This window comes from Robertmurraya siralis (genome assembly GCF_005502275.1).
GTDB lineage: Bacteria > Bacillota > Bacilli > Bacillales > Cytobacillaceae > Robertmurraya > Robertmurraya siralis.
On sequence record NZ_SWLZ01000002.1, the window covers coordinates 57,672 to 288,357 of the forward strand.

Below are 230,686 nucleotides of genomic sequence, written 5' to 3' on the forward strand. Positions count from 1 at the left end.
AAAAAAGAGCTGCTCATTTTATGCGTATTGGTTTGAACGGAATAACCAGCACTAAGGTCATTCGAACAAAACAATCCGTATTACAACACCATATTTAAAATGTTTTCTAGGGTTCCGCAAGTTCATTTGGTCTGGTCCGAGAGAAAACTCACAGCAATAGCTGTGTCACGGAGGGATAAAAGCCCGGGAGATACTGTATTTGACAGCATTCTCTCAGGGCTTTTTTTGTTTGGCGTCACTTTTAAGAGGAGGTATTCAAATTGAATCGAAACTGGATTTCACTAATTATCGCTGCCATTTTAGAGGTATTCTGGGTGATTGGTTTAGCGCATGCTTATAGTTTTTGGACTTGGACCGGAACGATTGTTGCACTTATTATTAGTAATTACCTCATGATTTCAGCAGGTCGAACGCTGCCTGTTGGAACCGTCTATTCGGTATTTGTCGGGCTTGGAGCAGCAGGGACCGTTATATCCGAAATCTTATTTTTCAATGAACCCTTTAGATGGGCCAAAGTCGCCCTAATCGCACTATTATTAATCGGAGTGATTGGCTTAAAAGTAGTTACGGAAGAAAAAACGGAGAAAGGAGCTGAAGATTAATGGCATGGCTCTCATTAATTATTGCCGGATTTTTAGAAGCATTTGGCGTGGCTATGATTAATCAATGGCACACAAAAAGAAAGTGGACATCGTTAATACTTTTAGCGCTTGGTTTCGGTTCCAGCCTTCTTCTATTAAGTTACTCCATGCGTACGATCCCAATGGGGACGGCTTATGCGATTTGGACAGGGATGGGTGTTGTCGGCGGTACGATCATTGGGATGATTTTTTACGGAGAATCCAAAGACTGGAAACGAATCTTTTTTATCGGAGTCGTGATTAGTGCTGCAATTGGTTTAAAACTGGTTTCATAGTATAGAATAGCAAATATTGTCGTAACGCTCATGCCGCCCGCAAACGCTCCCTTTTCTCGTTACTTTGCGGTACTCATGGTTACTCCACTCCTCAAACGACACACGTTTGCAATCAAAATTCATCTACATTTTAAGCGTCTCGAAGATATCCGAGACGCTAATTCCTAGACTAAAAAATCTGGCCAATTCTCCAGAAAATCAACTAACCAGATTATTCCCATGAATATAAGCCATACGAAGAGCGGAAATACTAAACTTTGCAGGGCATTGATCCATCTGTAGCTATCTCTCTTTTTCATTAAAAATCTGTCAACCACAAAATACACGATAGAAGCTGACAAGCTGATCCACAGCAATATGACACCAAAGAGCAAATGAAATAAAACAGATATATAATTTTCCATTCTTTTTAATTTGCCCCTAGTAATTAAATTCGCTAGCAGATCACTAATAATAGATGTAATTGTTCCGTAGATAAAAATAACGGGAAAACTGTACATTAAGTATATTGGAGTAACCATTACAAATGCCCACAAGTAAGCTTTTATCGAATTGATCTCATCTCCAAATGGAGATGGTGTAACGAGCCCAAACAATATGGCAAATAAAGAACCTGCTATAGATGCCGTTATTATTTTTCTTGGTAATACATTCGTTGTGATTTCTTTTATGCTCAAGGTTCTCCCACCCATCCTTTTTCTCTCAATAAAATCCTCTTCCCTCATTTCCTTTAGGACAAAAATGATGGGCACTTCGCACACTCTCTTTTTAGCACCATACTCTGCTCATGTTCATTCCTTGCAGGTTGAGATTACTAACCATTTTATTGAAGCTTCTTTACGATTTCAAAATCTTAATCTTGATACACGCTTTTTCATTAGCTGCAATTGGACATTGCTTCATTTTAACAAACATCGCAACTTCTTTAATGATTTACTTCGCTAAAAATGGTTGCACTCACTTTTATGCGATACTTCCCCCATGCATAGAAAAGAGATAAAAATCAGCATCATCTGATAAAGTCCAACCATCGAAAAAAGAGCTGGCATGAAAAACATCCAAAAAGCAGTCACCGCATTGCACAATTAGTAATGGGCACTGCTCCAATAATTGAACATCTTCTATCGTTTTACCTGCCAATAATTCCTTCATAGACTTCCACTCTCTTTGATTAGCGTTCACATCAGTTTCTCCTAAAAGGATTGCATCAGCGTTACGAATACGCCATGGACATTCAATCGTCAATGCTCCTTTTTCAAATAAGATGGTAAAATGAACGCCTGTTTCAACATCAGTAATTTTTTGCCCAATAAATTGTTGAAAAGTGACGCTACTTATCTTTGTATGCCATAATTTTCGTGCACAATGAATGATCATTTCGTAAAGCCGTTCTACCGACATACCTTGCACATTGCCTCCATACTCAAAATCCGCAATCGCATCACTTACTTCCTGCCAATTCCTCTGTTCTTCAAATAAGTCGTTTGCCACAGCACAATCATATAACTCTTTTACGATAAGAATCGCATTTTGATTCGGTAGCAATAATTTAGAATGAAGGGATTTCATATAATAGCTTATACATTCTTCCTTCGTTGGTACGCCCCATTGAATCGCTCTCATCGCAGCATCAAACAGCTGCTCAATTTCAAATGGATTTAATGCTTGCTCTATACTCATACTGGCTAACTTTTTAATCTCGCGTACATCTAGGCATAGAGAATCCACAGCCCATTCAATATAATCAGTGGGTTTTACTGTATTCATATATTTCTTGTAATATAGCTCTAAATACTCTATTTAAAACCCTCCTTTGCACTGTGGTTATACCATTTTTCTGATTGAAATTCCTCTGGGATATTGTCATCATACGGATTATCAAAACCTAATTTTTCAAGTTTATCAAACCATAAATCTCGTTTTGATACAGGGAGCCTTTCTCCACACCATGGACAAAATGAAATGAGCATACTAGAGGAACCTCCATCGTGAATAATCAAGCCATATTCATCAAATTTTGCGTTATAGTCGATTAATTGATCTGGACAGTCAAACGGATCTTCATGTTGTTCACATACTGAATTTACTTGTACCATCATCGTTTTACAGCAATGCTTTTTTGTCATCCTACTCTCCTTTTCTCGAAAAATAAGGACCAAGATAACCGCTATCATGAGTTCTGACATACGTCCAAGTAAAGTCCTTATCCACTATATATACATCTTCTTCCTCATTAAAATCAGCTGCGGTTACTTTTGTAGCATTTTCAAGAATATAGGCATCATCGTAATGCTGAAAAAACAGATAGCAAAATTTCTTGTTTTCACTTTCAAAAGCCTTATCTGCTTCATCAAATTGTAAATATTTTCTTTTATCATAACTAAATACATGCCATAAAAAACCACTAGCCCAATGGCTCGAATATAAGTAAATATCTTCCTTCTCCTGCACAGTCAAATGATGAACAAATTCGTCTTCCCATTTCTTGCGGAGATAGGTTCCCCATTTCGGAATTTCCGTTACCTTCACTCTTTTCTTTTTAAAAGCTTGAATCAGCCCTACTCTATTCTCCAACTAAGCACATCCTTTTAAAAAAAATCATTTATAAGGTGAGATACATTCCTCAACATTTAGACCTGATTGCTGCGTTTTTGCGATCGCCTTCTGACAATCTCTATCCGTCCCGATATACATATAATAGTCATAACCAAAATGTACAAAAAATCGATTCTTTATTTCTACTTTGCACCAACATACATTACGCAGAGTATGTTGAGCTAATTGCAGCAATTCATCGATCTTGATTGCTTTTCCTATCCAAATATTAGAGAGATACTTGCGGGCATTTTGACTTTCTACTCCGTCCGACCACTGCTCCAAAGCTGTTATATATATCTGATTTACTCCTGTTTCATCCCAAAATGTCTTGATGGCCTCTAAATACTTTTCCTCCGTAATGATATATTCTTCATACTCTAGCTTTGTCCCTACTTCTGAAAAACAAGTCCACTCATCCGTATCTTTTGTTATTCTCCAGCAATTCAATCTTCAATCTCCCCCTACAGATCATCTAAAAAAGTAACTTTGCCGCTTCCTGCATGAACTCCATAATGGCAATCCAATTTTCCGCATAATCGATATTTCTTCCGTTCAAAATCATAGACATAGATTGGCGTTAATTCAAAATGGTCTTCAAGCTTTGCAAAAGCTTCTTCCTTCGTTATTGCTACTGTTTCCGCAACCTCAAATTCATGAAAAACATCCAACATCATGTTATTGTCAATTAAATTTATCGCCTTTTCTTTTTCAGCATCAATGATAACCATTAATTTTCTCTGAAATACACGGTTTGTTTGTTCATTAGCTCGAATGATCGCATGAATAAATCTTTTCTCCCGATGTAATGTTTTCAAGTTCCACTTCCCGGACTGCTCAGGATATTCTTGAGCTAATACCTCTTTTACGATCCTTAAACATTTTTCTTGTTCATCCTTCGTAATCGGAAACGAATCTGGAGCCGGCTCAGAAGAAAAAGCTTGCTCTGCTGTGATATCTTCACTCCAATCAAACACTTCCCTTTCAAATGGCTGAAGAGATATAGGCTCTTCCCAACTGATCATTTCATCTATTTTGAGATACCCTCTTGAATCAACAAAAACTTCAAAAGGGATCGTTTCTGCACCATCATTTGTCACAAATATTTCTTCAAGCGCATAAACAGGAAAGATTTTTTTCTGTTCAAAAGAAGGGAATTCGATTAGTTTTACCTGGTCTTTTTTCAATGCCTCGATAGAATCAAGAGTAAGGGAAAATGTATCCTCCTCCACCATTTCCTTAGCAGGAAATTGACCATGAACGGAAAAAGAAATCAATCTTCCTTCCTCATCAACCCGAGCATCAATGAAGCCGGAAGGTGACACCGCCACTCCCTTATAACACTCCTTGAAGCGATACTCTCCATCCTCTTGTCGATGAAGCTGAAATTGCTCCCCGTAGACGAGCCCCGTTTCCTCTTCAATCCACGTTATCATTTCCTCAAGTTTACGAGTTTTAAACTCAACTCCATTTTTGGCATACGTTTTTCCCATGACAAAAATGATACTTTCAATTTTTTCTGTATGTACATTGATTTCAATGGCTGCCGTTCCAGGCGGGTTTGAATCTTCATCTTCTCGTTCTGTTTCATCACTTGGAAACCACTCCATCGAAAAGGTATATTCTGTTTCATTGAAAATATTGACCCGTCTTGAAAACCGGTAATCTGCTAGTTTATAATCCTCGAGGCCAAATTTTTTCTTTGCTAAGTCAATCCATTGCTTGATCTTTGATTTCATTGATCATATCTCCCTTGTATTGTTCTTCTTGACGATGTCCCTCCACCCATTCAGTATATTTTTCATATAAAGGGCGAATTGTTTCAAAGTCTTTGGCAATAACTTCACAGCCTCGATCATCGTAAATAAAGAAAATAATATCTTTACTGGCATTAATAAAAAATACATTTGGTGAATACACGCTATCTCGATGTCTTAGATTTGGTTTTAAAGAAGGAAAATCTTGATTACAGATCGCTTCAAGCAGCAATGGATAACGAATATCCCGCTTACGGCATAGCAGCGAAAATTGGGAAGTGCAATAATCCTTTGCCTCTTCTTCTTCCTCAAAGACATACGGACAAATTTTTTGCTGCAATCGAAATTTAATATCCTTGTTTTTTTATGTAATGCGCGTAAACCTTCAGCTTATGTCTGCTTATCCTCTGTTTTTTATGGTGATAGTAATTGGTAACTAAAAAAATTTCATCATCATCTGAGAAAAGCTCATTGAAATAGAGAATGGCCTTCTCGTAAGTCTCCTTAAAATACTGAGGATTTAACTTATCTATTCCATCTTTAAATGGAGAGAGCTCCATAGCAAGATTGAAATGAATGCTGGACTTCCATTGCCAGTAGAGGCTTGGTTTTATAACTAGTCCTGGAAAAGCTTCGTTTATATATTGATTTAACTCCATGATCATTTTCTCCGTTCCTCAAGTTTTCAAGGCCGCTCCTTTATCAAGAAGTTTCCGAATATAGTCGGGCGCTTGTCGAAGGAACAAACGTAATACCATAAATATGCCCTATCTCTCTTCTCACTTTTTCCGTTAACGCTTCTCCTGCTCTATTAAATTGTTTTTCTAATTGAATACCATCTTCTTTTAATTTATCTGTATTCCAATCAATCCACTCTCCATAGGTCATGTTCCATGAAGACAATGCCGCTACTAAATTATTGGAAAGCGGTAAATCTGCAATATCAATATTGTAACCGCAATTCGCACACCAAAGTGGATCTGCGCCCACATCCCCTTCTATTTTTAGACTTGCAGGAATACTATGTTCACAACCGCACAACACTTCGGTTCCCCCTCCACATATTTTGGTCTTAATGCTCATTATACAATATTTCCCTGAATTTTGGGCAGGATGAACAGAAAGGGCGTCCCAAAATTGATTGGGACACCCTTTTTCCGGAAAAAATCGTTTTTTTCCGGAATTACCTTCAGTTTTTCCGGAATTAATCCTATTTTCTCCGGAAATCACCTCAATTTTTCCGGAATTAAACAATTCTCTGTTCTATTGCACTCCTGCAGTTTCTTCATTACACTGCTTTTCGTTGGAAATAAAAATACCCTCCAAGGAAAAATAGCACAAAACTGCCTCCAACAACCGTTATTAATTGCTCCCATGGAATAAAAAATAGATCGTCCGTGTTGCCGCCAACGTACATCATCGAGAATGGCTGCGCCCATGGATAAAAAGGACCAAAGCGCTCAGAATTTATCGCTAAAATAGCTGGTAGTGTAAAAATCACATTCACGGTCAACGGTGCAGCAAAGCTCTTAAAAAGAATAGACATCCACAATTGAAGGGCAACAAGTGGAAACGTCGCAACCCAGCCACCTATAATGCCTCTCCAAATAATCTCAATGGGAAAAGGATCTGTATAGCCTTTTATCATTCCCACCCCATAGATAGAAACAAGGTAAAGAAGTTGAATGACAAACACAAGCAGCATCAGCAATACATACTTTGCCAAAAATATTTTTCCTCTCGCAACTGGCATTGCTAATAACTGCTTCCAGCCCCCTGCTTGGTGCTCGTATCTACAAATTGTACTTGCTAAAACACCTGTTATTAAAGGTAAAAATAGAAGGGCATAGGTTAAATTCATCGAAAGCACCAAAATATACCATTGATTGATTTCTCCCTCAATAGTTAAATTAAAGAGCAACCCAATCAGAAGTCCCACAAAGGGACCAACAAAAAGAATGAAGGTGATTTTTGATTTTCTTAGTTTATACCACTCTGACTGAAGAACTGAGAGCATCTACTTAACATCCCTTCTAATAAAATCAAACATGCCAATGATATACAACAAACACCCTACTCCAATCCCTAAAAAGACATTAATCACAGGTTCATTCCAATCATTCATCAACGATGGCCATTTCCATATCATCCAATCAGGAAGAATATGGGCTGAATAAGTGAAAATCACACCAAGTACTCCAGCAGTAATCGGAATACTTTGATTATGACTGACCGTTGCAATCCATAGCTGTAAAGCCAGTACAGGCAATGCAGCTAGATAGGGATAAAAGCTGTATTTGATAATCTCTAAATAGGGAATATCATGGCCTAAGTTTAAAACCGTTCCGTATAGGATCGTAAAGATGGTTAAAAGCACTGTAGAAAGCAATAACAAACCGGCTAGCACTGTAAATTTTGACAAATAGACGCTCCACTTGGAGACTGGAAGAGCTACAAGCTGCTTCCAAGCATTTGTCTCATTTTCAATACTTGTCATAAATGATGTTAAAATCACGATTCCTAAAACGAGTGCAAGTGGTGTAAACGAGGATACATTCAATAGAAAATACCCCCAGTCATCATCACTTTGCCTGAGCAAATATTCTTTTCTTACTCCATAATTGACCATCTGTAAGGCAATGACACCGAACGGACCTAAAAATGTTAAAAACCAAAATCCTTTTCTTTTAATTTTTAAAAATTCGGCTTCAACTAATTTTCCGATCATATTGCCTGCTCCTCTGCCGTCATTTGCAAGAATATATCTTCGAGAGAACGCTTCTCTTCTTCAACTCGATAAATAGAGAAGCCATCTTCAACAAGTATTCGTACAACATCCGCCACCTTCTCATTCGAATGCTCTAATAAGAGAAGCTGACGATCTTGATAATCTGATTTAATTCCTTTTGCCAAAAGAGAGCGCCAAGCCTTCTCCCCATCGTTAACCTTTAAGATAATATTTTTCTGCGCGAATTGGCGCATGATTTCGATGGAATCTTGAAAAATCAACTTCCCTTTCGAAACGATGCCAACTGTAGTGGCAATTTGATCGATTTCCGATAATAGATGACTCGAAATCAAAATGGTAATGCCAAATTCAGTTGAGAGACGTTTAATCAAATGACGAATTTCAATGATTCCAGATGGATCTAACCCATTTGTTGGTTCATCCAAAATCAGCAATTCAGGTTCACCCAATAAAGCAGTAGCGATCCCTAAGCGCTGCTTCATGCCTAATGAAAATCCTTTTACCTTTTTATTGGCGACATCTGTGAGACGAACAATTTTTAAGACTTCATAAATTCTTGATTTTGAAACTCCTAAAATTTTTCTCACAGCCTCTAAATTTTCGTAAGCTGTTAAATGTGGATAATAGGAGGGATTCTCTACTAAGGAACCAACCCTTTTTAAAATGCTAATTCGTTCCGCCCTTAAATCCTTTTGAAAAATTTCAATCGTTCCCGATGTCGGTTTCATTAAACCAAGCAACATTCGAATCGTCGTTGTCTTCCCTGCACCATTAGGACCTAAAAATCCATATATATCTCCTTTTTTAATTTTTAAATCTAAACAATCCACTGCTTTTTCTTGACGAAAGCTTTTTGTTAAGCCTTTCGTAATCACTACATGATCCATTTTTTCTCACCTCAAAAACAATCATAATGTTTGAAGGTTAAAATAAAGGATAATGAAAGTTTAAAATCTGTTTAAAAATCACTTGTTTTTATCAGCATAACCATAAAAAACGTGTGCAAAAGAGAAACATTCCCCTTTACACACGTTTTTTATATTTCATGATCTTAATCGATGTACCTGTCTCAGTTGAACTAATTTCCCAATCCAAATCCATTCCTTTCACCATCATATCCACAATTGATAAACCAATCCCAGCTCCTTTTTCATTGGAAACATGCTGCATTCCTTTTCCTCGATCGGTAAATAAGAATGCATCATATCGTTCAGTGGATTCTGTTTTCACTTGAATATATCGGCCGCTCCGTGCATGCCGCAGGACATTTTGCAGTAAATTATCGATAATACGACCGAGCCAAGAAGGGTCGACAAACCATTGATTGTTTTCAAATGGTTGCAGTTCAACCTCTATTTCAAATTCTTCTTTTTCAAACACAGAATACCATGTTGCTAAACATTCCCGAACTAACCGAATCACATCAACCTCTTTTTTCTCCAGCTTATACCTGCTTGCGATTAATAAAGTATACGACATCAAGTTTTCAATTAGCCGATCAATGTCAACAATGGAAGCTTCAAGCATGTCAATGGAAGCTTGTTTCTCTCCTAAACCATTTTCTTTACTTAAAGAGTAGATTTGTGCTCGCATTTTTGTTAGCGGTGTCCTCAAGTCATGAGAGAGATTAGCGATCAACTCTCTTCTCAACTGCTCTTCTTCTTTTTCCCTCTCGTTCGCTTCTTTCAGTTCCTGAATCATCTCATTAAAAGTTTGCTCAAGCCGGCCAATCTCATCATACTTTTTCACAGCCGTTTGTACAGGCAATCCATCCACGTCCCGAGTTGTCATCGATGCCTGCAAATTTAACAGCCGTTTTCGAATATTATGAAAGAACATAAAGGACACGAACAGAAATAACAAAATAATGACAGCCATGCCCATGAAAACGAATAGTGCGTAGTCATTGGATGCCTGCTGAAGAGGGGGTTGAAACTCCTTGCGCGGAAGCTCTAAGACGATAAAACCGTTGGTTTCATCCTTTCCTAAAAAAGCAATCACAGTAAATGGTTCACCGCCATAGCGTGCCTTAATAAATTTTGCCATAAAGGCAGCGGTCCATTGCTGTGGCAACTCTTCTTTCAGATCAACCGTTTCGACTAAGTCCCCTCTCTCATCCACCCAAAACATGGATGCATCAGGATATTGTTTTTTCCATTGCGCAAAATGCTGTGAAATTTCTGCTTTACTAAAAGACTGCAAATTGTTTGCCTCTTTATGCCATTTTTCTTCTATTTCTGTTGCGGTGGGTACGTCTTCAGAAACAAATTTTGACTCAATTCCTATGAAAAAAGTTCCGATAATTATAAAAGCAAATTGAACAAGAAAAATTGCCATCAAAATGATGAGCATATATTTAGCTAATAAGGATCTGAAAAACTTTTTCATAACTTCACCCTATAGCCAATTCCCCGAATCGTTTCAATGATTTTTGGTTTCGCCGGATTCTCCTCCAACTTTTCACGCAAATAGCGAATATGCACCATCAGTGTTTTGTCACCCTCAATATAAGCTTCTCCCCAAACCCCTTCATAGAGCTGCTCTTTCGTTAAAATTTGATTTAAATGACGAATAAAATATTGAAATAAATAATATTGCTTGCCGGTCAATTGAATTTCTTCTTCTGTTTTTTTATTAATAATCCTTAAATCTTCTGGATAAACAGCAAGATGGCCAATTTCAATCAGTTCATCGTTTTTTTGAAACCTTCTTAAAAGCACTTCCACCCTGGCAGCAAGCTCATCGGGATGAAAAGGTTTTGTTAAGTAATCATCAGCAAAGCCAAGCCCCTCAATTTTATCCTCAATCGCAGTGCGAGCGGATAACATTAAAATAGGAACATTTCCATTATCATTTTTTATGCGTTTGCCAATAGAAAAACCATCCAAGCCAGGCAGCATAACATCCAATATTACGAGGTCAGCAGTTGAAATATACTGCTCAACCCCTTCCCCCGATGTTAGCCATGTAACCTCATAGCCTCTTTTCTTTAAATCTTTTTTTACCCAACTGCCAATCTCGTTCTCATCTTCAATATAGAGTACATGGACCATCATTCTTTCCCTCTTCTCCATCACATAATCTGCCTACTGTCTTCTCACGATATGCGTACCTATGACAAGGAGCATAAATAAAAGTAACAAATAAATGCTAACTGCCCCTAATTCTATTGTTTTTATGCCTGAGATAAATAAAATACAGACAAGAAGCATGCTCCCAAAAAGGACAAAATAGAGAGAAATCGCATAAAAATTCTTCATATTGCTCCATGTCCTTTCATCTACATCCGGGACATTATTCTTTTTTTGTTTTTGCCTTATTTTCCCTATTGTTATAACAAGGGCTACCCCAACTATCGAGCCGCCAATTCCTGCAGCAACTAATGCAGACGGTAGGTCAGGAATGAACAGTTTTCCTAAAGAAAATCCCAAACTCATCCCACCAATGACTGTTATCGCAATAATTAACGTCTTATACTTTTCCACCCTTAATCCTCCTCCAATTGAAATAATTCATCAACCGTCACATCTAAATACTTAAGCAATTTCAACGCCAACTCTAAACTGGGGTTGTATTTATGCTTTTCAATCGCATTTATCGTTTGCCTTGTAATTTGTAAATCCTCTGCCATTTTGATTTGGCTAATCCCTTTTTGCAGACGAATTTCCTTGATTCGATTTTTAACTTTCAAAAACATCTTCTCCTTTTTGAGAAACATGTAAAGATATCTTTACAAATAGTATACATCGACATTTTCACAATGTAAAGATATCTTTACCTTCTTGAAAATAAAAAACCCTAACTTCGCAAAAATCATACGACAATTAGGGTCATAGCTAAAAAACCATCCGCACAGCAACAAAGCCATTAATATATGCTATCTTACGAATGTGCGCTTTAATTTTCTATTATTCATATACAAACTAGCAAGCTTTATCGGAATATATCCTAACATTCCTCCAATCGTGTTCAGGATTAAATCGTCTACATCAAAGCTTCCAAATTTAAAAATGAGCTGAAGTGTTTCAAAGGTTAAGCTTAAACAAAATGTTGCGATCGCGACATTTTTAAAGCCGTGGAATTTGGCGAATAACAATGGAAACATAAAGCCAAAGGGTGCAAATCCGATAATATTTCCAGTTAAATTTTCAACTCGTATACTAAAATTAATATCATTTGCAAAAAATAAATAATAGCCAATTGTTTTAAATGGAATAAAATTGTGCTTATTCCACATTCCCTCATAAGTAAAGGTAAAATGACTGATAATTTCTTGAATACTTAGGTATTTAATCAGGATAAGCTTTGTAAGTACAAGCAAGTAAAAACTAAATACAACCGCTAATCCTACTTTGACAACGAATTTCATTTTTGTCTCTCCTACTACACTACTTTTTTAAAACTAGGTTTCTTTGAAAACTCCCCAATGCTTTTAAAACTTTTAAAAAGAAGAAAACCTACCAAACTCCCACTTACATTCAAAATAATATCATCGATATCAAATTGCCCTAGCATAAAAATAAGCTGCGAGCATTCAATGAAAATACTAATGATGACAGAAATAAGAAGAACTTTGGTAAATGGACGACACTTTTTAAATAGTAAAGGCAAAAATACTCCTAAAGGCAAAAAAATCAAGATATTTCCTAATGTATTATGAATGATAACATCCAAATTAAATTTATCTAATCCCGTTATATAAGTTAACGTGTTTTTAAATGGAATAATATTTGCGTTTAGTTGTAATACCTCTAAATGAAAATAACTTTCGGAATCCGGAGGGAGAAATACATACCTACTAATAGGAAACCCATTCAAATGATCAGCGATAATATTAATGATTCTCTCAATTAGTAGCTTATATAGAACAACTGCAGCATAAAAACTAAACATGACCCAAGTTCCGATTTTAAACCATTTGTAATATGGAAAGAGCGATTCCTGCAGTCCATTTGAAATTTGCTTTTGATCGCCAAATTGTTTCAAAGCCTTCACAGTTGCTTCCGCTTCCGAAAGACCTTGAGCAACAAAGTCATATTTCAATAAAGAGAGATGATCACGAATTTCATCGATCATTTCTACCCGTTCTTCTTTACTACAATTAATTCGACTTACAATTTGCTCAATGTAGGCTTCAATTTCTTTATCCAAGTCGCTCCCTCCGAACATACTTTAATTAGCTGATTGATTTGATTCCACTCTGTTAATTTCTTCTCTAATTCTCTTTTCCCATCTTCTGTGATTTGGTAATATTTTCTTCTGCCACCGTTATCAGCATTTACCCAATAAGATAAAAGCCAACCTTTCGTCTCTAATCGTTTTAATGCAGGATAGAGCGTTCCTTCACTCATGTTGTAAAGTTCATTACTATTCTGTTTTAATGTTTTAACGATCTCATAGCCGTACATATCCTGCTGATTCAAGAGAGAAAGAAGCAAAATATCAATGCTGCCTTTCATAATTTCTTTATCCATCCTCACACCACCTTCTATATAATCCCAAGTACATCGTATCACATTAGTACATCGTATAACAAGGTTGATTGGTAACTTATCTTCTCCATAAAATATAAAAGAGGATTGAATCATTTCTGAACCAATCCTCTAAATTCCAAAGAACCCTATTTTTCTATTTAAGAAACCTTCAATATTGAACCCATAAGTATTGACCAATTCTTCATCTAAATCTTGTAAAAAAGATTCAACCTCTGTCGTTATCATTTCGATCGATAATGAATCTTCGGATTCAAATAGCTGCCAGATGGAAAATAACCTCCAGCCCTTTTCACCTTTATTATTAAATGTTAATAGGGGGCCTTCTCGTTCATCATGCTCGATTGTATAGTAAGTAAAATCTCTGACACGATCCCATTTTGTTAAAGCTACTCCTAATTCCAGGAGAGCAAGAGAAGGCTCTTTAAAAAAACACTTATTATGGATATACATTTCGAAATCGCCTTGAATATCGACTAACAATTTGCCGTTTCTTTGCTTGATCAATTTCCGATCCACTGAAATATACTTATGTAATTTGAATTCCAACCTTAAAGGATTCATCTTTTCACACTCACTTGTCTTTTATTTAAAGGCTCTGTTATATGTCGGTGTTGATTTTTGGCTCATTTTCTCTCTGATTCCATGCAATGTGCCCAAAATCATTTTAACAAAGCCTAATTAAAAATAAAGTAAATAAATAACAAAGACAAGTATAATCCGATAAATCGCAAATGGAATCAACTTTATTTTATTGATTAGCTTTAGGAAAAAGCGAATCGATATTAATGCGAAAACAAATGCACTAATAAACCCTACAACGAAAAATGGAAGGGCATCTAACGTAAAATACTGCCAATTTTTCAATAGTGATAAGAAGCTTGCACCCGCCATAATTGGTACGGCCATAATAAAGGTAAAATCCGCAGCAGTTCGATGATTCATCCCAAGCATTACTCCGCCAGAGATCGTTGCCCCTGAACGTGAAAAACCTGGCCAGAGTGATAAGCATTGAATGAACCCCACAGCTAACGCCTGTTTATAGCTAATTTGGTCTACTGTAACAACTTTAGGAGTTTTGGATCCAAATATATCTGCGATAATCATAAAAACCGCTCCAATTAATAACCCAATTAGAACTGTCTCGGTTGAAAATAGATTCTCATCAATAAAATCTTCAAACAACACACCTAAAACCCCAGCTGGAAGTAAGCCAACAATGATATGAGTTAGTTTAAGATGGCTAGTTTCTTCTTTATTTTCCTCTTTCTTTTTAAGAATCCGATTTAGACCCAATAGATCAATAAACCGCTCTCTGAATACTATGACGACCGCTAAAATCGATCCAAGCTGAATCACAATTTTAAATGTATTCGCAGCATACTTTCCTAAAAACTCGTTTGATTTTAACCACATATCATCAACAATAATCATATGACCAGTTGAAGACACCGGTGCAAATTCTGTTAATCCTTCAACGAGCCCTAGTATGACGGCTTTTAACAATTCTATGAAATCCATTCCTTTGACTCCTACTCTTAATCTATTTAGAAGTATGGAAGAATACTTCCATAGTATTTTAAACCTATTTTAAGTCAAAGTATAGTTACATTCATATTTCAAAAAAATATTAAGTGACTCATATATGAAATATTGCCATTTTCCATAAGGGATACAGCTCCCCCAAAGAAGTTAAAAAGGGAAGAATTTTGTTAGTGACGAAAAAATAGCTGAACAAACATCAGCATAACAGACCATTTAAAAATACAGCCTGCAAGTCTACTTAGTCTATTCCGAACCTTTTCCCACTATATTTGAAGTGGCCATCCATGTACTTTTCGTTTCTTAAATGTATGAATATATCTAAATCCAGCGGCTTTAGCCATCTTTAGGGCTTCATCAAGGTTAGAACCAACCGTTTCTACTCGGTGAGAATCAGAACCGATTGTCAAGATTTCACCACCAAGAGATTTATATAGTTTTAAAATGCTCTGTGTCGGAAACGGCTCATTAACCTTCATATTAGAAATACCCGAGGTATTGATTTCAATACCAATTCCTCGTTCGACAGCCTTTCTGAGTATCGCTTCCAAAATTTCGTTAAAATCGTCAAACTGGTAATTGCCCTTCGACTCCATCGCATAGCGTTTCATTAAATCCAGATGAGCTATCACATCAATATCTGCCTCGGAAACAAGCTTATAAACTTCTGTAAAATAATCATGATACACCTCGAACGGCTTTTTATCTCCCATGTATTTTCTCAGCTTTATTTCATCAATATTATGAACGGAGCCAAGAATAAAGTCTAATTCCAATTCTTGTAGTGCTTGTTTGTATTCATCCTTCATTAAATGAGGTTCACAAAGTTCGATGCCAGCTTTAATTACAAGTCTTCCTCTATATTTATCCTGCACATGATGAATTTGAGAAAAATATTGTTCAAAATCGAGATGACCATACGTTGGAAGATTCGGATTGACTGAAAAGTGCTCTGTAAAACAAATTTCGTCGATTCCTCTTTTTACAGCTTCAGCACAGACATCTTCCATTCTAGCTTTGGAGTCAAACGAATTATCTGTATGATGATGATATTCAGTAAGATACATGCCTAATTTCACCTCATTTTATTGGAATCACCACTACTCCCTGCCGTTTTTATTCAGTTAAGCAAAAAGGTAACCACATTGGCTACCTTTTTGTTACAATCCATTACAATAATGCTTTAAAATTATTTACTATGTTTTCTACAGTAAAACCATATTTTTCAATGACTTGGTCTCCAGGAGCCGATGCACCGAATGTATCAATGCTCATTACTGCCCCCTCACTTCCTACATACTCTCTCCATCCAAGCTTAGAACCCATTTCCACTGCTAAACGTTTTTGTAAATTGCCAGGCAATACACTTTCTTGATATTGTTGTGACTGTTTATCAAAAAGATCCCATGATGGCATACTTACAACATTCACGTAGATGCCTTCTTCAGCTAAACGGGCTTGAGCTTTAATTGATAAAGCAACCTCAGAACCAGCAGCAATGATAATTCCAACAGCTTTATTTGAAGCTTTGGATACAATATAAGCTCCTTTGCGGACGCCCTCGGTTGCCAGCGTTTCTGTCGTTTGCAATGTGGGTAATCCTTGTCTACCTAACACTAATATGGTCGGATGCCCCGTTTCTTCCACAGCTATTTTCCATGCTTCTCTTGTTTCATTTGCGTCTGCAGGCCGGATGACAGAAATTCCCGGCATTGCTCTAAATGCAGCAAGCTGTTCAACTGGTTGATGAGTTGGTCCATCTTGTCCTACTGCAATTGTATCATGCGTAAACACATATATCACTGGAAGTTCCATCAAGGAAGCTAGTCTGATTGCTGGACGCAAGTAATCTGAGAAAACAAAAAACGTACTTACGAATGGGCGTAAATGATGTAGTGCAAGTCCATTAGCAATAGCTCCCATCGCAAATTCTCTTACACCAAATCGAACGTTCCTTCCAGAATAATCTTGACTGTTAAGGTCTACATAATTTTTTAATCTTGTTTTTGTTGATGAATCTAAATCAGCAGACCCACCAACCAATTCAGGTAATTTATCAGCAAGTAGATTTAATGTTTCACTGGATGCAACTCGTGTTGCAAGTGTTTCACCTTCTTTATATTCAGGAAGTCCACTCTTCCAATCAACCGGCAGCTCACCGGCGATGATTCGCTTTAGCTCTCCAGCAAGTTCTGGATATTCATTTTGATATGCGGCAAAGAGGTCATTCCATGCTTTTTCTTTTGCAATTCCATTCTCTTTAATACTGCTAAAGTCTTCATATACTTCTTCAGGCACATGAAATTCATCGTGTTCCCAGTTATAGAACTTTTTCGTAAGTTCGATTTCTTCTTTTCCTAAAGGGTCACTGTGCGCTTCATTTGTTCCTTGTAAAGATGGTGAACCGTAGCCAATAACTGTTTTTACTTCAATAATAGTCGGTCTGTTTTCATCTGCTTTCGCTTCTAACAATGCCTTATGAACAGCTTCAATATCATTTCCATCTTCAACATATAAATATTGCCAGTTACACGATTCAAAACGTTTTTTAATATCTTCAGAAAAAGCCAAGTTTAGCTCGCCATCTAAACTAATATTATTGGAATCATATAACACAATTAAACGTCCTAGTCCCAAGTGTCCTGCAAGCGATGCCGCTTCATAGGATACACCTTCCATCAAATCCCCATCACCACAAATTGTATATGTGTAATGGTCTACAATAGGAAAACCATCTTTATTATATGTTTCCGCCAAATGTCTCTCAGCCAAAGCCATCCCAACACTTACAGGAATACCTTGTCCAAGTGGTCCTGTAGTTGCTTCAACTCCAGGAGTTATTCCATACTCCGGATGACCCGGTGTTTTACTTCCCCACTGTCTTGTGTTCTTCAGATCTTCTATCGTTACATCATACCCTGAAAGGTGCAGCAAATTGTACAGTAAATTGGACCCATGTCCAGCTGATAATACAAATCTATCACGATTGAACCAGTTCGGGTTTTCAGGGTTAATATTCATAATATTTTTCCAAAGGCTATAAGCCATAGGGGCTGCTCCCATTGGCATTCCTGGATGTCCGTGTTGTGCTTTTTCTACACTATCTATTGTTAACGTACGAATTGTGTTAATCGATAATTCAGAAATCCTTGAATTCTTTGTAGTCATATTAAGAACCTCCAGTGTTTTTTAATTCTTAGATGCTGAGGTTTTATAGCGATAATCCTCAGCATCACATTAAACTAACTTATTTTGTTTCTGCTTTTTGTTTCTTCACAGGTATTGCCATCAATGCAAGGATGACAATTAAACTTATTGTAATGGCAATTGGTCCAGCATAATTAGCCAATGAACCAAAGAATATTCCAGATACACCAAAATCAGCATCAGAGAAGGTTGTATTAGCGAATCCTAAATCACCAAGTACAGGCATTAAGAATACTGGAAGGAATGAAATAACTACCCCATTGACAAAGGAGCCAATAACAGAACCTTTAAAGCCTCCCGTAGCATTACCAAAGACACCGGCAGCTGCTCCTGTAAAGAAGTGGGGTACAACACCCGGCAAAATAATGACACCACCAGTGAAAATCATGATTACCATACTGAAAATTCCGCCTAAGAAACTTGCAAAGAATCCAATTAATACCGCATTTGGTGCATATGGATAAATAATTGGAACATCAAGTGCTGGTTTAGCATTCGGCACAAGCTTAGTAGATATCCCTTTGAATGCAGGTACAATTTCTGACAATACTAAACGAACTCCAGATAAGATAATAAATACACCGGCAGCAAACCTACCTGCTTGAATAAGAGAAAATACGAGGAAATTTGTACCTCCACTTAGCTCATTTTCAATATAAGTAGCTCCTGCAAAAAGTGCCACAATTACATACATGATAATCATTGTTAAGGCAATACTTACAGTACTGTCTCGTAAAAAACCTAAACCTTTTGGAAAGTTAATATTCTCAGTAGAATTTTCTTTGCTGCTTTTAAATAATTTACCAACTAAAGCACTTGCTGCATAACCGACAGCACTGAAATGACCTAATGCCACGTTATCATTTCCAGTTAACTGACGCATAAACGGCTGAAGAATAGCTGGTGATAAAGTCATTACAATCCCAAGTGCAACAGAACCTGCAGCGATCAAGCCAACTGTATTGAATCCTGCCACAGCCATAATTACGGCTAACATCGCAGCAAGGTAAAGGGTATGATGACCAGTTAAAAAAATATATTTAAATCGGGTAAATCTTGCTATAAGAATGTTGACAATCATACCGAAAAACATAATTAATGCCGTATTTGTACCATATTCTGATAATGCCAGAGCAACAATGGCTTCATTATTTGGAACAACTCCAGTAACATTAAATGCTTGTTCAAACATCGCCCCAAACGGTACCAGCGCAGTCTCAAGAATTCCGGCACCTGCTGAAATGACAAGGAAGCCTACGAATGTTTTAGTAGTTCCCTTTACGGTATCCGACATATTTCTTTTTTGCGCCATTAAACCAATTAAAGCAATGAGTGCTACTAGAATGGCTGGTTGACTTAAAATATCAATTAACGTTTGCATTTCTTTACCCCCTTTTTTTGATTTACATCAGATTAATCCTTTTTTCTCCAAAACTTGTTTTACTTTAGTTCTTAATTCGTCCATATCAATGATGCTATCCATCACAACAACCTCACCTAAATGGGCTCCACCTTCTGCAATGTCTTTAGCAAGAAAGAAAACATCCGCATCGTCTGGTGTTGCTGAGCTTAAATCAGAATGTGATACTTCCACTCCTGTCACACCAAGCTCTTCTAAAATTTGATTGATATTCATTTCTACCATAAAACTAGTTCCTAAACCTGAACCACAAACAGCTAAAATTTTCATTATTTATTCTCCCCCATTTTTATAATTTCGATTACTTGCTCTGCAGTTTCAGCAGCTTTAATAGCTTCAAGAAGTTCATTATCACCTAAAATTTTGGTTAACTGTGCAAGTGCCTTAAGATGTGCTTCACTATCAATAGCAGCTAAACAAATAAAAATATCAATTTTATGATCAGCCTGATCCAGAAGCAACACAGGAGTCTTTGTTCTTAAAAAAGACATCCCTAGCTGGTTCACACCATTTTCTGGCCTAGCATGCGGAATCGCTATACCTTTGCCGATATGAATATATGCTCCAACTTCTTCTACATTTCTTATCATGGAATCCACATATTTCCTTTGTACTTTATTGGACTCTACCAATGGTTGAGATGCTTCAATAATTGCATCCTTCCAATCCAGCTTTTCATCAGTAAAATGGATTGTGTCTTTCGTCAAGAGCTCTGATAACATTGGTTTGTTCATCCCCTTGCTTTTGTTTTGTATATATAATAAATTAACAAGCTCAGAATATAGTTGGTTTTCATCTTTTACTTCTGTATGCCTTTTAATCACTTCCATCAATTGCTCAACGGTGAATATTTGCCTATCTAATCTTGGAAATTTCTGCAATACATCACGAATTAGATAGTATTTGTCTACCTGTGACAATAAGGTTTTCACAATGAATACTGGCTTTACGGATTCTACCTTAATGGTTGAAAATACCACATCATAGTTTGCTGCTGGGATATCTTCAAATCTGTCACGATTGTGTATTCTAGAAAATCGAATTGTAGGAAACAACTCTTTTAATTGGGCTTCAAGCATGATGGATGAGCTTAATCCATTGGAACAGATGATTAATCCTGTTAATTTCTCTGAATGCAAATTATTTCCGCTATCCAGGTAACCACCAAAATGCATAGTAAAAAAACCAATTTCGGTTTCACTAATTTCTTTCCCTGTCCAAAGTGCCAGTGGGGACAATGAACGCTTTACAAACTGAAATAGATCAGGATACTCTCTCTTTATTCTTTCACTTAATTGATTAAAGAGTGGAATTTCAAAAATAATTCTAAAAAATGCTGGAACAAGGTGATTGTATAAACTTCTTTTCAAAAATGCTTTATCTTCAATCGGAAGCAATGTGTTTTTTTCAAATTCTTCGATAATTTGTTCCGCTAACTTCTCTAATTCAGGACTAGCTTGGCTTGTAACTATTTCAAGTGTTACGAGTAACTGAATCGTTACAAAATAACTCTCATCTTCACCTCCTTCAGGAAATAACCTCCTCGATAACTCCTCCCCATGTTTAAATATGCTCTGTCTTTCAAGCATTTGTTTTTCTAAGTTTGTAAAGGATAATTTTTCCTTTCGAGCACGAACCCTCAAGAGAGCAAGGTGGATAATCATCTCTGTTTTTCTGCTCTTAACTAAACTGATCTCATTTATTTCTAGATATTGATTCATAATTTGTTGTGTTTCAACAAGGATTTCCGCCTTTCCCCATGACTTAAGTGCCAAAATAATGATTTCTTCCCCGAGTGGTTGAGAAAGTAAATGATTTACGCTAAAGATTGCTAATCTCCTCTTATCCATTTCAGTTCCTGTTATATGATACCCATCCAAGCGTGTGTATAAAAATTTTACCTTCCACTTATCACAAATTTCTTTTAACCTTTTTACATCCGTTAGTGCTGTATTTTTACTTACACCCAGCAATAATTGAAAATGGTAATTGGAAACCGGCTCTTTGCGAATAAAGGTGTACAAATAAATTAAATAGGCTCTGTCTTGTTCCGATATAATGAACTGATTAGCATTCATATCTAGATAGTTTGTTTTGACCAAGCTTCTTAATGTCTTGTCAATAAAAAGCAATTGATTGGAGATTTTAATTTCCGGCAAATCATTATTGGCTAGGGCAAAATTGACTTTTTCCAAATCATACTGAAGTTGACGTTCAGATAAGTTTAGCTGCATCATTATTTCTTGCTTCGTTATTTTTTCATGCTTTGTCAATTCCTCCAATAGTTTATAGGACCGTTGATCAAACAATAGTATCCCTCCACCTCTCAATTTAATTATAAAACGTTTCCAACGTTGATATAATAACCATTTGGCACAATAATTGCGAGGTGTTCCAACATCAATTGGGCTGTTCATTTAGGTTGGTTTATTTCCATATTTTTTATACTTTAAGGCGCTGTAACAATATAAGAGAGCAAAAAGATTAGCCACAAAAAATGATAAAGACTAGTTTATGAATGGCTATGCAGCGGTTGCACTGATTTGGAGGATAGTTTGTGGTATTGAAAAGTGAGTGATAGAAGTATACTCTACCGAAAGAAAATTTGCTGGCAATTCGAGACGGAGAAAATACTAAAGAAGATGATTCTTTCTTATCCCGTATCTCCCCATCAAGATATAGCCACAGCTATTCAGGCGACTGATAAAGTTTTGGTGAAGACACGGTTGCTTTGGTTCAGCTTTCTCTGTCCTCATGAACCCTCTATGAGGACACACTTTGCTTTGGTTCAGCTTTCTTTGTCCCCATGAACCCTCTATGAGGACAAGGGCCAAATCAAAAACAATTAGATGAAAACATAACAAAAAAGAAAAAGCTGATATCAAAAAATAAAATTTTTTGACACAGCTTCATTCCAACTTAAGGATGAGAAACAACTAACTCTGCTTGACCGGAAATACGAAATGCTTCAACATGATGAGGAATGACAAAGTGAGTGCCCTTCTCTATCTCAAATGCTTGATCATTCACTGTAAGCTTTGCTAGACCCGCAATTACACTTACTTGTAAAAAATCTTTGTTCATTTCGAGTGAAGCCTTTCCTTTTAAATCCCAGTGGTACACTGAGAAGTATTTCTCTTTTACTAGTTTCTTAACTCGCAAATCATCTACCTGTTTTTCCGTTTGTTCTACCTTTGCGTCCTGATGCGGAACAGTTGTTACTTGCTTTGCACGTTCCAAGTGAAGTTCACGTTTATTTCCCGCTGCATCCGTACGGTCATAATCATATACTCGGTATGTGATGTCAGAACTTTGTTGTATTTCCAAGATTACAATTCCTTTTCCAATTGCATGAATCGTACCGCTGGGCACATATACAAAATCTCCAGCTTCTACACTGACACGACGTAACAACTGTTCCCATTTTCCACGATCAATCATATTTTCAAGTTCTTCTCGTGACGCAGCATGGTGTCCTAACACTAGCTCTGCACCCTCTTCCGCACTTAAAACATACCAGCATTCTGTTTTTCCGTATGGTACGCCTTCTGTTTCTTGAGCAAATTGATCATTCGGGTGCACTTGCACAGACAGGTCATCAGCTGCATCCAAAATTTTTACCAGTAAAGGATACGCGTCATCGTTATCTTTACTCTTATTAAACAATTCACCATGCTCCAGCCAAGCATCAGCTAACGTCTTTCCTTTTAATGGACCATTCTTTATAACGCTTGGGCCATTTGGGTGAGCAGAGACCACCCAAGCCTCGCCAGTATGTTCATAAGGAATGTCATAATTAAAATGTGTATTTAGTTTTTGCCCACCCCAGATTCTTTCTTGAAATACCGGTTGCAGAAAAATAGGTTCGTTATACATAGAATCCTCCATTAATCTTAATTTCTATTATGTACAGAGACATTCTAACATAAAATGATTAATGAATGCCGAAGAACAATTGATGGAATACAAATGTCAACCGTACTGGCCATAATGTACAGCTCCCTTCTGCAATCATCGCAGAACCAAATAAAAAGCCACTTTGTCGAAAGTTCTCCACCATTTCCCGAAAAAACCATCAGTTTAATAAGGATTGCCTTAATGAATCAGACCCTCTTCTACTAAAAACAACTCTGCAACCTTGCGCGGACTTTCACCTTCCACATTCACTTGGTAATTCATTTCTCGCATTTCATCGTCAGAAATCATGCCCGCCAGTTGATTCAAGGCATCCACCATTTCAGGAAATTGGCGTGCCGTCTCTTCCCTCAATAATGGTGCACCTTGATATGGTGGAAATAACAGCAAATCGTCTTCCAAAACCGTCAACTTGTATTGCTGTAGTTCACTATCAGTGGAATAGGCATCGATTAAATTAATTTCTCCTGATTCGATCGCAACGTAGCGTAATTTCGGTTCCATCGTTACGAGATTCGGAAACTGAATACCGTATAGCGACTGAATTCCGACATAGCCATCCTCACGATCAGAAAATTCTAAGGTGAAGCCGGCATTAATATGTTCTTCTATTCCCCTTAAATCGGAGATCGCTTCCAAGCCAAATTGATCAGCAAATTTCTCTGTAACGGCTAAAGCATACGTGTTATTATACTGCATTGGCTCTAGCATCAGCATTTGATATTTTTCTAACATCCCGTTCTTCGCCTGTTGATAAACTTCCTCACTCTCGTTGCTTACAGCCGTTTCTTTTAGAAATTCCGAAATGGCTGTACCTGTAAATTCAGGATAAATATCAATATCTCCGGACTTAAGGGCATTAAAAAGAAAAGATGTTTTCCCTAAACCTGGCTTAAGCTCCACTTGTAGATCGGTTTCTTCTTCAATTAAAAGTTTATACATATTAATTAAAATTTCTGGTTCTGAGCCTAATTTTCCAGCAATGACTATTTTTTGCTCTTCCTTTCCAATAAGCGGAGCTGCAAACATAAAGATAGCCAATAATCCGAGGGTCCCTACAGAAATAAGAGCTTTTTTATAGGAAAGATGTTCAAATTTCTTCAGCAAAAAATCGAAGAGAATTGCTAGCAAAGCTGCCGGTATCGCACCTAATAACAGCAGATTCGCATTATTTCGATCAATTCCTAAGAGAATAATGTCGCCAAGTCCACCTGCTCCAATCAACGCTGCCAGAGTTGCTGTTCCTACAATTAACACCATTGCCGTACGGATGCCGGCCATCATAACCGGCATTGCCAAAGGCAACTCTACCCTGATCAACCTTTTCCTTGAATTCATCCCCATTGCTCGGGCAGCTTCAATTAATGCAGGTTCTACTTCTTTAATCCCAGTATACGTATTTCTCAATATTGGAAGTAATGCATAAGCTACTAAAGCAATGAGAGCAGGCACTCTGCCAATACCAAACAAAGGAATGAGAATCCCCAGTAAGGCAAGTGATGGAATTGTTTGAATAACAGAGGCAAACCCGATAATTCCTTCCGCTACTTTTTGACGTCTTGTAAGAAAAATCCCTAATGGGATCGCAATGGCTACAGCAAAAAATAAAGCTATAAAGGAAAGCTCCATATGTTCGAATAACGCACTTAATAAATTACTTTTTCTATCATGAAAGACCCTTATCAACTCTTGCACAAGTTTAGACTCCTTTCTGCAATAGATTCGCAGATAAATACCTCATAACTGTTCTGCGATCGATGGAGCCCATTTCTTGGCCTTTTTTCTCAACGATCACCTGTTCATGGTCAGCTAAAATATCAATAAGCTCTTTAAAGGAATTTAATTCCGATGCTGAAACTGTAATGGCATCCATTCCTTCTTTATTCACTAATGGTTCTAGTAAATCTTCTAGCTTGAAGTCATTTATTCCATTGCCATACTTGTCACCCACAAATTCTCTCACGAAATCATTGGCCGGATTTGCTACAATTTCATGAGGAGTTCCGATTTGAACAATTTTCCCTTCTCTCATAATACAGATACGATCAGCCAGTTTCAGCGCCTCTTGCATATCGTGGGTCACAAATACGGTCGTTTTTTTGAGATTGTCCTTTAAATCGAGCATATCATCCTGAAGTTTTTCACGACTAATGGGATCCAATGCACTAAAGGGCTCATCCATTAAAATAATTTCTGGATCGGCAGCAAGAGCCCGGATGACACCAATTCTTTGCTGTTGTCCGCCTGAAAGCTCGCTTGGTTTTCGACTAGCATATACGGCAGGGTCAAGGCCGACCATTTCCAAAAGCTCATGAACTCTTTTTTGAATTTTATCTTTCCCCCACTTTTTTAACTCTGGAACAATCGCGATATTTTCCTCAATTGTCATATGTGGAAAAAGAGCAATCTGCTGCAGAACATAACCAATATTCCAGCGTAATTCATGAATATCATACTCGCTTATCTTTTTCCCGTTAATGTACAGCGTCCCATCCGAAAGAGGAATTAACCGATTAATCATCTTTAGCGTTGTCGTCTTTCCACAACCGCTTGGACCAATCATGACAAAAAATTCTCCTTGCCGGATCTCAAAATCGACTGAATCAACCGCAACTGTATCATCCGTAAATTTCTTTGATACATTTTCAAATCTAATCATAAAAGGGTTCTCCTTGTTTAGATTTCCATTTCATATTTTCCATTTTCCCATAATCCATATTGAGGATAAAACAATTTGTCTTATATAGTATCTCATTCAAGCTCCAATCGTATGAACACTGATGTTCTGTCGCCTCAAACGGAAAAACACCAGCGAAATAGCTGGCGTTTTTAAAATAACCTAGTACAGGCTCTCTATTGAAACATTTTCGGGAAGCTTAAATGGATTTTCTTTATTAATTCTGTCATAAAACATTATTCCATTTAAATGATCCATTTCATGCTGGATAATAATGGATCCGTACCCTTTAAATTTCAAAATCAGTTCTTGCCCGTTTATATCATAAGCTTTAATTTTAACTCGCTCATATCTCGGAACAAATCCTTTAACCTCTCTATCAACAGAAAGACAACCTTCACCTTCAGGCAGATAAATCATATTCACAGAATGACTAACCATTTTAGGATTAATCAGCATATATTCCTTGTCTTCAAAGAAAGCTGCAAACATGCGTTTATTAAGGCCAATTTGATTGGCAGACAACCCGACACCTGGACGCAAATGATATTTTGGGGCTATGATTGGATCCTGACTATTCTTCAAGTATTGAAGCATGCTCAATAATACTTCCTTATCTTCATTCTTTATCGGAACCTCGAGTTCTTCTGTCTTTTGACGTAAAACAGTGGAGCCATCTTTCACAATATCCTTCATTGTAATCATGTATTCAGAATGAAACTTACTCATAAAAAAGATTCACCACCTTTTTGTTTCATAAGACCATTTATTTTTTTAAGCGATAATGTAATTCTACAAATTGATTAAATATCCTCGTTCCTTTTAAAGAAAGCTCCAATTGAGAATCTCCTCCTTTAAATAACGGGATCCCCTTACCTATTATCGTTGGTGCAACTGTAATGATAAATTCATCAATTAATTTTTCTTCTATAAAACTATGCAGTAGCTCTCCTCCACCGACAATCCAAATATTCTTCCCTTCTTGAGCTTTTAACTCATTCACAAATTTAGTCACATCAGCGTTTATAAATGTGACCTCATTGGTATCACGAATCTGCGACCTTGAGAACACAAAGCATTTTTTATCTTTATAAGGAAACTCCTTTAAACCTTGTTCCATAACCCAATCATATGTCCGTTTCCCCATAATTACCGTGTCTATCGTTTCATAAAACTCGGAATAACCGTTATCTCCTTCTCCTTCAACCTTGAATAGCCATTCTAGAGAATCATCCTCTGTCGCAATATAACCGTCTAAACTCGTCGCAATAAATAAGATAAGATTTCTTTTCTCGCTCATAAGTTTCTCCTTTAACTTTTATTGTTTTAAAACACTTAATTAAAGAATCGATTCATTCCTTTAACCAATTTTAACAATTTACATTTATGAAGAGAATTGATTATTTCGTTTGATAAAGGGCCATTTTATAAAATCTAAAGGCAGCGAAACAAGAAAAATAAAAATATAGACCTATCCTTGATAATAAATAAAAATCAAATTTTTCTTTTAACTAATTTTAACGTAGCGACAATCAAAAAGCTCACGATCACTAACAGCAACCATGAACTGACCTTCCCAAGATGGACAAGACTCCATGCATCTGTTTGATTTGGATATTTCCATGCTCCAAAGAATGTAGCAATATTTTCCGCTATCCATATGAAGAAACCGATGAGTACAAAGGATAACGCTATAGGCATTCGATAACGAGTACGATTAACCTCGTAAGTGACCGCTGATTTCCAAAAGACCATTAGAACAAGAGCAGATAACCACCAGCGGACGTCGATCCAATAATGATGGGTGAAGAAATTCAAGTAAATTGCTGAAGCTAATGGAACGACGATGAAAAATGATGGCCACCTTTCCAATTCAACATTTAGTCTTCTCCATGCCTGGCAAAGATAGCTCGCAACACTTGCATACATGAACCCGCTATACAATGGAACTTCAAAGATTTTGAAAAAACCCTCTTCTGGATACGACCATGAGCCCATATGTACCTTGAAAATTTCAAGAGTGAGACCAATCATATGGAAAAGGGTGATTACTTTTAGTTCATCCTTTGTTTCTAGTCCAGAGCGCACCATCCACCATTGCATAGTAAGACAGATAAGAAGAAGCCAATCGTATCGTGCTAAAAATGGTAAAGGGAGAAGCTGTGTAATTGCCAAAGAGGCAAAAATAACGACAGGAAAAACACAGGATAATGCCTGTTCCCAACCAAAACAGACAAGTTGCGTAAATGCACTGGTGATTTGCGTCTTAAACGTTTTTTTCTGTCTCACCTTTTGTACGATGACATTCATGTACAGCTCCCCTTTATTTATTACTCTGCTACGTCATCATCACTTCGATATTCTAAAATGTCCCCCGGCTGACAATCTAAAGCCTGACAAATTCCTTCAAGAGTGGAGAATCGAATCGCTTTCGCCTTGCCATTTTTCAAAATCGAAAGATTCGCCATGGTAATTCCAACCTTCTCTGAAAGTTCAGTTACACTCATCTTCCTTTTTGCTAACATCACATCAAGATTAATGATAATTGCCATTGTATTCACCTCAGACTGTTAAATCATTTTCAGATTTGATATCAATTGCTTCCTGCAAAAGCCTTTGAAGGACAGCGGCAAAAACAGCTATCACCACGGAAGCAAATATAAGTACCAATCCGATCAAAATAATCCCTGGTGCATCATCCGCTTCCGCAACGAGATAGAAAAGTGGCATGCCCACAAATAGCAAACTACTGATCCAGATTGCAGATTTTTTTATACTCTTCAAAGCATTAACAGCCATTTGCGAAAACGCTTGGTTCTGATCAATATACTGTAAAAGTTTAAACGCTTGATAAAGAGCATAATAAAACGGGAGCGCTGCAGCGTACAAATCAATGTACACTAAATACTTTAAATACGCATGGTCTGGATAAAGCTCTACGATGAAGTTCGCCACCGCTGGAACGACAAAAATACATAGAGCAAGAATGGGAATTCCAATCAGAATAACGGCTAATTTTAAAAACAGCGTTTTACCTTGTTTCATATTAGGACACCTCTTAAATTTGATTTACGGTAAACCCATTGTAGCATAATTTTATCGTTTTTCAATAAATTATTATTGATAATTAGGATTTTAATATCGTTTTTCATAAAAAACAAAGTTCTCATTCCAACAAAAAAACCTTAAGGGTAGGCATACTATAAGTTTGCCTCCCTTAAGGGAACGAATTTCCTCAATCCTCTTGCAATGAAACCGTGACCATCTCATCCAAATACTTCGTTACACTATAGCCATACAATTCAAGCCTCTTCGGTCTTAAATATTTTTCTTCTTCGGTATTGTACAAACGAACTTTTTGTGAGATTTGAATATGGCGCGGCTGCTCAATTTCTTGATATGGCACAGGCAGCTCCTCGTTCATATGATATTCAACCCCATTTTTATCAACTATTATTCCTTCTGACTCCATCTCCATAGAGACTGCGTCATTACCATCTTCACCAATAACATGTAATTGAAGCGAATCATATCCACCATTTTCCCAATCATTATTCCTAATAATGAGTTCTGTTGTTCCTCCCACTTCCACTTTATCGATAGAAAGTGTGCTACCAGCATATTCAACGGTTTGAGGATACACCACAGAAGGATCTAATTCGATATTTTTATTGTCAGCGTAGCTAAGCTGCACCAATCCCAATTGAGCGCTAAATTCCTTTGCTCTTTCTCCAAATAATGAGTCAAAATGAGCTTCAAAGGTGAGCCAATTTACATCCTCCTGTACTTCCGAGTAAAAGCTTCCGTATAAATCACCTTTTGCTTTTCTTTTGTTCATTTCAAGATATTCAAAGCTAACTAAATCTAATACTTCCTCCGCTTGACTTTGATTGACCGAATATTGCAAAACTGTCGTTGTCGGTGCGAGTGTTAATTTTTCAATTCGCAACGGAATTCCTTCCACTTCAATCTCCTCATCTAGCGCATATTCTATGATGGGATTTTTGTTTAAAGGAATCTCAAAATCCCATTCTCCTGATTTAGATTCCGTTTCCCAATAATTTGCAGCTTGCTGCAGTTTATGAATCTTCGTAATCTTAAGCTTCATCGTTCCTTTATCATCTTTTATGGGGAACAAACTAATTTTGCCATGATATACATTCTTACTTTCTTTATTCAAATCAGAATGAAGTTCAGGATTAAAATATCTAGGATTACTTCCATGATTCACACCTGCATTTTCGCTCCTCACCGAAATTCCTTCATAATAATCAAGAAGATATTGATTATCTTCATTCATATCTTCTATTTCATAGAACACTAGTGTTTGAAAATCATCGGCAATTGCACTTTTAATCGTGATTTTCACTCCTTCACTTTCTGCGACTAGATTCAACCTTTCACCTAGACCTTCCTGCAAAAAAGCTCGCAGCTCCAAATCATCTTCCGTCCATGAGTAATAAAATTTTGCAAACACACCTGTAAAAACTCCAAGCGAAATGAAGAGAGCAAAAACTGCAGCAACACTAACAGTAATTTTCAGACGCCTTCTATTTTTCTCTAAGCTTTGCTTTTCCTTTTCCGCAAGCCTCGCTTTCACATTTTCCATGAAATCGGACGGCACTTGGAATTCTTCAATCTTCTCAGCAATATTTGTCATCATCAGCATAAGTTCCTGAAAGGTAGCTAGATCCTCCTGACATTCTCGGCAGTGATAAACATGGACTTCTAAGTCGATCTTACTTGAGCGTTCAAGAGTTCTCTCTAAATAAGCGACATAATGTGGATAATATTCCTTACAGCCATTAAAGTTTGTACCGTAACCCAATTCTGTTCTTAGAGATTGAATGCCCGAGAACAAATATTCATTGAGCTTTTCTCCAGAAACTTGAAGGAGATTTGCCGCATTCTCTTTCGAAAGTCCTTTTACATATGTAAGTACGAGCGTCTCTTTCTCATATTTTTCCAACTGATTCAGCGCTTGAAAAATACTTTGACCGGATTTACTTTCTGCTGAAACTTGTTTATTTTCATCCTCTGAAAGCTCCCAGCACATATGAATAAAAATCGTTGTAATCCAAGTCTCAAATGAATCATAGCTTTTAAAGCGTGGCAACTTTTTTTGCGCCTTGACAATAGATTGATAGAAGAGCTCTTCCATTTGCTGCTGATTAGTAAGATAGAGTCTGCCTAAGCTGTAAAAAGATTGTATGTGCTGTTCAAAATAATCACGAATCGATTCCTGTCCTGATTCACGAATCTCATTGATTGAAACAGCATTTATTTCTGCCGGGCTCATAAAACGTGCTCCCCCTATTGCTCAATATGATTTTCTCTATTTTTTACGCTTTCCTTAACAACCTTTAGCTCATATCGTGTGAAATCAAGGTTCGCACACCCCTTTAGTAATACTTCAATGGTTCTCTGATTCTAGTTACGATGAGAAAAATTTCATTTATTCTTATCATTTCATAGAATCAGAGAGAAAATGAGCCAAAAATCAACACCAGCATATAATAAAGCCATTGTTTAAAAGGATGAGAACGTTCTATCTCTGCTTCAATCCTTTAAACCAATTATAGCTTTTCTTCTTAAATAATCAAAAAAATCCAGAAATATTAAATATAGGAATCGAAATAAATTTTTCCTAAGTAACTCCGATGGCAATCTGAGCACTTATGAATGATTAATTCCTGGAACTTGCTGAACTTTCACCACTAGAACTAAGAAACTAGAAAAAGATATGCTATGGAATATCGCCAGCAGTTATTCGCAGATTAAAAGAGAGGCATAAAGAGAGAGACAGTTTAGATGCCTTAACAGAAAAAGATTTTTACGCTTCCTTCATTTTCTGCAGTGGCTAAACAATTTACGATAAAATCTCGAATTTGTTTCAAATCCCAAACTGTATAATGATGTTTTGACGAGATGTCAATTTCAGTAAATGACTGGTTGAAGATGTTCAAAGCTTTTTCAAGTTGCGGCACCGTATAAGTGGCACTGTTTCCCGAACCGCTAACACCTGCATCGTATTGAGTTGCATCAAGTAACTGATACAATACAGTAACATTATGATTACTCATACTAAAGCGGGCATAGGCAATTTCATCCCCCGCTTTGTTATAGCCTAATATATCGTGGCCCAATTCGCGCTCCTCCTTCCCTATATATTTTCATATTTGACATCCCCCCTTTCAAGCAAATAATATGGGTTAAATCAATATAGAGAAAAAGCACAGAAAAGCGTTTTAAAAGAAGTAGCTTTCGTTCAAGTTGCTTTTTTAGAAGAATTAAAAAAGAGGAAATATATGGATGTGGCAATTCTATATTTACATGTTCTTTCCATCTTGTCAACTCGCAAAAATTCGACAAAGTTCGCCGGCGGCAGTTCCTAAAGCTGATAAGGAAAAAACCGAATGATTCAGCCTCATCACTTCTAAAATTCAATCATTCGGCAACAATTTGCTCAAAAAATATACCTCCTTTAAAAGCAGTGGTATTTTGCTAAGCAATCTAATCTTTAACCTTCTCTATCAGCTTTTTCTTTAAACCATTCCTTTTGGATCAATCGCATGACGTACATCATCTGTAAGCAATTCTTTTTCCTGTAGCAGATCTTTTAATTTTTTATTCTGTTCATCTGCTTGCATTCCGATTTCTGAAGCCATATCATAGCCTAGCTTTGAACTTAATCCAGTAACCAATGCAAGACTTTCCTCCATCCATTTCTGACATTGTTCTTCATTTGCCTGAATGCCATTGATACACTTTGCCTCAAGTGTCTGCAATGCATTGCTCATAATCTCAATCGAATGTAAAAAAGTATAGGCAATCATCGGCATCATTACATTTATTTCTAGCTGTCCTGCGGTACCAGCAGTTGACACTGCCGTTTCATAACCAATCACTTGACAACACACCATATGCGTCATTTCTAAAATCGCAGGATTTACTTTCCCTGGCATAATGGTCGAACCAGGTTGAACTGACGGTAGCGTAATTTCTGCCAATCCCGTTCTCGGACCAGAGCTCAGTAAACGTAAATCACTCGTCATTTTAATTACGTGAACGGCTAATTCTTTGAGCGTCATCATACAGCGAATGGGTGCACTCATATTTTGCATGAATGCAAAAATATTCACAGGTTGGCAAAAAGGCAAATTAGTCCGTTTACGTATTTCTTTCAAAATTTTTGCTGTATACTCAGCTTCCAAATTGATCGATGTTCCGATCGCATTTCCTCCTAATCCAAGTTGATACAATAACTCGAGATTATTTTGCAACTGTCTTCTCACTGCACGGACAGACTCGGCATAGCCGGAAAATTCTTGCCCCAATCGCATTGGAACTGCATCATGTAAATGGGTGCGACCAGATTTCAAAACTGGCATAAACTGTTCAGCTTTCTTTTGTAAAGATTGTTCAAGCTTTTCCAAGGCTGGCAGCAATTTAGCAATGATCATGTCAGCACCTGCCATATTCACAGATGAGGGAAACGTATCATTTGTTGATTGGGACATATTGACATGATCATTGGGATGAACTTTCTCAGAAGCTCCCATGATTTCAGTAGCTCGATTGGCAATGACCTCATTTGTATTCATGTTCTGCGAGGTGCCAGCTCCAGCTTGATAAACATCCACAACAAAGTGGCTGTCCCAAAGTCCTTCCATTACTTCCTCCGCCGCCTCGATAATCGCATTTCCCATCTCTGGAGATAGTTTTCCTAATTCGATATTCACAGCCGCGGCCGCAGCTTTAATAATTCCTTGAGCTTTAATAAATGGGCGTGGAAACCTCAGTCCACTAATTTGGAAATTTTCTACAGCCCGCTGCGTTTGCGAGCCATAATATGCGGACGAAGGTACCATAATATTTCCTAAAGGATCATTTTCCATTCGATATTGCTTTTCTGCATCCATTCCCATCTCTCCTCATAAATGATTATTTCTAGTTTTTCCATCAGAAAGAGGATTAAACAACCCACATGAAAGCATAACCTCTTATCCAAAACTCTATCTAATGATGGAAAAAAATCCAATTAGAGAGAAAATTTATTTTTATCTTTTCATTCCCATAAGAAAAGGGAAAATAGAACGCAGTACGTAGTACTATGAGAGCTCCTTCCATTAAAAAATGGCTTTGTAGAGCATAACCTCATTTCGTATGAAATCTTAATATCACATGTATGAGCCGGTATAATAAAACCTATTAAGCGAGAATAGAATATTTAGAGAAATATACAAAAGAAGCAAAAATAACTTGCAATTGCTTTAACTAAAAGCAATAGAAAACATGTCCTAACATAGCTAACTAACCTTGCATCAAAATGAAGCGAGAAAAAAACGAAAAAGGAGAAAGATTATGATAGAATTGAAATACTTCCAACATTCCGACTTCAAACAGCTAATCAATTGGATCCATTCACCTGCGTTTCTACTTCAATGGAGCGGTTCAGCGTTTAATTATCCCCTTAATGAGCAACAATTGGAAAAATACATCGAGAATGCCAACAATAAAAACAGTGAAATATTCGTTTATAAAGTCATTGATTCTGAATTAGCCGAAACCATTGGCCACATCTCATTGGGGAAAATTGATCGAAAAAACAAATCAGCAAGAATTGGAAGAGTATTAATCGGGGATAAAAGGGCAAGAGGCAAGGGTATAGGCCAGCAAATGATCAAGGAAATCCTTAAGATCGCCTTTAATGAACTACAACTACATCGAGTCAGCCTTGGTGTATTTGACTTTAATACTTCTGCCATTGCATGCTATGAAAGAGTCGGATTTACAAAGGAAGGATTGCTTCGAGATACGATTAAAAATGAGGATGAATACTGGAATTTATGGGAAATGAGTATTTTAGAAGACGAATGGCGAAACGAAAACAATCTTGTTTAATTTAAATCGCAAAAAAAAAACAATAATTGAGGTACTTTTTTATGAAAGTGAATAAGAAAAACGCGGAGCACTACATTTGGGGAGAGCGTTGCGATGGTTGGCACTTAGTGAAGAAATCTGATTTAAGTATTATCCATGAACGAATGCCTCCAAACACATTTGAAGTCAGACATTATCATGAGTACTCTCGTCAATTTTTTTTCGTATTAAAGGGGGAGGCTACGCTTGAAGTTAACGGAGAAACGATTGTTTTAAACCCACAAGAAGGCTATGAGATCGCTCCTCTTGTCCCCCATCAAATGTTCAACCGTTCCGATCATGCTGATGTTGAATTCATTGTTATTTCTCAGCCAAATAACAGGGGAGATAGAGTGCTAACAGGTGACTAACAAAATGGTACGTTTAACCCGAAACTACTTAAATTGTTACTGGGCCCCTTCTATTGTGGATAAAGCACCATGTCGCCAAAGCGAGCACGCTTTAACCAATATTTAGTTTTGATTTCAGCTTCATAAGTTCACCAATTTCGCTGATTTTATTTCAACTGTTAAATTTTCGAGGTTATCATCCGGCAGTGATTTTATAGATGAGATTTACAAAAACATTAAGATATAGGAGTGTCTTCATTGAAAAAGTTTCGTGGAAAAAGACGATATTTCCGTGACTTAGCAAGAAAAATTGCACTAGAAACCTGTGAATTGAATTTTGATCAGGATGCATGGTTTGACTTATGGCACAATCATCTTGATTTATCTGGATTAGGAAATCATAGTCTTAAAATACGAAGAAAGCACATCGAGGCACATATAGCTTTTTATAAAAATATACTAGAAAGACTTGAATACTATGAAAAACCGTACCAATCTTGGGTTCATATTGATGATGAAGATGCTAGCACTGATGCTGTTTTTATTCATACATCAAATCCAAACGAAGAAAATTTTCCTCTAAAAGTAGAAAATTTACACTGGAATTGCACAATCCCGACTGTTTTCCAAGATTTAATTAATACAAAGGAATTTATAGTGGGACACTATAAAAATCGCTCTGAAGGTGGTTACATAATCCAATCCAAAACTAAGGGACAGAGGCTTTATTCTTATTAAACTTTTGAATGGGTAAGCAACAATGCAAAATAATCAGCTTGTCAATCTCTAAAAATTCTTTAAGCGAGATTCCATGAGCATACCCTGCTGAATACAAATTTTTTTATAACATTATTAGAAGGTGTATAAAATGCAGAATTTAATTATTGATACAGAATGGAATCAAGAGAACGTCCCCTACATTCGCCAAAAATTAAGGGAGTACAATATCAAATATTTAACAGATAAAGACGTGGATTTCGTTGATGAAGATTTTTGTTTTACTATTAAGGATGGAGAAGGCCACATCTTTGGCGGCATCTCAGGAAATACGAAGCTGCAAAGTCTTTTTATCCAGTTTCTTTGGGTTGATGAAAGCATTCAAGGGAAGGGTTTTGGTAGAAAACTTATCAAGGTCGCTGAAAATTTCGCTGTCGAGAGGAAATGTCGATTAATCAAGGTAGATACATTTAGCTTTCAAGCCCCAGATTTTTATAAAAGCTTAGGTTTTGAAGTCTATGGAACAATTGAAAACTTCCCTGAGGGGCATAACCATTATTTTCTGTATAAGCGGTGTTAATTAAGACCACACAGATGATATGTGTGGTCTTTTTAATAGCATCTTTAAAATGTATGAGCCAAGTCTTTTGCTCGGGCCATTGCATTTTCTTTAATTTCTTGCGCCTTCTCAGGCATTGCTGAATGCCCTTCTATAAATAAACCTTCAAATGAAGGAACTCCATAAAATTCCATAGCAGCACTTAAGTAGCGGTGCCCCATTTCCTTCTCTGCGGCTGGGCCTTCTGAATAAACTCCTCCTCTAGCCTGGATATGCAATGCCTTTTTATCCGTTAGAAGACCAACAGAACCATTTTCTGTATATTTGAAGGTTTTTCCTGCCACAGATACTGCATCAATATAGGCTTTAAGAACTGGAGGAAATGAAAAATTCCATAACGGTGTTACAAAAACATACTTATCAGCAGAAATAAATTGTTCACATAGTTCAGATAAACGGCCTACCTTTGCCTTTTCATCTGCTGTTAACTCTTCATCATTTTTTCCTGATTGAAGTTTTCCCCAACCGCTGAAAACATCAGCATCTATTTGTGGAATATTCTCATTAAAAAGATCGATATTGATAACTTCATCATTTGGATTTACTTCTTTATAAGTATCAATAAAAGTCTTACCTACTGCCATACTATATGACTTTGTTTCATTAAGTGGATGTGCTGTAATGTACAATACCTTTGCCATTTTGTGCTAAATTCCTTTCTTCTCTTCGTTGTCATTGTAGTTTTATAAATGAACTAAACATACAGCTCTCAAAAGGAGCAATATATCTTTAATTCGAGCTAAAGTATATAAGGATTGTTTCGTTAAAGCAACTAATCTGCCTGAGGAAAAGAATTCATTTTTCCACGCTTCAATGATTATTCCACTGCAATGGTCTTTAAGTAAGTTGTATATTCTACCAATGACGGCGCTCGTGTTTGATCTTTAAAAATAATCGACAGCACTAAGAGTCGCTCAAATTATAAATTTTGTAGGAATATCCTGTCCTAGAAAGCAGCTTTTCGATATTTTTTATGTTAATAAAGTCGAGCAATGCACAATATAGCTTTGGTATTCTATAGACATCGAAAGGAGGAGAACAATGCTAAAAGAATTAAATCTTGTCATCGACTATATTGAAGATCACTTAACTGACGAAAATCTATCACTTGAAGTGATAGCTGAATATGTCGGAGTTTCTGACTACCATTTTAGAAAGATATTTTTTTATCTTTCAGGATTAACGCTTAGCGAATATATTAAGAACAGGAAGCTTTCAGAAGCAAGTATCGAATTATTAAATGGAGAAAAAGTGACAGATGTAGCTCTTAAATACGGTTATCAGTCAATGGACGGGTTTAGTCGAGCATTCAAAAAATGGTGTGGTTTTTTACCTTCGGAAGTCATAAAAAAAAGAGTTAGCAAATCTTTTCCAAAGCTTTCATTTGTTATAAATGTCAAAGGAGGAATCAATATGGAATTTAGAATTGAAGAAAAACCAGCGTTTAATTTGGTCGGTGTAAGTAAACGTGTCCCAATGCAATTTGAAGGTATCAATAATGAAATTGTAAAGCTTGCGGAAAGTATAACTGACAAACAAAAAGAAGAAATGCACTCTCTTCAAAACATTGAACCTAAAGAAATTGTCAATGCTTCATATGAAGCTGATGCTAATTTCCTCAAAGAAGAAGGGGATTTAACTCATCTGATAGGTGTTCTTACTACTAACAATCAAATTAGTGATTTATTAGAAAAGGTGCCAGTTGATGCACATACTTGGGCAATATTCCCGAATGAAGGACCGTTCCCTTCCACTTTACAAGAAACAATGGCAAAAGTATATTCAGAATGGCTTCCTTCTTCCAGTTATGAAGTCATAAATGCACCGTCTTTTTCGTTTACTAAAATGGATAAAAACAAAAAAAATTATGCTTATAGCGAAGTTTGGATTCCTGTTAGAATGAAGTAACACAATATTGAACAAAATCTATCTTGCCATCTCACCCCACCATATTCTAGGCAGTTGATACATTTTCATGAAAATTAATTTAACCCAAATCGTTGCGGTTAAAGGCAACCTCGCTTCGCTTGACGACTTTTTATATGATGATGGATGATCCGTCCATCATCATATAAAAAGGGGATTGACTAAACCCTTTTATCTCACATTCTCCACTATGCTCCCTTATTCTTTTAAACTTATGTGTTAGTAGTATTTTTGCTTGAAATCTCCCAAAACATCAATAACCAAAAGCCCTTCACTTTATTACTATTGTCAGTTTATTGATCCCTTCTAAAATCCATTAGAATAGGCACAGACAAAACAATTTATCCGTGTTCACTCCTCAATATGTTGTTTCATTTGCACTTACTTCTAAATTGAGATTGCAGATTCTGACGTCATTAATTTATTGAGGAGTGTCTAAATTGTCGATTTGAAGATAAAAACTTTTTTGTGATTTTGCAAAATTTTAAAATCCCCATTTCCAATTCATTATCCGGCAAATAAGTAAAATTCAACCTTAAATGATGTTTTTCCGGTTCTCCTGAAAAGCATGCAGAACCGGGTAGAAAGAAAATATTTTCTTTTTTGCATTCAATTAATAAATGATTCGTATTCCAGTCTGATGGAACGGATAACCATATGTTTAACCCACCCGTTGGTACAATCCAATGAACGCCGTCCGGCATGTGGGAATTCAAAAGTTTTACAACTTTATCCTTCCTTAAGTTCAAAGCAAACCTCAGCTTTTCCATATGGTCTTCCATTCTTTTAGAATGAAACAGTGGGAGTATAGCCTTTTGTGTTAATAATGGGCTGCCAAGATCTGTGTTTACTTTAGATGCAACTAAACGATTAAACAGTGTGCCATTAGCTGCTAGAAGCCCTATCCGACAGCCAGGGACCAATGTTTTACTGAGCCCTTTTAAATAAATTACAAAACCGTTTGTATCAAGACCTTTTATGGGTGTTGGTGGTTTTTTGTCAAAAAACATCTCACTCCATGGGTCATCCTCTACGATGATGATTTGATTTTCTTGGGCAAGCATTAACAATTGTTCTCTTCTTTTTCTACTTAATACTATACCAGTTGGATTCTGAAAGTTCGGTATGGTATAAATCAACTTAGGTTTGTAGATTTCACAAACTCTTTGTAAATGGTCTATCCTTATCCCATCGTTGTCCATAGGTAAAGAAACAATCGTTGCCCCACGAGCTCGAAAGGTATCAATTGCCGCTGGATAAGTTGGTGCTTCCATAGCAACAACATCACCGGGTCCAATAAATGTTTTAGCCACCAAATCAATTCCTTGTTGCGTACCATTTGTAACTAAAATATCTTGGTGGTTAATATACAAATTGTGTTTCCGCAGATACTTGCACATCGTTTTTCTGAGTTCCTCATCGCCTTGCGCAGGTCCATAGCTTGAGAGAATATTAGGATTCTTCTTTAAAGTCGAATGAATTTCCCTCTCTAAGTAACGATTTGGAAGTAAAGATGGACAGATCGCTGCAACAGAAAACTGAATACAATTTTCAAACGAACCATAATGAGCACCAAATTGGGTTCGAGGGAGATAATCTAAAACGGACAATTGCCAATCGAAATTGTTCTTTACATTTCTTTCTGGAGCGTCAATCAGGAGCTTATTTTTAACAAATGTCCCTTTTCCTTGTACCCTCTCGATTAAATCCTTCTCTTCTAACAAATCATACACCCTTACAACTGTAAGTAAACTTATCCCTAATTGTTTTGCTAACGATCTTACCGAAGGCAAATGCTCACCTTCCGATAGCGCACCTGACCTAATTCTATCGGCAATATTCTCATAAATTTGTTGATTAATTGGGATATTGGCGTTTCTATTTATTTCAATCTTCATAAAAAGCCTCCATCAACTCGGTAAAATGAGTAAGTGTTATACAATCATGTTGACTGTTATACATCTAAGTCCATTACTATAGGGTTAATCTAGTATAACACCTTAACCATTCATGTTAAATATCATTAACTTTAGGAGGTACTTATGAAATACTATGTGGTTGATGCGTTTGCCGAAAAACTGTTTGAAGGAAATCCCGCTGGAATTTGTATTATGAAGGAATGGCTTCCTGACGATTTAATGCAAAAAATTGCGATTGAAAACAACCTTTCTGAAACAGCATTTGCAGTAAAGGGTCCGCAAAATTATACGCTTAGATGGTTTACACCTGGGGGAGAAATTAATCTCTGTGGTCACGCAACATTAGCAACGGCTTTTGTCATTATGAACTATTTTGAAAAGCAATTGGAGACCGTTCAATTCGAGACGATGAGTGGGACACTTACTGTAAATAGGTGTAATGACTTATATGAGCTTGATTTCCCAACTGTTTCCTCGACTGAGATAACCATTACTGAACAAATGATTGATGCATTAGGAACCACACCCATCGAAGCTTATCTAAATAGAGATTTACTATTTGTATTAGAATCAGAAGAAGCGGTAAGCAAAATAAGTCCTGACTATTCAAAACTAGAGCAGCTTCCAGAAGGTCTTGGAGTGATTGTTACCGCCAAAGGTAATGAATATGATTTTGTTTCAAGAGCATTTTTTCCAAAATTAAAGGTAAATGAGGACCCGGTATGTGGTTCTGCCCACTGCAGTTTAATACCATTTTGGGCAAAGAAACAAATGAAACACGAAATGGTAGCAAGACAGTTATCCAATAGAGGCGGAACCCTTTATTGTAAACTCGAAGACACAAGGGTAAAGATGGCTGGAAAAGCTGCACTCTACTTAATAGGGGAGATACATATCGGATAATCAATACCGGGGAGATGTTAAAACAGCCAAATCAGGCTTTTTAATCAAATCAATCATCATAAGCTTGGCTTTTTATGCCAGGCTATTATTTTGGCTTTGTTAAATAGAATTGTTGTTAAAATGAGCCAAAAATCAACACCGACATATAACAGAACGATTATTGTAAATGAATATCAATACAGTTAACTTCAATGATTTAGAGATTCGTCTACTCATAATAAAATCATATTGCTTTTTTTGCCAAAATATAGTAGACTTTTTAAAAACTTAATTAAATTAATTAACTAAGTAAAGAGCAAAGCAAATTCTTCCTCTGCATACCTAAGGAGGCGTTAGAAATGATTGAAACTCCCCATCTAATAAGCAAATTTCAGGCTATTTTTCAAACAAGGACTGTACCGAGAGTCTTTTTTGCCCCAGGGCGAATTAACTTAATCGGTGAGCATACCGATTATAACGGAGGTCACGTCTTCCCTATAGCGATCAACTACGGCACTTATGCATTGGGCAGCATACGGGAAGATCAAAAGCTTCGCTTTTATTCAATGAATTTTCCCGAAACGGGTATTATTGAATGCGATCTATCTGATTTAGCCTATCATGAGCAAGACAACTGGGCAAACTACCCTAAAGGAATGCTCTTATTCTTGAAAAATTCAGGCTGTAAAATCCTTCAAGGAGCAGATCTCTTTTTTTATGGAAATCTCATTCATAGCGCCGGCCTTTCTTCCTCCGCTTCCATCGAGCTTGCAACTGGTGTTTTGAGCAACGGATTATATAATCTAAATATGGCTCGAATGAAAATGATTCGAATCGGGCAAATGGTTGAAAATCAATATATGGGTGTGAACAGCGGAATTATGGACCAATTTGTGATTGGTATGGCAAAAACGGATCATGCCCTTCTCCTAAATTGTCAAACATTAGAGTATAAATATGCACCCATTCTTTTAAATGATTACTCGATTATCATCATTAATACGAATAAACAACGGACATTGGCAGGATCCAAATATAACGAGCGGCGAGCTCAGTGTGAACAGGCTCTTATGGACCTTCAACAGAATCTGTCCATAAATAGTTTAGGAGACTTAACCCCTCAAGAATTTGAGGCTCATAAATACCTCATCCGTGATGAAATCAATCGCAAACGGGCAAAGCATGTCATTTATGAAAACGCTCGCACATTAGAGGCTTCGAGAAAATTACAGCAAGGAGATCTCCCCTACTTCGGAAAATTAATGAATGAATCGCATCACTCTCTAAGGGACGAATATGAAGTAACTGGATATGAGCTCGACTCGATAGTAGAGGCTGCTTGGAAACAGGATGGCGTTCTAGGTGCCCGAATGACAGGAGCAGGCTTTGGAGGCTGTGCAATTGCTATTGTTCAAAAGACCAAAGTGAATGATTTTAAGAGCAATGTCAACCGAATATATAAAGAAAAAGTTGGCTATGACGCTGATTTTTATCCTGCTTCAATCGGGGGCGGAGCAAAAGAAATCAGGAGGAGATACTAAAATGAGTGTGTTGGTACTAGGAGGAGCAGGTTATATCGGATCTCACGCAGTCTATCAGCTTATTGACCAGAGCGAAGATGTAATTGTTGTCGATAACCTCGAAACAGGGCATAAAGAAGCAGTACATCCAAAGGCCAAATTTTACGAAGGAGATATTCGTCATATCGAGTTTCTCCGCACTGTATTTAAAAAGGAATCGATTGATGTCGTTCTCCATTTCGCAGCCAACTCCTTAGTTGGTGAATCAGTAGAAAAGCCACTTAAATACTTTGAAAACAATGTATATGGAACACAGATCCTTCTCCAAGTATTGACAGAATTTAAGGTGAAAAATATGATCTTCTCCTCCACTGCAGCAACATATGGAGAGCCTGTATCTGTGCCGATTACAGAAACCATGCCGACCAATCCAACAAGTCCCTATGGAGAAACAAAACGGATGATGGAAAAAATCATGAAATGGACTGAACAAGCGCATGGCATCCAGTATGTCTCCTTACGTTATTTCAATGTGGCAGGAGCAAGAGAGTCTGCTGAAATCGGAGAGGATCATCGACCTGAAACACATCTAGTCCCCATCCTTTTACAAACAGCACTAGGGAGGCGCCCTCATATAATAATGTTTGGTGAAGACTATGATACACCAGATGGTACATGTATTCGTGATTATATCCATGTCGAGGATTTAATTGATGCCCATCTGTTGACTTTAAAATATTTAAGAGAAGGTGGAAAAAGTACGATCTTAAACTTGGGAAGTAATCGCGGATTTTCTGTCAAAGAAATGATTGAGGCTGCAAGAAGGATCACAGGAAGAGAGATTCCAGTAAAGAACGGACCACGCAGAGCAGGCGATCCGAGTATATTGATTGCAAGTTCTGAAAAAGCTAGACATGTGTTAGGTTGGAATCCTACTCGTACTTCCGTCTCAAAAATGATTCAGGATGCTTGGAATTGGCATTCTACACATCCAAAAGGCTATGAGAAGGACGTGTAGGGAATGATTGAAGAATATATAACGGGTCTCATTCATCAAGCGTTGAAAGTTGATCTAATTGAGCCTGAAGATCAAATTTTCACTAGAAACCAAGTTTTAGGATTGCTAGAAATCGAAACATTTCCAGAAAGAAAGGTTTCCGCCTATATGGATTCAATCCCGAATCTTCTGGAGAAAATCATTATGTATGCAGTTAAACATGGCACCATCCAAAATACGCTTTCTGCCAAAGAAATTCTAGCAGCAAATATCATGAATTGCTTTATGCCGAAGCCATCGGCTGTAAATTCTGTTTTCAATCAGAAATACAACGAAGAGCCTAAAAAAGCGACCGATTATTTTTACAATCTAAGTAAAAACAGCAATTATATACAGTTGAACCGCATCGCAAAGAATATTTCCTATAAAGTGAATACACAGTATGGCCAAATGGACATTACCATTAATTTATCCAAGCCTGAAAAGGAACCTGAGCAAATTAAACGGGAAGGTGAATTTAAAAACAGCAGTAACTATCCAAAATGTTTATTATGTATGGAAAATGAGGGATATATCGGAAGAGCTGATCATCCGGCTCGAGCTAATCATCGAATTATACGCATTCCTCTCAAAAAGAATAACTGGTATTTGCAATATTCTCCATATCTTTATTATAACGAGCACTGTATTTTATTTTCTGAAGACCATCGTCCGATGAAAATACATCGAAGAACATTTGAAAATATACTCCATTTCACGGCAAAATTCCCCCATTACTTTATTGGCTCAAACGCTGATTTACCTATTGTAGGGGGATCGATTTTGAGTCATGATCATTATCAGGGCGGAAACTATGAATTTGCCATGACAAGAGCAAAAGAGGACTTTTCCTTTAAACTAAAGAATTATCCAGAAATTCACGCTTCTGTCCTCCATTGGCCCATGTCTGTCATTCGATTGAGGGCGGAAAACATCGATGTTCTTGTTGAAGCTTGCGAAGATATTCTTCAAACATGGAAAGGCTATTCTGACGAACTCGCTCAAATTATGGCCTATACAGAAGATACTCCCCACAACACGATTACACCCATAGCGAGAAATCGAGATGGAATGTACGAAATCGACCTAGTACTTAGAAATAATCGAACAACTAAAGAACACCCACTGGGAATTTTCCATCCTCATGAAGATGTTCATCATATCAAGAAGGAAAATATCGGTTTAATTGAGGTGATGGGGTTGGCTGTTCTTCCACCACGATTAAAGGGAGAATTGGTCGAAATTCAAGCTTTTCTTTTAGGTAAAGTTCAACAAGTGGCAACCAAGCATTCCGTTTGGGCAAAAAAATTAAAAGCGACCTATGAACATCTGACAAATGAAGAACAGGTCAATTATATATTATTTGAAGAACTGGGAAAAAAATTTGTCAAGTGCCTGAAAGATTCCGGGGTTTTTAAAGAAAAAGAGGCTTTTGAAAGATTCATAAATACATTGAATAAATAGGTGAAAATACAATGAATATTGAAATGAAGAAGATATTTGATAAGTGGCAGGAATACACACTAGCCAATGATCGGGGCATGTCCATTCATGTATTAGATTTTGGGGGAATCATTACAAAAATATTCGTACCTGATAAATTAGGAAATAGGGAAAATATCGTCCTCAGTTACCGGGACTATCATGATTATGAAATGAACCCTCACTATTTAGGTGCCATCATTGGTCGAGTTGCCGGAAGAATCCAAAATGCTTCCTTTGAATTAGAAAACAAAACGTATCAGTTGACGTCCAATAACGGAAAAAACCATTTGCACGGTGGTCCTGATGGATTTCACAGGGTCCTTTGGAAAACAACTCCGTTTCAAACAAAGGATACTGTTGGTGTAAAATTTACCCATAAAAGCTTAGATGGTGAAGGTGGTTATCCTGGAAACGTTGAAATAGTCGTCACCTATACTCTAACCAATGATAATGAGTTTATCCTAGACTATGAGGCAAGTAGTGACCAAACAACGCCCCTGACATTAACGAACCATTCCTATTTTAACTTAAGTGGTGATCTAAAACGTTCCATCGAGGAGCACCGTGTCATGATTTTCAGTAGTAAGTTTGTCGAATTAGACATGGATTTAATTTCCACTGGGAAGCTTATCGATGTGGAAGGTACCCCATTTGATTTTCGTAATGGCGGATTAACGTTGAAAACTGGGTTTCACAGCTCCTTCGAGCAAAATGTCAAGGTTGGAAATGGTTATGACCATTATTTCCTCTTTGACGAGCAAGAGGATGTGAAAGCACTCCTTGAGGATTCCATAAGCGGAAGAATCATGACTGTTAAAACCAATCAACCGGGAATGGTGATGTATACCTCCAATTCAATGGACAAAGGCTGGAATTTAAGAGAGTGTCTTTCACAGAAGTATTTAGGTGTTTGCTTTGAAACTCAAGGTTCACCCGCCTCCTTACATCAACAAGGCTTCCCTAGCATTATTTTAAAAGCAGGGGAAAGATACGCAAAACAAACCGTATTTTCGTTTCGTTTGAAGGATGATTAATTTCATCAAAAAGATAGGCTGATCCTCCCGTGGTTTCAGTCTATTTGGATCGGCGGATCAAATATTTCAATTAATAGCAAAGCAACAGCTCCTAAGATCGTCGCATCCTCACCCAGACGTGTAACCGTCACGACCGTTTCCTTTGCCTTATTGGTTAGTACCTTCTGTTTCACCGTTTCAAGGAGTGCCGGCATAATAAATCTTTCACTTTTCATTACCCCTCCCCCTAGAACAATCTTGCTTGGATTGAAGAGATGAATCAAATTGGCTAAGCCAATTCCAATCATTTTACCTGTCTCTACAAGAAGATCTGCATAAGCTTGGTTCCCATTTAAGGCAGATTCGTACACTTCTTTTGCTGTAAGATCGGCAGAAAACTGTTTACCTGCCCTTTTAGCAATGGCAGCCCCGCTTACAAACGTTTGAAGACAGCCCTGATTTCCACACTCGCAAATATCCCCATTAATATCAATAGTCATATGACCGAATTCTCCTGCTATCCCTTGCGCTCCGTGGTACAGCTTTCCATTGATAACAACTCCTGCCCCTACACCACGTCCAATATTCACAGCAACCATACTTTCAAAAGCTTCATGCCCGCCAAACCAAGATTCACCCAAAGCAAAGGCTCTTGCATCATTTTCTACCTTTACAGTTATGTTAAACTCTTCTTCGATTACAGATTTAATTGGGATATTTTTCAAATTTAAGATTGGAGCAACGAGGGAGGTTCCTGTATCTACATCAACCACCCCATGCATGGCGATCCCGATTCCAATGATTTTATCTTGTGCTTGAAACACCCTTTTTATCGTAGCTATTAAAACAGCAAGAAACTGATCATTTGTAATCGGTGTATCTAACTTACTAGCGGCCCGTTCATAAATGGTACCCATTAAATCGGTAAGGATACATTCTACCCGTTCTGGCCCTGCATCTACTCCAATAACGTAAAAACCATTCTTATGAATATGCAACATCGTTGGTCTGCGCCCACCGCTGGAGGAACCGAGCGTACTCTCTCTTACAATCCCTTGCGCTATTAGTTCTTTTACAATGCTGCTGACAGTCGGAGGGGTAAGGCTCGTCTCTTTGGCAATCTGTGCTCGTGAAATTGGTTCAGAAAGCCGAATTTTATTTAAAATGATTGATTTATTGACCGATTTCATTAATTGAAACGTACCACGCTGCATGAAACATCCCCCATAAAATAATTATTGTCATTATAACATAGTAAATTAATTTAATTAAGAAAAGAAGAATATTAATTAGATATGAGGAGCACGGTATGCCTTTTCCTTCTTGTGACAGAATATACTGTCTATTGTTTGCAGTGACATTATCCCTTTGCAAATAGCGTTTAACGGTGAAGCATTTATCGCACTGAATGTAATCGAGGAGCTCTCCGAGTCTTCTATGTCAATTGCAAAGAAGCAATCTAGAAGAATTCAATAGATTTATTGCATGCGTTAGCTTAACATAGGTGTAGTTCCAGATTCCCTAAAGGAAACATGGCACATTAGAAGGCAGCTCATCTATTAGATGAGCTGCCTTTATGGTTTATAACCCAGGTGTAACAGAAAAAAAATAAATTGCCTGTAAAAAGATTCCGTCCTTGACCAACTAAACATTCGCCAAATTAAAAAGACCAGCGTTTGTTTCGAGTGAGTTTTTCAAGGTTGCTGCCAAACCTTAATCCATCTAATCTCATCGTCAAAACTTTCTCTCGCTCTTTGTAAAATCTACTAGCCTATCAGGAAACTGAGTTGTTCTTTATTGAACATTCTTCTACTCTTTTATTAATACTTTAACTACCAGCTTCTTGACATTTTGAGGGGTGTTAACAGATATACAAGGCATATGTGCATCTTCTGGGGCAAAATAGGCAAACATCCCCTCCTTAACCGTAAAAAAATCACCCTGCCCTTCTAAGAAGAATATATCATTTTCTTCATTATAGTCCTCTTTCATTACCATTTCATTTACATTACAATACCCCATCTTTTCCTGTCCAACCATTATGCACTGTATATCACTATATTTCCGATGAGCTTCCCAGGCTCCCTGTTCTAACCCTTTCGTTTCATATTCTGATATGACCGCAAAAACATTCTCACCATCAATTGGGTATTTACCAGATTCTAATTGGGATAAATCTGTATTTTTAATAAAGTGAATAGCTTTTTGAAAATGGCTCCCCATATTGGCTAACTGCTCAATATTATTTAGTGTATCAATCATCATTTTTTCATATCTCCAATCTGAAAATCTTTCAATTTTTTATTCTGGAGTCAATCTCATGATGATTACCAGCACCGATTAGGTCAATCTTCAATCATTGCAAAAGTAGTCCCTTATTTGAAATAACCCAGTCGCTGTGATATTTTTTCCGCCGATTGAAGTAAGTTAGAAATATTGGATTCCTTGTTTACTTCCATTCGCTGCGTTGGACCAGCAATACTTACCGCAGCTATAACATTTCCTAAATGGTCAAAAATTGGCGCAGCAAAGCAAGTCAGTCCTTCTTCTATTTCTTCATTATCTTGAGCATACCCTTTCCTGCGAACTTCATTTAATAGTTCTTTTATCTCTTGGGGATCTGTCATTGTCTTAGATGTATATTTTTTTAAGTTTCCCTTGAGATTACGCTCCACTTCTTTTGATGGTAGATGGGCTAATATCACTCTGCCAAGTCCCGTACAGTACGCAGGGCGTCTACTTCCTAATTTAGCTGTCGTTCCAATGGCGTTAGTACCCTCCTGTTTGTATAAATAGATAATTTCAGTGTTGTTATAAACCGCTAAGAAGGTTGTTTCTCCAACCTCTTCTGATAATTCCTGTAGTAATGGAATACTGGCCTTTGCCACATCAGTAGCCATTAAGCCTTTTATTCCTATTTCCAATGTCTTAATCCCTATCGTGTACGATTCGTTTAATCCATTTACTTCAATAAATTCGTGATTCTTTAAGGTATTAACAATTCGGTGTACTGTAGTCTTTGGAATATTTGTCTGTCGAACAATCTCCGTCAGTGTAATCCCATTAGGATGAAGAGAAATTGTTTCTAAAACTACTAACAAGTTATCTAAAGTACTATTTTTTTCATTCATAGTGATTACCCACCTATCATATTCCAATGCTCATTGGTCATGGCTATTTTTTATATTATAAATAAATCGGTATGATAATCCCGATATTATTTTTAATATAATCCGGATCATTGATATATTTTGGTCTCTTCTTTATGAAATTTTAATTTTTCCATCCTTTACTTACTAGGTTTGCCAAAGGAAGACCAAACTCTCTTGCTCACTCTTTTCTGTTTTTTTCGAGATAGGAATCCCTTATCCAGTCAATCCTCATTTTATCCATTTTCACATTTAAAGCATTCCTTATCAGATTGCTCCCGGCCCTGGATCAATCATCATTCAGCTGCTCTTAGCAGTCAACCATTTGCCCTCCTTTAAACTGACATAACAGGAAGATTGATTCCTCAATTTATTCAATATTATAAGCCAAAAAATACTAATAAAACAAAATAAATCACGAGAATGACCAATCCTACTGGTACCCCAACCTTTGCCCACTCTTTACTTGATATATTTAATTTACCTGCTGATATTATATTTGGAATATTTCCTGGGATTAACATTCCACCACTAACAAGTAAGCCAAGTAGAATGGCTTCAACTGTTTTCTCCGTCATGACAGGGCTAATTTCAGCTGCTGCAAGAGTTGCATTATCTAATACAGCCGACAACATATTTATCCAATATAAGACCTTTGGACTTAAATCGAGCAAATAAGTATTTATTAAAGGTTCAAAACCCGCTCCAAGCATTGTTAACCCAAATACGAATAAATAGATTTTCAATGCACGAATAAAAATTTCCAAATATGACTCTGATTCCTGAACCTCTTTTGTGCCAATTTCTTCATTACGTTTAACAACAAAAGCCGTAAAGAACCCTATAACAAATACTCCAGGAATGACAAGTGGTCCAACAAGATCGAATAAATAGAAGAAGTCCTCTTCCATTTTACTCGTAACAATTGTAGAAAGTGGTTCACCGATCGGTGTTAATGTTGCTCCAAGACCGATAGAAAAACAAGCCAATACTGTTAATAGAATTTCATCTTTCCTAGCCAACGAAAGATTTCCTACAATTAATACAAGAACTAATGCTGCAATAATAGCTGTAATGACACTGGAGAGCAGTCCCAAAATAATGACCATTAAGGCAATAAAAAGCGGAAACGGGATTTTATGACTGATTGAGTCAATGATTGTTCCAAATTGTCTCTGGTACCATTTGAATAATAGTCCAGCAATTAAAACAGCTGCTGTAATCTTTAGCGGATCTTCCAACGCTTTTAGTACTAATTCCTTGTTCAATACGCCTCCTACTAGTGCAGCAAGGATTCCCATTATAAATAAGAAATACTCTAAATTGGATTCTATTTTTCGCACGGTAAAGGGCAGGAACAGTACAAGTAACAATATTATGAATAGACCTAGAATCATGGCTCTTCCTCAATTTCATAATTAAATATATAACCATTATTTCACTTTTCTCATGAGAATAAACGATTTATTATTTTACTAAACCGGCTAATTTGGGAATTAACATAGATATTTCTGGAATATAAGTCGTTGCTATTAATACAATTATGACAACTGCAAAGAACGGCATTAACGGTTTAATAACCGACTCCAGTTTTAATTTAGCGACCTTTGTACCGACGAATAAGACAGGGCCCACCGGAGGAGTAATCGTTCCAATGCTTAAGTTCAATACCATTATGATTCCGAAATGAACCGGATGTATTCCTAGCTGTGTAACGATAGGCAATAAAATTGGAGCAAATATCAATACTGCTGGTGTAGGGTCCATAAAACAACCTACAATCAGTAAAAGAACATTAATAATTAATAGAATAATAATTTTGCTATCTGTTACTGATGTCAATAGCTCTGCAATAAGAGCAGGAATATTAGTAAATGACATAACCCATGACATTATCGATGAAATACCAATTAGAAAGGATACAACACAGGTAATTTTTGTCGACTCCAATAAGATTTGTGGTAAATCCTTAATCTTTACAGTCCGATAAATAAAGGAAAGTAACAGTGAATAAACAACCGCCACTGCAGAACCTTCAGTCGCAGTAAAAAATCCTACGAGAATCCCACCTATTACAATTACAATTAATAAAAGACTAGGAATTGCCTCCCAAATATAACGAAATTTCACTTTCCAAGTTATTTTTCCTTCACTTTTATAGCCAAGCTTTTTAGCTATAAAGAAGGCAACGATCATACAACCTAAACCCCATATAACACCAGGAAGATAACCTCCTAGAAAAAGCGCAGCAATTGATGTTCCACCACTTGCAAGGGAATAAACAATCATCAAGTTACTAGGTGGGATAAGCATACCTGTAGGTGCTGATGCAATGTTGACAGCTGCACTGAATTCCCTTTTATAGCCAGCCTTTTCTTGTTGGTCTGTCATTGTACTTCCCATTGCCGCGGCAGCAGCTACCGCTGATCCGCTAATTGAACCGAAAAGCATATTGGCCACAATATTTGTATGTGCTAAAGAACCTGGCAATCTCCCCGATAACACCTTTGCACAATTTATCAACCTTTGGGCTATACCCCCGTTATTCATGATCACACCTGCTAAGACAAAGAATGGAATGGCCAGTAATGAAAAGGAATTCATCCCCGTAAACATTCTTTGGCCTGCTGTGAGTAGCCCCTGTTCTAAAGGTAGAATCATGAACATTCCGACGATTGATGAAAGTCCAACTCCTACAGCAATTGGGGCACCTAAAACCAGGAACACCGCTAATGTAATTAATAAAGCCAATCCAACAGATGCGGCTGTTGCCATTATGTTTCCTCCTAACCAATAATAGGATTAATTAAGTAACTCAATATTATTTCTTTTTTTGATTACATCATAAATATTGTATACACAATAAAACAGGATGAAGAAGCTGCTGATCGGCATGGCGATATACATATAACCAATAGGTATTTGTAGAGCTGCAGAGAGCTGATTCCATGCAATTTCTGTAGCAAGCATTCCACCAATAGTGAGGACCGTAATGGCGAAGAAAGCAGTGACTAATTCAATTAATATTTCCGCACCTATTCTTAGCTTTCTAGGTAATTTTTCTTTCACAATGACAACAGCCAAATGTCCTCTTTCTCCAAAAACAAGGGCACCGCCGAACAATACTAGCCAGACAAACGAGTATTTAGCCAAGTCTTCTGTAATAAGGCTCGGATTATGTAATATTAACCGTGTAATAACCTGCCACGAAACTAGAATCACTAGTAAAGTGAATAGAGCTACACAAATCCTCCCCAGGACAATATCAATCCACTTTTTTGCAGTTTCCACAAAAATCACCTCATCAAGTTCGTGAATGGAAAAGACTATCCTATGAAAATAAATATTCTGTTGCTGCAAGCTGCTCATCAACTTTGCATAAATGTACAATTCAAATATCTCCATGGATAGCCCAATCTGTTTTATTAATTATTGAGCATTTTCAACAATCTTTTCATATAACTTCTTTGTATTTTCATTAGCACTTGTTTTTTCATCAATTAAAGGTTGTACTGCTTGTTGGAATGCTTTCAGATCTACCTCATTGAATTTGGCGCCTGCAGCCTCAGCCTCAGCTTTTGCTCGTTCTACTTCTTTATTAAACATTTCTACCTCGGAATCAACCGCTTTAGAAAGTTCCTCTTTAAATACCTTTTGATCCTCTTCTGACATTCCAGCTAATAGCTCTGCATTAATGATCAAATAGTCCGGAATCATTAAATGCTGTGTATAGCTATAGTATGGAGCGATTTCCACGTGTTTTAAATCATTAAAAACTAACTCGTTATTTTCTCCGCCTTCTAACACACCAGATTGGATAGCTGTATAAACTTCACCTTGCCCCATTGGCGTTCCAGTACCACCCATTCGCTCCATCATTTGGACGTTGGTATCGCTTTCCATAATACGAATCTTCATCCCTTTTAAATCCTCTGGTGTTTGAATTGGTTTTTCGCTGTTATATACGTTACGAACTCCACCATGTAATGCAGCAGCAACTGTAATACGCTCTTTCTCAAGCGAGGCGTATAAATCGCTTACAATATCAGGATTATTAATAATGCTCATTTGGTGATCTAATGAGTTGAAAATATAAGGTAAGTTAAATACTGCGAAATCAGGGTTTAAATTTTCCATTAATGGACCTGCAACGATGGACATAGCAATTGTTCCTGATTGAACGAGTTCAACCGTTTCACGTTGAGCACCCAACAATTCATTTGGAAAAATCTCTACTTTATATTTACCATTCGTTTTTTCTTCAAAGGACTTGCCGAATTCTACCATTGCCTTATATTGCGGATGTTGTTCTGTTTGGTTAAAAGCAATTTTTAAGACCTGTGTTTCTCCCTTGCTATCACCTTCACTTGTGCCTGTCTTGTCACTACTACCACAAGCCGCAAGTGAAAAGACCATTAATAAAGTGGCGAAAACTGCTAATAGTTTTTGGATAGACTTTGTCATTTTTTTTGCTCCTTTTTCGATGGATTTATTCATGATTTAAAAAGTATTTTAATTTTAATGATTGAGATTTCAGCTAAACTAAAATTCTACTAAACCTGAAATCAGAATAGAGCACTTGTTATATCTATTTTTCTACCAATCTAGAAGCATAAACATGGCCTGTGATATCTTGTCTGTTATCTTAATTTGTCCATTGGCACATGATCCATATCATCATAAGTAATATTCTCACCGCACATCGCCCAGATGAAGGAATAATCCTTTGTTCCAACACCTGAATGTATGGACCAGCTTGGTGAAATACATGCTTGTTCATTAGCTACAACTAGATGTTTCGTTTCATCGGGAATCCCCATTAGATGAAAAACCCTCATATCCTCTTCCATATCAAAATACAGATAGGTTTCCATTCTTCTCTCATGGGTATGGCAGGGCATTGTATTCCAGGAGCTTCCTTGAGATAAAATGGTGTATCCCATTTGAAGCTGACAGCTCTCACAGATATTCGGATGGATATATTGGTAAATTCTCCGCTGATTCAATGTTTCCGGTTCCCCAGCTAATCTGGGTGTAATCTTATTAATACTGATTTTTACATTAGGGTATTTATGATGTGCAGGGGTAGACACGATATAAAATTTAGCCGGATGATCTGGGTTATCAGACTTAAATGCTAATTCTTTAGTTTCTTTCCCAATGTAATATCCATCCTGCTTATTCATTTGTTCTTCAGTTCCTTCAATGATTATTGAACCAGGGCCACCAATATTAATGACTCCCAGTTCACGGCGTTCCAAAAAGTATGAAACACCCAATTCAGAAGAAAGTTCAATTGATAATGCTTCATTCTTTGGCATAACACCGCCGAATATCATACGATCATTATGAGTGTAAGTAAGTTTCACTTCACCTGGAACAAATATTGTTTCAACAAGAAACTCTCTGCGCAGCTGTTCGGTCGAATAATGGCGAATATCTTCTGGACTATGTGTATAACGTGTTTCCAATCCAACTCTTCCTTTCATTACGGAAAACTATATTTCCGCTATTATTGATTTTCTTTAGATGCTACCGAGAAATCAGTATGGTATTTCATTTGAAGAAAATTTAACGTCCCAGCCAGCCACCATCTACAACTAATGTGTGACCGTTAACATAGTCTGATGCTGATGATGCCAAGAACACAGCTGCTCCAGCTAAATCTTCTGGTGTTCCCCAACGGCCTGCTGGTATTCTTTCTGAAATTTGACGATTTCTTGACTCATCATCTATAATGGCCGTATTCATTGCTGTTTCCATATATCCCGGAGCAATACAGTTCACATTTACACCTTGAACCGCCCATTCATTAGCAAGCGCTTTGGTGAATCCCATCACTGCTGATTTACTAGCAGTATAGGCAGGAATGGTATAACCGCCTTGAAAGGACAGTAGTGAGGCCATGTTAATCACTTTCCCGCTTCCTTGTTGCAGCATCACTTTACCAACCGATTGACATAGGAAAAAAACTGCATTCATATTAATTCGAATAACAAAATCCCAATCTTCTTGCGGAAACTCAACTGCTGGGTGTCTCTTTTGGACACCAGCATTGTTAACTAAAATGTCAATATGGCCATATTTCCGATGGATATTTTTTACCAACTCATCATATTTTTCAATCATGTCAAGATCAAATTCAATTGCCTCACACTTAACCCCTAATTCTTGAATATCCTTAACCGTATCTTCATTTTTTTTTCGGTCAATAATAATAATATCTGCTCCAGCTGTTGCAAGCCCTGTGGCAATTCCTTTACCAAGGCCTTGACTTGCTCCAGTAACAATGGCCAATTTCCCTGTTAAATCAAATAGTTTCATTCCTTTTCCCTCTCCCAGTCTAAGATTTTATTTACCAATTGTTGCGCGTATTTTGTAACGTATGAAAAGTCATTTGTTTGCAATGCTTTTTTTGATAGGTCGTTGCCAATACCAACACCGATCGCCCCACCATCAAGCCAATCCTTGATGGTTTCGAGATTAACACCACCTGTTGGTATAATTTCAACATCAGGTAATGGACCTTTAAAGCTTCTGATTGCATTGACTCCTAATAAATTTGCAGGGAATAATTTAATGAGAGTGCACCCTAATTTTAAAGCTTGAACCATATCCTTTAGGACAATTGTTCCTGGGATGACAAACACTTGACATAAATGACAAAGTTTAATAATTTCCTCATCAAAATGAGGGGTTACAACAAATTCACTTCCTGCATCTATGACATTTTGAGCTGCTTCTGAGCTTAAAACTGTTCCTGCTCCTACACATACAGTATCTTTGTAGTGATTCTTTACTTCTTTAATTAAATCCATTGCACCTGGGATGGTCATGGTTATTTCAATAATGTTTATACCGCCTTCAACAGCAGCATCTATTATTTTTCGAGCGTCTTCTTTTGAATCAGTCCTTATAACTGCGATTAATTTTTCCCTTTTGATTTTTTGATAAAGGGCAATTCTCTTCTCCATTTTTTTCACCTATCGTGTGACAATTTTTATTTTACCTAGAAACTCCTCTACCTCATCCATTGTCGGCAATCCCTCATAATCACCTTTTCTACCTACTACGATTGCACCAACTGCATTGGCGAGTTCAGTTCTTTCAGATATGGATAATTGATTTAAGTAGCCAACTAAATAGCCTGCACAGAAGCCATCACCAGCCCCAACAGAATCGACCTCAATAACTGGAAAGCTTTCAGCTTCAAATTTTTCAGTTGAGGTGGCGGAAATTGCTCCCTTTGCCCCTAGCTTCAAAATAACTTCTGGGATGCCCCAGTCCAGAAAACATTGGATACATTCATCAGGTGTTAAATTTGAATTATTTAACAATAGATGAGCCTCATTTAATCCGGGAAAAAATAGGTCTGACTTTTTCGCTAAAGGAAGCAGCACTTCCCTCATTGTTTCAACGTCCCACAGCTTCATTCTAATATTCGGATCAAAACTGACTTTCACCCCATTTTCTTTGGCTATGTCAACTGCTGTTTCAATTGTTTCTTGACAATTTTTACTTAATGCGGGGGTAATACCGGTGATATGAAGAATACGTGATGTTTTAATTAATTCAATTGGCAAATCTTCTGGATTCATGTGCGTTGCTGCTGAATTTTCCCGATAATAAAATACTCTCGGGTCGCCTGTTAGTGACTTCTCCTTCAGCATTAATCCCGTTCTCCCATCCGTTTGACGGACAGCTGAGGTATCAACGCCTTCAGCCCTTAACCTGTATAAAATCTCGTCACCAAAAGGGTCTTTTCCTAATAAGCTGAACCAACCAGACTTTCTCCCCAAACGTGAAATTCCAATCGCCACATTCGTTTCCGATCCACCTATACTTTTTGTAACGATCGTTTGCGTTTTTAGCTTTTGCTCAAAATCACTTGGCATAAATAGGCCCATTGTTTCCCCAATCGTTAATACATCCAATATCATAAATAGACCTCCTTAATCATCAAAACTGAACATTACCTTAATTGCATCACCTCCAGAAAGTAGTATGTCAAAGCCTTTTTGAGCCTGTTCAATAGGAAATACATGAGTTATCAATTTATCAAAAGGAAAATCAGAATTGATTAGCGTCACTGCTTTTTTAAAGTCTTCCTTTTCATACACACGGGTTCCTACTATATCAAGTTCTTTAAATTCAATATCAAGGAGGTGGAATTCTGCTGGTCTTCTATATGACCCAACAATTTCAATCGTTCCTTTCACACGGACAACCTTAGTTAATAAGGCCGCGACAGATGGATGAGCTGCACAGTCGAAGACAAGATCTGCTCCCACCCCTTCAGTAAAATCTTTAACAACCTGAATGACATCATCATGATTGGAGTCAATAGCCACAAACCCAAGACTTTTTACGACCTGTAGTCGGTAGGGATTCGTTTCTGCTACCATGATTCTCTCTATGCCCGATAATTTTAGAACTGCAGCTAAATTTAAACCGATTGTTCCAGCTCCAAAAATGACAGCTGTATCTCCTCTTTTAGCATTAGCGCGTTTTACAGCATGTACAGTAACAGCTAACGGTTCAATAAATGCGGCCGTTTTAAAAGATACGTTTTCTGGAATTGGAATGACTACATCCGCAGGCACCTTTACATATTCAGCCATCCCTCCAGCTGCATCAATCCCATACAATCCTAAATGTTCACAAACATAACTATGGCTACTCTTACAAGTAAAACATTCTCCACATGAAATAAGGGGATAGACTGTAACATGTTGACCTTCTTGAAAATGGCCGTTTCCTTGAACGATCGTTCCAGAAAATTCATGCCCAAGGATTAACGGAGGTGTGGCCCTCGGGTGAGAACCTGTATAAATATTTAAATCAGAACCGCAAATTCCGGCATGACTTACTTTTATTAATACTTCATCTGAGTTTGGAACAGGGATTGGAACATTTTTCACACTGATTTGTTGAGGTCCTTGATAAACGATGCTTTTCATAGTTTGATATGACATATTTTCATCCCTTTACATTTTCTGAAAAAACCTTATTTACCGGATATTCTGGCTTTTTGTTTGTTAACACTCTTAGAACCTCTTCGGCTGCCTTCCGTTTTAATTCTTGACCAGCCTCTATTGAGTACCACGCAATATGAGGTGTAGCTATAAAATTATCAAACTTAAATAATTCTGAATTAATTGGTGGTTCCGTTTCAAATACATCAAGAGCAGCACCAGCTATTTGCCGTTGTTCTAAAGCTTCTAAAAGGGCTTTTTCATCAATAATTCCGCCACGTGCAGTGTTAACTATATAGGCGGTTTCCTTCATCAACTGAAACTCTTCCCTACCTATTAAATTTCTTGTTTCTATTGTTAACGGAATATGGATTGAAATGATATCTGCTGTTGCTAGCATTTCCTCTAAAGTTACTGACTTTACGAAAGAAGGGAAATATTTCCGACTTCTCGTATGATCGTAACCAATCACATTCATGCCAAGTCCATGCACCTTCTCTGCTAAGCAGTTGCCGATTCTCCCTAAACCAATAACACCAACAGTTTGCTCTTGAAGTCGATATAATGGAATAGCTTTTTTGTAATCCCATTCATTGTTCTTTACATTTCGACTCATTTGAGGAATCTTCCGTGCTAGGGCCATCATTAACGCAAATGCATGGTCGGAAACCTCATTAACTCCATAATCAGGAACATTACATACTTGAACACCGTACTCACTTGCCGCATCTAAATCAATAGTATCTACGCCTACTCCATAACGGGATATCACTTTTAAGTTTGGTAAATGCTCGAAAACTCTTCTTGTAAACGGAGCATATTGGACAATTACACCTTCTGCCTCTTTACATTGTTCAATAACCTCTTCTTCGGTGGAACAATTGAACCACATTACATCACTTGTAATCGGTTTCAAAACCTCTTTTTCAATCTCAATAGAATCATGATCGCAATCCGTTATATAAACATTCATCAGATCACCCTTTAAATTTATTTGGTTTCGATCGTAACTTTATTTTGGAACTTTGTTCCGGAACTTTGTTCCAATTAAAATATAATTCTTTTTCATTTCGATGTCAACGCTTTCAACAAGGATTTTTTCTAAACAAAAAAAGGAATCGGCACGAAATAATCAATCATCCCTAACTGCTTTCAGCTTGAGTTAACGGTAGAAGAGTATTTCTCTTTAGTTTCTGGATAAATGGAAACTGAGATAAAATCATTTACTGGCATACATTTAAATACCAAAATGTAATCTTTATTATTTGAGACAAAAAAAAATCCTTTATCATGGATAAGTCAGGTGGCAACCCCTAAAAACCCATTAATAAAGGATATTTCATATAGAAAAATTTTACAAAAAAATACATTTGGACAATAAAGCTTCGATCTTCCCTCCAAATTCTATTTCTCGATTTAATGCATACAAAATATTTGTCTATATCTATGAACTAGTCTTGCACAAAATAATAGTTATTTTCTCCATTTTTTAAGAAGCCTTATTCTTATTATATATATCAAATGCAACCGCTAATAACAGAACAAGCCCTTTAATTCCTTGCTGCCAATCAATACCGAGCCCCATGAGTGACATACCGTTATTCATAACTCCCATAACAAGACCACCGACAATCGCTCCGCCGACCGTTCCGATCCCACCGTATGCGCTTGCCCCACCGATAAAACATGCAGCAATTGCATCCAGTTCGAAAAGGTTACCGGCTTTAGGAGTTGCTGCATTTAGCCGCGCTGCAAAGATTATCCCCGAGAGAGCTGACAATACTCCCATATTGACAAACACCAGGAAGGTGACTTTCTTTGTTTTTACCCCTGTAAGACTCGCAGCTTTTTCATTTCCTCCTATCGCATAAACATGTCTGCCCATGACTGTCTTCTTCATTACAAAAGTGTATAAAAGAATTAATGTAAATAGGATGATTAAAATCGTTGGAATTCCTTCATATGTCGCTAATACGTACGTGAATATATTAATGAGAGCGACAATACCTACCAATTTTCCAATGTATAGGCCATTGGAGGAAACCTCAAAGTCATAACGAAGTTGGTTTTTTCTGTTTCTTTGTTCCATTAGAATATAAATAATAGAAAAAACAAGCCCGAGTAAAATTGTTAAAATATGTAGCCCACCGTTTCCTATAGGATCAGGAATAAATCCTGAGCTTATGCCCTGGAAGGATTTTGGATAAGGGGCAATCGATTGGCCATCTAAGACAAGCATCGTTGCTCCTCTAAACAAAAGCATGCCTGCTAAGGTAACAATGAAGGCTGGGATTTTCACATACGCTATCCAAAAGCCTTGCCATGCACCAATCACTGCACCAATGATTAAACAAATAAGTATCGCCAAAATGGTTGGGATGTTATGGTTAATAATCAAGATACCTGATATCGCTCCTACAAATGCAGCAATTGACCCTACCGATAAATCAATATGTCCTGTAATAATAACAAGTACCATTCCAATAGCTAACACTAAAATATAACTGTTCTGCAAAATAATATTCGTAATATTTAACGGTTTAAGCAGTATTCCTTCGGTTAATAGTTGGAATAAGAGGATAATTAAGACCAGGGCAAAAAACATCCCGTATTGGCGCATATTGCTTTTCAATACTTGAAGTATGGAAGTTGTCGATTTATTTTCCAGACTAACGTCATTTTGAATTTGCGGCTTCATGCTCATGGTATTGCCCCCTTTCATATGTCATATATTTCATGATATTTTCTTGAGTGGCATCATCTTTCAATAATTCTCCTGTGATTCTTCCCTCACTCATAACGTATATTCGGTCGCACATCCCTAATATTTCCGGGAGCTCAGATGAGATCAGCAGTACCCCTTTATCTTCATTGGCCAGTTGGTTGATGATGGTATAAATCTCGTATTTTGCCCCAACGTCAATTCCTCTTGTTGGTTCATCCAAAATGAGGATATCCGGGTCTGAGAAAATCCATTTACTTAAGACAACCTTTTGCTGGTTTCCTCCGCTTAAATTACCCGTTTTCTGAAAAACACTTGGCGTTTTAATATTCATTTTTTGGCGAAAGCTTTCAGCTTCGATCACTTCTTTATGTTGATTCACGACTTTTGTTTTCGAAATTTTTTCTAAGTTGGATAAAGTGATGTTCGTTTTAATATCATCAATAAGAATTAAGCCATATTGTTTGCGATCTTCAGTGACATAGGCTAAACCATTGTTAATCGCATCTGGAATATTCTTTATATCAAGCTCTTTCCCATGTTTAAATAGGCGTCCGCTTATTTTTTGTCCATAAGATTTACCAAAAATACTCATCGCCAGTTCTGTTCTTCCCGCACCCATCAAACCAGCAATCCCTACAACTTCTCCTTTTTTTATCGTTAAATTAACTTGATCAATAATTTTCCGTTCACTATGAAGGGGATGATACACATTCCAATTTTCCACTGCAAAAATAACTTCTCCAATATTCGATACCCTTTCTGGATAGCGATTTGTTAAATCACGTCCAACCATTCCTTTAATGATTCGATCCTCAGATATACCTCCATCAATTACATCAATGGTTTCAATCGTTTGACCATCACGTAGAATCGTAATGGCGTCCGCCACTTTAGAAATTTCATTAAGTTTATGAGAAATGATAATGGACGTAATCCCTTGCTTCTTTAAATGTAATAAAAGATTAAGCAGGTTTTCACTATCATCTTCATTTAACGCAGCAGTAGGCTCATCTAGTATTAGAAGCTTAACCTCTTTTGATAGAGCCTTCGCAATTTCCACTAACTGCTGTTTTCCAACTCCAATATTTGTTATTAACGTAGATGGCGATTCTGCTAACCCTACCGTTTTCAATAGCTTTTTTGTTTTGACTGTCGTTTCATTCCAGTTAATAATCCCTCTTCTCGATTGTTCATTTCCAAGAAAAATATTTTCTGCAATCGAAAGCTCAGGAATTAACGCGAGCTCTTGATGGATAATCACAATTCCTAATTTTTCACTTTGTTTAATATCCTTGAATTGACAAGTGTTTCCTTTAAAAAGAATATCCCCTGAGTAGGAACCATACGGATATACTCCGCTCAGCACCTTCATAAGCGTTGATTTACCAGCTCCATTCTCCCCGCATAAAGCATGGATTTCTCCCTCTTTCACTTGTAAATTGACATTATCAAGCGCTTTTACCCCTGGAAATTCCTTTGTAATTCCAATCATTTCTAAAATAAATTTCGACATACACTCACCTCGCCTTCAAAATGTATGAAATAATTTAGTGATTGTTTTAGGAACAACCACTAAATCATTTCATCGGCTTTAAAAATTACTGAAGCTGGTCCGCCGTATAGTAACCGCTGTCAACTAAGACTGATTCATAATTTGTAATGTCAACTGACACTGGTTCTAATAGATAAGAAGGGACAACTTTTACCTCATTATCATAAGTCTCAGTATCATTCACTTCCGCTTCTTCTCCTTTTAACACTGCTTCAGCCATTTCAACAGCCTTTTTTGCCAATTCACGCGTATCTTTAAATACGGTTTGTGTCTGCTCACCAGCAATGATTGATTTAATAGAAGCTAGTTCAGCGTCCTGTCCAGTAACAATTGGAATTGGTTTATCAGCTGAACCATAGCCAACACCTTTTAAAGACGAAAGAATACCTATGCTAATCCCATCATATGGTGATAAAACGGCATCTACATTTTCAGTTGTATAATTTGAGCTTAATAGATTATCCATTCGAGCTTGGGCTGTTGCTCCATCCCAACGTAAAGTAGCCACTTGCTCAAAATCAGTTTGACCACTTTGCACAACTAATTTACCAGAATCTATATATGGTTGTAGTATTGACATAGCACCATCAAAGAAGAAGTATGCATTATTATCATCAGGTGATCCTGCAAACAATTCGATGTTAAATGGACCTTTCCCATCTTTTAATCCCAATTTCTCTTCGATATAAGAGCCTTGCTGAACCCCAACTTTAAAATTATCAAAAGTTGCGTAATAGCTTACATGCTCTGATTTTTTAATTAAACGATCGTAGGCGATAACCTTAATATCTTGCGCTGCTGCTTTCTCCAGGACATCGGTTAATGCTTCGCCGTCAATGGAAGCGATAACAAGAATATTGACGCCTTTTGTAATCATGTTTTCAATTTGAGAAACTTGATTTTCCACGACATCCTCTGCATACTGTAAGTCCACTTTATAGCCTAATTTTTCAAACTCCTCTTTCATGTAGTTTCCATCATTTATCCATCTTTCAGATGATTTCGTTGGCATGGCAATTCCTACAAACCCTTTGTCTCCATCTCCACCACTTGACTCACTGCTACCAGAACAAGCAGCAAGTGTAAAGACAAGAGTGAAGAGCAACAAAAATCCTAGAACCTTTTTCATTGAAGTACCTCACTTTCATTTCTTTTTTTATACATACAACCCGATTAAAGGTGTACGTCCAAGAACAACCATTAGAATACGCTTTCATTTTAATATGAAAAATTAGATGTACGTACAATAACAACGTTATAACATCGGATTCCTTACATCCAAAACACAATTGTACGTACAAATATTATAGGATATTATTACCAATTTTTGCAATAGTTAAATTTTAAATATTTAAAATTTTCTTAATTTGATAGTTTGAAAGCTAAATCACGGATTTTCAAATCCTGCTTAAATGAAACCAGCTTTGTCTCTTTGTTAATAATGACATACTCTATTCCAGCCATTTCCGCCCAATCAACGAGTTGTTCCGTTGTAATTTGAGTCGAGAATACTGTATGATGGGCACCACCCGCGTATATCCATGCGGCTGCAGATTCACTTAAAGAAGGATATGGCTTCCATAGTACTCTTGCAACTGGTAATTTAGGCATCTCCTTCGGCGCCTTCACTGCTTCTACCTCATTAATAATCAGACGGAAGCGATTTCCTAAGTCAATTAAAGAAGCGTTAATTGCCGGACCTTCAACTCCATCAAACACAAGACGTGCAGGATCTTCTTTTCCGCCAATTGCTAGTGGATGAACCTCTATCCTTGGCTTATTAGCCGCAACAGATGGACATATTTCCAGCATGTGAGAACCTAAGACAAGCTCATTCCCTCGTTCAAAATGATAGGTGTAATCTTCCATAAAAGAGGTTTCTTTCCCTGCCGCCATAATTTTCAAGACTCTAGTCATTGCTGCTGTTTTCCAATCCCCTTCTCCGCCAAAACCGTAGCCTTTTGCCATTAAACGCTGGACGGCTAAGCCAGGTAGCTGCTTCAGTCCATGAAGATCCTCAAAGGAAGTAGTAAATGCTCCAAAATTTCCTTCTTCTAAAAAGGCAGTTAAACCGAGTTCAATTCTTGCCTGTTCACGAATAGCATCCCTAACCTGTCCTCCCCGTCTTCCTTCAGGTATGATATCGTATAATTCATCGTATTCATCTAGCAATTCTGAAACGGCGGATTCTGAAATATCATTAACCATGGAAACTAAATCCCCTACACCGTACCCATTGGTCGACCATCCAAATTGAATTTGCGCCTCAACCTTATCACCTTCTGTGACAGCTACTTGCCGCATGTTATCTCCGAAGCGAGCAACCTTTAATTGTTTCCCTTCAACAAATGCTACGGCAGTATACATCCACTTCTCTAATTTGTCTCTTACAGATGAATGATTCCAATAACCTACCACCACTTTTCGTGGTACTCCCATTCGAGTTGTCATGAAGCCAAATTCACGATCCCCGTGCGCTGATTGATTTAAATTCATGAAATCCATATCAATTTGGCTCCACGGAATATCTTGGTTAAACTGAGTATGCAGGTGAAGCATTGGCTTTTGTAGCGATGCTAAACCGGCTATCCACATTTTTGCAGGGGAAAAAGTGTGCATCCAAGCAATAATCCCTGCACAATTTGGATTTGAGTTTGCTTCAAACATAAACTTGTGAATGCCCTCTGGTGTAGTTAAAACCGGTTTAAAGACGATTTTAAAGGACAGAGATGAATCATTTAATCCGGCAATCATTTGTTTTGCATGATCCTCAACCTCTAATAAAGATTCTGCTCCATATAAATGCTGACTTCCTGTAACAAACCAAAATTCATACTGTTCTAATCCACGCACAACGTTGCCTCCCCCAATTAATTTTTCACTTTCATTTTCTGGTAGACGACTTCCTCTCTAATCGCTTTTAAGCGTTTCATTACATCATTGTCTCCTCGGCCAAAGTAATCGTGCAACGCCGAATACTCTTTATAAAGTTTCTCGTAAATTTCCACATTTTCAGGAATTGGCTTAAAGGACTCTTCACGAACACGGCCCATCTTGTTTGCCGCATCAACGATGGAATCATAGCCGCCATTTTCCCTGCCTGCTGCAACTGCTGCAAACACTGCAGCACCTAAGGCAGGTGTTTGGCGAGAGGCAGCCACCTTTATTTCAAGATTTGTGACATCTGCATAAATTTGCATAAGAAGCCTATTTTTTTGTGGTAAACCTCCGCAGGCATAGAGCTCATATACAGGAACGCCATGCTGATTGAAAGCGTCAACAATTTTGCGTGTGCCGAATGCAGTTGCCTCAAGCAAAGACCGGTAGATCTCCTCCGGCTTGGTTAATAAGCTCATTCCCAAAAGTATGCCTGTTAAATCTGTATCAACAAGAACCGAACGGTTTCCATTCCACCAATCTAAAGCCAGTAATCCCGTTTCACCTGGCATATATGTTGCTGCCTGTTTCTCCAGCCATTCATGAATATTCATCCCTGCTCGTTCAGCCGCTTCCTTTGTATAAACAGGAACCCCTTGATCCACATACCAGGCAAAAATATCACCTACAGCGGATTGACCGGCTTCATATCCTAGATAACCAGGAATAATACCGTCTTCTACAACCCCGCACATTCCCTCTACTTCTTTTTCTTCTTCACCAAGGAGCATATGGCAAATCGACGTACCCATAACCATAACCATTTTTCCCGGAGTGACAACTCCGACAGCAGGTACTGCCGCATGGGCATCAACATTTCCAACAGCAACAGCTATTCCAGGGATTAATCCCATAGAAAATGCCATTTCCTCTGATAAAGTTCCCGCCCTTGATCCAAGCGGTACAATTTCACCTCGAAGTTTAGTTTCTGTTAAATACTCTAATCGAGGATCTAATTCCTTAAAAAAATCATTCGCTGGATAGCCCTCTCTTTTGTGCCAAATCGATTTATACCCAGCTGTACAGCTATTTCTCTTGATATTTCCGGTCATTTTATAAACTACCCAGTCCGTTGCCTCTAAGAACAAATCCGTCCGTTTATAGATATCCGGTGCTTCATTTAGAATTTGCCAGACCTTTGCGATCATCCACTCAGAGGAAATTTTCCCTCCGTATCGTTTAAGAAACTTTTCTCCCCGCTGCCCGGCAATCTCATTTAATCGGTTCGCTTCGCTTTGGGCAGCATGGTGTTTCCATAGCTTTACCCAGCTGTGCGGTTTTCCTGCAAACTCTTCCAAAAGACAAAGAGGGGTACCGTTTTCATCAACCGGCAGCATTGTACATGCCGTAAAATCGATGCCTATCCCGACGATTTGTTGTGAACTTACTCCGGATAAATTCATAATTTCTGGGACAGATCGTATGAGAACGTCAATATAATCATTTGGATGTTGAAGAGCCCAATCATGTTCTAATTCCTCTCCAGTTCCCGGAAGATTTTTGTCGATAACCCCGTGGGCGTAAGGAGTCACATGCTCCGCTACCTCAGTACCATCTGATAAATCCACCAGCACAGCACGCCCCGACTCTGTACCGTAGTCAATGCCAATTACATATTTTCTTTCCATTAGCTTCACCCTTGCTATCTGTTATTTTTGACCATAATAAGCATTCACACCATGCTTTCTAAGAAAATGCCTATCTAGTAATCTTTGATCGATTGGTTTTAAATCTTTATTTAGAAGATAGGTATGCGTTGCTATTTTGGCTACTTCTTCAAGTACGACAGCGTTATGAACGGCATTGTCAGCATCTTTCCCCCAAACAAAAGGAGCATGGCCATGGACAAGAACCCCCGGAATAGATAACGGCTTTAACCCTCGATTTTTAAACGTTTCTACAATTACTTGACCCGTCTCAATCTCATAATTCCCAATAATTTCCTTCTCAGACAATTCTCTTGTACACGGTACTTCCCCATAAAAATAGTCAGCATGAGTCGTTCCCAACACAGGGATTCCCTTGCCAGCCTGCGCCCAACTAGTCGCATTCGCGGAATGTGTGTGGACAATCCCACCTATCTCAGAGAAAGTTCGGTATAAAACTAAATGAGTCGGAGTATCTGATGATGGTCGTAAATCCCCTTCGACCACTTCCCCATCGTTTAAACGAACAACGACCATATCATTTACTTTTAACTTATTGTAAGGTACACCGCTCGGCTTAATGACCATCAGCTCTTGTTCCCGGTTCACTCCACTCACGTTCCCCCATGTAAACGCTACCAATTGATACCGTGGTAAATCTAAGTTTGCTGCAAGAACTTCTTCCTTTAATTGCTTGAGCATTGCACTCACTCCTTTTGGAAAAAGATAACTATAAACCTATTATATATATGTACGTACAAGTTGACAACTATTTTTCGAATATATCACTAAAATTTGTATTTTTTTCTCATAATGTACGTACATGTTAAAGCAAAAAAAACTGACCTTTTCTTAAAAAAAAGTCAGTTTTTATTTATATCTTTTGTAGAATTCCGAATAACTAGCTCCGGTTCATAGACCACTTGATCATTCACCGATAATTCTTTCCCTTCTTCAAGGGCATCTACAATCATTTTTGCTGCAAGCAATCCCATTTCTGTTTGAGGATGGGTTAAGGTAGTGAATTTCACCTCTGAAGCTACCGCAAGTTGAGAATCATCAAACCCTACAATTGAAATATCTTCAGGTACCTTCAGTTGCATATCACGGAGAACATTTAAAATCATGAGGGCAATCTCATCATTGTAACAGAAAAAAGCTGTGGGAGGATTCGCCTCTTTTAATAATTTTTGTACCTCTTGAATCGGTTTCGTATGCCTATCCTCAGTATGAAAAGTAATCATCGTACCTGGCAAAATCGAGATATTATGTTCCCGCAACGCTCTCATAAATCCTTTCATCCGATTGACACCCTGCTTGTCATCGATCTTGAAAATTCCCCCAATTCTCCGATGACCTAACCGAAGAAGATGCTCTCCTGCCTTGAATCCTCCAAGCTCATCATCAACAGTAATACTTGCTGGTTGAAGCTCCGAATAAAATGCATTAATCATCACATAGGGGATATGGTTTTTTTCAATACTTAAGTACGTATTCAGATTTGGATTATAAAGTGCACTTTTCGTCGGTTCTACAATGAGCCCATCAAGTTTTTTTCCGAGCATATTTTCGAGACATTTACGCTCTCTGCTAATATCATGATTTGTACTTGCCAATATCAAGTTATACCCTTTTTCACTTAAATAGGATTCTATTCCTCGAATGATGGATGGAAAAATATAATCGGAAATCGATGTCGTAATAATGCCAATGGTCCGATCAATTTGTTTAAGATTTCTCTTGCTTTGGTTCTTACAAAATGTCCCCCTTCCTTGTTGTCTGTACAACCACTCTTCATGAACAAGTTCACTCAGAGCCTGTCTAATTGTATGTCGGCTGACTCCGAAAGATTCAGCCAGTTCGTGTTCTGACTGGATCTTCTCATCAGGCTGAATGATTCCCTCTAGAATCCAAGATTTTATCTCTTCTTTTATCTGCTTGTACTTTATTGTCATGGTCTTCACTCACTTGTACGTTCATATTTTGTATTTCTCTTAATTATACAAGAAAAATAGAAAAAATCAGCGTTTTTATAAAAATTGTACGTACAGATAGTGAAGTAATTTGATTTTTCTCAACCTCTATTCATTTTCTCTAAACAAAGAGAGAATGAATAAAGGATTATTTCAACAAAAACAAACGAATGATTTTTAAGAACCTTTCTTATATTTATTGTTAGTGAACACAACTAGAAAATACTCACCGCACTCGAAGTAGCTGAACTAGTAAAATTGTCAAAATGTAAAATCTGTGCACTTGCTAAGACAATATAGTCAATTTCATTCAATAAAAGTAAAACATTAATAAGGTATGTGCACCCATCTAGCAAATTTAACGTATTATTTATGCCAAAATTTATTTTATATACTCAATCAACCAACAATCTCGATATTCTCCTTCATGAAGTTCATTTTTGGGCAAAAGTTTGACCCTTTCAAAACCACACTTTTCATAACATCGAATTGCTCTCTTATTCGATGTTTGAGGATCCATAACCACTCTATCTGCTTGTTTCTGTTCAACTAAAAACTCTACCATTGATTTAACAAGAAGGGTTCCAATACCCCTATTCCAATATTCGATTTCTCCTATAAATTGATCAATTCCATATATAATATCAGGAACATCTACATACCCATACAAATTTCTTGTCTCATTATCCAATTGATAATATTGGGTATATCCAATTTCAATATTTTCAAACTCTACAATACATCCGATTACACCGTTTTTACACTGATAAAATTTCTTATTTACCTTTCTAAATCAAAAGGATTGTCTCTTCCTTCATAATATTCAAGAACTAAAGGGTCAGAAAGCCATTTAGCCAATAAATAGTTATCCTTCAATTCTAATTTACGAACTAATAACTTACCATTTTGGAATAACATTTTTATCTCCTCTAGCAAAATCAATTTTAATATTAAATTCGTTATTTTAGATAGAAATTCCTTTAAATCCCCATTTTATAAAGCTAACTGAAAATACAAGTCTTCAGGCAGGTATCTTTTCTTTAGGTGTTTACAATGGTTTTATATTTATTTTCGCAACTTTTTTACCCATAAAACGATTACTATGGAGAAAGGAGAGAGAAAGAAAAACAAGTTCAGAAACAAAAAGAACTAAAGCGGAGCACCTTACAAAAGTTTATTAGCGAGGAAAAATCTAAACAGGAGTATAATGACTTTGTAAATATGGTTCAAGAAAAGCTACAACAACTTGAGTTAGAAAAAGGAGATGGCAGAAAGTCACGAACCAAGTAATATCTCTCCCATCATAGAGCAACTTAAAGGGTTTTTACATTTCAATATAGTAACATCCGAGGCGTTATCACAGTTAATTGATAAAATCGAACCGAAAATACTATCAGTTTGCACGGATTGAGGGGTACACTCCCCCTCAATCATTTTTTAAAACTAACTGTGAAATGGACTCCACGTGCCTTGAATGGTCAATAAAGATGCCGCTTGAGCCTGGCGGGGCTTTGGCAGAATGTTTTTAATTTCAAACATTTGCTGTAAAAAGTTAAACTGGGCTTATTATCCTGCCATCTAGATGCTCTGGAGGACTAAGCTTTAGCTGGTGAACATTATAAATAACTGTTGATAATTTATCTAAATAAAATTATTACATTCCTTTATCCTCGAAACTCAATTAATTCGCCATCTGGGCCTTGAAAAACAACTTTTTTCCAGCCTGCTTCCTGAGGTGTTCCTGCTGGGAAATATGAAGTATAATTCCTCCATATTATAATTTATAAACCTTTACCTGTTAAATCCTGACTTATTCAATAAACGCTAAGGGGGCAAAATTCCGTTGCTTATTAATGAGCGCCTTAGAAAGTCCTACTTTATAGCTTTTTAAACTTTATTTATTTTGAAAACAAATGACCAGTCCGGGAATATTTCAAATTATGCCATTATACATACCCAACCATTATTCTCCTTATTGATTCCCCTACTTTGATAGAAGCGACTAGCTAATCCCTTGCGCTTTCGATTCGTCTTAGTTTCTCAGTGTCCCGAGCTGGAGATAAACCGAAGAAGCGGGAGTACTCTCGATTAAACTGTGAGGGACTCCGATAGCCAACTTGATATGCAGCACTGGCTACAGCATAGCCCTCAAATGCAATGAGGTTTCTAGCCTCCAAAAGCCTTAATTGCTTTTGAAATTGAATAGGGCTTAAACCCGTTGCCCGTTTAAACTGCCGGTGAAAGGTATTTATAGCCATACCAGATTTTGATGCCATCTCACCGATTTCTATTGGCCTCGTGTAATTATCGCGGAGCCATTTTACAGTCTGAGAAATCTTAGAGAAATTACTTTCTCGCAAGCCAAGTTGCCTCAGATACCATCCTTGCGGTCCCATCAGAACGCGGTAAAGGATTTCTCGTTCATAAGCTGGTGCAAGAGCTGGAATATCTCTTGGTGTTTTCGATAATCTCAATAAGCGCAGCCATGCCTTCATAAATTCAATGTCTATTTCACAAGCTTCGAAATGTTCAGAAGCAGTTGGTATTAGATCTTCGGGAAGATCTCTTAATAAGCTCTGAAGAACATTCTGATTCAACCCAAGACCGAGGCCCATGTAAGGACGGCCATCACGGTCTGGATGTACACTCGCGGTTACAGGAACATGTACCGGTAACACGTGATATGAAGGACCTTTCAGGGTAGTGCTACGCTCCCCAATTGAAAGGATCTTTGTTCCTTGAACTGTAAAACCAATCATCGGACTGTAGAGCGCTGCGAGTTGATGCGCTGGAATATCTCCCTTAATCATGCTTAGCCCCGGTACTCCGGTTTCAATTGGTCGAGTACCTGCTTTATTCATTAGCTCGATAATTTCATCCAAAACTTTATTCATACACATATTCTATCACATGACTTCCTATTACTCAACACAACCCTGTAACTATTAGGCATTTTTAGGCTATTTTTATGAAAAAAAACAGGTGATAATACGGATGTTTCAAAGAGTGGTTGGTGATTTTAGGCAATTAAAAGGCATTATTGAATCTAGATTATTTCAGAGAAACGACTAAAATAAAATCTAGATTGAACACAAAAAGGAGGATTCTATGAAAATTGCAATCGTAACAGGTGGAAGTAATGGCATTGGAAAAGCGACTGCGCTTGAACTTGGCAAGCGCGGAATTAGCGTCATTCTCACCTACAATTCTTATCAGGATAGGGCAGAAGCAGTCGTTAAGGAAATTGAGAAAAATAAAGGAGTTCGGGCCGTAGCACTAAAGTTGGATCTGACTCAAATATCAACATTCGAAGGTTTCGTTCTGGAGGTGAAAAGGAACCTCAAAGAAATTTGGAACAGAACGACTTTTGATTACCTAGTCAATAATGGCGGTGTTGGTGGGTCAATGATGTTGGCCGAAATGAGCGAAGAGTACTTCGACAAGATTCTTAATACGAACTTTAAAGGACCCGTTTTTTTAACACAACACCTCGTCCGATTCATGGATGATGCTGGAGCCATCGTAAATACCACGAGTACAGCCAAGAACCAAGCATTTCCAGGGTACTCCGTCTACGGCTCGTTAAAAGCAGCATTCTCATCTTGGAATCGCTACATTGCCAAAGAACTTGCACCACGTAAAATTCGGGTCAACGCAGTTTCTCCCGGTCCTACGCACAGCAACTTTGGCGATGGAGCATTCGATAAACATCCTGAATTCATCCAGCCGCTGGCAGAGCAATCTGTATTTGGCAGAATCGGCCAACCCGAAGATCTTGCAAAGGTCATTGTGAACCTATTGTCCGATGATTTCGGCTGGGTTACAGCCCAGGACATTGAAGTGTCTGGCGGACATTTGCTTTAAGAATGCGAGGACGACATGGGAGTCTAATATTTCTGTCCAAAATGACTAAAGAAAAAGACGTGAAAGCTTCGTAGGCTCTCGCGTCTTTAATAATAGTCTTTTTAAATAAGGAGGAACGATATTTTCTACTTCCTCTCCCGGACAATGAAGAAGAACTGACTTTAATTTTCCTATTTCACTGTATATACAAATACTATGGTCTAAAGACATGTTCTCACCCGCCATATACTATTTTAAACATAATTCTTTGACCAAAATAATAAAAGGCAGATAAACATTGAAGAAAAAATATATTATAAAAATGCGTAAAATCAAGGGTTTCTAGGAATCGGTTCGACATAGCATTACGCAAGTTTCGACATGCGCCGTTTGCGGAAACATGTCGACAGGCTGCATATATTCAACCTTATACTTTGGTGCCAGTACAGCTATATCCTTTGCTAGCGTTGATGGGTTGCAGGAGACATATACTACTTTCTTCGGCTTTACTTGTAAAATCGTTTTTAAAAGTTGCTGGTCAAGCCCTGTTCGAGGTGGGTCGACGATGACCACATCTGGCTTCCATCCTTGCTTGACCCACTTTGGCATGATCTCTTCTGCCTTTCCAACTACATATTTGGCATGCTTAATGCCATGACGTTCTGCATTTTTCTTCGCATCTTCAATGGATTCACGAATAATGTCCATGCCGCGGATTTCTCCCGCCTGCTCTGCAATCCATAAGCCAATTGTGCCGACACCACAATAGGCATCTACTACTTTTTCCGTACCGGTTAGCCCCGCTGCGTTTTTTACCTCATTGTAAAGTCTAATCGTTTGTTCAGGATTCAACTGAAAAAAAGTTCTTGCAGATAGCTCAAATTGGAGATCCCCTAATGTTTCCTGAATAAAGTCTGTACCTTCAAGTGTGATTGATTGATCACCAAAAATAAGCGATGTTTTTTGTCCATTAACATTTTGAACAATCGATCTGACCTCTGGTACTGCCTTTTTAATTCTCTCGACTAATAAATCTTGTTGCGGGAGGTTCTTTTGTGATGTAATTAAGACAATTTGCAGTTCACCTGTCTGGATCCCTACCCTTGCAACAATCGTTCGGACAATTCCTTTTCTTGACCTCTCGTTATATATTGGAATTTTCAAGTCTTGTAAAATTTGTTTCACCGCTTCAGTCGCCTTATTTGTCAAAGGATGCTGAACGACACATTGCTGGATATTCACAAGCTTATGGGAATTGATTCCATATAGACCTGCTAATATTTGCCCATCACGGCTTCCCACTTGAAATTGGCTTTTATTACGATAATTCCATGGATCGTCCATGCCAATCGTTTCTCGGATGTCGATTTGTGCTACCGGTAGCTTTGTATGTCGCTCAAGTGCTTGAATCACAATATCGCGCTTCTCCTTCAACTGCTGATCATAGCGTAAGTGCTGAAGCTGACAGCCACCGCATTCTTCGTAAACAGGACATGGGGGCTGCACGCGATAAGGAGATTTCTTTCGTATTTTTTTGATCCGACCTTCAGCAAACTTGGGCTGCACCTTTGTTGCTTCGACAACGACCTCTTCACCTGGCAACGCACCTGGAACAAAAACGACTTGCCGCTTAAAATAACCGACCCCTTCCCCATTAATACCAAGGCGCTTAATCGTTAAGGGAAAGGTTTGCTTAGGCTCGATTTTCACAGTTTGCTCTTTTTTCATCGTTGTTCATCTCCATTTATTCGTTCTACAAAATTACCCCACTTCTTCAATGCTTCTCCATAAGTACAAAGAAGCGAAGCTTAAATATGGCTCCCAATCCTTTTTATATACGTCAATCTCATCTAGCGTTGGTTTTCTATCAAGCTCATACAGCTTCTTCAACGCATTTTGCAGGCCAATATCAGCAGCAGGAAAAAGATTCGGTCTTCCTAATCCAAATATCAAGAGGTTTTGCACAGTCCAAGGCCCAACTCCACGGAGCTTAATTAGTTCGTTCATAACTTCCTCATCAGATTTATCATAAAGACTTTGTAAATCTAACTTTCCGTCCACAATCGCTTGAGCTATTCCAATCACGTACTCAGCTTTGCGCCCACTAAATTGCAGTTCTCTTAAATCTACGATGTTTAAATTCGCTACCGTTTCTGGCTGTGGATAAAAATAGACTCCGCCTACCTCAAAGCCAAAGGTTTTCACAAATCGTTCCGTAAGCGTATGGGCGAAAGATAAATTCAATTGCTGATGGATGATAGACTTCAAAAGACAATTATACGGATCAAAATCCAATACAAGCGGCGTTCCTCGATGCTCTTTAAAAAGCTGTTGAAGATCAGTCATTTGAAAATGGTCGTCAACTTCCGTAAGTGACTGCTTCCATTGGAAAATATGAGTCAATTTCTCGATTATTTCGTTATTTTCCTCATCGACCCTAAACTCGGGCTCATCTGTTGTACCTATTGCTGTCACTTCCGCCACTAGTGGCTGGTCTTTTATTATGAGTGGTACTTTAACACTCCTCTTATTCCTGTCTATCACATGAAGAGGATCAAGAGAAAGTCTGTCTAGCACTGAATCAAAATTATACGGACCTAAAATACGCATTGTTATCCCACCTACATAATTTGCTCGTATTATAGCATTTTTTGCAGGTAAATACGAAAAAGCTCCCTCGCAACAGGAGCTTTGACATGTTTTAAAACAGCATCGGCTCTTTAATCAATTTTCTTTTTCTGAGATCGTCTAAGCTTTTAAAGGTGTAACCCTTCTTTTTTAAATCCTGAATAGCTTGTTCCAAAGCATCAGCATTATCCTTTGACACTGTATGAAGGAGGATAATGGCCCCTGGATGAATTTGTCTCATAATATTGTCATAAGCATATCTGGCTCCTTTTTGTTGGTCAACCTTCCAGTCTACAAAGGCAACGGACCACATCACATGGGTATAGCCTTGTTCCTTCGCTAGTTTTAATGTTCTTTCACTCAAAATTCCTCGTGGGGGACGAAGGTAGACCATATTTTTCACCCCAGTAAGTTCTTCCGTTTTAGCGCGAACCATCTCGAGTTCTCTCTTTAAACGCTCGTTATCCACCTTTGTTAAGTCCGGATGATAATAGGAGTGGTTGCCGATAATATGACCTTCTTTCGCCATTCTTTTTACTAACTCAGGCTGGGTTTCTAAATAATGCCCAGTGACAAAAAAGGCTCCTGGCACCTTTTCACTTTTCAGCACATCCAAAAATTTCGCTGTATAGCCATTTTCATAGCCGTTATCAAAAGTTAAGTATATATCCTTCTCAGCTGAGTCCCCTTTATAAAAAGCATCATACTTATCTAATAGCGCATCCAATTCTTGCCCAGCTTCCGCAGGTTGCTCATTTTTCCCTTTTTTAAAGCCCCAATGAATGGGGGTATTGCTAGTACTAGCATAAGCAGATGTGGCAATAAAAAATAACAGTATAAGTAATCCTATATAACGACCTCTTTTTAATATCATTTTTTCCTTCTGCCTCCTAACACTTTTTCTTTATTTTTTGTTAGAAGAGCACGAAAAATGATTTACAGATATTAGCAAATTAAGAAAGCTGCAATACTTCATGAATTCTAAATGCGAGCAAGCAAAGTTAAGGTTGCAATTATAACAAACGAAAGTGGAATAGAGAATGCCTCTGCTATTCGAAGGTAATCTAAACAGAATCTCGTCTGCTCAAAAACTCGGCATATTCTAGTGTAGATTCAATTCCTTACTTATAATATAACCGCTACCTGAAAACTTTTAAATTATCTGATATAATGGAAAAAATATTATATATTTAGCTTTTGAGACGAGTTTAGCATTTGGTATTCTCAATCCTAATTTCTTTATTAATAACAGTTACATAAAAATTTTTAATTAAAACACCTATAATTTAAACGGTAATTATTCAGTGCGAATGTGAAGCGCACATGATTTTCCTAGGAGATTCGCACCTTGAAAATAGCAGCTATTTCTTTTAACCGCATGGTTTTATTCCATTTTTTACCTATATAACCACAAAAATAGCATTTTCCATACGACGATAAGTGTAATTTTACTTTTTTTGTTTAAAAATCGCTGTCACACTCTATATGAGTGTGTGGATTGAAATATACGGACGCCGTAGTAACAGAAATCAGTTCTACGGTCACACTCTATATGAGTGTGTGGATTGAAATAATTACGGTTGATAAAGGTGTGCTTTGTTGGATGTGTCACACTCTATATGAGTGTGTGGATTGAAATATCAATGATTGGAAATCAGAAGAGTACGAGCCTTCGTCACACTCTATATGAGTGTGTGGATTGAAATGGTTTTACTTTCGCTCGCTTGTCCTACGTTTAACGTCACACTCTATATGAGTGTGTGGATTGAAATCGCCCGCTGCCTGCGCACGTCGTCCGGAGCCGTGACGTCACACTCTATATGAGTGTGTGGATTGAAATTATGTCAAAGTTACACCAAAATTTATGCCTGTCTGTCACACTCTATATGAGTGTGTGGATTGAAATTTGAACTAGAAGACTATCTGAATTGATTAAGCATGGTCACACTCTATATGAGTGTGTGGATTGAAATAGACATTGATCTTATAGACTTATCCAATGCTTTAGTCACACTCTATATGAGTGTGTGGATTGAAATAACTTTCCATAATAAGTTTTTGGCTCATATTCTCGTCACACTCTATATGAGTGTGTGGATTGAAATTTTCGAACTTCTTAATGACCGCATGAATCGCCGTCACACTCTATATGAGTGTGTGGATTGAAATGCCGAACTTGTGCGAGTAGTTCATCACGTCCTTATGTCACACTCTATATGAGTGTGTGGATTGAAATATCAATGGCAACTACGAGGTACGGCACGCGATGTTCGTCACACTCTATATGAGTGTGTGGATTGAAATGGTTGCCGAAAAAATATTTATCGGACAAACATCGTCACACTCTATATGAGTGTGTGGATTGAAATGGAACGTAATAAAAAGGGGGTCCCTGTCAGTATAGTCACACTCTATATGAGTGTGTGGATTGAAATTATAAACTCTAACAGATTATCTAAAAAGTCTAATGTCACACTCTATATGAGTGTGTGGATTGAAATTATTTGAACAGCTTGCACAGCATCATCTGCTTTAGTCACACTCTATATGAGTGTGTGGATTGAAATCGTTGGAACTTTAAATAATGAAACATCATAACTCGTCACACTCTATATGAGTGTGTGGATTGAAATCTTTATAAGCTTTCCTGTCTTTGCCGAGTACCTAGTCACACTCTATATGAGTGTGTGGATTGAAATTCCCTTTTCCCTAAGCTTTTTGGTCAATTCCATTGTCACACTCTATATGAGTGTGTGGATTGAAATTAATTAGATACCAGGTATAAGTTATATTGAGGTAGTCACACTCTATATGAGTGTGTAGATTGAAATTCTTCCTGCAAAAAAAGATAAGCGGGTGTCCAAAAAACATTGGATACCCCGCTTATCTTTTTAATTTAATTGCATGGTGGTTATACAAGTCCCATCATTCTCAAAAGTGGATAGCTCGGATTCGACTGTCTTGCCATCGTAAGAAATCGTAACAGTGTACGTTTTTTCCCGTGGAAGCCATAAATCAAAAAATCCATTTGGAAGGGACGTTATTTTTTCATCTACCATCACTTTTCCATCTTCGTCTTCAATATAGACATCAAATTCTTTTTCGACCAGCTCTCCTTGACAACCTGTCAAGCTATGATTTGTACAAGGATGCGTTTCATTGATGTATGGAGCGATTGATACAAAAAATTCCTCTTCCGGCAGCTCATACACTGTCTCTTCCTCATTTTCTTCATTCGTAACAATTAATTGTGTAGCAGTAATCGAGGCTGTTTCACCTTCAACACTTCCAGTACTGTACTCACTGACCAATTTTTTGATGTCTACCGAATCGTTATTGCTAGAAGGTACTGCATCAGCTCCATTATCTTCAGAACTGCAAGCTACTAACAACATGGTGGCAAACAACATAAGAGATAGAATTTTTAATTTCATACTGCTGTCACCTCTCACTTCAAATTCCCTTATTATCGTATTATACTATCTCTCCATCGTTTGAAAATTGTTTTCCATGACTTGACACAATATCTTCAACAAATTTAAGGCAAAAAAATGAAGACCCTTGATTTCTGTTAGGTCTTCATTTTCCCTCATATTAAAATACTCTCTCTTTAAACTGTGCCAGTTTTTCCAAAGAAGATTTATCAACATCCTGATGGAGACTATTTCCATGGGCATCCATTGTAACAACTGCTGTAAAGCCTTCAACAGTTAAATGCCACATCGCTTCTGGAATCCCAAATTGCATTAAATCAACACCGTCAACAGACTTAATACAATCTGCATAATACTGGGCAGCTCCACCAATCGCATTCAAGTAAACCCCACCATGTTCTTGAAGCGCCGCCAACGTCTTCGGTCCCATTCCACCCTTACCAATAACAGCACGGATGCCAAATTTCTTCATGATGTCCCCCTGATAAGGCTCTTCACGAATACTTGTCGTCGGACCAGCCGCCTTCACATGCCATTTCCCATCTTCATCCTTAAGCATTACTGGACCGCAATGATAAATAATTTGCCCATTTAAATCAACAGGTGCATCATTTTCGGATAAGTATTTATGGATAGCATCACGTCCCGTGAACATCCTGCCGTCAATACGAACAACATCACCAACTTTTAATTCACGAATTTGTTCTTCCGTTATCGGTGCCTGTAAAGTAACGACTTTTGTATCAGTTTCAGTTGCGGTAGCGGCTTCCTTTTCTGCCTCTTGTGCAAAATCAATCTTGTCCCCTTCTTGGTAGAGCCATTCGTTGATTTCACCAGTTTCCGCATTCACGGTTACTCCTAGGCGACGGAATGCCCAACAATTATAAGCGACAGAAACGAAAAAGCTGGCAGGAATACGGTTCATCACGCCGATTTTACATCCAAGCAACGTTGTTTCCCCACCGAAGCCCATCGTTCCAATGCCTAATTCGTTAGCATTTTCCATAATATACTCTTCTAATTTCCGCAAATCATCATGTGGATTTACATCATCATTGGAGCGGAATAACTGTTCCTTTGCAAGGTCATAGCCTGAAGAGCGATCTCCACCAATTCCAACGCCAATAAAGCCTGCACTGCAGCCTTGACCTTGTGCTTGATAGACTGAATGCAAAATACATTTTCGAATTCCGTCCAGATCGCGGCCAGCCCGACCTAGCCCTTCAAGCTCACACGGCAAGCTATATTGAATATTTTTATTTTCACAGCCCCCTCCTTTTAAAATAAGGCGGACATCAATATAATCCTTTTCCCATTGCTCGAATTTCACAACTGGAAGGCCAATTCCGAGATTATCGCCGCTATTTTCCCCCGTTAGAGAATCTACAGAGTTTGGACGAAGCTTCCCATCTTTTGTCGCTTTTGCAATTGCATTATGAATAGCTTTTTTCAACTCAATTTGATTGACCCCAACAGGTGTTTTAATTTTGAAAGTTGGAAGGCCTGTATCTTGGCAAATCGGTGATACATTATCATCAGCCATCTTAATATTATTGGTAATCGTGGCTAAACTCATCGCCGCTCGAGTTCCTGCACTCTCCATTTCCTTCGCGGCTTTAACTGCGCGGCGAACATCCTTAGGTAAATTCGTTGAAGTTTCAACAATTAGCTCATACATGCTTGCTTGAAACTTTTCAATATTCATCCGTGATCCCCCTCTTTCCCTTTTGAAAACCTCTTTGTTCAATGAAGCGTAACGTTTACTTTAACCCCTTAATTTAAGTAAACGTTTTAATAATATCATTTGAATATTACAATAATTCCCCGTTTTTATTATACTCCTAACAGCATTTGAATGAAAGACAAGTGATTTTAAGTTTACCCACTTAAATATAGAATAAATCAATTGCTGTGAACCGTTAGTTTCATTTTTCTCTTTTCGCGGCATATCCAGGAGTTTGCTAAACATTAAAAAAGAGGCAGTCAAAAAGCTTAGCTTTTTAAACGCCTCCTCTTAAAATTCATTCATCTCGATTTTTGAATTCACGACATTTTGATTCTAAGTCATCTATAATCGAAATGAGCCTATCGATGTCTTCTAAATCTGCACTTTCAGGCTCTATCGCATCTAAAAGATCCATAAACATCGTCAATTTCTGCTTTAAAAAAACGACTTGCTCGCCTTTTTCCTTTATAGGACTTCCCAAAAATAACTCGCTCCTTTCAGCATTGCTCGTCTCCAATCGTACACATAAATATGGTTATGATGCAATAACGATTTTTGCTTATAACTATTATTATATTTCTGTGCATATATTTAATCTGAAACATTTTCCGTAAAACCATTGACAGAAGTAATCTCTTAAACTGATAATAACGAAGTGCATTTATACATGGTCCTTTTGACCATTTTTGTTTAGAAAAAGGAGTTTTTACAATGAACGCAAATACAAAGGCCATTACCCCAAGCTTCGATCCATGGGAAGCTTACATGGACATAGAGCAATATCAGAAATTAACTTTGACCAACATTGAATTTACGACAACAACTCTTTGCAATATGCGTTGTGAACACTGTGCAGTTGGTTACACATTGCAACCGAAAGACCCTGAAGGCCTTCCTTTTGATTTATTAGTTAAACGGCTCGACGAAATCCCAACTCTCCGTTCTTTAAGTATTACTGGCGGGGAACCGATGCTCTCAAAAAAATCAGTTGAGAACTATGTACTTCCTTTACTTCAATATGCCTACGCACGGGGAGTTCGTACACAAATTAACTCGAATTTAACCCTTGACCTTGAACGCTATGAAAAAATAGCACCTTATTTAGATGTATTGCATATTTCTCACAACTGGGGAACTTTAGAAGATTTCGTTGAAGGCGGATTTGCGATGATGGAGCGCAAGCCTAGCCCTGCGCAGCGAGCAGTTCTTTTCCAACGAATGATTGAAAATAGCCGTGCTCTTTCTGAATCAGGTGTAATGGTCTCAGCCGAAACGATGTTGAGTAACCGAACCTTGCCTTATTTAGAGGATATTCATCGCCAAGTAGTGACAGAAATGAAATGTGGAAGACATGAGATCCATCCGATGTACCCATCAGACTGGGCTTCAAACTTAGAAGTTCTAACCCTTGAACAAATTCGTGATGCCATCCATCATCTCTTGGACATCCGTAATGAAGATACTTGGATGCTTTTTGGAACGCTGCCATTCTATCCATGTAATCATGATGAAAAAGATTTAGCGCTATTACAAAGATTATATAAAAGTAAAAATGTGACCGTCCGTAACGATCCTGATGGTCGCTCACGATTAAATGTAAATATTTTTTCCGGAGATATTATTGTTACTGATTTTGGAGATACTCCTTCCCTCGGTAATATTCAAACAGATTCACTTTCTGTAGCTTATGAGAGATGGATGCAAACTGATTTAGCTAAAAGCTTGAACTGTCATTGTCCAGCCGTTCGTTGCTTGGGTCCCAATGTGTTAGTGAAAAACAGCTATTACAATGGCGTTGACTTTCAACAAAGAACAGCAAATATCGCAAAATAAAGTACAGTGCTTCTTGGAAAAATATAAAAACGTCGAACCACGAGATTCGACGTTTCCTATTTATCTTGGTCGCTCCGTTGCGACAAACCCAAACGAAATATAATCCTGAACAGGAATCCACGCACCAATTCCTTGAGAAGTTACATTTTTGACGACGATCATTTTCTTATTTCCTTTTAGCATTAAGTAAACTTCTCCGTACGTCACTTTCCCTTTTTCACTAACTGCTGGAACAAATCCATATAAATATCCCAATCTTTTTGGAGGGATATTATAATATTGCTCTTTTTTCGTTCCTGCTCCAACAACCGTTTCAAACGCAAGGGGGAGATTTGAATTCTTTGCAGCTTCAAGGAGCATCATTTTTTTTACATCCTCAGCTTGTGGTACCTTAGCCGTTAATCCACCTTTTACGACTTTTTGTGCTTCTTGAACATAATGGATTTGATAATTCGCTTTTCCACCGCGATTATCATAGTAATTTGTATTAATCTTTTGGTATTCCCAATTTGCTGAAGTCTCTGTCGATTCATAGCTAAGCGGCCACTGTCCTAAATAAATAACAGCTCGATAGCCAAAGGCAAAAGGTGTGCTGTTTACATTGGTTTCATTGAGCATTCGAATTAAATCCGGATTTTCAATTTTTACTTTTGAACTAGATATGAGTTCTTCTGTTAGCTCACTCGGCTGCAGCGTTGGCAAATCCTGTGTCGGATTCGGATAAGTGTTTTCCTTTGTAATATTTAATACCGAACTTGGGATCTTTATCTCTTCTTTCTTTGCAGCAGAGACAGATATAACAGTCATTTGGATCAATAGTAACCCAATAAAGATACTAGAAACCAATTTTTTCATGATGAGTCGAACTCCTTTCACTATGTCGATGAGTCAATGTCAACCCCAACACAAATTGAAATTAACTCATACATCTAGTTTTTTCAGAGTTCTTACATCTTATCCAAAATTTTGTTCGCATTATTTGATTTCGAATGTTTCTTCGATTTCAATACTTTCCATTACAGATTGAACCATTGAACAGTTTTTCGCAGTAAGAGCCATGACCTTTTCCATTTGAGCTTGCGAAATTTCAATGCCTGTAAGCGTAAAATGAAGATGAATCTTTTCTATTTTATCCGCCTTTTCTGGATTGCGAACAACATCGGCTTTAATATGGATATCCTCATACGGAATCCGTTTTTTCTCTAGAATTTTTCTCATTATCCCGCCGCTGCAAACCGCAACCGAGGAGACCAATAATTGAAAAGGTCGGAACCCGTGCTCTTCATCTCCAGCAATATTTAAGCGCCCATTTGCCGTTTCTGTATAAAAACCTATTTCTTTCATATGAAATTCCATTACCATCATCCTCCTAAGCTCTACTCCTATCATACAAATTGCAGAGCTTCTTGACAAAAAATCTACTTGCCAACAATCGTTTTTCTCATGTACCATCAGGTAGAATACATAAATAATGAGGTATGAAACATGAATCTACGGCTCTGGATCCTCGTAGGAATTGTTGCCATTTCTGGTTTTTCACAAGGGATGATCCTCCCGCTAATCGCCATTATTTTCGAACAAGATGGGGTTTCATCAAGCATTAATGGTCTGCATGCGACGAGTATATACATCGGAATTTTATTGATTTCACCTTTTTTAGAAAAACCGTTAAAAAGATTTGGCTACAAACCGATCATCGTTCTTGGCGGCTTGATCGTCCTCCTATCACTTTTTCTATTTCCATTTTGGAAATCACTATGGTTTTGGTTTATTTTGCGGTTATTGATCGGAATCGGCGACAATATGCTCCATTTTGGGACACAAACATGGATCACTTCTTTTTCTACTGTGAAAAATCGCGGCAGAAACATTGCCTTATATGGACTCTTTTTTAGCTTAGGTTTTGCAATCGGACCAATGATGACCCGCCTGCTGTCGATAAATGAGTCACTTCCTTTTATCATTTCAGCAGGGCTGAGTTTCACCGCTTGGGTGACTATTTTTCTCCTTAAAAATGAAATTCCTGACCATGATTCAACGGAAGCAACTTCTTTTTTTAGTACGTTTCAACGATTTAGTCAAGTTTGGAAGTATGCATGGGTGGCTTTCCTTCCCCCTTTTGGCTATGGTTTTCTTGAAGCAACCTTAAATGGGAATTTCCCTGTTTATGCGTTAAGAATCGGCGTTGATATAAATGCTGTTTCGATTATTTTACCGGCATTTGCAATTGGAACAATTGTCTTTCAAATGCCGCTTGGACTTATGAGCGATCGCTACGGGCGCAAGAAAATTTTACGATTCGTCATGATTTCAGGATTTCTCACCTTTCTTGCGGCTGCCATTCTTGAAGGCTCAGAGGCTGCTTTATTTTCCTGCTTTTTTATCGCAGGAATGCTTGTCGGTTCCACCTTTTCGCTTGGCATATCCTATATGGCAGACCTCCTGCCAAAGCATCTCCTGCCAGCGGGAAATATAATGTGCAGCATATTTTTTAGTTTTGGAAGCATTACGGGTCCGTTCATTGGCGGATTGATGATTGAATACATTGAAGGGATTAGTTTCTTTTATTTAATTGCTTTCATGTTACTTACCATTTTTATTGCTTTATTTTTCTTTCAGCCGCAGCAACAACAATCAGCCTATAAATAAGCTTTGTTAGCTGTCCGTGTTCATTTTAGCTCATTTCGTGTGAAATCAATCATTACACGAAATGAGCTAAAAAAATTTTCAATACAATTGGTTAATAAAATCTATAAATAAAGCTTTACATATTGAAATCAAATGTTATAATTAGAATAAATATAAATAAGTAATTATTATGATTTTCTGCTGTTGCCTATTAGGTGACAGCTTTCGTGTTTTATTAGGGTATTGATGTTGATTATTTTTCTCAATTAGATCAAGATAATTGAAATAGGTTATCATTGGGGGATGCGGAGATGAACACAGACATTAAAGGAATAACGAATACTGGAGCCAACCAAGAAGGGCTCTTGGATAAAATTTGGCCACATGTTGAACTAATTGCCGCGATTACAAGCGGTCTCCTGATTGCTATCGGGTGGTTACTTGAAAAAAACGACTTAACAACCGCTTCAGTTGTTTCCTTCGTGTTAGCTTTTTTGATTGGAGGCTATGCGAAAGCAAAAGAAGGCATTGAAAGTACGATAGCTGAGAAAGAATTAAATGTTGAAATGCTGATGATCTTTGCGGCAATTGGATCCGCTGTTATTGGTTACTGGACTGAAGGGGCCATTCTCATCTTTATTTTCTCCTTAAGCGGAGCTCTGGAGACTTATACGATGAATAAAAGCCATAAGGAAATATCAGCACTAATGGAATTGCAGCCGCAGGAAGCATTAGTTGTTTCAAATGGGGTGGAAAAGATCACCCCTGTTGCTGAATTAAGGATTGGCGATCTCATTCTTATTAAGCCAGGGGAAAGAATTCCTTCCGATGGGAGGATTGTTAAAGGACAGAGTCACCTAGACGAAGCTGCCATTACTGGAGAATCTATTCCAGTTTCGAAAGGTGTCCATGAAGATGTCTATGCCGGGACAGTCAATCTGAACGGCTCGCTCACAGTTGAAATTACGAAAGAAAGTAGCGATACTCTTTTCCAAAAGATTATCCAACTTGTTCAATCTGCTCAAAGTGAAAAATCCCCTTCCCAGCTATTCATTGAGAAGTTTGAAGGAATGTATGTTAAAGTTGTTCTTGCTGTCGTTGCACTCATGATGTTCCTGCCACATTTCTTGCTAGGATGGAGTTGGACTGAAACTTTTTACCGCGCCATGATTTTATTGGTTGTCGCTTCTCCATGCGCCCTTGTCGCTTCAATCATGCCTGCAACCTTAGCAGCGATTTCGACCGGTGCAAGGCGTGGAATTCTCTTTAAAGGTGGAGTCCATTTAGAGAATCTAAGTCATTTACGCGCCATTGCGTTCGATAAAACGGGTACGTTAACAAAAGGAAAGCCTGAAGTCACGGATATTTTAACTAATGAGGAAATCTCCAAAACGGAATTTCTACTAAAAACAGCAGCGATTGAAAGTCACTCTAATCATCCGTTGGCAAATGCAATTGTCAACTATGCAAAAGAAAATAGAGAGGAAGCTCTTATCCACCCTGAGAGTATTGAAGATATTTCAGGCTATGGAGTGAAAGCCACATACGAGCATGAATTGTGGAAAATAGGAAAAGCAGATTTCGTAGGAAGGGAAGCAGCAGAGTCATTCTTAGATGGAGCCGCATTGCGCTTAGCGCAGGAAGGGAAAACGATCGTTTTTGTGCAAAAAGATGGGGAGATCGTCGGCTTAATTGCTTTGAAGGACGTCGTTCGTGATGAAACGAAAAAAGCAATTGATCAATTAAAACAAAAAGGAATTTACACCGTTATGTTGACAGGTGATAGTAAAAATACAGCACATGCGATTGCCGCAGAAAGCCATGTAAATGATTACACCGCAGAATGTTTGCCGGAGGATAAAGTAGAAAAATTAAAAAGAATTAAAGAAGAGTATGGTCATGTCGCCATGGTTGGTGATGGTATCAATGATGCACCTGCACTTGCAACTGCCAATGTTGGAATTGCGATGGGTGACGGCTCTGGCGTCGCTTTGGAAACTGCTGATGTTGTTCTAATGAAAAATGATTTGCCGCGCATCGCCGAAGCTATTCAATTGTCAGAAAAGATGAATCGTATTATTAAGCAAAACGTTATTTTCTCCATTTCTGTTATTATGGTGCTAATCGTCTCCAACTTCCTGCAGTTTATCGACCTACCTTTTGGTGTAATTGGTCATGAGGGCAGCACCATTTTGGTCATTTTAAACGGCTTACGCCTATTAAAGTCGTAGCTTTGCTCATCACTTTGTGAAATGCAAAGTAGCAGGGACAAGAAAAAAAGCGCATGAAATCAAGGTTTTGAAACTTGATTTCATGCGCTTTTGCTTATGTTGCTCATCGCAAGCATACCTCTTATTTTGCACACTCCCTGCGTTTCAGCATGTTTCATCCTTTAACAATTGGTTCAATGCATTCACTTCTCCACCAAGAATAATAATAACGCCCGTTAAATAAAACCAAATCAATAACACAATAACCGCACCAATACTCCCATATGTGGCTGAGTAATTGCCGAAATTGCTTACGTAGAAAGAAAAGCCCCAGGAAACAATTAACCAGCTTACGGTTGCAAAAATCGCACCTGGAACCGCATCAATACACTGAAATCTTTTGTTTGGAGCAAGCCAATAAAGCACTAAAAAGACGATAAATATAATCAAAAAGCTTAAAATCCACCTTAACATATGCCAAAAACTTAAAAAATGGCTTGAAAATCCGAGCTTCGCAAATAAAAACATCCCAATTTGTTTACCGAAGACCGGAAGTAAGAGCGCGATAATGAACACGAATATCATTGCAACCGTAAAAATTATTGCCATCCCTCTAGCTACAACAAAGGAACGATTTTCCTTAACATCATAAGCTTTATTTAATGCACGAATAATTGCATTAATTCCATTCGAAGCAGACCACATCGTCGCAATAATTCCGAAAGAAAGCAGCGTTCGACTTTGTTGATTCATAATTTCATTTAAATTCGTTTCAATGAAAGTCATCGTTTCTCCTGGAGCAAAATCAGCTACAACGCTAAGCATTTCTTCTTGTGTAATCGGTAAATAAGGTAAGAGTGTAACTAAGAAAATAAGGAGCGGAAATAACGACAACAGAAAGAAATAAGCCAATTGAGCTGCTAAGCCCATTACATCATCTTCGCCGATTCTCTTCCACAGCAACATTAAACCTCTAACATTTAACAATGCCATTACTCCACCCCTACCTTACCTTGTTAAACATCTTCCTCATCATGTTCTTTAATAAATGCTTCTTTCGTATCGTGAACAATTCCAACCACAGTTGGCGTTACTTCTCTGAGCTCTTCCACTTTTTCTGCAATAAAGGATACGTCCTCACTTACTTGTTCAACTGTAGAACGCAGTTGTGTTGTTGTGTTTTTTAGTTTTTCTGCCGCCTCATTTGGATGCGTAATAAAGTGGGCAACGTTTTTTGCTCCCGTTTTACAGCTTGCTGCTACCGCATTTCTCGTTTGCCGATCAAGCAAACTAATCGCTCCACCGGCTATTGCCCCGAGTAGAATACCTTTCCAAAATTTATCTGTACTCCCCATTTTTATGTCCTTCCTTTCTATCTCAATCACTGCCATTTATAATTTTAAGCTGAACTCTACTTAAGGGTGTTTATCCTGTCCGATCAAGTAAAAATAATCAGCTACTCCAAAACATGTTCATGTTTAATATGTTGTAATAGCTTTTCACAACCCTGCTTCAGTAAATCAAATACTTCTTGGAAATTTCCCGTATAATAAGGATCAGGAACATTCTTATCTTTTATATGCGGAACATAATCCAGTAGAACTTCAACACTTGCTTTTGAAAAATCCGATTGCAGTTTCGCAATATTTTTCTTATTATCGCTATCCATCGCAATAATATAATCAAATTCCTGCAAATCTTTTGGCTGGATTTGCCTAGCTTTAATTCCTTCAAACTCAATACTATTTGTTTTTAATATATTGGCTGTTCCTTGATGGGGTGGTTGTCCAATATGCCAGTCTCCAGTCCCCGCTGAATCAACCATAATTTCCCCTTCTAAACCTTCCCTCTTCACAGCATCTCGAAACATCGCCTCAGCCATCGGAGAACGACAAATATTCCCGAGACAGACGAATAAAACTTTTACCATATATAGCATACCTCCCATCTACCATTTTCTTCGATTTACCCTCAAACATGCAACTGTTTGTTGAGATTTCAACAGATGATTTCATAAAAAATCATGGAATACCTGTTATAAACTATGGAAAGATGATAATATTCACTAAAGGATGTTACAAATATGAAATTGCAAAAATTTATCCGTTTATGAATGGGACAAAACAATGAAGAATATGTAAATAATAGAATTGATTTTACCATGAAAAAGCGATGTCTAAGCAAAATGAAAGGTGGAAAAAGGATGAATTTAACAACAGCATCGGTAGAAAATGTGGAGTATATGATTGAAAAGATTAAAGAAAAACTTAAAGTTTTAAATCTCGGGGCTATCAAACCGTCCCATTTCGATGAAAATATGTATGAAGAATTAAAAGAAATTTATGAGCTTGTGATGAAAAAAAATTCCTTTAGCCCCAACGAAATGCAAGCTCTCGCAGAAGAACTTGGAAATTTAAGAAAGCAATGACAACTTATTTACATAGTAAATAGAGCGTTACCTACCCACTTCAATTTAAAAAACAGTTTCAATCGTGAAATAACGATTAGCGTTGGACACGAAAGATCAATGTCGGTAAGAACAAAAGTGCCGGAGCTAGATGAAAACAAATTGATTTAGTGTATACACATTTTTTACATTTTATGATTTCCTAGACAATAAAAAAACGGCTCCCATGAACTGTGATTATTTGGGGGCCTCTTCTTTATTCAGCGCTCAGCTAGTAAGCACTTCCGATATGAGAAGTGTATGGCAGTCACCTAATGAGACTTCCTCTTCACTATCCAAATAGCGTATGTACGGCCTTTGTAAATTTCTAAGAATCTTCGTCACAATTGCTTTACGACCGTTATTGAGTCTGACTTTCGTTCCGGGAATATAACTTGGTACTTGTTGGACAAATAAACCAATAAGTTCGGCCGTAAACCATGTGTCACTTTTTGTCATAATATATTCCATTGCTTCATGTGGTGGAAGTCCGTTATTTGATATCGCATGGTCGTACACATTTCCAAGCGCACAAATTTGAGCAAGTTCATGAATTTCTTTCTCTTCTAATCCCCTCGGCTTCCCACTTCCGTCAATTGCCTCGTGATGCTGATACGCGACATGGGCGGATAAAAGACTGACTTCTCTTATTTTTCGTAAATACTCAAAACCACTTCTTGCATGGTGCTGTGTTTCTTCCTTAATTGCCTTTCCGATATCGTGAAGTAGACAGCCCATAGCCAATTCCCTTAATTGCTTTTGAGAAATTCCCAGCTTTTTCGCCAATTGCAGAGAAATAAGAGCGACATTGACGGCATGGGCATACTCCCTTAAATTCTCTGTTAAAGAGGATGTCGGAACAAGAAATATCGCTTTCCGTTTCGCCACCTCATCGACAAGCGTTACAACTTGCTTTTGAATCTCACGAATCGGGAGCTTCTGATTTTCCTCGACAGCTCGATAAGTATTTTTCAACGCATCAATCGCTTCCATCCAAGTTGGTGTATCGACCATTTCTTCCATCGTAATCCCAAAGGAAATGGCGTCCTCAACAAATAAATAGCGAATATCAAGGGCGCCGAGCTTTTCTAAATAAGTAGGATGTATCGTTCTTCCGGCACCTAGTAACACACGTCTATGCTTATCATAAATCGGCCTCGCAAGTTGCATTAGCTTTGGATTATACTCATCAATACTAATCAGTCTCATGACACTTCTCCTGTACAACTTTATTTACCGGCTCTATTTTAAATTCGTGAATCTAGGTGCTTAGAACTCAGAAAAAATACGCACTTCCCCTTACGCATCTTCCTGATTGGTTAAAATAATCGGACCCTCTTTTGTAATCGCGATCGTGTGCTCATATTGAGCAGAATATTCTCCATCGATCGTACGGGCAGTCCAGCCATTGTCGTCCATCTTCATTTCATACTGTCCAATGTTGACCATCGGTTCGATTGTAAAGACCATGCCTTCTTTAATACGAGGTCCTTTTCCCGGAAGGCCGAAATGAGGCACATCAGGTTTTTCATGAATAACGGAGCCAATACCATGCCCGATAAAATCACGCACAACCGAAAACCCTTCAGCTTCCACATAAGTCTGGATGGCATGACCAATATCACCAATGCGGTTGCCAACCTGCGCTTGTTCAATTCCTTTATATAGTGCTTCCTTTGTTACTTGTAAAAGCTTCTTCGTCTTGTCAGATACCTCCCCAACTGCGTACGTCCAAGCCGAATCCGCTAATGCTCCATTTAAATTGACCACCATATCAATCGTCACAATATCGCCATTTTTTAAAGGTTCTTTCCTTGGAAATCCATGGCAAATTTCATCGTTTATACTTGCACATGTTGCATACTCATAACCTTTATAGCCCTTTTGTTCAGCAGATGCTCCCTTTTTTGCCAAAAAGGAATCGACGAACTCTTCTATTTCCCAAGTTGTCACTCCCGGTTTAATCATCTTAGCAATTTCTTTATGAACAGAAGCCAACACTTCTCCAGCTTTTTTCATCATTTCAATTTCTCTTTGTGATTTTAAAACAATCATCGCTAGTCCTCCTTCATACAAGTACAGATGTACCTTTCATCATTGTAATACTTTTCATGTAACAATCACAATAATTTCTATTTCATACACCTTTTAATAGGTGTTAAATTTTCTATTTGGCAATATTCGGCTTTTACTACAACTTTGTACACCGGGAAATCGACTCATTACCCATTGTTTTAGTTATGTTCATCATACGATTATTGGCTCATTCCCGTGCAAATTACTGCCTGTCCACGGGAACAAGCCAAAGGGTCAATCGAGTTATTTAAAATGTGTCTTATTGGGCATTGTCACAATTGAATGAATATTCTACTATGTAAATAAATATTATTTTCTTACTATGGATAGCTGAAAAATTCGAAAGAACTTTTCGTTCTAAATATGGAACTGCTTTTGAATATTTGCTATTATTAAATTATACATTTTGATAGGATGTGTGATTCATGATTGGTGATCGTGTAAAAAAACTTAGACTTGAAAAGAAGATGTCTCTTTCAGAACTTGCTGAGCAAGCTGGAGTGGCTAAATCTTATTTAAGTTCTTTAGAAAGAAATCTACAAAACAATCCGTCGATTCAATTTCTTGAAAAAATTGCTGGCGTTCTCCATGTTCCAGTTGATTACCTAATCCATGAACACTTAAATGATGAAGAGCTCGATTCAGAATGGATTAAAATCGTAAAAGAAGCTATGGACTCTGGTATATCCAAAGAACAATTTAGAGAATATCTTGAGTTTAATAAGTGGAGAGCCAATCAAGGCAAATAACAGAACTAATTGAAGCTAGACTAAATAGAAGCTAAACCTGCAGACTGCCCGCAAACGCTTGCTTTCTCTGTTGCTTCGCCTTGCCCGGTGCCCAATAGTAACTCTGCTCCTCCCAAGGCTTCGCTCCGCGAAAGACAAACTTTTTCACTCAGTCTGAAAAGGGAACTCTTTGACTTTGTCTAAACTCTGAAACCTGTTCTATTAAAAGAACAGGTTTTTCAATTTTATGCTAGGTAACTAAAGCGGTGATGATCTAAAATGTTAGTCTAAAATGAAGTCAGAAAAGATACATGTAAATGATTAATAGTTTAATAAGTAGAAACGCAAAAAAACTTATTGCTTTACCGTATTTTTAGCAAGAAACTCTCGGATTTCCTCTTTCTTAATTCCTAGTTTCTTCGCCTCTTTAATTAGTTCCAACCATTCCATATCCAAACCTTCAATTCTTCCTTTCATTTCTATCACCATTTTTCCCCCTAAAATCCGGCACGAATTTCAGCAGTCCAGCCGTCATAGTACTTCTACCTTAGACCTGAGACTTTGCGTCCCTATCTTTCAATAGGTTTGCCCTTTTCTTGCGTCCTTTATTTTTTCTGAAAGTAATCCCATTTCTAGTCTACAGCCTTTCAAACAATAAAAGTGTAACTATTTGTCAATGCTTAAAATTTTTTACATATTATTTTTAAACAATTTTCGCCATCTAGCAACATAAATGCTCCAGCTACTATATGAATAAATAGTAGAATGTTCTTTATTTCGCAATTATTGTCGAAAGTCTTTGCCCCATTCTCGTAATTTTAAAAGGAAAAGCATTGACAATTTGAAATCTTTCGTTATTATTTCATACTTCAAAATGCTGGACCTAATTCGTCTTGTTTACTTCGGACTTGCTTTCACGCGTCAGCGATACAGGCAATTTTTTAATGAAAATCTGCTCGAACGTAACCGGATCAAAGAACGGATGTGCCGTTAAATCATTCCCACACTCAGGACATAACCAAGTCCCGAACTCACTGCTACTAAAAGAAGGTTTATGACACTTTTCACAATTTTTTCGATACAACAGCAACATCCTCTCATTTGTTCTTTCAAAATCACCAAATGTTCTTTATTACGAATTTAATATAATTTTAATCTTTTTAAAATGTTTTTGAAATATGGAAATTTTGTCATTTTTTCGTTTTAACGAACGTTTTTCTCTTTATTTCGTCCACATCCTTCAAATATCTTACTTTTTACATTTTATTTCATTACTTGGCCAAATATGTCAAATGGATAAAAAAATTTTGTTTAGGTCAAATGAATCAATTTTACAAAATTTTCAAACATATATGTCTGAATTATCTAAATAATACTATAATAATAGTAATAACCTTTTAAAATATATGAAAGGTGGTATTGAAATGACTTTTTTTCATATTTTGAACTTCGCGATTCCAATTGCCTCCATGGTCGGGCTAGGTATATTACTCGATCGGATGTGCAAGCCAACTAAAGATTAGGGCTCTGTAATTGGCTCATTTTGTGCAGACCAAGCTTTTATAAATCCCCACTGACAAAGTTATGTTTGGATAAGAAAACCAGTTAAATATCGGTCTTTATTTCATTTTATCAGTCTAAATCGAAATATTTCGGTCTTTATACAAATATATCGGTCAAATCAGTCCATATATCGGTCTAGGCATGATATTCATCAACTAACTACGTAGATACACTCATTGAAAGTGGTATACACCACGGCAAAATCTATCATTTTCTCAGCAACAAAAAATAGTGCAAACCAATCAGGTCTGCACTACTTTCTATTTTTATTTTTAATCCGATGTTATTGGCAAAATAAGTACTTCAACACGGCGGTTTTTTGCCCTGCCTTCACTTGTATCATTGCTTGCTATCGGTTGAAATTCACCGAAGCCTTTAGCACTAAACCATGCCGGATCAAGCTTTTCGTTTTTTAAAACAATTTTCATAAAGTTTATTGCCCGCATGACACTTAATTCCCAATTGGATTCAAAGTGAGGATTACTAATCGGGACATTATCTGTGTGTCCGCTAATAATGATATTGCGCGGCGGACTCATAACAAGGAGTTCAGAAATTTCATTTGCCGTATGAATATCTTCTTGCCGCACTTCTGCACTACCGGATGCAAATAAAACATTATCGCGTATTGTTAACAGTAAACCTTCATCAGTTAATGAGGTTTCAAGCTTATCCGTGAGATTATTTTCATTAATATAGGCATTTACTTTCTTCTGAATATTTTCTAATTCTAATTGCTCGATTCTGGCCGCTGTACTTTCCTTATTCTTTTCTGCTTCAATATCGTCTAATGCCTGTGCATCCTCTTCAGGCATTGGATTTGGATAATCCAAAATACTCGTTCCACCGGTAAAAGCTTGATTAAAAGCCTGTGAGAGCTGTTCTAATTTTTGCGCATCTATCGTACTCATAGAAAATAAAACGATAAACAATGCCAATAGTAGCGTTAGAATATCTGCATACGGAATCAGCCACGATTCATCTACATGATCATCATGCTGTTCCTTTTTTCTGCGTTTACTCACCGTTCTTCTCACCGCTTTCCTCTAGGAAGTTCTTCCTTTCACTGACTGGTAAGTATGAAGCTAATTTCTGTTCAATTACTCTCGGTGCTTCTCCCTCTAATATCGATAGTACACCTTCAATCATCATATACTTTAATTTTGCTTCTTTCTTAGATTTTCGCTTTAATTTATTTGCAAAAGGATGCCAAAGAGCATAACCTGTAAAAATCCCTAACAATGTTGCAACGAAAGCAGCACTAATCGCATGACCAAGTGCATCAATATCACTCATATCTTGTAATGCAGCAATTAGTCCGACAACAGCACCTAATACCCCTAAAGTTGGCGCATAGGTTCCTGCTTGAGTAAAGATAAGAGCACCCTGATGATGTCGTTCCTCCATCGCCTCTATCTCTTCCGTTAGAACATCACGTATGTAGTCAGCACTTTGACCATCAACAGCTAAAGAAAGGCCGTTCTTCAAAAATTCATCGTCAACCTCAGTGGTTTTTGCTTCTAATGCAAGAAGCCCTTCTTTACGAGCCAATTGTGCCCACTCTGAAAACATTCCAATTAATTTGACTGGATCCATTAATTTTTTTTCTGTAAAAATAATACCGAATAATTTAGGTACCTTTTTTATCTCTGATGTAGGGAATGCAATTGTCACAGTACCAATCGTTCCCAAAATAATGATTAATATGGCAGCAGGGTTTACCAATACGCCTACCCCTACACCTTTTAAAACCATTCCTACTCCAACACCAATAACTGCAAGAATTAACCCAATTAACGACGTTTTATCCATTATTGATCCACCTATCCCTTATGCAACTATTTGACTATGCTTTATATTTCAAGGTTTTCCAGTAAAAGAAAGATAGTTTCTATCCTAAAGACTGCCCGCAAACGCTCGTTTTCTTCATTGCTTCGCCTAGTCCTCTGCCCATTACCTACAATGATAACTTCGCTCCTCCAAAGGCTTCGCTTTTGTGATGCGACAAATATTTATAATCAGCCTAAAGGGTGATGGCTATCTATCATTTTTTACTTTGTCCAAACTTTGGTTTCTATCCTATCATTTATTTCGACAAGAACCGCAAGATTTTTAGTTTTCGCGACAATTTTTCGAAATAATCATCACGAACGCTCAAAAATAGGTGTCAACAATGGGAAAAAGGAACCAAATTCTTAAGAGAGATTATTGGAATGGAAAGATTTATAATAAATAATAGTAGAATCGAATTGACCATTTGCCGATTTTGCATAATAAGGAATTTTACCAGCCTGAATATAAGCAAGAGAGGTATACAAAATATTAGAAGGATCTCCTTCTCTTGTATCAAGGACTAACAGTGATCTTCCTTCTTCTCTCGCTCGCTTTTCAGCTGCTTTCATTAGTGCCCGCGCTACCCCAATTCGGCGATAATTAGGAGCGGTCATGAGTTTCGCAATTTCGGCTCTGTGCATCCCACTAGGCTTCATACATAAATGCAACTGGATGCTGCCCGCAATTTGATTGTTTATTTTTGCTACAAATAAAACAACATCTCGGTTTAATACATTCCTCCAATATTTGTTTGCAACAGAAAGTTGCATTGGAGGCAAAAACCCAATTGAGGCACCATCATCCACTACCTGTACCAATAACTCCGAAAGTTCATTCACATTCTCTTCCATTGATTTTATCTGCTCTATTCGAATATTCTCCACAAAAATCACCTTTGCTTTCGATTATTTGATTTTAAATTACCAATAAAAACAATTGATAGGCAAGCTAATTGTAAGTCTATTTAACATGAATATTGCCCATTCTTGTTACTGAATCTCACCAAAAAAAGAGGGCAAGCTAAAGAACAGAAAGGGGGGTGGAAGATGGCTAGAGGCAAGGAGTTCAAGCAAAAACGAAAAGGGCATCCAGGAAAATTCCCTGAAGGGACACTAGTTGAACGCAAATCAAAAGATGCGATTGGTGATGAAGAACTGATCGTCGTTCAAGAAGCGTTTAAAAACTGTCTTGAAGAAAAAGAAGTTGAATAAAAAAACATTTTTCCCTTAACGAAACTTCCTCACCTTCAAAACGTAATCATTATAGATATAACTATCTAAAAAGTGCGCCTTCAAGCGTATTTAAAGGAGGAAGGACAAATGCTGGTATCTACAACACCAACATTACAGGGAAAAGTCATTGATCGTTACTTAGGAATTGTCACGGGAGAAGCAATAATGGGGGCCAATGTCGTTCGCGATTTCTTAGCAGGCATCACTGATGTCATCGGTGGACGCAGTAGTGCGTATGAAGATAAGTTGTCTGAAGGTCGTGAAATTGCCATTCGCGAAATGGAAGATCAGGCTCGCCGACTCGGCGCCAATGCTGTCGTTGGCGTTGACCTTGATTTTGAAACATTACGCGACGGCATGATGATGTGTGTTGCTACCGGCACCGCTGTATTTATAAAAGAGCAATAATAAAACGCCGAAAAGAGGCGGTTTTTGCTACCCGTCTCTTTTCAATCTTTTCATAAAATGGATAACGCCAATATCGCCGAACACACTTTCACCACTTTTCTCAAATCCTAACCTTGAGTAGAATTTGATCGCAGGTAAATTTTTTGCACCTGTTGACACAATCATCATTGGCCGAGACTCCCACTTTTTTTCAATATACTCAACCATCTGTTTGGCAATACCTTTTCGAAAATAAGCAGGATGCACCATTACCCGATGGAGATCAATCACATCTTTCACAATCTTAAATGATAACACCCCTACTAGCTGTCCATCTATAAAATAACCAATAAACGCCTCACCACATTGCTTTAATTGTGCGAGCGTTTCTTTTAATGGAGGGATCTCATTAGATCCGATTAGCTCTGCTTCGACCTGATAGGATCTCTTCTGCAATTCCAGTACTTCCTTACCATATTCTTCAATCAAAAATTCCTTAATCATTTAAACCTCCTAATACGACCCCATTACCATTCTTCTTTATTATCCGTTATACTAATAAGGAATATCAAAAAGGAAATAAAGGTGAACAAATGAAATCTTTAGTACTTGCTGAAAAACCAAGCGTTGCTCGTGAAATTGCCCGCGTTCTTGGGTGCAAACAATCTCATAAAAGTTACATCGAAGGAAATCAATATATTGTTACTTGGGCGCTCGGTCACTTAATCGAATTAAAAATGCCTGAACACTACGATAAAAAATATCAAAATTGGAATCTTGAGGATCTTCCCATTATTCCTGAGCAAATGGGTACAAAAATTATGAAACAAACGAGTCATCAGTTTAAAGCTATCGAGCATTTAGCAAAACGCAAGGATATTAAGGATTGTATCATTGCAACAGATGCTGGTCGAGAGGGTGAACTTGTTGCCCGCTGGATTTTGGATAAAATCCGTTGGCAGAAACCGATAAAACGCTTGTGGATCTCGTCCCATACGGACCGTTCTATTAAAGAAGGCTTCCAAAAACTGAAGCCTGGGAAAGAATTTGAGGCACTTTATCAATCTGCCGTTTGTCGTGCCGAAGCGGACTGGCTGATCGGATTGAATGTCACTCGTGCATTAACGACTAAATTCCAGGAGCCCCTATCCGCTGGAAGAGTACAAACCCCTACCCTCTCTCTTATTTTAGAAAGGGAAAAAACAATTCAAGGTTTTAAGCCGAAAGAGTATTGGACGATTGAAGCCCAAATCGGACCATTGAAAACAAGCTGGGAAGAAAATGGCGAGAAAAGAGTTTTCGCTCTGGAGAAAGCTCAGAGTATTGTCGAGAAGGTTAAAGGCCAAAAAGGTAGTGTTCAAGCACTCAACCGAAAGGAAAAAAGTGAGCAGCAGCCACTGCCTTATGACTTAACAGAGCTTCAAAGAGATGCTCATAACCGCTTTGGCTTCTCTGCGAAAAAAACGCTGTCTGTATTGCAAAAACTTTATGAACAACATAAACTCGTTACCTATCCAAGAACCGATTCGCGCTATTTAACAAAGGATATGGAAGGAACGATGCTCGATCGCTTGCAAGGATTGGCATCCAGCTATCGGGACGAAGTTAAGCCCCTTATCGCAAATAAAGGGAAAGTGTTGGCGAAACGAGTATTTCACAATGATAAAGTCAGCGATCATCATGCGATTATTCCAACAGAAGAGCGCTCTCACTTAAGCGATCTTTCCAGTGATGAACGAAAGCTTTACGACTTGATTGTTAGAAGATTTCTCGCCTTATTCCATCAGCCTTACAAATATGAATCAATAAGAGCCCTTATTGAAGTAAACGGTGAAACTTTTACTGCCAATGAAACGGTCATTATCGATCCGGGTTTCAAAAAGCTTTCACAAAAAGAGACAACGACCGACATAAAAATGCTTGGGACGATTGCTAAAGGGCAAAACTTTACCGTCCAAAGCATAAATTTAGAAAAAAGGCTGACAGAACCACCTGCAAGGTACTCTGAAGCAGATGTCCTCACGCAAATGGAAAAGTATGGGCTCGGAACTCCTGCTACTAGGGCAGAAATTATCGAACGGTTAATACAAACAGAAGTAGTCGAAAGAAAAAATGGCCGCTTCTTCTCGACGGCAAAAGGAAAGCAATTGATTGATATCGTAAACGAGGAATTGAAATCCCCTGAACTTACAGCAAAATGGGAAAAAGAACTTGAGGCGATCTCCAGAGGAAAAAGCAGCCCTAAACAGTTCAAACAAAATATTCGTAAACAAACGGAACAGCTCATTTCAGAGATTAAGAAAAGCAATCAAAAATATAAGGCCCATAACCTAACTGGCTCAAAATGCCCAGACTGCGGCTCATTCCTTAAGGAAAGAACGACAAAAGAAGGAAAAATGCTCGTCTGTTCAAGCCTTGATTGTCGTTATCGCAAAAGAAAAGATCCGAAGCTCTCTAATCGCCGCTGTCCTACTTGTCATAAAAAAATGGAGATGCACGAAGGAAAAGCCGGACTTTACTTTCAATGCCGTCCGTGCAACGTCGTAGAAAAAGCTGAAGGAAAGAAAAAAGCAGTAACAAAGCGCGAAGAGCGTAAATTAGTGCAAAAGTATTCACAGCAGGATGATTTTGGCACAAGCCTCGGGGATTTATTGAAGGCCGCGATGGAGAAAAAAGACTAATCTTGAAAAAACAAGTTTTTATTGCTTGATTTCAGACTTTAGACAAACTCGATTGATCGAATTTGTCTAAGGTCTTTTTTAAATGAAGGATAAAAGAACCTAGAGCTAGTTGTTTAGAGGAGATGATCTGAGCTCATGGGAGAGTATCGTTATACCAGCGTGGTTTCACTTTCCAGTCCAATTATGCCTTGCCGTTGCAATAGCGGCAAAACGAAACGCCACCGGAAACTGCCTAGTGCATAAAAGCAATGAAAACTTATCGCCATTCCGATTAAAGACAAGTTCAGCTGCCTTTTGTCGAAAAACTGCTGCCAAATTTTTTCTTGTATTTTCCTTGTAAAAGATTGGTTGTAAGTCGTATCATATTGGGAGTATGATTTTTCCTTAAAAAGGATGTTTTTTATATAATAAAGAATCGAGGATATCATCATGAGAATAAGAGATTGGGATGTAAATTTAAAGATCCGTCTATTTGGAGAAGCAGCGATGAATATTACCTTCTGGATGTTTTTTCCCTTCCTGACAATCTATTTTGCAGAAGCCTTCGGGAAAGGAACGGCCGGCTTTTTACTCGTCCTTTCTCAAGCATTCTCAGTCATTGCTAATCTATTAGGTGGTTATAGCGCTGATCGCTTTGGACGTAAAAAAATGATGGTTTTATCCGCATTTGGCCAAGGCATCTGCTTTTTAATTTTTGCGCTGACGACATCTCCAGCTATTGGATTTATTGCTTTTGCTTTCGTTAGCTTTTTCAGTTCAATCTACTGGCCAGCAAGCCAAGCGATGGTAGCGGACGTAGTATCCGAAAAAGAGCGTAGCAATGTCTTCGCTGTTTTTTACACATCTATTAATATCGCGGTCGTTGTCGGTCCCCTTCTAGGAGCGATCTTTTACACTAAATACTTTTCAGAGCTCCTGTTTGTTTGCAGCATTATCTGTTTGGGCTTAGCCCTTACACTGGCAAAATGGACAACAGAAACAGCACCTGCCGTTTCCCGTCAAAAACAATTAGATGGCAGATGGTATCATTTTTTGTTTAAACAATTTAAAGACTATGGAATTATATTTAAAGATAAAATCTTCATGCTCTTCATGGCTGCAGGGGTATTAGCATCGCAAACTTTCATGCAGCTCGACTTGCTTTTTCCGCTCTATATTAAAGATGTTGTCCACAATCAAACCCTCTTGTCATTTGGTGATTGGACATTTAAGGTAGGCGGAGAACAGGCCTTTGGCATTGTTCTTGCTTTTAATGGTTTATTGGTCGCAATCTTCACCGTATCTGTCACAAAATGGATGAGCAAATATTTAGAGCGAAATGTCTTTGTCCTTTCTTCTGTTATGTACGCCATATCAATCCTGCTTTTTGGACAGACACAATGGATCTGGGGATTATTGCTGGCAATGTTAATTTTCACATTTGGAGAGTTAATGGTCGCTGGATTGCAGCAAAGTTTTATTTCCAGAATCTCTCCAAAGCATATGCGTGGACAATATTTCGCAGCAGCAAGTCTCCGTTACACGTTCGGCAAAACAATCGCACCAATGACAATACCCTTAACCGTGTGGATCGGATACCAATGGACCTTTTTCGTCCTATCTCTACTCGCCTTAACTAGCGCTTGCTTGTATTGGCTGATGTTTTCATTTATCCAAAAAAGGAAGCCATTATATTTCCACTCCAATGTGACTGAGTGAGCATTTGTTTGGTATAATATGATCTGTGAAAATATCATTTCTTATCATTTATCTTAAATAGAATTGAAAGTGAGTGTTCAATTATGGGCCGTAAATGGAATAATATTAAAGACAAAAAGGCGGCAAAAGACGCTAATACAAGTCGCATATATGCTAAATTCGGACGGGAAATTTATGTAGCTGCCAAACAAGGTGAGCCCGATCCAGAAGCAAACCAAACTTTGAAATTCGTATTAGAACGCGCAAAAACGTATAATGTACCAAGACATATTATTGATCGGGCAATTGAAAAAGCAAAAGGTGGTTCCGAGGAAAACTACGATGAGCTGCGCTATGAAGGATTTGGACCAAATGGCTCCATGGTCATTGTCGATGCTTTAACGAATAACGTTAACCGTACAGCATCCGAGGTACGCGCTGCCTTCGGTAAAAACGGTGGAAATATGGGTGTCAGCGGATCTGTATCCTATATGTTTGATAAAACAGCCGTTATCGGGGTTGAAGGCAAAACGGCCGATGATGTGTTGGAACTACTTATGGAAGCTGACATTGATGTACGTGACATTCTAGAAGAGGAAGACTCCATCATTGTTTATGCGGAACCAGACCAGTTCCACGCTGTGCAAGAAGCTTTTAAAAATGCAGGAGTTAGCGAGTTTACAGTAGCAGAATTGACAATGCTTGCACAAAACGATGTAACTCTTCCAGAAGATGCCCAAGCACAATTTGAAAAAATGATTGATGCATTGGAAGATCTTGAGGATGTACAGCAAGTTTATCATAATGTAGATTTAGGGCAATAATTCGGCGAAATTCACTGATTCAGACCGTAGCCAAACTAGATTTCATCAAAGTTTGGCCTACGGTCTTTTTTGATATTGAATATTCATTAATTAGGAGTTATGTAGAGGTGATAGAAAAATGATGACGAGAAATCCTTCGGACTGGTGAGACCCGGCAGGAGCGTCTGCTCCGAGTACTCTTGATGCCTTTGTCGACAAACTGAGTCGGCGAAATTCGTCGATTTTTTTCTATATTCAAAAGATCAACTTATTAGACTGAATAGTTTATTTTTTCCATCATAAACGGTATGATAGAACTGATCTCACGATTACCGAATTTTTTCTAAACTTTGCAATGACAAATTAACAAAGGAGAATACCTATATGAATGACTTTCAAAGAAATTTAGAAAAATATGCCGAACTCGCTGTCAAGGTTGGCGTCAATATTCAAAAAGGGCAAACTTTAGTGATCAACACCGCTCTAGATTCAGCAGAATTTGTACGTCTTGTTGTGAAAAAGGCCTATGAAGCAGGTGCGTATAATACGATTGTCAATTGGAATGATGATATCGTTTCCCGAACTAAATATGACCTTGCACCGGACGAAGCTTTCCAGGAATATCCTGAATTTCGTGCGAAAGAAATGATCGATTTGGCGGAAAACGGCGCTGCCTTCATGTCTATCGTTTCATCTAGCCCAGATCTGTTAAAAGGGGTTAATCCCGAGCGAATCGCTAACTTCCAAAAAGCATCAGGAAAAGCATTAAGTACATATCGAAAATATATTCAATCAGATAAGGTGAGCTGGACAGTTATTGCAGCTCCATCGCAAAAATGGGCAGAAAAGGTTTTTCCTAATGAAGAACCAGAAATCAGCATTCAAAAGCTATGGAATGCCATTTTCAAAGCAACTCGTGTTGATCTAGACAACCCAGTTGAAGCCTGGAAAAAGCATGATCAGACCTTGCATGAAAAGGTCAATTATTTAAATGCAAAACGCTACAAAAAACTGCACTACAAGGCACCAGGAACAGATTTAACAATTGAACTTCCTGAAAAACATCTTTGGGTGGGCGCAGGAAGCGTCAACGAAAAAGGGTATGAATTTATGGCCAATATGCCTACTGAGGAAGTTTTCACAGTCCCTCACAAAACTGGTGTAAATGGGACAGTTGCCAGTACAAAACCATTAAGCTACGGCGGCAATTTAATTGATAATTTCTCTGTTACTTTTGAGAATGGACGAATTGTTGCTGTCAAAGCAGAAGAAGGAGAAGAGATATTGAAACGTCTTGTCGAAACAGATGAAGGCTCTCATTATCTAGGTGAAGTTGCTCTAGTCCCTCATAATTCTCCAATTTCACAATCAAATATTTTGTTTTACAATACTCTTTTTGACGAGAATGCTTCAAACCATCTTGCTATCGGAAGTGCTTACGCATTTTGTATTGAAGGTGGAAAGAAAATGTCAAGCGAAGAACTTGCCGAGAACGGTTTAAACGAAAGTATCACCCATGTTGATTTTATGATTGGTTCTGCTGAAATGGACATCGATGGAATTAATGCAGACGGCTCAAAAGAACCGGTCTTCCGCAAGGGCGATTGGGCGTTTTAGCAAGCATGAAGACGGTACATGTTTTTGTATCGTCTTTTTTTATGACAACCTTTATTGAATATTGCATTGTTGTTAAGTTTATGGGAGGATATTGGTAGAATAGATAATATAGTAAGCACATAAAAGGGGGGAATCCACTTGGTCCGATTGCATATTACGGTAAGTGGAAACGTTCAAGGAGTTGGGTATCGCTATTTTGCGCAAATGAAAGCGTCACAATTTGGGATCACTGGATGGGTCAGAAACCTTTCAGAAGGCGGGGTCGAAATTGTTGCAGTTGGTGACAGAGAAAATCTTGAACAATTTATGGACAGCTTGCGTGAAGGAAACCCTTTTTCTAAAGTAACTGACATTAGCTTTGTCGAACTGGAAGATACAGAACCTTTTCATTCTTTTAAAATAAAATATTGAAAGCTCTTTCTAAGCCATTCTCATGTAGAAAGAGCTTTTTTGTTTACAAAGCAGAATCCTGTATAGCAATCCTCTTCGTCAACAAGCTTCCTAGAATGAAAGCTGCTAATGACAGCAATACTGGAAACGTTATTGTGTGCATCCCGAAGGCATTTGGCAAAAAGCTATGAATCAAAATATACGAAGCTACGCCCACAACCATTGATGACAATGCCCCATACTGTATTCCCTACTTGCCAATATAGGCCAAGGACAACAGGCCAAATAAACGCTGCTTCTAGTCCACCAAAGGCAGTAACAAGCAGAAGCATTAAGATGAAGCCTCCAACACAGCTATAAAAAAACAAGCGGGCAGTCCCATAACATAGGAATAGTTTGCAATAGGCCCAGATCCCATTCCATAAGCAAAAGCAAACCACCAAAATTAATAATAACAAGAATAATGCCTATTACTGCTTCTCTATTTGCAATTTTAAATCGAGGCTCCGCACCCTCCTTATTTTTCTTCACTTGGCTCTCCTTTCGCAGGCTTAAGCCTTTTGTGCCTGCATAACCAGTTAGCTCTTTCGCCCTATTAATTGTATATCGATTATATTTTACATTATAGTAAAAGAAATCTCACACCCATTCAAAAAAATCGACATGTTTATAAGGAGGATTTATATGTGGAATGAATTTAAACAGTTTGCGATGAAAGGAAACGTCATAGATTTGGCAGTTGGGGTTGTAATCGGAGCAGCTTTCGGACAAATTGTTACTTCGCTTGTCGAAGATTTAATTATGCCTTTAGTTGGTCTCTTAATTGGAGGATTAGATTTTACCGAATTTGCTGTGACGATTGGTAAGGCTGAAGTTAAATACGGCCTGTTCATCCAAAATATCGTCAATTTTTTAATCATTGCTTTCTCCATTTTCTTAGTCATCCGTGTCATTAATCGCTTGAAACGCAAAGAAGAAGTAAAAGAAGAGGCGCCAAAAGTAGATACAAAAGAAGAGCTTCTAAAAGAAATCCGCGATCTATTGAAAGAAAAATAAGCGGTCTTTCTCTTTAATTAAGCAAGGACAAAAAAATCGTGTGTATTACTTTAACGAAGAAGAATTCCGGAAAAATTGTATTAATTCCGGAATTTTTCTGCTTATTTCCAAAAAAAGCAGACGTATTTCCGGAAAAATTACATTAATTCCGAAATTTCACCCTACAATTTTTGATCGTTTTAAAGCACATTAATTATAATTGAAAACCTTTCCATCAGAAAAGTCTTTTTTACATATTGATTGTATTGGAAAAATTAAGGTTTGTCACTACAGCCCGTTGTGGGCACAAATTGGAGAAGGAGCCTTTGAATCTCTAATAGGAAATTCGTGACCGCTGCATGTTTGTTTCCATCCCTTTTATGGTCTTGCACATGAAACGTATACCAAATATGTATGGCATGAAGACCTTCTTAGAGCCCATTTTGTTCACTTTTTGGTTGAATTGCTGGAATGGCAGTTAAGCCAGCATGTGTTATATAACTATGAAGAACCATACCAATGACCACTAACATAATTCCCATCCAAGACATAAGAGATGGAAATGCAATCGATAAAAATAGCACTTCCCCAACTAGCGCAAATAATACTTCCATAGATTGTGTCGCCTCAACGGAAGCAAGCTGCTGCATATTATCTTTAACCATATCTGTTGCTTTAAAAAATAAAACGGTTGCGATAACTCCCGAAAACAAAGCCACAATTAATGATTGAAAAATTTGATTTGCACTCGGTAAGCCGACAGTTGTTACCCCATATATGGATAAAAAAAGCCATAATGGCATACTCGCTAATGTCATTCCAAGCACTCTTTGAAAAACATCGAGGCGTCCATCAGCAATTACCATCATTTTTCGGTTTCCTAATGGATAAGCAAAAGAGGCAATAATAACTGGAATAATTCCTAGCCAAACTTCTTTAGCAGAAAGCTGACCAGCATGCTCAATCTGCATAAGAGCTATTCCTGCAAGAATAATAAGAGAGAATAATAATCCTTTAACAGGAATCTTTCCTCTCATCTTTGTCACTCCAGTTGCCGTCCTCACCGTTTCGTAAAATAATGGCGCTAATAAAGATCCTGCAATAATGGTAAATTGCCATGTGCCTGCCACAAGCCATCCTGGTGAATATACTGTCGCAAAACATAGCGGTGCATAAAACAGACCAAAGCCAATAAAACTCCATAGTAGCCAAGCACCTGGTTTTTCCTTCATAATTTCAATAAGTGTCCGTAAATTCTTCCTCTTCACAACAATTAGCAATAAAAACGGAATCATAAAAATAAATCTCAGTGAAGCACTCCAAATCCAACTTCCTCCCGACGTTTCCATCGATCTATTCAAGACAAACGTAGTGGCAAAAAAGAGCGCTGCACATAAACCAAGCAAAATTGGCCGCAAATTTCCACACCCCCTGTTTCGAGTCAAAGTATTTTCATTATAACAATTTATTTTTTAATATTCTAACTATATTTACGATTCTCATTTTTGCCATTCGTCAAATTTCTTTCATTTCCGTGGAAATATTTCTAACTCTTTTTTGTGAAACGACAAAAAACTGCCTCTGTACAGGCAGTCAACATTCTCATCAAGAACCCCTATCCTATCATGATTCATCACATTCAGACAGTCAATCTTCAAGCTAGTTTGCTGCTATTTCCATCAATAATGTCTTTTCTTTTAATTGATTTCTTGCTCTTCTCATCCTCGTTTTCACCGTAGAGATTGGCAGTTTTTTCGCTGAACTTATTTCTAGTAACGATTTATCCTTAAAATAGTATAAAAGAATTGGTTCTCGGTAAATCGTAGGCAACTCGTTTATCGTATCAATCATTTCTTTTGTTGAAGTTCTAGTTATAACATAGTCTTCAGGTTCTGGAATCGAGCACTCCATGTCATAATGATATACTTTTTCTTCCCAAAATTTTTGGGCTGCCTTTTGTTTTCTCCAAAAATCTCGACATTTATTGATCGCAATCTTATACATCCAGCTCTTAAAATTAGCTCGTTCCTCAAATTGTTCTAGATTTAAATACGCCGAAATTAATACTTCTTGATACAAATCCTCCGCTAATTCTTTATTTCGTACTTGTTTATATATAAACATAGTTAATGATGGACCATTTTCTCTAATCCAGTCTTCGAATTTCTCTTGCCATTTATTTTCTTCCACTAAGTATTCCTCCTCAAACCGTCCACTTGAACTATCAATAATAATAGACGCAATAGATAGGAATACCCCTACATTTTTAAAGAAATTTTCTTTTTAAAAAGCTTGGTTAAACAATAAAGAAAAATACAAAAAACGAGTAGAAAGAACATGCTCTCTACCCGTTTTTTAATACATTTTTAATTATGCTGATATTGATTGGCTTGCTTCATTTTTGCCTTTATTCACTAATTTGCGAAGGTATGGCAACACGTAGCGGTCTAATCCATATTTACCAGCATTATAGCCTGCTGCAGCAATGAAAACACCCATCATGATGTCAGTTGGATTATGAGATACTGTACCAGAAAGCATGAAAGAGAAATTCATTACTAACCCGAAAAATGCTGCTGCTGTTGTTAAACATCCTAGAATAAGTCCTAAACCTACCAATAATTCGCCCCAAGCAACAAGAGTACTAAACAAGCCCGCATTCGGAATCGCAAAGCTTTCTAAAAATGTTACCCAGCCACTATAGACTGTTGAACCATCCGGACCTGTTACAGGATTTGCTACTGCCCCTTGTAAGAAACCACTTGCATCAAATCCACCTGTGATTTTTCCCCATCCCGCTGTCATCCATGCCCATCCAAGGTAAATACGAACAACGGTTAAAATGCCGGCAACAATGTTGTTCTCTCTTAATAATTTACCAATCATGATAAATCTCTCCTTTGGTATATGTTAAATTATTATTTCTAACTACAAGTAAAGATTATCATTTTCATTTAGGAATAACATTATATTTGTGATAAATTTCACATTTTTGCAATAAAGTTTTGACAAACTGTTGAACTGCTGATTTCACCCTTTATAACAATAACGTTGCACAATAATAAAAACCCTTGATACACAAGGATTTCTATCTAAACATCTTCTTCATTTATTTATGTCAGATGTTTGACATAAGGTGATTATCTTCACCTAAAATGAAAATTTTTTGACTATTGTTATATTAGAAAAAGAGAATGATGCTTTTGCTGTGACTATTGACTCATTTCATCCAAATTTAAATCTTCTGTATGAACAACTTACACTTGCTTTACTTCCCTTCTTAATGAATAATAGGACACCCCGATTTTTTTGCATATCGTCATATAGTGCATAAGAGTAATCAGGACTGTTCCAGTATTCATGCCGATAATGACACCGTCCATCTGAAATTGGCTCATAGAGCCTAGAAGATAAATCAAGCCAAAAGCAATGATGGACGACCATATATTGTGAAGGAAAGCATCCTTCATTAACCCGAGACCAATTAAATACGCCTGCAACGGAATTACGAAAAAATGCAATAGAAAATAGGGCAGTAACACCTGCAAATATCCTGCGGCCGTTGCGGAGTGGAGAAACAAATTTGTTAGTGGTTCAGCAAAGAAATAAAAAACAAATACAACTGGGACTCCATATAAAAGTGTAAAGGTCATGACTTGTCTAAGAAGCTGCTGCAGTCTATTCATATCCCTTTGTGCGTAAGCCTTTGAAACAGTTGGGATTAAAACAATTAATAAGCTATGGGCAATAAAACCGGGAAAAAAGCCAATCGTCATAGCAACGCCTGCCAACAGGCCAAATTGCTCTGTTGCCACGGTCGCACTAACTCCAGCATTTAAAAGAGCGGCTTTAATTAGAAACGGTTGTACAGCATGAGTCAAAGAATGAAATACTCGTATGCTTGTGGTCGGAATGGACACTGAGATAAGGTTTTTCCTGACTTCTTTCCCGCTAATAAAGCTCGCTGGCCTCCCTTTCAGTTGCTGATATTGAATGTAAAACATATGGATCAAATAAAGAAAAATAACAATCTCGCTTCCAACAAACGTAAAAAAGGCAATTAAAATTGATGTCTGTGAATCAAAATGAAAGAGCTGAAACAAGAACACAAGCAATCCTAATTGAACAATTTTCCTCAATAGGTTTGCCAATGCAATTTTGCCCATTTGATGCTTACCCATAAAAAATCCCCTTGCAATCGCAGAAAAGGATATGAGCGGGATTAATAAGAGAACGAGCCATTTGAACAGCGGATGATAGTCATGAAACATCGTCAAATAAGGCATAAGCAAAATGAACACGATCATAAAAAAAACGGTAGTTATTATCGTGAGATGAACAGCCGACTTCAACATGCTGTGATGAAACTTCGCATCTTTTTCAGCAATAAATTTTGAGATCGAAATCGGGAGTTCAAAGCTTGCCAACAAAACGATTAAAAAAACGGTAGGGAGTATGGACATATATAGCCCCAATCCTCTCTCACCCAACTCCTTTGCAAGAACCATATTCATCACAAATTCTACACACTCACCTATGAAGGAAGCGACAATTAGCAGTAATGATCCCTTAATAAACGTACTCATGATGAATGCATCTCCTAACCATTAATAAAATACTTGTTATGATGAAATGGGTCCATTTCATTTATAGTTCTAAATATATGAGACAAGTTTAGAGATTATTTCTATCACTAATCGTCAATTCCAACTTTGATGAAAATTATCAAGTTTTCATCTTAAGGGATAAGTAGAAAAGCGAACAGATTCCACATCGCCGGAATATCCTGTCTGCCTATAACGAACAGATCTGAAACACAAAAAAGAGCTAATTGACTGCTCATCAATTAGCTTCTTGCTATTAAGAAGATTTCTATTTATCGTATTATAGAAAATTTCCATTAGTGGTATATTTTACTTTACCAAAGAATGCTTGAAAGCATAAATAACAGCTTGGGTTCTGTCCTGAACTTGAAGCTTGCTTAAAATATTACTTACATGTGTCTTCACTGTTTTCAAAGCGATGAATAACTCATCCGCTATTTCCTGATTTGATTTTCCCTCTGCCATCAGCAGCAATATTTCTAATTCTCTTGTTGTTAACTCTTCGTGGAGCTCTGTTTGTTGCTTCTGACGCATCTTCGACATCATTTTTCCGGTCACTTCTGGTTCGAGAACGGATTGACCGTGGAAGGTTGCCCGCACTGCATTAGCGATCTCACTCGCTTTCGAGGTTTTTAACATATAGGAAGTTGCGCCTGCCTCCAATGCAGGGTAGACTTTTTCATCATCAAGAAAACTCGTTACAATGATAATTTTTGCTTCAGGCCATTTATCAATGATATTTCTTGTTGCCTCGATGCCATCCATTTCTTTCATCACCAAGTCCATGAGAATAATGTCTGGACGTAACTCAAGAGCCAGATCGATAGCGGTCTTTCCATTATCCGCTTCAGCAACAACTTCTATGTCCGGCTGTGCTGAAAGGTATGAAGATACACCGATCCGCACCATTTCATGGTCATCTACAAACAATACTTTAATCATTGACCTCATCCTTTTCCATCAATATCGGTACTTTAACCTCTAATCGCGTTCCTTTATTTTTAACACTTATGATTTTAAGAGTTCCACCAATTTCTACTGCCCGTTCATACATGTTTTGCATCCCATATGAGCCTGCTTTTGATTCTTCCACATCGAATCCAACTCCATCATCAACCACTCTTAAAATGACAAATCCATCTCTCTTAATAAGAAGAACCTCTACCTCTGTTGCTTTTGAATGCCTTAATGTATTGGACACCGATTCTTGCAAAATCCGGAAAAGGTGATCCTCTACCCCCTTATCAAGAGGAAAGTCTTCTACTTTCCAATCAATTGCCATCGTTACCTTTTGTGAAAGCTCAACGAGGAGCTCCTCAATTCCTTCCTGAAGCGTTTTTCCTTTTAGTGCCACTGGTCGCAAATGAAGAAGCAGAGCTCTCATTTCAAGTTGTGATTGATGGATCATCCCTTCAACCAATTTTAACTGCTTCGATTCATGTTCATTCGTTTCATTAATTGCCGACATTAGCATTGAAGCTGCAAAAAGCTGTTGGCTCACCGAATCATGTAATTCTCTTGCTAATCTATTGCGCTCCTGCGATATAATTTCTTGAATGCGATTTTCCTGGTCTACCGCTTTCTCATTAGCCAGTTTTTGCGACAAAATTACTTGCTCTGAAATTTGCTTTTGAATTTTCTTAATCCGCTGCAAAATTATTTTTTTATCTTCAAACATACCTACTTCATCTATATTTACGTTTCTTCCCTCTTCCACTTCATGAAGAACAGCATCGAGAGTTTGAAACTGTTTTTTCCAGTATAATCCTGATCCAATTCCAAAGACAATACCGATTAAAAGACTTAAGCTCGGGATAAATAGTAAAATGGGAATATCCATTAAATTTTGTTTCCAAAGCTCCTGAAAACCGACAAAGGGAAAAGAAAAAATAAAAGACAAAGTAATGACAAAAAACACAGCCAGGGCTACTAAAACCCCCCAGCCAATTTGTCTTTGTATAATATTCATACTCTTTTCACCTCTAAATCTCCTATTAGAAAAGAGGTGAATATTTTTACCTTTTGCTCAGCTTTTTGATAACCGGCAGTCTCATATTGAACAGACTGGTTAAACCTCTTCGGGCCCTCATATTGAAACACCGTTGCTTTTCCTGCAATCGAAGAATGCTGAACACTCACTTCAATATCATATGGAATAAGGACTTGCACATTTCCAATAAAGTTACGAATAAAGATAACCGTTTCTCCTTTTGGCAAAACGGTATAGCTTAAATCGACATTTGTATCGCCAATACCCGACTGAATATTAATATCATTCCATTCAAAAACATGGTCAGGGGTTTTCCGATCGCCAAACAATGAATTTTCGAATAACGGTTTTTTCTCTATTACTATCTCTTCAGGCGTTTCTTTATTTATAATCGGCTGAATTGTTTTAGGCTCTTTCCTTGATTGATAATATTGGATAATAAAATGAATAACAATTGCTAATAATAAAAATTTAAAGGTCATCATGCTTAAAATGCTCATGGCAAAGAAAAAGATGCCAAACCAAAAGAATAATTTTCCAGTCGTGCTCGGCAGTCTTTTCCTGCCGACATAAATCATACCCATAGCAACTAGAAGAGAAAAAATCACACCACTATTAAAAAACGATACCTCAAGAAGTAGTAGAATTATCCCTAGTGGAACTGCTTTATTAATGTAATCGTCTTTCATTTTAAAATGCATGATGTTCTTCTCCTTTCTAGGAACAAATGCGCAGGGCGCTTTCGGAACAACTAAGATCAACCGTTCCTACGAGGATGAATCTTAGTTTTCATCACTGGACAAAATAACTGGATCCGCAGTTCTCAAGATGGATTGTACAGCCTCAAACTAGAAGTTTTGCAGGGCTTCAGAATCAAAAAATTTATTATTTCTAAAAAGGCGTAGAATACTACGCCCCTTCTGTGACAAATCAGCAGAACGTTACTTTTTTAGTATGCACTCCCTTATTTATCATTTCAAGGGATTTTGCCATAAGAGAGAGCATTCGCTTAAAAATTTGCTGATTTTTCATCCCTTTTCATCTTTTTTTCGAGCTCTGCAATGCGAGCATCTATCGTATTTTCTTGATAAGAGTGGTTAATGTCTTTCTCCAATCGTTCTAAATAAGATTCTATTTCTCCAAACCGTGAAGCTGATTTGTCAGCCAAAGAATTTTCGTTAATCACCTGATCCATTTTATGATTTGCTCTAGATACATTTTCACGGCCCATTAACTCCATGCGACGAATATGCATATCCTTTAACTTATGCTTCATCACTTCATACTTTTCTTCTAATTTTTGCAATTCAGCCGCGGCATCATTTAATGCTTGATGCAAACGAGAAGCACGTTCTTCATGGTGGATTGCTTCTTTAGCAGCAAACTGCTGCAATTCTGTCTCGCCCGCTTTTTCTGCAATTTCTGCCTGTTGCTTTCGCTTCTGTGCCAGCTCAGCGGACTTCTCATACTCATTCGCAAACTCTTCTCTTAATTGATATTGTCTAGCAATTAACTTGCGCACTTTCTCAGTTTCCTGTTCACACTGACGCAAATATTGATTTATCATGGCAATTGGATTCTTTTTTTCCTTCTGTTCAAGTACTTCATTCAAATCAGCCATTACTGTATTTTTAATGCGTGTAAATAAATTTGTCATCCTACATTCTCCTTTTCATATAAATGGACTTTAACGTTACTCATCAATTGAATTCACATGCTACACTTGTAAAATAACTCAGTTCTTATTTAAGTCAGACCATTGCTTTTCAAAGTTCTGAAAAGGGTCGTTCTCTTCTTTATAACTTGGCTTTTTATCGTTCCATTTTCTATAGATAACATATAGAACATACGCGGCAACAATAGCGATAATCGCCGGAATATTAGATGCTGCTGTCAATAACACGAAAACACCCAGTATTCCTAATGCAACTTTCCATCCGAAAGACTCTGTCTTTAAAAATTGTTTAAAGATGAAGTATAGAACCGCTAAACTCACAGCCAATCCGATTAGTGGACCCAAATTAGAAAGCAATACTATCGCCGCAATACCTCCTGCTAAAAGCAACCCGAAATTTTTCATTTTGTTTGTTGCCTCCTTTCTTGTTTCCATCTTATCTCGTTTTCAGAGCTTTCATAACGAGCCTGAGCTTTATTTTTAAATCAGTCTTGAGGCTTAGTTGAATTGAATTTAAGTCCAATTAAAAAATAGAAACCCTGTCAACACAGGTTGTTGACAGGGTTTTTTGGAATTATGGTTACTTTTTCCGGAATTACACTGATTTTTTCCGGAATTCCACATCATTTTTCCGGAATTATTGATGGTTTTTCCGGAATCGCATAGAATCTCATCATATTACACCACGCTAAACCGAGGACTCTTATCTGGAGATAAACATTTGTGTCCAGTAATACCGCTGCGAGCCACCTTTAACATAGCCTACACCAATTTCAGTGTAACCGGAGTTCAAAATATTCGCCCGATGGCCTTCACTGTTCATCCACGCTTGTACCACTTGCTGCGGACTCGTTTGCCCTGCTGCAATGTTCTCACCAGCACTACGATAAGACAGACCAAATTTTTTTATCATTTCAAACGGTGAACCGTAGGTTGGACTTGTATGAGAAAAATAATTTCGGTCCCGCATATCGGCTGACTTGTAACGGGCAATCCGAGACAATTCCCAATTTGCTTTTAACGGTTTCAGCCCATATTTTGCCCGCTCTTGATTTGTCAATTGAATCACTTGATTTTCAATGCTTTTCGTGGCATCGACATCTGGAACTGTTATTTTTTCGCCTGGGTAGATTAACGCTGGGTTTTTAATTTGCGGATTTGCCGAAATGATTTCCGACAACCCAACCTGATACCAAACTGAAATTTTCCACATCGAGTCTCCTGGACTTACCGTATGTATTCTCTGAGCGTGGGAAATCGTAGGAACAGTTAGTAACGTTATGAATAGTGAAATAGCAATTACCATTTTTTTTAGCATTCATTCACTCCTCCTCGTTGATAGAATTCAACAAAGAGTGAAAAATAAAACATGGATGTTATTGGCAAGAATTACTTTGTCAAATCTCTCGTTGAAATGACGATCCCATCTTGATCTGCATAAAGATAATCGTCTGGATTCCAATCGAGAGAGAGGAAGCTTAAAGTAATATTCTTCTCCCCTTTCCCCTCCTTTTTGCTCTTTAATGGATGAGTTCCTAATGCCAAGATGCCCACATTAATTTGAGAGAGTTCTTCTGAATCCCGGACACACCCATTAATAATGATCCCTGCCAAACCTCTATTTTGTGCAATTTCAGCAAGCTGATCTCCCAACAGCGCTCGACGCTTAGAGCCTCCTCCATCAACAACAAGGACAGAACCTGTCGGGATCGTTTCAAGCGCTTCTTTCACGAGCACATTATCTTCAAAAACCTTCACCGTTTTAATTGGTCCGGAAAAGCTTTTTTTCCTGCCAAAGGATTGAAACTCAGCTCCAATAGCTCGAATTTCACTGAAAAATTGGTCACATAAATCTGTTGTTTTCATGGTCATTCCTCCTTATCTCAATTTCCTACTTTATTCTTGATACATAAAGTGAATTCCTCTTCTTTTCCCAAATTCTTCGCATATATGTAGGAAAAGAGCTATTTTCAATGAGGAGGAATTTGATGCTTGAATGGACATCAACCCTAATTGGTTTTCTTATTGTTTTCTTTATTGTCGGTGGAGTATTTTTTCACTTTTTGTTGATATCGCTTAATACAGAAGATTGTACAAAAATAGATCGTTACCCTAATATGAACGAATAGTGGCGGTATTTTGAAAGAGGGCAGCATTCATGTAATGCTGTCCTCTTTTTGCGTTGTCCGCAGCATGCATAAACTTCATCGAATTGGAAAAATTATGAACATCATGATTTTTTGGAGGGTTACCATGACTGAGATAAATAAAAAACAAATGCCGACTTTTCCTGAATCGTATTGGAGAGAATTTGAGCTTCCACTCTTTAACAAGCTAACAGAGGATCAGAGCTTCGATGTCGGCATTGTTGGCGGTGGAATCACAGGTATTACAACAGGCTATTTGTTAGCAAAAGAAGGGCTTCGCGTTGCGATCATCGAGGCTGGCAGAATATTGACTGGCACAACAGGGCACACAACAGCCAAAATTACTGCACAGCATAACATCATTTATGATGAATTTATCAAACACTTTGGTCAAGAAAAGGCAAAAATGTACTACGAGGCCAATAGCGATGCTCTTCATTTCATTCAAAAAATGGTTCAAACTTATGAAATCGATTGTGATTATAGTGATGAGGACGCGATTATTTATGCAACAACCACTCAGGGCCAAGATAAAATTAATAAAGAACACGAAGCGTATGAAAAGCTGGGGATTAAAAGTTCCATTCTAAATAAAATTCCCTTTGAAATTGAGATAAAATCCGCCTTAGCAATGCATCAACAAGGGCAGTTTCATCCTCTTAAATACTTACATAAGCTTGTAAGACTGTTTATTGAGGCTGGAGGAACCATTTTTGAAAATACAACTGCGCTCGATATTGACGACGGAGCAAAGCCGCAAATTATGCTTCGCAACGGCAAAAAGATAAATTGCCAACACATTGTTGCTGCCTCCCATTTTCCTTTTTGTGATAAAAAAGGACTCTATTTTGCGCGAATGTATGTAGAAAGAGCATATATTCTAGGATTAAAAACAAAAAAATCGTTTCCTGGTGGGATGTATATCAGTGCCGATTCTCCAACCCGCTCCCTCCGTTCTACCCCTTTAAATGGAGAAAAGCTCGTATTAGTGAGCGGGGAGGGCCATAAAACTGGGCAAGGAATAGATACGCTGCAGCATTATTTAAACTTAGAAGAATTTGCAGAGCAGGCTCTTGGAATTAAAGAATATAAATATCGTTGGTCTGCTCAGGATATGTATACGCTAGATAAAATGCCTTTTGTCGGACCAATCACAGAAAATCAACCAAGAGTGCTTATTGCAACAGGGTATCGAAAATGGGGCATGACGAACGGAACAGCAGCCGCTCTTCTTCTGAAGGACCTTATTCTAAATAAAGCCAACCCGTATGAGGAGCTTTTTACACCACAGAGATTTCATGCGGATCCTGATGTAAAAAAATTCATAAGTGTGAATGCCGATGTAGCAAAGCATTTTGTTAAAGGTAAACTCGAGTTTATCCCAAAAGGGCCGGATGAATTGACGAATGATGAAGGCTCTCCTGTGATGGTTGACGGCAAACGCTGCGGTGCCTACAAAGATCGCGAGGGAAAACTGCATATCGTTGATACCACTTGTACCCACCTTGGTTGTGAGGTTGAATGGAATCACGGCGAACGAACTTGGGATTGTCCATGCCACGGCTCAAGATTTTCCATCGATGGTGAGGTGCTGGACGGTCCCGCTGCAAAGCCTTTGATGAAAATTGATTGGGACTGAGCCTATATTTGGATGTCTTTTCGGGAAGTCTGATTTTGGAGGATTGTTTAGTGCTTTTCTGTTAAAAATGCCCTCATGACAAATGCTTCATGAGGGCATTTTTTATTCCCATAGCTAAAATTACCTTTAGAGGGTCTAATTTCTATTCGCTTTCATTATTGCTACTCACTTAATCGACGATTCTCTTCTGGCTCCGCTCATCTTTCGGAGTAAATTCCACTAGCTCTGAGCTCACCTTTTGCTGTCGTTTATTTTTATTGCGCTCAGCATTGCCATTGCCCATTTTGGTGCGACCCACCTGTCTCAACTCCTTCATCATGTTTTTCACTAAGTAGTATTGGTAGTCATACCTAACATCATGCGATCGTCAGCAAGTAAAATTTACCTTCTATCTTCCGGACTGACTATTTCTCCTTTAAAAAATACTTTTCGCACAACTTCTATTCCAAGCTCCCGTCCGTATTTCTTAAGCTCTCTTTCTTCACGAGCGGTTACAAGAGAGATGACTGTACCATCTGCGCCAAATCGTCCTGTACGTCCAGAACGATGAACATATTGTTCTAAATCCTTAGGGAAATCCAAATGAACTACATGCGTTACTCCCTTAATGTCTAAACCCCTTGCTGCCACATCAGTAGCGAGCAGCATATTTACTTTCCCGTTTCGAAAATCTTTTAATGCATTTTTTCTCTTATCTTTGTTTAAATCACTGTGGAGACTGACCGTTTCAATGCCGGCAAAAGCGAGTTTCTCACTTGCCACCGTTAAATTTCCAATATCCTTTATGAATACAAGCGCTTTGACATCCGGTAAACGCGTGACTTTTTCTAACAATTTGAGCTTTTCGCGCTTCTCAGCACTAAAATATATATGTTCCACCATACCAGCGGCAATGGTCTCATCTTTTTCAATGCGAACAACTGCAGGATCCCTCATTAATTCCTTCGCTTCTTTTTCCACATATGCTGATAAAGTGGCGGAAAACAGCAGAACCTGACGCTCAGCCAATGCGGAACGGATAATATTTTGGACGGTTGGCAAATGCTCATATGTTAAAAGTTGATCGCCTTCATCTAAAACAATTGTTTTTACCTCATGCATTTTTATTTTCTTTTGTTTGATCAATTCATATAAGCGCCCAGGCGTTCCGGCAATAATATGAGGATGCTTCTTTAATTTTTCCAATTGTCTTTTGACATTTGCTCCGCCAATAAAAGAAGCGGTACGAATATTGCTTCCGTGGCTCCATTTTTGAATCTCCTGCAGGATTTGCATTACAAGCTCTTGCGAAGATGCTAGAACAACTGCTTGAATTGCCTTTTTTTCTGGGTCAATTTGATTTAAAACCGGCAATAAGTAGGCAAGGGTTTTTCCTGTTCCTGTTGGAGATTCTGCTATGACATCTTTCCCCTCTAATATGAGCGGAATCGCACTCTCTTGAACTTGAGTTGGTCGTGCAAATTGTTCTGTTTTCCAAACGTCCTGAATAAAAGCTTTCAGTCTTTCCTGTATTAACTCACCCATTATTTTCTCCTTTTACAATAACTACTTCCATACTAAAGATACAGAAAATTATCCGAAAAAGCTAGCTGCATTCCTTTAGTCCTCTTTATTCGCAGGAACCTCTGATAAGAAGCTTTTATTTCGGATTCCACTTCTGCGGATGGCTACATGGACATTCACGTCGACATCAGCTCTTGCAAATTCCTCGTCCCACTTTTCCTCGACCTCTTTAGCCTTTTGATAATTCTGACGGTGTAAAGCCTCTCCAAACCCAAAAATATCAAGGCCAAATTCGTCCTGCACTTTTTTTATCGTAGCTACAATCATATCCTTCACATACTTACTGCTCTTCTGCTCCAAATCAAGATACGTTTCTTTTTTTGAAAGGTCTTCATTGCATTGCATACTGGTTAATCTTGCCTCAGAATAAATATCGACCTTTAAGTGAGGCTGATCACCTTTATAAAAAGTTTTAATGGTAGACTTATTATTCATAATAGCCAGATCAAAATATAATTTTTCTTTCAGTTCTTCACCATGCTTCCCACACGGAATGGTGACCATTGTTGATTCTAGCTTTTGTGTCCATAAATAGTTTCTCGTATCCTCTAATGAAAGATAGCCGGCCAATTTATCCTTTTCAAATACAGCAATTCCAGCCAGCAAAATTCTTGCCGGTGCTTTTGTCTCCATATTACTCTCTACATTTTTTCCCTTCTCAGGATTCCCTTCGATAGTCACTGAACTGGCTATAGGTGAACGCCCCTGCGAAACAATCGCATCAATAAAATCCGTTAAACGCACGCGGGGGTCTCCACCCCAATTCTTTAAAATCGATTTAATCTGCTTTTGAACCTTTAGTGATGGTACCCTTTCAACTGGGTCATTGATCGTTGGAAACTTTTCGGCTGAATCCCCTTTCGTAATCAAAATATTAAAGTCATTTCGAAACTGCGGATTTCTCTCTAGAGAGTCTAAGAAACTCCCCACACCATCATTTTTAGCGACCTCCTCATTAATATAGAGAGCTCTTGTATGGGAAAAAACAAGCTTCCTACTTACGCCGATATTCATTCGCGCCGATATTTCCGGAAGCGAATTACCTTCCAGTGTCATAACAGAAACTGGAGCTCCCTCAAATGGGATTTGTGGGGACAATATCGAGGCATTTACATACCCAACTGTGAGCCGGTATCTCTTTTCCTTACCTGGATCAATTGCTATACCTGTCACAATTGAGACATCATTCAGTTCTGTGCTATCCCAACAACCTGTTAATAAAAAAGAAGAAATACATATTAGAATAAAAATTCGCTTTTTCATTTCTTTCCTCCTTGTACATGCGGAGGGCTTGGCTTTTGTTTTTTCTTCTCCTTAACTGGTGACTTTGGAAAAAGATAGGATGGTCTTCTTTTATTGGCCCAAGCAGGCAATCTTAAAAAAACATCGTCTTGATCTGTTAGTTTAAACGGTGCCACAGACGCTAAATAGGGAACACCAAAGGAGCGCAAACTGACAAGATGTATGACCATGATAATGAGAAATAATAACACACCATAAAGACCAAACACTGCTGCAAAAAGGATAAGCACAAAACGAAGTAACCTTGTGGCAATGGAAAAACTATAAATCGGCGATACAAAGCTAGCGATCGCTGTGAAAGCAACAATGATCACTAATACACTTGAAACCAATCCTGCTTCTACTGCTGCCTGTCCAATCACTAAAGCTCCAACAATCGAAACCGTTTGTCCAACAGCTCTTGGCATCCTTACCCCTGCCTCCCTCATAATCTCAAACGTAAGCTCCATCATAAATATTTCGATCACAGCTGGAAAGGGAACCCCTTCTCTTTGTGCTTGAATACTAATCAAAAGCTGAGTTGGCATTAGTTCCTGGTGAAAGGTCGACAATGCCACGTACAGGGATGGCAGTACTAAAGCAATCATAAATGACATATAGCGGATAATACGGATAAAGCTTGGCATTAGAAAAGGTTGATAATAATCCTCAGACGACTGAAAAAAATCAGTAAATACGCTTGGGACTGCTAAAACAAATGGACTCCCATCAACAATTAACGCTACTTTACCCTCAAGCAAATGACTGCAAATACTGTCAGGCCTTTCTGTATTGAAAACTAATGGGAAGGGGGTAAAAGATTTATCAACAATCATCTCTTCAATATTTCCCGAATCTAGTACGGCCCCAATTTCAATTTTTTCAATTCGCTCCCGGACCTCATTCAAAATATCCTCATTTGTAATCGTTGATACATAACCAATAGCAACGGTTGTCTTAGTATCCCCTCCAATATAAAAATCCTCAAAGATTAAATACGGATTTTTGATTCGTTTTCGAATCAAACTAATATTTGTATTAATATCCTCTGTAAATGCTTCTTTCGGACCACGAATAATCGTTTGGGTGCTTGGCTCAGTGATCGCACGCTTTTCAGTATCTCCGATTTCCAACGAAAGAGCTTTTTCTTGACCATCGACCATAATCACTGCAAATCCGTTCAAAATATGCCAAACCACTTTATGAAAGGTATCTGCATATTCAAATGCCATTGTTGGAAAATAGCGATCGCGAATTTCCTCAATATTTTTTGGATTTTTCGATACGGATGTTTCCCGTGGTACATTTAAAACTTTGTCCGTAAGAGAATGAATGTTTAACATCGTCCCTAAATAACAAACACAAGCTTCTGATTCCCCTAATCTGATGTCATCACACGAAAAATCAAATGTTTGCTTAAATAATTCGTGAAGAGATCTTTTGTTTTTATCTAAGCTTTTAAAATACTCTTTTGAGATATTTTCGTTTTGAAAAATCTCCTCTTCTGGAGTGCTATCTCCTTTTTTGTTTTTTCTTCGTTTAAATAGGAAATCACTTAGACCCATTTGTGTCCGATCCCCTTTTTTGTTTTTTCGTTCTCCAGAAAAGCAGTGGAGCGAATAGCGCTGGTAAAATGAATTGAAATGGCACATGCATATAGTGCGGAATAAATCGAATTCCTTCTTCGATATGCTCGGCAAAGTTATCGCTAATTAAAATGGTACCGTAGGAAATAATCGTGGCCATTGGCAACACCATATAGCGATAGGAAATATTTGTAATATGTTCCAATCCCTTTAATCCTGCAAAAAAAAACACACTCACTTTTGTAATAATTCCAAACATCACAATAAAAACGACAACTAAATCCACTCTTTCAATAAATTCTAATAAGGATATGTATCGTGCCGCAGATAATAAAGGAAAGACCGTTCTTTCCAACTGCTCTGTTCCTAATGTTACGATCTCGATAACTGTACCATAAATAATGATCATCCCACTTACTAAAACCGTAATTACACTTACCTTCCCGGCCTTATTAAATTGTGTAACATAAGGAATAATCACCATAAAGGTAATTAATTCTCCAAATGGAAAAGTTAACAGCCTTGGAAAGATGTGTTGAATAATCGGACCAGACCCCTCCGCCATTACAGGCAGTAAATTTTTAAAATCCATTTCACCTGAGAAAAAAGTGGCAAATCCAATTAATATCGTAAATGTAAACACGTATGGAATAAAAATCTCACCTGTCCTTCCAAAAACTTCAAGACCTAAATAAATCATGTAAGCAATAACACCCATCATTGTAATCGAGATAATCTCTATCGGAGTATTTTCAAAGATAACAGTAGTAATCAGCTCACAAAAGTCCCTTAATACCCGCTCTGCAATGTAAAAAAAATAAAACACATATAAAAGTCCAATTCCTTTGCCAAGCCATTTTCCAAAAGAAATAGTCATCAATTCGAACAAATTCTTTCCAGGAGCACGCTTTAATAGCATAATGTAGAACGAAACAATACCCGCTCCTAGCAACGTTGAAATCGCTACGGCGATCCACGCATCCTGCCTCAAATCATTTCCTACTCCAACTACGGCAACACTCCCGATTTCAAAGGTAAATAACAATACTGCCAACTGCCATAAGGATAGTTTTTCCATAAGTTTTTGCTGCTTCATAGCTGCTTCTGCCCTTTATTTTTTCTTAAACGATAATCAATCACGATACTGCAAATGAATCCTATAAATACAGTACCGCCTATCAACCACTCATTCGTTCCCTCGTCTAAGGTGAACAGTCTCAGAATCACTTGAAAAAAAGACTGTTTCCATATGAACATGTCAATAAGAGAGATAAGAACCAGCATTCCGATATACATCACTAAATACACGAAAGTCACCAATTTAATCATCCTATTATTCATCATTATGTTCTTCTATTAATTGCTTTCCATTCCATATTTTTCTCAAAACCCGGCCATTTATGTGAAAAAATTTGTAGTCATCACTTAATGACAAAAAAAAGAACCTACCCGAGTAGGCTAAGTTCTTTACAACCTTGATTTAGAATATACCTTGGGAGGCAGCTTTGCTTTACGAATTAATTGATTAATGACTTCTGAAAAGACAAGTCCTAATGCAATGGCACCAGAAATCAACCCTGCTTTTGCCGCCAAGCCCAAACCTATTGTATAATTGCTTTCAACAAAATTACGCATTGCATCATAGGCGAGCCCACCTGGAACTAGCGGAATAATGCCCGCAACATTAAAGATAATAATTGGCGTTTTATACCTCCTTGCAAAAAATTGACTAATCAACGCAACAACAAAGGAACCAGCTAGCGATGCTGGAACGGGATCAATCCCATTGCTAGTCATTGTAAAATAAACAAACCAACCTGCCATCCCAACAATTCCACATTTTATTAAAGATGCCTTCTTCGTATTAAAAATAATTCCGAATGCGGCAGATGCGATAAAACTTGTGATTAATTGTTCTACAACCATTTCAACACCCCTATATAAAGGTTAAGACAACGGCTACGCCAGAACCGATTGCGAAAGCCGTTAATAGGGCCTCTGCTCCCTTAGACAGTCCCGACACTAAATGCCCCGCCATCAGATCCCGGACTGCATTCGTTAAGACAAGCCCTGGAACAAGGGGCATAACCGAACCAATTATAATTTTATCAAGCTCATAGCCCCATCCTGTATAAACAAAAATCCAAGAGAGGATCGCGATAATGAGAGAGGCAACAAACTCTGAGAAAAACTTAATGGGGACAATTCTTTGAGCATAAATAAAAGTTATTAAGCCTGTTCCTCCAGCTACAAAGGCTGGAAAGAAATCATCCCATGTCCCTTTAAACATAATTAAAAAGCATCCACTGGCAATTGCGGCAGCTAGAACTTGAATGATAATTGGATAGGAAGGGGTAGAGCTTTCAATATTTTTCAAGGACTGATATGCTTCCTGAAGGGTCAGCTCCTTATTGCTAATTTGACGGGAAACACTATTTACTAACGTAATTTTATGTAAATCCGTTGTCCGATCTGTAATACGAATAAGCTTCGTTTTCGTTGGTTGTTCACATTCAATTGAAAACATAATTCCTGTCGGTGTTACATAGCTATGGGATTCCTTCGCCCCAAAAGATGAAGCGATTCTCATCATCGTATCCTCAACACGATAGGTCTCAGCACCACTCTGAAGCATGATTTTCCCAGCAAGTAAACATACTTCCATTACATCTGTCTTCATTGCTTTTCTCCTTGCTACGATTGTTGAACTAACTAGATTGTTAAGTCTTTTTGAAATAAGAAAAACCAAAAACACTATGTCCTATCATAATATTTAAATAACCTTAATACAATTTAAAGCTGTTTTTTTCGCTAAATTGTAATTTTCATGTAAAAGCATGATTAAAACCACGAATTCTACTTGTTTTTCTTTACCTGACTTCTTTACACTAGTAAAGAGGTGAAAAATAATGGATGTTTCAAAAGTAAAAGTACTGGTCTTTGATTTAGACGGAACCGTGTACGAAGATACACATCATTTTGACTACCAGACAAAAAGACTAAAGGAAAGGCTCCCTATAGACAAACAACATCTTTTTGAAAAAGATGTTGCTGCGGTAAAACATAATGAACACCCCATTAAAATAGGCAGAGTCTACGATGCTAGCAACGATTTAATTCTCGTTCAAATCGATAATATCGTTCAAGATGCTTACGATTGGCAAGGACAGAAGCTTTCATCAAGAGAAATGAAGAATCTCTACCGAGAACCGATTGAAATCAATTCTGAAGCAATGCTAAGCATCGGAGACCCTTGGTGGATTTCCACCGCTATTGCAGGACACTATGGTTTAAGCAGTAAAGAGTGCTATGCCGCGTTCCTTGAAACGAGAACATATATGATGGGACCTGAGTTTAAGATGAAGCCGATTGCCGGATTCAAAGACGTTCTTTCCGACATTCATAAAAGTGTCAAACTCGTTCTTTTAACGAACAGCCCTCAACCGGATAGCGAAGCGATCCTGACAAAAATCGGACTCGATCAGGTATTTGATATGAAAATATTTAATGGTGAAAAACCAACGCTGACAATTGAACGCTTTGAAAAGATAAAAAATCAATTTTCTGTTGAATTCGATGAAATCGTTAGTATTGGCGACAATTGGATCAACGAGATTCGCCCGGTTCGTACCCTCGGATGCGGAACGATATTCATTGATCCGCATGGTGTCGGTGATCCGAGTTCTGCTGACTTTGTCTGCGCGAATATGCGAGAAGCCATTCCCATTCTAAGAAAAATCGGAAGCTGATTGAAATAATCTACAAAAAGCAAGTGAAAAATGTAGGCTTCACTTGCTTTTTGTAGATATAGCTTTTAAAACCTCTTTACTAAGCTTCCTAATCAGAGCAGTACCTTTTTTAAAGGGAATTTTTCGTTTTGAACGAACGCAGGAATACTTTAATCATTAAATAAGATATTTTATCTGGAAGTAACTCTTTAATCGGCTTCAGCTTTTCTGATCCCACCTCTTCTACCGCTTGTTCAAGGAGCGGCAAGTATTGATCTGGAATAATCTCAGACACTGCAATATCCAGTCCTTCCGCCATACATTGTTGGATATGATTCTCGATCGTGCTCGTTGCCATTTCCCTGGTCTTTGCAATTTCCTTCACTGATAGCCCTTCTTTAAACAGCTTATATGTTTCAAGGTGGGAATTTTTCTCTCCCTTTTTTCTTTTAGCCACTGGTGGTATCAGTTTTTCCCTCGACCTATCCGGATTTTCTTTACAAAACTCCTCGATTCCGTTTATAAATGGTGCTCCATACTTTTCTAATTTCATTTCACCAACACCACTAACTAGCAAAAATTCTTCCTTCGTTTGCGGCAATTTTACACACATGTCCTTTAAAGACGCATCGGAAAAGATGACAAATGGAGGTACATTCTCAATATTGGCAATCGATTTTCTTATATGGCGTAGTTTTTCAAATAAAGGATCTTGTGAAGAAACTTGCGTAACTTCAACTACTTCTTTTCTGTATACTTGTTGTTTACCCAGCAATACTTCCTTTCCAGCTGGTGTGACAAAGACGGTTGGGAATTGCCCCTGTTCAACTCCGATTAACTCCTGTGAAATGAGAAATTCAATGAAATCACTTGCTTCTTTTATACTCATGTCATTTAAGAGCCCGTAGGTCGGTAATCGATCAAATTTCAATTCCTTCATTTTCTTATTGTTCGATCCTGTCAAAACCTGTGCCACTGCTGTCTTTCCGAAGCGTTGACCCATACGAATTATACAGGATAAAACCATTTGTGCTTCTTTCGTTACGTCAACGCTTGAGCGGGAATCCGTGCAATTTCCACATTTCCCACATTTCGATGCATTCCTCTGTCCAAAATATTCAAGGATATAAGTCTGAAGACATTTTTCAGTATGGCAATAATCGACCATTGCCTGCAGTTTTTCCAGTTCTCCTGCAATCCGCATTCTTTCAGCAGACTGGTCAATTAAAAATCTTTGAACTTGAACATCCTGTGAAGAATATAAAACAATACACTCACTTTCGAGCCCATCTCTCCCAGCGCGTCCTGCTTCCTGATAATAGCTCTCCATATTTTTCGGAAGCTGATAATGAATGCAATAACGAATATTCGATTTATCGATCCCCATACCAAATGCTGAAGTTGCAACCATAACCGCCGTTTCATCCTGAAGGAATTTTTCCTGCTCCCTCTTTCTATTTACATCACTCATGCCTGCATGATAGCGACCAACGCGAACGCCTTCTCTCGCCAATTTTTCATAAAGTTGATCAACGTTTTTTCTTGTTGCAGCGTAGATAATTCCGCCCTCTTGCTCATTCTTTTTAACATATTCTTTTAAAAAAGCGTAGCGATCCTGCCCCTTAATAACATGAAAAGAGAGATTTTCACGGGCAAACCCTGTCATAATGGTGTTCTCATCATCAATATGAAGAGTATTGCATATATCTACGCGAACCTGCGGAGTTGCGGTAGCGGTTAACGCCATCACAAGCGGCTTTTGTGGGAGCTGCTCGATAAGCCTTTGAATTTGCAAATAGCTTGGACGAAAATCATGGCCCCATTGGGAAATACAATGGGCCTCATCAACAGCAACAAGCGGGATCTCAAGGGCTGATAATTGCTCAACAAACACACTTGATTCCAGACGCTCAGGCGCAATATAAAGAAGCTTATACTCCCCGTATATAGCAGCTTCCATCCGTTCAGTTGCTTCTTGCGCACTTAAAGAACTGTTAATAAAAGTCGCTGGAATTCCTACTTGCAAGAGACTGTCCACTTGATCTTTCATTAATGATATAAGCGGGGAAATGACGATTGTCGTGCCCGGAAGTACGAGAGCTGGAATTTGGTAGCAAATCGACTTTCCTCCACCAGTCGGCATAATACAGACAGTGTTTTGACCTGCAAAAATGGATTGAATTGCCGCTTCCTGCCCCTTTCGAAAAGACGGATAGCCGAAATGGGCCTGTAATAGTTCTTTTGCTTGCTCTAGCATTTCCATAACCTCACTTTTAGGAGAGAGTCCCTCATACTGATTAAATACTGTTATTCTACTGTCTCCAAGACCAGAAATAATTCTTCTAAATGGCGAATCTCATAATCTGGTTCTACGTCATTTCTTTCCTTATCATGGCGATTGATCCAAACGGATTTCATGCCGATCCGCGATGCTCCCAGTATATCTGTCATCAAGTTATCTCCGACCATAATAGCTTCATCCTTGGAAACTTCCATAAGTTGGAGCGCATGCTCAAAAATGGTAGGATCGGGCTTACCTCGCCCAAATGCTCCTGAAATCACAATCTCGTCAAAATATGGAGCAATTTCTGGTGTAATCGCTAGTTTCGTATTTTGCAAATCAGGAGAACCGTTTGTAAGAAGCAATAATTTATATTGTCCTTTTAGCTTGTCCAATACAGAAAAAGTGTCCTCATAAACAAATGGTGCCTTTTTACGCTCCAAAGGAAATCGCTCAGCCAGTTGCGCTCCAAAATCTGCATCCTCGATTCCTAAGGCTGACAATCCTTGGGTCCATGCGTCCTTGCGATAAGTAGGAACGAGAGCCTTCATTTTTTGAAAGTTCTCATCTCCATCATCGTGAAAATTCCCCCATAATCCTTCAAACGGGTTTATCCCGATCATTTTTGTGAAAGAATACGTTTCATAAGACGCATAAAGCTTAGTTGCTGCACGTCGAACAACCTCTTCTAATTCCTCCGGATCGACACCATATTTTCTCTCCGCTTCCTTGCATGTTGCGACAAACGCTTCCTTCACACTTTTATGATCCCAAAGCAATGTATCATCTAAATCAAAAAAAATAGCTTTAATCATTTTCAGTCCCTCCCGTAAAAATGTTCAGCTTAAAATTAAGAGTACAAGGAAAAAGGGAAATAGTAAATAGATGAAGGATCCTATATTGCCCAAGTGTTTGCTTCAACTCATTCCTATTAAGGCAATCTTAAAAGATCCGAACATTCTCTCCAGCAAAAGGCACGGACAATCCCAATGTTTTCTTAAATGTCAAGTGAAATTCTTGTAATTTTTCATAATTCAGTTATTATAATATTTAGGAAAACGAAATTTCTTCTTAGAAAGAAGTGTTCATATGGACGAACAACTTATCGCAAAACGCAACCTTAAAATTATGTGGTTTGCAAACTTTTTTATTGCGGGAAGTATGACGATGGTTCTCCCGTTTATCTCCCTTTATATTGACTCATTCGGCAATTTTTCCGACCAATATGTCCAGCATTGGTCAGGGATCACCTTCGGTGTTACCTTTGTTACCGCATTTATTTTCTCACCTCTTTGGGGAAGGATCGGGGATAAGTATGGACGAAGAAAGCTCCTGATCTTTTCTGCATTTGGAATGGCCTGTTCAATATTGCTGATGGGATTCGTGAATACCGTTTGGCAGCTGTTTTTATTAAGAATGTTCATGGGAGTATTTGCTGGTTTCATCTCGATGTCTCAAGCCTTTATCTCTACACAAACACCTAAAGAAATGGCTGGAAGAGTGCTAGGAACTCTCCAAACAGGGACGATTACGGGACAGTTAATAGGGCCTCTCTTAGGCGGCTTACTTGCGGATACCTTCGGTTATTCTGCCACATTTAAATGGACCTCAATCGCCATTTTCATTTCTGCCGCTCTTGTCATTACGACAAAGGAGTATAGAATGAAAGATGTAAAAGGGACAAAAACCTCCTATACGACTAAAGAAGTCTTTAAACATATTAGTCGGAACCCACTGTTATTAAATGTATTATTAATCTCAACATTGATTCAAATAGCACATTTTAGCATACAGCCGATTCTATCTCTATATGTAAGTGAACTTCATGGTCCGGCTAATTTAGCTTTATTCTCTGGAATTGCCTTTTCTGCCGCTGGTTTGGGAAATTTAATGATGGCTCGTCAATGGGGGAAAATGGCGGATCGCTACGGCTATATCAAAATTTTAATCGTATTATTATTTATAGCAGGACTTGTCTATCTACCAGGTGCCTTTGTAACAAACATTTGGCAGCTTGTTGTCATCCGTTTCGCACTTGGAGTCGCTATTGGTGGGATCATTCCCGTGCGCGTAGCTTATATTCGTCAGGAAGCACCGATTGCCATGCAGGGGGAAGTCTTGGGATATAACACAAGCCTTCGTTTTTTAGGAAACGTTATTGGACCTGTTATGGGCGGATTTATCGCTGGATATTTCGGCATTTCATCCGTTTTCCTCATAACAAGTGGATTACTGCTCTTAAGCGGGTTTCTTCTCTTTGCTGCCATGCAAAAGAACCCAAAACTCGTGAAGCATTCTGCTTAAATTTTTTAAGAGCCCGCTTTTCTGCGGGCTCTTATTATATGATGTTGTTATTTTTGGGTCATTTCGTGAGAAACCTTCGTTTCAAGTCAGTAAAATGACATGTTCTACCATTTTGTTTAACATAACTAAGTGAAAAAAATTCAGTAACTCATTTTACTCTTACTAAAATTCAATATTTGTGAGGATGTTTTGTCCCTCTTCATTTTGATAGTACTCAATAGTAACTGGCGTATCCGGTTCAATTGCTTCGAAGTCAACATCTGCAACACCCGGATCTAAAATTTGTAAGGCCAGTACATCAGACTCGGTTTTCACTTCAATAGAGTGCGGATCTTGCATCCCAGTGTATGTTGCCTCTTCTTTTATTACAGCTCTATCGTCTTCTGTTACTTGCTCATCTGTTTCTGCTTCTTCATCATCACCAGCATGACTGGTTTCGTTGTTTTCTTCAACAACTTCATTTGTTTCATTATCAGGATTTTCCTCTGCTCCTTGATTTTCATCATTCCCTGTACCACAAGCAGTAATTACTAGTAAGGTTACGGCTGTTAATACTGTCCATAATAGTTTTTTCATTTTTTTCACCTCATCCTTTTAGACGTAATTGATTGTTGAACGTTACACTGAGTTGCCCAAATTAAAAAACCGAGCTTTAAAATGCTCGGCTTCTACTATATCATATCTATAAAACCTTACTCAAGAATGCCTTCGTGCGTTCATGCTGGGGATTGTCAAACAACTCGTGTGGAACATTTTCCTCAACGATATAGCCTCCATCCATAAACAAGACCCGATCACCTACCTCACGGGCGAAACCCATTTCATGCGTAACGACAACCATTGTCATTCCTTCCTTTGCAAGTTGCTTCATCACCTCTAGTACTTCCCCAACCATTTCCGGATCGAGCGCTGAAGTAGGTTCATCAAAAAGCATGATTTTCGGTTCCATTGCTAATGCCCGCGCAATGGCTACCCGTTGTTTTTGCCCGCCCGATAACGAATCTGGAAAAGCATCGGCTTTCTCCTCTAATCCTACTTTTCTCAGTAGCTCTAGCGCCTTCTCTTTCGCTTTCGCAGGATCGATTTTCTTTACTTTGATAGGTGAAAGCATAATATTATCTAGCACTGTTTTGTGAGGAAATAAATTAAATTGCTGGAATACCATCCCGACTTCCGCTCTGATTTTATTAATATCCGTTGTCTTTGCTGTTATGTCGATTCCTTCTATAAAGACATGTCCTCCTGTAATGGACTCCAATAAATTAAGACAACGGAGAAAGGTTGATTTTCCCGAACCTGAAGGACCAATAACCACAACAACCTCCTGTTGCTTGATCGAAGCATTGATATCCTTCAGAACTTCATTAGCACCAAACGATTTCTTTAGCTTTTCAACTTTGATCATTCTGTTGCTAACCTCTTTTCTAGACGACTTAATAAGTAGCTTAATGTTAAAGTTAAAATAAAGTAAATAAATGCAGCAGTTAAGTATGGCTCCCATACTCTATAATATTGGCCTTGGAACGCTCTACCCCAATACATAATCTCCGGGACAGCAACTAAGGCAGTAATAGCAGATTCTTTTAATAGCACGATAAACTCATTGCCGAGCGGTGGGATCATCCTTTTAAACGCTTGTGGTAGAATAATATATCTCATCGCTTGAACATGATTCATCCCTAATGAGCGGGCTGCTTCCATTTGACCACGATCAATTGACTGAATTCCTGCTCGGAAGATTTCAGCAATATATGCGGCAGCGTTTAGTGATAAGCCGATAATTCCTGCTGCAATCCCATTGGTCGTGCCAATAATCGCCGGGACTACACCAAAGTGAATAATAAAGATTTGCACGATAAATGGCGTACCGCGGAAAAATGAGATATATAACAGAAAAGGGAAAGCAAGTATTTTGTTTTTCATCATTTTCCCAAGGCCAATAAGCAATCCTAATATCGTTCCGAATAAAATTCCTAATAATGATATACCAATCGTATACAATGTTCCCCTTAAAAAGAAAGGTAAATAATCCATAATTAATTCAAAGCGAAAATCCATGCCGTCTCACCTCTTTTGAAAAAAAATTGCGTAACACAAACGTGTGGTTACGCAATTTTGAGTCGTAAACTTCCTCTATTATTGCTGTGCCTTTAACACTTCTATATCCGGTTCTTTACCAAACCATTCCTTATAAATTTCCGCATATTTTCCATTATCAAAAAGCTTGTTCAGAGCTTCATTAAATTCTGCGACCAGTTTACTATCTTTCGGAAATAATAGACCATAAAATTCTTCTTCAAAACTATCATCAGTAATTACAACTAAGTTTTGCTGTGAGTTGTTTTTAACGTATTCATCTACGACCGGCTTATCTGCTATAACAGCATCTGCCCCGTTGCTCAATAGTTCCTGAATCGCAAGTGGAGTCGTTTCGAAAGGTTTTATATTTTTGTGATTGCTTCCTAAAATAGATTCTGCAATTTCATGCCCTGTCGTGTCCTTTTGAACAGCTACAACCTTGTCAGTTAAATCCGCACCACTTTGAATATCACTGTCTTCAGGAATTAAAATTTCATTTGAAGATGCGTAATAAGGGACGGAAAAATCATATGACATTTTTCGATCATCCGTGATCGTGATCGATGAAATAGCCAGATCAGCATTTTCAGTGTCAATTTCAACAAATAACGGATCCCAACCAACGTGGTCAACCTTTAATTCATAGCCGGCTTCCGCAGCAGCAGCTTTTGCTAGATCAATGTCAAAACCGAGAATTTGATCCCCATTCATATACTCCATAGGTGCATATGCTGCATCTGTTACGAGCCTTAGTGTTTTCTTCTCATTTCCGCCATTATTTTCTGAATCTTTCGAACCAGTTTCATTCGCTCCACAAGCTGACACCATCAGGACAAGCCCCATTAATAAAATGAACCGTACCTTCTTACCAATCTTCACAAAAATTTCCCCCTCAACAGTAATTTCGAGTTTTGAATTTTCTCTAAATTCAGATATAACATTATTATACTGAGTTAGGATCACGTTCGCAACCTAAAAACTATCGGCAAAGTTTTATACTGAGATAGAATTAATTACAAGCAGGAGGAGGATTTATACAAATTCCCCCCTCAATCATTAACTTGCCTTTAATGATTGTTTTTCGCCGCTGCGTTGCTGATGATGAAGTGAAAGCCAATACAGCATGGCCACAAAAATGGAACCTCCTACTAAATTCCCTAAAAATACAGGGGTAAAATTAGAAATATAATCAAGCCAATTTAAATAACCGGCAAAAATAGCCGCTGGGATGACAAACATATTGGCAACAACGTGTTGAAAACCAATAGCAACAAAAGTCATCGTCGGAAACCAAATTCCTAAAATTTTTCCTGATGGCGTATTTGAACCGTAACAAAGCCAGACGGCTAATGCTACAAGCCAGTTACAGCCAATCCCTGAGACAAATGCTTGAATAAATGAACCATCCAGTTTATGTTCGGCAATATGAATCATTTTTTCTAAATAAACACCTGACTCAGTAAGACCAACTATATGCCCAAAAAAGTAAGCAACAAATAGCGCACCGATAAAGTTGCTTAACGTAATAATGGCTAAGTTTCTTATTAAAGCCACTGTTTTTATCTTTTTCGCATATCTGGCTAGAGGGACAGCCATCATATTGCCTGTTAATAATTCGCCACCAGCCATTAACGTTAAAATAAGGCCAATTGGGAATAACGACGCTCCAATAATAGTGGACAATCCTTCTAATTCACCACTGAGAGGAGCTGTGACACGTATGTAAAGCAAATAGCCAAGAGCAATAAAAGCTCCAGCCTGAAACCCCAATATCAGCGATTTCAAAAAGGGGTAATTTGCCTTTTTCACACCGTGGTTAATCGTAATATCAATAATTTCTTCAGGTTTATAAGAAGCCATAGGATCAACATTCCTTCCGCTTTTATAGTTTTATGTGAAATAACACACATACTCAATTTTATACCATTTTGTGCTATTTTCCTGTGAACATTTTGAGTATGTTTTTCACGAGCGGAGGGAATATGAGCTTTTACTGTGCCGCTTTTAGCCCTTCTATATCGGGTTCAGTTCCGAACCATTCCTTATAAATTTCTGCATACTTTCCATTGTCTAATATAGTATTGACAGCTTTGTCAAAATCCTCTTTTAGTTCACTGCCTTTAGGGAAAAGGATTCCATAGAACTCAGAGGCAAAGTTTTGTTCATCACTTACTACTTTAAGCTTTTGCTCGGGGTTATTTTTAACATATGTTTCGACAACAGTATTATCAGCGATGACAGCGTCTGCTCCATCATTCAACAGCTCCTGGATCGCTAAATTATTGTCCTCAAATTTTTTAATGCTGTCGTTGTTTACGCCAAGCAGTGCTTCTGCCGACTCCTGCCCTGTTGTACCATTTTGAACCGCGACGGTTTTGCCTATTAAATCGTCAGCGCTTTGAATATCGCTGCCTTCTTTTACTAAAATCATATTAGTAGATAAATAATAAGGAACAGAGAAATCATATGTTTCCTTTCTATCATCATTAATCGTGATGGCAGCAACCGCTAAATCCGCGACTTTATCTTTCGCTTCGAGAAGCATGGATTCCCATCCGACATGCTTAATATCTAATTCATAGCCGGCTTCTTCAGCAACAGCTTCAATAAAATCTATATCAAAACCGACGATTTTATCCCCTTCCATGTACTCCATCGGTGCATATGCAGCGTTTGTAACAAGTTTGAGGGTCTTATCTTCATCTCCTCCACCTGTTGTGCTATTCGTTCCACATCCAGAAAGGACAATTGTAATCGCTAAAATCATTAAAAAGCTAAGCTTTGTTAGTTTTTTCATGCTTCTAATCTCCTTTAGTCTTACACTCTCGTAAGTTCATTCTATTTAACATGTTTTAATTATACTAATATATGATTATTTATGCAATATAATTTTATAAAATATTATTTTTATAGCATATCATTGTATAATGATGAATAAAAACGAAATAACAAAGAATGCTTTTAAGTGATAGAAGGAAATTCATAAGTCACTCATGTTAGAAGGAACATTCCATGACGAAATGATTTAATCGGAGGACGGTGTTTAACCGTAATATTAAGATTCTGAGACCCGTCATAAAATCTCAATAAATTTATGGAGTAAAGTGGCAACTTCCTTCAAGCATCCCATTATGAATGTTCTTTCGAAAAGTCATGAATGATTATGAATATTGGTAAATAGAAGCTTAAAATATCTAGATTTCATAATGGTAAATTTCCATCTTCTATTTTTGAAAATCATATGTGCTCTACTCTATGTCATCACAAAAGCAGCGTTAATTTAAAACCTTAATTAGTTCAATCTCATCTCTGATTGGAATACCATCATTGCCAAGCAATGGGATCTCAGGTTTGATTCTTCTAGCCTTTTCTACAGCATTATTTAATATTTTGGATAGAGTAAAACCTCGTTTTTGATAAAACTTTAATGCTAATAAATTATCATTTGTAGTGATCACTTTTATAAGTTGACAATTTTCCTTAACAGCGAGATTTTCTACTTCCTGAACTAAAGATGTACCTACTCCCTTACCTTCTTCAATACTATCTAATGAGATTATTTCGCACTCTTTACCTTTAATGATGTAAGTTATCAGTCCAATGATATTATCTTCATCATTTACAATGGTGAAACCATCCAATTTACTGCAATCATAAACACCGCTGGAAATGACCATTTCTTGACTACCCCAATGGCGCTTAAAAAAATCCACTATCCTACTCTTCGGTATATCTTTTGTTGCATACCTTTTCATTTAATGCCACCTCTAAACTTTTTTGATTTAATTTCCATCTTCTTATCAGGTTAAAAAAGTTGACAAAAAAATTTGTTTATGCTATAATTTACTTTTAATTTTATATGTTATACAATAAGGTTCTCCTGGCCAGGGGTACCTTATTTTTTATATATGGGAGAGAAATGGTATGAAAAAAAATGAATCCAGTTTAACTTCCTTAATATCTGCTTTTGGACGTGCGTATCACAGTAAATATGATTCTCCTAAAATTTTTGATGATTATATTGCATGCCAGTTCATTTCCAATGAAGAGTTTTCTGCGATCAGTAACAATATGATTAATGGTGTACAGTTTTTCAACGGTGATATTAAGCAAAGATTCAAAGATGATCCCGAAGAAATTTTAAAGTGGATTACACAGGTTCAGCTTTCTCCAACACCTTTAGCACGCTCAGCCTATTGTGAACAAATATTAAGTAATGAAATTAAGTTAGGTGTCCAACAATATGTCATACTTGGAGCTGGATTAGATTCTTTCTCCTTCAGGTATCCAGAACTAAAAGACTTGTTGCAAATTTTTGAAGTTGATCATCCAGCAACACAAAAATTTAAAAAGGAAAGATTAAAAGAAGCTAAACTTAACGTCCCGAGCAATCTCAATTTTGTGCCAATGGACTTTACAACTAAGTTTTCTCATCAGGATTTAGGAAAGAGGGGATTTCAAAATAAAAAAACGTTCTTTAGCTTATTAGGCGTTTCATATTATTTAACGAAAGAACAAAATACGGCATTGATCAATCATTTATTTGAAAATGCCCCTCCAGGCAGTTCTATTGTGTTTGACTATGCAGATGAACAACTCTTTAAAGAAAAAGGTATGTCCAATAGAGTTGAAAATATGGTAAAAATGGCCGCAGCAAGTGGAGAACCTATGAAATCAAGTTTCACTTATAATGAAATAGAAAATATACTTGAAAAATCTGGTTTATTAATTTATGAACATTTATCACCAACTAAAATAGACAAGCTATTCTTTAATAACAGAACGGATTATTTAACTGCATTTGAGACAATACATTATATCCACGCTGTTAAGAAATAATTGTGCATGTAAGAAAGCCTCTCCAGCCTTTAAATGCTTGAGGGGCTTTCTACTGCTTTTGCTTATTCTTTTGCAAACAACTTTTCTGAAAATGGGGATATTCAAAACCCAATCTTTCTCATGTTACTTATTATTTGATTTTTGGTTCCCAGAAAGGAGCTAAAAATCAACCGCACATCCCATTAGTCCGATATGAAAAAGAATTCCTACCTTTAACATAAAAAATTACTTTCTAGTAAGCTTTCTTAACTCCCCCAAGAAAACTCACAACAATACTGCTAATCCCAATAACAGTACCTAGAACACCAATGATAATAATCCAAATACTTGGAATCAAAAACCCTACTAAAATAAGACCTAAAAAGGTCAACACTACAAAGCCTTGATAAATGGCAAAAATAATATTTAAGACAAAATGATTAAAAAACGACAATATTAATGGAGGAAATAATAGCACAACCAGTGTTCCAAGAGATAACCATAAGTTAAGCGGATCAGCAAATGAAACTGTATTGGGACCTGTTGGATTTTTAGCAGCTAATAATAAAGCTATAATAGCTAACACCATTATCATTAACGCCATAGAAAAACGCTTTGTCATAATGAATACTCCTTTTTAAATTTACTTTTTATAACAGTAACAACACCATTAACCTTATACGCATTACTGTCTTAAAAGGTTTCGATATAAATATTATGCATGGATTTACCCAAGTTGAAATGATACTTAGTTTAATGGACAAATGGAAAGTGAAACCATTTAAATATGCGTTTGCAGACGTTCAGCGCAAGTGCTGTAGCAGCTGTTACATTCTAAACGACTTTCAAAAGCTTGAGAGACATTCCTCCATTGTACAGCTCGGAGGTATTAAGTCTCATTAAATACCTATCCTATTCTGCTTATTCTCAAGTATGAGCCTTTCCACCCGATATTTCTCAACAGTTGCCCAGTCAATTTCATATCCAATACCAGGGGTAGTCGGAACTTGTATTACTCCTTGTTCCATTTTCACTTCAGGAACAACAATATCTTTTTCCCAATAACGATTTGAAGGAGAAGTGTCTCCAGGTAAAATAAACTGATCCAATGCTGTAACGGCGATATTATGTGCTCTCCCAATCCCAGCCTCAAGCATCCCCCCACACCAAATGGGAATGTTATGAACTTTGCAGTAATCATTAATTTTCTTAGCTTCCGTTAGTCCGCCAACCCGCCCTACTTTAACGTTGATGATCTGGCATGCACCTAGCTCAATGGCCAGCTTGGCATCATCAAGTGAATAAATACTTTCATCTAAACAAATGGGTGTTTGAAGTTCCTTTTGCAGTTTTGCATGTTCAACGATGTCATCCTGTCCAAGAGGTTGTTCAATCATTAATAAGTTAAAATCATCAAACCTTTGTAAATGGGCAATATCATTTAATGTATAAGCTGAATTGGCGTCCGCCATGAGCGGAAGATTAGGAAATGCTCTCCTTACTTCTTTCAACACTTCCAAATCGTACCCAGGCTTAACCTTCAGCTTCACCCGCTTATAGCCTTCCAGAGCATACTGCTCAATTTTTCGCAACAGCTCTTCTATCGTTGATTGGATACCAATACTGATTCCAACATCAATAGTTGTTTTTCCACCTCCCAGACATGTAGCAAGAGGGAGCTTTTTTCGTTTTGCATACAAATCCCATACTGCCCCTTCTAAAGCGGCTTTTGCCATATTGTTCCGTTTTATTGGAGAAAATCGAACTGAAACATCATCAGGATGGTTAATTGGGGCATGAAAAAGCAGCGGAATTAAGAAATCCTTCATTATATGCTCAACTGTTGTAACTGTTTCCTCTGTGTACCACGGGCTTATGAAAGCAACCGATTCACCAAAACCACGAAAACCAGCTTCATCGACCATCTCTATTATAAAAAATTCCTTATCTTTCATCGTACCGAAACTTGTCGCAAACGGAGCCTTTAACTGCATCTGAAGTCTGTGTAAAACGACTTGTTTTATAAGCATAACTCTATACTACTCCTTTATTTATAGTGTCTCATTCCATTATATTACAATAAAATGACCTTACAGTGGTGGAAATGAAAGAACTTCATGAAAAAAACCGATCATATAATCTGGTAAAAGAATTATCTCTAAACCGGATACAAGTGTAATTTTTTCCGCTTTTTTTAGTTAACTTTTATGAACCTTTCGGCTGTTCCCCTTCATACATTATTGTTATGGAGGTGGACCATTGAAAAAAATACTGTTGTTCCCTATTTTTCTTTGCTTTTTGGTGATGAGTGCCTGTTCTTCAGAGGATCCGATCAAGGAGGAATTGGAATCCTATTTAAATGATGATCTCGCCAATATTATTGGATTGGAAACAGAAGCGGTCTCAGCATACGACAGCGTCACTGGTGTCAACTATACATCTGATCAATTATTGTACGATGTACTTTTAATGGATGTTATCCCGACCTACCAGGAATTTATGAATAAGCTGGAAGCCATCCGTCTTGAGTCAGAAGAGCTGCGCGCGATACATGAAGGCTATATTGAAGGCGTCAACACTCAATATAATGCTTTTACACGTATCGTCACAGCATTAGAATATCAAGACCGTGCCATGATCGAGGAAGCCAATGCAATGCTCGATGAGGCGCGAAAGCTTCTTCGCGACTTCAATTACAATATTGAAAAATTAACGAAAGAACACGGTGTAGAAATGAAGAAAAGCTTCGAGTCCGAAACGACTGGATTATAAGGAAAGAGGTCAGTCCTCTCATAAAGCGGACTGACCTCTTCAGATTAGAATATAATATGAGCAGCAATCACAATAATCGGTAACGTAATGATTGTTCGTAGTAAGAAAATAAAAATCAAATCTTTTATGTTCAGCGGAAGCTTGGAACCAAGCAATAAACCACCTAGCTCAGACATGTAGATTAACTGAGTAACTGAAACCCCTGCAATAACGAATCGCGTCAGTTCACTTTCAATCCCGCTTCCAATTACTGCCGGAAGAAACATGTCAGCAAAACCTATAACCATCGTTTGCGCCGCAGCTTCAGCTTCAGGAATCTGCAATAATGTCAGAATCGGCTCAAATGGCTTCCCAAGAATCGTGAAAAATGGAGTAAATTCTGCAATTACTAAAGCGACTGTACCTATGGTCATGACGATTGGCAGAACACCTAACCACATATCGAGAACATTTTGAAACCCTTCTTTCAAAGTTCCAACTGCACCATTATTTTTTCTTGCTTTCGATACTGCCTCTGATAATCCCCATTTTAACGGGGACTGACCTTGTGGGATCGGGCTTTCTCTTTTTAACTCCACACCTTCATAGCCAGTATCCGCTTTTTTTGATAGTGGTGGGATGCGTGGCATGATTAACGCTGCGACAAAGCCTGCTAAAACGATCGTAATGTAGTAAGGAGCAAAATAATGCTGCAAATTCATATAGGAAAGAATGGCAATGGAAAAGGTGATCGATACAACCGAAAAAGTAGTCGCCACAACTGCCGCTTCTCTTTTTGTATAATATCCTTCCTCATACTGTTTTGTTGTTAATATAACACCAACTGTACCATCACCAACCCATGATGCTAGACAATCTAAAGATGAGCGGCCTGGTAAAGTAAAAACGGGTCTCATCACTTTCATTAACAACGCGCCAAAAAACTCGAGCAAACCAAAATTCAATAGCAGTGGCAATAAAAAGCCTGCTAATAAGAAAACCGAAAACAAAATCGGAACTAAATCATAAAGGAGAAGCCCTCCTGTATTTTCAGAATAAACCCATTCCGGTCCCACTTGAAATAACGTTATTATTGCAATTACCATCCCAACTAAGCGGGCAATTAACCAAAATTTGTTAACCGCCAATAAACGATGCAGAAATGGACTATTCTCGATATAGCGCGGCTTTAAGAAAACGGCAATCAAGGAACCAAAAACGGAAAGTGAAATTAAGATGACTGCCAGAGCTGGAATTAACGGAGATAAAAATTCCGTTAATTGATTCGCAATCAATGCTACTGGAATAGTAACTTCCCCTTCCGATTTCACAGGAATCATAAATAAAAAAATTCCAATTAAGGACGGAATTAGAAACTTAAGAAAATCTATTGTTGAATAAGACAATGCTCTAGAACTCGGATCATTACTCATCGCACGCACCTCTTGTTATTGTATTTTATCGTTGACTAATAAAAAATATTCCACGATATAAAAAATAGCCCTATTTCCAGACTACTCCTATAAAATTACTTTCTTAAAATACTATTTGTTTAATTCCTTAAACATCATAAATGATCAATCTTCTTTTTTCAAGCAAATTCCGAATAAATAATATAATAAATTCATATTTATACATAAAGAATAAATTGGATGTTAAAACTAAACTTCGCAGCGGTACATAACCTGTTATCTCCCATAATAAGCCCAAAAATACGAATCCGGAAGCACCGTCCCTGCGAGGAGCAATCAAATAAGCGAACAATTATGCTGAAAAATCCTCTGATTCCATGAAGCGACTTGTGCTCTCTCTATCCCTTCATGGTATCAGAGAAAAAAATGAGCCAAAATCATCACCGACCTGTAGCAAAAGTCTGCGATAAAAGAAATCTAAAGTTTGAGATCAAATGCATTTTAGGTTTGACTGTCATAAATACACTCAATTAAAAAAAGTGAGGCACAACAAAAGTAAAAGGCGCCACTTCAAGAATGGCGCCTTTCCACTAATCTTCATCCTTCACATCCAAATCCTCTGGGATTGGTTCATTAAGGATTTCCTCCATTAATTCCCTATATCTTTCTACTTGCTTTAAATGTGTTTGAAATTGATCTCGATTCACTAAATACTGCTCACCATCATGGATAGCACGGATTCTCTTAGTCAAAATAAGCTCCGTAATAACTGAATCTGGCATTGTCAAATATTCGGCCGTCTCTTTCACTGTTAAATACATATTTAACTCTCCATTTCTCACATCTCTATAGTATTATATTCCTTTTTTTATAATTAACAAATACAAATAAGAGATTACAGCAATGGCTTTAATTGATTTTTGTTTAGTTATTTAAAACGGCTAAAGCATGCTTTCTAAAGGCATCGATCGCTTTATTGATATTTACGGACAACCCTTGCTCATCCAATGTTTCTCCAATTAATACAATTGCTTTTTCTAGCATTTCAACCGTTGTATTTCCCATATGTCCGATTCGGAACGCTTTTCCAGCTAAATGTGACAAAGCTCCAGCAACGATTAAGCCTTTTTCCGCAAGGGCAGAGCGGAAACTTGCATCATCAATTCCATCTGGATATAACATGCAGCTTAATGTAGCTGCTGCAACCTGCTCATCTGCCAGCGCTTTCATTCCATACACTGAAAGTCCTGCCCTAACAGCTGTTCCATATGCTGCATGGCGCTTGTAACGTTGTTCCATTCCTTCTTCCAGAACTAATCTCATTCCTTCTTCAAATGCATAGACAAGATTAACGGGTGGAGTAGCAAAGTATTTCGACGGATCATTCATAATCGGAATCCAATTGTAAATATCACAATAATAGGCGGACACTCGCTCCATTTTTTCACGAACTGCAAGTGCTGATTGATTAAACGCTACAATGGCGAGACCTGGAGGCACAGCAATTGCTTTTTGCGACCCTGTTAAAACCACATCGATTTTCGCCTCTTCATTGCCATAGCCTTTACTCATATCCTCTTCCATTGCTGCCGTCGCACATACGCCATCAAGAATGACAAGTGCGCCATTCCTTTTAATAATCGGTACTAATTGCTCAAGGTTGGCTGCAACACCAGTTGATGTATCTGCATGTGTAATCGTAACTGCTTTAAACTGATCTGTAGAGAGTTTCTTCTCTACTTCTACTGGATCTACTTGTTTCCCCCATTCCGACTGAAGGACATCAACTTCAATACCAAAAGCTTTTCCCAATTTAATGAAACGGTCGCCAAAGTAGCCATGACTGATTACTAACAGCTTCTCTCCAGCTGCAACTGTATTAACTAAAGCCATTTCCATCGCTATCGTACCTGAGCCAGAAATAACAAAAACTTCTCCATCTGTTTTTAACATTGTTCTTGTTTTTTCGATCGCACTCTTATAGAGTGCAACAAATCTTGGGTCAGTATGGCTTCTCGTTTCACTAGCTAAAGCTTCATAAATAGATTCGACCACAGGTGTTGGCCCTGGGATTAATAACATCTCATCATTCCGCATGTTCCTCGTCCTCCCTAAGCATTCTTTTGTCTATCTATCACTCTCCATTATACAACTTAAACCGCTTTCATTTACACGGAAAGCGTTAATCTTTAGAAGATTTTCAAAAAAAATGACCTCTTCAAAGAGTCATAAAAAATATGATAATAGAGAAGTGGTGGATAGGCTACTCCCCTTTTAATTTTTTTGCATTCTCCTTTGAGGTTCTCACCTCAACGGTAAGGGAGCCACCGTTGACAAATGCCTTTATCAAAAACGGGACATCATGAGAGTTCTGAAAACGGAAATCTAATCCTCCATAGGATACTGTCGCATCTCTCCCGGTTGGAACATAACCGATATTAATAGAGTGGTGATGCCATTCAATATACTCTACTCCAATTTGGTCAACCGCATTAAATAAAGTTGAAGATGTTTGGCAAACTCCACCGCCAATCCCTTCAACAAGCTCTTTGTTGACGATTTCCATCGCTTTTTGGTAGCCGCTTGCTTCATCCCTTGGCCCGACAATTTCATTATAGGAAAAAATATCTCCAACTCCGAAGATGACATTATTAATTGCAGCAGCAGACAGCTCAATATTTTTTGCCCTTCCGATGACACTGCTGTCAAAGTAAGTCGTATAGGATGCAATCACGACTTCATCCAACTGTGGTACATCTTCAGGAGAGTACCGGCTTTCTGTTACCTTTAACGGCAATTCTACTTGACCACCTCTATTCATCGCTTCAAGAACTCTATTAACCAGTTCCTCTTCTTCAAGGATGATCATCGGCTTCCCTTTTTTTATCTGTCCATTTTCTTCTATTTTATCTAAAACCATCCGCTGATCATAGCCTTCAGTTTTTTCTGTCCCCCTTGCTAATTCCCTAGCCCAATTCTTAAGCTCTTCTTTAAAACTATCATCATTCTCATCCACTTCTTTCGGGTCAATGGTACGAATAATCTCCCTTGTCGACGGATCGACAATATCAATAACAAACTGCACTTCTTTCTCTATGATTCTATTATTTATTTCTTCTGCAGCTGCGACCCTATGTGTTTTTATGTTTTTTACTTCTGTCTCTGGCTCTTTTGAGCAACCCCCTAGTACAAGCAAAATCACAATACTAATTAATAAATGTTTCCAACGAAATTTCCCCATATTTCCTCCCCATTCTCTTTATTCTCTATACACTCCTGTAAGGAAGGTATTGCCATTTACCATTGTATGCAGGGGGATACCCACATATGCTGGGGAGACAAACCATTTTCCCCTATAAATAAGATGAAAAATGTGGTTATTGAAAAAGCAACTCTTTGAATTAGAAAGCATATCGGAAGAGATTCCTCATAAGCAGCGGTTCGGGAGGCAAACCCTCGAACGCGATGAAACATACTATATTGGCGTCGGAAAGATCATATTCTGAAAAAAATAAACAAAAAATACAATTTCGCTCGATTGAGGGTCTTGTAAGATGTATTGCGGATTTCTCTGTGAATGACCATGAAGAACAATAAGGAGGGGTTAGACGTAGATACATAACAGCATAATTTTCTAAGCTACAAATAAAAGAGCAGCCAATTAGCCGCTCTTTCACTTTATCCGACAGTGTCCGCTTCCTGAAATTTAAAAGTTTTCGAAAAACAACCGAATTACATCGGCTCCGCCAATAAAAGTACCCAGTGAACTGCCAAGGTTTGCGAAGACGATGACGAGTAAGACGCGCGTAACTTTATTAGACCAAAAGCCTTTTACTGAAAATACATCTTCTGTCAGTGTTTCAAAATCACTCACATTTGGTTTGCTAAAAAAAGCTTGGACAAATCCGGCGAACCAACCGGCTGCTAGAAGCGGATTTAATGATGTAATTGGGGCAGCAATAAACGCTGTTACTATCGCGAGTGGATGTCCTAATGCCATTGCTGCCCCAATCGCTGATAAACAACCATGCCAAAGCACCCAGCTAAGCGTTTGCTGCAAACCGGCATCAGGATTGGCTAAAAATGTATAAGCTATAATCGCCAATATCACAATTGGAATCGACCAACCAATTATTTTCGGAGCCTTCGATTTTGGAGGAAGCTTTGATAATTGTTTTAAATCATGATCCTTGTTGATTTCCTCTTTAATGCCTGGAACATGGGCTGCCCCTAGGACAGCAACAATTTTTTTGCCTGGTGCCTCCTTAATTTTTTGTGAGAGATACTGGTCTCGCTCATCAATTAACGGCACTTTTAGACGTGGAAAAGACTCAGTAAATTCATTCAAAACCGTATTAATCATGTCTTTGCTTTTCATTTTCTCAAGTTCTTCTTCAGAAATGGTGTCTTTGCTGAAAATACTTGCCACTACCTGTGTTAACAGCTGGGCCTTTCCCCACAGTCCCACTTGATGCCATATTCTTGAAAAGGTCGTCTGAATATTTCGGTCCGCAAGTACTAATGTAGCACCTGTTTCTTTGGCAGATTCAATTCCTTGAATCATCTCTTGTCCAGGTTGAATTCCTAACTGATTTGCCATTCTTTTTTGAAAAGAAGAGATAGCAAGATTGATAAGCAATAATGAAGCTTTTTTCTGCTTAATGACACTGAATATATCCATGTCTTTCCAACTGTTACCCTCCATGATCGATTGGTATCTTTGTTCATCAAGCTCAACACAGACAGAATCAGGCTTCTCTGCTTCGATCACTTCTTTTACTTGCTCTGCACTTTGCTTGGATACATGGGCCGTGCCAATTAAAATGTATTCTTTTTCATCTAAAAAAATTCTTGTTACATTTTCTTGTTCCAATGATAAATTACCTTCCTTTATGTACAGATAATACCTATTATTATACACTATTCACTGTTGAAGCGATAAAAATAACCCAGCGAATTTGGAGATATTCGTTCCAGTCACTCTGCTAAGAGAATTTAGTAGCTAGTTTTTCAGGGCTAGAAAAAAGAATTCATAAAACACATAATCATGTACGAATCCAGGTTGGAATACCGTCATCCTCATCAAATTCAATGATGACATCTGTCACTCCTTTCATTCCATGAATTTTCGCTTCAATTCGATCCTTAATTTTCCCAGCTTGACCAACTGTGAGATTTGGATCAATCTCCAGCTTCATTTCAATATGGAAATCTTCCCCCTCCTTAACGGCATATAAAGTTTGAATATCTTTGATTTCCGGTTGCATTAATATAAATTTGGCGATGATTTCTTCAAGATCATCATCGGCTTCACCGAGAATTCCTTTTGCATTATCTAAAAAAACTCTCCCTACAACAAAGAACATCATACCCCCAATTAGAATGGAGGCAACGCCTTCTGCTGCATGGATCTCGGCAAAATAGGCCAACAGGATCCCGATAATTGCGATAATTCCTCCAAGTGTGGCAACGAAATCCTCCATAAAAACAAGTTTTGTAGCTGGCTTCGCCCGTTTTAAATGCCGAAAACTCGTCGGGATGATGGCTAATTTTTTTGCCTTAACATTCGATTCATGAAGCACCTCTTTCATCGCCTTAAAAAGAACATATGCCTCCAACAGCACTGCTACTCCGAGCACTAAAATATTCACGACAATTCCTTTTGATTCTGTCGGATGAAGAATATGATAATACCCTTCTTTTATCGTTTCATAGCTCATAATTCCAACAATAATGACCGCTCCAAGTAAAACCAAATTGACAAGGCGTCCAAAACCATTCGGGAAGCGATCCGTTGGCAATTTTTTACTTAATGCACTGCCGATATAAACAAAAAATTGGTTCGCTGCATCTCCCAACGAGTGCATCGTCTCTGCAAACATCGCCACATTTCCCGTAAAAAAATAGGCGCTTCCTTTTACAGCAGCAATAATCGCATTCACGACTGTCGCAATTAATGATGATTTATTTCCTTGCTTCAATAGACTGTTTCGTGGCTTCATCTGTTTCCTCCGTTTGGAATTGGCCTTATAAGTCAATCTAAGCTTTTTGCTCATTATAGCTCTCTGTTAATAGATTTTACTAAATACAGCTTATTTATTTTTTGTTTCAACAAATCGTGAAACTCCTCTCTTCGTTCTCATATAATGTACTATCTTTACTAGGGAGGTTGCCTATTATGATCCATACTGTAAAAGCAGGGGAAACATTATATCAAATTTCAAGAGACTATCGCACCCCTTTATCCGCCATCATTCAAGCAAATCCTCACTTAATTCCCGATCGGATTTATCCTGGCCAAACAATTGTCATACCTGGATTTCCCAACATTGACACGATACCTTATACGATCGATATATCGACTACTAATCGAATATTGACCTTGTTACACAACGGCGTTCAACAAAAACAATATCCGATAGCTGTTGGAAGAATGCTTCATGCAACACCAATCGGCAATTTTATCATTATCAATAAAGCACCAAATCCGGGAGGACCGTTTGGAACAATGTGGATGAGTTTATCAAAAGAACATTATGGCATCCACGGAACGAACGATCCAAGTTCGATCGGCAAGGCTGTATCTAGAGGATGCATTCGCATGCATAATCATGATGTTGAAGAACTGGCCCGCATTGTACCTATTGGAACACCCGTTTTAATACATCCTTGAAAATTAACCGAATAAGCTTTTCTCTGTAGTCAAGACTAAGGAAAGACAGGTGAATCGATTTTATATTGTACAATCGCCTAATTAAAAAACGAACAATATTACGTTTATTCATCTTTTATACGGCATTTTATGATTTTAAATTCTGAAAAAGCTAAATGATGTTCGTTTTTTAACTTGAAGTGCGCCATTATAAATGGATTCAGCAATTAAAAAGGAGAAAAACAGAATGATTTCATACGAGGATATTGTAAAAGCACATAATAAAATGAAAGGCATTGTCCATCTAACCCCATTGGATTACTCTAAAACTTTTAGCAATTACGCACATAATGATATTTATTTAAAATTGGAAAACTTGCAGAAAACCGGCTCCTTTAAGGTACGAGGCTCCTATAATAAAATGATCTCTTTATCTAAAGAGGAAACACAAAAAGGAGTTGTAGCCGCCTCAGCAGGAAACCATGCTCAAGGAGTAGCTTATGCAAGTACGATGCTCAATATTCCCTGTACGATTGTGATGCCAATAAATGCTCCATTGAGCAAAGTGCAGGCAACAAAAGAGTATGGAGCGAAAATTGAATTACAAGGTAAATCCTTTGATGATGCTCTCGCCTATGCACTGGAGCTAAGAGAGAACACAGGCGCAACTCTAGTCCACGCCTTCGATGATGATCAGGTTATGATTGGACAAGGTACTGTTGGTCTTGAGTTAGTCGAGCAACTACCCGATGTAGAAGCCATTGTTTGCCCGATTGGAGGAGGGGGCCTCATTGCGGGAATTGCTGCGGCTGTAAAAGAAAAGCATCCTCACATCAAAATTTATGGAGTAGAGGCAGGAGCTTGTCCAAGCATGGCGATGTCGCTCGTTGAAGGTCGACCGATTACCGTTGAAGCTGATCCAACAATGGCTGATGGAATTGCTGTCAAAAAACCCGGAATGGCCCCGTTTGAGCTAGTTCAAAAATATGTGGATGAGATATTTACTGTTAATGAATTGGAGATTGCCCGAACAATGCTCATGCTATTGGAAAGAAATAAGCTTCTTGTTGAAGGCTCCGGTGCTGTCGCCTTAGCCGCCATGCTCTATCAGAAAATTCCCGTCAAAAACAAAAAAGTCGTCTGCCTTGTAAGTGGTGGCAATGTAGATGTCAGTTTTATATCAAGGATTATTGAAAGAGGAATGGTCGAAGCCGGTAGATTTATGCGTTTCAGTGCCATTTTGAAGGATCAGCCTGGGAATCTTGAAAAAATATTGGGGATCGTTACTGCACGTGGAGGCAATGTTCTCGATGTTTCATTAAGTCATATTGGCAACAAAATTTATCCAAGCTATGCCCAGCTCTCCCTGTCAGTCGAAACCAAGGATCAAAAGCATATAGAAGAAATTACTCAAGCATTAAAAAATAAGGGATACGACCCAGAGCTGGGGTAATGGTTCAAAGTCGTATTAGTCATATTGCTCTATGCCTGCTTCCATCAAAAGGAAAATAGTAGTCTGTCTTGTATATGTTGGCAAGGATAAAGCTCATCTATAAGAGATGAGCTAAGGGCAGACCGCAATGCTTACTCTCTTCGTTACTTTGTCTTGTAATTAGATGCATTTAGTTTAATCTGCACTCTGAGTTTCTTTATAAAGAAATTGATTTATCATTCGTTTTCGTTATATTTAACAACCGGTGATTTTTCCTTTTGCAACGCATCCATTAAATCAGGACCAACATTCAAATGCTCTTCTACTAGCTTTTTAGGAGTTAAGGCCATCCATTGATTCAATGAAACATCTTCAAAACGATTGCTCTTAAATATTTCCAAAAACCACAGGCTTTCAGTACCTATATTCTGAATGTAATGACCCATAGCAAAAGGTACGTAACCAACGTCCCCTGCTTGATAATTAAAGGTGCGGGCCTCCCCGCTTGCGGCAAAGACGGTCATTCGACCTGTCCCCGTTAAATAATACTGCCACTCATCATTGTTCGGATGCCAATGAAGCTCACGCATACCTCCCGGTTTAATTTCAACCAAGGCTGCCGCAATATTCACCGATGCAGGAAAATTTCTGGCATCAACAATACGGACTGAACCACCGGATGTTATTATTGGAGCTTGTTGATGCAAATGGTAGGTAAGATTTTGCGGAATCGCTCCATATGGACTTGATACCTTATCTGATTCAATTGACCCAGGCACCTCAGCCTGAAACATATATCTTTGTTTAGTGGGGATATGTTCAAATGCCCGTTCTGGAACACCAAAATTTGCGGAAAGTACATCCCTTGGTGTATGCGCAAACCAATCCGTAATCGTAAATGTACTCAACTCGGAAAAGTTTCCATCATCGAAAACCAGTAAAAATTCACAACCATCATCTAACCCTTGAATTGAGTGGGGAATTCCTGCCGGAAAATACCACAAATCACCTGCACTTACATCAGCAATAAAGTTTCTTCCGTTCTGATCCACTGCTGTAACTCGCGCCCTGCCTAAAATCATATAAGCCCATTCCGCTTGCTTATGCCAATGCATTTCCCGAACCCCCCCCCGGAGTAAGACGCATATTCACCCCTGCGAGTGTTGTTGAAATTGGCAGTTCTCTTGCTGTAACCTCCCGCGACCAGCCACCATGATATAACTGCATATGGGTATCAGAAAAAGAAAATTTCAAATTCGGAATCGTTCCGGCATCTGTTTTAGGCGGTACAAACATATCAGGATTTTGAAGATCTCTCAACACATTTCTTGGTCCAAGATCGGTTGCGCCCGCTCCATCCTCTCTTATCGGCTGGGGAATATTCTCATAAGGATTCCTACTTGCCTTTTTTATTTTCGAGCACCTCTCTTTCAGGAAAAAATTATTCAAATTAATTTATGTTGCGAGGTTCCATTTAATGCTAAAATCGCTTAAACAAAGAAATAGCACATGGAGCCCATGTACTATCTACTTAAGTTTATAAAAGCTTACTACGATCACCCGAAAATTTCACTTTATTTTATCGTGCTTCAGTTTAGACTATCCCATATTTGCCGCTTTCATTACTTCCGATACGGAATATTCAATAATTCTGGAACTGTTGCAAACTCCAAGCCCTGTTCCTTTATTGCTGGAATAATTTGACGAAGAGCTCTCACCGTATTCGTCCGATCCTCATCCCAAGCAGCTCCATCATGCATGAGAATAATCGCTCCTGGATGAAGATTGCTAAGAATATGATAAGCAATTTGATTTGGCGGGGACTCATGCCAATCCAATGAATCAATCGACCAGGCAACAACTGTGTAATCCATATCCCTAAGCTGTTCTACTAACTCATTATATAAAAAACCATACGGGGCACGAAATAATTTTGTCCGATAAGCAATTAAATTGGCCAAGCTGCTCTCTGTTCGTGCAACTTCTCTTTCTAAAATACGAACATCTTCCTCTTCTACAAGATTCGGATGCCAATATGTATGATTTCCAATAATATGACCTTCTTCCAAAATTCGTTTCACAAGATCAGGATATGCTTCTGCCCTTGATCCTAACAGAAAAAAAGTGGCTTTTATTCCATTTTCCCTTAATATATCTAATATTTGCGGAGTAAAGCGTGGGTCAGGGCCATCATCAAAGGTTAAAGCCACCATTTTTGATGTTTGTGGTCCACTTAAAACAACCGTTTCTGGATATCTCTCCTGCAATAAATAATTGGAAACGGGATATCGTACACGCTCTTTATTTTCTGAGCCTCCTTCGAGTTGAGGTAATCCTTGCGGCTGTTGTCCTTGAATTAAATCTCCTTTAGCGAATAAAGAAAACATCAATACGAAACAGAATGATATCCATGTGAGCGTTGTTTTTCCCATATACTCCCGTTCCTTTCTCAATATAAAAATTTACAAAAAAAGTCATTTGCAATTAGTATCTTTATTGGAATATTACTTTATTCTTTTTTCTCAAAGTTGTCTTAAAACAATCTTATTGAATATGTGATCTTAACTTTGACTTGATGAACCGAGAAGGAAGATCTGCTTTCTCCAAGCGTTTCATCAAGTCAGGGCAAGCCTTCAGCCAGGCCAAAAAAAAGGTTTGCTTGTTAGCAAAACCTTTTTAACGAATATGTTAATATGTATTGGTTGCAGTAATTAATTTTCTACTAAGAGCAGACGACCGATTATTAGGCTAAAAAATTCATAATGATCATCAATCAATTACATAAACAGTTAGTTCTTTTTATGAGAAAACAGCAACTTATATTTTTTTTCATCAGCAGTATCACAATCCATTCTGATCATATGTCCGATGAATATACTGGTTTCCCCGTCTACCAATCCATTTAAAGAAACTCTAGAAATTGTGACCCCTTGAACACTAATATTTTTAACAAATCCAACTATATCATCTTGGTTTTCAGTTTCATCTATACAAATTGTGACAACTAAATTATTCTTTTGGGCAAAAATAAGAGTCTCTTCAAATAAATCTTTGGTTTTATTGTTTTTAACAAATGCTTGATGTTGTTGTTTCTGTAGATTATAAAGTAATTCCAGGTTTTTTTCATATTCCCCGTTAATATCTACCCTGAAAACATCTTCTATTCTCCTTACAATATAACCATCGTAGTTTCCGTCAGGTGCAACATGCTTCATAATAAAATGTTCAGATGTTATGAAGTCAATATAACCTACGGAACATTTTTCGGGCTCAATATAACTAGAATAGACAGAAACCATTACTCCTTCATTAAGTGAACGTTTTAATGCTGAAATGATAACATTCTCCTCCATGTTTATTCTCCTTTATTATTGTTTATTTTTTCTTGTTACTAGGTGAAAGAAGCGATCAAGAGCTTGCATTTATAATTAAACTGAGTATCCTTCTTTAAGTTCCGTCGTCATACATATAGCTTTGACCGTTTACTAAAAAAACGTTAGGAATCACCTAACGTTCAGATAATACTTTTATGCAAATCTCAATTCCTCTTTTCAAGTCAGCATGTGACCAGCTTGGAATCTTACCGTGCTGTATTGCAAGTTCATGGGATGCTGGAATATGGATAAATCCTGAAGGCATCTGTATTTGACGGGTCTTAGCATAATGTAGTCCCTGATACATCACATGGTTGCAAAGATAAGTTCCAGCAGTGTTTGAAATTTCAGCTGGAAGCTCCTCCTCTTTTAAACGATTGACCATTTGCCTAATGGGCAGTGTTGACAAATACGCATCCTGTCCATCACTTTCAATCACTTCATCTTCCAATACATTTCCACTGTTATCTGATTCACCATCGTTTATATTTATTGCAATCCGCTCCGGTGTAAGCTTATATCGACCACCGGCTAACCCCAATGAAATAAGGGAGTCTGGTTGTATCTTATCAACATGCTCAAGCAGGAGTTTTCCCGCTTTACGAAAGTCAACAGGAAGTACTTCACTTTGAATCTGATAATCGCCAACGATTTTTCCATGCAACTCCTCAACAATGCGCATTGTCGGGTTTATCGTAAAATTTAAAAATGGTTCAAAGCCAGTTAATAATAGTTTTCGCATCTCTCATAGCCTCTTTTCTAATAATCTCGATTAACAATATAATTCATGAAATGCTTTAAGAAAGAAAGATCACGCGGCATCTTCTCCAATGCTTCCATCGCGAGACAATAATGCTCCCACATCGCTTTTCTCGCCTCCGTCACTCCTAACACAGAAACAAAAGTTGCATTGTTATTTGCTGCATCAATTCCAATTCGTTTCCCAAGCAAACTCAGTTCCCCTTCCACATCAAGAAGATCATCTTTTATTTGGAAAGCAATCCCAGCATGTGAAGCAAATTTTTTGAGGGCCTCAACTTCCTCATCGCCTGCCTGAGCAAGAATAGCAGGCATGACAAGTGAAGCTTCAAACGCTAGCCCTGTTTTATGAAGAGATAAAATATGTAACTGTTCTAAAGATAGCGTCTTTCCCTTCGATTCTAAATCCATTGCCTGGCCATTACACATACTGGCAGTCATTTCAGAGGCATAACGAATCAATTTTAAAACTGTTTTCGCATCAAACTGGGTAAGTGAGGCTTGCTCTGTAATCGCCTTTTGCGTTAAAAAGAGTCCCGTTAATTCCGCAATAGCAACATTATATACTTCATGAAGTGTAGCCCTGCCTCTTCGTAAGGGGGCGTTGTCTTGAGCTGGCAAATCGTCAAAGATTAAAGAAGCTGTGTGCATATACTCTAATGATTTTAACAGGGGCATAACTGCTGCTTCCTCTAGGTTATACTCCTTCACCGCCATAAACCAGGCCATAATCGGTCTAAGCCTTTTACCATCTCCTGCTAAACTATAATTTACCGCTTCATGTATTGGTTCTTCAGTGATAGAATAATCGGGAATGACCAAAGCGTCTTTTAGACGAGTTCGCATTTCTTCCATAGCATTTTGAAATTCATTCTGCTCCTGCCGTTCAGTTCTTAAAGCCGCAATCATCTGATCGCGTAGCAATTTGTCAAAAAAATCAACCTCATCTGCTCTTGCAGCCATTTTTTGAATAAAGCGATTAAATTTCTGATGGGGAGAAGAAAAAAGGTTCATCACCTCTTCATATTTAGACGGACCAACTCGTTCTTTGAATCTCTTTAAACTATTGATTGCCCGATCAAGAATCACTTCACGCGTTTTCGCATCGGAATGATACACATCGTGAATTAAATAGGAAATGACCGTCCAATATAATTCGAACGGGTTAACTAAGTCCGGGCGCTCTTGATGATATTTCATATAATAGGTGTACGGAGTAACAGCTCCTGCCTTCCAATCATCGAACAGATCGGAAAAATCATCAGCAAGCTGATTGTAAATCCCATAATAAAAAGTACGTTGACCAAAGCCTTCGTCCAAGCTTGCACCAAGGACCGTGCGAACGATTAATCTCGACGAAGAAGATTTTAAAATAATCGGGATAAACAAATCCTCATTCGTATAATTGCGATTATTCAAATCCTTATTCCGATCGATTTCCTGTGACTGAAAAAAAACATATGATTGCTCAAAAAACTCATCGATCGTTGTTGAGCGCTGCTGCTTCTTAATCGCTTCAAAGGCCTCACGAAGCTCAGCATGAATATACTTCATTAAAGGCTCGGTTTCCTGCGTCCATTTGCCAAGTGCAGGCACCGTTCCGGTCGTTAAAGTAGTTCGGATCAATTGAGAATATTGCTTTTTCTCACTCGGTGACAGGACATCCGAATCGAGAAGATCATCAATAAACGGATAGGTTAACCCGTATGCGTAACCCATTTTAAGCGCTTGAGTCAATCGCTCCACCCTGAGCTCACCTATTACCTGCTCATTCTCAATCTCTTCTATTTCGTGCAATAGGACCCCGCCAATAATTTTCAATAATTTGCGTTGGGCATGTTCTGCATCCATTCCTTCAGGTAACTGCTTTGATACACGCTTAAGTTTATCGATTAGCCATATAACCGTTGTCTCTACTTTTTCTCTTTGTGCCCATCTATACAAGCCCTTCATGCTAAAAGGCTCTTCCTTCATTTTCCGCTCTTGCGTTAAATATTCTTTTAAAGATTCTACTATTTTCCTTACTCTTTCCTTTGTCTCCGGCGAATCAAGTGACTTCCCCAGATCGCGCATATAAATATAGGAAAGGCTCCGATCAAGATAAGAATCTAATTTCCCTGCTTCGTCCAGCCATTTAATATAGGATCGATACTCTCCAGAAACCTTCTTTTTTTGCTTTTTTGAGAAAAATGAAATAACAGAATGGTAACGAATATGGTCATGCTTCCATGCTTTGAAATCATTTATTAAAATAGAAACATAGGATTTTTGCTGAACTCGTTCGAGCAGCGACTGAAAATAAAGCGACGCTCTCTCCTCAGCTCTTTGATACGATTGTTCTACTTTCCTTTGCAACTCTTCTCTCATAAACTATGTAACCTCTACTTTTCTAAATATCCTATGTTATTTTATTGAACTACCACTTTAAAAATAACATCTTTTCCATCAGATAGTAAGTGAATCGGCTTTCTTATTGAATGTTCTCTTCGTAAAAAAAATTTAACATCCATTCGTTATTTTTTAATAATTATTCAATTGGACACAGTTTTGCTGTAAATAATTGCTCAAATTTTACATCACCCTCATTTTTTAGCAGTTTCTATTAACTGACTTTTTCCCATGAAAATGCACCCCAAACGTTAGTTTTCATTCTAACCTTTGGAGTGCGGTACACATTGGCAAGGCACCTTTCTAGTAGTTAACGTTATTATGTGCCACAAAATGTTTGGTAAGGTATATTAGACGGTTCTGGCTCTAAACAATACTCCTCATGCTCGAACGTATATTCATACGGTTTTTCCAATACCTTTAAGAGCTTATTCATTACTGTAAAATCAGCTTCTTTTTCTGCGGCATTCAACGCTTCTTCCACTCGATGATTTCGCGGAATAACTGCAGGGTTGCTCCTTTTCATTAATTGAATGGCAGATGCTTTTGATTCTTTTTGATGCTCAAGCCTTTCTTGCCACCGTTGATGCCATTTTGTAAACGATTCCTTTCGAAATAACTTTGATTCTTCAGGTTTTTCAAGAGTTAGGAAGCGAAATGTATTGGTAAAATCAGCTCGCTGTTCCTGCATCATTGTAAGTAAATCATCAATCAGCTCTTCATCAGCTTCTTCTGCGTTAAACAAACCTAATTTGGCTCGCATTCCCTCTAACCAATAATTATGGAACAAGCTCGAATAAGCGGAAATTTCATGTTGAGCAATGGCGACCGCTTCATCCTGATTTTCATGAAGGAGCGGCAATAAAGCTTCAGCAAATCTCGCAAGATTCCAGCCTCCTATGTAAGGCTGATTTCCATAAGCGTAGCGCCCTTCCCGATCAATCGAGCTAAACACCGTTGCTGGATCATACGTATCCATAAAAGCACACGGGCCATAGTCAATCGTTTCCCCACTTATCGTCATATTATCCGTATTCATAACTCCGTGAATAAAACCGACTAGCTGCCACTTCGCAATTAATTTCGCTTGACGTTTAATCGTTTCCTGAAGGAGAGAAAGATAAGGCTCATTCTCCAGAGCAATATGCGGAAAATGGCGTTGAATTGTATAATCTGCCAACATGCGTAGCTCGTCTGAACTGGCCCAAGCAGCGGCAAATTGAAAGGTTCCAACACGAATATGGCTTGAAGCAATTCGAGTTAAAATAGCACCTGACAATCTCGTTTTTCGAATAACGCTTTCTCCTGTAGCAACAACAGCAAGACTGCGGGTTGTTGGAATTCCCAATCCATGCATCGCTTCACTAATGATGTATTCTCGCAACATCGGTCCGAGTGCCGCTCTTCCATCGCCTCCACGTGAATAGGGAGTTCGACCAGAGCCTTTCAACTGAATATCAACACGTTCTCCACTAGGGATAAGTTGTTCGCCTAACAACACTGCTCTTCCATCCCCAAGCCGAGTAAAATGACCAAATTGGTGTCCGGCATAAGCTTGGGCTAACGGCTCTGCACCCTCTGGAGTCTCATTACCGGATAAAAAAATTGCACCCTCATCACTGTTTAACAGAGTTGGATCAAGTCCTAACTTTTGGGCCAATAACTCATTAAATACCACTATCTTTGGAGAGCTGACCGGAACAGGATTTACCTGTGCAAACATCAATTCATGTAGGCGAGCATAGCTATTATCAAATTTCCATCCTGCTTTCATCGCTTCTTTGCTCATGATTTCTCCTTTACATCTATGTCTTTTGTTTCAAGATTACCGAAGAATAAGGGGTTATGTCTATTTGTTTGCTTTTCTTTATAGTATGCTCATTATCTTTTTTTCAATATCTAAAAAAATCTCCCAATATCTTATTCAGGAGATTTCATTCTGCCCACTAAACACTTCATCCATACGGAATCACTTCCTTGCTTATAGAGTAATGCAGCATTTCCTACTTTCCTCGAACATTGCGTCTTATTATCTTTAAACGGAATTAATCAAGTACTTAAAAACGCACCAAAAACACTCGGCCCAAAAAGGATACGAGTGTTCTTAAAATTTTCAGTTATCCATTCACTTTCAACTTCTTTTTAAACTTCGTTGCAAATACTTCTAAAAGGATGGCCACAGCTAGAATAAAGAAGGTAATCGTTCCGATTTCTCTAATATCTAAATAGAAATTGCTCGCCATGAACATGTCAAAACCGATTCCTCCTGCTCCAGCTGCCGCTCCCATTGCAATGGCAACAGCAAAGTTAATTTCAAAGCGTAGGAATGTCCATGAAATCATATAAGTAAGGGAAGACGGAATCACTGCTTGAAATATGATTTGCCAAAAGTTTGCTCCACTTGCCTGCAAAGCTTCAATCACTCCCTTATCCAATTCCTCAAATGACTCTGAATAGGCCTTCACTAAATAACTGACAGAGTGAAACGTCATTCCAATGACAGCTGCCACACTGCCAAGACCAGCCGCAACAGCAAAAATTAAAACCCAAAGAACAGTCGGAACTGCTCTAATAAAGGCAACAGCTCCTTTAATAACAGCTGATACACGTTTGGATGTTAAATTTTCGGCTGCCAATAAACCAAGGAAAACCGCAATTATGGCACCGAATAATGTCGTTAAAAAGGCGAGCCCTAATGTCACAAACACCTGATGGAGGGCATGAGTAAAGGTGAAATGCTTAAAATGCGGTTCCAAAAACATCGCTTTCATGTTCGCAAATGTGGCCAGCATCGCCTCTCCAATATCAAGCTCCTTGTAATCAAAGTTAAAAAAGGCAATTATCGTTAATAATACTAAGAAAAACATGGTAATGCGAATGACGATCGTTGATTTCGTCAAAGTTTTAATTTTAATTCGTTTTGTTGATTTTGAATTAAGCAATTGCTCTCCGGTGACGACTTGCTCATTTGCCTCCATTATAAAATCACCCTCCTTACATAATTAGATATTGATTCAATGAAGAGAATGGCGACGATAATGGTGATGACAACAAGTGAAGCAATATCGTAATTTAAGCTTTTGTAATATAAATTGAAAGTAAAACCGATCCCGGAACCAGTCAGGAGACCGATTAATGTGGCACTTCGAATATTGGTTTCAATCATAAAGAGGACCCAGCTAATCATCTGCGGAACACTTGATGGAATAACCGACTGAAAGATGATGGAGAAATAGCTAGCCCCAGTCGCCCTCAATGCTTCGACCGATCCGCCGCTCGCTTCATCTATCGTTTCCACAAAAGCTCTGGTCAAAAAGCCGAAAGAACCAAAGAATAATGCAAAATAACCCGTCAATGAACTTTGTCCAAAAGAAAAGAGTAAGATCATCGCCCAAGCAGCGACATCTATATTACGAAAAACGGTGGCAATTCCTCGACTTATACTTCCAAAAAAAGCGTTCACGCGAGTCGTATTCGAGCCCATAACCGCAAAAAATAAAGCAAAACTGGCTCCAACCGTAGTGGCAGCGATCGACACTAACAAAGTTTCCAGCAAGCTATTCAAAATTCCCGGCAGCCTTGATAACGATTCCTGCGTTGGATAAAAGTTGCCTAAAGCCCAAGTAACAGCCCGTGGTAGAGATTCAAAGCCTTTGACCAAATTATATTCCGTAATCACAATGGCACCGAACGTAATTGCCCCTAGAATCAGCAAAAATCCGAGCGAATTCCTTCTTTTTTTTGCAAAAAAATCAGCTTGCATGGATGCCTCCTATATCAAAAATCAGATCCTCAGCTTCCGAACCGTATATACGCTGAATATCTTCTTTTGTAATATCCTTCGAGCTCCCATTGAAGACGACCTGACCTTGATTTATTCCGATAATCTTATCGGAATACTTTAAAGCAACATCTACTTGGTGTAAATTAACAATCACTGTAATCCCCATTTGCGACGAAATCGTACGAAGATGATCCATAATCGTTTTGGCTGAGTTCGGATCTAAAGAAGCAATAGGTTCATCGCACAAAAGCATCCGAGGATTTTGAATTAGTGCGCGAGCAATGCCAACACGCTGCTTTTGACCACCGCTTAACTGATCTGCCCGCTTATAAATATGCTCTCCCAAACCAAGCATGGATAAAATTCGAACTGCCTGCTCCCTCTCTGCTTGATTATAAAGACCAAGAACACCAGCAATCGTTGATTTTTTTCCTAAAATTCCGTGTAGTGTATTCTCAATCACACTTAAACGATTGACTAAATTATAGTGTTGAAAAATCATGCCGATTCTTGTCCGAACCATTTTCAATTCTTTCTTCTTCAAGTTCATCACATTCATGTTATCAAAGGTTATTTCTCCGCCTGTTGCATCAATCATTCGATTGATACAGCGAAGGAGAGTTGACTTCCCCGCTCCAGATGGACCGATGATCGATACAAACTCTCCTTCATTGACGGTAAAGTTAACATCTGATAACGCCTTGGAATCATTTCCAAATTGCTTGGATACATGATTGACTTCTAATAAGGCTGTCATAGATTAACTCTCCTTATTCATATGATTATTTTGAAAGCTCACGAATCGGGTTAAACCAAGCATCCTCTACTTCCACTAAACGTTCGTCAGCTGTCTTACTAAATAATCCTGAGAACTCAGAATCCTCTGGTACAAACACTTTTTCATTATTGGCAATATCATCTGAAGTCATGATCTCAAGAAGCTGCTTTCGAAGATCATCACTAATGTTTTCCGTGTTAATGGCAAATGGGGCATTTAAAACCGGTGTAACAGAGATTAAAATAAATTCTTTTCCTGCCACTGTGTTAAATGGCTCAGCTGCATCGTCTTTTACTCGGTAAATCGCACCTGGACGATTCTCTTCTCCCTCAACAAGCTCTACATAGTTGTTCACACAAGTATCACAGAAAGCCGCAACATCCGCTTTTCCTGATAAAAGGTTAACCGCAGAACCTTGGTGAGAGCCTCCGTACAAAACTTCACTAAAGAATTTGTCTGAGCCGCCTTCTAATAGGTCATCAGCAGTTAAATCACTAAATTCCGCTTTTTCACTGAAATAATCAACAATTCCAGTTGAAGGAACTTTAAAACCTGATGTGGAGCTATTCGATACGAACGAGAATTTCTTCCCTTGAATACTGTCAATCGCAAAATCTGCACCATCTTTATATTGATCTGCATTATCGACTTCAACCGCTAACCAGCTATAGTAAACTGCATCATCTAAAGTACCGGAGGCACCTGTTGGAACCACCAATGGCTGAACTTTATCATTTTTGTTATTTGCTTCTATATAACCTTGAGCTCCTAAGAAAGCCATATCTGCATTTCCATTCGCAATCGCTTCAATTGCAACGATATAATCTGTTGTCGTTTGATGTTTGACCGTTTTTCCTGTTTTCTCTTCAATGACCTTACCAATTTCATCACGAGCCTCTGTCAAATCCGCACCAGATTCATTTGGCAACCATGCAATCGTAAGCTCGTCTTTATCTGATCCTCCAGAATTTGTTGAAGAGGAACAACCAGCAATGAATAGAATGACGAAAGATAGTAATAACAAAAACGATTTCTTCATTTTAAATCTCCTCACCTTTTAATTTATTTCCCTTATATACTATATCTAGTAAATGTCAATCTACCATTAACGCAATATTATGAATTGTTAAGAATCAGTAAAGCTAGCATGTAAGAAAATTCCGTTTTCCATGTTGTATTCCCGATCACATAGATCGTTCATAAATTCCAGATCGTGGAAAATGCCGAGCATCGTCGTACCTTCTTTTATTAATTGTTCAATAAGCTGCTTTACCTTAAGCTTTGAATCATGATCTAGACTCGCTGTCGGCTCATCTAAAAGAAGAAGGCGTGGCTTTTTCACCATTGCTCTAGCAATATTCAATCTTAATTTTTCGCCACCAGAAAAAGTAGTAGGGTAGCTATCCCATAACTCCTGCGCCAATTCAAAATGAGAGAGGATCTTTTCTGTTTCACTGTCTGCAAACCGTTGCTCTTCATTCATTTCCAAAATTGCCTGTGTTACAAGCTGCCTCGCAGTTGTTCTTGGCATCACATTTAAAAATTGCGAAACGTAACCTATCTCGTGTTTTCGCAAATAGAGCATTTGCCGCTCTGTCGCTTTCGCTAAATTGATAGCTCCAAACTTTTCAGAATGATACCAGATACTTCCTTCCTCAATGCGGTAAGTACCATAAATACATTTTAAAATGGTCGATTTCCCACTGCCGCTTTTTCCAGTAATTCCGACAAATTCACCTTCTCTTAGCTCTATCGCCACCTGACTTACAGCACGAATATGCTTGCCCAGATTGTGAAGTTTAAAAGACTTCGATAATCCTTGAATTTTTAATATAGATCCCACCCGCTTTCATCCTTCCTTCTTAAATCCGGTAATTTGTTTTTTGAATTAGTTTACCGTCAACAAAGACGCTTGTAATAACAGGAAAATCATCCGATATTTTTTCAATAATTAATAGATCAGCCTTTTTCCCTTCACAAAGGGAGCCGATGTCATGATCCATTTTGACTGCCTTGGCAGGATTAATTGTAACTAGCTTCATCATGTCTGCTAAATCGAGCCCATTTTTATCTACTAAAGTAAAGATAGAATGGAGCATCGCTGCTGGATAATAGTCACTGCATAAAATATCAATTGCTTGCTCGTGAATTGCTTCAGCTGCCCCTAAGTTCCCACTGTGAGAGCCTCCTAACAGCACATTGGGAGCTCCAGCAATGGTAAACATGCCGAGTTCCTTAGCCCTTTTCGCCACCTCGAGTGTAATCGGAAACTCGCTAATGCTAGTGCCAAAGCTATGAACGAGCTCTACTTTTTCAATCGTATCGTCGTCATGGGAAGCAACGGCAATCTGATGCTTGTGGGCGAGCTTGGCAATTTCCTTAATGTCTTCAATCGACAGCTTTTCCTTCGTCTGATGATTACGAATTAGCACATCAATCGATGTATCACTAAGGCTGTTATAGCCTCGCACTGTTTTGCGGTAAACCTCTAAATGACGATATTGTCCCTGACCTGGAGTATGATCCATAAACGATACTAAGTGAACTTTATTCTCGGTAATATAGTGTTTTAGATTGGCAATTTCCTCAACATTATCAATCTCAAATCGGGCATGAAAACGATGACGTACAAGATGCTTTGTATGGTGACTCCTCTCAATTAAATCGATAAATTTACGAACGTTGTGAGGCTCACGAATTGGCTTATAATCATAATCCGAACCTTTATAAAGAGAAAGGGAATGAAACATCGTTGTGATTCCATGGGTGATTAGCTCCTTTTCCGATTCTCGCAAACTTAAGTCAAAGTTCATTAGCGAAGTCGGCCGTGGAGCCGCCATATGTTCAATATAATCTGAATGGATGTCAATAAAACCTGGTGACACATAACCGCCACCTGCATCAATAATTTCAAGCCCTTCCAGAAACTTAATTTCTCCTCTTGGAGCAATCTTAGCGATCCGATCTTCCTCTATTAATAAATCATAGCCATGTAACACCGTTTCTTCGGTGATCAATCGACCGTTTGTGATGACGTACAAAATCCTTCCTCCTTAACATCCAAATTTTTCTACCTCTAAAGCAAGGAATGAACAAGCTGCTGTGTATATGGCTGCTGTGGATCCTCTAAAATCTGATCCGTGAGTCCTTGCTCGATCACTTTTCCTTCTAGCATCACAAGTGTCCGATCGGCAAGCATGCGGATAACGCCTAAATCATGGGAGACGAGAACAATACTAATGCCAAGCTCTCGTTGCAAACTTTTAATTAAATCGAGAACACTCGCTTGAACAGAAAGGTCAAGTCCTGTTGTAACTTCATCTAACAAAAGTAATGGCGGATGATTGGAAAGGGCTTTCGCAATTTGAACACGTTGCTGCATACCACCAGAGAAATTTTTCGGCGCTTCTTTTCTGCGGTGCACGGGGATGTGGACTTTATTCAACAGTTCAGTTCCTCTGCTTTCCATCATCCCAACATGGTTATTGCCGGCAGCTATCAGCTTTTCTGCTATATTGCCAATCGAGGAAAAATTCATCCGTAAACCTAATAATGGATTTTGATAGACCTTCCCCATAATATGATTGCGAATATAGCGTTGCTGCTGGGAAGATTCTTGAAATAAATTCTTCTCCCCATTTTCATAGTCACTAACGTATGCCTCACCACTCGTCACTTCCTGATCAAAGTAAAGACATTGCATTAATGTTGATTTCCCACTGCCGCTTTCACCGACAATTCCTAAAACCTCTCCTGGAAAAACATCAAAGGAAACATTGCGACAGGCGTATACCGTTCCGCAAACTTGACAATAGTTTTTTACAAGACTGGAAGATTCCCCACCTCGACACTTTAAACAGCCTGGCCCATATTGCTTATTCAAATTTTTCACCGATAAAACCGGCACCTCAAAATCTGTCATTTATTTCACTCCAACGGAATTTAATTTTTCGAGACAATTGCTCGTGTCATTACATTGATAAACGGTTTCATCCGTTAATTCATCCACAAGCTCATCCAAAAAGACGTCAGTCTGCCCGCATATGCGGCAATGTTTATCAGCAAAAATTTCCGCTTGAAATAGGTAGTCCTCAAAATCTAGTGAAACCACCTTTGTATATGGAGGAACAGCGTATACCTTCTTTTCACGTCCTGCTCCTAACAAGATCAAAGCCTCATTTGCATTCATTTTTGGATTATCAAAACGGGGAATTGGACTAGGCGCCATCACATAGCGATCATGAACAAGAACTGGATGATCGGCACCTGTTGCCATACCCCCATATTTCATAATCTGTTCAAACAGCATCAGCCATGCTCCACTATATTCTTTTTCCGCATGGAGCTTTTTTGTTTCCGTTTCACTTGGCTCATAATAGCGTAGCGGCTCCGGCAACGGAACCTGCAAAACCAGGATTTGCTCCTTTGTTAAAGGCACCTCAGGAATGCGGTGCCTTGATTGAATCAAGGTCGCCTTAGAAGTGTGCTCGGTTACCTCCACTCCTGTCGTATTGGAAACAAGCTTCTTTATATTGACGGCATTAACCGATTCGTCTGAACCTTGATCGATTACCTTTAGAACATCTTTCATTCCTATTAATGAAAGTGTTAATTGCAGACCACCGGTTCCCCAGCCTCTGCCAATTGGCATCTCTCTTGAGGCAAACGGAACTTGATAGCCAGGAATGGCGATCGCCTTAAGAGTCGCTCTACGAATCTCTCGTTTTGAGCCCTCATCAAAAAAAGCGAAATTATAGGTTGTATTCACCCGTTCTTCACCTCTTCTCTTGCTGCTTTTCTCGTTTTTCTCACACTGTCCAATTTTGATTGGAAGGTTACATAATGGGGCATCTTCAAATGTGAAATAAAGCCTGTTGATTCAACAGAATCAATATGATAGAGCACAAATTCTTCATTATGACTTGGAAATTCTAAATTTGGGTGCTCAAGACAATGATCCAGAATCCCCATTGCAATTGCTTTTGTTTCATTTTGTCCTAAGCACAGACCATAGCCGATTTCGAACTCCATCTCTTTTTTCCCATACTCTTTTTCAACAGTGAAGGGCATAAGCATTTCTACTTCCGTGGCCTTAACGCCCCCAATATAATAGTCATTTTCCACATCATTCTCCTCCGAGGCTGGAGGAGCAACTGTTACAGGCAGCTTCCCCACTCGCAGTTCCCCTACTGTTGGATGCAAATCACCATAGCCACGAATAACCGCATAAGCAAACGACGTCACAGCCCCCGTTTGTCCTCTCGTTAACACCTGTAACCGTTGGCTTCGAGTCGAAGGGAATTCAAGGCTTTCTCGCGTCACATCATCCGGCTCTCGATCGTTGTTTTCACATGGAGAAATGAGACCTTCTTTTCGTAAGTAATCAAGCACTTTTGGCAGTTTCAGTTCTCCTGATAGCTCCTGATCAGATTTTTCGGATAGATAATGATGCAACCATTCTTGAACACTATTATCCGTTTCAGTCATTAATTGAAAATCAAGAAGCCTGTGTGTATAATCAGTTGTTGCTCCGAGAATTTGTCCACCGGGAATATCTTTAAAACTGGCGGAAATGCGGCGCTCCACTTTCATATCCTGGGACTCTATTACCTTTGAATAATGCTTTCTTGGAACGGTTGAGCGAAATGCCCTTAATAAAAAGACCGCTTCCTCTGGATTTCCTTCAGCCTGCTTAATGGCTAGAGCTGCAAGCGCTTCGTCGTAAAGGCTGCTTTCAGACATAACCTGATCGATAAGTCCACGCATTCCTGCTTGTATTCTTCCCACTTCAATCGTTTGCCCTCGTTGGATCCGTTCATATTTGAGGCGCTTTATCGATTCCTCAATCGCAAGTGTGCCACCCTTAACTGCTACATATCCCATTAAACAATCACCCTATTTATCGTAATTTGTGTTGTTCGCGGCAACGCAAGAAGCTGTTGGCGACGATCGATAAACATTAAATCCACTCCAAGTGGATACTCCTTGTTTTTCACTTGACGCTCTGCCAGCCACTCGCTTTCCGTCTCCACATGGACTTGCTCTTCGCTTTGAATGCCTGGCCCCGTTAACTTCAATGTTGAGGTATTGGTAATTTCATCAACTTCCGCAAAAATCGTTGCAGAATCATGCGGATTTTTTAATGTGCCATGTTTAGCTCTTTCAATGGCGCCCTTTAAGGCAGTTTTCTCTGCATCCGCCAAAACAAAGATGTAGTCTGCTTCCTCTATAGCAGCTGGTCGCGCATTTGTATACTGATGGATCAATTTTGAAATCGCTGCTTCTCTTTTTGAGAAAACTTTAAATGTTACTTCTTGATCAAATAACGTGAACGCCAAGAGAAGAAATGGCCTTGCCTCGTTCTCCTCAATTAAGGCCGCTTCCTTCGATAAATCAGCCAATTGCCCAGGTCTTGCCATCGCATCAACAAGCTTCCGATACACTGTTTGAATATCGTGAACCATATCTAGCTTCACCTTCTATTCCTCCTTATGAAACATCCATCGTTTCAAATTGAACCTTTGTTTTCAATATTGACTGGTCTTCTAACTTTCTCGCCTTTAAAATCTTTTCTTCCTCACTTTCTAAAAGCTTGCTCCATTCGTCAGTTTCTGCTAATTGTGCTTCAATGGCAGCATCGATAATAGCTAATTTATAAGCAAGGTCCTGTTGGTCGCCAATAACAATGCCCATTCCAACCACCCCTTCTACCTGAACCTTGCACTCCGTCACAAAAGCCTCTCCTAGATAAAATAGTGATTTCTTTGAGGTCTCTCTCACTTTCATCATCACTAAACCATGCTCTGGCTCTTGAATCACCTTTACCCGATAGTTGTCAGCAATGGTTTGAGCCAGTTGTTCTACTAGCGTTCGAGAGCCATTGATTAAGATTTCCGTTCTTCGTCTTCTTTTCATCTCAGGGCCTCCGTCTATGTATTGATTTCACATCTTAAATCTACCTTGTTGCCAAGTAAGTGAACGTAAAAGAATCATAAAGTTTGTATTGGTTTTGTAAAAAGCGTTACATACAACTCTTTTACCAGCTAATGCTAGCTCAGAGATTTTTGGAAAGTCAGTTGTCGGAGATTGCGGGAGTTTTGGTTGGGATTGCACTGGTCTATGTATTGACTACGTGCATTTTCACGGGGGAGGATTCACGTTTGCGCTGGAATTGCGCGGGTTTCTGTGTTGATTGCGCTTGTTTTTGCATTAATTGCGCCGATTTCCACTTGGATTGCCCACGTTTCCACATTGATTGCGCCGATTTCCGCATTATTGCGAAATATTGACTCGGTTGCGTGGAGCTGCATTCGCATTGCGCGCATTTCCGCATTAAGTGGCATAATCTCATTCTTTCTTTGCAGTTAAGGCTTAGAACCATATTTGCGAAACGACTTATCCGAACGCTATCAGATTTCACATACTCTGATTCGCGGTAGAAAATAACATTAATATTCATCCGAAAAAAGGCAGCATCGTTGCTTACATTGATCTTGAATCTGTCGAGCAGCTTATTTTCTTAAGAAGTAGATTGGAACAAGAAATTACGGGGGAAAAAAGGACCATCTTCCATTAAAGGGGTTGAATGAATTAAAAACAATTCTTGCCAAACAAAAAGGATGGTTTAGAGACATTTCTCCAGCTCGATGATGCTTTTCATAAAACTTTATATGATCTTGCCGGGAGAGGATTTCTATGGAATTTAATACAGCTGTTTCAAGTTCACTATATAAGATTCAGACGACTTAATATGCATCGAAAGACAAACTAGCAGAAATCCATAAAGAGCATGAATTGATGATTGGTCTTCTTGTCCTAGGCGAAGCAGAGAAAATTGCTGAGATCGTGCGTCATCACCTATAAGCAGATATAAACTCGCTAGATTTTCAGGAGCACTTTGGCGAGTATATTAAAAATTCCGAGTTTTTTTGACTTAAACCATATACGTCCTGAAAATACGGAGCAATCACCTTGACTGCTCTTTTTTTTGCAAGGAACTTAAATAATATAAGTGAAGCAGTCACTTCTGTAAATATTTTTCGAATACTCCAACACCTGCCCTGTTCTACGATCTATGCAGCCTGATTCTAAGCTTAACAGCGGTACAAGACTAGGGCATTTTAGCAGTTCTCTTTCCTTTTTATTCGGAAAAATGACAGTCAGCTTTGTTTTCAGCGCTTCAAAGTCGCTATAGCCCTGTTTTCGGAAAAATTGAAAAATGGAAGAAATTTCACTCCCTTCCCTTTTAATATTGGCAAAAACAGTTTGAGATAAATAGGAAGTATGCACCGCTATCGGGCAATCTTCTACAATGCGCAAGCGACTGATTTTATATACAACAGCATTTTTTCCAGCATTTAAAGCATGAAATATGGAAGTGTCGTAGGCAATCTCTTCACAAGCAATATTCCTTGTCTCAAAGCGATAATTCAGTTCTTGCATTTTTTCACTAAAGCTTACATCTCCTGTTAAAATGAGAGGAATTTGCAGCTTTTGATTTTGAACATAGCTCCCTTTTCCTTGTTTCGAAAAAATATAACCAAGTTCTTGCAGACGCTCATAAGCTTTACGAACAACGATTCTCGGTACTTGATAATAATCTGCCAATTCATTTTCAGATGGCAGCTTATCATTCGGTTTATAATTTCCTTTTTGTATTTCCGAAATTAATGTATCAACCAATATTGCTTTTTCAGACAATTTGGCATATCCCCCTTTGAACGATCTAAAACGAGTATAACGATTCATTTTAAACTTCGTGTTACGCCCATGTTAATTTTATAAGGTAACTCTCGATAAGAAGCTCTTGTACAAAACAAAGCCCGTCGTTAGTTTATCTGCTCTTTTAAAGGCTTTGCCTGTATTAAAACAAAGATATCTGACCAGTACCGTTCCATATGTTCAACTTGAAGATGTGATTTTTTCATAAGTTCGGGAAAATTCCGATTACAATGACATCCAGAGATTTGTTTATAGACTGGATCTATTATTTTTTGAGCAAGGGAAAGCAACGGATTAGAGCTCAGGCCATGCTCCATCAGCAATACACGTCCTCCCTCACGGCACCAGCGGTTGAATTTTCGTAAAACGGCAATTGGGTCAGTATAGGTACAAAGAGAAAGAGTCGATACGATGCAATCAAAAGAATTATCTGCAAACGATAACTCTTCTAAATCCTTTGTCATAAACTCTGCTTTCACTTGAAACCTGTCTGCAGCTCTTTTTGCACTTTTTATCATCTCTGAACTAAAATCAACACCTGTTATTTCAACATTAGCCTGATTATAATAAGGAAAATTTGCCCCAGCTCCAACTCCCACTTCCAACACTTTTCCGTATGCATTTTTAATCAAGTCTTTTCTCCATCCTGCAATTCTGTGATGATGTTGATTGTTCTCATACATTTTTGCTTGTTTATCAAATTTTTTAATTAACCGATCTTTTTTCATTTGCTCCCACCTTCCATTCGTCCGTATCATTTTAAAAATTTTCAAAAAAATAAATGTGCACTAAGTTGTTGTGGATGGCATCCGTATTAAATAGGAAAAGCCCTAACTAATTAGGGCACACCATTTATTATACTTCACCCATGCTTTTTAATAAATGTCTCCATATCATTGAAATCCTCAAAGTGGGTTTCAAGCTTTTCTCTCGACCAGTTCCACCAAGCAATTTTTAATAGTTTTTCAGATAATTCTTGCGGAAATCTTCGCTTTAACGGTCTCGCTGGTATACCGACAACGATCATATACGGGGCTACATCTTTTGTTACTACCGCCCCAGAGCCAATAACGGCACCTGTTCCGATCTCCACATCCTTCATAATGATCGCCCCATGTCCAATCCAAACATCGTGTCCTATTTTCACTTTTTTGGTACGGCGCCAATCAAAAAAATCCTCATCGTCCTTATCATCAAGGCAATAGGCAATTTTTCGATAAGTCATGTGATGCTGCGATACCCGTTCCATCGGATGTTGGACAGGATTAATGCATACATGAGAGGCAATAGAACAAAATTTCCCTATTTCTGAATAATTAACAGTGACGCCGTCCATCGTATAAGTGTAATCACCAAAAGAAGATTCCACAATCTTATTATTTGCGCCTATTGACGTCCAAGCCCCAGCAAAGCTATCGATAATTTGGCTCGAGGGATCGATACTAGGTGTTGTCGACAATTTCCTTTCTTCGTTAGGCTGATAGATGAAAGGCATATTAAACTTTCAACCTTTCTTTCCGTAATTGTAGAGCATGCAATGTTTCAATGCCCGGACTTTTACTTCCAATCAGAACAGGCTTTTCCCCATACGCCCCATGAAAATCCGAGCCTCCTGTCATAACAAGATCATATTCCCCTGCCAACTGTTTTCCTTGCGCCTCATGCTCTTTATTATGAAGTGGATGCCAGACCTCTATCCCTTCTAGTCCGGCTTCCACCAATTCTGGAACAATTTCAAAATTTCCATATTGGCCTGGGTGGGCTAACACTGGAACACCACCTGCTTGTCGAATCATTTTAACAGCCTCTTTAGCATCAATATATTGCATCGGAATAAATGCAATACCTGGAGGTTTTCTATTAAATATTTTTTTATAAAGTGAACCATAAATAGAGTTCGTATATTTTTTCTCTATTAAAACCTGCATAATGTGCTGTTTGTATACACCCGTTCCTCCACGGGCAATCTCTAAACATCTTTCCCAAGTAATATCATACCCGCTATCTATTAGCCTTTGAACCATTTCCTTTGAAATCTCATGTCTTTGTTCTACCAGTGGACCGCAAACCGCCTCAATCGCTGCATGTCCGGGTTCAATAAAATAGCCCAATATATGAACTCTTCTCTCCCTTTGAAAGTCATAGCCTGACACTTCAATACCCGGAATAATTTCAATTCCATACTTCTTTCCCACTTTTCCCGCTTCTTCCAAACCTTTTGTTGTATCGTGGTTTGTTATCGCCAAATGACTTACATTTTGGAGTAAAGCCAACTCTAAAACTTCCTCAATGGATAGTGGACAATCCGAAATATTGGTATGACAATGAAATTCTACCTTCATGAAGGCTACCTCCTCTATATTTTTAATCTATTTAAACCGCATCCATGTCCCGACATCTTCTTAATTCAAGAATAACTTGGTACCAAGTACAAATGGTTAAGCAGAAGTTAAGTTCTTTTTAAGGGATTGTAAAAAAAGATTTCAATAGATCCTTTCATTTTTAGTTTGTAAAGCTAGAATATAGGCTAATTATGGGTGCTAAGTCTTACCTTATTTGTTGCTAATTTAGGCCGTTTTTACCGGAAATAATTAACAGAAAGTAGCATGGCTTTTTATATTCCATTAATAATCTGGATTTAAACTAAGGTAGTATCAAAAAAATTTACGTAATGAGGTGATTCTTTTGAAGTTCAAGAATTTATCATTAACATTGCTTGCAGCGTTACTTTTCACTGGAGTTCTAACAGGTTGTGCAGACCAAAATGAGGTTGATACAGAGGAGAATGAAACTGAAACACCTGGAGAAACTGAAACCGAAGAAACAAATGAGTAAAATATAAAGTGAGACCTTCCCATATGGAAGCGTCTCGGCCTGTCAACAAACGACATCGAGACCCTCGATGTCGTTTGTAGTTAAAATTCGTTGATTTCCGCTCCAGACACTTGCTTTTCCGGGGAGCATTCACCAATCATATTTGGCTCATTTTTGCTATAAAAGGTTCGTTGATTTTCCACTGATAGCACAGATCAATTTTATACCACCTTCTGTTTGGATAATTTTAGCGAGTTCAGACGAATGAAACGTTAAATAATGAACAAAAATAATGCCAGAAGCTTGACTGATTTCACTTACATCGCCTTCTTTTTTTGCATAATTCCCCAATTCTTTTCATTGTCGTTTGCAATAATTCCTACACATTACATCGAAAAGTTTGAAAAAATATAATAAAAAGAATGGATGCCTCTTTAATATTTTTATTCTTTTGGAAACAACGTTGACCAAAAACTCTTAAATGTCCAGCTTGATTCTTTACTTTCAATCTGTTTTTTATTCTCATGAGCTTTTTCACATAAGATTTGTTGACTATCAATCTCTTCTTCACCATCTGCTCTTTTCACATAATGATACTTTCCCGTTGAATCTTGTTCACGTGCTTTGCAATTGTCTCTAAGCATTAAATTTAAAATATCATGAATTCGCAGCTTCAGGTCGCTCTCAAGAATAGGAAAGAGAATCTCAATTCGATTTTCCATATTACGGGTCATTAAATCCGCAGAAGATAAGAACACTTTATTCACACCGTTATGATGGAAACCATAAATTCTCGTATGCTCTAAAAATGTGCCAACAATACTGCGTACCGTAATATTTTCACTAACCCCTTTTACCCCAGGGCGCAAGCAACAAATTCCCCTTATAATTAAATCGATTTTCACCCCAGCAATGGAGGCTTCATATAATTTCATGATGAGCGTTTTATCTGACAAAGAATTCATTTTCAAAATCATTTTCCCATTTCCAAATCGTTTATGATAAGCAATTTCCTCATTAATAAGCTCTATAAAAGCATCTCGAATCCCAAAAGGGGCAATAGCCAGATAATAAAACGTCGGTTTGACCATATAGCCACTTAGAAAATTAAAAAAATTTGTCGCATCTATCCCAATTTTATGATTGACAGTAAACAATCCCATATCTGTATAAACTTTTGCTGTTGCATCATTATAATTCCCCGTACCTAAGTGGACGTATCTCTGGATACCTCCATTTTCACGTCTCACAACGAGGGTAATTTTGCTATGTGTTTTCAAATGGGTCATTCCATAAATAACATGGCACCCTGCCATCTCCAATTCTTTAGCCCATTGAACATTATTTTCTTCATCAAATCGCGCCTTCAGTTCGACTAAAACCGTTACTTGCTTGCCATTCTCCGCAGCACGCTTAAGGCTGTTGATAATTGGAGAATCGCCGCTGACCCGATAAAGCGTCTGTTTAATGGCAAGAACATCTTTATCATCAGCAGCTTGTGAAATAAAGTCGATAACCGGTTCAAAAGAATCATACGGATGGTGGAGCAAAACATCACGCTGCTGAATAATTTGAAAAATATCTCCTTCCCCTTCTAAATCAGCAGAAGGTTGAGGGATAAAAGAGGTTCCAACTAAATGTTCGTGTGTAGCTTCAATGGTTTTTATAAACGAAAAAAGAAAGGTCAAATCAAGTGGTGCTTGTAAGGAATAAACATCATTTTTATGAATTTCTAACTCCTCGATTAAATAATCAATTACCTGCCTATCACTGCGCTGCTGTTGCACTTCTAACCGAACTGCCGCTCCCCACTTCCGTTTCTTTAATTCCTCTTCAATCTCATGCAGGAGATCCTCAGCTTCGTCCTCATGAATATTTAAATCTGCATTACGGGTTATCCGAAATGGAGTGGCAGATTTAACATTATATCCTAATAAAAGCTTGTTAATGAACTTAGCGATAATCTCTTCTAAAAGAACAAACACCCTTTCGTCGTTCTCTAATGGCAATTCGACATAACGATTGATAACAGCAGGAACTTGTACTATAACAAGATTTCCATCAAAAGGAAAATGCTTCTTTTTTTCAACTAGCTTTTCTTCAATCACAACAGCAAGATTAAGCGATTTATTTAAGAGCATTGGAAAAGGTCGATAGGCATCCACTGCCATAGGGGTTAATACTGGAAAAATCTGTTCATCAAAAAAATGCTCCAGAAAAGTTAACCATTGTGGTGAAACATCATCTATTGATACAAATTTGACACGTTCTTTTGCCAATAATGGCGTTAACCGATTCAGATAGGCATGGTCTTGTATCTTTACGAGCGTATGAGTCAATTTAGAGATCGCAGATAATTGTTCCTTCGGAGTCAATCCAGCCTTATTTTCAGGCCTATTATAGCCTGCTTTCACTTGATCAAGAAGACCAGCCACACGTACCATAAAGAATTCATCCAAATTGGAACTAAAAATGGATAAAAACTTAAAACGTTCTAGCAAAGCATTCCGTTTATCCAATGCCTCTTCTAATACTCTATAATTAAAATCCAACCAGCTTAATTCTCTATTATTGTAATGATCAGGATTATTTAAATTTACTGCTACAGAGCTTTCATCAGCTGTTTGCACTAATCCCAACTCCTTTTTTCTTTCTAACATCATTACAGTACACTATTAATGTAAAAATTTTGTAAATTATATGTATTTTTTTGTTTATTTTTAGGCATGGTGATTTTTCTAGCATTTATATAGTTATAATAGTTAGATAATCATTTTTAAAGGAAGTGTTTTAAAATTGAAAAATAAAGTTGTAGCATTAATCGATATGGGCTCCAACTCTATTCGTTTAGCGATATATCAGATAGATTGCGTGGGTCATTATAAAGAGATCCAAAAAGAAAAAGTGGCTGCACGTCTTATTAACTATATGGAAAACGGCAAATTATCGAAAGAAGGAATCGAGCTTGTCATTACGACACTGAAAGATTTTCAAAGGACTATGAATTCACTGGAAATTGATGAACTGATTGCATTTGCGACAGCCGCCATCAGACAATCATCTAATCAAGAAGAAATCTTAACCGAAATCAAAAAACAAACGGATATTTCGATAAAATTGTTAAGTGAGTATCAAGAAGCTTATTACGGATATTTAGGTGTGATTGATTCCATTGAATTAAAGGATGGCATAACCATTGATATTGGCGGCGGAAGTACAGAAATTACCCTCTTCCACAAACGAAATTTAGTGGAATTTTTCAGCTTTCCGTTTGGCGCCGTTTCCTTAAATTCGAAGTTTGCTTTTGGGGAACAGGTTACAACAAAACAATTAGGGGAACTTCGAACATTTCTACTTTCGCAATTTCAAAATCTTCCTTGGCTTGCCAATGTTAACTATCCGATTATCGGAATCGGTGGAACGGCCAGAAATCTCGGAAGAATTTATCAAAAAGCACAGCATACAAACGAACATTCACTAACATTCGATGATATAAACAAAATCTTATTAGAGCTATCTTCATTATCCGTTGAGGAGCGTTCAAAAATCAAAGGGTTATCAAAAAAACGAAAAGACATTATTATCCCGGGAATTATAACATTTTTAACTCTAATGGAGGTTGTACAAACACGTCACTTTATCTTTAGCGAAAAATCAATTAGAGATGGAATTTTAAAGGAAAAGTTAAGTGTATCAGGTGAGCAGCATAATATCATTTAGTTGGGCCCGTCTTAACAGACTATGCAGAAGAAGTTGGAAATAGAAGAAATCCGGAACAAAAAGGAAACGAACCAGAAAACACAGAGCGCAAATTTTTGTATACGAAGGAGCCCCCATCCCGTACACAAAAAATTGAATAAAATTGTTTTGTTTTGGAGTAGATTCACACATGATAATGGGCTTGACTTCATGAGCACTCCATGCGGACACGAGTTTTATTTTTTCGTTTGAGCGTGTCCTCTTGAGCTCTTCATGCGAACATGGTTTTGCTTTTTGCGTTTGAGTTTGTCCTCATGGACCCTTCATGCGGACATGACTTTGCTTTTTTGGCTTTAGTTTGTCCTCATGGAACCTTCATGCGGACATGATTGCCGTTTTTTCACCCGAGTTTGTCCTCATGGAACCTTCATGCGGACATGATTGCCGTTTTTTTGCACAAGTCTGTCCTCATGGAACCTTCATGCGGACATAATTGCTGTTTTTTCACCCGAGTTTGTCCTCATGAGCACTTCATGCGGACACGATTTTGCTTTTTTCCTCTTGAGTTTGTCCTCATACGAGTTTGCTTTCTTCACTTAAGTATATCCTCATAGATACTTCATGCGGACATATTTAATAAGATCGGCAAGTTTGCCTGAATATTTTTTGTTCTATACAAAATAGAACAGATTTGTTATAATAAATATAGAACAGATTGGAGGAAGAATGATGATCATTCGAATTGAATCCGAATCAGACATCCCCATTTACTTGCAAATATCGAATCAAATTATTGAGGGTATAGCACGGGGATATATAAAAGCAGGGCAGGCGCTTCCATCTGTTAGGAGTTTTGCAGCTGACCTTGGCGTTAATATGCACACAGTCAATAAAAGCTATCATCATTTAGAACAAAAGGGCATTATTCGGATCGTTCCGAAGTCTGGTGCTGTGATTGCATCACCGCAGGATTTCAACGAGAGTACTATCAATAAACTTAAAGATGAATATAAGCATCTTATTGCTGAATCTTTAGTTATAGGAATGCCCACCATACAGATAACAGAGCTTGTTGATACTCTACTTGAGGAGTTTAAAAAAAGCAACGGGCAACTAAAATAATACAGGAGGTATTACGATGACTTTAACTATCTTTCTTTTTATCGCCATTATTATTGCCGGAATTCAAACAACGATTCCTTTTCTAGTAAATCGCTCCATCATTTTCGGAGTAACGATCCCTGAGAATTATTTGCGCAATGAGACGCTGCTCTCCTATAAGAAAAAATATTCACTGTTTGTAAGTGTGTTTTCGCTTATCCTTTTAACAAGCTATCTTTTATGGGCCCTCTTACAACCGGTCACCCAGGAGCAAATTGTTTTGATTGGAACGTTCCTTGAGTTTGCGATTATTCTCTTTAGCTTTGCCCTCTATTTTTACTTCCATGGAAAAACCATGCGGCTGAAGAAAATAAATCATTGGACTGAAAACTTAAAGAACATCAAAGTCGCTGATTTATCAGCACGCGCTCATGATGAAATGCTCCCTTGGCAAGTGTACTTACTACCAATGATAATTACGGTTGGCGTCATGATTTACACCATTATTCAATACGATTTATTACCGCAGCAAATTCCAACCCATTGGGGAGTAAACGGAGAACCAGATGCCTTTACTGAAAAAACAATGCTCTCAGTACTTCTTCTTCCTCTGACCCTTTTGATTATGCAGCTCATGTTTTTAGGCCTTCATGTAGGAACGAAGAAATCGGGCATTAAAGTAAACAGCGAAAGCACAGAAGTATCGCGACAAAGACAGCTTACCTTACGAAAATATTCAAGCTGGTTTATGTTTTTTATCAGTATGCTTCTTACGATGTTGATCAGCTACTTTCAATTACAAACCATTCACCCAACTATTTTTTCTGCAACAGCCATGTTCTTGGTACCGCTAGGCTTCCTTGTTCTTATCTTAGTAAGCGCGATTGTCTTTGCTGTCAAAGTGGGGCTATCAGATAAAAAAACAGCCCCGCAAATACAGGAGAAAATCGTCGACTCCAATGAGGATTCCTATTGGAAAGGCGGTCTCTTTTATTTCAACAAAAATGACCCATCGATTTTTGTTGAAAAACGGTTCGGTATTGGTTGGACAATAAACTTTGCTAATCCACTTGGTTATCTTATTGTCTTTCTGCCACTTATTGCGATTATTCTCTTTACATTTTTAGCGAAATAGTTGCCTGTTCGAAAAGTGTCAATATCATTGAAGCCATTATTCGCTATCTCCACTTCTTTTTTTGCTTGATGATCTTTAGGAAGAGCCGCTTACAAATTGGTCTCTTTGGAACATTCTTAAAGGGCACCCGAAAATCTCGGCTGCCCTTCTTCCATATCCCCCTATAAATAGCCCTTCTCCATAAATTGCAGTAATTCACTTTCGGCAACAACGATGTCATCTTTCGCTTTAAGACTAATTTTCTCTGCTGCTTCTTGCGCTTCTTTAATCGCTGCTTTTTCATCGACAGTTAATACGACACCATCTTCGACAATAATTTTCCCATCAATAATCACCGTTTCCACTTCATTCCCTCTCGCAGAGTAGACTAGATTTGGCACAATGTTACGGATCGGACTAACGATAACTGGAGTTAAATTTGGCTGCTCCATATCGATAATGATTATATCGGCTTTCTTCCCTTTTCGTAATGAACCAATTTCGTGTTCTAGACCAATTGCTTTCGCAGCTTCAATGGTCGCCATACGCATTGCCAGTGATGCCGGAAAAACAGTCGGATCACCGTATTTTACCTTATTCAAAATGGCAGCAAACTTCATCTCGTTGAACATATTATTATTATTGTTGCCAGGTGCTTGATCAGACCCTAACGCACCAACACCACCAGCCTGCAAAAATTTAATGATAGGGGGCACTAACCCGTCAATAATCCCAATGCTCCCCGCACAATAAATCATCGAGGCTCCACTTTCGGCCACGGTCACCGTCTCCTCATCATTTGCTTCCGTTAAGTGTACTGCAATAAGGCGTTCATCCAAATAATTAATTTCTGCTAAAAATGGAATCGATCTCTTGCCGTATCTTAATACCATTTGATTTATTTCCCGATCACCTTGTGCCAGATGCATATGTAACTTCGTATCATAGCTTTTTGCTATTTCACGTATTTCTAGCAGAAGCTCCTTCGACATCATATCAGGGCCATGAGGTCCAAACATAACCGTAATTCTACCATTTTCACTCTCATGCCACTTTTCCATAAGCTCTAAATTGTTCTTTAATTTTCGCTCACCAATCGCCGGATTAAATGGATACAACTCTCCTACTGGTACTTTGCCAATGTCATGAGGAATTTCATTAATCATTTCTGCTAATCTTGCTCTTGCCCCGACTTTGACGTAATTATGAACAAGCTTGTTCATCGATTCGTCATAATCACAAAAAGTCGTCGTTCCTGCTTTCACTCCTTCTATAATATTAACGAGCGAGCCTTTCATCGCATCATCAACTGTAACATGTTTATAAAATGGCCAAAGCCCTTTTTGCATCCAATTATTGATATCCTGTGCCACTCCCCGCAAAATGGAAAGCCCTGTGTGAATATGGGCATCAATGAATCCTGGCATAACGACTTTTCCTTTTGCATTGATCATTCGTTCTGCCTTAATATTTGCAAGGAGCTCATCCGTTCTGCCCACAGCGGCAATTAAATGATCTTTAATGGCAACAGCCCCATCTTCAATAAAACCGACACCTGGTCCTTCCATCGTTAAAACATGTGCATGCGTAATCACTAAATCTACTTTCAAAATGACGCACTCTCCCTCTATTTTTTCCCAGTCATCGCCCAAATAGCGATAGCGGTTTCATTCCCCGGATTAAAAAAACTATGTGGGAGTGTACTATCAAAATAGATACTATCTCCCACTTTTAAATGATGCTTCTTATGCTCAACTGCGACAACGATTTCGCCCTTCATGATATAACCACACTCTTCCCCGCTATGTGCTAGCTGCTTTAGATTTTCTGTATGAAACGGTTCTACTTGCAGTTCAAAAAATTCAATTTTTCGAAGGGAAGAGCTTCGAGTTAATAAGCGATAAATCACATTAGGGTGCAACATTTTCACTGTTTTTTGTTGTTCTCTTTTTATTACTTGGACAGAGCGATGCTCAATATTTTCAAAAAAAGAAAAAATTGGAGTTCCTAAAACATGACTAACCTTCCATAAAGTATCTAGAGAGGGGTTCGCTTGACCCCTTTCAATTTGTGAAACCATGCTTTGACTAACTTCAATTTTTTGAGCTAGTTCCTCAATGGTAAGTCCTTTCTCCTTACGGATATTACGAATTTTTTGACCAACTACAGTCGATGGAAAATTTGAATTTTCTGTCATCTATTACCTTCACCTCCCACTTGACCGAGATAAAATTTAATGGCCCTTTTAAGCAATTTCGGAAAGACCTCTGTTGAAAATTTAACTTCTAAACGTTCCGTACTTTTATGTGCGTCCTTTCCGAACGGGCCGATGTTGATTGTGGGAACATTAAACTCTCTAATCGCTGCGATCGGGATATTATATCCATTCCCGAGCAATGGCATATTTTCATAGATGGCGCTAAGTGATTCTTGATCATTAAGCATTCGACAATAACTAACATCAGATAATCCGTTAAAAAAAGGTTTTACTTTAATTTTTTCCTGAAACTGTGTTTCGCTTTCTTCAATAATAAAAGCAACCATTTTTGAAATACGCTCTTCTTGCTTTGTTGTATGGTTCAAATACACATGGGGGTAATACGGCGGTGCAAGCATTATTAAATAAAATGGGGCCTCATGGGCAAAGTAATTCATCAGTTCAACAGCTATATCCACTGTTTGCTCACGAAAATCTTTTTCCTGCTGATTGGCTATAATTCTCTCTAACGATTGAACAAACGGACTTCCATAGTCTTTCTGCCCTCTTTCATACAGCTCAGCAAAGGTAAACACAGCCGGTCGAAAAGCTCTCTCTTTCGTTTCATCGAATGCCAAATTATACGTTTGATATTTTTCCACAACTTTTTTATGAATCGATGCTGCTGATTCTAAAGCAATCTCCTTAATTGTTTCCACAATCTCGTTTGGCGTCCTTTGAAGCGTCAAGACATTATATAAGGCATATGCAACACTTGGAGTTTGGACATTGTATTGCTCTTTTAAATCGGTCACCTTCAAACAAGTTGGCAGGGGGCTGATCTCTTCATCCTTTTTATCTACTAGCTTGTTCGACAGTTCCATTTTCGTTACTAAATCAGCGACCATCCAACCTGCATTTAAACCTTCCAACGGTTCACCAACATGCGTTTCTTTGCCAACACACATGATTAAAGGCAACAGTTTTCCAACCGATCCTGTATAAATATACTTTTCCTCGCACCCTGGTTCTGAGGCAAAGCTTGGTTCCGAACATATACAAAGCTCATATTCCAACTGATGTGTTTCTTTTAATGTATTTAAAAAAGGAATGACAGCAAACATGCCATCAGAATTGCGCTCTTCATCAGGAGAAGCTATTAAAAGCAGATTTCCAGAAAAATTTTCCTCGTCCATAAGCGCTGAAAGAACGGCAATTTGTCCCGCAAGACCTGCCTTCATATCCATAATCCCTCTAGCAAACAACCACTCACCACTGGAAAGATCTTCAACCACTTCAGGATCAAAAATCCTTTCGTTTTTTAATAGCTTCGTATAGGCTTCTGGAGCAAAAGCATGTTCTTTTAAATTACCAAAATCCTCGACCCCGACTACATCGAAATGACTTAACAGCACCACTGTTTTACTAGAAGGACTCCCCTTCCCTCTAAAAAGCGCAACTACATTTTCCCTGCCAAGGGGGTCACCTTCAATCGGAACTTTCATTACATTTTCAGGATTTTCTTGAAAATAAGGCAGCTCCAGCAAAATTTTGCAGATTTCGTTAGCCATCTCTACCTCACCGGCAGTATTAGAAATACTAGGAACTTGAACGAGACGTTTGATTAACCTTTCAATATCTGTTGAGCTGACATATGTCACGTAATCCATTATATCTACTCCTTAAAGACTATATAGTTTAAAATACAACATTTCCAGCACAATTCCAATTATTCATTATTTTCAAAATTTAATAGACATTTTAGGCAATTATAAACTATACTTATAAAAACTACAATGTTTTTAATATTTATTAGTAGGAGGGAGCTAATGACTAAAGTAACGATTCAGGGAGAACGGTGGTTTCCAGCGGAGGAATCCTTCTCAGACGAATTGCCTAAACTTTGGGGCGACTGGTATTGCGATTCCGAAACCGGCAAGCTTAGAGATGTTTTAATGAGAAGACCTGGAAAAGAAATCGAGATCATTTCAGAGAATAATTATTCAATATATCGTTGGAAAGCTCCAATGAATGTTGCCAAAGCACAGAAGCAACATGATGAGCTAGCAAACATATATCGACAACACGGCGTAAATGTACATTATGTTGAAACGCAAAGAGATGATCGACCGAATTCTCTATTCATGCGTGATCAAGTATTCATGACGCCTGAAGGTGCGATCGTCTGTCGCAACGGAATTTCTGCCCGTCGCGGGGAGGAGCGATTTACAGCGGAAGCACTTGGTCGTCTCGGTGTTCCAATAGTAAAAACGATCAATGGGGACGGTTGGTTTGATGGAGCATGTGGAATGTGGGTTGATCGTGAAACGGTCATTATCGGCACGGGAGCTAGAGCGAATAAAAACGGAGCTGAACAAGTAGAGTCAGAATTAAGAAATATGGGCGTCAGTCATATTATTCGCTTTGAAATCCCCTATGGCCATGCTCATCTTGATGGATTAATCAATATTGCTGACAAAAAAACGGCTGTATTGTTTCCTTGGCAAGTACCTTATGATGTCGTGAAACAATTAATAGATAGGGGTTTTACAATTATTGAAGCTACAGACCTTGAAGAAATTAAGGTAAAAGCTTCTATTAATTTTGTTGCCCTCGAACCTGGTAAAATCGTTATGCCAGCTGGATGTCCAGATACAAAGTCGAAGATGGAAGCTGCCGGCATTACGGTTATTGAAACGGATATGAGCGAAATATTAAAAGGTTGGGGAGCGATTCATTGTATGACTGCTTTTCTAAATCGAGATCCAATTAACTAAAATTTGCTGAAAAGGTGCTGAAATAATATGAAAAAAATATCAATGATTCTCATAATCATTTTTGCTGTAATTCTTGCAGGCTGTACGAAGGAAGCTAGTAATGGAGAAACTGTTCCATCTACAATTGACAATGTTTTAAAAAATAAAAAACTCGTCATTGGAACAGCTCCAGGCTATTTCCCTTTTGAAATGATTGATTTAAATGGGGAGTTTATGGGATATGACGTAGATACGGCCAAGGCCATTGGCGAAGCATTGAACGTTGATGTCGAGTTTAAACAATTTGGTTTTGATGGATTAATTCCTGCTCTTCAAACAGGTGAAATTGATATGATCATTGCCGGAATGACTATTCGTGGTGATCGTGCCTTAGCTGTCAGTTTCGCCAACCCTTATTTTACAACTGGACAAGTATTAATGCTACCAAAAAGTGATACGACAACAAAATCATGGGAGGATTTAGATCAAGCGGGAAAGAAAATCGCTGTATCACTCGGAACTACAGGGGCGTTATTGGCGAAGCAATTATTTAAAGAAGCGACAGTTGTAGATTTCGAAGATTTTCCAGCAGCTTCATTAGCGTTAGTGCAGGGACAAGCAGACGGAATCGTCTATGATGAACCAGGTGTTCGCACATATGAAGCAATGAATGCGAATAGTGTTCGCGGTGTATACGATTTAATTTCAGCAGAAAATCTCGGTATCGCTGTAAGACATAATGACTTAGAAACCGTACAATGGTTAAATTCATTTTTAGAGTCGTATAAAGGTAGTCCAGCAGAATTGGAGTCTTTTGAAAAATGGTTTAATAGCGCTGACTGGATGAATGATGTAAAAGAAGAATAGAGAGCTATAAATTTTAGATATCTAGGGGGAAGAATGGATGTATCAGCCAGACTGGAGTGTCATTCCTCAGAATATGGGCCTATTTTTGGAAGGGATCTTACTCACATTGGAGATCTCGGCTCTAGCATTGGTCATCAGTATTCCAATTGGGATTATATTAGGATTATGCCGTATTTCAAAAAACAAAATCATTTCGTTTTTAGCAACTACTTACATTGAAATCATGCGAGGCGTTCCACTCCTTGTCCTCCTTTTTTGGATATTCTTTGTAATGGGCAGATTTTTGCAGCTTGGGCCATACTGGTCCGCGATTGTCGGATTGGCCGCATTTTCCGGAGCATTCGTTGCAGAGATTGTCAGAGCGGGAATTCAATCAGTGCCTCGCGGGCAAATGGAGGCAGCTCGTTCTTCAGGAATGTCCTATGTCCAAGCAATGAGACTAATAATCTTACCGCAAGCATTTCGAAAAGTATTACCACCTTTAGCATCACAGTTTATTATTTTAATTAAAGATTCATCACTCGTTTCCGTTATTTCTGTAGTCGATTTGACATTAGTAGCGAAAAATCTAGTTGCCACTTCCTTTCGTTCTATAGAGGTTTGGACATTTGTTGCAGTATTGTATTTCATAATGACCTTCACCCTCTCGCAAATCATCCGATTTTTAGAAAAGAAATATAACTCATATGATTAACAGAAAAAGAGGTGAAGCAAAATGATTTCAATCAAAAATGTACAAAAACGATTTGGAGATAATATTGTTCTTGATGATATTAATTTAGAAATTCCCCAGTCAAACGTTTTTGCGTTAATCGGCCCAAGTGGCGCCGGGAAAAGCACACTAATCCGGACAATCAATGCCTTAGAAGGCATTGAGGAGGGTGAAATTATTGTGGATGGAAGCTCCATCCATCATAAGCAAACAGATATTAACAAGGTGCGTACAGAGATTGGGTTCGTTTTCCAATCATTTAATTTATACCCATTTCTTAGCGCTCTGGATAATGTCACCATTGCACCTATCAACGTAAAGAAAATGGGGAAACAGGAGGCACAAGAAAAAGGAAAACAACTGTTGGAATCGCTGGGGCTTGGCGATAAAATCAATTCCTATCCATCTCAGCTTTCCGGAGGGCAGCAACAAAGGGTTGCAATTGCCCGTGCTCTCGCTATGGATCCAAAGGTCATGTTATTTGATGAACCAACCTCTGCTCTCGATCCAGAAATGATTAAAGAAGTGCTGGATGCGATTCGAGGCTTGGCGAAGTCTGGAATGACCATGATTGTCGTTACACATGAAATGGGATTTGCACGGGAAATGTGCGATCAAATTGTTTTCATGGCCGATGGAAAAATCGTTGAGGTTTCTCCGCCAGACAAGTTTTTCACAAATCCCGACTCGGAAAGAGCTAAAAGCTTTCTATCAAAAGTATTAAATCATTAATGTCCAAAACCCGGCAGTCCGGTTAAATACGGTTAACTCACAATTCGGTGCAAAGCTTGCAGAGAAGTCATCACACTGAAGAGGATATGCATTTTCGACAATTTAATTAATTAATTTTTCATCATTTAAATTCATTGATAAGAGAGGCGATAAAATGCCAGTTACACAAAAAGTCACTGTCCAAGGTGAACGGTGGTTTCCATCAGAACAACCCTTTTCTAATGAAATAAAAGAACTTTGGGGAAATTGGTATTGTGATTCAGAGGTAGGAAAACTTAGAGCTGTTTTAATGCATCGACCAGGAAAGGAAATAGAAGGAATCACCTCGGAAAACTTTCATGATTTTCGTTTTCGAGCCCCTATCAATCCGGAAAGAGCACGAAAACAGCATGATGACTTAGCTAATGTTTATCGCACACATGGTGTAGAAGTTCATTATATCGAGGGACAGCGTACAGATCGACCTAACGCCATGTTTATGCGTGATTTAATGTTTATGACACCGGAAGGAGCAATCGTATGTCGACCTGCCATTCCAGCCAGGCGCGGCGAAGAAAAGGCAGTTGCCAAGACACTTGCTTCATTAGGCGTCCCAATCATCAAAACGATTAATGGCGATGGTTATTTTGAAGGGGCAAGTGCCATGTGGATTAACCGTGAAACTGTCATTATCGGCACCGGAAGCCGTACAAACGAATCAGGCGCATGTCAAGTAGAAACCGAGCTGCGCAACATTGGCGTGAAAAATATTATCCGCACGCAAATTCCATACGGTTCCATCCACCTAGACGGTTATATGAATATGGTAGATAAGAACAAGCTTGTGATTTTCCCATGGCATGTAACCTATGATTGTGCGAAACAACTGCTCGATCTCGGAATCGAACTAATTGAATTTACCAATATTGACGAACTTAAGCTGGGAATGGGCTTGAACTTTGTAGCCCTTGAACCGGGAAAAGTCGTCATGGTGGCGAATAATCCTTATACAAAGCAGCTATTAGAGCAAAATGGAATTGAAGTCGTTGAAGTGGTACTTGATGAGTTATTAAACGGCTGGGGTGCGATCCACTGTACAACCGCTTTTCTCAATCGAGATCCGCTAAAGCCATAATGAAGAAAAATCGTTCCCTTTAACCAAAAGCCTGTTGCCACCAAGTAAAGAAAAATCAGGGTACTGACTTAGCTTATGGGCTGACATTTCAAGGAGACAAGCTGCTTACACCAAACATTTTTGGAGTTAAAACTTGGCTTTGTAATAAGCGGGTGTTGATTTTTGTTCATTTCGTGTGAAGTCAAGGCTCTAACGAAATAAGCCCCGAAAAATATTTTATCAACAGTATGGATGAACTTATAAAGAAGGCATTTGGAAGTACAAAAACCACTTCCCAAATGCCTTTTTTATTACCTATCCATTTACAAGTTTTGAGCGAAGCTTATTCGAGATAAACTCAATAATCAGAATGAGGATTACTAAACCGATTAAAATAGATCCTACTTGCTCCCATTTATAGCCTTGCATCGCAAAAATGAGTGGAGCCCCGATTCCACCCGCTCCAACCAAACCAAGAATAGCCGCTTCACGCATATTCATATCAAAACGGTAGATCATAACCGATAAAAAGATCGATGCCAACTGCGGAATAATGCCGTAACGGATTTTTTCGAATGTTGTACAGCCGATAGAAGTCATTGATTCCAACACTTTCACATCTAATTCTTCAATCGCATCGACGTATAATTTAGCTAGCATCCCGATGGAAGTAATACCTATTGTTAATACACCTGCAAAAGGTCCCGGCCCAGTCACCCTGATAAACATCAAGCCATACACTAGCGCAGGAACAGTACGAATGAAAATTAACAATAAACGAATTATCCAAGAGATTGGCTTTGGAACAATGTTGGAGGCAGCCAAAAACGCCAATGGCACCGCTAAAATAGCCCCCACGATTGTTCCTAATAGCGCAATCGCAAAAGTTTCCCACAATAAATAGATAACGCCTTTATCTGAAAGATTAAACAAAAAGTCTAAATCTGGGTTTAAAAGTCCACCAACTATATTAGAGGCAATCTTCATGCCATTACTGTCCAATTTAAGACTAAATTCAGTTACAGACCACGCCAGCAAAATCACCACGATTGCCACAACTGTAAGGACGTAACGATGATTGCGAGGTGCTTGCAATAACTGTTTTTCTATTGTCGTCATACCCCGAACTACTCCTTTAAATTAACTTTTTCCTAAAGTGCTCACTAATGGTCTCAATCGTGTAAACGGTAATGACTAACATTAAGACGATCATCCCTAGACTTGAATAATCGCGCCAGCCGATCGTTTCATTAATCAATTTGCCAATTCCTCCTGCTCCAACATAACCAAGAATGGCTGCGTATCGAACATTTCCCTCAAAACAAAACAGAGATGTGGAGAGATAGCCAGGCAATATTTGCGGTATGATTGCATAACGAAATGCTTCAATTCTCGTCATACCAATTGATTCCATCGCTTCAAATGCTCCCATATCGACATTTTCAATCGCTTCATACATTAATTTTCCCACATAGGAAATCGTGAACAGAAAAATAGCAACCGTCCCTGCTGTTGCAGGCAAATCAAAAACATATGTTGCAATTAATGCTGTTACAAGTGTTGGCATTGTCCTAAGTAAACTAAGAACGGTCTTACATACCGCTACAATAACCCTATTTTTTATAATATTTGCAGAGGCAAGTAAAGCAGCAGGCAATGCAATCAATGCCCCTGCAACAGACCCAAATAAAGACATCTTAAGTGTCGACATCAGTTCCGGCCAAATACCATCAATATAACCCCAGTTCGGCTTAAGCATCTCTTTAATAATGATAAAAAACTCAGAAATACGTTTAAATAGAACTTCAAAACTAAAGCCTGTTACTTGAGCAGAGTAGTAAACCGCAATCATGACAATGAGCAGAATGAGCGGGGTACGAGATCTTTTTTCTAATACGACTCTGCCATTCGATAACTCAATTTTTTTCGGAGGAAAAATTTTATCATACATGTGCATGACTCTCCTCTAACGCAGCTTTCAATTCTTCAATGTTGCCACTATAAATTTCGTGGAGAATCTCATCCGTAACCTTTGCGGATTCACCATCAAAAACGACTTCTCCTTTTCGAATGCCAATGATGCGATCGGCATACTCAAGCGCTACTTCAACATGGTGAATATTCATGATAACAGAGATATTCAACTCTTGATTGATTCTCTTAAAATCATCCATCACTAGCTTTGATGTTACCGGATCTAACGAAGCAATCGGTTCGTCCGCTAAAATAATGTCAGGATTCTGAGCCAATGTACGAGCCAAGGCTACACGCTGTTGTTGTCCGCCTGATAATTGATCGACACGAACATACGCCTTGTCAAGAATGCCTACTTTATCTAACGCCTCAAGAGCCTTCCTTTTTTGTTCCTGTGTATAAAGTCCGGTTATCTTGCGCCATAACGGATTATCTGGAACAAAGGAGACGAGAACATTTTTAAGGACGGTTGTTCTCGTAACAAGATTAAAAGATTGAAAGATCATCCCGATCCTTCTACGAAAACGGCGAATTTGTTTCCCTTTTAGATTAGAGACATTCGTTTCATCTACATACAGTTTGCCATCTGTTATATCATGCATGCGATTAATACAACGAATCAGGGTAGACTTTCCTGCACCGGACAAGCCAATAACCGCAACGAATTCACCTTGATCAATTTTTAAGTTGATATTTTCCAATGCTTTTGTTCCATTTGGGTAAACCTTTTCAACATTAATAAACTCTATCATGGGTAATTCTCCATTCTTTGAAATGTCTCACATTCATCATAAACGTGAAAAAGTGAGAACATCCTTAAATATGATGTTCTCACATGTATATAACCTCTCACTCATCGCAGTTTACTATTTTAAATTCTTTAGAAATTCTTGTGCATCTCTTTCGCCATCGTAATTAGAGCCTTCTGCTTTTTGATAGCCTTCATGACTGTAAATAGCAATTACTTCTTTTCCTGCTTCTGTTTGAGCGATGTTGATGAATGCATCTTGAATTGCCGCTTTTAAGTCATCTGTCATGATTTCAGAGTTTTTACTTATGGAAACCGTATCGTTAAAAATCGGTTGTGTCACACCAATTACATTAGTCTCGTCCCAGATTGTCGCTTCACGTGCGAAATCAGTTGTCCATTTATCAACATTGTCGCGTCGTGCATCTGCGTATCCAACAACAATATCCACTTGTTCTGCTGCTAATTTCGCAAATGAGTCACCATATCCATTCGACTGAACAGCATTGTCTATATCTGTAATGCTCTTGCCGAACTTATCTTGTAACCATAAAGTCGGATAAATATATCCAGCCGATGAAGACGTTGATTGTACAGACCATCTAGCAGTCTTTAAATCTTCCCAAGTTAACTCTTCACCATTGTTTACCTTTTCTGCAAGCTCTTGTCCTTTTTTAGAAGGACCCGCAATGATAATACTGCGATAGTAAGTTGCTTGCTTATCTTCCAACCCTTCCGTTGGCTTATTCTCATTCCAATCCTTTGGATTTTCGGAGTCATTTGATAAAGCGGCACGCGTTGCAGTTAAAACCACTTCAGCACCATCATCATATAATACATACGTTCCACCTGGAATTAACCCGACATCCGTGGTACCTGCTGAAAGAGCTTCTCCAACAGCTTCATATGTTGTACCAACATTAATATCTACATTTTTTACATCATAGCCAAGATTGCCCAGCTCTTCTTTTAAAAGCTCTTTGAGTGGTTCAGTCGCTGTTACAATTTCTTCTGGATCACGTGACGGTACGAAACTTACTTTGAGTGTATCAATACTAGTATTTTCTGAAACTGCCTCGGAATCACCATCCGTGTTCCCTTCATTGCTCTCCGTTTCATTGTTTGAACTACAGCCCGCAATGATTGCCATAAGCAAAGCTAGTCCAATTAAAAATCTCAGTTTGTTTCTCATTCATTTTTCCCCCATCGTTTCACTAATTTTGATTCAAACCACTTGCAAGAAAAAGTATAGCATAAATAATATTAAACTATGTAAAGTATTTGTAAAAGTTGTTATCTTTCGAAGTTTCTTGTCGTTTTTTGTTTTTTGGAGATATAATGAACTAAGAAATAAATGAAAAGGACCGTTTTAAATGAAAATGAATGAATCGTGTGAATTGGTTATACTTGAGACAAGCGACATCCACGGTAATATATTCCCGATAAATTATGGCAATCAAAAGAAATCAAACTCAGGCTTTGCAAAAATTGCCCATCTTGTTAATGAAGAAAAGGAAAAATTCGATTATACGCTGCTCATCGATAATGGAGACGTTATCCAAGGAACTCCATTAACCTATCATTACGCAAAATTTCTTTCTAATAAAAGAAATCCGCTGATCAGCATCTTAAATCACCTCAAATATGATGCGGCTGTCATTGGCAATCATGAATTTAATTATGGAATGAAGTTGCTAAAAGAAGCTGTGCAGCAATCTCATTTTCCTTGGCTATCAGCCAGTATCATCGCGGAAGAAAATAATAAACCCGTATTTGGCCCTCCCTATTTTATAAAAGAATTCCCCAATGGATTAAGAGTAGCTGTTTTAGGAGTTACTACCCATTACATTCCAAATTGGGAAAATCCGAATCATATTGAAGGCTTACTGTTTATAGATACATTTGAAAGTTTAAAAAAATGGGTTCGGTTTTTAAAAGAAAACGAAAGATTTGATCTACTTGTTGTTTCCTATCACGGTGGTTTTGAAAGAGATATAATCAGCGGGGAAGCAACGGAGTCTTTGACAGGAGAAAATCAAGGTTATGAAATTTGCCAAGAAATCGAAGGCATTGATGTTCTCTTAACAGGCCATCAGCATCGCACGATCGCTACTGAATTAAATGGGGTAACAATCGTACAGCCTGGGTTTAATGGTCAAGCTTTAGGGAAGGTCGTCCTTCAATTTAAGCATGATAATGAAAAATGGCAAATCGTCAGCAAGTCTGCTGAATTAATAAAGGTCAGTGAGTCTACCCCTGCTGAAAAAGAGGTGCTAGCATTGGCAGAAGAGTTTGAACAAGAAACGCAAAGCTGGCTCGATCAACCGATTGGTGAAATTGTGGGCGATATGACGATCTCAGACCCATTTCTTGTGAGAACCGGCGATCATCCACTGATTGAATTTATCAACAAAGTACAAATGGATGCGGCTGGTGTCGATATTTCCAATACAGCTCTATTTCATAATGAGTCACCAGGTTTTCCCGAGCACGTGACGATGAGAGATATTGTTTCCAACTATATTTATCCAAACACCTTGAAAGTAATTCGTATTTCTGGTCAAGATATTAAGGATGCTTTGGAAAAATGCGCTTCCTATTTTACTTTAAATGATAAGCAAGAGATTGCTGTTAATCCTTCTTATATTGAACCAAAACCTCAGCATTACAATTACGATATGTGGGAGGGAATTGAATACGTTTTAAACATTTCAAAGCCTATTGGCTCACGTGTTCAATCACTTACTCGTAATGGCGAACCGCTTAATCTAAGCGGACAATATGAAGTTGTCATGAATAACTACCGTGCTGGGGGAGGCGGCGACTTCGAAATGTTTAAAGACAGACCTGTTATAAAAGAAATTCAAACAGATATGACAGAGATACTTGCCGACTATTTTTTAAAAAGAAAAACCGTTGCAGCTAGCTGCGATCATAATTGGAAAGTAATTTCCTAAAACATAATGGCATTTCGGAGTTGTTTTCCAAATGCCTTTTTTATTACGCACCTGACTGAGAGGGCAAAATATTACGTGACTCAATAGGAACAGGATGAAAGGGAGATTCGTAATGAATATTGAAAAGATAAAATACTTCATCGATCTAGTTGAGTGCAAAAATTTTACTGAAACCGCAAAGAAGAATTTTGTCTCACAAACAACAATAAGTCAACAAATCGCATCACTTGAAAAAGAATTCAACACGCAACTAATTGATCGAAAACAGATTCCGATAGAACCGACAGAAGCTGGTTGGTTGTTTTACAGTGAAGCCCTTTCTATTTGGAAGCAGTTTAATCATATGAAAACGAAGATGGCCTATTATCACAAAGAAAAGAAACATATGCTATCCATTGAATATTCAGCTATCACCGATATGGAAAGTTTATTAAAGTTCATTCCTTCTTTTAAAGAAAATTACCCCAATATTGAACTGGAATTAAATAAAGTGCTGTTGAAGGATATTTCCGATTTTTTGAAAAAGGGGACCTTTGACATCGCCATCGCTTTTGACTCCGCTTTTAAAGGGAAGAATGATATACAAACCTATCCAATCTATCAAGGGCAGTATTGTGCCGTTTTAAGTCATCAACACCCTCTGTTCCAGTACACATCTATCTCAAAAGAGGAACTCTATCATTACCCACTCGTGATGTTAAGTCCAGCGGCAATTGGTGATTCCTATCATTTAATGCTTCAACATGCATTACAGGATGGGTATGAACCCCATATTATACGAACGGTTGATGATGTCGAAACAGAGCTTTTCCATATTATAACCGAAAATTTAATTGGCTTCTTTCCAGATAATTATCAACTACCTTATGCCACTGAAGAAGTTCGATTAATCCCAATAGAGGATTCTCACCATACATTTAAAATCGAGATAGGCTATTTAAAGGATAATCGCAATCCTGCCTTGCAACCATTTCTCCAGCAAATGTATGATTCGTTTTCCCAATAGGGAATGCGCTTTTTCTATTAGACTTTGCTCAATATTTCACATACTATATAATTGTAAGGAGATTTAAAAAGGAGTGTGTGGAAGATGGGTAAACTATTATTAACTGGCGTCGATGGAAATCTCGGTAAGCAGGCCGCAGCCTATTTATTAGACTTAGTAGATAAGGATCAAGTAATCTTTTGTGGTTATGACCCGTCATCATTAAAGCAATATGAAGAGCAAGGTATTGATACACATGTAACCAATTTTAATAAACTTGACGGTCTTGCTGAAGCATTTGCCGGAGCTGATAAAATTGCTTTAATCTCTATGCCATTTGTAGGGGTAAAACGGCAAAAGGCGCATAAGAATGTCGTCGATGCCGCCAAAGCGGCAGGAGTCAAGCAAATTATTTATACATCATTAGTAAACGCGACAGATGACACCAATCCAAGTGTTGAAAAAATCGATCATGCCTATACAGAAAACTATATTAAAAGCGTTGGCCTAGATTTCATTTTTCTTCGTAATTCCCAATATGCAGAAGCAATGATTACAAACTACTTCACCTTCGTCAAGACAGATGGAGTATTGAAAAACAGCCAAGGCGATGGAAAAATGGCCTATATTTCTCGAAAGGACTGCGCTAAAGCAGTTGCCCATGCCCTCGCAACTAACGATTATCATGAAGCGATTTTAAATATTAATGGTCCAGAATTATTAACCATTACTGAGTTTGTTGCCGTCGGTAATGAAGTTACTGGCCACAATATCAGTTATCAAGAAATTACTGATGAAGAAAACTATCTTATTTTTGATGCGATGGGCGTGCCGCGAACAACTGACGGTATCTTTAAAGAAGACTCAGAAGCCCCGTTCTCTTCTGAAGGCATGGTTACTTTCGCACAAGCCATTCGCCTAGGGAAAATGGATCAATTTACCGATGACTTTGTAAAGCTTACAGGTCAACAACCAATAACGGTTAAATACATGTTTGAGCACTCTGATGATTTTCAAGTTGGAGAGCGCCATTCAAAAGATAATTAACATAATGACTCCCCAAAAGCTTTTACTTTCGGGGAGTCATTTATAAAACCGATGGATGCTCCTCTGTTCATTCCGAAGCAAAGGTGATCTTAATGATTAAACTGTCATCCTCCAACTTGACAAGTGCAACCAATTTTCTTTTTCCTTATAATCAGGCATGATTTTCCCAACAAGTCGCCAAAAGGAGCGGTCATGGTTAAGGTGAACCATATGACACATCTCGTGGACAACCACATAGTTGATTACCGCTCGCGGCGCCATTGCCAGCCTCCAGTTAAAGGTTAGCCTGCGATTGGAATCGCACGTTCCCCATGTTTTTTTACTGTCCGTGATTTGAATAGACCGTGGCTTTGTTTGGAAGTTACCTTGATAAACGGCAATACTTTTTTCCACTAAAGCTTTGCATTGTTGGTAGTAAAATCGTTTTAGAGCTTGCTTAATTTTCTCTGCATCACGCTGCTTCACGTAAATATGTAGTTTCTCTTCCTTAAACTCGACCCGTTCATTCATATCTTCAAAGATTTGAATCGGATAGGAATTGCCTAGATAAAGAAAACTTTCTCCATACTCATTAGTCTTTTCTTCTTGTCCGCGAAGCCGGGACTCCATCTCCCTTCTTTTCCCTTGAATCGTGTCCCAATGCTCCTTTATTACCTGACGCACTTTCTCATCAGATGTCCCCTTTGGTGCATGGACTTCCACCGCTCCATACCCATCCATTTTGATGGCGATCGATGGACGATTCTTGTATTTAATTTCAATATAAATCGATTCACCTAAGTGCGTATATATCATATAATTTATCCCCTATATCGAACAGTCAACCCTCTTAAAAATTTCCTCGCAAAATTATCTCCACATTGCTTATAATTTTTATGTCCTTCTTTTCTCAATAAAGCTCCAAGTTCTCCTTTCGTCACCCTAATTCCTCCTTCATCGAAAATATCCAGCATCTCCTCGGTCGTTAATGCTAAAGCAATTTTCACTTTCTTTAATAAAAGATTATTCATATTCGTATGGTTACGAATCGGGGTCTCTTCCTTTACAGGCTGACCAGGTTTTGGTTCTTGTTTTCCCCTTTTAAAAATAATGAAGCCATTAAGAAATGAATCCAACATACGGTTATCACATTCAATATGCTCTTCACTTGCTTCTGCAAAATCGTCTGTTCTCGTTAAAATCTTGACGACCTCTGGAACGGTTACACTCATTCCACCCAGTTTAAAAATTTCTGCCATTTCTTTGTTTTTTAAATCCATCGCAAATCTCAAACGAATTAATATATCGTTATTATCCATTATTGAACCTCCTTTTCGGCATCAGTTCCAAAACACTGATTTCCATGTTTGCGTTCTTTGTCGCCCTCATTTATTTCTTGTTAAATATAATACTTTTTAGTGATATAATCCATATTTCATTATTCCTTGTAAGCGGCAACAACGTAAAAAAGCCTGCTATATGCAAGCTTTTTTATAATTTATTGTTCGTCATCTCAACATCCTTTTCAAAGATGTTACTATCCTGCATGAGTATCAGTAAAAATATCTAACTCCATAAACTGACGACATACACGTTTTTTATACACAATCGAAAAAGGTACTATATTGTAGGTTATTTTTATTCAAGATTGCTATGCCTATTAAATGTCTCATCTTCATCAGCTTGAGTTATCTTTGAATATAAGTAGCAAACAACATCCAATATAATATGAACACTTTGGTCAAATAGCGAGCCCAGTGGCTGAATTGATTCTACATCATCATTTGTGCGATACTTTGTCACAGCCGGGACGTTCACTACAAATGATGCATGCAATGCAAGCTCTGAATTGGGAGCAGTTGTAATAGCAACCACTTCACACCCTAAAGAACTTGCTTTTTCCGCGGTCCACACAGCACTTTTTGTTTTCCCTGAACCAGAAACAGCAACCAGGATATCCTCCGCTTCAATCGATGGTGTTGTTGTTTCTCCAACCACAAAGGCATTTGCTCCTAAGTGCATTAATCTCATCGCAAATGATTTAGCCATCAAACCAGATCTTCCTTCGCCTATGACAAAGATCCTTTTACCCTTTGCCAAAAAAGCTGCAAGCTTTTCTAGTGAATGTTCATCTACATTCGTCATAACACCTTGTATTTCATCTAAAATTAATTGGATCGTTTTCATTCTGTCAAAGCCCCTTTAAGAGTTCTTTAAATCTTTTGGCAGTTTTTTCTGGTTTAGAGGAATTCGTAATCGCTGATCCAATAATCGCAATTTCCAGTTTTTTATCAACTAGCTGATCTACAGAATCTGTGGTAATTCCTCCCGCAACAGCATAGCGAATCGACCAAACGTTATCCAAATGAGAAAATGTATTTCTTTTTCCCGATATTTCTTGTTCATCTTTACTTAAATGATCACAGAAAATCACATTTGGATTACTTAATGAAAATAATTGGTTTCTTTTATTTTCCGTGGTATTCAATAAATCCACCATGACTATCTTTTGTTTTTTATTTGTTATTTGCAAACACTTTTTTATAGTCTCTATAGAGGATACTCCCATAACAGTAGCTATATCTGCACCCGCATCAAAACATAAATTAAATTCGTACTCGGCATTATCTATTGTCTTAATATCCGCAACAACTCGCTTATGGGGATATGCATTTTTTATTTTCCGAACACTCTCTATACCGTACTCTTTGATTAAAGAAGTTCCCACTTCAATTAAATCAATATACTCCTCTGTTTCTTTGACTATGGCTAGTGCATCCTCTATCGTTACTCGATCCAGTGCCAATTGAATATCCATATTTACACCTCTAACCAAACCGATTTATAACGTCTATAAATTAGACAGCTTTCAAACTATTTTGTTCTAACTATTCTAGAGGAATCTCTAATTAATAATTGACAATTATATACAACATCCTGTAACTCTGAATTTTCCTTTTCTATAAGGGATAATAGCATTTGAGCAGCTTTTTCACCCATTTCATATGAAGGCTGAGCAATGGTTGTAACTGCCGGTGTCACTAAGTGTGCGAACGGAATATTATCAAAAACAGCTAAAGAAAAGTCAATTCCAATCTTTAGCCCGTTTTCCTTTGCGAACTCAAGAATTTCCAAAAAAACCAAATCGTTTCCAGCGATCAATGCAGTTGGTGGATTTTTCTTTGCGAAAAGCAACTTAAGTTGACTATTAATATCTTTTGTCTCAGCGCGAATAATAAAATCTTCATTTAATTCCATCTCATTTTCTTTAATCGCTTTTCTATATCCATTAACCCGTTCAATTCTAGTTGATATGGTTAAAGGTTGAGTCACAATCGAAATTCTTTCATGTCCGTATTCAATAAAGTGCTGAATAATCGCTTCTGTCGCCTCAGAATTATTTACTTTTACAGATGGTATATTAACATCATCGACTTTTCGATCCATAAAAACAACAGGATAGCCTGATTCAACTAAATTCTTGTACAAATCAAGATTTTGTTCAGTTGGGAAAATAATTAAACCATCTACCTGTTTTGCCTGTAGCATTTCGATATATCTTCTTTCCTTTTTAGGATCATTGTCTGCATTGCATAAAATAGCATGAATATCATGTTCAATAAAAAAATCCTCTATGGCTCTACTTACTTCAGTTGAAAAATGATGTACAATATTTGCCACAATGATTCCGATCATTGATGTACGCTTTTGTTTTAGACTCCTTGCTAAATAATTTGGCTTGTATCCAAGCTGTTCGATCGCCTTTGCAATTTTTTCCCGTGTTTCTACACTCATATATTCAAAACGTTTATTCAAAAATTGAGAAACGGTACTTTTAGATACACCTGCTTTTTTTGCTACATCTGCCATCGTTACTTTTTTCATTAAATTACCCTCTTTTTATAAATGACTACATAAATTGTATCTATTATGTTAGTTTAATTCCAGTTTTTCGAAAAATATAAAACTGATAACTTTAACATTGTAATCATTAATCCAGAGGGGTCATTCGAAACAGTAAAGCGATAACGGCTTATTAGAAAAAAATACTCCTAAGAGTATTTTTTTACTATTTTACTATGACCGTAAACAGCCTTTCTTTTCCATTTTTCAAACCCGATATATGTTCTATGCTGTCAATTTTTTCTGTATTGGTTATGACAATAGGTGTTATACAACTAGAGGCTTTCTCTTTAATTAAATCCAATGAAAATTCAATTAGGGGATCGCCAACCTGTACACGCTCACCCTCATTTACCAAAACCGCAAATCCCTCGCCCTTCATATTAACCGTCTCCAATCCAATATGAATAAGGAGCTCTAACCCACTATCTGAGCGAATTCCTATTGCATGTTTGGTTGGAAACACATGAATGATTACTCCATCAACCGGAGATGATACGCGACCTTCACTCGGTTCAATGGCCACCCCTTCCCCAAGCATCTTTTTTGAAAAAGTTGGGTCCGGTACTTCCTCAAGCTTTAACAAAGTGCCTGATAATGGTCGATAAATAATTTCCTCTATTATTTTCACTTTTCTCATACCAAACATTTGTTTAAACATGTAAATCCTCTTTTCTTCCGTTCTACTCTCTTTATCAAGTTCATTTCTCTGTTTTGCTCACATCTCGGCCTTCATGAAAACCCGGACCACCTGCTGCCATAAACCCTTTACTGTGGCCCTCTTCACCCTCAGCAATCCAGAAGGAGTAAATTCTAGCATTATCTAGATAGAAACGAATTTTTATTATTTTATTTTTTAATGCCTCGAGGTTCTTATTTTTCCATTTTATTTGAACCTTTGTACTATCTCCTGTTACTGGAATACAGTCTGCTTTACTGTATCCTTCTATAACATTCGAATGTTCATCAAGTATCTCTGCACAAACAGATCCAGCTTCACAAGCAACATTAACAAATAAATGATTACCATCAAACTGGAGTTTTGTAGTTAACAGTTCTCCTCCGTTCCCTTTATCACTTAAAGAAACAAACCCATCTCTTCTAAGCTTTGCAAAGCCTAAATTCCCTCCTGCATATTTGTGAGAACCTAATTTAGGAGATACTCCTGAAAAACAGGAAAAATAAAAATAGATTTCATCCTCTACAACTAGACATAAACCATTTACAGGATGGGCATATCCATAATTCCAACTACCCTCTTTTCGAGAAGAGGAAATGAAATTTTCATATGAAGGTCTATGCCAATGAAAGCCATCTCTACTATAGGCTAACTTCAGATCGTTAATTTTCGGAGTTCCTTTTTTTCCACTTATATCATTAGGAGGCCCCATGAAAACGCTGAAGACACCTAGCATCAAGCTTTCATACGGCGTAGCACTAACATCATAAAGCTGTGTATAATACCCCATATCTTTATCAGGTCGATCATAAATATCTGTTCTTGTCCAAAAAACAATATCATCCTCGGTCCACTTCGTACCTTTAATAAAGTGATCGGTTTCATAATACCCTCTAGTTCTAATTCTTCGATCTAGAGAAGAAAATGTTCTCAAGCTGAAAGTCCATTTGTTAGTGAAGGGATTATAATAAAAGCCCGTATTATCCCCACAATGTCCTACTGTGCCACATTCCTCCCAATCAATACCGTTAGCTGATTGGAACAATACTCCTTTTTCCTCTGGCGGGATTGAATCAGGATCATCGTGTGCATGCTTTGGTTTTTCATGATAATACTTAATCTCAAAGTCAAATTTACGCAGAAAGACAAACATTTTATACCTTTCATTGCGATTTGTTGCATGATAATCAATCCAGACTGCTGCCCCATCTCTAATCGTTCCAAATTCATGGGGAAGGACGCTCTCCGATTCCCGCTCTGGATATAATTCCTTTAACCTTTTCCAATTCAGACCATCTTCACTTTCTGCATAACCTACACCATTAAACCAACCGGCATGATACCACATTTTAAACTTATTATCCTCATCATCGTAAAAAATCCCATCATTAAATGGACATGCACAAGGATAATAGCCACCATTCATTTCCAAAGGAGTCTTCGGTTCGAAGATTGGTTTCTCGCATACTTTAGGTTGATGAAATTCCCTCGATAAATTACTCTCTTCAATCAAAAAGTCATCCACAAATAATTGTCTGCCGATCTCAATATTGACAATATCCTGTTTTTCTTTTAGATAAGGAACTTCTAAAGGCTTGTCCAATGTTTTCTCCTCATACTTCGGTGGCCATTGCTCCGGCAGTTCTAAATTATTATATAAACGAACCATTATTTTCTCCCTCCCGGCAAATAATTGGATGATTATTCTTCAGATTTATAGAAAAAGTATGTCAAAGTAAAAGCAACACCCAAGCCAATCAACAACGCGATAAAATACGTGAGCAACTGACCATTTAAATACAATAACATTCCAGGGATAACCGTTATCGCCATTCCCGTTGCTTTTAAACCAACGATTGAAGAGAAAATTCCAGCAATTCCTCCACCGATACAGCCAAATACAAATGGCTTAATAAGCCTTAAATTAATTCCAAAGATCGCCGGTTCAGTAATTCCTAAAAATGCCGGGATGGTTGCAGACATATATAAGGATTTTTTCTTCTTATCCTTCGTTTTTAATACGACTGCCAATGCTGCCCCTGCTTGAGCCGCAATTGCTCCTGAGACGAGTGCGTTAAATGCGTTCGCACCTGTTTGTGCCAATAATTCGATTTCTAATGCTTTAAAAATATGATGAACACCGGTAATAACAATGACTTGTTGTAGAGCACCAATAATGGCCCCACCAATACCTAACGGAAATGTTAATAGCACTTTGAAAGAATCAAGAATAAAAGCTTCTATCACATGCATTAGTGGTCCAATGATGAGCAATCCGCTAACAATACTAATTAAAAGCGTTAAAAATGGTGTAATGATTAAGTCTAATGTATCCGGAACAATTTTTCTTAATTTTTTCTCTGTTTTTGCCGCTAAGATAGCAATCACTAAAGCTGGTAGTACAGATCCTTGATAGCCTGTCACGGGTATTGATAAGCCAAAAATTGATAATAGGATAGGTTCTGCTGCCCCTTGTGCAACAGCATTTGCGTTCGGAAGCTGAGGAGCTACCAACATTAATCCAATTATAATACCAATAACCGGGGAGCCTCCAAACTTCCTCATTACTGAATAACCGACTAATGCGGGCAAAAAGGCAAATGCAGTATCCGTTAATACTTGGGTGAATGTTAATAACGTTGGATCAAATTCAACCCCTAAATTCATAATAAATCCCCGTAATCCCATAAATAAACCAGTTGCTACTAGTATTGGGATAATCGGGATAAATACATCGCCAAGAGTTCTTGAAATTTTTGCCAACAGACTCATGTTTTTATAAACTTCTTCTTTATTATTATTTTCTAAGCTTGAATCACCATTTACAAACGCATCATACACTTTATTGACAAATCCAGTACCGAGTATAATTTGAAATTGACCAGCTGAGAAAAATTGCCCTTTTACTCCATCAATATTTTCAATTGCTTTCTCATCAATAATTGTTTTGTCAACCAAAACAAGTCTTAATCTTGTAGCGCAATGCTCAACTGATTTGACATTTTCTTTCCCACCAATATATTTAATAATTTCACTAGCAACCACTTGTTCTTTCATCTCTAGCCCTCCCATTCTTTATTCTCATTTAGTGCACAATAACCGTTTAACTCGTATACATTGCCATAAAATCATCTAATTGCTGTTTTGTTGGGTAACCATTATAGTCTCCATACGATTGAACCGCTAATGCTCCAATAGCATTCCCTCTTCTCACAGACTCATAGATTGATAAATTTTCGAATAAAGCACTAATAAATCCAACTGAAAACCCATCCCCTGCTCCCACTGTGTCGACTACTCTCTCTACAGGAAAAGAATCCACTTGACCTTCCTCATGACTAGTCTTATAAAAAGTTCCTTTCTCACCCAATTTAACGATAACCGCCTCTACCCCTTGATCCAAATAGAAAGAGGCAATATCTCTTGGATGTTCATAACCAGTTAAAATTCGTCCTTCCTTTAATCCTGGAAGAACAAAATTGGACTTAAAAGCAAAATCATTTACAACACTAATCATTTCTTGTTCTGAATTCCAAAGCGCAGGACGCAAATTGGGGTCAAACGAGATGGGAATCCTTTTCTTTAATACACTGCGAACAATACAACTAGCAAATTCTTTAGCATATTTTGAAATTGCTAACGGAATTCCTGTTAAATGGACATGACTTGAATTTAAAAAAAAGTTTTCTTTAAACTCTTCCTTTCTCATATAACTAGCAGCGGAACCTTTCCTGAAATACTGTACTTCTGGATCGCCGACAAGAACTTTTGATTTTATTTGGAAGCCAGTGGGATATTTATCATCTATTACAACACAACTAGTGTCAACGTTTTCATTTTTAAGACGCTCCATAACAAACTTTCCAAATGAATCATCCCCCACTTTACTTGCCCAGCCGCTTTTTAATCCAAGGCGTGCTAGACCAATTGCCACATTAATTTCTGCTCCGGCAAGTTCTCTATAATAACGAGAGACTTCATGTAGTGGTCCTGGTTCTTCTGCAATAAACATCGCCATTGCTTCACCAAATGTGGTTACATCCAAATTCGTCAAACTAAATCGCTCCATTCTATAATACTTTTGCGCAAATAATCGAAAATAGCTTTTTTCTCCCCTTCCATTTGATAAATCGGTTTACTAAATCGGTTTAGTAATCTTATCGTAAATTATATGTAAGCGTTTGTCAACCGAAGATTTCAGAATTTTTCCTCATGGGCACTTTATGAGGACATAGTTTACGTTTCGCTAAGGTTTTTGTCCTCATGAAACCTTTATAAGGACAAACTTTGCTTCTTTTCTGCTTTCTTTGTCCCCATGAACCCCTTATGAGGACACAATTTGCTTCTTTTTAGCTTTCTTTGTCCTCATGAACACACCCTTTTCGCACACATGCTGTTTTGCTTATTCGCGATTTTTATTAATTAGTGAACAACAAGCAAGCAAAAACCCTCAAAAGTGAACTGCCTCCCAATTGTTAGACATTATCTAACAATTGAGAGGCAGTTCAAACCTGGGGGTTTAGGATCAACTTAGTGCTGCATTTTAGTCTCGTACTATTCTTTTTCAATTGCTTTTAAACGAGGCGCCTCAAAAAAACGGTAATGCAAATCTTCAGTCACTTCAAAAAAATAAACTATCATAATGATCGAGCCAACTTTTTTAGTCCTTGGAATTGGCCAGTGTTTGGAAGAACAGTCATTGCAAAACTTAGAAAAATTAAGCAATCTGCGCAAGCTTTATAAGGAACAGCTGCCAAAGTTAAAATGACAGGCAAGGCTGAAGCTGGATTCGCGAGTTCACTATAATGGATGAAGTACTTTCTCATCAGCTTAGAGGCCACTGATTTTATGGAAATCAACGGCCTCTAAGCTTAAACTTATGAATTTAAGTCTGAGCGCAACATCCCGTACACAATACTGTCTGTCCACTCACCTTTATTCCAATAATCCTCAATAAAATGGCCCTCTTTGCGCATGCCTATACGTTCACACAACATTTGTGATGCTGTATTTCTTGCATCAAGGTTGGCTTGGATACGATGCACTTTAAATTCAGTAAATAATCTTTCCACTAAACCACGCACCGCTTCAGTGGCATAGCCCTTTCCTGATGCTGCACTGGCAAAGCTATATCCTATTTCAACTGTATCCTTCATCCCTGTATACCATACAGATAAATCACCGATAACCTTTTTATGGAAAACAACTGCCAAGCTTAAACTAGATTCTTTTGTGAGGACATTATTGTTCAGCTTTTTATTAAATTCATCCTCCTTATTTTCAGCAGTCCACTTGTCATGCAAAAGGTATCTACATGTTTCCTCGTTATTGTAAATGGTAAAGACATCGTTTAAGTCATTATGGTTAAACAATCTAATTATCAGTCTCTCGGTTTTAAATTCCAACCAAAAACCTCCCTTAACGGTCAATTTAATTTTTGCCAAGTTGCTTTTAGCTCTTAAAATTCCTCGTAGACTGCAGGGTCTTGATTGGCAATTCTACCATCTGGGTGTGATAATGCTGAAATGCTCGCCATTTCTTCTTCATTAAGGACAAAATCAAAAATAGAAATATTTTCGAGTTGCCTTGTCGGCGATGCTGATTTCGGTATTGAAATGGCTCCAAGTTGATAATGCCAACGCAACACCACTTGAGGAATCGACTTGTTATAGCGATCAGCTATCGCTTGAAGTGTATCAATTTTTAAATCCTTCAGTCCTCTTGTAAAAGGACTCCAAGACTGGGTTGCGATGTTTTTTTCCTCATGATATTTTCGTTGCTCGGCTTGATTAAAAAACGGGTGCAGTTCTATTTGATTGATGCTGGGCTTTACACCTGTTTCTTTTTCCAATCGTTCAATATGCTCTGGGAGAAAATTACATACTCCAATTGAGCGGATCAAACCCCATTTTTTCGCATCTATTAGTGCTTGCCATGCCTCTACGTATTGATCTTTACTAGGATTAGGCCAATGAATAAGGTATAAATCATAATAATCTAATTGAGCTCGATATAATGATTCTTGAATAGCACTGACTGCCTTTTCGTATTCATGATAGCGACCAGGTAATTTGGAGGTGATTCTTAGCTCTGATCTTGGAATAGAACAGCGTCTAACTGCTTCCCCCACTGTTCCTTCATTTTCATAATTATAAGCTGAATCAAGAAGTCGATAGCCCTTTTCAATCGCACTTTGAATTGAAGCAGCACCACTACTCCCTTTAAGACTGTATGTACCAAGACCTACTATCGGTATTTTCAAACCATCATTAAGCGTTATTTCTGGAATTCGACTGCTCATTTTCAAACACTTCCTTTCTTCGATTACTTTAAAAATAGCATACTGCACTGAAATAATCACAGCACTTGTCTTGAGGAAAAAAATCCGCTCAAATAAAAAGCTCCATAAAGTAGCATGCCAACTACTTTATGGAGGTCCAACGGTTTGCTTTTAAATTTCAATTACGATCAATCATCAAGTCTATCAATATCTTTTTCCAAAATTACACCCGTCCTTGCATCAATTTCAAAGTCCACTTCATGCGTATCCGTGTGAATTTCTATTTCATACTCGCCATCGTCATACTCAACATCGACTACTTTACCTGGAGTATCTTTTGTTGCGATAGCAATCGCTTCTTCTTGCGTTAGTACTTTTCCGTTAATTGTTTTTGTATGGGCCGATTCCGTTTTCGTACCTTTCGCAGTTGAGGTAACTATTCTATCGTCATCATCATACTTCACTTTTAGTACTTCGCCTGAATACGCATCTACATACACTTCAATATCATCGTCATCCCCATATCCTCCATCGATCTCGACTTCATATGTTAAACGACCTTGCTTCTTGTCTAGCTCCACACTTTCAATTACACCGTTAACCTCTGCAGCAGCAATTTCCTTCACTTTATCAATGGAAAGCAGATTTTCATTTGGCTGTAATTTTTCATTGCTCTGTTGTTCAGAGACTGCACTTACACCTAGTGAACCACCTAATAACAACAAACCAGCCACACCAAAAATAATTATTTTCTTCTTCATCATTGTTTCCTCCTTATTTGATATATCTACAATATAGACAATCAAAATGAGAATTCACGGATAGCAAAATGAGAATTTGATGAGAAAAGGATGAACAGCCTATGATTACATCTATCGGTCGACATGCCTTGAGTTCATTCAGTTGTCTGACCATTGGGCAATTCCGACCCATATCTACACTCTTTTTCGCATAGAAAAACGGGCATTTTTCGCTCCTAACAAAAAAAGAGATGACCTCACCTTTAGTCATCCCATGTAATCGACATTACTTCACCGGAAATTGCATTAATTTGTACTGTCGCTTCCCTATCATTATTTGTTTCGATTTCTACGAGATAATAGTTTAAACCATTTGATTGTTCGATGTCCACATCATCTATTTCACCCTTCACTTGGCTAAGAGCAATTGAGATAGCCTCTTCTTTACTAATATGCGTTTGTTCTTTTTGTTCTTCAGGAGGTGATTCAGGAGTCACCACTTCTCCTCCACCTTCTGAACTTTGTTCCTCTGGAGTATTAGCAACCGCCTTGCTTACTCTGTTCAACTTTCCAATATCGCCCGTATCGCGAGCAATTTCTATCTCATACTTCCCGGTGTCGAGTTTTATTGTAATCTGATATACTTCCGCTGTTTCTTCAATATTGACGATTTCACCTTTATATAGTTCTTGAACCTTATTCTTAGCCTCCTCGGCCGAAACCGTTTGTTCAACTGTCATTAACCTTAACAGTTGCCAAGTCAATATCACGACAACAAAAATAACGACCAAGCCGATGCTCATTTTCTTCCAATTGACAGATTCCAACCATTTCACCTCATTTCGTTCCTGTAAAAAAATTATACATAATGAAGATGAGAATTTAATGAGAAAGTGCGGGTGGAAGAATGATTTTGACTGTCGTTCCTAAACCTTCCACACTCTCTAAGCTAATTTTTGCTCCCATCGCCTCGGCAATATCTGTTGCCAATGATAGTCCAAGGCCAAAGCCACCTGTTTTTCGCGTTCTTGCTTTATCCACTCGGTAAAATCGGTCAAACACTTTTTCCAACTCTAGAGCAGGAATGCCTATTCCGTAATCAATTATCTCCACAACAACTTCGTGCTGCAACGTCATAATTCGCACCTTGATCGTTTCCTCACTGTACTTCCGCGCATTATCAAGGAAGATATAAAATAATTGTTTAAATTTTTGCAAATCAGTTTGAACCGTTACTTCACCTTCAACCTCCAATTCAATTTTTCGTTGATAAGATTTTTCAATCGTACGGACCATTTCAGCGACCACATCGGCAAGAGCAACCTCCTCCATTTCGATTCTCAAAGGTTTATCATTTCTTGCTAAGTTCAACAACTGCTCTATTAAGCCCTTCATTCGGAGTGCCTCAGAGTGAATAGCTTGGACAGATTCGGCGAATAATTCAGGATCTTCATGTCCTCTTCTTTTCAACAAAGATGCATATGATTCAATAACAGTCAGCGGAGTATTTAACTCATGAGAAGCATTCGAAACAAACTGTCCCTGTTTCTCATAGTTCACTTCTAATAAATCAATCATCTCATTGAAAGTCTCAGCCATTTGATTAAGCTCATCCTTTGATTCCTTCGGCTGTGCAATTCGTCTAAATTGCCCGCTTTCTCGAATTTCTTTCATCGTCTGAATCATTGAAGTAATCGGACGAGTAATCAAGTTGCTTAGAAACCTAGAGGAAAGAAGAACTGGAATTGTCGCCAACAAGGTAACAATAATTTGTACTATTCGCAAGGTGGATAGGATTTCATCCGTTTGCTGTAAACTTACAGTTATTTGAAGATTTGCTACCTCCCCATTTCGCCAAATAATCGGAAGCGAGGCAAAAGTATGCGTCACCCGATCGTAAGAAGTGATTTCTTGAACTTGCTTCTCATAATACTGAACATCCATTTTATGTAAATATTGGTGGTTTGGATCAACGACCGCTGTTCCAGGGCTCCCATCGTTATTGACAATTTGCAGCATTCCATTAATCGGCATGTAAGCCCGCAAAACTTCCTGATGAGGAACCTTTCCCTCTATTTGGCCTACCCCATCAGCAGCACGCGTTGCTTGAGCTATTGTCCTTTCCAGTTCATTATTGTACATCATCTGACTAAAGGAAAAATAAATCGCCCCATTCAGTAAAATCAATAAAATAATAAACAATACCGTCGAATATAAATTAATTTTATTTCTTAGCCTCATTTTGCATCCTTCAGCACATAGCCGACTCCTCTTACCGTATGAATGAGGGAAGTGCTAAAAGGCTTGTCAATTTTATTGCGCAAGTAGCGGATATAAACGTCCACCACATTTGTATCTCCGTAATAATCATAACCCCAAACACCGTTTAATAATTGTTCCCTATTCAAAACCTGACGTGCATGCTTCATTAAAAAAGCTAGCAGTTCAAACTCCCGTGGTGTTAGTTCGATCGCTTCCCCTGCTCGTACAATTTCTCTCGTAACCTCATTTAATTTTAAATCTCCTACAATGAGCCAATCATCAGCATTTAAAACAGCCTGAACCGGAACCGGCACTCGCAAATTTGCTCGTATTCGCGCTAACAATTCCTCGATTTCAAAAGGCTTTGTCATATAGTCATTTGCACCAAGATCAAGACCAGATACTTTATCTTCAATTGAATTTTTTGCTGTAAGCATTATAATTGCCGTATGTTTGTTGACAGAACGAATTCTGCGCAGCAATTCAATGCCGCTTATCCCTGGAAGCATAACATCTAATAAAATTAAATCCCACTCTTGCTCTTGGAAAAGCTGTAAGCCTGTCAAACCGTCTAACGCCTTCCCGACTTCATACCCTTCATAAGTCAGCTCCAGCTCTAGAACTCGAGCAATCTTTTCCTCGTCTTCAACGATTAAAATTTTCTGCTTCGCCATTTTCCCTCTCCATCCGCTCTAAGTTTTACCGTCATTTTAACATGGTTACTCAACGAAACAACCGTTTTTGATCATTCTATCCATCTATTTTTTGAGCTAGTCGTTAAAAAAGAAGAGGTATTTTGACAAATTACTCGACCTAAAACCGCTTGTTTAATGATTATTCAAAACACGAAAAATCAACAAAGTAATTTTTTCTGGATACTCAAAAGCATCCAACAAAAGAGTTTCTCATAATCTAAAAACTGCTCTGACTCCATGAAGATAAAGAATTTATTTCAAGGAGCCAGAGCAAAAAAGGCACTAAGATCATAAAAATCAGCACAATAAAATATATACTTCAACTAACTGATACTTGCTGTCCAGTTCCCTCCCCCTTGATTACATGTGAAAGTGCCGCTTGCTCTTCTCCCTTCAATTCGCCCATTGTACTCGCAGTTATTTCCATCACTGCTGTTTCTTCTTAAGATTCGAACATTGTTGCCCTCCTGTGTCATCGTTAAGACAGCGGTTACTGGTGTTGCCCCTTGCCTCGTCCATCTTGCATCAAAAGTGTTACTGTTTCCTCGGCGAGTCCAAATGCCACGCCATGCTCCTTCTTGTACTTCCCATCGTCTTCCCAGATCCGGCTGTAGCGGTCTCCTGTGAATCGTTGCGCTCCAAGTGCCACCACCACGAATGCATACATTCGTCCCTCTTACTCTATTACCCTCAATAATACCAACATACTGACAATCGTTTCCGTCACTGCTGTTTCTCCGGGATATAGATACAAAACGATCATGTACATTTACTGTCATCACAGCTGTTATTGGCGTTGCCCCTTGCCTCGTCCATCTTGCATCAAAAACATTGCTATTCCCTCTACGGGTCCAAACTCCGCTCCATGCTCCTTCTTCAACCTGCCACCATCTTCCTAAATCTTGTGGCTGGCGCAACAGATATTCCTGCTGATCTGCATATGGAACAGGTGGTTGAAAATATGAATTGACATACGGGTAACCATAATAGTTCATTTTGGAACCTCCTCAACTTAAGTTATTTCATGACCATCATATGTAAAATTGAGTAAAGTGTACTGTTCCAATCTGGTTTTTATTAGGCATACTACAGCAGCCTTTTCCTCCTCCATTATAGTGACAGAACTCACTGATCTTTATCCTCGTGTAGTCTTATAATGACTTTTGTTCATCAATTTAATGAAGGTACGTGAAAAAATGGAAAAGCAAATGAACTACATTCCCTCTCGATTTAATGCTCTATCCCATACTGATGATGGCGGCGTTGTTCTATTTAATAGTTATACCGGTGCCATTACCCATTTTAGCGAGGAAGAAAAACAATCTGCTATTTCTGCTTTAAAAAGAACGGGTATAGAACTACTGGAGAATCATATACAGAAAGAATTATTTCGCAGTGGATTTCTTATTTCTAGTGATGTTGATGAAATGAAAAGGGCAAAATATCTCCATCAGACCTTACATCGAACAGATCTTTTACATCTCATTCTTATGCCTACGGAATCATGCAATTTTCGCTGCACTTATTGTTATGAAACATTCGAACGGGGAAAAATGAAACGAAGTGTCATCAACAGTTTAAAAGCTTTCGTCCAAGAAAAGGCCTCGCATCTATCGGCTTTACATATAAGTTGGTTTGGCGGCGAACCGCTTATTTCTTTGGATGTTATTGAAGAACTTTCGCAGTCTTTTTTATCCATTGCCGAGGAAAAACAGATCCGTTACACCTGTGACCTTGTAACAAATGGATACTTATTAACGAAAGATACTTTTAAGCAATTGCTATCATGGAATATTAATCAATTTATGATCACCGTTGATGGGGTCGGAGAAATACATGATAGGCGAAGACATTTATCGGATGGAGGTCAAACGTTTGAGCGAATCATCGATAATCTCATTGCTATCAAAACCATTCCTGATTCTTTCAATCTCACCATTCGTTCCAATTTTGACGAAGACAATTTAGGGGATGTTTCCAAGCTAACGAAGTTCTTAAAACAACATTTTGCTGACGATGAGCGTTACGGAGTCCTGTTTCGACCAGTTGGACAATGGGGTGGGAAAAACGATGAGGCTATCCCCGTCTGCAGCCGCACGATGGCGAATAAAAAAATTTGGGAATTAACTGATGAGGCAATAACAGAAGGTTTAAAAATGAGCCCCATGGTTATCGAATCATTAATGCCCTCAGCATCTGTCTGCTATGCGGCAAAACCACATTCATTAGTCGTGGGCGCTGATGGTCAATTGTATAAATGTACCCTCTCCGTACAGGAAGACTTCAATAAGGTTGGGAAAATTGACGACAACGGTCATTTTCAGCTTGACTATGACAAAATCGCTCATTGGGTTACATCTGGTGAGGAAACGGATTCCTCCTGTCAATCGTGCTTTTATCGACCAGCCTGCCAAGGAAACCACTGTCCATTATATCGAATGAGAACAGGTAAAAGACCATGCCCCTATGAGAAACGAAATATAAAAAAGGTCCTAAATTTAATTTGGAAAAATAGCTGACATCCCTATTTTTTGAAAGGTGGTGAGCAAACATGCGTATATTACGTCCAGCTGCATCTCCAGTTAATCAGCAAAATACCGGAAAAATCATGAAATCCGTGCCGGGTAATTTAAAATAAAAGTGAAAGCACCCAAATGGGGTGCTTTTACTTCTCTATACAACTGCTCATTGAAAGCAAACAATTACAAATTTAATTAATTTTTTATGCCATTTCCACGTTTAAACTTCCACTAAAAGCAACTGCACTTTGTTTTTAACTAAAAATACAGTTATGAAATGGATGCAACGAGATAGTCTTTTAATTTTCCCTTCGGCTCTCCAAAAATTTCAGCCTCCAGTCTCCGCCCAGTTGGTGTTGCTGCTAAACCGCCTTGTGCCGTTTCTCTTAATGCAGAAGGCATTGTTTTTCCTATTTCATACATGGCAGCAATTACTTCATCACACGGAATTCTACTTGTGATTCCTGCAAGTGCCATATCCGCAGCCGTTAACGCATTGGATGCTCCCATCGCATTCCGTTTCACGCAAGGAACCTCTACAAGTCCTGCCACTGGATCGCACACAAGTCCCAGCATGTTTTTCAACGTAATCGCCATTGCTTCAGCCGCTTGTCTTGGTGTACCTCCAGCCATTTCAACGATGGAAGCAGCCGCCATTCCTGCTGCTGAACCTACTTCCGCCTGACACCCTCCAGCAGCGCCCGAAACGGTCGCATTGTTTGCTACGACAAACCCAAAAGCAGCAGCCGTAAATAAAAACTCAATCATTTCCATTCGAGTTGGGTTCAACTTTTCTTTTACCGCAAATAAAGTTCCCGGCACCACTCCGGCAGAGCCTGCTGTTGGGGTTGCACAGATCACGCCCATGGCAGCATTCACTTCATTGGTCGCGACCGCTTTACTGACCGCATCCAAAAGCAAATTACCTGATAATCCCTTACCGCTTCTTATATAGTTTTGCAATAAAACGGCATCGCCACCAGTTAATCCAGTTTGTGATTTTACCCCGCTTAAACCTCTTTCTAGGGCCTTTTCCATCACATCTAAATTTTGCTCCATTTTTGCGATGATTTCTTCTCGTGGTCGTCCTGATACTTCTATTTCTTGACGAATCATGATTTCTGCAATTTTTACTTGAGACTGTTCCGCGAGCGAAACAAGCTCTGCAACATTTCGAAACATTTCTTGTCCTCCTACTTATTAACGTTAATCCTGATATTTCACAATATACACAGGTGAAGGATTCTGGAAGTCAGTCATTATGAAATTGAATTATTTAGCTGGATTAAGCAACCATTCGGATGACTCCTCTTACATTGGAAAGTTCTTTTATTTCATTTAATACCGCATCCTCAATTTTTTGATCAACTTGGATAACCATTATCGCCATATCTCCCTTTTCTTTGCGTGAAACCTCCATATGGCCAATGTTTATTTTATACTTTGACAGAATGGATGTCACACAAGAAACCACTCCAAATTTATCCTGGTGCATCACTAAGAAGGCCGGGTCGCCTGAGAGTTTTAATTTAAAAGAATTAATTTCTTTAATTTCAATCGCTCCACCGCCGATGGACACCCCAATTACTTCAAGTGTTTGCTCATCTGAAGCTAAAACCAACTTGACTGTATTTGGGTGCTCCGGAATTGCTCCTTCTTCATGAAAAACGACCTCCATATTGACTTCATTGGCGATTTTTAATGAATCGGGAATTCTTTCATTAAAGGTATCAAAATCTAAAAGCCCGGCAACTAATGCTAAATCCGTTCCATGGCCTTTATAGGTGGTTGCAAACGAACCGTACAAATGAATATCGACTTTCTTTGGCTGTTTTTCAAATAAGCTTCGAGCCACTCGGCCGATACGAACTGCACCAGCCGTATGGGAACTTGAAGGTCCTACCATCACTGGTCCAATAATATCAAAAGCTGATCGGTATTTCATCGTCCATTTCCCCTTTATTGTTGAAGGGCACAAAAAGTGCCCACTACTTTTTTCTCTTATTTAAGCAGCTGAGCCCTTCTCTGTCTCAAGAGTTTGAAGCTGGTCAACCGTTTTAATTTTATAATTTTTGAAGACCACTGACCCTAAAAACCCGCACAGCAGGCCTACTGCTGCACATGCTGATGCGATTAGTGTTACTTTCATAGGATCATTGAAACCATACATTACAGCTAAGCCCGCAATCGGTGTTGCTGTTCCTGTTGCATTGTTAATTAGTCCAGAAAGAGCAATAATTACGCCTGCACTTGCCCCGCCGACAAAATTTGTCACATACACAGGGATTGGGTTCGCAGAAATAATATGCGCTTGTGTTAAGGGTTCAATCGCAACAGAAATGGTTGTTTTACGATCGCCGAATTTCATGCGGTCAAATAAGATATAGTTCATAAACGAGGACCCAAATACAGCTAGAGCACCAATCGCCATCGGAACACCTGTTAAACCAAGCATTGCTGTTAGCGCCATTGAACTAAGTGGGGCAGTAGCGACCACGGTAATAACCCCGCCTAAGATAATTCCCATTAATACAGGGTTGCTGTTAGCAGTTTCCGTAATAATTCCCCCGATATTTAATAGAGTTGCATTAACAACAGGTGTCATTAATTCCCCTAATAAGCGCACAAGTGGAGCACAGAATAAGATAATAACGATTAAATCTAATCCACCAGGAACTTTTTTCTCGATAAGTTTTACAAGAAAAGCAATCAAATAGCCTGCGATAAATCCTGGCAATAATCCAAGTCCAGCACAACTAACACCAAGTAGTAATGCATATACAGGAGAAACTCCAACTGCTATTGCTACTAAAGCGGCAGCTGCGACTCCGCCCATGCTTCCTGCTGCTGTCCCAACTTCACCTAAAAACTCAATCCCAAGTAAATCGCCACCCACATATAATTGGAATGCCTCAACCAGGAAAGCTGCACAGGCAGCTCCAGCAAGCGCGGCCATCGCCTTCATTCCTTTAGGTGCTTTATAGCTAAATAGTGAAAAACCTGCTAAAACTAATAATAAAAGTGCTGTACCCTTAATAATATCCATCTGCTTTACCCCCAGTTATTCATTTGTTTCTTCTTCAAGATGATACTCATTTTGAGTCCTTATTTTGTTCAGATAGTTATAAATTGTAAACTTCGAAACTCCAAGTACGCTTGCTAAATATTCAGTAGAACCTTTTATTAAAAAGGCACCTTTTTCTTCCAACAAACGTACACATTCAATTTTTTCTTCTAAAGTCAGTTGTGTATGCGCTTTCTTGAAGTTTGTTAAAACTTGGTGAACCATATCGTGTATGACATCTTGCACAGTACTGTGGAAGTTTTCGGATTTATCATCTGCTACATTAAAGGAGAGAAACTCCTCCAGTTCTCCGACGTTGATCATCATCTGCGAAATATCATAGTTGATGCAAAGTGCTCCAATCACCCTTTTTTGTGCATCACGTAAAAATACAGTTGCTGATTTTAATAGTGTTCCATTACGTGCCTGTGTTTTGTAATTGGGGATATCTTCAATCTCAGCCGGGTCTTTTCTGAGCTCAGTTAGAACAAGATCAGTAATAGGTGAACCAATCTTTCTATTCGTGACATTACCCGCTATATAGATTAAAGATTTTTTTAAATCCTTGAAATCATGGACAACAACCTCGCAACGCTGACCAAACATTTTTACAAGCATATCTGCTGTCCGTTTCGCCAAATCGAATACTTGAACGTTGTTACCTTTTTCCATACATGTCACATCCTTTTGCAATCGTTTACATATAAAGTTAAAAAATATATTTCTAGAATAGTATCTTGATATAGAAATCATACCACGCATTATATAAAATTAAAATAAAATTTTAACAGTTACAAAAATATTTTAATAAGAGAATTTACTAAAAACCCCCTTCACACACTATTACAAGGGTTTCGTAAAAAAAAGACCATGCTCACAAAATTGTAATCATGGTCTTTATAAAAATGTAGTTGCATCTAAACTGTTTAAAATTATTATTATCCCTTTAAAGGGTTTCATTATTATTCAATTTATAAATCCTGCATGTAATCAGAAACCCAACAGCTAACTGTTTTGGGGATAACTCAAGTTCAAAGGAAACTTCAAAAGTTTATCGACCTTCCTCCTCAATTAACTTTACAACATATTCTCATTTGGACACGAATGGGAGGATCTTTACCATTTTCTGTCCTCATAATAAACTCACCATGGGGATTCGATAAGGTCTCAGATCAACCTTCAGATTTTCACTTGACAGTAGCTTTCAACATCCTGAATCCGCCAGCTACTTTAGAGTGTCTTCAAAAAACACAAAAGGGAAGGCGCTTATTTTTGCCTTCCCTTCCTCTTCTTTTATGCTTCGACCACTTCGTCTAAGCCACCTTTATCATTGTACACTTTTTCATCAAATTCGCCTGTAATTTTTCCAGTTAAGACACCGGATGTCATACTACCACTTACATTTAATGCTGTACGGCCCATATCAATAAGCGGTTCGACCGAAATTAATAGACCCACAATCGCTACAGGTAGGTTTAGAACTGAAAGTACGATTAAAGAAGCAAATGTTGCTCCGCCTCCTACACCGGCAACTCCAAACGAACCGATGATAACGACAAGGATCAATGAAAGGATAAAGCCAGGATCTAGCGGGTTGATCCCGACAGTTGGTGCTACCATAACTGCCAGCATGGCCGGATAAATTCCTGCACATCCATTTTGCCCAATGGTTAAACTAAATGGACCAACAAAATTAGCTATTCCCGGAGATACTCCAAATCCATCAGTTTGCGTTTTAATATTTAACGGTAAAGTACCTGCACTTGAGCGAGATGTGAAAGCAAAAGTTAATGCAGGCAAACCTTTTTTCACATACGTAACCGGGCTTAATTTAGCCAGACTAATCATTAATAAATGGACAAGGAACATTGCTATTAATGCCACATAAGAAGCAACGACAAATTTTCCTAAATTCACGATTGCTGCATAGTCACTAGTTGCGGCTACTTTTGTCATTAGCGCCAACACACCATATGGAGTAATACGTAAAATTAATGTTACGATGCGCATCACAATCGCATATAAAGAATCCACAATTTTGGCGAACAATTCTGCCTGTTCCGGCTGCTTTCGCCTTACACCTAAATAAGCAATTCCAATGAATGATGCAAAAATAACGACAGCAATCGTCGATGTTGAACGGGAACCTGCTAAATCTGCAAATGGATTCGTCGGAATGAAGGACAAAATCTGCTCAGGAATTGTCATATTTTCAACTGTTGCCACTCGCTCAACGAGCGCCTCATTTCGTGCATTCTCGGCATCTCCTGCTTGCAGTTGCACGCCTTCTAAACCAAAACCAAGAGCAGCGCCGATTCCAATTGCCGCGGCAATTCCTGTTGTCACTAATAAAATCCCAATTCCGTAAAGGCTAATTTTGCCAAGATTCTTGGAAACACTCACTTTCGTAAATGCTGCAATGATCGAAATAAAAACTAGCGGCATCACAACCATCTGCAGCAAGCTAACGTATCCAGAACCGACGATATTAAACCATTGAATCGTTGTCCCGGTTACATCTGAAGATGTGCCATATAAAAGATTGATGATAATCCCGAATAAAATACCCAGGCCAAGTCCAGCAAAAACTCGTTTAGAGAATTTCACATGTTTCTTTTGCATGATATATAAACCAACAATGAGTGCTAAAAGAATAGCGATATTCACAATAACAAGAAATGTATTCAAATTGGTCTCCTCCTTAATGTTATTAAACAACATTAACTACTATAATACATTAAAACCTATTGGTAAAGTATGAATTATTTTTAAAAAAGTTTGTGAGTAATTGAATAACTCACATTATTATTCCATGAAATCATCAAAATGGTTATCTGCTTTAATATGTCGGTTTTTCATTAATAATTGCCGGACGAATTCTTTCTTATTTTTTGGAGAGACAGCTATCGTCTGAAATCTAGCATAATTAATTTCAATCTTGTCTAGTGACAGGGCTGGAGCAGTAAACGGATTTCTTGCCGCTCTAATGCTTGTAATCTCGTTAATGTTAATTTCCTTTTTTATCGGCCCAAATTCAACTTTCAGAATAGATTCTTTTATCCAGTACCCTGTTTTAAACCAAATCCAGATTAATAAAGTGCCCACAAGAAATAAAAGTATAATACTAATCAAGGTTGCGACTCCTATGTCAGCTAATCGATCAGCCCCAAAGTCTAAGGAAAATATCGGTAAGAAGATAGAGACGGCACTACAAAACCAAATGATTATGCCCATCCACCAATCCTTCTTTGAAGGAAAAAACAAATGATCCCCTCCTTTTACTTAAGATGATTTTTTCTCACTTTCCTTCAATTTTACCAGAATATAATTATGAGTGTGTAAAACGATTTGGTTCCGATCATGATCCATAGAGGCAACGTGGTAGGAATTATGAAGTGTGACTACTCTCTTTTCTCTGGAACCAATCCGTTCACATATATATTCCGTATTTTCAGGTGGGACAACATGATCGATGGATGATTTAAAGGCTAATATTGGAGTGGTGATGGTAGGCAGGAGCTCTGGTGTTTTTTTCATTAATTTTTGCAATTGATGGATTGCTTTAAGGGGAACTTTAGAATACGTAATTTCTTGAACGCCCTCAAGCTTAATATCTGGTGCGCTCTCCTTTATATATCTCGGAGTTGATTTTCCGCTCCATTTTTCATAACTTGGTAGCGTCAGTGCTGGATTAATCAGCACGATTCCCTCTATATCATTATATTTATTTGCCAACCAAAGGGTTAAAGTGCCTCCCATTGATTGTCCTATCACAAATACAATCGAACAATGTTCTTTTAAAATTAGATACCCCTTTTCAATTTCTGAGAACCAATCAGAGTACGTAGCATTCTCCAAATCTTGATAATGTGTACCATGCCCTGTTAATCTAGGCGCAAATACGGAATAACCTAATTCAAAAAACTTTTCTCCTAAATATTGAACACTTTGTGGTGTCCCCATAAATCCGTGTGTTAGCAATATCCCTATCTCATTACCTTTTAGAAAAAAAGCTTCCGCTCCAGCGATAACCGGATATCTCTCCTTCATAGCGCTCCCTCCCCTGTCGGCTTTTCGAAAGTATTACCTCCGTTAATAAGTAATTCAAAGTATAAATCATATTATTCCTACCTGTCAACTTGTATTTAAAGACGTTTTTATAGCAAGAAAATAAATTCTCCTTTAATATACTGAATGTTCCATGAAATGTTATCAAATGAAGCAGTTTAATTGTTGAGTTACAACCTTTAATGAACTATTATATAAATGTAATCATTCTTCGGTAAAAATTTACCAACACCACATAAGACTATTCATTTCTATTAAATTTTTGGCTCGTTTCGTATTAAGACCAGTGTTTCACACGAGATAAGTTAAAAATCAGCACCGACATACAAAGCCAAATTTTTCAAGTAAAACGTTCTCATTCTCAACAATTTGAGAATTTATAAACACCCATTACCGTTTACATACCTCAATTCTATCGTTATTCGCTTTTTTTATGATTCTCCTGTCCCTCGCCACTATTAGCTTTCTAATATTTTTTTATTTTATAAGGGTTATTGCTTTTCTTTTTTGAAATAGATTAATATAATGATTACATAATAATAATTATTATTATGTTCTAGTTTCGACTAGATTCATAAATAAATATATTTAAAAGGAGAGAAGAGTAATGGACAACAAAAACAGTGCAAACATTGAAGGCTGCCCATTTCATGGAGGTGCTACTAGTCCAAAAACTAGCGGTACAACAAATACTGATTGGTGGCCAAATGCATTAAACTTAAACATTCTGCATCAGCATGATAAAAAATCTAATCCTATGGGAGAAGACTTTGATTATGCAGAAGAATTTAAGAAATTAGATTACGATGCTCTCAAAAACGATCTTAAAAAGTTAATGACAGACAGCCAAGATTGGTGGCCAGCTGACTATGGTCATTATGGTCCATTCTTCATCCGTATGTCTTGGCATGCTGCTGGTACATATCGTATCGGTGATGGCCGTGGTGGCGGAAATTCTGGCAATCAGCGTTTTGCTCCTCTTAACAGTTGGCCAGATAACGCTAGCCTTGATAAAGCACGTCGCCTATTATGGCCTATTAAGCAAAAATATGGTAACAAAATCTCTTGGGCAGACTTACTCGTTTTAGCTGGTAATGTTGCATTAGAAGATATGGGGTTAAAAACTATCGGTTTTGGTGCTGGTCGTCCAGACATTTGGCATCCAGAAGAAGATATCTACTGGGGTGTTGAAAAAGAGTGGTTAGACGATAAGCGTTACACAGGTGATCGTGAGCTTGAAAATCCACTTGCAGCCGTGCAGATGGGTCTAATCTATGTAAATCCTGAAGGTCCTAACGGTAAGCCAGATCCAATTGCTGCCGCTCGTGATATTCGCGAAACGTTCGGGCGCATGGGTATGAATGATGAAGAAACAGTTGCATTGATTGCTGGTGGGCATACTTTCGGTAAAGCACACGGTGCAGGCGATGCTGCTCATGTAGGTCCCGAGCCAGAGGCTGCTCCACTTGAAGCACAAGGTTTAGGTTGGGAGAACTCTTACGGCAGCGGAAAAGGCAGTGACACGATCACTAGTGGTCTTGAAGGCGCTTGGACTGCTAATCCTACACAATGGGATAATGGCTACTTTGATCTATTATTTGGATATGAATGGTGGTTAACGAAGAGTCCTGCTGGAGCATGGCAGTGGATGGCAGTGGATCCTGATGAAAAGGATCTTGCGCCAGATGCACATGACTCTTCCAAAAAAGTCCCAACTATTATGTTTACGACTGACCTTGCGTTACGTCATGATCCAGAATACGAAAAAATTTCTCGTCGTTTCCATAAGAACCCAGATGAGTTTGCTGATGCATTTGCAAAAGCGTGGTTCAAATTAATCCACCGTGACATGGGTCCAAAAGCTAGATACTTAGGTCCAGAAGTTCCAGAGGAAGATTTCATCTGGCAAGATCCAGTTCCAACAGTTGATTACGAACTAACTGAAGAAGAAATTGCTAAAATTAAAACATTAATTCTTGACTCAGGACTTACAATTAGCGAACTAGTAACAACAGCTTGGGCTTCTGCAAGTACATTCCGTGGCTCTGACATGCGTGGTGGAGCAAACGGAGCTCGCATCCGTCTTGAGCCTCAAAAAAACTGGGAAGTAAACCAACCAGAACAACTTGAAAAAGTTCTAACTGTACTTGAAGGAATTCAAGCTCATTTAGAAAAGAAAGTTAGCTTAGCTGACTTAATCGTGCTTGGTGGTAGTGCTGCGGTTGAAAAAGCTGCACAAGATGCAGGCTTTGACGTTACAGTTCCATTCCTTCCAGGACGCGGAGATGCGACTCAAGAACAAACTGATGTAGAAAGCTTTGCCGTACTTGAGCCAGTAGCTGATGGTTTCCGTAACTATCAAAAGCAACAGTACAGTGTAGCTTCTGCTGAATTACTTGTAGACAAGGCACAACTTCTAGGCTTAACAGCTCCTGAAATGACTGTCCTAATCGGCGGTATGCGTGTTCTTGGTACAAACTTCGGTGGAACAAAGCACGGCGTATTCACTGACCGTGTTGGTACACTAACGAATGACTTCTTCGTTAACTTACTTGATATGAATGTGAAATGGACTCCAGTAGGTAACGATGTATTTGAAGGTCGCAATCGCCAAACTGGTGAACTTGTACGCACTGCAACAGGTGTTGACCTCGTATTTGGTTCAAACTCTGTTCTACGTGCCCTTGCTGAAGTTTATGCACAAGACGACAACAAAGAAAAGTTCGTACGTGACTTCATTGCTGCTTGGGTAAAAATCATGAACGCTGATCGCTTCGACGTTAAAAATAGCGAGAAAAAAGCTGTTCAATTAGCAGTTAAATAATAATGCTTAAGGAACCCCTCTTGTTGCCATGAGGGGTTTCTTTTAATATTGCCCTCACAATCCCTTCGACAATATAAGCTGCTATTTCCGCTAGCTACATCGAAATCGCATTTTTTGCAAGCATCATATCATTTTGAAGAAGTTTATTTAAGTCATAGGAAGGATACATCCCGTTTTGATACATGTAATTAAAAATCCTTTCGTGACAAGCTATAGCTTGATTTAGCTGTTTTTGCAACACCTCTCTTAAAGCTGGGGTAGCCGTTTCTGTAATAGCTACTCCGTAGTTTCTTACCGCTGCTTTTGAAAAAGATAATAAATCCCCTGCTGAGAAGCTATCTGTGATCCGATATTCACTTGTTGGACCAGGATGAGGAGCATAAGGATAAAATTGAAGAAGTTCATTTAAGTTCAATTCCAGCTCTTTTATTGTTTGCAGGTAAATCCTTCTCAAATGTTGATCTTGGATATTTTTTAACCCCATTTTAATTTTCATTAAACCGATAGATTGAAAAGCCACCAATTCATGCATTTCAAGTGTTTCATGCCAAGCTAAAGTCGCTCTGTCCATTTATTAATCTCTCCCTTCATTGTTTCAACGCTAGTTTATGTACAAAAAGATAATTCAGGTGCATATCCATATTAGTTTCTTTCCGTGTATAAAATAAAAGAAGGAACCTAAAAAGGCTCCTAAACCAAGTTATATACTGTAGTTCCCTTAAAAAACTTCATAGAAATACCATGAAAACATACGGTCAATAAAAAGGGGGAACTACTTGGGTCACATCGATTTATTCGCATATTCCTTCCTTTTTTAAGGTGCTCTCGATAAACTCTATCGCCTCAACCTCGTCCGTCCCCGCAGTTTTAATCTTTATATGTTCTCCTGTAACTACCCCTAAGGTCATTAACCCGACTATCGATCTTAAATTTGTCTCCCTACCTTTGTATTCTAACGTTATCGTACATTTAAATTTATTTGCAGTTTGTACAAGTTTCGTAGCAGGTCTTGCGTGGAGACCGGCACGGTCGATGATTTTATACTGCCTTTCTAACATATTCTTCACTCCAAATCATTTCGTTACCCTCCAAGAACAAGGGTGCCAGAAATACCAGGCACCCCGCTCAAGAAAGATGTATTATAGTTTTTTACTTCCAAGTTTTTTATGAAATTGAGGGTCTTTCGGGATACTCGGATCTACACCTTTTAAACTTGGTATTTCTGCACATATTAACTGAACAGGAATAATATATTCATAGGTTCTATAGTATGGATGGTTAATAAAATCTGCCTTGAGGTTCTGTTCATGATCGTCTATATCAGAGCCAATCACATAAATATGCTCAGTCCATTCAGAGAGTACCTCAATCATTTTTTGAACTCTTTTCTCTACTCCCGTATCAAGGATAATAATTGTTGAATCTTCATTTATCGCATTATAAATACCATGAATAAATTCTTCAAATTCATAGCCTGTTACCGGGATCCTTATCGTTTCAAGCAGCTTTAGGGCACTTTCCAACGTATCGCCGTAAATCTCACTTGTGCCAATTACCCTGATATCCTTAGCTTGTGATAGCTTTTCTTTATTCTTCTTAATCCATTGAAGAGAAGTGTCGTATATTTTAAGGAAATGATCAGCATTTTTTTCAATTGCTTTAATCTCTTGTTGATACGCTTCTTCAGATAAAACTCCTTTTTCTCTAGCGTACTGAAAAGCAAATAATGTTAAATTTAACTTTGTACAATAGTATCCCTTTGTTTTTGCACCCGCTTTTTCATCACCGCATTCAACAGTAAGGGTAAAATCTGCTAATTCATCAATTAGCGCCTCTTTTTTACCAGCCATCGAAGCAATTTTACAGCCAGCTTCTTTTGCTAATTTCATCGCATTATAAGTTGAATAGCTGCTACCACCTTGTGAAATTCCTATCACAAGAGTTCTAGAAGCATCACCAAGAAATGTATCCTGGTTAATGGCAAAAGGGTAGTAGACGTCAACTCGAATTTTTGTTACAGCCTGCATTAATTTTTGAGTTTGAAGCCCTGAATGATAACTTGTTCCTGAACCAGTAACAACAATTCTATCAAAGCTCTCTTTTCTCACTTCGGCAAATAACTGATCGGCATGGCCAATGATTTCTTTCATTTTTCCTGGGGTTTCTTGCAAATAATCTTGTATTCTCATTATTCTAACATCCTTTCAACTTATAATAATCCAATCCAATGAAGGAAAATTCCCGCAACGATAATTCCAAGAGTTAATTTTGTAATACTCACTTTCCTTTTCATTAAACCGTAGACAATGAATGTTCCTAGTAATGGCAGGGCATTCGGCAATATTTGATCGAATATATCTTGAACTACTACCTTTGCTCCATTCATATCAAATTCAAGAGGAGTGGTTATATTTAACATTGTCGCTACCATTCCGCCAACTACAAGCAATCCAACAGTTGTAGTCATGGACATAATCTTTTCCATTAACCCTTCCTTTTGAATTCTTTCAAGTGAATTCACCCCAACACGATATCCCATCCTTAACCCAGCTATCCTTAAAAATAGGTGAGGTATGTTATATAGAATTAAAAATAAAATTGGACCAAAAATGTTACCTTGTGTTGCAAGCGAAACACCGATACCAGCAGCGATAATGCGAAATGTTCCCCAAAAAAGCGAATCGCCGATTCCTGCGAGCGGTCCCATTAGAGACGCCTTTACTGCATTGATTGAGTTAGAATCAAAATTTGAATCATTCGCATTTTGTTCCTCCATTGCTGCAGAGATTCCCATAATCGTTGTGGAAACAGCAGGAGTTGTATTAAATATTTCAAGATGTCTATTAAGTGCTTTTACTTGATCATCATGTTTTTCGTACAATTTCTTAATTACCGGAATCATTGCATAGGCATACCCTAAATTCTGCATTCGTTCGTAGTTGAAAGCTCCCTGGAGGGCAAATGATCTCCAAAATACTTGGCGTAGTTCACGTTTCGTTACTTTCTTCTGACTACTCAAAATCAATCTCTCCCTCTGTTAAATTATTGTAACTCTCCTTTTCTTGATGTCCTTGATTGCCATTGTTATTGTTTATAACGATATAGATCACCACAGCAATACACGCTCCGAATAGGGCAATCGCTGTAATATCTAAACTTGTGTAAGACGCTGCCAAAAATCCTAAGAAGAAAAATACAGCCATCTTTTTTGAGAACAGCATATCCATTAGTAAAGCAAAACCAACTACAGGTAACAGATTTCCAGCAACCTTCAAACCACCGAGAATTGTTTCCGGTACCGCTTCTATTAGGTTTTTCACTTGCTCAGCACCTAAAATGATGGCTAAAAACGTTGGAATGAACACACTGAGAAAGAAGAGTATCGGTGGAATCCACATCATCAATGTGACACCACGGAAATCTGCCTTTAAAGCAAATTTATCCGCTTTATGCATAAAATAGGTATTTATGATTCTGACTAATACACCTAAAGATTGGGCCAGTACTGCTATAGGAACTGCAAGAACTAAAGCAACCTCTGCTCCTTGACCGGAGAGTATGGCAAACGCTGTTCCTAGCACACCCCCTGTTACTACATCTGGCGGTGTTGCTGCACCAATTCCGGCTATTCCCATCCAAATTAATTCTAATTGCGCTCCTATTAAAACCCCTTGTTGAACATCTCCTAAAACCAATCCAACTAGAAATCCAGTAACGAGAGGGCGCTCCAACATCAAGACACCAAAAATGCGGCTATCCAGTATTCCAATACCAGCAATAATCCCTAACATAATTGCCTGCGCTACCATTTTCTCACCTCAATTTCTCTATTTTAGATTAGGTCGTCCAGTCCTTTTTTCTTATCTCGCGGCAGCATCCTAAATTCCAATTTGACTCCTAATTTTTCCATTTCTTTAAAATTAGAAAGATCCTGCTCATCAACTGCTATTAAATCTGTTAGTTTCTTTTTTCCCTCTGCATATCGGAGTCCACCAACATTTACTTCTTTTATAACGCCGCCGGAATTTTTCACAAGAGACAAGGCATCATCCGTATTTTTTACAAGAACTAGGACATTGCTTTTTTTAGAACCAGCAAATTTTTCAACAATTTCTCCAGATTCTTTAACACCGCGAATATACAAATTTACATTGTTTGGTTTCGCAAGGTTTAGAGCCATTGCCTTCATTTGATCCTTTTGTGCTTCATCGTTCACTACCAGAATAACGTTTACTCCAAGTGCCGAAGTCCATCCATATGCCACTTGGCCATGTATCAAACGGTCATCAATCCGTAATAATGAGATCATCGTTTGCACATCCCTTCTGCTTTTCTATAAATCTGTTAATATGAATAATTCCTTCCTGGGCCGCCGCAATACCTTGACTGATCGTTTCTTCCACACCCAGATCCGCGTCTGCTAAAATCATGGACAGCATCATTGGTAAATTTACACCTGTGATAATATCAAAATCGTCATTTTCCAGAAGTAGTTCCGTACAAATATTAGAAACACTTCCTCCAAAAATATCTGTCAATACAATAAAGTGCTCATCTTCCTTTTTGTTTTTTAATATTTTTCTTAATTCTGCTTTCGCCGTATCACCGGATTTTAATTTCGTCATTCCAAAATAAGAAACATTAGTCGACTTTCCAGCAATCATCTCCACTGTTTCAATAAATGACTTCGAAAGTTCTCCGTGAGTGGCGATTAAAAAGTGCTTCATTTCCAACCCCCATATCATTTTTTTATTTTTCAGATATTGATAATGCAAAAAGCATGCCAACTAGTGACATGCTTTTTAAAAAATAATAAATATTATCAGAATGTAGACAATTCATAAATAGATAGCCGTTTCCCTTCAGACTGAGCGAAATCGTTTGTCGAATCACAGAGCGAAGCCTTGGGAGGAGCAGTGTTTACTATAATAAGTAATGGCACCGGACAAGGCGAAGCAACAAAGAAAGCGAGCGTTTGCCAGCAGTCTGATATTATATTAATTTCTTTCTCTCAAGCAAATTAGATTGAATAATATTAAAAATGTAGCCAATCTCTGCTAACGTCATCTTCACACTATAATTTTCTTCTAGCACACTAAAGGCATTTTTAATTAGCAGGATTTCATCAGTGTGATTAGATTCAAATTCACTCATATTTGGGTATTCAGTAATTGGTGCTTTTCTAATTAAGCGTTCAATCATACAGCTAACATGAACAAAAAGAGCGATTTTTTTATCATTAGGAAGTTTTTGCCCCATCAATTTTTCTAATTGAATAATCCCTACCTCAACTTTGCGGATGATCTTCTCTGTATCCAGAATTGTTAAAGAATCAATCACTCTACTTAGTGAGAAGTTCATTATGATCCGATCGTTCACTTGACGAATTGTTTCTGCATCGGCAATTTTGCCAAATATACGAAATACATCATCTTCTCCCTCTCCCGAAATAATATCCTCTAATGAGATAAAGTTAATTCCTTCAATCTCTGGATTGGCAGTTCCTACTATGGCAAGCACATCATAAATTCGTAACGGTGCTTCTGCTTTTCCATACTTTCTTAATCGATCATAATCATGTGCCACTACTTTTATCTCCAGTAAATCTTCAATACTTTCTGAAAGGAGCTCTTGAATTTGGGTTGCGGTCCCTATTCCAGTAAAACAGGAAGTAATGATCGCGTACTCTCTTCCTTTTGTTGGATAATACAAATTGATGTTAGGCTGCACAAACTCCTTAATGGGGCTTATGATTTCTTCTACGGACTTACCTTGAATTAAATGATTTCCAATTTCTAAGGCGACTGGAGTTGATACTTGATCTATAAAGAGAAGTGGACCATCAATGGCATCTTTGATATGTTCATGTATCAAGCTTAGTGACCCCATATCTACTAATACAACAAGTCCAGAGGTTGTATCCTGCTCCTCCATATATTGAAGCATCTTTTTCGTAATGTCTCGTACAGTTGCGTCTACCGGCATATCAATCGAATCAAAAACATTGATTCCTAATAACCGGTTACATACATTGGCAATGCTGCTGGCAGTGGCATAACCATGAGCTACAATCATCGCTTTAACTCGATTATTGAAATTCTTAATCTTTGCCTTACAAAAAAACAATGTCATTAAAATAATATCTTCCATATATAAATTTATATCCAATCGTTTTTCAATAATGAACATAAGCTTTGTGACAATTGAATGCTCAGTTTTGTAATACTCCTTAATAAACTGAAGCATTAATTCTGATATATGCTGTTCCTGTTTTGTTAACTGAAAAGGAATTGACTTGAAAAACAAATAGGACGACAATGTATAAACGCTATTTCCATCATACTTCACATTATAGTTCACTTCCAAATATCTAAAAATATCTTGCACCGTTGATAAAGTGAACTCCATCATTAAATTTTTTGATTCATTCGGCCGTTCGAATATTAATTTATCCATCATTGCTGTAATTTCATCTGTACATTTGTCAATCAGGACAGATTCATTCCAAATTTGATTCGCAAATTTTTGGTAGTAATTGAGACAATTTTGAAAGGTTTGCTCAATCAGTGAAATCTTCATTTCATGAACATAATTAAACGGCTTACTATCAGGTGAAAATAGAATACTTCCTTCCCTTGCAGCATAATGGTTAAAAAGTTGCGGCGACTTTTTATATATGTCTTTTGGTAAGTCTTTAAGAGTTACATGTATTTTATCTGTTGTACTAGACTTCTTGGAATAGGCGAATCCACAAGCATATTTAATCATATTTTTACACTCGCCAATATTACCGGTGTAATGATACTTGTTTAAGATATCAAGCGTCTTATTTGTTACTTCAATTGGAAAACCAAGTAGTTTGCTCTCCTCCATAAAGAAATGGTGAATAAATTGATTTTTTTCGTCTTGCCCTCTTTCATCTAAACTAGGAACATTGACTGTAATAGGAATTCTTCTTATAAAAGTATCTAAAAAAACAGATAGACTTTCTGTTGTAGCAAAAACGAGGCGAACCTTTGATTTCCTCACAACACTAGTTTCGCCTAATCGAGTAAATATTCCCTGATCCATAAAGGTAAATAATTTTTCTTGCCCTTCTTTATTCAAACGATGAACCTCATCTAAAAATAATATGCCATTATGGGCCTGCTCAATGAGGCCAATTTGGTCCTTTAAGGCCCCTGTAAAGGCCCCTTTCGCATGGCCAAATAGATAGCTTGATAAAAGTTCCGGATTATTTGCATACTGGGCACAATTAAATACATAAAAGGGAGCATGATCTTCGATTACTTTTTTCGCACGTGAATAGTCATATAAAATTCTCGCGAGAAAAGTTTTACCTACTCCAGTAGGACCAAGAAATAATAAAGGTAGCCCATTATCAGGGTATAAGACGGCAGTTTTAACCTGCTCTATCGGTTCCTTTAAACTCTTCTCATACCCAATTAACCTTTTGAAGATTTCCTCAGATTTGTCTGAAGACATTTCCTTCTCAAAAGCATCCAAGCTTTCATATATTGATTTCTTAATTTGTCCATATTGTTTTTCTAGTGTCTCTCTATGAAAAAAACATACAGGGCGAGTATTAATTTTTATTAAGATATGTTCTTTCGTTAGATCATTTAGTATTCTACTTGCCCTCGTACGGTCTATATCAAAATGTCCTGCAATCACCTCTGTTTGATAAGCTTCAAGGCGGACCCCTTTTTTAAAGGAAAAATCAGACGTCGCTACTTCCATATAATTAACAATCTCATTCTTCATCGCTGTTCCTCCTGCCTATTAACTCTATGTTAATATTTCAGAATATTTAAAGCTTTCATAACTTAAATTTAGACTATTTTTACTTTTGTTTCAACACAACAATTTGAACTGTAGTATGTTCTGTTACTTTAATAGCTTTTACGCCTTCTCACTATGCCGGGCAACAAAATAGTTTAGCAGACGGATAATTTCCGGGCAAAACTTTACTCTGTCATTAACGCATACGCTGAAATTGCTTTAATTCGCCGTGAAACGAGCAAAGAAACAATATAGGCTAAAATCAGAATGCTGCTACAAATTAAGATAATAATAGGCAAATGAATGGTAAATTCCAAGCGTTTAACCCCTGCACCCGATAGTAAGACGGATAGCATAGGATTTGTGAAAAAGTACCCAAGGACTCCACCTAAAGCAACGCCGATCGTTATCACTGGTAGAAAACTAATTGATATTTGATTCATTAACTGCAGGGTTGAATAACCTAATGCTTTCATGACCCCAAACTCTTTTTTTCGCTTAATAATCATCGTCCTGATCACTAAATAGAGAATCAACACAACGACTAAAATCGTAATCAATAACACTAAGAGCATAAGCGCAAGCACTGCAGCGGTATACATCCCTGTTTGGCTCTCAATATTTTCATCTATATCCAGCGTTTCAATGATTTGCTCTCCGTATTGATTTTGAACATTTTTAACAAAATCTTTATTCGATATTCCATCTAAATAGACGTAAAGGGAAGTACCTGTATAGTCTGATTGCAATCGTTGTATCCCTTCCATTGTCACCGCTGCTACCTGCCCCAAATTACCGATAGACTGACTGATTCCCGTTACGAGAAATGAACTTGTTTCTGTCCCGTATTCCAATTCAACCATATCGCCAATGCCCTTGTTGATTTGTTCGGAGACAACCCATGAAAGTGCTATTTCATTTTCATGCTTTGGCTGCCGCCCTTCATAGACGATATTATTTTCT

Annotated in this window: 224 protein-coding genes, 4 pseudogenes, 1 CRISPR repeat array and 2 riboswitches (1 of these 231 running past the window's edge); of the genes and pseudogenes, 49 read left to right on the forward strand and 179 right to left on the reverse strand. The window is 38.1% G+C overall.

Going from position 1 to position 230,686, the window contains the following annotated elements; genetic code table 11:
• The first annotated feature begins 95 nt into the window (after positions 1–95).
• Positions 96–192, forward strand: a riboswitch (guanidine-I (ykkC/yxkD leader).
• Between the two features lie 68 nt (positions 193–260).
• Positions 261–602 carry a DMT family transporter gene (locus FCJ93_RS03230; protein ID WP_095309646.1) on the forward strand — a complete coding sequence of 114 codons (342 nt, stop codon included), beginning with the start codon at positions 261–263 and terminating at the stop codon, positions 600–602.
• Positions 602–916, forward strand: coding sequence for a DMT family transporter (locus tag FCJ93_RS03235; RefSeq protein WP_095309648.1), 315 nt, complete (start codon positions 602–604; stop codon positions 914–916). Before FCJ93_RS03230 ends, FCJ93_RS03235 begins: the two co-directional genes overlap by 1 nt.
• A 164-nt stretch (positions 917–1,080) precedes the next feature.
• On the opposite strand, the gene FCJ93_RS03240 is transcribed toward FCJ93_RS03235, so the two are convergent.
• The 37 genes from FCJ93_RS03240 to FCJ93_RS03415 form a co-directional block, all read right to left on the reverse strand.
• On the reverse strand, positions 1,081–1,593 hold the full coding sequence (locus FCJ93_RS03240; RefSeq protein ID WP_095309698.1) for a hypothetical protein: 513 nt from the start codon (positions 1,591–1,593) through the stop codon (positions 1,081–1,083).
• Between the two features lie 286 nt (positions 1,594–1,879).
• Complete coding sequence (locus FCJ93_RS03245) at positions 1,880–2,683, reverse strand: hypothetical protein (RefSeq protein ID WP_137742915.1); 804 nt, start codon at positions 2,681–2,683, stop codon at positions 1,880–1,882.
• A 29-nt stretch (positions 2,684–2,712) separates the two neighbouring features.
• Positions 2,713–3,042 (reverse strand): DUF6980 family protein, encoded by a 330-nt coding sequence (locus FCJ93_RS03250; RefSeq protein WP_137742916.1) that lies wholly within the window; start codon positions 3,040–3,042, stop codon positions 2,713–2,715.
• Between the two features lies 1 nt (position 3,043).
• Positions 3,044–3,490, reverse strand: coding sequence for a DUF4275 family protein (locus tag FCJ93_RS03255; protein ID WP_137742917.1), 447 nt, complete (start codon positions 3,488–3,490; stop codon positions 3,044–3,046).
• 24 nt (positions 3,491–3,514) lie between these two features.
• A complete protein-coding gene (locus tag FCJ93_RS03260; RefSeq protein WP_137742918.1) occupies positions 3,515–3,961 on the reverse strand; it encodes a hypothetical protein in 447 nt (148 codons plus the stop codon).
• Between the two features lie 14 nt (positions 3,962–3,975).
• On the reverse strand, positions 3,976–5,250 hold the full coding sequence (locus FCJ93_RS03265; protein ID WP_137742919.1) for a hypothetical protein: 1,275 nt from the start codon (positions 5,248–5,250) through the stop codon (positions 3,976–3,978).
• Positions 5,222–5,608, reverse strand: a complete 387-nt coding sequence (locus FCJ93_RS25340) for a DUF3885 domain-containing protein (protein ID WP_235879402.1) — start codon at positions 5,606–5,608, stop codon at positions 5,222–5,224. Before FCJ93_RS25340 ends, FCJ93_RS03265 begins: the two co-directional genes overlap by 29 nt.
• Before the next feature lie 7 nt (positions 5,609–5,615).
• Positions 5,616–5,927, reverse strand: a complete 312-nt coding sequence (locus FCJ93_RS25345) for a DUF3885 domain-containing protein (RefSeq protein WP_235879403.1) — start codon at positions 5,925–5,927, stop codon at positions 5,616–5,618.
• 43 nt (positions 5,928–5,970) lie between these two features.
• Positions 5,971–6,312, reverse strand: a complete 342-nt coding sequence (locus tag FCJ93_RS03275) for a hypothetical protein (protein ID WP_137742920.1) — start codon at positions 6,310–6,312, stop codon at positions 5,971–5,973.
• A 244-nt stretch (positions 6,313–6,556) separates the two neighbouring features.
• Complete coding sequence (locus FCJ93_RS03280) at positions 6,557–7,285, reverse strand: ABC transporter permease (protein ID WP_137742921.1); 729 nt, start codon at positions 7,283–7,285, stop codon at positions 6,557–6,559.
• Positions 7,286–7,996, reverse strand: coding sequence for an ABC transporter permease (locus FCJ93_RS03285; RefSeq protein ID WP_095309665.1), 711 nt, complete (start codon positions 7,994–7,996; stop codon positions 7,286–7,288).
• Entirely contained in the window at positions 7,993–8,904 is a 912-nt protein-coding gene (locus tag FCJ93_RS03290) for an ABC transporter ATP-binding protein (protein ID WP_137742922.1), read from the reverse strand. The genes FCJ93_RS03285 and FCJ93_RS03290 overlap by 4 nt, the downstream gene beginning before the upstream one ends.
• 136 nt (positions 8,905–9,040) lie before the next feature.
• Entirely contained in the window at positions 9,041–10,405 is a 1,365-nt protein-coding gene (locus FCJ93_RS03295; protein WP_095309669.1) for a sensor histidine kinase, read from the reverse strand.
• Positions 10,402–11,070, reverse strand: coding sequence for a response regulator transcription factor (locus tag FCJ93_RS03300; RefSeq protein WP_137743066.1), 669 nt, complete (start codon positions 11,068–11,070; stop codon positions 10,402–10,404). Before FCJ93_RS03300 ends, FCJ93_RS03295 begins: the two co-directional genes overlap by 4 nt.
• A 33-nt stretch (positions 11,071–11,103) precedes the next feature.
• Positions 11,104–11,502 carry a hypothetical protein gene (locus tag FCJ93_RS03305; protein ID WP_095309671.1) on the reverse strand — a complete coding sequence of 133 codons (399 nt, stop codon included), beginning with the start codon at positions 11,500–11,502 and terminating at the stop codon, positions 11,104–11,106.
• Between the two features lie 2 nt (positions 11,503–11,504).
• Positions 11,505–11,708: a helix-turn-helix transcriptional regulator gene (locus tag FCJ93_RS03310; protein ID WP_095309673.1), complete on the reverse strand. Its 204-nt coding sequence runs from the start codon at positions 11,706–11,708 to the stop codon at positions 11,505–11,507.
• Between the two features lie 186 nt (positions 11,709–11,894).
• Positions 11,895–12,386: a VanZ family protein gene (locus FCJ93_RS03315; protein ID WP_095309675.1), complete on the reverse strand. Its 492-nt coding sequence runs from the start codon at positions 12,384–12,386 to the stop codon at positions 11,895–11,897.
• 14 nt (positions 12,387–12,400) lie between these two features.
• Positions 12,401–13,168, reverse strand: a complete 768-nt coding sequence (locus FCJ93_RS03320; RefSeq protein ID WP_137742923.1) for a VanZ family protein — start codon at positions 13,166–13,168, stop codon at positions 12,401–12,403.
• A complete protein-coding gene (locus FCJ93_RS03325; RefSeq protein ID WP_137742924.1) occupies positions 13,129–13,491 on the reverse strand; it encodes a PadR family transcriptional regulator in 363 nt (120 codons plus the stop codon). The genes FCJ93_RS03320 and FCJ93_RS03325 overlap by 40 nt, the downstream gene beginning before the upstream one ends.
• Positions 13,492–13,620: 129 nt before the next feature.
• Positions 13,621–14,073, reverse strand: coding sequence for a DUF7878 domain-containing protein (locus FCJ93_RS03330; RefSeq protein WP_095309680.1), 453 nt, complete (start codon positions 14,071–14,073; stop codon positions 13,621–13,623).
• Positions 14,074–14,190: 117 nt separating this feature from the next.
• Positions 14,191–15,030 (reverse strand): undecaprenyl-diphosphate phosphatase, encoded by an 840-nt coding sequence (locus tag FCJ93_RS03335; protein WP_137742926.1) that lies wholly within the window; start codon positions 15,028–15,030, stop codon positions 14,191–14,193.
• A gap of 287 nt (positions 15,031–15,317) precedes the next feature.
• Positions 15,318–16,118 (reverse strand): histidinol-phosphatase HisJ family protein, encoded by an 801-nt coding sequence (locus FCJ93_RS03340; RefSeq protein WP_137742927.1) that lies wholly within the window; start codon positions 16,116–16,118, stop codon positions 15,318–15,320.
• Positions 16,119–16,221: 103 nt separating this feature from the next.
• Positions 16,222–18,219, reverse strand: coding sequence for a transketolase (tkt, locus tag FCJ93_RS03345; RefSeq protein ID WP_137742928.1), 1,998 nt, complete (start codon positions 18,217–18,219; stop codon positions 16,222–16,224).
• Between the two features lie 79 nt (positions 18,220–18,298).
• Positions 18,299–19,639 (reverse strand): PTS ascorbate transporter subunit IIC, encoded by a 1,341-nt coding sequence (locus tag FCJ93_RS03350; RefSeq protein WP_095309688.1) that lies wholly within the window; start codon positions 19,637–19,639, stop codon positions 18,299–18,301.
• Positions 19,640–19,666: 27 nt separating this feature from the next.
• Complete coding sequence (locus FCJ93_RS03355) at positions 19,667–19,948, reverse strand: PTS sugar transporter subunit IIB (RefSeq protein ID WP_095309690.1); 282 nt, start codon at positions 19,946–19,948, stop codon at positions 19,667–19,669.
• Positions 19,948–21,987, reverse strand: a complete 2,040-nt coding sequence (locus tag FCJ93_RS03360; RefSeq protein ID WP_095309692.1) for a BglG family transcription antiterminator — start codon at positions 21,985–21,987, stop codon at positions 19,948–19,950. The genes FCJ93_RS03355 and FCJ93_RS03360 overlap by 1 nt, the downstream gene beginning before the upstream one ends.
• Before the next feature lie 610 nt (positions 21,988–22,597).
• Positions 22,598–23,554 carry a mannose-6-phosphate isomerase, class I gene (gene manA, locus FCJ93_RS03365; RefSeq protein ID WP_137742929.1) on the reverse strand — a complete coding sequence of 319 codons (957 nt, stop codon included), beginning with the start codon at positions 23,552–23,554 and terminating at the stop codon, positions 22,598–22,600.
• A 219-nt stretch (positions 23,555–23,773) separates the two neighbouring features.
• A complete protein-coding gene (gene opuFB / locus FCJ93_RS03370; protein WP_170943567.1) occupies positions 23,774–25,288 on the reverse strand; it encodes an osmoprotectant update ABC transporter permease/substrate-binding subunit OpuFB in 1,515 nt (504 codons plus the stop codon).
• Between the two features lie 4 nt (positions 25,289–25,292).
• Positions 25,293–26,252, reverse strand: coding sequence for an ABC transporter ATP-binding protein (locus FCJ93_RS03375; protein ID WP_095309706.1), 960 nt, complete (start codon positions 26,250–26,252; stop codon positions 25,293–25,295).
• Between the two features lie 180 nt (positions 26,253–26,432).
• The gene (def, locus tag FCJ93_RS03380) at positions 26,433–26,999 is read right to left on the reverse strand and encodes a peptide deformylase (RefSeq protein ID WP_137742930.1); all 567 of its coding nucleotides are present in this window, start codon (positions 26,997–26,999) and stop codon (positions 26,433–26,435) included.
• A gap of 37 nt (positions 27,000–27,036) precedes the next feature.
• The gene (locus FCJ93_RS03385) at positions 27,037–27,570 is read right to left on the reverse strand and encodes a dihydrofolate reductase family protein (protein ID WP_095309710.1); all 534 of its coding nucleotides are present in this window, start codon (positions 27,568–27,570) and stop codon (positions 27,037–27,039) included.
• A 194-nt stretch (positions 27,571–27,764) separates the two neighbouring features.
• The gene (locus FCJ93_RS03390; protein WP_137742931.1) at positions 27,765–28,580 is read right to left on the reverse strand and encodes a DUF817 domain-containing protein; all 816 of its coding nucleotides are present in this window, start codon (positions 28,578–28,580) and stop codon (positions 27,765–27,767) included.
• Positions 28,581–28,600: 20 nt separating this feature from the next.
• Positions 28,601–28,822 (reverse strand): helix-turn-helix domain-containing protein, encoded by a 222-nt coding sequence (locus FCJ93_RS03395; RefSeq protein ID WP_095309714.1) that lies wholly within the window; start codon positions 28,820–28,822, stop codon positions 28,601–28,603.
• A gap of 10 nt (positions 28,823–28,832) precedes the next feature.
• Entirely contained in the window at positions 28,833–29,315 is a 483-nt protein-coding gene (locus FCJ93_RS03400) for a DUF2975 domain-containing protein (protein ID WP_095309716.1), read from the reverse strand.
• A gap of 190 nt (positions 29,316–29,505) precedes the next feature.
• Entirely contained in the window at positions 29,506–31,569 is a 2,064-nt protein-coding gene (locus tag FCJ93_RS03405; RefSeq protein WP_137742932.1) for a DUF4179 domain-containing protein, read from the reverse strand.
• 517 nt (positions 31,570–32,086) lie between these two features.
• The gene (locus FCJ93_RS03410) at positions 32,087–32,416 is read right to left on the reverse strand and encodes a hypothetical protein (protein WP_095309721.1); all 330 of its coding nucleotides are present in this window, start codon (positions 32,414–32,416) and stop codon (positions 32,087–32,089) included.
• Between the two features lie 399 nt (positions 32,417–32,815).
• Positions 32,816–34,192 (reverse strand): class II fumarate hydratase, encoded by a 1,377-nt coding sequence (locus FCJ93_RS03415; protein WP_137742933.1) that lies wholly within the window; start codon positions 34,190–34,192, stop codon positions 32,816–32,818.
• Between the two features lie 442 nt (positions 34,193–34,634).
• Between FCJ93_RS03415 and FCJ93_RS03420 the strand changes: the two genes are divergently transcribed.
• The 4 genes from FCJ93_RS03420 (at position 34,635) to FCJ93_RS03435 (ending at position 36,839) form a co-directional block, all read left to right on the forward strand.
• The gene (locus tag FCJ93_RS03420) at positions 34,635–35,174 is read left to right on the forward strand and encodes a GNAT family N-acetyltransferase (RefSeq protein ID WP_137742934.1); all 540 of its coding nucleotides are present in this window, start codon (positions 34,635–34,637) and stop codon (positions 35,172–35,174) included.
• A 41-nt stretch (positions 35,175–35,215) separates the two neighbouring features.
• Positions 35,216–35,563: a cupin domain-containing protein gene (locus FCJ93_RS03425; RefSeq protein ID WP_095309727.1), complete on the forward strand. Its 348-nt coding sequence runs from the start codon at positions 35,216–35,218 to the stop codon at positions 35,561–35,563.
• 237 nt (positions 35,564–35,800) lie between these two features.
• Positions 35,801–36,280: a hypothetical protein gene (locus FCJ93_RS03430; RefSeq protein WP_137742935.1), complete on the forward strand. Its 480-nt coding sequence runs from the start codon at positions 35,801–35,803 to the stop codon at positions 36,278–36,280.
• 130 nt (positions 36,281–36,410) lie between these two features.
• A complete protein-coding gene (locus FCJ93_RS03435) occupies positions 36,411–36,839 on the forward strand; it encodes a GNAT family N-acetyltransferase (RefSeq protein WP_095309731.1) in 429 nt (142 codons plus the stop codon).
• 44 nt (positions 36,840–36,883) lie between these two features.
• Here the strand turns inward: FCJ93_RS03435 and FCJ93_RS03440 are convergent, their stop codons facing one another.
• Positions 36,884–37,519: an FMN-dependent NADH-azoreductase gene (locus tag FCJ93_RS03440; RefSeq protein ID WP_095309733.1), complete on the reverse strand. Its 636-nt coding sequence runs from the start codon at positions 37,517–37,519 to the stop codon at positions 36,884–36,886.
• Positions 37,520–37,919: 400 nt separating this feature from the next.
• On the opposite strand from FCJ93_RS03440, the gene FCJ93_RS03445 reads away from it, so the two are divergent.
• The gene (locus FCJ93_RS03445) at positions 37,920–38,786 is read left to right on the forward strand and encodes an AraC family transcriptional regulator (protein WP_095309735.1); all 867 of its coding nucleotides are present in this window, start codon (positions 37,920–37,922) and stop codon (positions 38,784–38,786) included.
• 434 nt (positions 38,787–39,220) lie between these two features.
• On the opposite strand, the gene pdxR is transcribed toward FCJ93_RS03445, so the two are convergent.
• Positions 39,221–40,702 carry a MocR-like pyridoxine biosynthesis transcription factor PdxR gene (gene pdxR, locus FCJ93_RS03450; protein WP_137742936.1) on the reverse strand — a complete coding sequence of 494 codons (1,482 nt, stop codon included), beginning with the start codon at positions 40,700–40,702 and terminating at the stop codon, positions 39,221–39,223.
• Positions 40,703–40,846: 144 nt separating this feature from the next.
• Here pdxR and FCJ93_RS03455 point away from each other — a divergent pair, with 144 nt between their 5' ends.
• The 5 genes from FCJ93_RS03455 to FCJ93_RS03475 all read left to right on the forward strand — a co-directional run bounded on the left by FCJ93_RS03455 (position 40,847) and on the right by FCJ93_RS03475 (position 46,680).
• Positions 40,847–41,626 carry a PhzF family phenazine biosynthesis protein gene (locus tag FCJ93_RS03455; RefSeq protein ID WP_137742937.1) on the forward strand — a complete coding sequence of 260 codons (780 nt, stop codon included), beginning with the start codon at positions 40,847–40,849 and terminating at the stop codon, positions 41,624–41,626.
• A gap of 338 nt (positions 41,627–41,964) precedes the next feature.
• The gene (locus tag FCJ93_RS03460; RefSeq protein ID WP_095309741.1) at positions 41,965–43,146 is read left to right on the forward strand and encodes a galactokinase; all 1,182 of its coding nucleotides are present in this window, start codon (positions 41,965–41,967) and stop codon (positions 43,144–43,146) included.
• Position 43,147: 1 nt separating this feature from the next.
• On the forward strand, positions 43,148–44,143 hold the full coding sequence (galE, locus tag FCJ93_RS03465; RefSeq protein WP_137742938.1) for a UDP-glucose 4-epimerase GalE: 996 nt from the start codon (positions 43,148–43,150) through the stop codon (positions 44,141–44,143).
• A gap of 3 nt (positions 44,144–44,146) precedes the next feature.
• Positions 44,147–45,625, forward strand: coding sequence for a UDP-glucose--hexose-1-phosphate uridylyltransferase (gene galT / locus FCJ93_RS03470; RefSeq protein ID WP_137742939.1), 1,479 nt, complete (start codon positions 44,147–44,149; stop codon positions 45,623–45,625).
• Between the two features lie 11 nt (positions 45,626–45,636).
• Complete coding sequence (locus tag FCJ93_RS03475; RefSeq protein WP_095309747.1) at positions 45,637–46,680, forward strand: aldose epimerase family protein; 1,044 nt, start codon at positions 45,637–45,639, stop codon at positions 46,678–46,680.
• A 35-nt stretch (positions 46,681–46,715) separates the two neighbouring features.
• On the opposite strand, the gene FCJ93_RS03480 is transcribed toward FCJ93_RS03475, so the two are convergent.
• The 22 genes and pseudogenes from FCJ93_RS03480 to FCJ93_RS03595 all read right to left on the reverse strand — a co-directional run bounded on the left by FCJ93_RS03480 (position 46,716) and on the right by FCJ93_RS03595 (position 72,510).
• Positions 46,716–47,873 (reverse strand): ROK family transcriptional regulator, encoded by a 1,158-nt coding sequence (locus FCJ93_RS03480; protein WP_137742940.1) that lies wholly within the window; start codon positions 47,871–47,873, stop codon positions 46,716–46,718.
• Positions 47,874–48,468: 595 nt separating this feature from the next.
• Complete coding sequence (locus FCJ93_RS03485) at positions 48,469–48,924, reverse strand: YhcH/YjgK/YiaL family protein (RefSeq protein WP_095309751.1); 456 nt, start codon at positions 48,922–48,924, stop codon at positions 48,469–48,471.
• Between the two features lie 110 nt (positions 48,925–49,034).
• Positions 49,035–49,790, reverse strand: a complete 756-nt coding sequence (locus FCJ93_RS03490) for an IclR family transcriptional regulator (protein ID WP_095309753.1) — start codon at positions 49,788–49,790, stop codon at positions 49,035–49,037.
• 398 nt (positions 49,791–50,188) lie between these two features.
• Complete coding sequence (locus FCJ93_RS03495) at positions 50,189–51,205, reverse strand: DUF1646 family protein (RefSeq protein ID WP_095309755.1); 1,017 nt, start codon at positions 51,203–51,205, stop codon at positions 50,189–50,191.
• Positions 51,206–51,275: 70 nt separating this feature from the next.
• Entirely contained in the window at positions 51,276–52,583 is a 1,308-nt protein-coding gene (locus FCJ93_RS03500; protein ID WP_137742941.1) for a TRAP transporter large permease, read from the reverse strand.
• 27 nt (positions 52,584–52,610) lie between these two features.
• The gene (locus FCJ93_RS03505) at positions 52,611–53,099 is read right to left on the reverse strand and encodes a TRAP transporter small permease (RefSeq protein WP_095309805.1); all 489 of its coding nucleotides are present in this window, start codon (positions 53,097–53,099) and stop codon (positions 52,611–52,613) included.
• Positions 53,100–53,237: 138 nt separating this feature from the next.
• Complete coding sequence (locus FCJ93_RS03510) at positions 53,238–54,272, reverse strand: TRAP transporter substrate-binding protein (protein ID WP_235879404.1); 1,035 nt, start codon at positions 54,270–54,272, stop codon at positions 53,238–53,240.
• Positions 54,273–54,448: 176 nt separating this feature from the next.
• Positions 54,449–55,279: a 5-dehydro-4-deoxy-D-glucuronate isomerase gene (gene kduI / locus FCJ93_RS03515; protein WP_095309761.1), complete on the reverse strand. Its 831-nt coding sequence runs from the start codon at positions 55,277–55,279 to the stop codon at positions 54,449–54,451.
• Between the two features lie 100 nt (positions 55,280–55,379).
• On the reverse strand, positions 55,380–56,132 hold the full coding sequence (gene kduD, locus FCJ93_RS03520) for a 2-dehydro-3-deoxy-D-gluconate 5-dehydrogenase KduD (RefSeq protein WP_137742943.1): 753 nt from the start codon (positions 56,130–56,132) through the stop codon (positions 55,380–55,382).
• Positions 56,129–56,782 carry a bifunctional 2-keto-4-hydroxyglutarate aldolase/2-keto-3-deoxy-6-phosphogluconate aldolase gene (locus tag FCJ93_RS03525; protein ID WP_095309807.1) on the reverse strand — a complete coding sequence of 218 codons (654 nt, stop codon included), beginning with the start codon at positions 56,780–56,782 and terminating at the stop codon, positions 56,129–56,131. Before FCJ93_RS03525 ends, kduD begins: the two co-directional genes overlap by 4 nt.
• A 9-nt stretch (positions 56,783–56,791) precedes the next feature.
• Positions 56,792–57,748, reverse strand: coding sequence for a sugar kinase (locus FCJ93_RS03530; RefSeq protein WP_095309765.1), 957 nt, complete (start codon positions 57,746–57,748; stop codon positions 56,792–56,794).
• A gap of 12 nt (positions 57,749–57,760) precedes the next feature.
• On the reverse strand, positions 57,761–58,783 hold the full coding sequence (locus tag FCJ93_RS03535) for a zinc-dependent alcohol dehydrogenase (RefSeq protein WP_095309767.1): 1,023 nt from the start codon (positions 58,781–58,783) through the stop codon (positions 57,761–57,763).
• A 4-nt stretch (positions 58,784–58,787) separates the two neighbouring features.
• Positions 58,788–59,756 carry a C-terminal binding protein gene (locus tag FCJ93_RS03540; protein ID WP_095309768.1) on the reverse strand — a complete coding sequence of 323 codons (969 nt, stop codon included), beginning with the start codon at positions 59,754–59,756 and terminating at the stop codon, positions 58,788–58,790.
• A gap of 516 nt (positions 59,757–60,272) precedes the next feature.
• The gene (gene mmsB / locus FCJ93_RS03545; RefSeq protein WP_095309809.1) at positions 60,273–61,481 is read right to left on the reverse strand and encodes a multiple monosaccharide ABC transporter permease; all 1,209 of its coding nucleotides are present in this window, start codon (positions 61,479–61,481) and stop codon (positions 60,273–60,275) included.
• Complete coding sequence (gene mmsA / locus FCJ93_RS03550) at positions 61,459–63,021, reverse strand: multiple monosaccharide ABC transporter ATP-binding protein (RefSeq protein WP_137742944.1); 1,563 nt, start codon at positions 63,019–63,021, stop codon at positions 61,459–61,461. The genes mmsB and mmsA overlap by 23 nt, the downstream gene beginning before the upstream one ends.
• A gap of 85 nt (positions 63,022–63,106) precedes the next feature.
• Positions 63,107–64,189, reverse strand: a complete 1,083-nt coding sequence (gene chvE / locus FCJ93_RS03555) for a multiple monosaccharide ABC transporter substrate-binding protein (RefSeq protein ID WP_137742945.1) — start codon at positions 64,187–64,189, stop codon at positions 63,107–63,109.
• Between the two features lie 233 nt (positions 64,190–64,422).
• Positions 64,423–65,913, reverse strand: coding sequence for an L-arabinose isomerase (araA, locus tag FCJ93_RS03560; RefSeq protein ID WP_095309773.1), 1,491 nt, complete (start codon positions 65,911–65,913; stop codon positions 64,423–64,425).
• A 17-nt stretch (positions 65,914–65,930) separates the two neighbouring features.
• Positions 65,931–67,625 carry a ribulokinase gene (locus tag FCJ93_RS03565; RefSeq protein WP_095309775.1) on the reverse strand — a complete coding sequence of 565 codons (1,695 nt, stop codon included), beginning with the start codon at positions 67,623–67,625 and terminating at the stop codon, positions 65,931–65,933.
• 21 nt (positions 67,626–67,646) lie between these two features.
• A complete protein-coding gene (gene araD, locus FCJ93_RS03570; RefSeq protein WP_137742946.1) occupies positions 67,647–68,345 on the reverse strand; it encodes an L-ribulose-5-phosphate 4-epimerase in 699 nt (232 codons plus the stop codon).
• Between the two features lie 161 nt (positions 68,346–68,506).
• The gene (locus FCJ93_RS03575; protein WP_095309779.1) at positions 68,507–69,598 is read right to left on the reverse strand and encodes a GntR family transcriptional regulator; all 1,092 of its coding nucleotides are present in this window, start codon (positions 69,596–69,598) and stop codon (positions 68,507–68,509) included.
• Positions 69,599–69,998: 400 nt separating this feature from the next.
• Positions 69,999–70,534, reverse strand: a pseudogene (locus FCJ93_RS03580) (GNAT family N-acetyltransferase).
• Positions 70,535–71,622: 1,088 nt separating this feature from the next.
• Positions 71,623–72,510, reverse strand: a complete 888-nt coding sequence (locus tag FCJ93_RS03595; RefSeq protein ID WP_137742947.1) for an AraC family transcriptional regulator — start codon at positions 72,508–72,510, stop codon at positions 71,623–71,625.
• A 214-nt stretch (positions 72,511–72,724) separates the two neighbouring features.
• On the opposite strand from FCJ93_RS03595, the gene FCJ93_RS03600 reads away from it, so the two are divergent.
• Positions 72,725–73,480 (forward strand): SDR family NAD(P)-dependent oxidoreductase, encoded by a 756-nt coding sequence (locus FCJ93_RS03600; RefSeq protein WP_095309784.1) that lies wholly within the window; start codon positions 72,725–72,727, stop codon positions 73,478–73,480.
• A 321-nt stretch (positions 73,481–73,801) separates the two neighbouring features.
• Here FCJ93_RS03600 and rlmD read toward each other — a convergent pair whose 3' ends face one another.
• The 6 genes from rlmD to FCJ93_RS03630 form a co-directional block, all read right to left on the reverse strand.
• Positions 73,802–75,187, reverse strand: coding sequence for a 23S rRNA (uracil(1939)-C(5))-methyltransferase RlmD (gene rlmD / locus FCJ93_RS03605; protein ID WP_137742948.1), 1,386 nt, complete (start codon positions 75,185–75,187; stop codon positions 73,802–73,804).
• A 33-nt stretch (positions 75,188–75,220) separates the two neighbouring features.
• Positions 75,221–76,069, reverse strand: a complete 849-nt coding sequence (locus FCJ93_RS03610; protein ID WP_137742949.1) for a DNA-3-methyladenine glycosylase family protein — start codon at positions 76,067–76,069, stop codon at positions 75,221–75,223.
• Positions 76,070–76,160: 91 nt separating this feature from the next.
• Entirely contained in the window at positions 76,161–76,961 is an 801-nt protein-coding gene (pdaA, locus tag FCJ93_RS03615) for a delta-lactam-biosynthetic de-N-acetylase (RefSeq protein ID WP_137742950.1), read from the reverse strand.
• Between the two features lie 599 nt (positions 76,962–77,560).
• Positions 77,561–78,918: direct repeats of the CRISPR family, unit length 32 nt; unit sequence GTCACACTCTATATGAGTGTGTGGATTGAAAT.
• Between the two features lie 60 nt (positions 78,919–78,978).
• On the reverse strand, positions 78,979–79,521 hold the full coding sequence (locus FCJ93_RS03620; RefSeq protein ID WP_137742951.1) for a CueP family metal-binding protein: 543 nt from the start codon (positions 79,519–79,521) through the stop codon (positions 78,979–78,981).
• Between the two features lie 160 nt (positions 79,522–79,681).
• Positions 79,682–81,226 carry a fumarate hydratase gene (locus FCJ93_RS03625; protein WP_137742952.1) on the reverse strand — a complete coding sequence of 515 codons (1,545 nt, stop codon included), beginning with the start codon at positions 81,224–81,226 and terminating at the stop codon, positions 79,682–79,684.
• 316 nt (positions 81,227–81,542) lie between these two features.
• Positions 81,543–81,728, reverse strand: coding sequence for an SE1561 family protein (locus tag FCJ93_RS03630; protein ID WP_137742953.1), 186 nt, complete (start codon positions 81,726–81,728; stop codon positions 81,543–81,545).
• 230 nt (positions 81,729–81,958) lie between these two features.
• Here FCJ93_RS03630 and yfkAB point away from each other — a divergent pair, with 230 nt between their 5' ends.
• The gene (gene yfkAB / locus FCJ93_RS03635) at positions 81,959–83,080 is read left to right on the forward strand and encodes a radical SAM/CxCxxxxC motif protein YfkAB (protein ID WP_137742954.1); all 1,122 of its coding nucleotides are present in this window, start codon (positions 81,959–81,961) and stop codon (positions 83,078–83,080) included.
• 60 nt (positions 83,081–83,140) lie between these two features.
• Here yfkAB and FCJ93_RS03640 read toward each other — a convergent pair whose 3' ends face one another.
• Positions 83,141–83,887 carry a YfkD famly protein gene (locus tag FCJ93_RS03640; protein ID WP_408014789.1) on the reverse strand — a complete coding sequence of 249 codons (747 nt, stop codon included), beginning with the start codon at positions 83,885–83,887 and terminating at the stop codon, positions 83,141–83,143.
• 168 nt (positions 83,888–84,055) lie between these two features.
• A complete protein-coding gene (locus tag FCJ93_RS03645) occupies positions 84,056–84,436 on the reverse strand; it encodes an OsmC family protein (RefSeq protein WP_095314544.1) in 381 nt (126 codons plus the stop codon).
• Positions 84,437–84,565: 129 nt separating this feature from the next.
• Between FCJ93_RS03645 and FCJ93_RS03650 the strand changes: the two genes are divergently transcribed.
• Together FCJ93_RS03650 and FCJ93_RS03655 are read left to right on the forward strand one after the other, a co-directional pair.
• Positions 84,566–85,729, forward strand: coding sequence for an MFS transporter (locus FCJ93_RS03650; RefSeq protein WP_137742956.1), 1,164 nt, complete (start codon positions 84,566–84,568; stop codon positions 85,727–85,729).
• 290 nt (positions 85,730–86,019) lie between these two features.
• Positions 86,020–87,939, forward strand: a complete 1,920-nt coding sequence (locus FCJ93_RS03655) for a heavy metal translocating P-type ATPase (protein WP_137742957.1) — start codon at positions 86,020–86,022, stop codon at positions 87,937–87,939.
• A gap of 144 nt (positions 87,940–88,083) precedes the next feature.
• Here the strand turns inward: FCJ93_RS03655 and FCJ93_RS03660 are convergent, their stop codons facing one another.
• The 3 genes from FCJ93_RS03660 to FCJ93_RS03670 all read right to left on the reverse strand — a co-directional run bounded on the left by FCJ93_RS03660 (position 88,084) and on the right by FCJ93_RS03670 (position 89,848).
• On the reverse strand, positions 88,084–88,911 hold the full coding sequence (locus FCJ93_RS03660) for a YihY/virulence factor BrkB family protein (protein WP_137742958.1): 828 nt from the start codon (positions 88,909–88,911) through the stop codon (positions 88,084–88,086).
• A gap of 23 nt (positions 88,912–88,934) precedes the next feature.
• Complete coding sequence (locus FCJ93_RS03665; RefSeq protein WP_137742959.1) at positions 88,935–89,273, reverse strand: YtxH domain-containing protein; 339 nt, start codon at positions 89,271–89,273, stop codon at positions 88,935–88,937.
• A gap of 101 nt (positions 89,274–89,374) precedes the next feature.
• The gene (locus FCJ93_RS03670; RefSeq protein ID WP_137742960.1) at positions 89,375–89,848 is read right to left on the reverse strand and encodes a low molecular weight protein-tyrosine-phosphatase; all 474 of its coding nucleotides are present in this window, start codon (positions 89,846–89,848) and stop codon (positions 89,375–89,377) included.
• 273 nt (positions 89,849–90,121) lie between these two features.
• On the opposite strand from FCJ93_RS03670, the gene FCJ93_RS03675 reads away from it, so the two are divergent.
• Positions 90,122–90,346, forward strand: coding sequence for a DUF1128 domain-containing protein (locus FCJ93_RS03675; RefSeq protein ID WP_095314538.1), 225 nt, complete (start codon positions 90,122–90,124; stop codon positions 90,344–90,346).
• A 246-nt stretch (positions 90,347–90,592) separates the two neighbouring features.
• On the opposite strand, the gene FCJ93_RS03680 is transcribed toward FCJ93_RS03675, so the two are convergent.
• Both FCJ93_RS03680 and map read right to left on the reverse strand, forming a co-directional pair.
• On the reverse strand, positions 90,593–91,573 hold the full coding sequence (locus FCJ93_RS03680; RefSeq protein WP_137742961.1) for an HD-GYP domain-containing protein: 981 nt from the start codon (positions 91,571–91,573) through the stop codon (positions 90,593–90,595).
• Between the two features lie 90 nt (positions 91,574–91,663).
• Positions 91,664–92,419: a type I methionyl aminopeptidase gene (gene map, locus FCJ93_RS03685; RefSeq protein WP_095314536.1), complete on the reverse strand. Its 756-nt coding sequence runs from the start codon at positions 92,417–92,419 to the stop codon at positions 91,664–91,666.
• Positions 92,420–92,865: 446 nt separating this feature from the next.
• On the opposite strand from map, the gene FCJ93_RS03690 reads away from it, so the two are divergent.
• On the forward strand, positions 92,866–93,189 hold the full coding sequence (locus FCJ93_RS03690) for a helix-turn-helix domain-containing protein (RefSeq protein WP_137742962.1): 324 nt from the start codon (positions 92,866–92,868) through the stop codon (positions 93,187–93,189).
• Between the two features lie 333 nt (positions 93,190–93,522).
• Here the strand turns inward: FCJ93_RS03690 and FCJ93_RS03695 are convergent, their stop codons facing one another.
• The 4 genes from FCJ93_RS03695 to FCJ93_RS03710 form a co-directional block, all read right to left on the reverse strand.
• Positions 93,523–93,657: an anti-repressor SinI family protein gene (locus tag FCJ93_RS03695; protein ID WP_095314534.1), complete on the reverse strand. Its 135-nt coding sequence runs from the start codon at positions 93,655–93,657 to the stop codon at positions 93,523–93,525.
• 26 nt (positions 93,658–93,683) lie between these two features.
• Positions 93,684–93,768: riboswitch (cyclic di-GMP riboswitch) on the reverse strand.
• A 1,235-nt stretch (positions 93,769–95,003) separates the two neighbouring features.
• Positions 95,004–95,756: a flagellar motor protein MotB gene (gene motB, locus FCJ93_RS03700; RefSeq protein WP_095314560.1), complete on the reverse strand. Its 753-nt coding sequence runs from the start codon at positions 95,754–95,756 to the stop codon at positions 95,004–95,006.
• Complete coding sequence (gene motA, locus FCJ93_RS03705; protein WP_137742963.1) at positions 95,749–96,543, reverse strand: flagellar motor stator protein MotA; 795 nt, start codon at positions 96,541–96,543, stop codon at positions 95,749–95,751. Before motA ends, motB begins: the two co-directional genes overlap by 8 nt.
• A gap of 383 nt (positions 96,544–96,926) precedes the next feature.
• Entirely contained in the window at positions 96,927–97,448 is a 522-nt protein-coding gene (locus FCJ93_RS03710; protein WP_095314532.1) for a GNAT family N-acetyltransferase, read from the reverse strand.
• A 162-nt stretch (positions 97,449–97,610) separates the two neighbouring features.
• Here FCJ93_RS03710 and FCJ93_RS24750 point away from each other — a divergent pair, with 162 nt between their 5' ends.
• Together FCJ93_RS24750 and FCJ93_RS03715 are read left to right on the forward strand one after the other, a co-directional pair.
• The gene (locus tag FCJ93_RS24750) at positions 97,611–97,775 is read left to right on the forward strand and encodes a hypothetical protein (RefSeq protein ID WP_170211199.1); all 165 of its coding nucleotides are present in this window, start codon (positions 97,611–97,613) and stop codon (positions 97,773–97,775) included.
• 108 nt (positions 97,776–97,883) lie between these two features.
• Positions 97,884–98,204 (forward strand): YbjQ family protein, encoded by a 321-nt coding sequence (locus FCJ93_RS03715; protein ID WP_095314531.1) that lies wholly within the window; start codon positions 97,884–97,886, stop codon positions 98,202–98,204.
• A gap of 27 nt (positions 98,205–98,231) precedes the next feature.
• On the opposite strand, the gene FCJ93_RS03720 is transcribed toward FCJ93_RS03715, so the two are convergent.
• Positions 98,232–98,687: a GNAT family N-acetyltransferase gene (locus FCJ93_RS03720; protein WP_137742964.1), complete on the reverse strand. Its 456-nt coding sequence runs from the start codon at positions 98,685–98,687 to the stop codon at positions 98,232–98,234.
• Between the two features lie 89 nt (positions 98,688–98,776).
• Here FCJ93_RS03720 and FCJ93_RS03725 point away from each other — a divergent pair, with 89 nt between their 5' ends.
• The 5 genes from FCJ93_RS03725 to FCJ93_RS03745 all read left to right on the forward strand — a co-directional run bounded on the left by FCJ93_RS03725 (position 98,777) and on the right by FCJ93_RS03745 (position 105,372).
• On the forward strand, positions 98,777–100,864 hold the full coding sequence (locus FCJ93_RS03725; RefSeq protein WP_137742965.1) for a DNA topoisomerase III: 2,088 nt from the start codon (positions 98,777–98,779) through the stop codon (positions 100,862–100,864).
• A gap of 429 nt (positions 100,865–101,293) precedes the next feature.
• Positions 101,294–102,562 (forward strand): MDR family MFS transporter, encoded by a 1,269-nt coding sequence (locus FCJ93_RS03730; protein ID WP_137742966.1) that lies wholly within the window; start codon positions 101,294–101,296, stop codon positions 102,560–102,562.
• Between the two features lie 83 nt (positions 102,563–102,645).
• Positions 102,646–103,365: a YebC/PmpR family DNA-binding transcriptional regulator gene (locus tag FCJ93_RS03735; RefSeq protein WP_095314527.1), complete on the forward strand. Its 720-nt coding sequence runs from the start codon at positions 102,646–102,648 to the stop codon at positions 103,363–103,365.
• Between the two features lie 363 nt (positions 103,366–103,728).
• Entirely contained in the window at positions 103,729–104,961 is a 1,233-nt protein-coding gene (locus FCJ93_RS03740; RefSeq protein ID WP_137742967.1) for an aminopeptidase, read from the forward strand.
• 138 nt (positions 104,962–105,099) lie between these two features.
• A complete protein-coding gene (locus FCJ93_RS03745) occupies positions 105,100–105,372 on the forward strand; it encodes an acylphosphatase (RefSeq protein WP_095314525.1) in 273 nt (90 codons plus the stop codon).
• Positions 105,373–105,415: 43 nt separating this feature from the next.
• On the opposite strand, the pseudogene FCJ93_RS25350 reads toward FCJ93_RS03745, so the two are convergent.
• Positions 105,416–105,671 (reverse strand): annotated as a pseudogene (locus FCJ93_RS25350) (sodium:solute symporter family transporter); the annotation flags it as partial.
• Positions 105,666–105,882 (reverse strand): annotated as a pseudogene (locus FCJ93_RS25355) (YhdT family protein); the annotation flags it as partial. The pseudogenes FCJ93_RS25355 and FCJ93_RS25350, both read right to left, overlap by 6 nt.
• Positions 105,883–106,035: 153 nt before the next feature.
• Between FCJ93_RS25355 and mscL the strand changes: the two are divergent.
• Positions 106,036–106,407, forward strand: a complete 372-nt coding sequence (gene mscL / locus FCJ93_RS03755; protein ID WP_095314523.1) for a large conductance mechanosensitive channel protein MscL — start codon at positions 106,036–106,038, stop codon at positions 106,405–106,407.
• Between the two features lie 410 nt (positions 106,408–106,817).
• On the opposite strand, the gene FCJ93_RS03760 is transcribed toward mscL, so the two are convergent.
• From FCJ93_RS03760 to rraA, 11 genes are all read right to left on the reverse strand, one after another.
• The gene (locus FCJ93_RS03760; protein WP_095314522.1) at positions 106,818–107,804 is read right to left on the reverse strand and encodes a DMT family transporter; all 987 of its coding nucleotides are present in this window, start codon (positions 107,802–107,804) and stop codon (positions 106,818–106,820) included.
• A 241-nt stretch (positions 107,805–108,045) separates the two neighbouring features.
• Positions 108,046–108,576, reverse strand: coding sequence for an RNA polymerase sigma factor (locus FCJ93_RS03765; RefSeq protein ID WP_235879405.1), 531 nt, complete (start codon positions 108,574–108,576; stop codon positions 108,046–108,048).
• Between the two features lie 180 nt (positions 108,577–108,756).
• Positions 108,757–109,272: a DoxX family membrane protein gene (locus FCJ93_RS03770; protein WP_095314520.1), complete on the reverse strand. Its 516-nt coding sequence runs from the start codon at positions 109,270–109,272 to the stop codon at positions 108,757–108,759.
• Positions 109,273–109,643: 371 nt separating this feature from the next.
• Positions 109,644–110,972: a polysaccharide biosynthesis protein gene (locus FCJ93_RS03775; protein ID WP_137742968.1), complete on the reverse strand. Its 1,329-nt coding sequence runs from the start codon at positions 110,970–110,972 to the stop codon at positions 109,644–109,646.
• Positions 110,973–111,299: 327 nt separating this feature from the next.
• Entirely contained in the window at positions 111,300–111,932 is a 633-nt protein-coding gene (locus FCJ93_RS03780; protein ID WP_095308743.1) for a response regulator transcription factor, read from the reverse strand.
• On the reverse strand, positions 111,925–112,959 hold the full coding sequence (locus FCJ93_RS03785) for a sensor histidine kinase (protein WP_095308745.1): 1,035 nt from the start codon (positions 112,957–112,959) through the stop codon (positions 111,925–111,927). The genes FCJ93_RS03780 and FCJ93_RS03785 overlap by 8 nt, the downstream gene beginning before the upstream one ends.
• Positions 112,956–113,681 carry a cell wall-active antibiotics response protein LiaF gene (liaF, locus tag FCJ93_RS03790; protein ID WP_137742969.1) on the reverse strand — a complete coding sequence of 242 codons (726 nt, stop codon included), beginning with the start codon at positions 113,679–113,681 and terminating at the stop codon, positions 112,956–112,958. Before liaF ends, FCJ93_RS03785 begins: the two co-directional genes overlap by 4 nt.
• A gap of 308 nt (positions 113,682–113,989) precedes the next feature.
• The gene (locus FCJ93_RS03795) at positions 113,990–114,637 is read right to left on the reverse strand and encodes a PspA/IM30 family protein (RefSeq protein WP_137742970.1); all 648 of its coding nucleotides are present in this window, start codon (positions 114,635–114,637) and stop codon (positions 113,990–113,992) included.
• Between the two features lie 78 nt (positions 114,638–114,715).
• Positions 114,716–115,060, reverse strand: coding sequence for a lmo0954 family membrane protein (locus tag FCJ93_RS03800; protein ID WP_095308751.1), 345 nt, complete (start codon positions 115,058–115,060; stop codon positions 114,716–114,718).
• A gap of 298 nt (positions 115,061–115,358) precedes the next feature.
• Positions 115,359–115,973 carry a SafA/ExsA family spore coat assembly protein gene (gene safA, locus FCJ93_RS03805; protein ID WP_095308753.1) on the reverse strand — a complete coding sequence of 205 codons (615 nt, stop codon included), beginning with the start codon at positions 115,971–115,973 and terminating at the stop codon, positions 115,359–115,361.
• A gap of 71 nt (positions 115,974–116,044) precedes the next feature.
• Positions 116,045–116,521: a ribonuclease E activity regulator RraA gene (gene rraA, locus FCJ93_RS03810; RefSeq protein WP_095308755.1), complete on the reverse strand. Its 477-nt coding sequence runs from the start codon at positions 116,519–116,521 to the stop codon at positions 116,045–116,047.
• Positions 116,522–116,643: 122 nt separating this feature from the next.
• On the opposite strand from rraA, the gene FCJ93_RS24755 reads away from it, so the two are divergent.
• A complete protein-coding gene (locus tag FCJ93_RS24755) occupies positions 116,644–116,784 on the forward strand; it encodes a hypothetical protein (RefSeq protein ID WP_170211200.1) in 141 nt (46 codons plus the stop codon).
• Positions 116,785–116,908: 124 nt separating this feature from the next.
• Positions 116,909–118,441 carry an FAD-dependent oxidoreductase gene (locus tag FCJ93_RS03815; protein ID WP_137742971.1) on the forward strand — a complete coding sequence of 511 codons (1,533 nt, stop codon included), beginning with the start codon at positions 116,909–116,911 and terminating at the stop codon, positions 118,439–118,441.
• A gap of 169 nt (positions 118,442–118,610) precedes the next feature.
• On the opposite strand, the gene FCJ93_RS25605 is transcribed toward FCJ93_RS03815, so the two are convergent.
• The 8 genes from FCJ93_RS25605 to FCJ93_RS03850 all read right to left on the reverse strand — a co-directional run bounded on the left by FCJ93_RS25605 (position 118,611) and on the right by FCJ93_RS03850 (position 125,551).
• Positions 118,611–118,739 (reverse strand): hypothetical protein, encoded by a 129-nt coding sequence (locus FCJ93_RS25605; RefSeq protein WP_268951555.1) that lies wholly within the window; start codon positions 118,737–118,739, stop codon positions 118,611–118,613.
• Positions 118,740–118,822: 83 nt separating this feature from the next.
• Positions 118,823–119,965 carry a DEAD/DEAH box helicase gene (locus tag FCJ93_RS03820; RefSeq protein WP_095308759.1) on the reverse strand — a complete coding sequence of 381 codons (1,143 nt, stop codon included), beginning with the start codon at positions 119,963–119,965 and terminating at the stop codon, positions 118,823–118,825.
• A gap of 75 nt (positions 119,966–120,040) precedes the next feature.
• The gene (locus tag FCJ93_RS03825) at positions 120,041–121,267 is read right to left on the reverse strand and encodes a Ger(x)C family spore germination protein (protein ID WP_137742972.1); all 1,227 of its coding nucleotides are present in this window, start codon (positions 121,265–121,267) and stop codon (positions 120,041–120,043) included.
• Positions 121,264–122,850: a spore germination protein gene (locus FCJ93_RS03830; RefSeq protein WP_137742973.1), complete on the reverse strand. Its 1,587-nt coding sequence runs from the start codon at positions 122,848–122,850 to the stop codon at positions 121,264–121,266. The genes FCJ93_RS03825 and FCJ93_RS03830 overlap by 4 nt, the downstream gene beginning before the upstream one ends.
• Complete coding sequence (locus tag FCJ93_RS03835; protein ID WP_137742974.1) at positions 122,837–123,967, reverse strand: GerAB/ArcD/ProY family transporter; 1,131 nt, start codon at positions 123,965–123,967, stop codon at positions 122,837–122,839. Before FCJ93_RS03835 ends, FCJ93_RS03830 begins: the two co-directional genes overlap by 14 nt.
• Entirely contained in the window at positions 123,964–124,212 is a 249-nt protein-coding gene (locus FCJ93_RS03840) for a hypothetical protein (RefSeq protein ID WP_137742975.1), read from the reverse strand. Before FCJ93_RS03840 ends, FCJ93_RS03835 begins: the two co-directional genes overlap by 4 nt.
• Positions 124,213–124,338: 126 nt before the next feature.
• Positions 124,339–124,797, reverse strand: a complete 459-nt coding sequence (locus tag FCJ93_RS03845; protein ID WP_137742976.1) for a threonine/serine exporter family protein — start codon at positions 124,795–124,797, stop codon at positions 124,339–124,341.
• A 10-nt stretch (positions 124,798–124,807) separates the two neighbouring features.
• The gene (locus FCJ93_RS03850) at positions 124,808–125,551 is read right to left on the reverse strand and encodes a threonine/serine exporter family protein (RefSeq protein ID WP_137742977.1); all 744 of its coding nucleotides are present in this window, start codon (positions 125,549–125,551) and stop codon (positions 124,808–124,810) included.
• A gap of 229 nt (positions 125,552–125,780) precedes the next feature.
• Here FCJ93_RS03850 and FCJ93_RS03855 point away from each other — a divergent pair, with 229 nt between their 5' ends.
• The gene (locus tag FCJ93_RS03855) at positions 125,781–126,620 is read left to right on the forward strand and encodes an HAD family hydrolase (RefSeq protein WP_137742978.1); all 840 of its coding nucleotides are present in this window, start codon (positions 125,781–125,783) and stop codon (positions 126,618–126,620) included.
• Between the two features lie 109 nt (positions 126,621–126,729).
• Here FCJ93_RS03855 and recQ read toward each other — a convergent pair whose 3' ends face one another.
• Complete coding sequence (gene recQ, locus FCJ93_RS03860) at positions 126,730–128,856, reverse strand: DNA helicase RecQ (protein ID WP_137742979.1); 2,127 nt, start codon at positions 128,854–128,856, stop codon at positions 126,730–126,732.
• A gap of 50 nt (positions 128,857–128,906) precedes the next feature.
• Positions 128,907–129,695, reverse strand: a complete 789-nt coding sequence (locus FCJ93_RS03865; RefSeq protein ID WP_137742980.1) for an HAD family hydrolase — start codon at positions 129,693–129,695, stop codon at positions 128,907–128,909.
• A gap of 274 nt (positions 129,696–129,969) precedes the next feature.
• Between FCJ93_RS03865 and FCJ93_RS03870 the strand changes: the two genes are divergently transcribed.
• Complete coding sequence (locus FCJ93_RS03870; RefSeq protein ID WP_095308777.1) at positions 129,970–131,184, forward strand: MFS transporter; 1,215 nt, start codon at positions 129,970–129,972, stop codon at positions 131,182–131,184.
• A gap of 162 nt (positions 131,185–131,346) precedes the next feature.
• On the opposite strand, the gene FCJ93_RS03875 is transcribed toward FCJ93_RS03870, so the two are convergent.
• The 7 genes from FCJ93_RS03875 to FCJ93_RS03905 form a co-directional block, all read right to left on the reverse strand.
• A complete protein-coding gene (locus FCJ93_RS03875; protein ID WP_095308780.1) occupies positions 131,347–131,760 on the reverse strand; it encodes a hypothetical protein in 414 nt (137 codons plus the stop codon).
• A 106-nt stretch (positions 131,761–131,866) separates the two neighbouring features.
• On the reverse strand, positions 131,867–132,589 hold the full coding sequence (locus FCJ93_RS03880) for an amino acid ABC transporter ATP-binding protein (protein ID WP_095308782.1): 723 nt from the start codon (positions 132,587–132,589) through the stop codon (positions 131,867–131,869).
• A complete protein-coding gene (locus FCJ93_RS03885; RefSeq protein WP_095308784.1) occupies positions 132,586–133,242 on the reverse strand; it encodes an amino acid ABC transporter permease in 657 nt (218 codons plus the stop codon). Before FCJ93_RS03885 ends, FCJ93_RS03880 begins: the two co-directional genes overlap by 4 nt.
• Positions 133,243–133,320: 78 nt before the next feature.
• Positions 133,321–134,142, reverse strand: coding sequence for a transporter substrate-binding domain-containing protein (locus FCJ93_RS03890; RefSeq protein ID WP_235879406.1), 822 nt, complete (start codon positions 134,140–134,142; stop codon positions 133,321–133,323).
• 177 nt (positions 134,143–134,319) lie between these two features.
• Positions 134,320–135,123: a formate/nitrite transporter family protein gene (locus FCJ93_RS03895; RefSeq protein WP_095308786.1), complete on the reverse strand. Its 804-nt coding sequence runs from the start codon at positions 135,121–135,123 to the stop codon at positions 134,320–134,322.
• Positions 135,124–135,253: 130 nt separating this feature from the next.
• The gene (locus FCJ93_RS03900; protein ID WP_095308788.1) at positions 135,254–136,060 is read right to left on the reverse strand and encodes a basic amino acid ABC transporter substrate-binding protein; all 807 of its coding nucleotides are present in this window, start codon (positions 136,058–136,060) and stop codon (positions 135,254–135,256) included.
• A gap of 478 nt (positions 136,061–136,538) precedes the next feature.
• Positions 136,539–137,018 carry a GNAT family N-acetyltransferase gene (locus FCJ93_RS03905; protein ID WP_095308790.1) on the reverse strand — a complete coding sequence of 160 codons (480 nt, stop codon included), beginning with the start codon at positions 137,016–137,018 and terminating at the stop codon, positions 136,539–136,541.
• Between the two features lie 169 nt (positions 137,019–137,187).
• Here FCJ93_RS03905 and FCJ93_RS03910 point away from each other — a divergent pair, with 169 nt between their 5' ends.
• Positions 137,188–138,102, forward strand: coding sequence for a class I SAM-dependent methyltransferase (locus FCJ93_RS03910; RefSeq protein WP_137742981.1), 915 nt, complete (start codon positions 137,188–137,190; stop codon positions 138,100–138,102).
• A gap of 232 nt (positions 138,103–138,334) precedes the next feature.
• Here the strand turns inward: FCJ93_RS03910 and FCJ93_RS03915 are convergent, their stop codons facing one another.
• Together FCJ93_RS03915 and menC are read right to left on the reverse strand one after the other, a co-directional pair.
• Positions 138,335–138,703 (reverse strand): hypothetical protein, encoded by a 369-nt coding sequence (locus FCJ93_RS03915; RefSeq protein ID WP_095308794.1) that lies wholly within the window; start codon positions 138,701–138,703, stop codon positions 138,335–138,337.
• Positions 138,704–138,980: 277 nt separating this feature from the next.
• Positions 138,981–140,111: an o-succinylbenzoate synthase gene (gene menC, locus FCJ93_RS03920; RefSeq protein ID WP_137742982.1), complete on the reverse strand. Its 1,131-nt coding sequence runs from the start codon at positions 140,109–140,111 to the stop codon at positions 138,981–138,983.
• Between the two features lie 229 nt (positions 140,112–140,340).
• Here menC and FCJ93_RS03925 point away from each other — a divergent pair, with 229 nt between their 5' ends.
• Positions 140,341–140,853 (forward strand): hypothetical protein, encoded by a 513-nt coding sequence (locus FCJ93_RS03925; RefSeq protein ID WP_137742983.1) that lies wholly within the window; start codon positions 140,341–140,343, stop codon positions 140,851–140,853.
• A 44-nt stretch (positions 140,854–140,897) separates the two neighbouring features.
• Here the strand turns inward: FCJ93_RS03925 and FCJ93_RS03930 are convergent, their stop codons facing one another.
• The 6 genes from FCJ93_RS03930 to FCJ93_RS03955 all read right to left on the reverse strand — a co-directional run bounded on the left by FCJ93_RS03930 (position 140,898) and on the right by FCJ93_RS03955 (position 148,246).
• Positions 140,898–142,265: a YjiH family protein gene (locus FCJ93_RS03930; protein WP_137742984.1), complete on the reverse strand. Its 1,368-nt coding sequence runs from the start codon at positions 142,263–142,265 to the stop codon at positions 140,898–140,900.
• Positions 142,266–142,834: 569 nt separating this feature from the next.
• On the reverse strand, positions 142,835–143,065 hold the full coding sequence (locus tag FCJ93_RS03935; RefSeq protein WP_137742985.1) for an excisionase family DNA-binding protein: 231 nt from the start codon (positions 143,063–143,065) through the stop codon (positions 142,835–142,837).
• Positions 143,066–143,168: 103 nt separating this feature from the next.
• Entirely contained in the window at positions 143,169–144,341 is a 1,173-nt protein-coding gene (locus FCJ93_RS03940; protein ID WP_137742986.1) for a pyridoxal-phosphate-dependent aminotransferase family protein, read from the reverse strand.
• A 166-nt stretch (positions 144,342–144,507) separates the two neighbouring features.
• Positions 144,508–145,485, reverse strand: a complete 978-nt coding sequence (locus FCJ93_RS03945; RefSeq protein WP_137742987.1) for a VanW family protein — start codon at positions 145,483–145,485, stop codon at positions 144,508–144,510.
• Between the two features lie 465 nt (positions 145,486–145,950).
• Positions 145,951–147,117 carry a TraB/GumN family protein gene (locus tag FCJ93_RS03950; protein WP_095308807.1) on the reverse strand — a complete coding sequence of 389 codons (1,167 nt, stop codon included), beginning with the start codon at positions 147,115–147,117 and terminating at the stop codon, positions 145,951–145,953.
• 172 nt (positions 147,118–147,289) lie between these two features.
• A complete protein-coding gene (locus FCJ93_RS03955) occupies positions 147,290–148,246 on the reverse strand; it encodes a cation diffusion facilitator family transporter (protein WP_137742988.1) in 957 nt (318 codons plus the stop codon).
• Positions 148,247–148,422: 176 nt separating this feature from the next.
• On the opposite strand from FCJ93_RS03955, the gene FCJ93_RS03960 reads away from it, so the two are divergent.
• Together FCJ93_RS03960 and ilvA are read left to right on the forward strand one after the other, a co-directional pair.
• Complete coding sequence (locus tag FCJ93_RS03960; RefSeq protein ID WP_095308811.1) at positions 148,423–148,917, forward strand: L,D-transpeptidase family protein; 495 nt, start codon at positions 148,423–148,425, stop codon at positions 148,915–148,917.
• Positions 148,918–149,143: 226 nt separating this feature from the next.
• On the forward strand, positions 149,144–150,349 hold the full coding sequence (ilvA, locus tag FCJ93_RS03965; RefSeq protein ID WP_095308813.1) for a threonine ammonia-lyase: 1,206 nt from the start codon (positions 149,144–149,146) through the stop codon (positions 150,347–150,349).
• Between the two features lie 215 nt (positions 150,350–150,564).
• Here the strand turns inward: ilvA and FCJ93_RS03970 are convergent.
• From FCJ93_RS03970 to FCJ93_RS24760, 18 genes and pseudogenes are all read right to left on the reverse strand, one after another.
• A pseudogene (locus FCJ93_RS03970) lies at positions 150,565–151,741 on the reverse strand (oxalate decarboxylase family bicupin).
• Positions 151,742–151,950: 209 nt separating this feature from the next.
• Complete coding sequence (locus FCJ93_RS03975) at positions 151,951–152,760, reverse strand: polysaccharide deacetylase family protein (RefSeq protein WP_095308815.1); 810 nt, start codon at positions 152,758–152,760, stop codon at positions 151,951–151,953.
• A 357-nt stretch (positions 152,761–153,117) separates the two neighbouring features.
• Positions 153,118–153,681 carry a hypothetical protein gene (locus tag FCJ93_RS03980; protein WP_095308817.1) on the reverse strand — a complete coding sequence of 188 codons (564 nt, stop codon included), beginning with the start codon at positions 153,679–153,681 and terminating at the stop codon, positions 153,118–153,120.
• Positions 153,682–153,835: 154 nt separating this feature from the next.
• Positions 153,836–154,444 (reverse strand): pyroglutamyl-peptidase I, encoded by a 609-nt coding sequence (locus FCJ93_RS03985; RefSeq protein ID WP_095308819.1) that lies wholly within the window; start codon positions 154,442–154,444, stop codon positions 153,836–153,838.
• A 17-nt stretch (positions 154,445–154,461) separates the two neighbouring features.
• Positions 154,462–156,828, reverse strand: coding sequence for a polyprenyl synthetase family protein (locus FCJ93_RS03990; protein WP_137742989.1), 2,367 nt, complete (start codon positions 156,826–156,828; stop codon positions 154,462–154,464).
• A gap of 340 nt (positions 156,829–157,168) precedes the next feature.
• Entirely contained in the window at positions 157,169–158,638 is a 1,470-nt protein-coding gene (locus FCJ93_RS03995) for a protein adenylyltransferase SelO (RefSeq protein WP_137742990.1), read from the reverse strand.
• A 328-nt stretch (positions 158,639–158,966) separates the two neighbouring features.
• Positions 158,967–159,827, reverse strand: a complete 861-nt coding sequence (locus tag FCJ93_RS04000; protein ID WP_137742991.1) for a PhnE/PtxC family ABC transporter permease — start codon at positions 159,825–159,827, stop codon at positions 158,967–158,969.
• Positions 159,827–160,612 carry a PhnE/PtxC family ABC transporter permease gene (locus FCJ93_RS04005; RefSeq protein WP_095308827.1) on the reverse strand — a complete coding sequence of 262 codons (786 nt, stop codon included), beginning with the start codon at positions 160,610–160,612 and terminating at the stop codon, positions 159,827–159,829. Before FCJ93_RS04005 ends, FCJ93_RS04000 begins: the two co-directional genes overlap by 1 nt.
• On the reverse strand, positions 160,602–161,390 hold the full coding sequence (gene phnC / locus FCJ93_RS04010) for a phosphonate ABC transporter ATP-binding protein (RefSeq protein WP_095308829.1): 789 nt from the start codon (positions 161,388–161,390) through the stop codon (positions 160,602–160,604). The genes FCJ93_RS04005 and phnC (FCJ93_RS04010) overlap by 11 nt, the downstream gene beginning before the upstream one ends.
• 25 nt (positions 161,391–161,415) lie before the next feature.
• Positions 161,416–162,450: a phosphate/phosphite/phosphonate ABC transporter substrate-binding protein gene (phnD, locus tag FCJ93_RS04015; protein WP_137742992.1), complete on the reverse strand. Its 1,035-nt coding sequence runs from the start codon at positions 162,448–162,450 to the stop codon at positions 161,416–161,418.
• A gap of 87 nt (positions 162,451–162,537) precedes the next feature.
• Positions 162,538–163,254, reverse strand: coding sequence for a phosphonate C-P lyase system protein PhnL (locus tag FCJ93_RS04020; RefSeq protein ID WP_137742993.1), 717 nt, complete (start codon positions 163,252–163,254; stop codon positions 162,538–162,540).
• A 19-nt stretch (positions 163,255–163,273) separates the two neighbouring features.
• The gene (gene phnM, locus FCJ93_RS04025; protein WP_137742994.1) at positions 163,274–164,452 is read right to left on the reverse strand and encodes a phosphonate metabolism protein PhnM; all 1,179 of its coding nucleotides are present in this window, start codon (positions 164,450–164,452) and stop codon (positions 163,274–163,276) included.
• A gap of 35 nt (positions 164,453–164,487) precedes the next feature.
• Positions 164,488–165,333 (reverse strand): ATP-binding cassette domain-containing protein, encoded by an 846-nt coding sequence (locus tag FCJ93_RS04030; protein ID WP_095308837.1) that lies wholly within the window; start codon positions 165,331–165,333, stop codon positions 164,488–164,490.
• The gene (locus tag FCJ93_RS04035; protein ID WP_095308839.1) at positions 165,334–166,179 is read right to left on the reverse strand and encodes an alpha-D-ribose 1-methylphosphonate 5-phosphate C-P-lyase PhnJ; all 846 of its coding nucleotides are present in this window, start codon (positions 166,177–166,179) and stop codon (positions 165,334–165,336) included.
• Complete coding sequence (locus FCJ93_RS04040; RefSeq protein ID WP_095308841.1) at positions 166,176–167,294, reverse strand: carbon-phosphorus lyase complex subunit PhnI; 1,119 nt, start codon at positions 167,292–167,294, stop codon at positions 166,176–166,178. Before FCJ93_RS04040 ends, FCJ93_RS04035 begins: the two co-directional genes overlap by 4 nt.
• Positions 167,294–167,887: a phosphonate C-P lyase system protein PhnH gene (gene phnH / locus FCJ93_RS04045; RefSeq protein WP_095308843.1), complete on the reverse strand. Its 594-nt coding sequence runs from the start codon at positions 167,885–167,887 to the stop codon at positions 167,294–167,296. The genes FCJ93_RS04040 and phnH overlap by 1 nt, the downstream gene beginning before the upstream one ends.
• Before the next feature lie 13 nt (positions 167,888–167,900).
• On the reverse strand, positions 167,901–168,326 hold the full coding sequence (gene phnG, locus FCJ93_RS04050; protein ID WP_095308845.1) for a phosphonate C-P lyase system protein PhnG: 426 nt from the start codon (positions 168,324–168,326) through the stop codon (positions 167,901–167,903).
• 239 nt (positions 168,327–168,565) lie between these two features.
• Positions 168,566–168,754, reverse strand: coding sequence for a hypothetical protein (locus FCJ93_RS24760; RefSeq protein WP_170211194.1), 189 nt, complete (start codon positions 168,752–168,754; stop codon positions 168,566–168,568).
• A 260-nt stretch (positions 168,755–169,014) separates the two neighbouring features.
• Between FCJ93_RS24760 and FCJ93_RS25360 the strand changes: the two genes are divergently transcribed.
• Positions 169,015–169,182, forward strand: a complete 168-nt coding sequence (locus tag FCJ93_RS25360; RefSeq protein ID WP_235879407.1) for an FCD domain-containing protein — start codon at positions 169,015–169,017, stop codon at positions 169,180–169,182.
• Positions 169,183–169,409: 227 nt separating this feature from the next.
• Here the strand turns inward: FCJ93_RS25360 and FCJ93_RS04060 are convergent, their stop codons facing one another.
• From FCJ93_RS04060 to FCJ93_RS04075, 4 genes are all read right to left on the reverse strand, one after another.
• Positions 169,410–170,111 (reverse strand): GntR family transcriptional regulator, encoded by a 702-nt coding sequence (locus FCJ93_RS04060; RefSeq protein WP_095308847.1) that lies wholly within the window; start codon positions 170,109–170,111, stop codon positions 169,410–169,412.
• Positions 170,112–170,239: 128 nt separating this feature from the next.
• Positions 170,240–170,860 carry a class I SAM-dependent methyltransferase gene (locus FCJ93_RS04065; RefSeq protein ID WP_137742995.1) on the reverse strand — a complete coding sequence of 207 codons (621 nt, stop codon included), beginning with the start codon at positions 170,858–170,860 and terminating at the stop codon, positions 170,240–170,242.
• A 134-nt stretch (positions 170,861–170,994) separates the two neighbouring features.
• Positions 170,995–171,627, reverse strand: coding sequence for an LbetaH domain-containing protein (locus FCJ93_RS04070; protein ID WP_137742996.1), 633 nt, complete (start codon positions 171,625–171,627; stop codon positions 170,995–170,997).
• A 1-nt stretch (position 171,628) separates the two neighbouring features.
• Positions 171,629–172,474, reverse strand: coding sequence for a PHP domain-containing protein (locus FCJ93_RS04075; protein ID WP_095308852.1), 846 nt, complete (start codon positions 172,472–172,474; stop codon positions 171,629–171,631).
• Positions 172,475–172,817: 343 nt separating this feature from the next.
• Between FCJ93_RS04075 and FCJ93_RS24765 the strand changes: the two genes are divergently transcribed.
• Positions 172,818–172,967 (forward strand): hypothetical protein, encoded by a 150-nt coding sequence (locus FCJ93_RS24765; protein ID WP_170211201.1) that lies wholly within the window; start codon positions 172,818–172,820, stop codon positions 172,965–172,967.
• 422 nt (positions 172,968–173,389) lie between these two features.
• Here the strand turns inward: FCJ93_RS24765 and FCJ93_RS04080 are convergent, their stop codons facing one another.
• A complete protein-coding gene (locus tag FCJ93_RS04080; protein WP_235879408.1) occupies positions 173,390–175,576 on the reverse strand; it encodes an RNA degradosome polyphosphate kinase in 2,187 nt (728 codons plus the stop codon).
• Positions 175,577–175,742: 166 nt separating this feature from the next.
• Between FCJ93_RS04080 and FCJ93_RS04085 the strand changes: the two genes are divergently transcribed.
• From FCJ93_RS04085 to FCJ93_RS04095, 3 genes are all read left to right on the forward strand, one after another.
• Positions 175,743–176,666: a Ppx/GppA family phosphatase gene (locus tag FCJ93_RS04085; RefSeq protein WP_235879409.1), complete on the forward strand. Its 924-nt coding sequence runs from the start codon at positions 175,743–175,745 to the stop codon at positions 176,664–176,666.
• A gap of 708 nt (positions 176,667–177,374) precedes the next feature.
• A complete protein-coding gene (locus tag FCJ93_RS04090; RefSeq protein ID WP_095308855.1) occupies positions 177,375–177,767 on the forward strand; it encodes a GntR family transcriptional regulator in 393 nt (130 codons plus the stop codon).
• Between the two features lie 16 nt (positions 177,768–177,783).
• Positions 177,784–178,881 (forward strand): DUF1648 domain-containing protein, encoded by a 1,098-nt coding sequence (locus FCJ93_RS04095; RefSeq protein ID WP_137742997.1) that lies wholly within the window; start codon positions 177,784–177,786, stop codon positions 178,879–178,881.
• Between the two features lie 161 nt (positions 178,882–179,042).
• Here FCJ93_RS04095 and FCJ93_RS04100 read toward each other — a convergent pair whose 3' ends face one another.
• Genes FCJ93_RS04100 through FCJ93_RS04110 form a run of 3 tightly spaced genes read right to left on the reverse strand, consistent with a single transcriptional unit; the run spans position 179,043 to position 182,727 of the window.
• Positions 179,043–180,470 (reverse strand): amidohydrolase family protein, encoded by a 1,428-nt coding sequence (locus FCJ93_RS04100; protein ID WP_095308863.1) that lies wholly within the window; start codon positions 180,468–180,470, stop codon positions 179,043–179,045.
• A 17-nt stretch (positions 180,471–180,487) separates the two neighbouring features.
• Positions 180,488–181,057, reverse strand: coding sequence for a helix-turn-helix domain-containing protein (locus FCJ93_RS04105; RefSeq protein ID WP_095308868.1), 570 nt, complete (start codon positions 181,055–181,057; stop codon positions 180,488–180,490).
• Entirely contained in the window at positions 181,054–182,727 is a 1,674-nt protein-coding gene (locus tag FCJ93_RS04110; RefSeq protein ID WP_137742998.1) for a M20/M25/M40 family metallo-hydrolase, read from the reverse strand. Before FCJ93_RS04110 ends, FCJ93_RS04105 begins: the two co-directional genes overlap by 4 nt.
• Positions 182,728–182,886: 159 nt before the next feature.
• Between FCJ93_RS04110 and FCJ93_RS04115 the strand changes: the two genes are divergently transcribed.
• The 5 genes from FCJ93_RS04115 (at position 182,887) to FCJ93_RS04135 (ending at position 187,238) form a co-directional block, all read left to right on the forward strand.
• Positions 182,887–183,834 carry a dimethylarginine dimethylaminohydrolase family protein gene (locus FCJ93_RS04115; protein WP_137742999.1) on the forward strand — a complete coding sequence of 316 codons (948 nt, stop codon included), beginning with the start codon at positions 182,887–182,889 and terminating at the stop codon, positions 183,832–183,834.
• 27 nt (positions 183,835–183,861) lie between these two features.
• Positions 183,862–184,680 (forward strand): transporter substrate-binding domain-containing protein, encoded by an 819-nt coding sequence (locus FCJ93_RS04120; protein ID WP_095308883.1) that lies wholly within the window; start codon positions 183,862–183,864, stop codon positions 184,678–184,680.
• 37 nt (positions 184,681–184,717) lie between these two features.
• On the forward strand, positions 184,718–185,374 hold the full coding sequence (locus FCJ93_RS04125; protein ID WP_095308888.1) for an amino acid ABC transporter permease: 657 nt from the start codon (positions 184,718–184,720) through the stop codon (positions 185,372–185,374).
• A 21-nt stretch (positions 185,375–185,395) separates the two neighbouring features.
• Positions 185,396–186,124 (forward strand): amino acid ABC transporter ATP-binding protein, encoded by a 729-nt coding sequence (locus FCJ93_RS04130; protein WP_095308893.1) that lies wholly within the window; start codon positions 185,396–185,398, stop codon positions 186,122–186,124.
• A gap of 154 nt (positions 186,125–186,278) precedes the next feature.
• The gene (locus tag FCJ93_RS04135; protein WP_137743000.1) at positions 186,279–187,238 is read left to right on the forward strand and encodes a dimethylarginine dimethylaminohydrolase family protein; all 960 of its coding nucleotides are present in this window, start codon (positions 186,279–186,281) and stop codon (positions 187,236–187,238) included.
• Positions 187,239–187,532: 294 nt separating this feature from the next.
• Here the strand turns inward: FCJ93_RS04135 and phnE (FCJ93_RS04140) are convergent, their stop codons facing one another.
• From phnE (FCJ93_RS04140) to FCJ93_RS04155, 4 genes are all read right to left on the reverse strand, one after another.
• Complete coding sequence (gene phnE, locus FCJ93_RS04140; protein ID WP_095308904.1) at positions 187,533–188,336, reverse strand: phosphonate ABC transporter, permease protein PhnE; 804 nt, start codon at positions 188,334–188,336, stop codon at positions 187,533–187,535.
• A gap of 16 nt (positions 188,337–188,352) precedes the next feature.
• On the reverse strand, positions 188,353–189,168 hold the full coding sequence (phnE, locus tag FCJ93_RS04145) for a phosphonate ABC transporter, permease protein PhnE (protein WP_095308910.1): 816 nt from the start codon (positions 189,166–189,168) through the stop codon (positions 188,353–188,355).
• Positions 189,161–189,943: a phosphonate ABC transporter ATP-binding protein gene (gene phnC / locus FCJ93_RS04150; RefSeq protein WP_095308916.1), complete on the reverse strand. Its 783-nt coding sequence runs from the start codon at positions 189,941–189,943 to the stop codon at positions 189,161–189,163. Before phnC (FCJ93_RS04150) ends, phnE (FCJ93_RS04145) begins: the two co-directional genes overlap by 8 nt.
• Before the next feature lie 114 nt (positions 189,944–190,057).
• Positions 190,058–191,131, reverse strand: coding sequence for a phosphate/phosphite/phosphonate ABC transporter substrate-binding protein (locus FCJ93_RS04155; protein WP_095308921.1), 1,074 nt, complete (start codon positions 191,129–191,131; stop codon positions 190,058–190,060).
• A gap of 181 nt (positions 191,132–191,312) precedes the next feature.
• Between FCJ93_RS04155 and FCJ93_RS04160 the strand changes: the two genes are divergently transcribed.
• The 3 genes from FCJ93_RS04160 (at position 191,313) to FCJ93_RS04170 (ending at position 194,928) form a co-directional block, all read left to right on the forward strand.
• Positions 191,313–192,896, forward strand: a complete 1,584-nt coding sequence (locus FCJ93_RS04160) for a bifunctional metallophosphatase/5'-nucleotidase (protein WP_137743001.1) — start codon at positions 191,313–191,315, stop codon at positions 192,894–192,896.
• 112 nt (positions 192,897–193,008) lie between these two features.
• Entirely contained in the window at positions 193,009–193,902 is an 894-nt protein-coding gene (locus FCJ93_RS04165; RefSeq protein WP_095308934.1) for a LysR family transcriptional regulator, read from the forward strand.
• Positions 193,903–193,986: 84 nt separating this feature from the next.
• The gene (locus FCJ93_RS04170) at positions 193,987–194,928 is read left to right on the forward strand and encodes an NAD(P)H-binding protein (protein WP_095308941.1); all 942 of its coding nucleotides are present in this window, start codon (positions 193,987–193,989) and stop codon (positions 194,926–194,928) included.
• 96 nt (positions 194,929–195,024) lie between these two features.
• Here the strand turns inward: FCJ93_RS04170 and FCJ93_RS04175 are convergent, their stop codons facing one another.
• The 16 genes from FCJ93_RS04175 to FCJ93_RS04250 all read right to left on the reverse strand — a co-directional run bounded on the left by FCJ93_RS04175 (position 195,025) and on the right by FCJ93_RS04250 (position 210,461).
• A complete protein-coding gene (locus FCJ93_RS04175) occupies positions 195,025–195,723 on the reverse strand; it encodes a M48 family metallopeptidase (protein ID WP_095308943.1) in 699 nt (232 codons plus the stop codon).
• A gap of 5 nt (positions 195,724–195,728) precedes the next feature.
• On the reverse strand, positions 195,729–196,226 hold the full coding sequence (locus tag FCJ93_RS04180; protein WP_095308945.1) for a YehS family protein: 498 nt from the start codon (positions 196,224–196,226) through the stop codon (positions 195,729–195,731).
• A 319-nt stretch (positions 196,227–196,545) separates the two neighbouring features.
• A complete protein-coding gene (hxlB, locus tag FCJ93_RS04185) occupies positions 196,546–197,094 on the reverse strand; it encodes a 6-phospho-3-hexuloisomerase (RefSeq protein WP_095308947.1) in 549 nt (182 codons plus the stop codon).
• Positions 197,095–197,098: 4 nt separating this feature from the next.
• Positions 197,099–197,725 (reverse strand): 3-hexulose-6-phosphate synthase, encoded by a 627-nt coding sequence (hxlA, locus tag FCJ93_RS04190; protein WP_095308949.1) that lies wholly within the window; start codon positions 197,723–197,725, stop codon positions 197,099–197,101.
• A 56-nt stretch (positions 197,726–197,781) separates the two neighbouring features.
• Entirely contained in the window at positions 197,782–198,792 is a 1,011-nt protein-coding gene (locus tag FCJ93_RS04195; RefSeq protein WP_095308951.1) for a LacI family DNA-binding transcriptional regulator, read from the reverse strand.
• Positions 198,793–198,976: 184 nt separating this feature from the next.
• On the reverse strand, positions 198,977–199,471 hold the full coding sequence (locus FCJ93_RS04200; protein WP_095308953.1) for a PTS sugar transporter subunit IIA: 495 nt from the start codon (positions 199,469–199,471) through the stop codon (positions 198,977–198,979).
• A 40-nt stretch (positions 199,472–199,511) separates the two neighbouring features.
• Positions 199,512–201,158: a hypothetical protein gene (locus tag FCJ93_RS04205; RefSeq protein ID WP_137743002.1), complete on the reverse strand. Its 1,647-nt coding sequence runs from the start codon at positions 201,156–201,158 to the stop codon at positions 199,512–199,514.
• Between the two features lie 32 nt (positions 201,159–201,190).
• Entirely contained in the window at positions 201,191–202,546 is a 1,356-nt protein-coding gene (locus FCJ93_RS04210; protein ID WP_095308957.1) for a PTS transporter subunit EIIC, read from the reverse strand.
• Between the two features lie 46 nt (positions 202,547–202,592).
• Positions 202,593–203,543: a sugar kinase gene (locus tag FCJ93_RS04215; RefSeq protein WP_235879410.1), complete on the reverse strand. Its 951-nt coding sequence runs from the start codon at positions 203,541–203,543 to the stop codon at positions 202,593–202,595.
• 823 nt (positions 203,544–204,366) lie between these two features.
• Entirely contained in the window at positions 204,367–204,894 is a 528-nt protein-coding gene (locus FCJ93_RS04220; protein WP_137743003.1) for a GNAT family N-acetyltransferase, read from the reverse strand.
• Positions 204,895–204,947: 53 nt separating this feature from the next.
• A complete protein-coding gene (locus tag FCJ93_RS04225; protein ID WP_095308962.1) occupies positions 204,948–205,790 on the reverse strand; it encodes an aldo/keto reductase in 843 nt (280 codons plus the stop codon).
• 167 nt (positions 205,791–205,957) lie between these two features.
• On the reverse strand, positions 205,958–206,530 hold the full coding sequence (locus tag FCJ93_RS04230; protein WP_170211203.1) for a PepSY domain-containing protein: 573 nt from the start codon (positions 206,528–206,530) through the stop codon (positions 205,958–205,960).
• 242 nt (positions 206,531–206,772) lie between these two features.
• The gene (locus FCJ93_RS04235) at positions 206,773–207,345 is read right to left on the reverse strand and encodes a PepSY domain-containing protein (RefSeq protein WP_137743004.1); all 573 of its coding nucleotides are present in this window, start codon (positions 207,343–207,345) and stop codon (positions 206,773–206,775) included.
• Positions 207,346–207,391: 46 nt separating this feature from the next.
• Entirely contained in the window at positions 207,392–208,750 is a 1,359-nt protein-coding gene (locus FCJ93_RS04240; RefSeq protein WP_137743005.1) for a sensor histidine kinase, read from the reverse strand.
• Positions 208,747–209,445 (reverse strand): response regulator transcription factor, encoded by a 699-nt coding sequence (locus tag FCJ93_RS04245; RefSeq protein ID WP_137743006.1) that lies wholly within the window; start codon positions 209,443–209,445, stop codon positions 208,747–208,749. Before FCJ93_RS04245 ends, FCJ93_RS04240 begins: the two co-directional genes overlap by 4 nt.
• Positions 209,446–209,789: 344 nt before the next feature.
• Positions 209,790–210,461 carry a hypothetical protein gene (locus FCJ93_RS04250; protein ID WP_095308971.1) on the reverse strand — a complete coding sequence of 224 codons (672 nt, stop codon included), beginning with the start codon at positions 210,459–210,461 and terminating at the stop codon, positions 209,790–209,792.
• A 201-nt stretch (positions 210,462–210,662) separates the two neighbouring features.
• On the opposite strand from FCJ93_RS04250, the gene FCJ93_RS04255 reads away from it, so the two are divergent.
• Positions 210,663–211,985 carry a radical SAM/SPASM domain-containing protein gene (locus FCJ93_RS04255; protein ID WP_235879411.1) on the forward strand — a complete coding sequence of 441 codons (1,323 nt, stop codon included), beginning with the start codon at positions 210,663–210,665 and terminating at the stop codon, positions 211,983–211,985.
• Between the two features lie 270 nt (positions 211,986–212,255).
• On the opposite strand, the gene sdaAA is transcribed toward FCJ93_RS04255, so the two are convergent.
• The 7 genes from sdaAA to FCJ93_RS04290 form a co-directional block, all read right to left on the reverse strand.
• Positions 212,256–213,167, reverse strand: coding sequence for an L-serine ammonia-lyase, iron-sulfur-dependent, subunit alpha (gene sdaAA, locus FCJ93_RS04260; protein ID WP_137743007.1), 912 nt, complete (start codon positions 213,165–213,167; stop codon positions 212,256–212,258).
• A 103-nt stretch (positions 213,168–213,270) separates the two neighbouring features.
• A complete protein-coding gene (gene sdaAB, locus FCJ93_RS04265; protein WP_095308975.1) occupies positions 213,271–213,930 on the reverse strand; it encodes an L-serine ammonia-lyase, iron-sulfur-dependent subunit beta in 660 nt (219 codons plus the stop codon).
• A 60-nt stretch (positions 213,931–213,990) separates the two neighbouring features.
• Positions 213,991–215,031 carry a PTS sugar transporter subunit IIC gene (locus tag FCJ93_RS04270; protein ID WP_095308976.1) on the reverse strand — a complete coding sequence of 347 codons (1,041 nt, stop codon included), beginning with the start codon at positions 215,029–215,031 and terminating at the stop codon, positions 213,991–213,993.
• Between the two features lie 15 nt (positions 215,032–215,046).
• Positions 215,047–215,721, reverse strand: coding sequence for a helix-turn-helix transcriptional regulator (locus FCJ93_RS04275; protein ID WP_095308978.1), 675 nt, complete (start codon positions 215,719–215,721; stop codon positions 215,047–215,049).
• A gap of 621 nt (positions 215,722–216,342) precedes the next feature.
• The gene (locus FCJ93_RS04280) at positions 216,343–217,737 is read right to left on the reverse strand and encodes an L-cystine transporter (RefSeq protein ID WP_095308980.1); all 1,395 of its coding nucleotides are present in this window, start codon (positions 217,735–217,737) and stop codon (positions 216,343–216,345) included.
• 117 nt (positions 217,738–217,854) lie between these two features.
• Complete coding sequence (locus tag FCJ93_RS04285; RefSeq protein WP_095308982.1) at positions 217,855–218,313, reverse strand: PH domain-containing protein; 459 nt, start codon at positions 218,311–218,313, stop codon at positions 217,855–217,857.
• Positions 218,314–218,331: 18 nt separating this feature from the next.
• A complete protein-coding gene (locus tag FCJ93_RS04290; RefSeq protein ID WP_137743008.1) occupies positions 218,332–219,099 on the reverse strand; it encodes an alpha/beta hydrolase in 768 nt (255 codons plus the stop codon).
• A gap of 625 nt (positions 219,100–219,724) precedes the next feature.
• Between FCJ93_RS04290 and katG the strand changes: the two genes are divergently transcribed.
• The gene (katG, locus tag FCJ93_RS04295; protein WP_095308986.1) at positions 219,725–221,941 is read left to right on the forward strand and encodes a catalase/peroxidase HPI; all 2,217 of its coding nucleotides are present in this window, start codon (positions 219,725–219,727) and stop codon (positions 221,939–221,941) included.
• Positions 221,942–222,035: 94 nt separating this feature from the next.
• Here katG and FCJ93_RS04300 read toward each other — a convergent pair whose 3' ends face one another.
• The 9 genes from FCJ93_RS04300 to FCJ93_RS04340 all read right to left on the reverse strand — a co-directional run.
• Positions 222,036–222,512, reverse strand: coding sequence for a spore coat protein (locus FCJ93_RS04300; protein WP_137743009.1), 477 nt, complete (start codon positions 222,510–222,512; stop codon positions 222,036–222,038).
• Between the two features lie 220 nt (positions 222,513–222,732).
• Entirely contained in the window at positions 222,733–222,999 is a 267-nt protein-coding gene (locus FCJ93_RS04305; protein ID WP_095308990.1) for an HPr family phosphocarrier protein, read from the reverse strand.
• Between the two features lie 81 nt (positions 223,000–223,080).
• Positions 223,081–224,130, reverse strand: a complete 1,050-nt coding sequence (locus FCJ93_RS04310; protein WP_137743010.1) for an SIS domain-containing protein — start codon at positions 224,128–224,130, stop codon at positions 223,081–223,083.
• Positions 224,131–224,150: 20 nt separating this feature from the next.
• Positions 224,151–224,960 carry a PTS system mannose/fructose/sorbose family transporter subunit IID gene (locus FCJ93_RS04315; protein ID WP_137743011.1) on the reverse strand — a complete coding sequence of 270 codons (810 nt, stop codon included), beginning with the start codon at positions 224,958–224,960 and terminating at the stop codon, positions 224,151–224,153.
• A complete protein-coding gene (locus tag FCJ93_RS04320; RefSeq protein WP_095308996.1) occupies positions 224,953–225,750 on the reverse strand; it encodes a PTS mannose/fructose/sorbose/N-acetylgalactosamine transporter subunit IIC in 798 nt (265 codons plus the stop codon). Before FCJ93_RS04320 ends, FCJ93_RS04315 begins: the two co-directional genes overlap by 8 nt.
• Positions 225,751–225,773: 23 nt before the next feature.
• A complete protein-coding gene (locus tag FCJ93_RS04325; protein ID WP_095308998.1) occupies positions 225,774–226,250 on the reverse strand; it encodes a PTS sugar transporter subunit IIB in 477 nt (158 codons plus the stop codon).
• Positions 226,228–226,668: a PTS sugar transporter subunit IIA gene (locus FCJ93_RS04330; RefSeq protein WP_095309000.1), complete on the reverse strand. Its 441-nt coding sequence runs from the start codon at positions 226,666–226,668 to the stop codon at positions 226,228–226,230. Before FCJ93_RS04330 ends, FCJ93_RS04325 begins: the two co-directional genes overlap by 23 nt.
• Positions 226,669–226,933: 265 nt before the next feature.
• A complete protein-coding gene (locus tag FCJ93_RS04335) occupies positions 226,934–229,705 on the reverse strand; it encodes a sigma 54-interacting transcriptional regulator (RefSeq protein WP_095309002.1) in 2,772 nt (923 codons plus the stop codon).
• A gap of 203 nt (positions 229,706–229,908) precedes the next feature.
• A protein-coding gene (locus FCJ93_RS04340; RefSeq protein ID WP_235879412.1) for an ABC transporter permease crosses the window boundary here: on the reverse strand, positions 229,909–230,686 show its 3' portion. It continues 1,568 nt past the right edge of the window; 778 of the gene's 2,346 nt are visible here — the last part of the coding sequence; its start codon lies off the right edge, out of view — the gene reads right to left on this strand; the stop codon is at positions 229,909–229,911.

Excerpts from the sequence above, each read along its gene's own strand:
- FCJ93_RS03985 (WP_095308819.1), bottom strand. The coding sequence starts at position 154,444 with ATGCGAAAACTATTATTAACTGGCTTTGAACCATTTTTAAATTTTACG.
- FCJ93_RS04210 (WP_095308957.1), bottom strand. The coding sequence starts at position 202,546 with ATGAAAGAACAAGTGGTTGCTAGTGAAATTATTAAATATATTGGTGGG.
- FCJ93_RS04105 (WP_095308868.1), bottom strand. The coding sequence starts at position 181,057 with ATGACAGAAAATTCAAATTTTCCATCGACTGTAGTTGGTCAAAAAATT.
- FCJ93_RS04165 (WP_095308934.1), top strand. The coding sequence starts at position 193,009 with ATGAATATTGAAAAGATAAAATACTTCATCGATCTAGTTGAGTGCAAA.
- FCJ93_RS03500 (WP_137742941.1), bottom strand. The coding sequence starts at position 52,583 with ATGGCAACAGCCGCATCTGTTGGATTGGCTTTATTAATTACATTAGCG.
- FCJ93_RS04270 (WP_095308976.1), bottom strand. The coding sequence starts at position 215,031 with ATGGATATTATTAAGGGTACAGCACTTTTATTATTAGTTTTAGCAGGT.
- FCJ93_RS04180 (WP_095308945.1), bottom strand. The coding sequence starts at position 196,226 with ATGGATAATAACGATATATTAATTCGTTTGAGATTTGCGATGGATTTA.
- FCJ93_RS03535 (WP_095309767.1), bottom strand. The coding sequence starts at position 58,783 with ATGTCATATCAAACTATGAAAAGCATCGTTTATCAAGGACCTCAACAA.
- FCJ93_RS03525 (WP_095309807.1), bottom strand. The coding sequence starts at position 56,782 with ATGGAGAAGAGAATTGCCCTTTATCAAAAAATCAAAAGGGAAAAATTA.
- FCJ93_RS04115 (WP_137742999.1), top strand. The coding sequence starts at position 182,887 with ATGACTAAAGTAACGATTCAGGGAGAACGGTGGTTTCCAGCGGAGGAA.
- FCJ93_RS03900 (WP_095308788.1), bottom strand. The coding sequence starts at position 136,060 with ATGAAAAAACTAACAAAGCTTAGCTTTTTAATGATTTTAGCGATTACA.
- FCJ93_RS03480 (WP_137742940.1), bottom strand. The coding sequence starts at position 47,873 with ATGCAGCGTGGTACGTTTCAATTAATGAAATCGGTCAATAAATCAATC.
- FCJ93_RS03405 (WP_137742932.1), bottom strand. The coding sequence starts at position 31,569 with ATGAGCCCGGCAGAAATAAATGCTGTTTCAATCAATGAGATTCGTGAA.
- FCJ93_RS03325 (WP_137742924.1), bottom strand. The coding sequence starts at position 13,491 with ATGGATAAAGAAATTATGAAAGGCAGCATTGATATTTTGCTTCTTTCT.
- FCJ93_RS04310 (WP_137743010.1), bottom strand. The coding sequence starts at position 224,130 with ATGAGAATACAAGATTATTTGCAAGAAACCCCAGGAAAAATGAAAGAA.
- FCJ93_RS03690 (WP_137742962.1), top strand. The coding sequence starts at position 92,866 with ATGATTGGTGATCGTGTAAAAAAACTTAGACTTGAAAAGAAGATGTCT.
- FCJ93_RS04325 (WP_095308998.1), bottom strand. The coding sequence starts at position 226,250 with ATGATCTCATTATTACGGATTGATGACCGTTTGATACATGGCCAAGTG.
- FCJ93_RS03335 (WP_137742926.1), bottom strand. The coding sequence starts at position 15,030 with ATGGATTTCATAGAATTGTTAAAAGCCGTCATACTAGGGCTCGTTGAA.
- FCJ93_RS04005 (WP_095308827.1), bottom strand. The coding sequence starts at position 160,612 with ATGCAAGCTGATTTTTTTGCAAAAAAAAGAAGGAATTCGCTCGGATTT.
- FCJ93_RS03670 (WP_137742960.1), bottom strand. The coding sequence starts at position 89,848 with ATGGTAAAAGTTTTATTCGTCTGTCTCGGGAATATTTGTCGTTCTCCG.
- FCJ93_RS04195 (WP_095308951.1), bottom strand. The coding sequence starts at position 198,792 with ATGAAAAAAGTAACGATGGCAGATGTAGCAAAAAAAGCAGGTGTATCT.
- FCJ93_RS03855 (WP_137742978.1), top strand. The coding sequence starts at position 125,781 with ATGGATGTTTCAAAAGTAAAAGTACTGGTCTTTGATTTAGACGGAACC.
- FCJ93_RS03620 (WP_137742951.1), bottom strand. The coding sequence starts at position 79,521 with ATGAAATTAAAAATTCTATCTCTTATGTTGTTTGCCACCATGTTGTTA.
- FCJ93_RS03830 (WP_137742973.1), bottom strand. The coding sequence starts at position 122,850 with ATGGGTCTAAGTGATTTCCTATTTAAACGAAGAAAAAACAAAAAAGGA.
- tkt (WP_137742928.1), bottom strand. The coding sequence starts at position 18,219 with ATGACTACAAAGAATTCAAGGATTTCTGAATTATCGATTAACACAATT.
- FCJ93_RS03775 (WP_137742968.1), bottom strand. The coding sequence starts at position 110,972 with ATGAGTACGTTTATTAAGGGATCATTACTGCTAATTGTCGCTTCCTTC.
- araD (WP_137742946.1), bottom strand. The coding sequence starts at position 68,345 with ATGCTCAAGCAATTAAAGGAAGAAGTTCTTGCAGCAAACTTAGATTTA.
- FCJ93_RS04240 (WP_137743005.1), bottom strand. The coding sequence starts at position 208,750 with ATGAGGCTAAGAAATAAAATTAATTTATATTCGACGGTATTGTTTATT.
- FCJ93_RS03285 (WP_095309665.1), bottom strand. The coding sequence starts at position 7,996 with ATGATCGGAAAATTAGTTGAAGCCGAATTTTTAAAAATTAAAAGAAAA.
- FCJ93_RS03600 (WP_095309784.1), top strand. The coding sequence starts at position 72,725 with ATGAAAATTGCAATCGTAACAGGTGGAAGTAATGGCATTGGAAAAGCG.
- phnE (WP_095308910.1), bottom strand. The coding sequence starts at position 189,168 with ATGTATGATAAAATTTTTCCTCCGAAAAAAATTGAGTTATCGAATGGC.
- FCJ93_RS03340 (WP_137742927.1), bottom strand. The coding sequence starts at position 16,118 with ATGTATCTTACTGAATATCATCATCATACAGATAATTCGTTTGACTCC.
- phnD (WP_137742992.1), bottom strand. The coding sequence starts at position 162,450 with ATGAAGAAATCGTTTTTGTTATTACTATCTTTCGTCATTCTATTCATT.
- FCJ93_RS04160 (WP_137743001.1), top strand. The coding sequence starts at position 191,313 with ATGAAAATGAATGAATCGTGTGAATTGGTTATACTTGAGACAAGCGAC.
- FCJ93_RS03655 (WP_137742957.1), top strand. The coding sequence starts at position 86,020 with ATGAACACAGACATTAAAGGAATAACGAATACTGGAGCCAACCAAGAA.
- FCJ93_RS03315 (WP_095309675.1), bottom strand. The coding sequence starts at position 12,386 with ATGAAATTCGTTGTCAAAGTAGGATTAGCGGTTGTATTTAGTTTTTAC.
- FCJ93_RS03445 (WP_095309735.1), top strand. The coding sequence starts at position 37,920 with ATGCTAAAAGAATTAAATCTTGTCATCGACTATATTGAAGATCACTTA.
- FCJ93_RS03300 (WP_137743066.1), bottom strand. The coding sequence starts at position 11,070 with ATGGTCCATGTACTCTATATTGAAGATGAGAACGAGATTGGCAGTTGG.
- hxlB (WP_095308947.1), bottom strand. The coding sequence starts at position 197,094 with ATGAAAACGATCCAATTAATTTTAGATGAAATACAAGGTGTTATGACG.
- phnE (WP_095308904.1), bottom strand. The coding sequence starts at position 188,336 with ATGACGACAATAGAAAAACAGTTATTGCAAGCACCTCGCAATCATCGT.
- FCJ93_RS03415 (WP_137742933.1), bottom strand. The coding sequence starts at position 34,192 with ATGGATGCAGAAAAGCAATATCGAATGGAAAATGATCCTTTAGGAAAT.
- FCJ93_RS03290 (WP_137742922.1), bottom strand. The coding sequence starts at position 8,904 with ATGGATCATGTAGTGATTACGAAAGGCTTAACAAAAAGCTTTCGTCAA.
- FCJ93_RS04175 (WP_095308943.1), bottom strand. The coding sequence starts at position 195,723 with ATGATATATACGCACTTAGGTGAATCGATTTATATTGAAATTAAATAC.
- FCJ93_RS03235 (WP_095309648.1), top strand. The coding sequence starts at position 602 with ATGGCATGGCTCTCATTAATTATTGCCGGATTTTTAGAAGCATTTGGC.
- FCJ93_RS03395 (WP_095309714.1), bottom strand. The coding sequence starts at position 28,822 with ATGGCAATTATCATTAATCTTGATGTGATGTTAGCAAAAAGGAAGATG.
- FCJ93_RS03735 (WP_095314527.1), top strand. The coding sequence starts at position 102,646 with ATGGGCCGTAAATGGAATAATATTAAAGACAAAAAGGCGGCAAAAGAC.
- FCJ93_RS03885 (WP_095308784.1), bottom strand. The coding sequence starts at position 133,242 with ATGGATTTTCGCTTTGAATTAATTATGGATTATTTACCTTTCTTTTTA.
- sdaAB (WP_095308975.1), bottom strand. The coding sequence starts at position 213,930 with ATGAAATACCGATCAGCTTTTGATATTATTGGACCAGTGATGGTAGGA.
- phnC (WP_095308916.1), bottom strand. The coding sequence starts at position 189,943 with ATGATAGAGTTTATTAATGTTGAAAAGGTTTACCCAAATGGAACAAAA.
- FCJ93_RS03895 (WP_095308786.1), bottom strand. The coding sequence starts at position 135,123 with ATGGCTTCTTATAAACCTGAAGAAATTATTGATATTACGATTAACCAC.
- pdaA (WP_137742950.1), bottom strand. The coding sequence starts at position 76,961 with ATGATATTAAAAAGAGGTCGTTATATAGGATTACTTATACTGTTATTT.
- FCJ93_RS04135 (WP_137743000.1), top strand. The coding sequence starts at position 186,279 with ATGCCAGTTACACAAAAAGTCACTGTCCAAGGTGAACGGTGGTTTCCA.
- FCJ93_RS03265 (WP_137742919.1), bottom strand. The coding sequence starts at position 5,250 with ATGAAATCAAAGATCAAGCAATGGATTGACTTAGCAAAGAAAAAATTT.
- FCJ93_RS03930 (WP_137742984.1), bottom strand. The coding sequence starts at position 142,265 with ATGAGTAATGATCCGAGTTCTAGAGCATTGTCTTATTCAACAATAGAT.
- menC (WP_137742982.1), bottom strand. The coding sequence starts at position 140,111 with ATGCTTATAAAACAAGTCGTTTTACACAGACTTCAGATGCAGTTAAAG.
- FCJ93_RS04170 (WP_095308941.1), top strand. The coding sequence starts at position 193,987 with ATGGGTAAACTATTATTAACTGGCGTCGATGGAAATCTCGGTAAGCAG.
- FCJ93_RS03820 (WP_095308759.1), bottom strand. The coding sequence starts at position 119,965 with ATGGGTGAGTTAATACAGGAAAGACTGAAAGCTTTTATTCAGGACGTT.
- FCJ93_RS03910 (WP_137742981.1), top strand. The coding sequence starts at position 137,188 with ATGAAAAAAAATGAATCCAGTTTAACTTCCTTAATATCTGCTTTTGGA.
- FCJ93_RS03935 (WP_137742985.1), bottom strand. The coding sequence starts at position 143,065 with ATGTATTTAACAGTGAAAGAGACGGCCGAATATTTGACAATGCCAGAT.
- FCJ93_RS04155 (WP_095308921.1), bottom strand. The coding sequence starts at position 191,131 with ATGAGAAACAAACTGAGATTTTTAATTGGACTAGCTTTGCTTATGGCA.
- FCJ93_RS24760 (WP_170211194.1), bottom strand. The coding sequence starts at position 168,754 with ATGCCACTTAATGCGGAAATGCGCGCAATGCGAATGCAGCTCCACGCA.
- FCJ93_RS03840 (WP_137742975.1), bottom strand. The coding sequence starts at position 124,212 with ATGAATAATAGGATGATTAAATTGGTGACTTTCGTGTATTTAGTGATG.
- FCJ93_RS03495 (WP_095309755.1), bottom strand. The coding sequence starts at position 51,205 with ATGATTCTAGGTCTATTCATAATATTGTTACTTGTACTGTTCCTGCCC.
- FCJ93_RS03695 (WP_095314534.1), bottom strand. The coding sequence starts at position 93,657 with ATGGTGATAGAAATGAAAGGAAGAATTGAAGGTTTGGATATGGAATGG.
- FCJ93_RS03880 (WP_095308782.1), bottom strand. The coding sequence starts at position 132,589 with ATGATCAAAGTTGAAAAGCTAAAGAAATCGTTTGGTGCTAATGAAGTT.
- FCJ93_RS03355 (WP_095309690.1), bottom strand. The coding sequence starts at position 19,948 with ATGAAAATTTTAGCTGTTTGTGGTTCAGGTTTAGGAACTAGTTTTATG.
- FCJ93_RS03795 (WP_137742970.1), bottom strand. The coding sequence starts at position 114,637 with ATGACAAATTTATTTACACGCATTAAAAATACAGTAATGGCTGATTTG.
- FCJ93_RS04110 (WP_137742998.1), bottom strand. The coding sequence starts at position 182,727 with ATGGATTACGTGACATATGTCAGCTCAACAGATATTGAAAGGTTAATC.
- FCJ93_RS03740 (WP_137742967.1), top strand. The coding sequence starts at position 103,729 with ATGAATGACTTTCAAAGAAATTTAGAAAAATATGCCGAACTCGCTGTC.
- FCJ93_RS03650 (WP_137742956.1), top strand. The coding sequence starts at position 84,566 with ATGAATCTACGGCTCTGGATCCTCGTAGGAATTGTTGCCATTTCTGGT.
- FCJ93_RS04200 (WP_095308953.1), bottom strand. The coding sequence starts at position 199,471 with ATGTTTAAACAAATGTTTGGTATGAGAAAAGTGAAAATAATAGAGGAA.
- FCJ93_RS03350 (WP_095309688.1), bottom strand. The coding sequence starts at position 19,639 with ATGCAAACGTTAATTGATATTTTAAGTCAACCAGCCATTCTAGTAGCA.
- motA (WP_137742963.1), bottom strand. The coding sequence starts at position 96,543 with ATGGATAAAACGTCGTTAATTGGGTTAATTCTTGCAGTTATTGGTGTT.
- FCJ93_RS03980 (WP_095308817.1), bottom strand. The coding sequence starts at position 153,681 with ATGGAGGAGAATGTTATCATTTCAGCATTAAAACGTTCACTTAATGAA.
- FCJ93_RS03725 (WP_137742965.1), top strand. The coding sequence starts at position 98,777 with ATGAAATCTTTAGTACTTGCTGAAAAACCAAGCGTTGCTCGTGAAATT.
- manA (WP_137742929.1), bottom strand. The coding sequence starts at position 23,554 with ATGTATAACGAACCTATTTTTCTGCAACCGGTATTTCAAGAAAGAATC.
- FCJ93_RS03990 (WP_137742989.1), bottom strand. The coding sequence starts at position 156,828 with ATGAGAGAAGAGTTGCAAAGGAAAGTAGAACAATCGTATCAAAGAGCT.
- FCJ93_RS03825 (WP_137742972.1), bottom strand. The coding sequence starts at position 121,267 with ATGAAAAAGCGAATTTTTATTCTAATATGTATTTCTTCTTTTTTATTA.
- FCJ93_RS03680 (WP_137742961.1), bottom strand. The coding sequence starts at position 91,573 with ATGAGACTGATTAGTATTGATGAGTATAATCCAAAGCTAATGCAACTT.
- FCJ93_RS24750 (WP_170211199.1), top strand. The coding sequence starts at position 97,611 with ATGGCTAGAGGCAAGGAGTTCAAGCAAAAACGAAAAGGGCATCCAGGA.
- FCJ93_RS03645 (WP_095314544.1), bottom strand. The coding sequence starts at position 84,436 with ATGGAATTTCATATGAAAGAAATAGGTTTTTATACAGAAACGGCAAAT.
- FCJ93_RS03595 (WP_137742947.1), bottom strand. The coding sequence starts at position 72,510 with ATGAATAAAGTTTTGGATGAAATTATCGAGCTAATGAATAAAGCAGGT.
- FCJ93_RS04305 (WP_095308990.1), bottom strand. The coding sequence starts at position 222,999 with ATGTTAGAAAGGCAGTATAAAATCATCGACCGTGCCGGTCTCCACGCA.
- FCJ93_RS03280 (WP_137742921.1), bottom strand. The coding sequence starts at position 7,285 with ATGCTCTCAGTTCTTCAGTCAGAGTGGTATAAACTAAGAAAATCAAAA.
- map (WP_095314536.1), bottom strand. The coding sequence starts at position 92,419 with ATGATTGTTTTAAAATCACAAAGAGAAATTGAAATGATGAAAAAAGCT.
- FCJ93_RS03870 (WP_095308777.1), top strand. The coding sequence starts at position 129,970 with ATGGACGAACAACTTATCGCAAAACGCAACCTTAAAATTATGTGGTTT.
- FCJ93_RS04205 (WP_137743002.1), bottom strand. The coding sequence starts at position 201,158 with ATGGTTCGTTTATATAATAATTTAGAACTGCCGGAGCAATGGCCACCG.
- FCJ93_RS04125 (WP_095308888.1), top strand. The coding sequence starts at position 184,718 with ATGTATCAGCCAGACTGGAGTGTCATTCCTCAGAATATGGGCCTATTT.
- sdaAA (WP_137743007.1), bottom strand. The coding sequence starts at position 213,167 with ATGTTTCGAAATGTTGCAGAGCTTGTTTCGCTCGCGGAACAGTCTCAA.
- FCJ93_RS03425 (WP_095309727.1), top strand. The coding sequence starts at position 35,216 with ATGAAAGTGAATAAGAAAAACGCGGAGCACTACATTTGGGGAGAGCGT.
- FCJ93_RS04070 (WP_137742996.1), bottom strand. The coding sequence starts at position 171,627 with ATGCCTTTCATCTATCAGCCTAACGAAGAAAGGAAATTGTCGACAACA.
- FCJ93_RS03800 (WP_095308751.1), bottom strand. The coding sequence starts at position 115,060 with ATGAAAAATTTCGGGTTGCTTTTAGCAGGAGGTATTGCGGCGATAGTA.
- FCJ93_RS25345 (WP_235879403.1), bottom strand. The coding sequence starts at position 5,927 with ATGGAGTTAAATCAATATATAAACGAAGCTTTTCCAGGACTAGTTATA.
- FCJ93_RS03850 (WP_137742977.1), bottom strand. The coding sequence starts at position 125,551 with ATGAAGACAGATGTAATGGAAGTATGTTTACTTGCTGGGAAAATCATG.
- FCJ93_RS03715 (WP_095314531.1), top strand. The coding sequence starts at position 97,884 with ATGCTGGTATCTACAACACCAACATTACAGGGAAAAGTCATTGATCGT.
- rraA (WP_095308755.1), bottom strand. The coding sequence starts at position 116,521 with ATGAAAACAACAGATTTATGTGACCAATTTTTCAGTGAAATTCGAGCT.
- FCJ93_RS03245 (WP_137742915.1), bottom strand. The coding sequence starts at position 2,683 with ATGAATACAGTAAAACCCACTGATTATATTGAATGGGCTGTGGATTCT.
- galE (WP_137742938.1), top strand. The coding sequence starts at position 43,148 with ATGAGTGTGTTGGTACTAGGAGGAGCAGGTTATATCGGATCTCACGCA.
- FCJ93_RS04300 (WP_137743009.1), bottom strand. The coding sequence starts at position 222,512 with ATGGACAGAGCGACTTTAGCTTGGCATGAAACACTTGAAATGCATGAA.
- FCJ93_RS03455 (WP_137742937.1), top strand. The coding sequence starts at position 40,847 with ATGAAATACTATGTGGTTGATGCGTTTGCCGAAAAACTGTTTGAAGGA.
- liaF (WP_137742969.1), bottom strand. The coding sequence starts at position 113,681 with ATGCATTTTAAAATGAAAGACGATTACATTAATAAAGCAGTTCCACTA.
- FCJ93_RS03330 (WP_095309680.1), bottom strand. The coding sequence starts at position 14,073 with ATGAATCCTTTAAGGTTGGAATTCAAATTACATAAGTATATTTCAGTG.
- FCJ93_RS03675 (WP_095314538.1), top strand. The coding sequence starts at position 90,122 with ATGAATTTAACAACAGCATCGGTAGAAAATGTGGAGTATATGATTGAA.
- FCJ93_RS03510 (WP_235879404.1), bottom strand. The coding sequence starts at position 54,272 with ATGACAAAGTCTATCCAAAAACTATTAGCAGTTTTCGCCACTTTATTA.
- FCJ93_RS03660 (WP_137742958.1), bottom strand. The coding sequence starts at position 88,911 with ATGGCATTGTTAAATGTTAGAGGTTTAATGTTGCTGTGGAAGAGAATC.
- FCJ93_RS03770 (WP_095314520.1), bottom strand. The coding sequence starts at position 109,272 with ATGATTGGTAAATTATTAAGAGAGAACAACATTGTTGCCGGCATTTTA.
- FCJ93_RS04065 (WP_137742995.1), bottom strand. The coding sequence starts at position 170,860 with ATGAAAAAAGATCGGTTAATTAAAAAATTTGATAAACAAGCAAAAATG.
- FCJ93_RS03435 (WP_095309731.1), top strand. The coding sequence starts at position 36,411 with ATGCAGAATTTAATTATTGATACAGAATGGAATCAAGAGAACGTCCCC.
- mmsB (WP_095309809.1), bottom strand. The coding sequence starts at position 61,481 with ATGAAGCCGCAAATTCAAAATGACGTTAGTCTGGAAAATAAATCGACA.
- FCJ93_RS03785 (WP_095308745.1), bottom strand. The coding sequence starts at position 112,959 with ATGAATATTATACAAAGACAAATTGGCTGGGGGGTTTTAGTAGCCCTG.
- katG (WP_095308986.1), top strand. The coding sequence starts at position 219,725 with ATGGACAACAAAAACAGTGCAAACATTGAAGGCTGCCCATTTCATGGA.
- FCJ93_RS04225 (WP_095308962.1), bottom strand. The coding sequence starts at position 205,790 with ATGAGCAGTCGAATTCCAGAAATAACGCTTAATGATGGTTTGAAAATA.
- hxlA (WP_095308949.1), bottom strand. The coding sequence starts at position 197,725 with ATGGATATTCAATTGGCACTGGATCGAGTAACGATAGAGGATGCACTA.
- FCJ93_RS03400 (WP_095309716.1), bottom strand. The coding sequence starts at position 29,315 with ATGAAACAAGGTAAAACGCTGTTTTTAAAATTAGCCGTTATTCTGATT.
- FCJ93_RS04040 (WP_095308841.1), bottom strand. The coding sequence starts at position 167,294 with ATGGGATATGTAGCAGTTAAGGGTGGCACACTTGCGATTGAGGAATCG.
- FCJ93_RS03940 (WP_137742986.1), bottom strand. The coding sequence starts at position 144,341 with ATGCGGAATGATGAGATGTTATTAATCCCAGGGCCAACACCTGTGGTC.
- FCJ93_RS03530 (WP_095309765.1), bottom strand. The coding sequence starts at position 57,748 with ATGATATTGGATGTATTAACGATTGGGGAAACAATGGGCCTATTTATG.
- ilvA (WP_095308813.1), top strand. The coding sequence starts at position 149,144 with ATGATTTCATACGAGGATATTGTAAAAGCACATAATAAAATGAAAGGC.
- FCJ93_RS03720 (WP_137742964.1), bottom strand. The coding sequence starts at position 98,687 with ATGATTAAGGAATTTTTGATTGAAGAATATGGTAAGGAAGTACTGGAA.
- def (WP_137742930.1), bottom strand. The coding sequence starts at position 26,999 with ATGAGTAAGTTTCATTCTGAATACATGATTACAATGAAGGATATTGTG.
- FCJ93_RS03475 (WP_095309747.1), top strand. The coding sequence starts at position 45,637 with ATGAATATTGAAATGAAGAAGATATTTGATAAGTGGCAGGAATACACA.
- FCJ93_RS03610 (WP_137742949.1), bottom strand. The coding sequence starts at position 76,069 with ATGCGTATTTTAGGTCCGTATAATTTTGATTCAGTGCTAGACAGACTT.
- FCJ93_RS04330 (WP_095309000.1), bottom strand. The coding sequence starts at position 226,668 with ATGAAGCACTTTTTAATCGCCACTCACGGAGAACTTTCGAAGTCATTT.
- FCJ93_RS03440 (WP_095309733.1), bottom strand. The coding sequence starts at position 37,519 with ATGGCAAAGGTATTGTACATTACAGCACATCCACTTAATGAAACAAAG.
- FCJ93_RS03385 (WP_095309710.1), bottom strand. The coding sequence starts at position 27,570 with ATGAGCGAGAAAAGAAATCTTATCTTATTTATTGCGACGAGTTTAGAC.
- FCJ93_RS03390 (WP_137742931.1), bottom strand. The coding sequence starts at position 28,580 with ATGAATGTCATCGTACAAAAGGTGAGACAGAAAAAAACGTTTAAGACG.
- FCJ93_RS03375 (WP_095309706.1), bottom strand. The coding sequence starts at position 26,252 with ATGATTAGATTTGAAAATGTATCAAAGAAATTTACGGATGATACAGTT.
- FCJ93_RS03995 (WP_137742990.1), bottom strand. The coding sequence starts at position 158,638 with ATGAGCAAAGAAGCGATGAAAGCAGGATGGAAATTTGATAATAGCTAT.
- mscL (WP_095314523.1), top strand. The coding sequence starts at position 106,036 with ATGTGGAATGAATTTAAACAGTTTGCGATGAAAGGAAACGTCATAGAT.
- FCJ93_RS04320 (WP_095308996.1), bottom strand. The coding sequence starts at position 225,750 with ATGGTAGCGCAGGCAATTATGTTAGGGATTATTGCTGGTATTGGAATA.
- FCJ93_RS04075 (WP_095308852.1), bottom strand. The coding sequence starts at position 172,474 with ATGAAGGTAGAATTTCATTGTCATACCAATATTTCGGATTGTCCACTA.
- FCJ93_RS03955 (WP_137742988.1), bottom strand. The coding sequence starts at position 148,246 with ATGAAGCCACGAAACAGTCTATTGAAGCAAGGAAATAAATCATCATTA.
- galT (WP_137742939.1), top strand. The coding sequence starts at position 44,147 with ATGATTGAAGAATATATAACGGGTCTCATTCATCAAGCGTTGAAAGTT.
- FCJ93_RS03485 (WP_095309751.1), bottom strand. The coding sequence starts at position 48,924 with ATGATGATTGATACACTAAATAATATTGAGCAGTTAGCCAATATGGGG.
- FCJ93_RS04090 (WP_095308855.1), top strand. The coding sequence starts at position 177,375 with ATGATCATTCGAATTGAATCCGAATCAGACATCCCCATTTACTTGCAA.
- FCJ93_RS03625 (WP_137742952.1), bottom strand. The coding sequence starts at position 81,226 with ATGAATATTGAAAAGTTTCAAGCAAGCATGTATGAGCTAATTGTTGAA.
- FCJ93_RS04130 (WP_095308893.1), top strand. The coding sequence starts at position 185,396 with ATGATTTCAATCAAAAATGTACAAAAACGATTTGGAGATAATATTGTT.
- FCJ93_RS04275 (WP_095308978.1), bottom strand. The coding sequence starts at position 215,721 with ATGGAAAAAGGTAACAACGTTCAAGTATTCGATTTGGCGAAACGGACA.
- safA (WP_095308753.1), bottom strand. The coding sequence starts at position 115,973 with ATGCTAAAAAAAATGGTAATTGCTATTTCACTATTCATAACGTTACTA.
- rlmD (WP_137742948.1), bottom strand. The coding sequence starts at position 75,187 with ATGAAAAAAGAGCAAACTGTGAAAATCGAGCCTAAGCAAACCTTTCCC.
- FCJ93_RS04000 (WP_137742991.1), bottom strand. The coding sequence starts at position 159,827 with ATGGAGGCAAATGAGCAAGTCGTCACCGGAGAGCAATTGCTTAATTCA.
- phnC (WP_095308829.1), bottom strand. The coding sequence starts at position 161,390 with ATGACAGCCTTATTAGAAGTCAATCATGTATCCAAGCAATTTGGAAAT.
- FCJ93_RS04230 (WP_170211203.1), bottom strand. The coding sequence starts at position 206,530 with ATGAAGAAGAAAATAATTATTTTTGGTGTGGCTGGTTTGTTGTTATTA.
- FCJ93_RS03460 (WP_095309741.1), top strand. The coding sequence starts at position 41,965 with ATGATTGAAACTCCCCATCTAATAAGCAAATTTCAGGCTATTTTTCAA.
- kduD (WP_137742943.1), bottom strand. The coding sequence starts at position 56,132 with ATGAAACTATTTGATTTAACAGGGAAATTGGCCATTGTTACTGGAGCA.
- FCJ93_RS03960 (WP_095308811.1), top strand. The coding sequence starts at position 148,423 with ATGATCCATACTGTAAAAGCAGGGGAAACATTATATCAAATTTCAAGA.
- FCJ93_RS24755 (WP_170211200.1), top strand. The coding sequence starts at position 116,644 with ATGCTTGAATGGACATCAACCCTAATTGGTTTTCTTATTGTTTTCTTT.
- FCJ93_RS04095 (WP_137742997.1), top strand. The coding sequence starts at position 177,784 with ATGACTTTAACTATCTTTCTTTTTATCGCCATTATTATTGCCGGAATT.
- FCJ93_RS03640 (WP_408014789.1), bottom strand. The coding sequence starts at position 83,887 with ATGACTGTTATATCTGTCTCTGCTGCAAAGAAAGAAGAGATAAAGATC.
- FCJ93_RS03845 (WP_137742976.1), bottom strand. The coding sequence starts at position 124,797 with ATGGTTGTAGAACAATTAATCACAAGTTTTATCGCATCTGCCGCATTC.
- FCJ93_RS04255 (WP_235879411.1), top strand. The coding sequence starts at position 210,663 with ATGGAAAAGCAAATGAACTACATTCCCTCTCGATTTAATGCTCTATCC.
- mmsA (WP_137742944.1), bottom strand. The coding sequence starts at position 63,021 with ATGTCGAAATTTATTTTAGAAATGATTGGAATTACAAAGGAATTTCCA.
- FCJ93_RS03540 (WP_095309768.1), bottom strand. The coding sequence starts at position 59,756 with ATGAATGTTTATATAACGGATTGCGATCATGATTCTATTGAGATTGAA.
- FCJ93_RS03780 (WP_095308743.1), bottom strand. The coding sequence starts at position 111,932 with ATGATTAAAGTATTGTTTGTAGATGACCATGAAATGGTGCGGATCGGT.
- FCJ93_RS03295 (WP_095309669.1), bottom strand. The coding sequence starts at position 10,405 with ATGAAAAAGTTTTTCAGATCCTTATTAGCTAAATATATGCTCATCATT.
- FCJ93_RS03490 (WP_095309753.1), bottom strand. The coding sequence starts at position 49,790 with ATGAATGAAAAAAATAGTACTTTAGATAACTTGTTAGTAGTTTTAGAA.
- yfkAB (WP_137742954.1), top strand. The coding sequence starts at position 81,959 with ATGAACGCAAATACAAAGGCCATTACCCCAAGCTTCGATCCATGGGAA.
- FCJ93_RS03575 (WP_095309779.1), bottom strand. The coding sequence starts at position 69,598 with ATGACAATAAAGTACAAGCAGATAAAAGAAGAGATAAAATCTTGGATT.
- phnG (WP_095308845.1), bottom strand. The coding sequence starts at position 168,326 with ATGAAAAGAAGACGAAGAACGGAAATCTTAATCAATGGCTCTCGAACG.
- FCJ93_RS03250 (WP_137742916.1), bottom strand. The coding sequence starts at position 3,042 with ATGACAAAAAAGCATTGCTGTAAAACGATGATGGTACAAGTAAATTCA.
- FCJ93_RS03665 (WP_137742959.1), bottom strand. The coding sequence starts at position 89,273 with ATGGGGAGTACAGATAAATTTTGGAAAGGTATTCTACTCGGGGCAATA.
- chvE (WP_137742945.1), bottom strand. The coding sequence starts at position 64,189 with ATGAAAAAGGTTCTAGGATTTTTGTTGCTCTTCACTCTTGTCTTTACA.
- FCJ93_RS03565 (WP_095309775.1), bottom strand. The coding sequence starts at position 67,625 with ATGGAAAGAAAATATGTAATTGGCATTGACTACGGTACAGAGTCGGGG.
- FCJ93_RS03815 (WP_137742971.1), top strand. The coding sequence starts at position 116,909 with ATGACTGAGATAAATAAAAAACAAATGCCGACTTTTCCTGAATCGTAT.
- FCJ93_RS03420 (WP_137742934.1), top strand. The coding sequence starts at position 34,635 with ATGATAGAATTGAAATACTTCCAACATTCCGACTTCAAACAGCTAATC.
- FCJ93_RS03730 (WP_137742966.1), top strand. The coding sequence starts at position 101,294 with ATGAGAATAAGAGATTGGGATGTAAATTTAAAGATCCGTCTATTTGGA.
- FCJ93_RS03905 (WP_095308790.1), bottom strand. The coding sequence starts at position 137,018 with ATGAAAAGGTATGCAACAAAAGATATACCGAAGAGTAGGATAGTGGAT.
- FCJ93_RS04290 (WP_137743008.1), bottom strand. The coding sequence starts at position 219,099 with ATGAAGGAGAGATATCCGGTTATCGCTGGAGCGGAAGCTTTTTTTCTA.
- FCJ93_RS04335 (WP_095309002.1), bottom strand. The coding sequence starts at position 229,705 with ATGAAGAATGAGATTGTTAATTATATGGAAGTAGCGACGTCTGATTTT.
- FCJ93_RS03945 (WP_137742987.1), bottom strand. The coding sequence starts at position 145,485 with ATGGGGAAATTTCGTTGGAAACATTTATTAATTAGTATTGTGATTTTG.
- FCJ93_RS04245 (WP_137743006.1), bottom strand. The coding sequence starts at position 209,445 with ATGGCGAAGCAGAAAATTTTAATCGTTGAAGACGAGGAAAAGATTGCT.
- FCJ93_RS04030 (WP_095308837.1), bottom strand. The coding sequence starts at position 165,333 with ATGACAGATTTTGAGGTGCCGGTTTTATCGGTGAAAAATTTGAATAAG.
- FCJ93_RS04120 (WP_095308883.1), top strand. The coding sequence starts at position 183,862 with ATGAAAAAAATATCAATGATTCTCATAATCATTTTTGCTGTAATTCTT.
- recQ (WP_137742979.1), bottom strand. The coding sequence starts at position 128,856 with ATGCTAGAGCAAGCAAAAGAACTATTACAGGCCCATTTCGGCTATCCG.
- pdxR (WP_137742936.1), bottom strand. The coding sequence starts at position 40,702 with ATGAAGATTGAAATAAATAGAAACGCCAATATCCCAATTAATCAACAA.
- FCJ93_RS03975 (WP_095308815.1), bottom strand. The coding sequence starts at position 152,760 with ATGGGAAAAACAACGCTCACATGGATATCATTCTGTTTCGTATTGATG.
- FCJ93_RS04250 (WP_095308971.1), bottom strand. The coding sequence starts at position 210,461 with ATGAACTATTATGGTTACCCGTATGTCAATTCATATTTTCAACCACCT.
- FCJ93_RS03865 (WP_137742980.1), bottom strand. The coding sequence starts at position 129,695 with ATGATTAAAGCTATTTTTTTTGATTTAGATGATACATTGCTTTGGGAT.
- FCJ93_RS03915 (WP_095308794.1), bottom strand. The coding sequence starts at position 138,703 with ATGACAAAGCGTTTTTCTATGGCGTTAATGATAATGGTGTTAGCTATT.
- FCJ93_RS03875 (WP_095308780.1), bottom strand. The coding sequence starts at position 131,760 with ATGAAAAAACTATTATGGACAGTATTAACAGCCGTAACCTTACTAGTA.
- FCJ93_RS03835 (WP_137742974.1), bottom strand. The coding sequence starts at position 123,967 with ATGAAGCAGCAAAAACTTATGGAAAAACTATCCTTATGGCAGTTGGCA.